Annotated in this window: 202 protein-coding genes, 3 tRNA genes, 1 other RNA gene and 49 pseudogenes (2 of these 255 cut by a window edge); 125 read left to right on the forward strand and 130 right to left on the reverse strand. The window is 66.6% G+C overall.

All coding sequences use genetic code 11. The annotated features are described in order from the left end of the window. From PIB19_RS15075 to PIB19_RS15110, 8 genes and pseudogenes are all read left to right on the forward strand, one after another. Positions 1-663, forward strand: partial view of a complex I NDUFA9 subunit family protein gene (locus PIB19_RS15075; RefSeq protein ID WP_271238019.1) — the 3' portion only. Its footprint begins 276 nt before the window's first position; the window shows 663 of its 939 coding nt (coding positions 277-939); the start codon falls outside the window, past its left edge; its stop codon occupies positions 661-663. Between the two features lie 64 nt (positions 664-727). Beyond that, entirely contained in the window at positions 728-1,528 is an 801-nt protein-coding gene (locus PIB19_RS15080; RefSeq protein WP_271238020.1) for an undecaprenyl-diphosphate phosphatase, read from the forward strand. Positions 1,529-1,651: 123 nt separating this feature from the next. Further along, positions 1,652-3,097, forward strand: a complete 1,446-nt coding sequence (locus PIB19_RS15085) for an NAD(P)-dependent oxidoreductase (protein ID WP_271238021.1) — start codon at positions 1,652-1,654, stop codon at positions 3,095-3,097. A 29-nt stretch (positions 3,098-3,126) separates the two neighbouring features. Then, positions 3,127-3,603 carry a hypothetical protein gene (locus tag PIB19_RS15090; protein ID WP_271238022.1) on the forward strand — a complete coding sequence of 159 codons (477 nt, stop codon included), beginning with the start codon at positions 3,127-3,129 and terminating at the stop codon, positions 3,601-3,603. A 5-nt stretch (positions 3,604-3,608) separates the two neighbouring features. Continuing rightward, positions 3,609-3,743 (forward strand): hypothetical protein, encoded by a 135-nt coding sequence (locus PIB19_RS15095; protein WP_271238023.1) that lies wholly within the window; start codon positions 3,609-3,611, stop codon positions 3,741-3,743. Beyond that, positions 3,740-8,245: a glutamate synthase large subunit gene (gltB, locus tag PIB19_RS15100; protein ID WP_271238024.1), complete on the forward strand. Its 4,506-nt coding sequence runs from the start codon at positions 3,740-3,742 to the stop codon at positions 8,243-8,245. Before PIB19_RS15095 ends, gltB begins: the two co-directional genes overlap by 4 nt. Positions 8,246-8,314: 69 nt before the next feature. After that, on the forward strand, positions 8,315-8,737 hold the full coding sequence (locus PIB19_RS15105; RefSeq protein WP_271238025.1) for a hypothetical protein: 423 nt from the start codon (positions 8,315-8,317) through the stop codon (positions 8,735-8,737). Positions 8,738-8,782: 45 nt separating this feature from the next. Further along, positions 8,783-9,453: pseudogene (locus tag PIB19_RS15110) on the forward strand (glutathione S-transferase family protein). 175 nt (positions 9,454-9,628) lie between these two features. Here PIB19_RS15110 and PIB19_RS15115 read toward each other — a convergent pair. Beyond that, a complete protein-coding gene (locus PIB19_RS15115; protein ID WP_336297158.1) occupies positions 9,629-10,048 on the reverse strand; it encodes a UrcA family protein in 420 nt (139 codons plus the stop codon). Here PIB19_RS15115 and PIB19_RS15120 point away from each other — a divergent pair, their 5' ends adjacent. After that, a complete protein-coding gene (locus tag PIB19_RS15120) occupies positions 10,049-10,972 on the forward strand; it encodes a LysR substrate-binding domain-containing protein (protein WP_271238027.1) in 924 nt (307 codons plus the stop codon). It begins immediately after the preceding gene. Between the two features lie 94 nt (positions 10,973-11,066). Here PIB19_RS15120 and PIB19_RS15125 read toward each other — a convergent pair whose 3' ends face one another. The 20 genes and pseudogenes from PIB19_RS15125 to PIB19_RS15210 form a co-directional block, all read right to left on the reverse strand. Then, a complete protein-coding gene (locus tag PIB19_RS15125) occupies positions 11,067-11,468 on the reverse strand; it encodes a flagellar export chaperone FliS (protein ID WP_271238028.1) in 402 nt (133 codons plus the stop codon). Positions 11,469-11,472: 4 nt separating this feature from the next. Then, on the reverse strand, positions 11,473-12,903 hold the full coding sequence (fliD, locus tag PIB19_RS15130) for a flagellar filament capping protein FliD (protein WP_271238029.1): 1,431 nt from the start codon (positions 12,901-12,903) through the stop codon (positions 11,473-11,475). Positions 12,904-12,945: 42 nt separating this feature from the next. After that, positions 12,946-14,078: pseudogene (gene flhB / locus PIB19_RS15135) on the reverse strand (flagellar type III secretion system protein FlhB). Beyond that, positions 14,078-14,847 (reverse strand): annotated as a pseudogene (gene fliR, locus PIB19_RS23725) (flagellar biosynthetic protein FliR). Before fliR ends, flhB begins: the two co-directional pseudogenes overlap by 1 nt. Before the next feature lie 3 nt (positions 14,848-14,850). Then, a complete protein-coding gene (fliQ, locus tag PIB19_RS15145) occupies positions 14,851-15,120 on the reverse strand; it encodes a flagellar biosynthesis protein FliQ (RefSeq protein ID WP_056615182.1) in 270 nt (89 codons plus the stop codon). Positions 15,121-15,122: 2 nt separating this feature from the next. Beyond that, positions 15,123-15,943, reverse strand: a pseudogene (gene fliP, locus PIB19_RS15150) (flagellar type III secretion system pore protein FliP). Beyond that, the gene (locus PIB19_RS15155) at positions 15,943-16,194 is read right to left on the reverse strand and encodes a flagellar biosynthetic protein FliO (protein ID WP_271238030.1); all 252 of its coding nucleotides are present in this window, start codon (positions 16,192-16,194) and stop codon (positions 15,943-15,945) included. The pseudogene fliP and the gene PIB19_RS15155 overlap by 1 nt, the downstream one beginning before the upstream one ends. Further along, a complete protein-coding gene (gene fliN / locus PIB19_RS15160) occupies positions 16,194-16,493 on the reverse strand; it encodes a flagellar motor switch protein FliN (protein ID WP_271238031.1) in 300 nt (99 codons plus the stop codon). The genes PIB19_RS15155 and fliN overlap by 1 nt, the downstream gene beginning before the upstream one ends. After that, positions 16,490-17,275: a FliM/FliN family flagellar motor switch protein gene (locus tag PIB19_RS15165; RefSeq protein ID WP_271238032.1), complete on the reverse strand. Its 786-nt coding sequence runs from the start codon at positions 17,273-17,275 to the stop codon at positions 16,490-16,492. The genes fliN and PIB19_RS15165 overlap by 4 nt, the downstream gene beginning before the upstream one ends. Positions 17,276-17,442: 167 nt before the next feature. Then, positions 17,443-17,997: a flagellar basal body-associated FliL family protein gene (locus tag PIB19_RS15170; protein WP_271238033.1), complete on the reverse strand. Its 555-nt coding sequence runs from the start codon at positions 17,995-17,997 to the stop codon at positions 17,443-17,445. After that, entirely contained in the window at positions 17,900-19,195 is a 1,296-nt protein-coding gene (locus PIB19_RS15175; protein WP_271238034.1) for a flagellar hook-length control protein FliK, read from the reverse strand. The genes PIB19_RS15170 and PIB19_RS15175 overlap by 98 nt, the downstream gene beginning before the upstream one ends. Positions 19,196-19,231: 36 nt before the next feature. Beyond that, positions 19,232-19,660, reverse strand: coding sequence for a hypothetical protein (locus tag PIB19_RS15180; protein WP_271238035.1), 429 nt, complete (start codon positions 19,658-19,660; stop codon positions 19,232-19,234). A 96-nt stretch (positions 19,661-19,756) separates the two neighbouring features. Further along, on the reverse strand, positions 19,757-21,085 hold the full coding sequence (locus tag PIB19_RS15185; RefSeq protein WP_271238036.1) for a FliI/YscN family ATPase: 1,329 nt from the start codon (positions 21,083-21,085) through the stop codon (positions 19,757-19,759). Next, positions 21,079-21,807 carry a FliH/SctL family protein gene (locus PIB19_RS15190; RefSeq protein ID WP_271238037.1) on the reverse strand — a complete coding sequence of 243 codons (729 nt, stop codon included), beginning with the start codon at positions 21,805-21,807 and terminating at the stop codon, positions 21,079-21,081. The genes PIB19_RS15185 and PIB19_RS15190 overlap by 7 nt, the downstream gene beginning before the upstream one ends. Then, positions 21,800-22,810, reverse strand: a complete 1,011-nt coding sequence (gene fliG, locus PIB19_RS15195; RefSeq protein ID WP_271238038.1) for a flagellar motor switch protein FliG — start codon at positions 22,808-22,810, stop codon at positions 21,800-21,802. The genes PIB19_RS15190 and fliG overlap by 8 nt, the downstream gene beginning before the upstream one ends. Next, positions 22,807-23,559 (reverse strand): flagellar M-ring protein FliF C-terminal domain-containing protein, encoded by a 753-nt coding sequence (locus tag PIB19_RS23125; protein ID WP_336297159.1) that lies wholly within the window; start codon positions 23,557-23,559, stop codon positions 22,807-22,809. Before PIB19_RS23125 ends, fliG begins: the two co-directional genes overlap by 4 nt. 11 nt (positions 23,560-23,570) lie before the next feature. Continuing rightward, a pseudogene (locus PIB19_RS23130) lies at positions 23,571-23,678 on the reverse strand (flagellar M-ring protein FliF C-terminal domain-containing protein); the annotation flags it as partial. Between the two features lie 5 nt (positions 23,679-23,683). Next, complete coding sequence (gene fliF / locus PIB19_RS23135) at positions 23,684-24,463, reverse strand: flagellar basal-body MS-ring/collar protein FliF (RefSeq protein ID WP_336297160.1); 780 nt, start codon at positions 24,461-24,463, stop codon at positions 23,684-23,686. Between the two features lie 4 nt (positions 24,464-24,467). Continuing rightward, the gene (gene fliE, locus PIB19_RS15205) at positions 24,468-24,818 is read right to left on the reverse strand and encodes a flagellar hook-basal body complex protein FliE (protein ID WP_271238039.1); all 351 of its coding nucleotides are present in this window, start codon (positions 24,816-24,818) and stop codon (positions 24,468-24,470) included. Further along, positions 24,815-26,057: pseudogene (locus PIB19_RS15210) on the reverse strand (sigma-54 interaction domain-containing protein). The gene fliE and the pseudogene PIB19_RS15210 overlap by 4 nt, the downstream one beginning before the upstream one ends. Before the next feature lie 215 nt (positions 26,058-26,272). Between PIB19_RS15210 and PIB19_RS15215 the strand changes: the two are divergent. From PIB19_RS15215 to PIB19_RS15230, 4 genes are all read left to right on the forward strand, one after another. Continuing rightward, the gene (locus PIB19_RS15215; protein ID WP_271238040.1) at positions 26,273-27,082 is read left to right on the forward strand and encodes a flagellin N-terminal helical domain-containing protein; all 810 of its coding nucleotides are present in this window, start codon (positions 26,273-26,275) and stop codon (positions 27,080-27,082) included. Between the two features lie 188 nt (positions 27,083-27,270). After that, positions 27,271-29,136 (forward strand): glycoside hydrolase family 3 protein, encoded by a 1,866-nt coding sequence (locus PIB19_RS15220; RefSeq protein WP_271238041.1) that lies wholly within the window; start codon positions 27,271-27,273, stop codon positions 29,134-29,136. Continuing rightward, positions 29,034-29,912 carry a glycoside hydrolase family 3 C-terminal domain-containing protein gene (locus PIB19_RS15225; protein WP_271238042.1) on the forward strand — a complete coding sequence of 293 codons (879 nt, stop codon included), beginning with the start codon at positions 29,034-29,036 and terminating at the stop codon, positions 29,910-29,912. The genes PIB19_RS15220 and PIB19_RS15225 overlap by 103 nt, the downstream gene beginning before the upstream one ends. 202 nt (positions 29,913-30,114) lie before the next feature. Then, positions 30,115-33,135, forward strand: a complete 3,021-nt coding sequence (locus tag PIB19_RS15230) for a TonB-dependent receptor domain-containing protein (protein ID WP_271238043.1) — start codon at positions 30,115-30,117, stop codon at positions 33,133-33,135. Between the two features lie 67 nt (positions 33,136-33,202). On the opposite strand, the pseudogene PIB19_RS15235 reads toward PIB19_RS15230, so the two are convergent. The 8 genes and pseudogenes from PIB19_RS15235 to PIB19_RS15270 all read right to left on the reverse strand — a co-directional run bounded on the left by PIB19_RS15235 (position 33,203) and on the right by PIB19_RS15270 (position 39,429). Then, positions 33,203-33,971, reverse strand: a pseudogene (locus tag PIB19_RS15235) (sigma-70 family RNA polymerase sigma factor). Then, positions 33,968-36,016, reverse strand: a complete 2,049-nt coding sequence (flhA, locus tag PIB19_RS15240) for a flagellar biosynthesis protein FlhA (protein ID WP_271241004.1) — start codon at positions 36,014-36,016, stop codon at positions 33,968-33,970. The pseudogene PIB19_RS15235 and the gene flhA overlap by 4 nt, the downstream one beginning before the upstream one ends. Positions 36,017-36,051: 35 nt before the next feature. Beyond that, a complete protein-coding gene (locus PIB19_RS15245; RefSeq protein ID WP_271238044.1) occupies positions 36,052-36,957 on the reverse strand; it encodes a lytic transglycosylase domain-containing protein in 906 nt (301 codons plus the stop codon). Positions 36,958-37,063: 106 nt separating this feature from the next. Continuing rightward, on the reverse strand, positions 37,064-37,375 hold the full coding sequence (locus PIB19_RS15250) for a flagellar protein FlgN (RefSeq protein WP_271238045.1): 312 nt from the start codon (positions 37,373-37,375) through the stop codon (positions 37,064-37,066). Then, positions 37,362-37,655 (reverse strand): flagellar biosynthesis anti-sigma factor FlgM, encoded by a 294-nt coding sequence (gene flgM, locus PIB19_RS15255; protein WP_271238046.1) that lies wholly within the window; start codon positions 37,653-37,655, stop codon positions 37,362-37,364. Before flgM ends, PIB19_RS15250 begins: the two co-directional genes overlap by 14 nt. A gap of 69 nt (positions 37,656-37,724) precedes the next feature. Continuing rightward, positions 37,725-38,246, reverse strand: coding sequence for a flagella basal body P-ring formation protein FlgA (locus PIB19_RS15260; protein ID WP_271238047.1), 522 nt, complete (start codon positions 38,244-38,246; stop codon positions 37,725-37,727). 47 nt (positions 38,247-38,293) lie between these two features. Further along, positions 38,294-38,788 carry a flagellar motor protein MotB gene (locus tag PIB19_RS15265; protein WP_271238048.1) on the reverse strand — a complete coding sequence of 165 codons (495 nt, stop codon included), beginning with the start codon at positions 38,786-38,788 and terminating at the stop codon, positions 38,294-38,296. Then, positions 38,785-39,429 carry a motility protein A gene (locus PIB19_RS15270; protein ID WP_271238049.1) on the reverse strand — a complete coding sequence of 215 codons (645 nt, stop codon included), beginning with the start codon at positions 39,427-39,429 and terminating at the stop codon, positions 38,785-38,787. The genes PIB19_RS15265 and PIB19_RS15270 overlap by 4 nt, the downstream gene beginning before the upstream one ends. A gap of 328 nt (positions 39,430-39,757) precedes the next feature. On the opposite strand from PIB19_RS15270, the gene flgB reads away from it, so the two are divergent. From flgB to PIB19_RS15335, 13 genes and pseudogenes are all read left to right on the forward strand, one after another. Then, complete coding sequence (flgB, locus tag PIB19_RS15275; protein WP_056615251.1) at positions 39,758-40,111, forward strand: flagellar basal body rod protein FlgB; 354 nt, start codon at positions 39,758-39,760, stop codon at positions 40,109-40,111. Between the two features lie 2 nt (positions 40,112-40,113). Next, positions 40,114-40,524 (forward strand): flagellar basal body rod protein FlgC, encoded by a 411-nt coding sequence (gene flgC / locus PIB19_RS15280; RefSeq protein ID WP_056615254.1) that lies wholly within the window; start codon positions 40,114-40,116, stop codon positions 40,522-40,524. 2 nt (positions 40,525-40,526) lie between these two features. Continuing rightward, positions 40,527-41,216: a flagellar hook assembly protein FlgD gene (locus tag PIB19_RS15285; protein WP_336297162.1), complete on the forward strand. Its 690-nt coding sequence runs from the start codon at positions 40,527-40,529 to the stop codon at positions 41,214-41,216. A gap of 24 nt (positions 41,217-41,240) precedes the next feature. Beyond that, on the forward strand, positions 41,241-42,521 hold the full coding sequence (locus tag PIB19_RS15290) for a flagellar hook protein FlgE (RefSeq protein ID WP_271238050.1): 1,281 nt from the start codon (positions 41,241-41,243) through the stop codon (positions 42,519-42,521). Between the two features lie 22 nt (positions 42,522-42,543). Further along, positions 42,544-43,286, forward strand: a pseudogene (gene flgF / locus PIB19_RS15295) (flagellar basal-body rod protein FlgF). Between the two features lie 16 nt (positions 43,287-43,302). Beyond that, on the forward strand, positions 43,303-44,091 hold the full coding sequence (flgG, locus tag PIB19_RS15300) for a flagellar basal-body rod protein FlgG (RefSeq protein WP_271238051.1): 789 nt from the start codon (positions 43,303-43,305) through the stop codon (positions 44,089-44,091). A gap of 10 nt (positions 44,092-44,101) precedes the next feature. Next, positions 44,102-44,796 (forward strand): annotated as a pseudogene (locus PIB19_RS15305) (flagellar basal body L-ring protein FlgH). 79 nt (positions 44,797-44,875) lie between these two features. Then, positions 44,876-45,903: pseudogene (locus PIB19_RS15310) on the forward strand (flagellar basal body P-ring protein FlgI). Beyond that, positions 45,900-46,238, forward strand: a complete 339-nt coding sequence (locus PIB19_RS15315) for a rod-binding protein (protein WP_336297163.1) — start codon at positions 45,900-45,902, stop codon at positions 46,236-46,238. Before PIB19_RS15310 ends, PIB19_RS15315 begins: the two are co-directional and overlap by 4 nt. Further along, entirely contained in the window at positions 46,235-47,575 is a 1,341-nt protein-coding gene (gene flgK / locus PIB19_RS15320; protein ID WP_271238052.1) for a flagellar hook-associated protein FlgK, read from the forward strand. The genes PIB19_RS15315 and flgK overlap by 4 nt, the downstream gene beginning before the upstream one ends. Positions 47,576-47,583: 8 nt before the next feature. After that, complete coding sequence (flgL, locus tag PIB19_RS15325) at positions 47,584-48,480, forward strand: flagellar hook-associated protein FlgL (RefSeq protein WP_271238053.1); 897 nt, start codon at positions 47,584-47,586, stop codon at positions 48,478-48,480. Between the two features lie 108 nt (positions 48,481-48,588). Beyond that, a complete protein-coding gene (gene motA, locus PIB19_RS15330) occupies positions 48,589-49,452 on the forward strand; it encodes a flagellar motor stator protein MotA (RefSeq protein WP_271238054.1) in 864 nt (287 codons plus the stop codon). Next, positions 49,453-50,409: a flagellar motor protein MotB gene (locus tag PIB19_RS15335; RefSeq protein ID WP_271238055.1), complete on the forward strand. Its 957-nt coding sequence runs from the start codon at positions 49,453-49,455 to the stop codon at positions 50,407-50,409. Positions 50,410-50,418: 9 nt separating this feature from the next. Here PIB19_RS15335 and PIB19_RS15340 read toward each other — a convergent pair whose 3' ends face one another. After that, positions 50,419-53,445, reverse strand: a complete 3,027-nt coding sequence (locus PIB19_RS15340) for a TonB-dependent receptor (RefSeq protein WP_271238056.1) — start codon at positions 53,443-53,445, stop codon at positions 50,419-50,421. Positions 53,446-53,583: 138 nt separating this feature from the next. After that, positions 53,584-53,670, reverse strand: a tRNA-Leu gene (locus PIB19_RS15345). A gap of 171 nt (positions 53,671-53,841) precedes the next feature. On the opposite strand from PIB19_RS15345, the gene PIB19_RS15350 reads away from it, so the two are divergent. Then, positions 53,842-55,170, forward strand: coding sequence for an MATE family efflux transporter (locus tag PIB19_RS15350; RefSeq protein WP_271238057.1), 1,329 nt, complete (start codon positions 53,842-53,844; stop codon positions 55,168-55,170). On the opposite strand, the gene PIB19_RS15355 is transcribed toward PIB19_RS15350, so the two are convergent. After that, entirely contained in the window at positions 55,142-55,978 is an 837-nt protein-coding gene (locus PIB19_RS15355) for an MJ0042-type zinc finger domain-containing protein (protein ID WP_271238058.1), read from the reverse strand. The two genes, PIB19_RS15350 and PIB19_RS15355, sit on opposite strands and share 29 nt — an antisense overlap. Positions 55,979-56,153: 175 nt before the next feature. Here PIB19_RS15355 and ftsE point away from each other — a divergent pair, with 175 nt between their 5' ends. From ftsE to PIB19_RS15375, 4 genes are read left to right on the forward strand one after another with little or no spacing between them, the layout of a single operon-like run. Beyond that, positions 56,154-56,855, forward strand: coding sequence for a cell division ATP-binding protein FtsE (gene ftsE, locus PIB19_RS15360; protein WP_271238059.1), 702 nt, complete (start codon positions 56,154-56,156; stop codon positions 56,853-56,855). After that, positions 56,852-57,733, forward strand: coding sequence for a cell division protein FtsX (locus PIB19_RS15365; protein WP_271238060.1), 882 nt, complete (start codon positions 56,852-56,854; stop codon positions 57,731-57,733). Before ftsE ends, PIB19_RS15365 begins: the two co-directional genes overlap by 4 nt. Next, positions 57,730-58,272, forward strand: coding sequence for a YdcF family protein (locus tag PIB19_RS15370; RefSeq protein WP_271238061.1), 543 nt, complete (start codon positions 57,730-57,732; stop codon positions 58,270-58,272). The genes PIB19_RS15365 and PIB19_RS15370 overlap by 4 nt, the downstream gene beginning before the upstream one ends. 58 nt (positions 58,273-58,330) lie before the next feature. Further along, complete coding sequence (locus tag PIB19_RS15375; RefSeq protein ID WP_271238062.1) at positions 58,331-58,954, forward strand: lysophospholipid acyltransferase family protein; 624 nt, start codon at positions 58,331-58,333, stop codon at positions 58,952-58,954. Positions 58,955-59,172: 218 nt separating this feature from the next. Here the strand turns inward: PIB19_RS15375 and PIB19_RS15380 are convergent, their stop codons facing one another. Continuing rightward, positions 59,173-60,081 (reverse strand): prephenate/arogenate dehydrogenase family protein, encoded by a 909-nt coding sequence (locus PIB19_RS15380; RefSeq protein ID WP_271238063.1) that lies wholly within the window; start codon positions 60,079-60,081, stop codon positions 59,173-59,175. Continuing rightward, positions 60,081-61,174, reverse strand: a pseudogene (gene hisC, locus PIB19_RS15385) (histidinol-phosphate transaminase). The gene PIB19_RS15380 and the pseudogene hisC overlap by 1 nt, the downstream one beginning before the upstream one ends. 66 nt (positions 61,175-61,240) lie before the next feature. On the opposite strand from hisC, the gene PIB19_RS15390 reads away from it, so the two are divergent. Together PIB19_RS15390 and PIB19_RS15395 are read left to right on the forward strand one after the other, a co-directional pair. Beyond that, complete coding sequence (locus tag PIB19_RS15390; protein ID WP_271238064.1) at positions 61,241-62,035, forward strand: flavin monoamine oxidase family protein; 795 nt, start codon at positions 61,241-61,243, stop codon at positions 62,033-62,035. An 8-nt stretch (positions 62,036-62,043) separates the two neighbouring features. Further along, complete coding sequence (locus tag PIB19_RS15395; protein ID WP_271238065.1) at positions 62,044-62,805, forward strand: flavin monoamine oxidase family protein; 762 nt, start codon at positions 62,044-62,046, stop codon at positions 62,803-62,805. A gap of 24 nt (positions 62,806-62,829) precedes the next feature. Here the strand turns inward: PIB19_RS15395 and PIB19_RS15400 are convergent. Beyond that, positions 62,830-63,152, reverse strand: a pseudogene (locus PIB19_RS15400) (winged helix-turn-helix transcriptional regulator). A gap of 129 nt (positions 63,153-63,281) precedes the next feature. On the opposite strand from PIB19_RS15400, the pseudogene PIB19_RS15405 reads away from it, so the two are divergent. The 5 genes and pseudogenes from PIB19_RS15405 to PIB19_RS15425 all read left to right on the forward strand — a co-directional run bounded on the left by PIB19_RS15405 (position 63,282) and on the right by PIB19_RS15425 (position 67,287). Then, positions 63,282-63,874 (forward strand): annotated as a pseudogene (locus tag PIB19_RS15405) (NADPH-dependent FMN reductase). Between the two features lie 399 nt (positions 63,875-64,273). Further along, the gene (metX, locus tag PIB19_RS15410) at positions 64,274-65,536 is read left to right on the forward strand and encodes a homoserine O-acetyltransferase MetX (RefSeq protein ID WP_271238068.1); all 1,263 of its coding nucleotides are present in this window, start codon (positions 64,274-64,276) and stop codon (positions 65,534-65,536) included. Beyond that, on the forward strand, positions 65,490-65,810 hold the full coding sequence (locus PIB19_RS15415) for a GNAT family N-acetyltransferase (RefSeq protein ID WP_271238069.1): 321 nt from the start codon (positions 65,490-65,492) through the stop codon (positions 65,808-65,810). Before metX ends, PIB19_RS15415 begins: the two co-directional genes overlap by 47 nt. Continuing rightward, positions 65,807-66,427, forward strand: a complete 621-nt coding sequence (metW, locus tag PIB19_RS15420) for a methionine biosynthesis protein MetW (protein WP_271238070.1) — start codon at positions 65,807-65,809, stop codon at positions 66,425-66,427. Before PIB19_RS15415 ends, metW begins: the two co-directional genes overlap by 4 nt. Beyond that, positions 66,424-67,287 carry a pirin family protein gene (locus PIB19_RS15425; protein ID WP_271238071.1) on the forward strand — a complete coding sequence of 288 codons (864 nt, stop codon included), beginning with the start codon at positions 66,424-66,426 and terminating at the stop codon, positions 67,285-67,287. The genes metW and PIB19_RS15425 overlap by 4 nt, the downstream gene beginning before the upstream one ends. Here PIB19_RS15425 and PIB19_RS15430 read toward each other — a convergent pair. Together PIB19_RS15430 and ssb are read right to left on the reverse strand one after the other, a co-directional pair. Further along, a complete protein-coding gene (locus PIB19_RS15430; protein ID WP_271238072.1) occupies positions 67,284-67,736 on the reverse strand; it encodes a hypothetical protein in 453 nt (150 codons plus the stop codon). The genes PIB19_RS15425 and PIB19_RS15430 overlap by 4 nt on opposite strands. Before the next feature lie 20 nt (positions 67,737-67,756). Next, a complete protein-coding gene (gene ssb / locus PIB19_RS15435) occupies positions 67,757-68,311 on the reverse strand; it encodes a single-stranded DNA-binding protein (RefSeq protein ID WP_271238073.1) in 555 nt (184 codons plus the stop codon). 41 nt (positions 68,312-68,352) lie between these two features. Here ssb and PIB19_RS15440 point away from each other — a divergent pair, with 41 nt between their 5' ends. Further along, the gene (locus PIB19_RS15440; protein ID WP_271238074.1) at positions 68,353-68,526 is read left to right on the forward strand and encodes a DUF4169 family protein; all 174 of its coding nucleotides are present in this window, start codon (positions 68,353-68,355) and stop codon (positions 68,524-68,526) included. 260 nt (positions 68,527-68,786) lie between these two features. Here the strand turns inward: PIB19_RS15440 and PIB19_RS15445 are convergent, their stop codons facing one another. From PIB19_RS15445 to PIB19_RS15480, 8 genes and pseudogenes are all read right to left on the reverse strand, one after another. Next, on the reverse strand, positions 68,787-69,293 hold the full coding sequence (locus PIB19_RS15445) for a cupin domain-containing protein (protein ID WP_271238075.1): 507 nt from the start codon (positions 69,291-69,293) through the stop codon (positions 68,787-68,789). A 382-nt stretch (positions 69,294-69,675) separates the two neighbouring features. Beyond that, entirely contained in the window at positions 69,676-70,113 is a 438-nt protein-coding gene (locus PIB19_RS15450) for a hypothetical protein (protein WP_271238076.1), read from the reverse strand. An 83-nt stretch (positions 70,114-70,196) separates the two neighbouring features. After that, positions 70,197-70,616, reverse strand: a pseudogene (locus tag PIB19_RS15455) (RNA 3'-terminal phosphate cyclase); the annotation flags it as partial. Then, positions 70,613-71,410: a nucleotidyltransferase domain-containing protein gene (locus PIB19_RS15460; protein ID WP_271238077.1), complete on the reverse strand. Its 798-nt coding sequence runs from the start codon at positions 71,408-71,410 to the stop codon at positions 70,613-70,615. The pseudogene PIB19_RS15455 and the gene PIB19_RS15460, both read right to left, overlap by 4 nt. Positions 71,411-71,447: 37 nt before the next feature. Further along, entirely contained in the window at positions 71,448-72,674 is a 1,227-nt protein-coding gene (locus tag PIB19_RS15465) for an RtcB family protein (protein WP_271238078.1), read from the reverse strand. 579 nt (positions 72,675-73,253) lie between these two features. Beyond that, a complete protein-coding gene (locus PIB19_RS15470; protein ID WP_271238079.1) occupies positions 73,254-74,054 on the reverse strand; it encodes a vWA domain-containing protein in 801 nt (266 codons plus the stop codon). 53 nt (positions 74,055-74,107) lie between these two features. After that, positions 74,108-74,806, reverse strand: a complete 699-nt coding sequence (locus tag PIB19_RS15475; protein WP_271238080.1) for a hypothetical protein — start codon at positions 74,804-74,806, stop codon at positions 74,108-74,110. A gap of 8 nt (positions 74,807-74,814) precedes the next feature. Continuing rightward, a tRNA-Pro gene (locus tag PIB19_RS15480) sits at positions 74,815-74,892 on the reverse strand. A 257-nt stretch (positions 74,893-75,149) separates the two neighbouring features. On the opposite strand from PIB19_RS15480, the gene rtcR reads away from it, so the two are divergent. Beyond that, positions 75,150-76,700: an RNA repair transcriptional activator RtcR gene (rtcR, locus tag PIB19_RS15485; protein WP_271238081.1), complete on the forward strand. Its 1,551-nt coding sequence runs from the start codon at positions 75,150-75,152 to the stop codon at positions 76,698-76,700. A 230-nt stretch (positions 76,701-76,930) separates the two neighbouring features. On the opposite strand, the gene feoB is transcribed toward rtcR, so the two are convergent. The 4 genes from feoB to PIB19_RS15505 are packed head-to-tail and all read right to left on the reverse strand — an operon-like array spanning position 76,931 to position 80,707. Further along, complete coding sequence (feoB, locus tag PIB19_RS15490) at positions 76,931-78,772, reverse strand: ferrous iron transporter B (protein WP_271238082.1); 1,842 nt, start codon at positions 78,770-78,772, stop codon at positions 76,931-76,933. A gap of 10 nt (positions 78,773-78,782) precedes the next feature. Continuing rightward, a complete protein-coding gene (locus PIB19_RS15495; protein WP_056615336.1) occupies positions 78,783-79,058 on the reverse strand; it encodes a FeoA family protein in 276 nt (91 codons plus the stop codon). Positions 79,059-79,115: 57 nt separating this feature from the next. Continuing rightward, the gene (locus PIB19_RS15500; RefSeq protein ID WP_271238083.1) at positions 79,116-79,772 is read right to left on the reverse strand and encodes a COQ9 family protein; all 657 of its coding nucleotides are present in this window, start codon (positions 79,770-79,772) and stop codon (positions 79,116-79,118) included. Beyond that, a complete protein-coding gene (locus tag PIB19_RS15505) occupies positions 79,772-80,707 on the reverse strand; it encodes a DMT family transporter (protein ID WP_271238084.1) in 936 nt (311 codons plus the stop codon). The genes PIB19_RS15500 and PIB19_RS15505 overlap by 1 nt, the downstream gene beginning before the upstream one ends. A 53-nt stretch (positions 80,708-80,760) precedes the next feature. Between PIB19_RS15505 and PIB19_RS15510 the strand changes: the two genes are divergently transcribed. Then, on the forward strand, positions 80,761-81,870 hold the full coding sequence (locus PIB19_RS15510; RefSeq protein ID WP_271238085.1) for an alkene reductase: 1,110 nt from the start codon (positions 80,761-80,763) through the stop codon (positions 81,868-81,870). On the opposite strand, the gene PIB19_RS15515 is transcribed toward PIB19_RS15510, so the two are convergent. The 8 genes and pseudogenes from PIB19_RS15515 to gltX all read right to left on the reverse strand — a co-directional run bounded on the left by PIB19_RS15515 (position 81,858) and on the right by gltX (position 87,938). Then, positions 81,858-82,325 carry a hypothetical protein gene (locus PIB19_RS15515; RefSeq protein WP_271238086.1) on the reverse strand — a complete coding sequence of 156 codons (468 nt, stop codon included), beginning with the start codon at positions 82,323-82,325 and terminating at the stop codon, positions 81,858-81,860. The genes PIB19_RS15510 and PIB19_RS15515 overlap by 13 nt on opposite strands. Positions 82,326-82,327: 2 nt before the next feature. Next, positions 82,328-82,747: a 6,7-dimethyl-8-ribityllumazine synthase gene (gene ribH / locus PIB19_RS15520; RefSeq protein ID WP_056615351.1), complete on the reverse strand. Its 420-nt coding sequence runs from the start codon at positions 82,745-82,747 to the stop codon at positions 82,328-82,330. Further along, a pseudogene (gene ribB / locus PIB19_RS15525) lies at positions 82,747-83,896 on the reverse strand (3,4-dihydroxy-2-butanone-4-phosphate synthase). The gene ribH and the pseudogene ribB overlap by 1 nt, the downstream one beginning before the upstream one ends. Beyond that, positions 83,883-84,490: pseudogene (locus tag PIB19_RS15530) on the reverse strand (riboflavin synthase). Before PIB19_RS15530 ends, ribB begins: the two co-directional pseudogenes overlap by 14 nt. Next, positions 84,490-85,418: pseudogene (gene ribD / locus PIB19_RS15535) on the reverse strand (bifunctional diaminohydroxyphosphoribosylaminopyrimidine deaminase/5-amino-6-(5-phosphoribosylamino)uracil reductase RibD). The pseudogenes PIB19_RS15530 and ribD overlap by 1 nt, the downstream one beginning before the upstream one ends. A gap of 14 nt (positions 85,419-85,432) precedes the next feature. Further along, positions 85,433-85,780 carry a hypothetical protein gene (locus PIB19_RS15540; protein ID WP_271238087.1) on the reverse strand — a complete coding sequence of 116 codons (348 nt, stop codon included), beginning with the start codon at positions 85,778-85,780 and terminating at the stop codon, positions 85,433-85,435. A gap of 77 nt (positions 85,781-85,857) precedes the next feature. Beyond that, on the reverse strand, positions 85,858-86,523 hold the full coding sequence (locus PIB19_RS15545) for an energy transducer TonB (RefSeq protein WP_271238088.1): 666 nt from the start codon (positions 86,521-86,523) through the stop codon (positions 85,858-85,860). A gap of 81 nt (positions 86,524-86,604) precedes the next feature. Then, positions 86,605-87,938: pseudogene (gltX, locus tag PIB19_RS15550) on the reverse strand (glutamate--tRNA ligase). A gap of 101 nt (positions 87,939-88,039) precedes the next feature. On the opposite strand from gltX, the pseudogene PIB19_RS15555 reads away from it, so the two are divergent. After that, positions 88,040-88,975: pseudogene (locus PIB19_RS15555) on the forward strand (ribose-phosphate pyrophosphokinase). Positions 88,976-89,119: 144 nt separating this feature from the next. On the opposite strand, the gene PIB19_RS15560 reads toward PIB19_RS15555, so the two are convergent. Then, on the reverse strand, positions 89,120-89,869 hold the full coding sequence (locus tag PIB19_RS15560) for a sulfite exporter TauE/SafE family protein (RefSeq protein ID WP_271238089.1): 750 nt from the start codon (positions 89,867-89,869) through the stop codon (positions 89,120-89,122). 162 nt (positions 89,870-90,031) lie between these two features. Between PIB19_RS15560 and PIB19_RS15565 the strand changes: the two genes are divergently transcribed. Together PIB19_RS15565 and PIB19_RS15570 are read left to right on the forward strand one after the other, a co-directional pair. Further along, a complete protein-coding gene (locus PIB19_RS15565) occupies positions 90,032-90,352 on the forward strand; it encodes an antibiotic biosynthesis monooxygenase family protein (protein ID WP_271238090.1) in 321 nt (106 codons plus the stop codon). Then, complete coding sequence (locus PIB19_RS15570; RefSeq protein WP_271238091.1) at positions 90,295-91,659, forward strand: MFS transporter; 1,365 nt, start codon at positions 90,295-90,297, stop codon at positions 91,657-91,659. Before PIB19_RS15565 ends, PIB19_RS15570 begins: the two co-directional genes overlap by 58 nt. Here the strand turns inward: PIB19_RS15570 and PIB19_RS15575 are convergent. Next, positions 91,610-93,897: pseudogene (locus PIB19_RS15575) on the reverse strand (CDC48 family AAA ATPase). The gene PIB19_RS15570 and the pseudogene PIB19_RS15575 sit on opposite strands and share 50 nt — an antisense overlap. A gap of 295 nt (positions 93,898-94,192) precedes the next feature. Here PIB19_RS15575 and PIB19_RS15580 point away from each other — a divergent pair. Further along, a complete protein-coding gene (locus PIB19_RS15580) occupies positions 94,193-95,083 on the forward strand; it encodes a LysR substrate-binding domain-containing protein (RefSeq protein ID WP_271238092.1) in 891 nt (296 codons plus the stop codon). Between the two features lie 153 nt (positions 95,084-95,236). Here the strand turns inward: PIB19_RS15580 and PIB19_RS15585 are convergent, their stop codons facing one another. Together PIB19_RS15585 and PIB19_RS15590 are read right to left on the reverse strand one after the other, a co-directional pair. After that, the gene (locus PIB19_RS15585) at positions 95,237-95,983 is read right to left on the reverse strand and encodes a DUF3800 domain-containing protein (RefSeq protein WP_271238093.1); all 747 of its coding nucleotides are present in this window, start codon (positions 95,981-95,983) and stop codon (positions 95,237-95,239) included. Between the two features lie 85 nt (positions 95,984-96,068). Next, entirely contained in the window at positions 96,069-96,521 is a 453-nt protein-coding gene (locus tag PIB19_RS15590; protein ID WP_271238094.1) for a peptidylprolyl isomerase, read from the reverse strand. A gap of 132 nt (positions 96,522-96,653) precedes the next feature. On the opposite strand from PIB19_RS15590, the gene mgtE reads away from it, so the two are divergent. Together mgtE and PIB19_RS15600 are read left to right on the forward strand one after the other, a co-directional pair. Further along, a complete protein-coding gene (gene mgtE / locus PIB19_RS15595; RefSeq protein ID WP_271238095.1) occupies positions 96,654-98,057 on the forward strand; it encodes a magnesium transporter in 1,404 nt (467 codons plus the stop codon). Between the two features lie 31 nt (positions 98,058-98,088). Beyond that, positions 98,089-98,490 carry a DUF1489 family protein gene (locus PIB19_RS15600; protein WP_056615384.1) on the forward strand — a complete coding sequence of 134 codons (402 nt, stop codon included), beginning with the start codon at positions 98,089-98,091 and terminating at the stop codon, positions 98,488-98,490. A 130-nt stretch (positions 98,491-98,620) separates the two neighbouring features. On the opposite strand, the gene msrA is transcribed toward PIB19_RS15600, so the two are convergent. The 3 genes and pseudogenes from msrA to pabB all read right to left on the reverse strand — a co-directional run bounded on the left by msrA (position 98,621) and on the right by pabB (position 102,305). After that, complete coding sequence (gene msrA, locus PIB19_RS15605) at positions 98,621-99,268, reverse strand: peptide-methionine (S)-S-oxide reductase MsrA (protein ID WP_271238096.1); 648 nt, start codon at positions 99,266-99,268, stop codon at positions 98,621-98,623. Between the two features lie 34 nt (positions 99,269-99,302). Then, positions 99,303-100,501: pseudogene (locus PIB19_RS15610) on the reverse strand (pyridoxal phosphate-dependent aminotransferase). A gap of 35 nt (positions 100,502-100,536) precedes the next feature. Next, positions 100,537-102,305: pseudogene (gene pabB / locus PIB19_RS15615) on the reverse strand (aminodeoxychorismate synthase component I). Between the two features lie 78 nt (positions 102,306-102,383). Between pabB and PIB19_RS15620 the strand changes: the two are divergent. Beyond that, positions 102,384-103,046, forward strand: coding sequence for an MBL fold metallo-hydrolase (locus PIB19_RS15620; protein WP_271238097.1), 663 nt, complete (start codon positions 102,384-102,386; stop codon positions 103,044-103,046). On the opposite strand, the gene PIB19_RS15625 is transcribed toward PIB19_RS15620, so the two are convergent. Next, positions 103,043-103,477 carry an MAPEG family protein gene (locus tag PIB19_RS15625; RefSeq protein ID WP_056615396.1) on the reverse strand — a complete coding sequence of 145 codons (435 nt, stop codon included), beginning with the start codon at positions 103,475-103,477 and terminating at the stop codon, positions 103,043-103,045. The genes PIB19_RS15620 and PIB19_RS15625 overlap by 4 nt on opposite strands. 189 nt (positions 103,478-103,666) lie before the next feature. Here PIB19_RS15625 and rpmF point away from each other — a divergent pair, with 189 nt between their 5' ends. The 5 genes and pseudogenes from rpmF to PIB19_RS15650 all read left to right on the forward strand — a co-directional run bounded on the left by rpmF (position 103,667) and on the right by PIB19_RS15650 (position 106,638). Further along, entirely contained in the window at positions 103,667-103,846 is a 180-nt protein-coding gene (gene rpmF / locus PIB19_RS15630) for a 50S ribosomal protein L32 (RefSeq protein ID WP_271238098.1), read from the forward strand. 29 nt (positions 103,847-103,875) lie between these two features. Next, positions 103,876-104,908: pseudogene (gene plsX / locus PIB19_RS15635) on the forward strand (phosphate acyltransferase PlsX). Between the two features lie 17 nt (positions 104,909-104,925). After that, complete coding sequence (locus PIB19_RS15640; RefSeq protein ID WP_443018748.1) at positions 104,926-105,876, forward strand: beta-ketoacyl-ACP synthase III; 951 nt, start codon at positions 104,926-104,928, stop codon at positions 105,874-105,876. A 116-nt stretch (positions 105,877-105,992) separates the two neighbouring features. Then, positions 105,993-106,292 (forward strand): integration host factor subunit alpha, encoded by a 300-nt coding sequence (locus PIB19_RS15645; protein ID WP_271238100.1) that lies wholly within the window; start codon positions 105,993-105,995, stop codon positions 106,290-106,292. A 46-nt stretch (positions 106,293-106,338) separates the two neighbouring features. Further along, positions 106,339-106,638 (forward strand): MerR family transcriptional regulator, encoded by a 300-nt coding sequence (locus tag PIB19_RS15650; protein WP_271241007.1) that lies wholly within the window; start codon positions 106,339-106,341, stop codon positions 106,636-106,638. Here the strand turns inward: PIB19_RS15650 and PIB19_RS15655 are convergent. Then, positions 106,635-107,171 (reverse strand): SixA phosphatase family protein, encoded by a 537-nt coding sequence (locus tag PIB19_RS15655; RefSeq protein WP_271241008.1) that lies wholly within the window; start codon positions 107,169-107,171, stop codon positions 106,635-106,637. The genes PIB19_RS15650 and PIB19_RS15655 overlap by 4 nt on opposite strands. 48 nt (positions 107,172-107,219) lie before the next feature. Further along, positions 107,220-109,784: pseudogene (locus PIB19_RS15660) on the reverse strand (ATP-dependent DNA helicase); the annotation flags it as partial. Between PIB19_RS15660 and PIB19_RS15665 the strand changes: the two are divergent. Next, positions 109,711-109,872 (forward strand): hypothetical protein, encoded by a 162-nt coding sequence (locus PIB19_RS15665; protein ID WP_271241073.1) that lies wholly within the window; start codon positions 109,711-109,713, stop codon positions 109,870-109,872. The pseudogene PIB19_RS15660 and the gene PIB19_RS15665 sit on opposite strands and share 74 nt — an antisense overlap. 101 nt (positions 109,873-109,973) lie before the next feature. Here the strand turns inward: PIB19_RS15665 and PIB19_RS15670 are convergent, their stop codons facing one another. Continuing rightward, complete coding sequence (locus PIB19_RS15670) at positions 109,974-110,420, reverse strand: hypothetical protein (protein ID WP_271238101.1); 447 nt, start codon at positions 110,418-110,420, stop codon at positions 109,974-109,976. Between the two features lie 453 nt (positions 110,421-110,873). On the opposite strand from PIB19_RS15670, the gene PIB19_RS15675 reads away from it, so the two are divergent. Both PIB19_RS15675 and PIB19_RS15680 read left to right on the forward strand, forming a co-directional pair. Continuing rightward, positions 110,874-111,170 (forward strand): type II toxin-antitoxin system RelE/ParE family toxin, encoded by a 297-nt coding sequence (locus tag PIB19_RS15675; protein WP_271238102.1) that lies wholly within the window; start codon positions 110,874-110,876, stop codon positions 111,168-111,170. Positions 111,171-111,229: 59 nt separating this feature from the next. After that, the gene (locus tag PIB19_RS15680; protein ID WP_271238103.1) at positions 111,230-111,568 is read left to right on the forward strand and encodes a HigA family addiction module antitoxin; all 339 of its coding nucleotides are present in this window, start codon (positions 111,230-111,232) and stop codon (positions 111,566-111,568) included. A gap of 321 nt (positions 111,569-111,889) precedes the next feature. Here PIB19_RS15680 and PIB19_RS15685 read toward each other — a convergent pair whose 3' ends face one another. Then, positions 111,890-112,294: a DUF4437 domain-containing protein gene (locus PIB19_RS15685; protein ID WP_271238104.1), complete on the reverse strand. Its 405-nt coding sequence runs from the start codon at positions 112,292-112,294 to the stop codon at positions 111,890-111,892. Positions 112,295-112,420: 126 nt separating this feature from the next. Here PIB19_RS15685 and PIB19_RS15690 point away from each other — a divergent pair, with 126 nt between their 5' ends. Further along, complete coding sequence (locus PIB19_RS15690; RefSeq protein WP_271238105.1) at positions 112,421-114,013, forward strand: lysine--tRNA ligase; 1,593 nt, start codon at positions 112,421-112,423, stop codon at positions 114,011-114,013. After that, positions 114,010-115,224, forward strand: a complete 1,215-nt coding sequence (gene nhaA / locus PIB19_RS15695; RefSeq protein WP_271238106.1) for a Na+/H+ antiporter NhaA — start codon at positions 114,010-114,012, stop codon at positions 115,222-115,224. Before PIB19_RS15690 ends, nhaA begins: the two co-directional genes overlap by 4 nt. Here nhaA and PIB19_RS15700 read toward each other — a convergent pair. The 7 genes from PIB19_RS15700 to PIB19_RS15730 form a co-directional block, all read right to left on the reverse strand. Beyond that, entirely contained in the window at positions 115,193-116,395 is a 1,203-nt protein-coding gene (locus PIB19_RS15700) for an MFS transporter (protein WP_271241009.1), read from the reverse strand. The two genes, nhaA and PIB19_RS15700, sit on opposite strands and share 32 nt — an antisense overlap. A 72-nt stretch (positions 116,396-116,467) precedes the next feature. Then, positions 116,468-117,364, reverse strand: a complete 897-nt coding sequence (locus PIB19_RS15705; RefSeq protein WP_271238107.1) for an HNH endonuclease — start codon at positions 117,362-117,364, stop codon at positions 116,468-116,470. A gap of 60 nt (positions 117,365-117,424) precedes the next feature. Then, entirely contained in the window at positions 117,425-117,964 is a 540-nt protein-coding gene (locus PIB19_RS15710; RefSeq protein WP_271238108.1) for a phytanoyl-CoA dioxygenase family protein, read from the reverse strand. Between the two features lie 112 nt (positions 117,965-118,076). Then, the gene (locus PIB19_RS15715) at positions 118,077-119,006 is read right to left on the reverse strand and encodes an electron transfer flavoprotein subunit alpha/FixB family protein (protein WP_271238109.1); all 930 of its coding nucleotides are present in this window, start codon (positions 119,004-119,006) and stop codon (positions 118,077-118,079) included. An 82-nt stretch (positions 119,007-119,088) separates the two neighbouring features. Beyond that, entirely contained in the window at positions 119,089-119,841 is a 753-nt protein-coding gene (locus PIB19_RS15720) for an electron transfer flavoprotein subunit beta/FixA family protein (RefSeq protein WP_056615438.1), read from the reverse strand. A gap of 693 nt (positions 119,842-120,534) precedes the next feature. Next, positions 120,535-121,737: an ADP-forming succinate--CoA ligase subunit beta gene (sucC, locus tag PIB19_RS15725; protein ID WP_271238110.1), complete on the reverse strand. Its 1,203-nt coding sequence runs from the start codon at positions 121,735-121,737 to the stop codon at positions 120,535-120,537. A 123-nt stretch (positions 121,738-121,860) separates the two neighbouring features. Then, entirely contained in the window at positions 121,861-122,166 is a 306-nt protein-coding gene (locus PIB19_RS15730; protein WP_271238111.1) for a hypothetical protein, read from the reverse strand. 25 nt (positions 122,167-122,191) lie between these two features. Between PIB19_RS15730 and PIB19_RS15735 the strand changes: the two genes are divergently transcribed. The 3 genes and pseudogenes from PIB19_RS15735 to PIB19_RS15745 all read left to right on the forward strand — a co-directional run bounded on the left by PIB19_RS15735 (position 122,192) and on the right by PIB19_RS15745 (position 125,328). Beyond that, the gene (locus PIB19_RS15735) at positions 122,192-122,692 is read left to right on the forward strand and encodes a sterol desaturase family protein (protein ID WP_271238112.1); all 501 of its coding nucleotides are present in this window, start codon (positions 122,192-122,194) and stop codon (positions 122,690-122,692) included. Between the two features lie 32 nt (positions 122,693-122,724). Beyond that, positions 122,725-123,156, forward strand: coding sequence for a peptide-methionine (R)-S-oxide reductase MsrB (gene msrB, locus PIB19_RS15740; protein ID WP_271238113.1), 432 nt, complete (start codon positions 122,725-122,727; stop codon positions 123,154-123,156). 40 nt (positions 123,157-123,196) lie between these two features. Then, positions 123,197-125,328, forward strand: a pseudogene (locus PIB19_RS15745) (transglycosylase domain-containing protein). Between the two features lie 49 nt (positions 125,329-125,377). Here PIB19_RS15745 and PIB19_RS15750 read toward each other — a convergent pair. From PIB19_RS15750 to PIB19_RS15760, 3 genes are read right to left on the reverse strand one after another with little or no spacing between them, the layout of a single operon-like run. Beyond that, a complete protein-coding gene (locus tag PIB19_RS15750; RefSeq protein ID WP_271238114.1) occupies positions 125,378-126,061 on the reverse strand; it encodes a M48 family metallopeptidase in 684 nt (227 codons plus the stop codon). Further along, complete coding sequence (locus PIB19_RS15755; protein ID WP_056615464.1) at positions 126,058-126,492, reverse strand: YcgN family cysteine cluster protein; 435 nt, start codon at positions 126,490-126,492, stop codon at positions 126,058-126,060. The genes PIB19_RS15750 and PIB19_RS15755 overlap by 4 nt, the downstream gene beginning before the upstream one ends. Continuing rightward, positions 126,489-127,076 carry an SCO family protein gene (locus PIB19_RS15760; protein WP_271238115.1) on the reverse strand — a complete coding sequence of 196 codons (588 nt, stop codon included), beginning with the start codon at positions 127,074-127,076 and terminating at the stop codon, positions 126,489-126,491. Before PIB19_RS15760 ends, PIB19_RS15755 begins: the two co-directional genes overlap by 4 nt. Positions 127,077-127,159: 83 nt before the next feature. On the opposite strand from PIB19_RS15760, the gene PIB19_RS15765 reads away from it, so the two are divergent. Further along, positions 127,160-127,756 (forward strand): ankyrin repeat domain-containing protein, encoded by a 597-nt coding sequence (locus tag PIB19_RS15765; protein WP_271238116.1) that lies wholly within the window; start codon positions 127,160-127,162, stop codon positions 127,754-127,756. Between the two features lie 4 nt (positions 127,757-127,760). Here the strand turns inward: PIB19_RS15765 and PIB19_RS15770 are convergent, their stop codons facing one another. From PIB19_RS15770 to PIB19_RS15820, 11 genes and pseudogenes are all read right to left on the reverse strand, one after another. Next, positions 127,761-128,171, reverse strand: a complete 411-nt coding sequence (locus tag PIB19_RS15770) for an MmcB family DNA repair protein (protein WP_271241010.1) — start codon at positions 128,169-128,171, stop codon at positions 127,761-127,763. A 120-nt stretch (positions 128,172-128,291) separates the two neighbouring features. Further along, a complete protein-coding gene (locus PIB19_RS15775) occupies positions 128,292-128,852 on the reverse strand; it encodes a cell wall hydrolase (protein WP_271238117.1) in 561 nt (186 codons plus the stop codon). Between the two features lie 238 nt (positions 128,853-129,090). Continuing rightward, a pseudogene (locus tag PIB19_RS15780) lies at positions 129,091-129,428 on the reverse strand (DUF1491 family protein). Beyond that, on the reverse strand, positions 129,428-129,901 hold the full coding sequence (locus tag PIB19_RS15785) for a PaaI family thioesterase (RefSeq protein WP_271238118.1): 474 nt from the start codon (positions 129,899-129,901) through the stop codon (positions 129,428-129,430). Before PIB19_RS15785 ends, PIB19_RS15780 begins: the two are co-directional and overlap by 1 nt. After that, positions 129,888-130,358: a PTS sugar transporter subunit IIA gene (locus tag PIB19_RS15790; RefSeq protein WP_271238119.1), complete on the reverse strand. Its 471-nt coding sequence runs from the start codon at positions 130,356-130,358 to the stop codon at positions 129,888-129,890. The genes PIB19_RS15785 and PIB19_RS15790 overlap by 14 nt, the downstream gene beginning before the upstream one ends. Before the next feature lie 368 nt (positions 130,359-130,726). Beyond that, the gene (hpf, locus tag PIB19_RS15795) at positions 130,727-131,314 is read right to left on the reverse strand and encodes a ribosome hibernation-promoting factor, HPF/YfiA family (RefSeq protein WP_271238120.1); all 588 of its coding nucleotides are present in this window, start codon (positions 131,312-131,314) and stop codon (positions 130,727-130,729) included. Between the two features lie 57 nt (positions 131,315-131,371). Then, a complete protein-coding gene (gene dnaQ, locus PIB19_RS15800; protein WP_271238121.1) occupies positions 131,372-132,064 on the reverse strand; it encodes a DNA polymerase III subunit epsilon in 693 nt (230 codons plus the stop codon). Positions 132,065-132,070: 6 nt separating this feature from the next. Continuing rightward, complete coding sequence (gene coaE / locus PIB19_RS15805) at positions 132,071-132,664, reverse strand: dephospho-CoA kinase (RefSeq protein WP_271238122.1); 594 nt, start codon at positions 132,662-132,664, stop codon at positions 132,071-132,073. After that, positions 132,661-133,470, reverse strand: coding sequence for a shikimate dehydrogenase family protein (locus PIB19_RS15810; RefSeq protein ID WP_271238123.1), 810 nt, complete (start codon positions 133,468-133,470; stop codon positions 132,661-132,663). Before PIB19_RS15810 ends, coaE begins: the two co-directional genes overlap by 4 nt. Continuing rightward, complete coding sequence (locus tag PIB19_RS15815) at positions 133,467-134,063, reverse strand: Maf family protein (protein WP_271238124.1); 597 nt, start codon at positions 134,061-134,063, stop codon at positions 133,467-133,469. The genes PIB19_RS15810 and PIB19_RS15815 overlap by 4 nt, the downstream gene beginning before the upstream one ends. Next, complete coding sequence (locus PIB19_RS15820; RefSeq protein WP_443018628.1) at positions 134,060-134,881, reverse strand: pyruvate, water dikinase regulatory protein; 822 nt, start codon at positions 134,879-134,881, stop codon at positions 134,060-134,062. The genes PIB19_RS15815 and PIB19_RS15820 overlap by 4 nt, the downstream gene beginning before the upstream one ends. A gap of 378 nt (positions 134,882-135,259) precedes the next feature. On the opposite strand from PIB19_RS15820, the gene hemE reads away from it, so the two are divergent. The 5 genes from hemE to PIB19_RS15845 all read left to right on the forward strand — a co-directional run bounded on the left by hemE (position 135,260) and on the right by PIB19_RS15845 (position 139,131). Then, complete coding sequence (hemE, locus tag PIB19_RS15825) at positions 135,260-136,222, forward strand: uroporphyrinogen decarboxylase (RefSeq protein ID WP_271241012.1); 963 nt, start codon at positions 135,260-135,262, stop codon at positions 136,220-136,222. Positions 136,223-136,244: 22 nt separating this feature from the next. Next, positions 136,245-136,697, forward strand: coding sequence for a CopD family protein (locus PIB19_RS15830; protein WP_271238125.1), 453 nt, complete (start codon positions 136,245-136,247; stop codon positions 136,695-136,697). Positions 136,698-136,896: 199 nt separating this feature from the next. Further along, positions 136,897-138,153 carry a transcription termination factor Rho gene (rho, locus tag PIB19_RS15835; RefSeq protein WP_029936932.1) on the forward strand — a complete coding sequence of 419 codons (1,257 nt, stop codon included), beginning with the start codon at positions 136,897-136,899 and terminating at the stop codon, positions 138,151-138,153. Between the two features lie 112 nt (positions 138,154-138,265). Then, positions 138,266-138,400: a hypothetical protein gene (locus tag PIB19_RS15840; RefSeq protein ID WP_271238126.1), complete on the forward strand. Its 135-nt coding sequence runs from the start codon at positions 138,266-138,268 to the stop codon at positions 138,398-138,400. Between the two features lie 44 nt (positions 138,401-138,444). Beyond that, positions 138,445-139,131, forward strand: coding sequence for a TerC family protein (locus PIB19_RS15845; protein WP_271241013.1), 687 nt, complete (start codon positions 138,445-138,447; stop codon positions 139,129-139,131). Between the two features lie 37 nt (positions 139,132-139,168). Here the strand turns inward: PIB19_RS15845 and PIB19_RS15850 are convergent, their stop codons facing one another. Both PIB19_RS15850 and PIB19_RS15855 read right to left on the reverse strand, forming a co-directional pair. Further along, positions 139,169-139,864, reverse strand: coding sequence for a dienelactone hydrolase family protein (locus PIB19_RS15850; RefSeq protein ID WP_271238127.1), 696 nt, complete (start codon positions 139,862-139,864; stop codon positions 139,169-139,171). Continuing rightward, entirely contained in the window at positions 139,861-140,340 is a 480-nt protein-coding gene (locus tag PIB19_RS15855; protein WP_271238128.1) for a methylated-DNA--[protein]-cysteine S-methyltransferase, read from the reverse strand. The genes PIB19_RS15850 and PIB19_RS15855 overlap by 4 nt, the downstream gene beginning before the upstream one ends. A gap of 50 nt (positions 140,341-140,390) precedes the next feature. Here PIB19_RS15855 and PIB19_RS15860 point away from each other — a divergent pair, with 50 nt between their 5' ends. The 6 genes and pseudogenes from PIB19_RS15860 (at position 140,391) to PIB19_RS15885 (ending at position 146,075) form a co-directional block, all read left to right on the forward strand. Next, entirely contained in the window at positions 140,391-140,621 is a 231-nt protein-coding gene (locus tag PIB19_RS15860; RefSeq protein WP_029936938.1) for a DUF6489 family protein, read from the forward strand. A gap of 1 nt (position 140,622) precedes the next feature. Then, a pseudogene (gene mnmE, locus PIB19_RS15865) lies at positions 140,623-141,906 on the forward strand (tRNA uridine-5-carboxymethylaminomethyl(34) synthesis GTPase MnmE). Between the two features lie 57 nt (positions 141,907-141,963). Further along, entirely contained in the window at positions 141,964-143,796 is a 1,833-nt protein-coding gene (mnmG, locus tag PIB19_RS15870) for a tRNA uridine-5-carboxymethylaminomethyl(34) synthesis enzyme MnmG (protein ID WP_271238129.1), read from the forward strand. Continuing rightward, a complete protein-coding gene (gene rsmG, locus PIB19_RS15875; protein ID WP_271238130.1) occupies positions 143,793-144,413 on the forward strand; it encodes a 16S rRNA (guanine(527)-N(7))-methyltransferase RsmG in 621 nt (206 codons plus the stop codon). The genes mnmG and rsmG overlap by 4 nt, the downstream gene beginning before the upstream one ends. Then, positions 144,410-145,192: a ParA family protein gene (locus PIB19_RS15880; RefSeq protein WP_271238131.1), complete on the forward strand. Its 783-nt coding sequence runs from the start codon at positions 144,410-144,412 to the stop codon at positions 145,190-145,192. The genes rsmG and PIB19_RS15880 overlap by 4 nt, the downstream gene beginning before the upstream one ends. Then, positions 145,189-146,075 (forward strand): annotated as a pseudogene (locus PIB19_RS15885) (ParB/RepB/Spo0J family partition protein). The gene PIB19_RS15880 and the pseudogene PIB19_RS15885 overlap by 4 nt, the downstream one beginning before the upstream one ends. On the opposite strand, the gene holA reads toward PIB19_RS15885, so the two are convergent. From holA to PIB19_RS15905, 4 genes and pseudogenes are all read right to left on the reverse strand, one after another. After that, positions 146,072-147,088, reverse strand: coding sequence for a DNA polymerase III subunit delta (holA, locus tag PIB19_RS15890; RefSeq protein ID WP_271238132.1), 1,017 nt, complete (start codon positions 147,086-147,088; stop codon positions 146,072-146,074). The pseudogene PIB19_RS15885 and the gene holA overlap by 4 nt on opposite strands. Next, positions 147,085-147,615: an LPS assembly lipoprotein LptE gene (gene lptE / locus PIB19_RS15895; protein ID WP_271238133.1), complete on the reverse strand. Its 531-nt coding sequence runs from the start codon at positions 147,613-147,615 to the stop codon at positions 147,085-147,087. Before lptE ends, holA begins: the two co-directional genes overlap by 4 nt. Then, positions 147,612-150,099: pseudogene (leuS, locus tag PIB19_RS15900) on the reverse strand (leucine--tRNA ligase). The gene lptE and the pseudogene leuS overlap by 4 nt, the downstream one beginning before the upstream one ends. A 63-nt stretch (positions 150,100-150,162) precedes the next feature. Further along, complete coding sequence (locus PIB19_RS15905; RefSeq protein ID WP_271238134.1) at positions 150,163-150,594, reverse strand: DUF3576 domain-containing protein; 432 nt, start codon at positions 150,592-150,594, stop codon at positions 150,163-150,165. Positions 150,595-150,808: 214 nt separating this feature from the next. On the opposite strand from PIB19_RS15905, the gene PIB19_RS15910 reads away from it, so the two are divergent. Then, entirely contained in the window at positions 150,809-151,528 is a 720-nt protein-coding gene (locus PIB19_RS15910) for a hypothetical protein (RefSeq protein WP_271238135.1), read from the forward strand. A 103-nt stretch (positions 151,529-151,631) separates the two neighbouring features. Here PIB19_RS15910 and PIB19_RS15915 read toward each other — a convergent pair whose 3' ends face one another. Beyond that, a complete protein-coding gene (locus tag PIB19_RS15915; RefSeq protein ID WP_271238136.1) occupies positions 151,632-152,153 on the reverse strand; it encodes a thiamine phosphate synthase in 522 nt (173 codons plus the stop codon). A gap of 22 nt (positions 152,154-152,175) precedes the next feature. On the opposite strand from PIB19_RS15915, the pseudogene PIB19_RS15920 reads away from it, so the two are divergent. Next, positions 152,176-152,843, forward strand: a pseudogene (locus PIB19_RS15920) (YggS family pyridoxal phosphate-dependent enzyme). Next, on the forward strand, positions 152,840-153,502 hold the full coding sequence (locus PIB19_RS15925; RefSeq protein ID WP_271238137.1) for an HAD family hydrolase: 663 nt from the start codon (positions 152,840-152,842) through the stop codon (positions 153,500-153,502). Before PIB19_RS15920 ends, PIB19_RS15925 begins: the two are co-directional and overlap by 4 nt. On the opposite strand, the gene PIB19_RS15930 is transcribed toward PIB19_RS15925, so the two are convergent. The 5 genes and pseudogenes from PIB19_RS15930 to PIB19_RS15950 all read right to left on the reverse strand — a co-directional run bounded on the left by PIB19_RS15930 (position 153,499) and on the right by PIB19_RS15950 (position 159,016). Beyond that, on the reverse strand, positions 153,499-153,807 hold the full coding sequence (locus tag PIB19_RS15930) for a hypothetical protein (protein WP_271238138.1): 309 nt from the start codon (positions 153,805-153,807) through the stop codon (positions 153,499-153,501). The two genes, PIB19_RS15925 and PIB19_RS15930, sit on opposite strands and share 4 nt — an antisense overlap. A 127-nt stretch (positions 153,808-153,934) precedes the next feature. Beyond that, positions 153,935-154,991, reverse strand: a pseudogene (ribA, locus tag PIB19_RS15935) (GTP cyclohydrolase II). After that, a complete protein-coding gene (locus PIB19_RS15940; protein ID WP_271238139.1) occupies positions 154,988-155,770 on the reverse strand; it encodes an exodeoxyribonuclease III in 783 nt (260 codons plus the stop codon). The pseudogene ribA and the gene PIB19_RS15940 overlap by 4 nt, the downstream one beginning before the upstream one ends. Positions 155,771-156,005: 235 nt before the next feature. After that, a complete protein-coding gene (locus PIB19_RS15945) occupies positions 156,006-156,617 on the reverse strand; it encodes a LolA family protein (RefSeq protein WP_443018629.1) in 612 nt (203 codons plus the stop codon). Positions 156,618-156,701: 84 nt separating this feature from the next. Continuing rightward, a pseudogene (locus tag PIB19_RS15950) lies at positions 156,702-159,016 on the reverse strand (DNA translocase FtsK 4TM domain-containing protein). A gap of 244 nt (positions 159,017-159,260) precedes the next feature. Here PIB19_RS15950 and PIB19_RS15955 point away from each other — a divergent pair. Next, positions 159,261-160,478: a UbiH/UbiF/VisC/COQ6 family ubiquinone biosynthesis hydroxylase gene (locus PIB19_RS15955; RefSeq protein WP_271238140.1), complete on the forward strand. Its 1,218-nt coding sequence runs from the start codon at positions 159,261-159,263 to the stop codon at positions 160,476-160,478. After that, the gene (locus tag PIB19_RS15960; RefSeq protein ID WP_271238141.1) at positions 160,475-161,134 is read left to right on the forward strand and encodes a hypothetical protein; all 660 of its coding nucleotides are present in this window, start codon (positions 160,475-160,477) and stop codon (positions 161,132-161,134) included. The genes PIB19_RS15955 and PIB19_RS15960 overlap by 4 nt, the downstream gene beginning before the upstream one ends. A gap of 615 nt (positions 161,135-161,749) precedes the next feature. Here PIB19_RS15960 and PIB19_RS15965 read toward each other — a convergent pair. The 3 genes and pseudogenes from PIB19_RS15965 to PIB19_RS15975 all read right to left on the reverse strand — a co-directional run bounded on the left by PIB19_RS15965 (position 161,750) and on the right by PIB19_RS15975 (position 163,509). Further along, positions 161,750-161,926 carry a Trm112 family protein gene (locus PIB19_RS15965; protein WP_271238142.1) on the reverse strand — a complete coding sequence of 59 codons (177 nt, stop codon included), beginning with the start codon at positions 161,924-161,926 and terminating at the stop codon, positions 161,750-161,752. An 85-nt stretch (positions 161,927-162,011) separates the two neighbouring features. Further along, positions 162,012-162,622, reverse strand: a pseudogene (locus PIB19_RS15970) (LON peptidase substrate-binding domain-containing protein). Beyond that, the gene (locus PIB19_RS15975; protein WP_271241015.1) at positions 162,619-163,509 is read right to left on the reverse strand and encodes a tetratricopeptide repeat protein; all 891 of its coding nucleotides are present in this window, start codon (positions 163,507-163,509) and stop codon (positions 162,619-162,621) included. Before PIB19_RS15975 ends, PIB19_RS15970 begins: the two are co-directional and overlap by 4 nt. A gap of 187 nt (positions 163,510-163,696) precedes the next feature. Here PIB19_RS15975 and PIB19_RS15980 point away from each other — a divergent pair. From PIB19_RS15980 to PIB19_RS15990, 3 genes are all read left to right on the forward strand, one after another. Further along, a tRNA-Gly gene (locus tag PIB19_RS15980) sits at positions 163,697-163,771 on the forward strand. A 213-nt stretch (positions 163,772-163,984) separates the two neighbouring features. After that, positions 163,985-164,407, forward strand: a complete 423-nt coding sequence (locus tag PIB19_RS15985; protein ID WP_271238143.1) for a DUF2147 domain-containing protein — start codon at positions 163,985-163,987, stop codon at positions 164,405-164,407. A gap of 55 nt (positions 164,408-164,462) precedes the next feature. Then, positions 164,463-165,260 (forward strand): DUF72 domain-containing protein, encoded by a 798-nt coding sequence (locus tag PIB19_RS15990; protein ID WP_271238144.1) that lies wholly within the window; start codon positions 164,463-164,465, stop codon positions 165,258-165,260. Here the strand turns inward: PIB19_RS15990 and PIB19_RS15995 are convergent. The 6 genes and pseudogenes from PIB19_RS15995 to hemC form a co-directional block, all read right to left on the reverse strand. Then, positions 165,257-166,366, reverse strand: a complete 1,110-nt coding sequence (locus tag PIB19_RS15995; protein ID WP_271238145.1) for a CaiB/BaiF CoA transferase family protein — start codon at positions 166,364-166,366, stop codon at positions 165,257-165,259. The two genes, PIB19_RS15990 and PIB19_RS15995, sit on opposite strands and share 4 nt — an antisense overlap. Next, a complete protein-coding gene (locus PIB19_RS16000) occupies positions 166,363-166,884 on the reverse strand; it encodes a GNAT family N-acetyltransferase (protein ID WP_271238146.1) in 522 nt (173 codons plus the stop codon). Before PIB19_RS16000 ends, PIB19_RS15995 begins: the two co-directional genes overlap by 4 nt. Further along, positions 166,884-168,068 carry an acyl-CoA dehydrogenase gene (locus tag PIB19_RS16005; RefSeq protein WP_271238147.1) on the reverse strand — a complete coding sequence of 395 codons (1,185 nt, stop codon included), beginning with the start codon at positions 168,066-168,068 and terminating at the stop codon, positions 166,884-166,886. Before PIB19_RS16005 ends, PIB19_RS16000 begins: the two co-directional genes overlap by 1 nt. Before the next feature lie 10 nt (positions 168,069-168,078). After that, positions 168,079-168,843: a hypothetical protein gene (locus tag PIB19_RS16010; protein WP_271238148.1), complete on the reverse strand. Its 765-nt coding sequence runs from the start codon at positions 168,841-168,843 to the stop codon at positions 168,079-168,081. 128 nt (positions 168,844-168,971) lie between these two features. Continuing rightward, on the reverse strand, positions 168,972-169,640 hold the full coding sequence (locus tag PIB19_RS16015; protein WP_271238149.1) for a uroporphyrinogen-III synthase: 669 nt from the start codon (positions 169,638-169,640) through the stop codon (positions 168,972-168,974). After that, positions 169,637-170,550 (reverse strand): annotated as a pseudogene (hemC, locus tag PIB19_RS16020) (hydroxymethylbilane synthase). The gene PIB19_RS16015 and the pseudogene hemC overlap by 4 nt, the downstream one beginning before the upstream one ends. 116 nt (positions 170,551-170,666) lie before the next feature. Here hemC and tsaD point away from each other — a divergent pair. The 4 genes and pseudogenes from tsaD to PIB19_RS16040 all read left to right on the forward strand — a co-directional run bounded on the left by tsaD (position 170,667) and on the right by PIB19_RS16040 (position 173,211). Continuing rightward, positions 170,667-171,691, forward strand: a pseudogene (gene tsaD / locus PIB19_RS16025) (tRNA (adenosine(37)-N6)-threonylcarbamoyltransferase complex transferase subunit TsaD). Between the two features lie 10 nt (positions 171,692-171,701). Then, positions 171,702-172,679 carry an NAD(P)H-dependent glycerol-3-phosphate dehydrogenase gene (locus tag PIB19_RS16030; protein ID WP_271238150.1) on the forward strand — a complete coding sequence of 326 codons (978 nt, stop codon included), beginning with the start codon at positions 171,702-171,704 and terminating at the stop codon, positions 172,677-172,679. Then, the gene (locus tag PIB19_RS16035) at positions 172,676-173,119 is read left to right on the forward strand and encodes a DUF1697 domain-containing protein (RefSeq protein WP_271238151.1); all 444 of its coding nucleotides are present in this window, start codon (positions 172,676-172,678) and stop codon (positions 173,117-173,119) included. The genes PIB19_RS16030 and PIB19_RS16035 overlap by 4 nt, the downstream gene beginning before the upstream one ends. After that, complete coding sequence (locus PIB19_RS16040) at positions 173,062-173,211, forward strand: hypothetical protein (RefSeq protein ID WP_271238152.1); 150 nt, start codon at positions 173,062-173,064, stop codon at positions 173,209-173,211. The genes PIB19_RS16035 and PIB19_RS16040 overlap by 58 nt, the downstream gene beginning before the upstream one ends. Here the strand turns inward: PIB19_RS16040 and PIB19_RS16045 are convergent. Further along, positions 173,208-173,360, reverse strand: coding sequence for a DUF1674 domain-containing protein (locus PIB19_RS16045; protein WP_271238153.1), 153 nt, complete (start codon positions 173,358-173,360; stop codon positions 173,208-173,210). The genes PIB19_RS16040 and PIB19_RS16045 overlap by 4 nt on opposite strands. A gap of 13 nt (positions 173,361-173,373) precedes the next feature. On the opposite strand from PIB19_RS16045, the gene PIB19_RS16050 reads away from it, so the two are divergent. From PIB19_RS16050 to PIB19_RS16095, 10 genes and pseudogenes are all read left to right on the forward strand, one after another. Then, entirely contained in the window at positions 173,374-173,868 is a 495-nt protein-coding gene (locus tag PIB19_RS16050; RefSeq protein ID WP_271238154.1) for a transcription antitermination factor NusB, read from the forward strand. After that, a pseudogene (locus PIB19_RS16055) lies at positions 173,865-174,661 on the forward strand (RsmB/NOP family class I SAM-dependent RNA methyltransferase). The gene PIB19_RS16050 and the pseudogene PIB19_RS16055 overlap by 4 nt, the downstream one beginning before the upstream one ends. A 35-nt stretch (positions 174,662-174,696) precedes the next feature. Next, positions 174,697-174,942 carry a type II toxin-antitoxin system ParD family antitoxin gene (locus PIB19_RS16060; RefSeq protein ID WP_271238155.1) on the forward strand — a complete coding sequence of 82 codons (246 nt, stop codon included), beginning with the start codon at positions 174,697-174,699 and terminating at the stop codon, positions 174,940-174,942. Positions 174,943-175,063: 121 nt separating this feature from the next. After that, entirely contained in the window at positions 175,064-175,723 is a 660-nt protein-coding gene (rpe, locus tag PIB19_RS16065; RefSeq protein ID WP_271238156.1) for a ribulose-phosphate 3-epimerase, read from the forward strand. Between the two features lie 860 nt (positions 175,724-176,583). Then, positions 176,584-177,452: pseudogene (locus tag PIB19_RS16070) on the forward strand (heparinase II/III family protein). Between the two features lie 39 nt (positions 177,453-177,491). Beyond that, positions 177,492-179,053, forward strand: a pseudogene (purH, locus tag PIB19_RS16075) (bifunctional phosphoribosylaminoimidazolecarboxamide formyltransferase/IMP cyclohydrolase). A gap of 124 nt (positions 179,054-179,177) precedes the next feature. After that, positions 179,178-180,442: pseudogene (locus PIB19_RS16080) on the forward strand (3-methyl-2-oxobutanoate dehydrogenase (2-methylpropanoyl-transferring) subunit alpha). 32 nt (positions 180,443-180,474) lie between these two features. Then, positions 180,475-181,479, forward strand: a complete 1,005-nt coding sequence (locus PIB19_RS16085; protein WP_271241016.1) for an alpha-ketoacid dehydrogenase subunit beta — start codon at positions 180,475-180,477, stop codon at positions 181,477-181,479. Positions 181,480-181,582: 103 nt separating this feature from the next. After that, positions 181,583-182,874 (forward strand): annotated as a pseudogene (locus PIB19_RS16090) (dihydrolipoamide acetyltransferase family protein). Between the two features lies 1 nt (position 182,875). Further along, on the forward strand, positions 182,876-183,175 hold the full coding sequence (locus tag PIB19_RS16095) for a YciI-like protein (protein WP_271238157.1): 300 nt from the start codon (positions 182,876-182,878) through the stop codon (positions 183,173-183,175). Here PIB19_RS16095 and PIB19_RS16100 read toward each other — a convergent pair. Beyond that, positions 183,172-184,122 (reverse strand): hypothetical protein, encoded by a 951-nt coding sequence (locus PIB19_RS16100; RefSeq protein WP_271238158.1) that lies wholly within the window; start codon positions 184,120-184,122, stop codon positions 183,172-183,174. The two genes, PIB19_RS16095 and PIB19_RS16100, sit on opposite strands and share 4 nt — an antisense overlap. 138 nt (positions 184,123-184,260) lie before the next feature. Here PIB19_RS16100 and rarD point away from each other — a divergent pair, with 138 nt between their 5' ends. From rarD to PIB19_RS16125, 5 genes are read left to right on the forward strand one after another with little or no spacing between them, the layout of a single operon-like run. Next, on the forward strand, positions 184,261-185,166 hold the full coding sequence (gene rarD / locus PIB19_RS16105) for an EamA family transporter RarD (RefSeq protein WP_271238159.1): 906 nt from the start codon (positions 184,261-184,263) through the stop codon (positions 185,164-185,166). 50 nt (positions 185,167-185,216) lie between these two features. Continuing rightward, positions 185,217-185,561 (forward strand): ArsR/SmtB family transcription factor, encoded by a 345-nt coding sequence (locus PIB19_RS16110; RefSeq protein WP_271238160.1) that lies wholly within the window; start codon positions 185,217-185,219, stop codon positions 185,559-185,561. Next, positions 185,558-185,953 carry a VOC family protein gene (locus PIB19_RS16115; RefSeq protein ID WP_271238161.1) on the forward strand — a complete coding sequence of 132 codons (396 nt, stop codon included), beginning with the start codon at positions 185,558-185,560 and terminating at the stop codon, positions 185,951-185,953. Before PIB19_RS16110 ends, PIB19_RS16115 begins: the two co-directional genes overlap by 4 nt. Then, positions 185,950-186,387: an SRPBCC family protein gene (locus PIB19_RS16120; protein ID WP_271238162.1), complete on the forward strand. Its 438-nt coding sequence runs from the start codon at positions 185,950-185,952 to the stop codon at positions 186,385-186,387. Before PIB19_RS16115 ends, PIB19_RS16120 begins: the two co-directional genes overlap by 4 nt. A 1-nt stretch (position 186,388) precedes the next feature. Further along, a complete protein-coding gene (locus PIB19_RS16125; protein ID WP_271238163.1) occupies positions 186,389-186,910 on the forward strand; it encodes an SRPBCC family protein in 522 nt (173 codons plus the stop codon). 86 nt (positions 186,911-186,996) lie between these two features. Here PIB19_RS16125 and PIB19_RS16130 read toward each other — a convergent pair whose 3' ends face one another. The 7 genes from PIB19_RS16130 to PIB19_RS16160 all read right to left on the reverse strand — a co-directional run bounded on the left by PIB19_RS16130 (position 186,997) and on the right by PIB19_RS16160 (position 191,751). After that, positions 186,997-188,190: a thiolase family protein gene (locus PIB19_RS16130; RefSeq protein ID WP_271238164.1), complete on the reverse strand. Its 1,194-nt coding sequence runs from the start codon at positions 188,188-188,190 to the stop codon at positions 186,997-186,999. A 68-nt stretch (positions 188,191-188,258) separates the two neighbouring features. After that, positions 188,259-189,038: a crotonase/enoyl-CoA hydratase family protein gene (locus tag PIB19_RS16135; RefSeq protein WP_271238165.1), complete on the reverse strand. Its 780-nt coding sequence runs from the start codon at positions 189,036-189,038 to the stop codon at positions 188,259-188,261. A gap of 48 nt (positions 189,039-189,086) precedes the next feature. Further along, positions 189,087-189,719 carry a winged helix-turn-helix domain-containing protein gene (locus PIB19_RS16140; protein WP_271238166.1) on the reverse strand — a complete coding sequence of 211 codons (633 nt, stop codon included), beginning with the start codon at positions 189,717-189,719 and terminating at the stop codon, positions 189,087-189,089. Positions 189,720-189,768: 49 nt separating this feature from the next. Continuing rightward, positions 189,769-190,659 (reverse strand): transposase, encoded by an 891-nt coding sequence (locus tag PIB19_RS16145; RefSeq protein WP_271238167.1) that lies wholly within the window; start codon positions 190,657-190,659, stop codon positions 189,769-189,771. Continuing rightward, the gene (locus PIB19_RS16150; protein ID WP_271238168.1) at positions 190,647-191,390 is read right to left on the reverse strand and encodes a hypothetical protein; all 744 of its coding nucleotides are present in this window, start codon (positions 191,388-191,390) and stop codon (positions 190,647-190,649) included. Before PIB19_RS16150 ends, PIB19_RS16145 begins: the two co-directional genes overlap by 13 nt. Beyond that, a complete protein-coding gene (locus tag PIB19_RS16155) occupies positions 191,387-191,593 on the reverse strand; it encodes a hypothetical protein (protein ID WP_271238169.1) in 207 nt (68 codons plus the stop codon). Before PIB19_RS16155 ends, PIB19_RS16150 begins: the two co-directional genes overlap by 4 nt. Positions 191,594-191,598: 5 nt before the next feature. Continuing rightward, positions 191,599-191,751: a hypothetical protein gene (locus PIB19_RS16160; RefSeq protein ID WP_271238170.1), complete on the reverse strand. Its 153-nt coding sequence runs from the start codon at positions 191,749-191,751 to the stop codon at positions 191,599-191,601. Positions 191,752-191,876: 125 nt separating this feature from the next. Here PIB19_RS16160 and PIB19_RS16165 point away from each other — a divergent pair, with 125 nt between their 5' ends. Together PIB19_RS16165 and PIB19_RS16170 are read left to right on the forward strand one after the other, a co-directional pair. Continuing rightward, entirely contained in the window at positions 191,877-192,323 is a 447-nt protein-coding gene (locus PIB19_RS16165; protein ID WP_271238171.1) for a PaaI family thioesterase, read from the forward strand. Continuing rightward, positions 192,317-192,691, forward strand: coding sequence for a PaaI family thioesterase (locus tag PIB19_RS16170; protein ID WP_056615666.1), 375 nt, complete (start codon positions 192,317-192,319; stop codon positions 192,689-192,691). Before PIB19_RS16165 ends, PIB19_RS16170 begins: the two co-directional genes overlap by 7 nt. 4 nt (positions 192,692-192,695) lie before the next feature. On the opposite strand, the gene PIB19_RS16175 is transcribed toward PIB19_RS16170, so the two are convergent. Beyond that, on the reverse strand, positions 192,696-193,829 hold the full coding sequence (locus PIB19_RS16175; protein ID WP_271238172.1) for a PQQ-dependent sugar dehydrogenase: 1,134 nt from the start codon (positions 193,827-193,829) through the stop codon (positions 192,696-192,698). A 203-nt stretch (positions 193,830-194,032) separates the two neighbouring features. Here PIB19_RS16175 and PIB19_RS16180 point away from each other — a divergent pair, with 203 nt between their 5' ends. From PIB19_RS16180 to pnp, 12 genes and pseudogenes are all read left to right on the forward strand, one after another. After that, entirely contained in the window at positions 194,033-195,877 is a 1,845-nt protein-coding gene (locus tag PIB19_RS16180) for a S9 family peptidase (protein WP_271238173.1), read from the forward strand. Between the two features lie 372 nt (positions 195,878-196,249). Then, on the forward strand, positions 196,250-196,798 hold the full coding sequence (gene rimP, locus PIB19_RS16185) for a ribosome maturation protein RimP (RefSeq protein WP_271238174.1): 549 nt from the start codon (positions 196,250-196,252) through the stop codon (positions 196,796-196,798). Further along, on the forward strand, positions 196,798-198,426 hold the full coding sequence (gene nusA / locus PIB19_RS16190; RefSeq protein WP_271238175.1) for a transcription termination factor NusA: 1,629 nt from the start codon (positions 196,798-196,800) through the stop codon (positions 198,424-198,426). The genes rimP and nusA overlap by 1 nt, the downstream gene beginning before the upstream one ends. 61 nt (positions 198,427-198,487) lie before the next feature. Then, positions 198,488-199,180 carry a DUF448 domain-containing protein gene (locus tag PIB19_RS16195; RefSeq protein ID WP_271238176.1) on the forward strand — a complete coding sequence of 231 codons (693 nt, stop codon included), beginning with the start codon at positions 198,488-198,490 and terminating at the stop codon, positions 199,178-199,180. Positions 199,181-199,224: 44 nt separating this feature from the next. Beyond that, a pseudogene (locus PIB19_RS23730) lies at positions 199,225-199,290 on the forward strand (translation initiation factor IF-2 associated domain-containing protein); the annotation flags it as partial. Between the two features lie 171 nt (positions 199,291-199,461). Then, positions 199,462-201,890 (forward strand): annotated as a pseudogene (infB, locus tag PIB19_RS16200) (translation initiation factor IF-2); the annotation flags it as partial. Between the two features lie 104 nt (positions 201,891-201,994). Beyond that, positions 201,995-202,414 (forward strand): PaaI family thioesterase, encoded by a 420-nt coding sequence (locus PIB19_RS16205; protein ID WP_271238177.1) that lies wholly within the window; start codon positions 201,995-201,997, stop codon positions 202,412-202,414. A gap of 5 nt (positions 202,415-202,419) precedes the next feature. Further along, positions 202,420-202,815, forward strand: coding sequence for a 30S ribosome-binding factor RbfA (gene rbfA, locus PIB19_RS16210; protein ID WP_056615690.1), 396 nt, complete (start codon positions 202,420-202,422; stop codon positions 202,813-202,815). 31 nt (positions 202,816-202,846) lie between these two features. Beyond that, positions 202,847-203,430, forward strand: a pseudogene (locus PIB19_RS16215) (thymidine kinase). 3 nt (positions 203,431-203,433) lie between these two features. Then, positions 203,434-204,401, forward strand: a pseudogene (gene truB / locus PIB19_RS16220) (tRNA pseudouridine(55) synthase TruB). 24 nt (positions 204,402-204,425) lie between these two features. Continuing rightward, positions 204,426-204,695: a 30S ribosomal protein S15 gene (gene rpsO, locus PIB19_RS16225; RefSeq protein ID WP_271238178.1), complete on the forward strand. Its 270-nt coding sequence runs from the start codon at positions 204,426-204,428 to the stop codon at positions 204,693-204,695. Between the two features lie 157 nt (positions 204,696-204,852). Next, positions 204,853-207,233: pseudogene (gene pnp, locus PIB19_RS16230) on the forward strand (polyribonucleotide nucleotidyltransferase). A 187-nt stretch (positions 207,234-207,420) separates the two neighbouring features. On the opposite strand, the gene ssrA reads toward pnp, so the two are convergent. Next, positions 207,421-207,766: a transfer-messenger RNA gene (gene ssrA, locus PIB19_RS16235) on the reverse strand. 58 nt (positions 207,767-207,824) lie between these two features. On the opposite strand from ssrA, the gene PIB19_RS16240 reads away from it, so the two are divergent. Next, on the forward strand, positions 207,825-208,256 hold the full coding sequence (locus tag PIB19_RS16240; RefSeq protein WP_056615706.1) for an RrF2 family transcriptional regulator: 432 nt from the start codon (positions 207,825-207,827) through the stop codon (positions 208,254-208,256). Here PIB19_RS16240 and mscL read toward each other — a convergent pair. After that, positions 208,253-208,684 (reverse strand): large conductance mechanosensitive channel protein MscL, encoded by a 432-nt coding sequence (gene mscL / locus PIB19_RS16245; protein WP_271238179.1) that lies wholly within the window; start codon positions 208,682-208,684, stop codon positions 208,253-208,255. The two genes, PIB19_RS16240 and mscL, sit on opposite strands and share 4 nt — an antisense overlap. Before the next feature lie 118 nt (positions 208,685-208,802). Between mscL and PIB19_RS16250 the strand changes: the two genes are divergently transcribed. From PIB19_RS16250 to PIB19_RS16270, 5 genes are all read left to right on the forward strand, one after another. Beyond that, positions 208,803-209,384, forward strand: coding sequence for a LemA family protein (locus PIB19_RS16250; RefSeq protein ID WP_271238180.1), 582 nt, complete (start codon positions 208,803-208,805; stop codon positions 209,382-209,384). A gap of 65 nt (positions 209,385-209,449) precedes the next feature. Beyond that, complete coding sequence (locus PIB19_RS16255; protein WP_271238181.1) at positions 209,450-209,887, forward strand: TPM domain-containing protein; 438 nt, start codon at positions 209,450-209,452, stop codon at positions 209,885-209,887. A gap of 40 nt (positions 209,888-209,927) precedes the next feature. Beyond that, positions 209,928-210,755 (forward strand): TPM domain-containing protein, encoded by an 828-nt coding sequence (locus tag PIB19_RS16260; RefSeq protein ID WP_271241017.1) that lies wholly within the window; start codon positions 209,928-209,930, stop codon positions 210,753-210,755. Beyond that, positions 210,755-211,423 (forward strand): TPM domain-containing protein, encoded by a 669-nt coding sequence (locus tag PIB19_RS16265; protein WP_271238182.1) that lies wholly within the window; start codon positions 210,755-210,757, stop codon positions 211,421-211,423. The genes PIB19_RS16260 and PIB19_RS16265 overlap by 1 nt, the downstream gene beginning before the upstream one ends. Further along, entirely contained in the window at positions 211,420-211,950 is a 531-nt protein-coding gene (locus PIB19_RS16270; RefSeq protein WP_271238183.1) for an NUDIX hydrolase, read from the forward strand. Before PIB19_RS16265 ends, PIB19_RS16270 begins: the two co-directional genes overlap by 4 nt. Here PIB19_RS16270 and PIB19_RS16275 read toward each other — a convergent pair. The 3 genes and pseudogenes from PIB19_RS16275 to hrpB form a co-directional block, all read right to left on the reverse strand. Next, positions 211,929-212,282, reverse strand: a complete 354-nt coding sequence (locus PIB19_RS16275; RefSeq protein WP_271238184.1) for a nuclear transport factor 2 family protein — start codon at positions 212,280-212,282, stop codon at positions 211,929-211,931. The two genes, PIB19_RS16270 and PIB19_RS16275, sit on opposite strands and share 22 nt — an antisense overlap. Continuing rightward, positions 212,279-212,560: an ETC complex I subunit gene (locus PIB19_RS16280; RefSeq protein ID WP_271238185.1), complete on the reverse strand. Its 282-nt coding sequence runs from the start codon at positions 212,558-212,560 to the stop codon at positions 212,279-212,281. Before PIB19_RS16280 ends, PIB19_RS16275 begins: the two co-directional genes overlap by 4 nt. Before the next feature lie 27 nt (positions 212,561-212,587). Next, positions 212,588-215,106, reverse strand: a pseudogene (gene hrpB, locus PIB19_RS16285) (ATP-dependent helicase HrpB). A gap of 29 nt (positions 215,107-215,135) precedes the next feature. Here hrpB and PIB19_RS16290 point away from each other — a divergent pair. Next, on the forward strand, positions 215,136-215,381 hold the full coding sequence (locus PIB19_RS16290; protein WP_271238186.1) for a hypothetical protein: 246 nt from the start codon (positions 215,136-215,138) through the stop codon (positions 215,379-215,381). Between the two features lie 14 nt (positions 215,382-215,395). Here the strand turns inward: PIB19_RS16290 and PIB19_RS16295 are convergent, their stop codons facing one another. Continuing rightward, positions 215,396-216,409 carry a polyprenyl synthetase family protein gene (locus PIB19_RS16295; RefSeq protein ID WP_271238187.1) on the reverse strand — a complete coding sequence of 338 codons (1,014 nt, stop codon included), beginning with the start codon at positions 216,407-216,409 and terminating at the stop codon, positions 215,396-215,398. 71 nt (positions 216,410-216,480) lie between these two features. Between PIB19_RS16295 and PIB19_RS16300 the strand changes: the two genes are divergently transcribed. The 4 genes and pseudogenes from PIB19_RS16300 (at position 216,481) to PIB19_RS16315 (ending at position 220,674) form a co-directional block, all read left to right on the forward strand. Further along, positions 216,481-216,765 (forward strand): chorismate mutase, encoded by a 285-nt coding sequence (locus PIB19_RS16300; RefSeq protein ID WP_271241018.1) that lies wholly within the window; start codon positions 216,481-216,483, stop codon positions 216,763-216,765. Between the two features lie 113 nt (positions 216,766-216,878). Further along, positions 216,879-217,997: a glycosidase gene (locus tag PIB19_RS16305; protein WP_271238188.1), complete on the forward strand. Its 1,119-nt coding sequence runs from the start codon at positions 216,879-216,881 to the stop codon at positions 217,995-217,997. Between the two features lie 109 nt (positions 217,998-218,106). After that, a pseudogene (locus PIB19_RS16310) lies at positions 218,107-219,674 on the forward strand (alpha-amylase family glycosyl hydrolase). Next, positions 219,671-220,674 (forward strand): annotated as a pseudogene (locus PIB19_RS16315) (glycosyltransferase family 4 protein). The pseudogenes PIB19_RS16310 and PIB19_RS16315 overlap by 4 nt, the downstream one beginning before the upstream one ends. Before the next feature lie 320 nt (positions 220,675-220,994). On the opposite strand, the pseudogene PIB19_RS16320 reads toward PIB19_RS16315, so the two are convergent. From PIB19_RS16320 to PIB19_RS16330, 3 genes and pseudogenes are all read right to left on the reverse strand, one after another. Continuing rightward, positions 220,995-224,404: pseudogene (locus tag PIB19_RS16320) on the reverse strand (chromosome segregation SMC family protein). Between the two features lie 24 nt (positions 224,405-224,428). Further along, a complete protein-coding gene (locus PIB19_RS16325; protein WP_271238189.1) occupies positions 224,429-225,091 on the reverse strand; it encodes a DsbA family protein in 663 nt (220 codons plus the stop codon). 105 nt (positions 225,092-225,196) lie between these two features. Then, positions 225,197-225,498: the 3' portion of a thioredoxin domain-containing protein gene (locus PIB19_RS16330; RefSeq protein WP_271238190.1), read on the reverse strand. 406 nt of this gene lie beyond the right edge of the window; only the last 302 of its 708 coding nucleotides appear in the window; the start codon falls outside the window, past its right edge; it ends in the stop codon at positions 225,197-225,199.

Raw genomic sequence — 225,498 nt, forward strand, 5'->3', positions numbered from 1 at the left:
GGCGCCCGCAATGTCGCCGAAGCGGCGCGGCGCGGCGGTGTCGAAGCGCTGGTTCAACTCTCCGCGCTGGGCGCCGACACGGATTCGCCTTCCGTTTATGGCTGCACCAAGGCCGAGGGCGAACGCGCGGTGCGTGAGGCTTTTCCGTCCGCGACGATCCTGCGGCCCTCGATCCTGTTCGGCCGCGAGGATGCATTCGTGAACCGCTTTGCCGGGCTGATTGCGAACGCGCCGGTGGTGCCGGTGCTGCGGCCCGGGGTGAAGTTCCAGCCGGCCTATGTCGCCGATGTCGCGCAGGCGGTGGTGAAGGCCTTGGAGAATCCCGATGCACATGGCGGCCATGTCTATGAACTCGGCGGTCCCGACATAGTGACGATGGCCGAGCTCCATCGCTGGATCGCCGGCGCGATCGGGCGCGATGCGCATTTCGTCGAGCTCCCCGATGCGCTGGGCGGCCTCGTCGCGCTGTTCGGCGTGCTGCCCGGCGCGCCGATCACTCGGGATCATTGGCGCATGCTCCAGCGCGACAATATGGTTTCGGCCGGCGCCGCGGGGTTCGGGAAGTTCGGCCTGACGGCGACGCCCCTGGCCGCGGTCGCGCCGAGCTGGCTGGTCCGTTTCCGCCGCCATGGCCGATTCGGCCAGCTGGGCGAAGCCGCCTGAAATCCTGCCCGACCAGGCCGCCGGCGCGGGGCCGGCTGCCGCGTGAACGAGAGGCCCTTCTCCTATGACCGAACTTCTCGTCGCGATCCTGCTCGGCATCGTCGAGGGCGTCACTGAATTTCTGCCCGTATCGTCGACCGGCCATCTGATCCTCGCGAGCGAGCTGATGGGCTATGACGCTGCGCAATGGGCGGTGTTCAACATCGCCATCCAGCCCGGCGCGATCCTGGCGATCGTGGTGCTCTATTGGCGGACCTTCCTCGCGGTGTTCAAGGGCCTGCTGCGCTGGGAGGCGTCCTCGGTCGCCTTCGTGCGCAACCTGCTCATCGCCTTCGTTCCCGCGGTGGTTCTCGGCTTGGCATTCGGCGATCAGATCGATGCGCTGCTCGAGAATGCCGTGGTCGTCGCCTGGGCGCTGATCGTCGGCGGCGTCGCGATCCTGATCGTCGAGCGCTTCGCCCGAACCGAGAATGTCCTCGGCATCTCGGGAGTCTCCACCCTGCAGTCGATCAAGATCGGCCTGGTACAATGTCTCGCCATGGTTCCCGGCGTCAGCCGTTCGGGTGCGACCATCATGGGCGCGATGGCACTCGGCATCGACCGCCGCACCGCCGCCGACTTCAGCTTCTTCCTCGCCTTGCCGACCTTGACCGGAGCGACGGTATTGCAGCTCTACAAGCACCGCGATGCGATCACTGCGGACGGCCTGGGACTGATCGCAGTGGGCTTTGTCGTCTCCTTCGTGGTGGCCCTGGCGGTGGTGAAGGTATTCCTCGCGATCGTCACCAAGCACGGTTTTGCGCCTTTTGCCTGGTATCGAATCATCGCCGGGGCAGCAGCATTGGTGTGGCTGGGAATGCGATAGGACCGTATCGGCCCATTATTCCCGCGCAATAATGTTGCAAATCGCGCTTTCCACCGGATGAATCGATAAATAGGACAGTATTACTGCCTTTTATGTCACGCGCCCTTGGAATAAGGGGCTCGCATGGCAGACGATGCGATGCTCAAATTCGTGGCGCGTGGGCAGGAATATCCGGCCAAGCGCGAGGCTGAACTCCGCGCGGAGGATTTCCGTGAAATCGCGGACCGCTATGCCGTGCCCGACGCAGAGGCGCAGGCCGGGCGCTGCTCGCAATGCGGCGTCCCTTATTGCTCGGTGCATTGCCCTCTGCACAATCACATCCCCGATTGGCTGCGGTTGACGGCGGAAGGGCGGCTGCGCGAGGCGTATGAGCTCTCCAATTCGACTTCGACCATGCCCGAGATCTGCGGCCGCATCTGTCCGCAGGACCGGCTGTGCGAAGGCAATTGCGTGATCGAATTCTCCGGCCACGGCGCAGTGACGATCGGCTCGGTCGAAAAGTTCATCACCGACAAGGCATGGGACGAGGGATGGGTCGAGCCCGTCCGCGTCGGCCCGGCACGCGGCCAATCCGTAGGTGTCATCGGCGCAGGGCCGGCGGGCCTCAGCGCCGCCGAATATCTGCGCGAGATGGGCTATGACGTGCACGTCTATGACCGGCACGATCGCGCCGGCGGGCTGCTGACCTATGGCATCCCGGGCTTCAAGCTCGAGAAGCACATCGTCATGCGCCGCGTCGAACGGCTCGCCGAGGCGGGAATCACGTTCCACACCGGCTTCGAAGTCGGCCGCGAAGCCACGCTCGAAGAATTGCGCGCGCGCCACGACACGCTGCTGATCGCCACCGGCGTCTACAAGGCCCGCGCGATCAAGGCGCCCGGCGTCGGCGCCGCGGGGGTGGTCGAGGCACTCGATTATCTGACCGCCTCGAACCGCAAGGGCTTCGGCGACGTCGTGCCCGCATTCGACGACGGCAGCCTGAATGCCGAGGGCAAGAACGTCGTCGTGATCGGCGGCGGCGACACCGCGATGGACTGCGTCCGCACCGCGATCCGCCAGGGCGCGGCATCAGTGAAGTGCCTGTATCGCCGCGACCGCGCCAACATGCCCGGCTCGCAGCGCGAAGTCGCCAATGCCGAGGAGGAAGGCGTCGAGTTCGTCTGGCTCTCCGGACCGGAGGCGTTCGACAGCGCGGGCGATGGCGGCGGCAAGGTGACCGGCGTGCGCGCATCGAAGATGCGGCTGGGCGCACCCGATGCCTCCGGCCGGCGCGCGCCTGAAGTCGATCCCGGCGGTGCGTTCCAGCTCGAAGCCGATCTCGTGATCAAGGCGCTCGGCTTCGAGGCCGAGGACCTGCCCAGGCTGTTCGGTTCGGAAGGGCTCGGCGTGACGCGCTGGGGCACATTGCGCACCGACGGCAAGACCATGATGACCAGCCTCGACGGCGTGTTCGCGGCGGGCGACATCGTGCGCGGCGCGAGCCTCGTCGTCTGGGCAATCCGCGACGGCCGCGACGTGGCCGCGCACATGCATGCGTGGATGCGCGCAAAGGCGAGGGTCGCTGCATGATGGGAATCGCGAGGGCACAGGGATTGACGATGGCTCTGGCGCTGGCGCTGCCCGGCGCTGCGGCGGCGCAAACTGTCCCGCCGGCTGCTCCGCAAACGGCGCCGGCCGATCCGGCACGGCTCGCGGTGGCAGGGAAAGTCGTCGCGAAGCTGGTGCCGCAGGGCGTCTATCTGCGCATGATGCGCGATGCCTTTCCGCAGATGATGGATGCGATGATCGGCCAGATGAGCGGACTGACCCCCGCCGATCTCGGCGAGAAGGACAGCAGCGGCAAGACGCTCGAGCAGATCGCGGCCGAGCGCGACCCCGCCTTTCGCGAGCGCATGACGATCATGACGCGCGTGATCAGCGATGAAATGGGCAAGGTGATGGACAAGCTCGAGCCGCGCGTCCGCGTCGCTTTGGGCAAATCCTTCGCGCGGCGTTTCACGCTCCAGCAACTGAACGATCTCGATGCGTTCTTTGCCACCCCTCGGGTTCTGCGTTCGCGAAGGACTATCTGCTGACCTTCATGGATCCCGAGATGATGCAGGAAATGTCTGCAGCCACGCCCGAGATCATGCGCGCGATGCCCGCAATCATGCAGCGGGTCGAAAAAGAGACGGCGCATTTGCCGCCGCCGCCCAAGTCCGAGACCAAGCAATGACCAGTGAATCCGAACGCGAACGCCTCGCCCGCGAGGGCATGTACCGTCCCGAGTTCGAAGGCGATGCCTGCGGCGTGGGCATGGTCGCCGCGACCGACGGCCAGCCGTCGCGCCGCGTCGTCCAGTCGGCGATCGATGCGCTGAAGGCCGTATGGCACCGCGGCGCCGTGGATGCCGACGGCAAGACCGGCGACGGCGCAGGCCTGCATGTCGACCTGCCGGTGCGGTTCTTCGACGACGCGATCGCCGCGGGTGGGCACCGGGTGATGCCGAACCGGCTCGCCGTCGGCATGATCTTCCTGCCGCGTACCGATCTGGGCGCGCAGGAAAGCTGCCGCACGATCGTCGAATCGGAGATCATCGAGGCAGGCTACACCATCTATGGCTGGCGACAGGTTCCTGTCGACGTTTCGGTGATCGGGATGAAGGCGCAGGCGACGCGCCCCGAGATCGAGCAGATCATGATCGCGGGACCGATGCCCGGCGATGTCGACGCCGCCGAGTTCGAGAAGAACCTGTATCTGGTGCGCCGCCGGATCGAGAAGCGCGTGATCGCCGCGCAGATCAGCGGATTCTACATCTGCTCGCTGTCGACGCGCTCGATCATCTACAAGGGGCTGTTCCTCGCCGAGAGCCTCAGCGAATTCTACCCCGATCTCAAGGACGAGCGCTTCACCAGCCGGGTTGCGATCTTCCACCAGCGTTATTCGACCAACACCTTCCCGCAATGGTGGCTGGCGCAGCCGTTCCGCTGCCTCGCGCACAATGGCGAGATCAACACGATCCGCGGCAACAAGAACTGGATGCTCAGCCACGAGATCAAGATGGCGAGCATCGCGTTCGGCGAGCAGAGCGAGGACATCAAGCCGGTGATCCCGGCGGGCGCGTCGGACACCGCGGCGCTCGACGCGGTGTTCGAGGCGATCTGCCGCTCGGGCCGCGACGCCCCCACTGCCAAGCTGATGCTGGTGCCCGAGGCGTGGGACGAGAGCACGCCTGCCAGCCATTTGTCGATGTACAAGTATCTCGCCAGCGTGATGGAGCCGTGGGACGGCCCGGCAGCGCTGGCGATGACCGACGGCCGCTGGGCGGTCGCCGGCGTCGACCGCAATGCGCTGCGCCCCTTGCGCTACACCCAGACGTCCGATGGGCTGCTCATCGTCGGCTCCGAGACGGGCATGGTCCAGATCTCCGAATCCTCCGTCGTCGCCAAGGGCCGGATGGGTCCGGGGCAGATGATCGCAGTCGATCTCGAAAATGGCGTGCTGTTCGACGACGCGGCGATCAAGGATCGCATCGCCGGCGAGGCGGACTATGCCGCGATGATCGGCGAGTTCATCACCATCGACGATCTGCCCGCGGCCGAACCCGGCGCCTATTTCGATCGCGCCGAGCTGACTCGCCGCCAGGTCGCGGCGGGGCAGACGCTCGAGGACATGGAGCTGATCCTCGCGCCGATGGTCGAGACCGCCAAGGAAGCCATCGGCTCGATGGGCGACGATACCCCGCTCGCCGTGATCTCGGACAAGCCGCGGCTGATCAGCCAGTTCTTCCGGCAGAATTTCAGCCAGGTCACCAATCCGCCGATCGATTCGCTGCGCGAGCGCCAGGTGATGACGCTGCGCACGCGCTTCGGGAACCTTGCCAACATCCTCGACGCCGAGGGTACGCCGGGGCGCGTGCTGGTGCTCGAGAGCCCGGTGCTGACCAATGCCGACTGGCATCGCCTGCGCGCGCATTTCGGGGCGCAGTCCGCCGAGATCGACTGTACCTTCGACGCCAAGAGCGATCCCGAGGCATTGCGCGAAGCGATCAAGCGCATCCGCTACGAGGCCGAGCAGGCCGTTCGCGCCGGCTGCACCGAATTGTTCCTCACCGACGAGCATCTCGGCGTCGACAAGGTCGCGATTGCGGGCGTGCTCGCTGCCGCCGCTGTCCACACGCATCTCGTGCGTCGCGGCCTGCGCTCTTATGCTTCGGTCAACGTCCGCTCCGCCGAATGCCTCGACACCCATTATTATGCGGTGCTGATCGGCGTCGGCGCGACGACGGTGAACGCCTATCTGGCCGAAGCCTCGATCGCCGATCGGCAGGCGCGCGGCCTGTTCGGCGAACTGAGCCTCGCCGAATGCCTCAAGCGCCATCGCAAGGCGATCGACGAGGGGCTGCTCAAGATCCTGTCGAAAATGGGCATCGCAGTGATCTCGTCCTATCGCGGCGGCTATAATTTCGAGGCGGTGGGTCTCAGCCGCGCGCTGGTCAACGATCTGTTCCCCGGCATGCCGGCCAAGATCTCGGGCGAAGGCTATGCCTCGCTCCATCTGAGCGCGATCATGCGCCACGAGGCGGCGTTCGACCGCGCGGTTGCGGCATTGCCGATCGGCGGCTTCTATCGCCAGCGGCACGGCGGCGAGACGCATGCCTATTCGGCACAGCTGATGCACCTGCTGCAGACCGCGGTGTCGACCGACAGCTATTCGAGCTATCTGCAATTCTCGCGCGGGGTGCGCGACCTGCCGCCGGTCTATCTGCGCGATCTGCTCGAGTTCAACTTCCCGAACGAAGGCGCCGCGATCGACCAGGTCGAGGCGATCACCGAAATCCGCAAGCGCTTCGTGACGCCGGGCATGTCGCTCGGCGCACTCAGCCCCGAGGCGCATGAAACGCTGGCGATCGCGATGAACCGGATCGGCGCCAAGGCGGTGTCGGGCGAGGGCGGCGAGGACAGGCTGCGCTACAAGCCCTATGAGAATGGCGACAACGCCAATTCGGTGATCAAGCAGATCGCGTCAGGCCGCTTCGGCGTGACCGCGGAATATCTGAACGCCTGCGACGAGATCGAGATCAAGGTGGCCCAGGGCGCCAAGCCCGGCGAGGGCGGCCAGCTGCCCGGCTTCAAGGTGACCGAGTTCATCGCCAAGCTGCGTCATGCGACGCCGGGCGTGACGCTGATCAGTCCGCCGCCGCATCACGACATCTATTCGATCGAGGATCTCGCGCAGCTCATCTACGACCTGAAGATGATCAACCCGCGCGCGCGGGTCTGCGTCAAGCTGGTGTCGTCTGCCGGTATCGGCACGGTCGCGGCGGGCGTCGCCAAAGCCCACGCAGACGTGATCCTCGTCGCCGGCCATGTCGGCGGCACCGGCGCGAGCCCGCAGACGTCGGTGAAATATGCCGGCACGCCGTGGGAAATGGGACTGACCGAAGTCAACCAGACGCTCACCCTCAACGGCCTGCGCGGCCGCGTGACATTGCGCACCGACGGCGGGCTCAAGACCGGGCGCGACATCGTCATCGCCGCGATCCTCGGCGCCGAGGAATTCGGCATCGGCACGCTGAGCCTGGTGGCGATGGGCTGCATCATGGTGCGCCAATGCCATTCGAACACCTGTCCGGTCGGCGTCTGCACGCAGGACGAGCGGCTGCGCGCGAAGTTCGTCGGCACACCCGAGAAGGTCATCAATCTGATGACCTTCATCGCCGAGGAGGTCCGCGAGATCCTGGCGAAGCTCGGCTTCAAGAGCCTCGACGAGATCATCGGGCGTACCGAATTGCTCCGCCAGGTCAGCCGCGGCGCCGAGCATCTCGACGATCTCGACCTCAACCCGATCCTCGCCAAGGTCGATGCCGATGATTCCAACCGGCGCTTCAGCCTCGCCACCTTCCGCAACGAGGTTCCCGACAGTCTCGACGCGCAGATGATCCGCGACGCAGCGGCGGTGTTCTCGCGCGGCGAGAAGATGCAGCTGACCTATTCGGTGCGCAACACGCACCGCGCGGTGGGCACGCGGCTTTCGTCGGAAGTGACACGCAAGTTCGGCATGTCGACGCTCGCCGACAATCACGTCCAGGTGCGGCTGCGCGGCTCGGCCGGCCAGTCGCTCGGCGCGTTCCTGTGCAAGGGCATCACGCTCGAAGTGTTCGGCGATGCCAACGACTATGTCGGCAAGGGCCTGTCGGGCGGCGTCATCGTGGTGCGCCCGATGGTCAGCTCGCCGCTCGCGAGCCAGGACAATACGATCATCGGCAACACCGTGCTCTATGGCGCGACATCGGGGCGCCTCTTCGCCGCCGGACAGGCCGGCGAGCGCTTCGCGGTGCGCAATTCGGGCGCGGAAGTGGTGGTCGAGGGCTGCGGCGCGAACGGCTGCGAGTACATGACCGGCGGCACCGCGGTGGTGCTCGGCAAGGTCGGCATGAACTTCGGCGCCGGCATGACCGGCGGCATGGCCTTCGTCTATGACGCGGATGGCAGCTTCGCCGCCCGCGCCAATCCGGAGAGCATCGTCTGGCAGCGGCTGTCGTCGGCGCATTGGGAAGCCAGGCTGCGCGGCCTCGTCGAGGCGCATGCCGATGCGACCGACAGCAAATGGTCGCAGGGCGTCCTCGAGGACTGGGACCGCGCGATCGGGCATTTCTGGCAGGTCGTGCCGAAGGAAATGCTCACCCGGCTTTCGCACCCGCTCGATGATGCAGTGGAGGCCGTGGCGGCCGAGTGATCGGTTCAGCCTAGGCTAAGGTGCTGAAACGCATATATGGTGGTCATCCTGACGACTCGGGAGAATGTCATGCGTCTCGTCCCCGTTGCCGCTATTCTGTGCGCCGTTGCCGTCCCCGCCGCTGCGCAAACGCGCGCCGAGACCGATGCCGTGCGCCGGCTGAACGATCCGATGGTCCAGGAAGGCGTCGCGATGGCGATGAGCGCACTGGCCGGTATCGTGCTCGACACCAAGGTAGGGCCGCTCGCGCGCTATGCCGACCCGGACGAGGATATCCGGCCGTCGGATACGCTGCGCGACGTCGAACGCCGCAGGGACCCGCATTTCGAAGCCAAGCTCCACGACCGGACGCGCCGCGCCGTCGGCACCGTGGGTGCAGTGTCCAGTGACGCGCTGGCGATGAGCGGCGAACTGGCGCGCGCCGCCGACCGGCTCCGCGCGGCGCTGGCGCCGCTCGCGAGCATGGCCGAGGCCTATAGCGACGATAATTGACGCATCCGCTGGACGCGCCGCGCGTCCACGCTAGATACGAGTTGCATGTGGCAACTCCTGCAATTCCCGCTCTGTCCGTTTTCCCGCAAGGTCCGGCTGCTGCTGGGCGAGAAGGGCGTCGGCTATGAGCCGGTGCGCGAATCGCCCTGGCTGCGGCGCGACGAGTTCCTCGACCTGAACCCCACCGGCCAGGTGCCGGTGATGGTCGATACCGAGCGCGGCGTGACCTTGATCGATTCGACCGTGATCTGCGAATTCTTCGAGGAAACCGTCAGCAAGAATGCGATGATCAACGGCACCGCCACCGATCGTGCCGAGATCCGCCGGCTGGTGATCTGGTTCGACGACCATTTCTATAGCGACATCACCGCGCCTTTGCTCCACGAGCGGATGATCAAGCGGGTGGTCCACAAGATGGCGCCCGACGCCAAGACCCTGCGCGAGGCGATGAAGGCCGCGGTCGCGCATCTCGATTACATCGATTACCTGCTCGATCACCGCACCTGGCTCGCCGGCCCGACGATGAGCCTCGCCGATCTCGCGGCAGCCGCGCAGATCTCGATCGCCGATTATCTGGGCGGGATCGACTGGAAGAGCCACGATCAGGCCAAGCGCTGGTATGTCGGCATGAAGAGCCGGCCGAGCTTCCGCCCGCTGCTCGCCGAGCGGATGGAGGAATTCCGCCGCCGCCCGATTACGAGAAGCTCGACGTCTAGCCCGCCGAACAGCGCATCTGTTCCGGCAAAGCTCCCTGAAGTCGTCGGTTTCGCCGGACCCGTGTCCGTTGCGTTATAATATCTTTCGCCTCGAACGCGTCGAGAGGAGACGATCTGCGATATAAGCCGCATTTGCAGATCGATCCACATCCTCTCGACGCGCTTCTCGTAGCTGTCAGCGGCTCCCTCCAGCCATTTGCGCGCGGCTGACCTGCGCGGCGACGACCTGGTTGCGCAGCGCCGCCATTTCAGCGGTCTTTTTGAGGACGCAGCGCCGCGCGGCGAACTGGCGCCCCGTGTCGACCGTGCTCTCGGACGCAAGACAGACCGACCGGATCGCCCATGCAAGGCGGCGATCGAGCGTCTTGACGCCCGCCTTCGTCTGCAGGTTCAGGTCGGCATGAACGACGCGAACCACCGGCTTCGCTTCCTGCGCCTGCGCCGCGACCGGCAACAGCGCCAACGCGGTCAGGGCCATATTGAAAATCTTCATCTCGATTGCTCCTCTTGTTGAGGACTTCCAGATGCGCCACTCCGATAAGCGGAACCAGCAAATCGCTAGGCTATCGATATAATCTGTGCTTATATCACGCATATGCCCGCTTTGCCTCCGCTCGCTGCCGTCCGCGTTTTCGAGGCCGCCGCACGTCACGAGAATTTCAGCCGGGCGGCCGACGAGCTCGCGATGACGCAAGCGGCGGTAAGCTATCAGATGAAAGTGCTCGAGGAGCGGCTGGGCGCCACGTTGTTCGTTCGCCATGGCCGCGGGATGACGCTCACCGAACTGGGCCGCAGGATCGCCCCGCAGGTCACCGCCGCCTTCCATACGCTGCAGGAAGCTTTCGCGGCCGCGCGCACCGAGAGCGACACGATCCTCTCGATCACTGCGCCGCGCACATTCGCCACCAACTGGCTTGCCGGCCGGCTCGGTACCTTTCACGCCGCCCGGCCCGACCTGACCGTCAGGCTGGACGTGTCCGACCAGCTGATCGATCTCGCCTCGAGCGAATTCGACGCGGCGATCCGGGGCATGCCCTGCGCCACGCCGGGGCTGGTATCGCATTTTCTGATGCGGATGCCGGTGACGCCGCTGGTCAGCCCATCCTTTCTCGCGTCCCACAAGCTGTCGACGCCGGAGGATCTGTTCTCGGTCCCGCGCCTCTCGCCGGAAGACGATTGGTGGGATCTGTGGTTTGAATCACTCCCCGGACCGGAAGCGCAACAGCGAGCCGGCCCGGCAATCCGATTCGAGTCGCAGGTGCTCGACGGGCACTCCGCCATTGCCGGCCACGGCGTCGGGATCCTCTCACCGCCCATGTTCAAGTCGGCGATCGATGCAGGACTGCTGGTCCAGCCGTTCCCGCATGTCGCCACCTACAGAAACGCCTATTGGCTGGTCTATCCCGAGCACAAACGGTCGCTGGCGAAGATCCGGGCACTGCGCGATTGGCTGCTCACAGCCGTCCGACAGGCGGCTGGAGACGATATGGTCCTATTGACGCCGTTACCGTCGCTTTAGGCTCACCTGCCGCCAGCAAGGGCGCTTTGGCGCGATTGCGTCGGATGGAAGGACTGCCAACCCCTCGAACGTTTCGGATTCATGCGCACCCATATTATGAAGCGCCCAGGCTCGCCCAGGCGCCGCCAATCTCCTCGAGGCTCGCCGCGGCTTCGCGGAAGGGCGCAGGATCGCTGCCGAGGCTGGCGTGCACCACGTGCTGGCGCAGGCCGTGATAGAAGGTGGCGAGGGTGCGCGAGACTTCGCCGCCTTTCTCGAAATCGAGCCCCGCTTCGAGCGCGAACAGGATCGCGGTGGCGCGCGCGACGCGTTCGCTCTTGATCCCGAATTCGTGGTTCTGCGCCGCATAAGCGGCGGCACGCAGCGCCGCGACGCCTTCCTGGTAGAGCAGCCCCACCAGCTTGTGCGGATCGGCGCCCGTGGTGCGGCCGTTCAGATCGACCTGGCGATAGGTGGCGGCGGGATTGGCCGCGAGGCAGGTGGCGTAGCGGGTCATCGCATCAATTGTCCGAATTCCACGCCTTGATCTGCTGATCGAGGAAGCTCTGGGTCGACTTGTACGCCGCAACCTTCGAATCCATCGCCGCAAACTGCTGGGTCATGCGGTCGCGCATCCGTTCGACCGCGACGAGGACGCCGTCCTGCAGGGCGTCCACCTTGTCCTGCGCCTTGCCGTAGTTGATCAGGCTCGCGGTGAAGCCGGTGGCCTCGCCGATGCCCTTGCCCGCGGTCTTGCCCACGGCGCTCTCGGCGATCTTCGAAAGCACCTTGGTGAGACCGGCGCCGCCGGCGAACATCGCCTCGATCTGATCGGGCCAGGTGGTCAGCACCTTGGCGAGCCGCGCCGTATCGATCCGCAGCGTTCCGTCGCGCTGGGTGGCGACGCCCAGGTCCGCGAGCGCAACCGGGGTTTCGTCGGGCGTGGCGGGGAGCAAGGCAGTGAGCGTCATGCCCTTGAGCTGGCGCAGCAGGTCCTTCGCCACCGGATCGCCGCGCAGCGGGCCGTCGATCGGGTCCATCGCTTCCTTCACCAATTTGTAGACCTGGTTGAAGGTATCGACGAAGTTGGTGACCGCCTGGCTGAGCGCTTCGCTCGGCCGCGTCGAACCGATCGTAACCTTGGTGCCGACCGACGAGGCGACGAGATCGAGCCGGACGCCGGGCACGAGATTCGAGATGCTGTTGACCGGATAGGAGACTTCGACGCCGTCGAGCGCCACGAGCGCATTCTGGGCGCTGGCATTGATCGTCGATCCGCTCGCATTGCGGCCGATGTCGAGGCTGGCCAGGGCGCCGCTGCCCGAAAGCTCGAACGCCTGCGTGGCGCCGGTAGCGCTCTTGACCATCAGCCGCGCGCCGCTGCTGTCGGTGATCACCGAAGCGGTGACGCCGGCCTTGGCCGCGTTGATCGCATTTGCCACGCCCTGCAGCGTGTTGTTCGCCGCATCGATGGTGATCGTGACCGGCGTGCCGGATCCGGCAGTGAAATCGGTCATCGCGCCATCGGCCACTGTCGCGGTACCGAAGGTCAAGGTGAGCGTGCCTTCGCCGATCACGGTCGCGGCACCGCCCGCGAAGGCGCTGGTGCTGGCGACCTGGCCCTGCGCGAGCTGGCGCACTTCGACGCTGGCATTCAGTCCGGTGAGCGTGGCGCCGGCAAGCCTGGTCGTCTTGACGATCCCAATATTCGAGCTGGTCGGCTGGGTGGCGAGCGTGCCGCCGGCTGTGAGCTGCGACAGGGCGCTGGCGAAATCGCTGATGCTGCTCTTGAGCTCGCTCGTCTTCGAGATCTGCGCAGTGAGCTTCTCGTCCTTCGCGGTCAGCGAGGCGTTCTTGTTGGCAAAGGAGGCATCGACGAGCTGGCCGACCAGCGACGTGATGTCGATGCCCGATCCGGTGCCCAAAGTCTTCGCGATCGATTCGATGGCCATTGCTTCCCCCTGTCCCAATAAGCGGCCGCGCAGGCGCGCGCTTTAGGCCGGACGCTCCATTTTCTCGCCATTCTCGTCGAACAGGGCGCCCGCGGGCACGGTGACCGGCGGCTGGCCGCCGCCTGCCCGCTGATTGACCCCGAAGACAAAGGCCAGAACGGTCGCGATGGCGAGGTAGAGGTCGTCGCGGACCTCCTGCCCTTCGCGGCTGGTGTAATAGACGGCGCGGGCGAGCTGCGGATATTCGAGCACCGGCACTTCGAATTCGCCGGCGAGTTCGCGGATGGCGAGCGCGGTCTGGCCGCGGCCCTTGGCGACGACCACCGGCACCTGATCCTGGCCCGAATCATAGCGCAAGGCGACCGAGAAGTGCGTCGGGTTGGTGAGCACGACATGCGCGGTGGCGACCGCCTTGCGGTATCCCCTTTCAGGATCTCACGCTGGCGCTGGCGCTGCGCGGCCTTCAATTCGGGCGAGCCCTCGGTTTCCTTATGCTCTTCCCTGACTTCCTGCTTGGTCATGCGGAGCTGGCGAAAGTGGCGGACCATCTGGATCGGCAGGTCGACGCCGGCGATGATCAGCAGCCCACCGGCCATGACGAACATCAAGGTGAGAAACTGGCCGCTCAGCGATCCGACGGCGCCGTGCAGGTCCGACGAGACCAGCCCGAGCGACCGATGGGCGATCGAACGCAGCATCCAATAGCCCATCGCGCCGAGCAGGCCGACCTTGAGCAAGGACTTGCCCATCTCGATCCAGCCGGTCGGGCCGAACATCCGCTTGAGCCCCGAGGCCGGATTGATCCGCGAACCCTTGGGCGCGAACAATTTGTTGTTCCAGCCGATCGAGCCCAGCCCGGCCTGGCTGAGGATCGCGGCGATCACGGTGAGCGCGAACAACCCGGCCAGCGACGGCGCGAGCTTCCATCCCGCCGAGGCCAGCGGGCGCCACGGCTCGAAATTCTCGACATCGCCGCGCCCGAACGAGAAGCTGGCGGTCATCACTTCCTTGCACGCGCCGATCAGCGAGGGGCCGAGCAGCGCCATCCACGCGCAGCCGGCCAGGATCACGATCGCAGTGCCGAAATCCTTGGATTTGAGAAGCTGGCCTTCCTCTACCGCCTTGCGCTTGCGCTTCGGTGTCGGGGCTTCCGTCTTTTCGCCGAAGCTCTCCATCAGCCGAGCACCAGCCGGGGCGCGGCGTCGAGCGCTTCGCGGATGATGACGAGGAGGTAGTCGCCCATCGCCGGGAGGGCGAGGAGGACCGCGACCACGCCCATCGCCAGGCTGGCGGGCAGGCCGACCGCAAACAGATTGAGCGCGGGCGCGGCGCGGCTGAGCATGCCGACGACGACGTTGAGACAGAGCAAAAGGAAGCCGACGGGAAGCGCGAGCAGCAGCCCGGCGAGAAAGGCGTAGCCGCCGAACAGGGCAATGCCCAGCAGCCGCTCGGGCGCGATCCACGCGCCGGGGGCATTGCTTCATAGCTGCGCACGACGAGATCGACGAGGACGAGGTGCCCGTCGACCGCCAGGAAGAGCAAAGTCAGCAGCAGCGAGAGGAACTGGCCGAGCGCGGGGGTCGAATGCCCGCTGGTCGGGTCAACGGCATTGGCGAAGCCGAGCCCCATCGACATGCCGATCACTTCGCTGGCGATCAGCGGCGCCGAGAAGGCGATCTGGAGGACGAAGCCGATCGCGAGACCGATCAGCGCCTCTGCGGCCACCGCGAGCATCGTGGTGAGCGAGAAGATCTCGGCGGGCGGCGTGATGTGCGTGGTGTTGATCACCAAAATGCCGATCGCACCGGTCAGCGCGATCCGCGCCGGCAGCGGAATCGCGATCGCGCTGAACACGGGGGCAGCGATGAACGCCGCGCCGATCCGCACCATCGCGAACAGCAAGGTCCAGAGCTGCGGCTCGATCGAGAGGCCGAAGCCCATCATGCGCTATTTCACCAGATCCGGGATGCGCTCGAAGATGCTCGTGGTGAAGTCACCGAGCAGGCCGAGGATCATGCCGCCGAAGATCACCAGGCTCACCGCCACGACGATCAGCTTGGGAACGAAGGTGAGCGTCTGTTCCTGGATCGAAGTCGCCGCCTGGACCATGCCGAGGATCAGCCCCGACAGCAGGGCCGGCAGCAGGATCGGCGCCGAGGCGAGCGCGAGGACCCACATCGCTTCGCGCGCGACGGTGAGGAAGTAATCCGCGTCCATCACTAGGTCCCGAAGCTGGCGGCGAGGCTGCCCATCGTCAGCGCCCAGCCGTCGACCAGCACGAACAGCAGCAGCTTGAACGGCAGGGAGATGATCGTCGGCGACATCATCATCATGCCGAGGCTCATCAGCACCGTGGCGACGACGAGATCAATGACGATGAAGGGCAGGAAAATGAGGAAGCCGATCTGGAAAGCGGTCTTGAGCTCGCTGGTGACGAACGCCGGGAGCAGCACCGAGAAGGGCACGTCGGACGGCTTGGCATAAGGACCGCTCTTCGCCATGTCGGCAAACATCTTCACGTCGCGGTTGCGGGTCTGCTTGATCATGAAGCCGTGGAGCGCGTCGCCCGTGCCGGCGATCATCTGCGTCGCGCTGATCTCGCCGCGCGCATAAGGCTGGATCGCAGTCGTGTTCGCCTGGTTGATCACCGGCGACATGATGAAGAAGCTCAGGAACAGCGACAGGCCGATCAGCACCTGGTTGGGCGGCGTCTGCTGGAGGCCGAGCGCCTGACGCAGCACCGACAGCACGATGATGATGCGCGTGAAGCTGGTCATCATCAGCAGGATGCCGGGCAGCACCGTGAGCAGGCCCATGATGATGAGGACCTGGAGCGACAGGCTGAGCGGCGCATCGCCGCCGCCGAGATCGCCCAATGCGCGATCGACTGCGTCCCCACGCCGGGCGTGGCGACGGGTGCCGGCGCCGGCACGCCCTGGGCGAACGCCGGCGCGGCGAAGAGAATGAAGAATGCGAGCAGCCCGACGAACAGCGCCGCGCGCCCGCCCACTGAGCGGGGAGCCGAAAGCCGTGCGAGCATCAGCTTGCTGCCTTGTCCACGAGCGTGACGCCGGTGCGGCTGACCGAGACGAGCAGTTTCCGCCCCTCGAACTCGACCACCGCGAGGCGCAGGCCGGGCGAGAGCATCATCGTCTCCTTGACCTGCACCATCCGCGTGCCCTGGTTCTTGGGCAGCCGCGCCTCGAGCTTGCGCCACGCATAGAGGCAGCCGATCAGCAGGCCGCAGACGAGCGGCAGCAGGATCACCAGCTTGAGGATGTACGACCACATCATGCGCGGGCGGTCCGCTTCTCGGGGCTGACCAATTCGGTCATCCGCACGCCGAACTTCTCGCCGACGGTGACGACTTCGCCGCGGCCGATCAGCGTGCCGTTGACGAAGATGTCGAGCAGTTCGTTGGCGTCGCGGTCGAGTTCGATCACGCTCTCCTCGCCGAGCGCGAGCAGTTCGCGCAGGGACAGGGATGTCGAACCGATCTCCACGGTCAGCTTGACGTCGACGTCCTGGAGCAGCCGGAAATTGGTCGCGAGCGCGGTATCGACCGCTAATCCGCCGGTCATGTCGTTCATCGGAAGTCCTCTTCGCTGAGCGGTTCGAATTGGGTGAGCCGGACCGCGGCGCGGCCATTGGCGGTGCCGACGAGACCGGTGCCGAGGCGGCGCGACGCCACCATCACCGGGACCTCGGCGCCGAAATCGATCGGGATCACGTCGCCGGCCTGCAGCTCGAGCAGGCGGCCGAGCGAGACCACCGGCTCGGCGAGCACCGAGCGGATCGGGAATTTGACGCCCATGACGGCTCGGGTGAGCCCGCTGCGCCACTCGGGCTCGACCTCGGCGGGCACGCCGTGGACCTTGACCGCGAGCGCGGCGCCGTGCGGTTTCAATGCCGCGACGGGGTAGAGGATGTCGACGAAGACGGGCTTGCGCTCGCCCAGCGCCATGCCGAAGCGCGTGACGATGACCGGATCGTCGCCGGCGAATTCGGGGAGCGCGGCAAGGCTGCCGCCCTCGACCGCGCGGAAGGCGACGCGAGTCAGCGGCTCCCAGGCGGCTTCGAGCGGCGCGGCGACCGCAGCGGCGAGGCGCTCCGCCAGCGTCTCGGCGGCCGGAGTGAATTCGACGGGCAAGGGATTGGGCGCTTCGCCGTCACCGCCGAAGAACGCGTCGAGCATCTCGAGCAATTGTTTCGCGTCGAGCACCAGCTGGACCCGCGCCTTGGCATTGCCCATCGCCAGCGGCTGCCACGCGGTGAGGCCGTGGCCGCGCTCGGTGCGATAGTCCGTCCAGCGCTGAACCACGAGCGGCTCGGCCCAGACGCGCATCTCGGCACGGCACATCCCGTCGAACACCGGCTTCAGCGACTTGGCGAGCCGCGCGCACAGATGCTGCAGCGTGACGAGATCGCCGAACGGATTGAGGTTCGACGATCCCAGGACCGACGCGTGTTCCGCGCTGGCCCGGGGCGTTCCCGCCGTTCGGCAGTGCCGATATCTGAAGGGGCGTTAACCATGCTCGTTCACTGAACGATGAAATTGGTAAAGTAGACGTTACTTACGCCGCCGAAACCTTCCTTTTCCTTCAGCACGCCGTTGATCGCCTTCGCCAGCCGGTCCTGGATCTGGCGCTTGCCCTGCGCAGTGAAGACTTCTTCCTCGGTGGTCTCGCCCAGCGCCATCAGCACCTGCGAGCGGATCGCGATCTCGTGCGTCTTGATGTTCTCGACGACGCGCTCGTCATAGGGCGTCGAGACGGCGATGCCGACCTGGACGAAATGGACGCTGTCCTGGAGGTTCGACGTGAATTCCTTTTCGAGCGGATAGTAGGTCGAGGCATATTTGTCGCCGCCTTCGCCCTTGGGCGTCGGCTTGCCGTGGCCGGCGGACGCGCCTTCATTGCTCTCGCCATGGCCGCCCTCGCCGCCGCCGGCACCCGCGCGTTTCTCCTCGCTCTTGGGAACGAGCCTGGGCTCGTCATCATGCGCGTCGGCGGGCTTCACGCTGAACCAGCCGGACTGCATGCCATAGACCGCGGCACCGCCGCCGGTGCCGAGCAGTGCGATGGGAACCCCCACGAGGAGGAGCAGCTTGCCGCCCCTTTTCTTCCTGGGCGCCGGATTTGCGTCGTTGGTATCGGCCATGATGGTCTCCGTTGATCTCAGGCGATGCGTTCATGGGTGGAATCGGTGGCTTCCGCGGCCTCCGCCGCGCGGGGGCGGGCGATTGCGGCATCGGGACTTGCTGGGCGTGGCGGGCCGAGCCCTGTCCTGCCCCGCCGCCGTCGACACTGGTCTGGCCGAGCTTGACGCCGCGGGCCTCAGCCAGTTCGGAGAGGCGCGGCTGGGCCTCGGTGAGGAGCTGGCGCGCGGCCGGCGTCTCGGTGGCGAAATGGACATGGATGCGATCGCCGTCCTGACGGATCGAGACGTCGACCTTGCCCAGCGCCTCGGGCGACAGGCTGAGGCGCGTTTCGCGCGACGGCGAGGCATCGCGCATCGCCTCGAGCCGGTCGACCATCTGCCCCATCCATTCCTGGCGGCGCATGTCGAGCACGCCCTGCTGGATGTCGGCGGCAGCGGCGATCGCGTGCGGGCGGACGATATCGGCGAGCGCGACCGGACCGCCGGCAGGCAGCAGATCCTGGATCAGCGTGCGGCGCGTCTCGGCCGGCGTGGCGCCGGTAGCAGCGGCGGCGAAGAGCGCGGCCGCGAGCTGGGGTGCTGAAGTCAGAGCGGGTGCTTCCACCTGCGCCGGCTGCGCGACCGGAACGGCGACGCGGAGCTTGATGGCGGGCTCGGCGGTGTCGGGCTGGGCGCGTTCGGGCTGAAGCTCGGGGGCCCGGGCTGCATCGAGCTCGGACTTGGCGGTTTCGGTGCCGGTGCCGTCTCCGGGGATGCGCAGCGATGGCGTCGGAAGCGCTTCGCCCTGCTCGCTTGCTCCGTCGAGGCTGATGGCAGCCGGACGTGGAGCGATACCGAGCGGGGGTACCGGCGTCGCTGGCGGCGCGATCGGAAGCGCGAACCAGGCGAAGGCGATATCCTCGGCGTCGGGCGCCGCTTCCTCGCCTTCGGTCTCGGTTTCGAGATCGCGCTCCGGCGAGGTCTTGCCGGGGGCGGCAAGGATTTGCCGGCCGGGCGCCAGGATCTCACCGGCTTCAGCGGCAGCCGCATCTCCGCCGGGCAGCGCGAAGCTGCCGGCCGCGCCTTGTGCCGGCGCAGCCGCGCGCACGGGCCCGTGCGGGATCGCGGCGGGAAGCGACGAAAGCTGGATCAACTGCAAAAACCCCCGGTGAAACGTTCACCGGACACTTCAGCAAATATCGTGCCGTTTTCTGGAGTTGGCCGGCAGCGCCTCGAGATCACGCAGCACCTTGAGCGCGGCCTTGGCATCTTCGCGCTCGATCAATTTCTCGATCGCATTCTGGTCGCGATGCGCCTCGCGAGTCGCGGCGCGGGCATTGTCGAGACCCTGCTGGGCGACGACGATGCGACGCTCGGCGGCATGCGCCGACTGGTGGAGCCGGTCGCGATAATGCGCGGCGGCGATCAGCGAGGTGGCGAAGGTGGGCGCCGGCGTCGCAGTGGGCGCGACATTGGCCGCGAGTGCGGCGATGCGCTCGCGCAAAGTTTCCTCCTGATCGACCTTGCTGCGCGCATGCACTTCGGCCGCGCGGACCTGATCGAGCTGGAGCGTGCGGACGCGGAGCAGCCGTTCGAGCTTCTTCGCCGTCCTAGGCATGTCTGCTGTCCCGCACCGACCCGCTCCCCACCCGGCCACCCATATGATACTGCCGTTGGGTGGCCGAGTGGGGAGCGGGCTGGCACCGTCGTCAAATCACGCATCGCCGAACACCCCGGTCAGCTCGGCGACGGCGTCGGGCAGGGTCACGACTTCGTCCGCGCCCTGGCGGATATATTCCATCACCGCCGGGTGACAGGCGATCGCGGCGTCGATCTCGGGATCCGCGCCGGGGCGATAGGCGCCCATCAGCACGAGGTCGCGATTTTCCTCATAGGTGGCGAGATGCCGGCGCAGCACGCGCGCGGCATGGATATGATCTTTGTCCGCGATGTCGGTCATCACGCGGCTGACCGAGGGGCCGAGATCGATCGCCGGATAGACGCCGCGTTCCGCCAATGCGCGGCTGAGCACGATATGCCCGTCGAGGATCGAGCGCGCGCTGTCGACCACCGGATCGTTGCCGTCGTCGCCATCGGCGAGCACGGTGTAGATCGCCGTGATCGAGCCGCCCGACGAGACGCAGGTGCCCGCGCGTTCGATCAGGCTGGGCAGCATCGCGATGGCGCTCGGCGGATAGCCCCGCGCGCTGGCGGGCTCGCCGAGCGCAAGGCCGATCTCGCGGCCGGCATGCGCGACACGCGTGAGCGAATCCATGATCAGCAGAACCTTCTTGCCCTCGGCACGGAAGCTTTCGGCGATCGCGGTGGCGCGGAGCGCGCCGCGGATGCGCAGCACCGGCGAGTGATTGGCGGGGACCGCCACCACCACCGAACGCGCGCGGGCGGCGCCGAACACCTTGGTCTCGAGGAAATCGGCGACTTCGCGCGAGCGCTCGCCGATCAGCCCGACGACGACGACATCGGCTTGCGCCGCGCGGACGATCATGCCGAGCAACACCGATTTGCCGACGCCCGATCCCGCCATGATGCCGACGCGCTGGCCCTGGCCGATGGTGAGCAGCCCGTTGATCGCGCGAACGCCGACGTCCATCGGCTCGAGAACCCTGCCGCGATCGAGCGGCGACTGGAGCTTGCCCGCCAGCGGCCATTTGCCTGCGCCGCGAACGGGTCCGAGCCCGTCGATCGGCTTGCCCGCACCGTCCACGACCCGCCCGAGCAGGGCGGCACCGACTTCGGCCTCACCCGGAGGGCCGATCGGACGCACGGGTGCATTGGGAAGCAAGGCGGCGGGACCGCCCAAATTCATCATCAGCGTCCGGCCGGCCCGGAAGCCGATCACTTCGGCTTCGATCCGGGTGGCGCCGTCGCCGACCGCGCAGACCGTGCCGACGGGCAGCGCGAGGCCGACCGCCTCCATCAGCAGCCCGTCAAAGGAAGAAAGGCGCCCCGAGACCTTGGCCCGCGGCGCGAAGTCGCGGCAGCCCAGCCCGTCGAGATAATCGTCGCTGAACTGGTTCAGCATGCGGGCGGGATCGGAACGCGGTCGATGGCCTGAGCGAGCTGCTCGAGCCAGATGTCGGGACCGTCCTCGACGATCGTCGATGCGCTCTCGATCACGAAGCTGCCGCGCGTCACATGCGGATCGCCGACCGGGAAGATCGTCGCCGGAAGCTTGCCCTGAACGAGGGGCACATCGTCGGGGTGGAGCCGCAGCAGCGCCGATTCGGCACCGTCGGCCAGCAAGTCGACTGCGGCGGTGATCCGCGCGGCGAGGATATCGGGCGCGATGCCGGCATCGCCGATCATCCGCTGGACGAGATGGAGCACGGTCTGGCGGAGATGCCCCGCCATGCGCTCACGATCGAAATGCGCGCCGGCGGCAAGCGCGGTCGAGACCTGATCGAGCAAGGCGGCCTCGCGGGCGCGGACTTCCTCGACTTCGGCGAGCGCGGCGGCACGGCCCTCGGCGAAGCCCGCCTCGTGCGCGGCGGCGATCGGATCGATGAAAGCGGTGGGCGCGGGCGGCACTTCGGCAGTGAACGGATCCCAGCCCTCGGTGGGGTTCACGCCCGGATCTGCGGGCGAGAAATGGCGCGGCGAGACCGGTGCCGGCTCCTCGAACCCGCGGCGGCCGATGCTGCCGACATCGGCGGCGGCGAACGCCGTGCCTTCGCCGAACGCGCGCTGGAGCACATGCGCGGCGGCCTGGATGCGGCCTGCAAAGCCGGGGGCGAAATCAGACATAATCGTCGTCGCCGCCCTTGCCCGGCATCTGCAGCGTGCCGTCCTTCACGAGGCCGCGGGCGATGGCGATCATCACCTTCTGCGCGTCGAGCACGTCGGCAAGCTTCATCGGCCCGCGCGCTTCCATCTCGTCGCGGATGCCGTCGGCGGCGCGGCTCGACATGCAGCCGAGGAAGCGATTGCGGACATCCTCCTCGACGCCCTTGAGCGATTTGACCAGCACGTCGGCATCGATGCTGCGGATGAGGGTCGAGAGATTCTTGTCGTCGAGCTCGAGCAGGTTGTCGAAGACGAACATCGCCTCCTCGATCGCCTTGGCGACTTCGCGGTCGATCTTGGCGAGCTTGGGCATGACGCGCTGCTCGGTGATCTTCCGCGCGCCCGACAGGATCTTCGCCGCCTCGCGCGTGCCGCCGAGCTGGAGCCCGATCGATTTGCGCGCGCCGCTGGCGCGATTGGCGAGCATTGCCTTCAGGGTCTCGATCGCCTCGGGGGGAATGGGGCCTAATTTGGCGATACGGCGCAGGATCTGCGGCTGCGCGTCCTGCGGCAGATGCTCGAAGACTTGGGCCGCGACTTCGGGATCGAGCTGCGCGAGCAATACCGCGGCGATCTGCGGATGCTCCTCGGCGATCATCGACGCGATCTCCTCGGGCTCGAACCATTGGAGCTGTTCGAGCCGGGCGGCAGCCTCGACGGGCACGATCCGGGCGAGCACGCCTTCGGCGCGATCGGCGCCGAGCGCACGCGTCATCATCCCCTCGACCTGCGGCCGGGGATCGAAGACGATCGAAGAGCGACCGCGCGCCTTGAACACGAAATCGTCGAGGACCTGCTCGACCTCGGCTTCGCTGACATCGGCGACGGTGAACATCGCCCGGCCGAGATCGCGGACCTCGTCGGGATCGAGCTTCTGGAGGATGGCCGCGGCCTCCTCTTCGCCGACCAGCATCATCAGGACCGCGGCGCGCTCGACGCCGTTGAAGCTGCGCAGCGCGTTCATCGGGCGTCCGCCTTGATCATGTCGCGGACCGCTAGCGCGGCACGTGCGGGATTTTCCCGCGTGAAGCCGCGGACCAGCCCGACGCGATCGTCATAGCTGTTGCCGCGATCCTCGAGCATGTCGATCGACACGCTCGGGACGGGGACGGCGTCCTCGGGATTGTGGCCGCCGATCGGCAGCGCCGGGCGCTGCGTGGCATCGTCGCGCTTCTTGAGCAGAGCCTTGGCGAGCGGGCGCACGCCGAGGAAGAGGACGAGCAAGGCGATCGCCAGAGCCGTCGCGTTGCGCGCGGCCATCGGGACCCATTCGGCCTCGTACCAGGCCGGACCGGTCTTGCCGGCATCGGCCGCGACGCTGAACTTGCGGCTGACGACGGTGACCTGGTCCTGACGTTGGGCGTTGTAGCCGACGGTGGCGCGGACCAGCTCGTTGATCTGGTTGATCTCGGCGATGCCGCGCGGCTTGCCCGGCTCCTCGCGGAGCAGCACCGCGACCGAGAGGCGGCGGACATTGCCGGGCACCGCGCGGGTGACCGAGATTTCCTTGCCGGTCTCATAGGTGCGGGTGAAGCTGTCGCTCTGCTTGGTCTGGGGCGTCGCGGCGGCGGCGGGCGCGGTGGCGCCGGCCGGAGTCGGCACCGAGGCACCGCCTGCATTGGGCGCGACCAAAGTGCTGACCGGCGGCGGCGTGTTCGAGAGGGCGCCGGGGATGCCGCCGGGGTCTGGCCGTCCTTCGACGTGCCGGTCCATGCGCCCTGCTCGGCGCGCATCACCTGGCCCTGCTTGTCATAGCTTTCGCGCGTGGCCTGGCTTTCGTCGAGATCGACATCGGCCTGGACCTCGGCAGTGAAATTGCCCGCGCCGACCATCGGAGTCAGCAATTGCGCCAGCTGCTCGCGATATTTGTCTTCGATGCGGCGCTGGAAATCGATGCGGGTGTCGCCGGCGGTGCCATCCTTGCCCCCGATTTGGAGAGCAATGCGCCCATCTGGTCGACGATCGTCACGGCATCGGGCTGCATGCCCGGCACCGACGAGGCGACGAGATTGACGATCGCGCGGATCTGCGGCTCGCCGAGCGCGCGGCCCGGCTGGAGCTTGACGATGACGCTGGCCGAAGGCGCGGCGCGATCGCGGACGAAGGCGGAGGCCTCGGGCGTGGCGAGATGGACGCGCGCCTCGGCGATCGCGTCGATTTCCTGGATCGAGCGGGCGAGCTCGGTCTCGCGCGCCTGGCGCATGCGCTCGCCTTCGACTGCGCGGCTGACGCCCATCGGCAGATTGTCGAGGAGCGCGTAGCCGCCGGGCGCGGCCTTGGGCAGGCCTTGGCTGGCGAGCAGCATCCGCGCCTTGTGATAATCATCCTCGGCAACGGTGATCGATCCCGACCCGTCGATGCTGTTGGCGATGCTCGCGCCTTCGAGCGCAGACGAGATCGCCGCCTTGTCGGCATCGCTGACATTGGCGAACAGGATGCGCTGCGGCGAGGTCGCGACCATCGACCAGGCGAGGAAGCCGGCGAGGACGAGCCCGACGAGGAAGACGAACGGCAGGCTGCGCTTGACCGCAGGCTGGCCGAGCAGGCCGGTGAGCTGCTGGAGCGGGGCGCGGGCCGGGATGCCGGCGGCGTCGGTGGGTGTGAGTGCGTTGCTCATCGGATCAGACCGGCATGCTCATAATGTCCTTGTATGCGGACAGGAGTTTGTTGCGGACTTGCAGCGTCGCCTCGAAGCCGACCGAGGCCTGCTGGCGCGCGAGCATCACCTTGGCGATGTCGATCGTCTCGCCGCGTTCGTACGATTCGGAGAGCGCGCCGGCCTGGGCCTGCGCCTGATTGACCGACTTGAACGCATCCTGGAACGTATCGACGAAGCTCGTCGGCTTGCTCTCGGCGGTCGCGGTCGGCGCCGGCGCCTGCTGGGCGCGCGTGAGCGCCGCGTTGCGCTCGAGGATCTGCGAACGGAGCGCGAGGACGCGATCGACGCTCATCGGGCCGGTCACGCCGCTCATGCCGAGATAGCCTGGGCGATATCGTCACCCTGTTCCCGCGCCTTGGCGAGGCGATAGCGGAGCGTCCGCTCGGAGATGCCGAGGCGCTTCGCGGTCTCGATCCGGCTGCCGTTGCACTCGGCGAGCGTTTCGCGGATCGCCTGGAACTCGTGCATCTGGACGATATTGCTGAGCGTATCGGGACGCTCCTGCCGCATCTCGGGCCGACGATCGAAGATCAGATGCTCGGCATCGATGACATCGCCCGGCGCGAGCAGCAAAGCGCGCTGGAGGACGTTTTCGAGCTCGCGGACATTGCCCGGCCAATCGTGATCGGTGAGGATCTCGAGCGCCTCGCAAGTGATCCAGGGCAAGATCGAGCGCGTGCCCGCATGCCGCAGCACCATCGCTGCGGTGAGCGCGGCGATGTCGCCCGGACGCTCGGTAAGCGCCTTGGTGGCGAGCGGGAAAACCGCGAGACGGTAGTAGAGATCGGCGCGGAAGCGGCCGGCGGTGACTTCGCCCTGCAAGTCGCGATTGGCGCAGGCGATGACGCGAACGTCGATTTTCTCCGGTACCGTGCCGCCGATCGGAACGACTTCGCGTTCCTGCAACACGCGGAGGATTTTGGCCTGGAGCCCGAGCGGCATCTCGGCGATTTCGTCGAGCAGCAGGGTGCCGCCATTGGCGGCGCGGAAGAAGCCCTGCCCGCCCGACGACGCGCCGGTGAACGAGCCCTTCTGGTGGCCGAACAGCATCGCCTCGAGCATCGTCTCGGGAAGCGCGGCGCAATTGATCGCGACGAACGGGCCGTCGCGGCGCGTGGAGCCCATGTGGATCGCCTTGGCGAGGACTTCCTTGCCGGTGCCGGTGGGGCCGTTGATCAGCACGGTGATGTCGGAAGCGGCGACCCGCTCGGCGAGCGCCAGCAGAGCGAGGCTTTCGGGATCGGCGGCGACGGGCTCCCACGGACCGCGTGCCATGGCGCTGGCGAAACCGGCGCCGATCGCGGCGTCTTCGCTGCCATAGGACAAGCGGGCGGGATTGCCGTCGCGAAACGGGATCGCGGTGCGGTCGCCCTCGCCCAGGATCAAGGTGCGGGCCGCCGCGGGGGACTTCGCCGTCGGCGATCAGGAACAAGTCCTGCGCGCCGGGCTTGCCGTCCTCGCACGAAGCGATCGCGAAACCCTGCGCACGAAGCGCCGAGACCGTCGCGTATTTCTGCCGAAGAACCGCCGCCGAAGGAACGATGGACCGCATGATTGACCCCCTGATTAAATCCTATGTGGCGGCAAGTTGGTTAATGCGGCGTAAAACTACACAAGGACGCACTTCTGCGGTCCCGGCGCGTCTACGCGCGCGCGTGATGGACGATTTTTTCTTAAGCGGGGAAAGTCGCTGTCGTTCCTTGGCTTGGCGGCTCCGGGCTCCCGTTCAGGGGGACGCGGGAAGGCCGGCAAGCATGGAGATTGATCATGACTGTTATCGGAACCAACACCGCGGCCCTTCGCGCAGGCAATGCCTCGAACGCCGCCAGCAAGCTGCTCAGCAGCGCAATGGAGCGTCTGTCGACCGGCAAGCGCATCAACAGCGCGAAGGACGATGCCGCAGGCCTCGCCATCGCATCGACCATGACCGCATCGATCCGCGGCATGAACCAGGCGATCCGCAACGCCAATGACGGCATCTCGCTGGCGCAGACCGCCGACGGCGCGCTCGAGGAAGTCTCGAACATGCTGCAGCGTGTCCGCGAGCTGGCCGTCCAGTCGGCTTCGGGCACCTATAGCGATACGGACCGCACCAACATGCAGACCGAAGTCACCGAACTCGGCGCGCAGATCGACAGCATCATCGCCGACACCAAGTTCAACGGCGTGACGTTGTTCGGCGCGGCGGACGTGACGCTCGACATCCAGACCGGTTCGGGCTCGGCCGACAAGGTGACCCTGACGATCACCGCTCTCGACGTTTCGGCTGCCAGCGCTTCGGACATTTCCACCGCCGGTGGCGCGGACACCGCGATGGACGATGTCGACACCGCACTGGGAGCGGTCGCCACGACCCGCGCCTCGCTCGGTGCCGGCCAGAGCCGTCTCGAGTCGGTGGTCAACAACCTGACTGCCAACGTCACCAATCTGAGCGACGCCCGCAGCCGCATCCAGGACGCCGATTTCTCGGCCGAGACTGCGGCGCTCGCCAAGGCGCAGATCCTGAGCCAGGCATCGACCGCGATGCTCGCTCAGGCGAACCAGAGCCAGCAGACGGTTCTTTCGCTGCTCCGCTAACCGCGTGCCGGTCGGGGTGTCACCCCCTGACAGGCACCGCGGCCGGTCACCTCTCCTTTAGGGAAGAGGGCGCAAGGGGAACCTCGGTGGTCCATGTGGCCACCGGGGTTTTCCTTTGTCCGGCGCAGCGGCTGGTAGCGCTACCAGAAATGCGCTAGCCTCTTCTCCAAACAGAATGGAGAGGTTGTGTGACGAGGAAACTTTCGATCGCGCTCGCTCTGCTTGCATCGAGCGCATGGGCGCCGCTGGCAAGCGCACAGACCGCCGCACCCGGGCTGCTCGGCGATCCCTCGGCCACTCCCGAGCAGCGCGCCCGCGCCGCGATCGAGCGGATGACGCTGGAGGAGAAGGCACACCAGCTCGGCCATACCGCCCCGGCGATCCCGCGGCTCGGCATCCCGCAATATAATTGGTGGAACGAGGGGCTGCACGGCGTCGCGCGCGCGGGCATCGCCACGGTCTTCCCGCAGGCGATCGGCATGGCGGCATCGTGGGACGTGCCGCTGCTCCGGCGCGTCGGCGACACGGTCTCCACCGAGTTCCGCGCCAAGTTCGTCGAGCGCCGCCACCCCGACGGCGGCAGCGACTTCTATCGCGGGCTCACCGTCTGGTCGCCCAACATCAACATCTTCCGCGATCCGCGCTGGGGCCGCGGCCAGGAAACCTATGGCGAGGACCCGTATCTCACCGGCCAGCTGGGCATCGCCTATATCGCCGGGCTGCAGGGCGATGACCCCAAATTCCTCAAGACGGTGGCCACCTCGAAGCATTTCGCCGTCCATAGCGGCCCCGAGAGCAACCGGCACCGCGAGGACGTCCATCCGACGCTGCACGACCTCGAGGACACCTATCTCCCCGCGTTCCGGGCGACGGTGACCCAGGGCAAGGTCGAATCGGTCATGTGCGTGTACAACGCGATCGACGGAATCCCCGGCTGCGCGAACAGCCGACTGATGGAGGATTATCTCCGCAGGAGCTGGGGCTTCAAAGGCTATGTCGTCTCCGACTGCGGCGCCGCGGCCAATATCTACCGGCCCGACTCGCTCCACTACACCAGGACCGCGGCAGAGGGCGTCGCGCTCGGCTTCCGCGCCGGCATGGACCTGATCTGCGGCGATTATCGCAACAACCTGACCACCGAGCCCGAGAACATCGTCGCGGCAGTGAAGTCGGGACAGTTGCCCGAAGCCGTGATCGACCGGTCGCTCCAGCGGTTGATGGAAGCCCGTATCCGCCTCGGCCTGTTCGATCCGCAGCTTCCTTTCGCGAACATCACCGCCAAGGATTACGACACTCCCGAGCACCATGCGCTGTCCCGGAAGATGGCCGAGGCATCGATGGTGCTGCTCAAGAACCAGGGCGACTTGCTGCCGATCAAAGGCGAGCCGCGGACGATCGCCGTGATCGGGCCGAACGCCGACAGCTTCGACGCTTTGGTCGGCAATTATTACGGCACGCCCTCGAAACCCGTCACCGTGCTCGACGGCATCCGCGCCCGCTACCCCAAGGCGAAGATCCTGTATGTCCAGGGTACCGGGTTGATCGGCCCGGCCGAGCTGCCGGTTCCCGACACTGTGCTCTGCGTCGATGCGGCGTGCCAGGCGGCGGGGCTCAAGGTCGACTTCTTCAAGGGCGCGAATCTCGAAGGCGCGCCGATCGAAACCAGCGTGCAGCCCAATGCCCGCTTCGAATGGCGTGGTGATCGCGAGACCTCGGCGCGCTGGACCGGCACGCTCGTCGCGCCCGAGAGCGGCGAATTCGGCTTCCGCTTCGCCAGCGAGAATGGCTATCGCATCTGGATCGGCGACAAGCTGGTCGTCGACGAATGGGGAGTCGGCGATTCGCCTTCGGTCCTTTCGGGCACGATCCCCTGGAAAAGGGGCGCAAATATCCGCTCCGCGTCGAGGCCTTCCAGCGCGGGCAGCGCAGCAGCCAGCAGCTCGTCTGGAGCGTGCCGAGCGGCGATGGCGACCATGCCGTGGCGGCGGCAAAACAGGCCGATCTGGTGCTGTTCGTCGGCGGCCTTTCGGCACGGATCGAAGGCGAGGAGATGAAAGTGACGGCCCCGGGTTTCGCCGGGGGCGACCGCACCAGCCTCGACCTGCCCGCCCCACAGCAGAAATTGCTCGAGCGCGTCCACGCGGCCGGAAAGCCGGTGGTGCTGGTGCTGATGAACGGCAGTGCATTGAGCGTGAACTGGGCGGACGCGCATATCCCCGCGATCGTCGAAGCCTGGTATCCGGGCGGCGAAGGCGGGCATGCTGTAGCGGGGCTGATCGCGGGCGATTTCAGCCCCGCCGGACGGCTGCCGGTGACCTTCTACAAATCGGCCGACCAGCTTCCGCCCTTTCCCGATTATCACATGGCGGGGCGGACCTATCGCTACCTCACCGGCGATCCGCTTTACCCCTTCGGCCATGGGCTCAGCTACACGCGCTTCCATTATGGCGCAGCGCGGCTGAGCACGCCCACCGTGAAGGCGGACGGCACCGTCGAGATATCGGTCGACGTCACCAATCAGGGGCCTCGCGACGGCGACGAGGTCGTCCAGCTCTATGTCTCGCATGCCGGTGTGCCCGGCGCGCCGCTTCGCGCGCTGCAACGCTTCGAGCGCGTGCACCTCAAGCGCGGAGAGACGCGCAAGACGGTCTTCACGCTGGATGCACGGGCACTGAGCGTGGTGGGCGAAGACGGCGTGCGACGGGTGTCGCCAGGACGCGTGCAATTGTGGATCGGCGGCGGCCAGCCGGAGGGGCGGCCGGGCCTGCCGGCGGCCCCGGGCGTTGCGGCGCAGCTGGAGGTTTCGGGGAGCGCCGTGCTCCCCAAATAACAAAGCCGGGCGCCTGAACCGCTAGACGCGCTGCGGCGCGGTGTGTGTTGTAGAGATACAACACAACCGACTTTTTGTTACGTCCACATTTACAATGTGTTTCCGACGAGGCAGTTGCGGAAACATTGGCACGCGGGCGGGGGCTGACCGTACGTGCCCAGCCGACCCTTCCGAGAGACGGGCGTTCAGGGAGATTTTTTCAATGCTGTTCCACAATCGATCGACCGCGGCATCGCTGCGGCGCGGAGCGGCGCCGTTCGCGCTGGCGCTCGGGCTGCTCGCCAGCCCCGCCTTCGCGCAGGACGCGCAGACCGCCACACCGCAGACCGCAGATTCGCAGGCTGCGGCTCCGGAAGCAGAAGGTCAGGAGGACAGCATCGTCGTCACCGGCTCGCTGTTCCGCCGCACCGACACCGAGACTCCGTCGCCCGTCACGGTGCTGACGTCCGATTCGCTGGCGAAGGCCGGTATCACTACCGTGGCCGAAGCGGTGCGTTCGATCTCGGCGGACGGTGCCGGCTCGATCGGCGTCGGCTTCCAGAGCGGCTTCTCGGCCGGTGGTTCGGCAGTATCGTTGCGCGGCCTCGGCGTTTCGTCGACGCTGGTGCTGGTCGACGGCCTGCGCTCGACCAACTTCCCGATCAGCGATGACGGCCACAACGCCTATGTCGACCTGAACTCGATCCCGTTCAGCCTGATCGACCGCGTCGAAGTCCTGAAGGACGGCGCCTCGTCCACCTACGGCGCCGACGCGATCGGCGGCGTGGTCAATCTGATCCTCAAGAAGCAGTTCAACGGCATCGCCGGCACCGTCGAAGGCGGCGTATCGGAAAAGGGCGACGCCGGCCGCCAGCGCGTCAACCTGACCGCCGGCTTCGGCGACTATGATACGCAGGGCTGGAACGTCTATCTCAACGGCGAATATCAGCAGGACGGTCGCGTCAGCAACCACAGCCGCGGCTTCCCGTACAACAATCGCGATCTCACTTCGATCGGCGGCAACGACAACAACCTGACGGACAACTCGTTGACCACCGCGACGCCGAATGCGGTCGTGGTGCGCGTCAACCAGACGAATCTCAACAACCCGCTGGCCGGTTCGGCCACGGCGTTGAGCACGCAATTCCAGTCGCTCAACCTGAACTGCAGCTTTGGCACCTACACGCAGACCAGCTCGGCCGTGAACGGCACCGGCTGCCGGCACAATCTGGAAGACGAATATTTCCAGCTAGCGCCGCTGCAGCGCAAATGGTCCGTCAACGGCCGCGTGAGCGTCCGCCTGTCGGACGATATCGAGGCCTATATCACCGGCAGCTACTCGAACAGCTATGTCAGCATCCTGAACGCGCCGCGCGCGCTGCGTAACACGCAGCCTTATGGCGGCGCGCCGGCTCTCGCCTCCAGCAACCCTGGCATCGTGCTTCCGGTGTGGATCTGCCCGTCGGGCGTCAATTGCGCGACCGTCGGCACGGCCGGGCGTACGCTCAACCCGAACAATCCCTATGCGGCCGCCAACGCCCTGACTCCGAATATCGGCGCGGCGCGCATCTATTATCTGTTCGGCGACATCAAGGCCGGCAGCGATCGCACCAACGAAGTGTACCGCGTCGCCGGCGGCCTGCACGGCTCGTTCGGAGGCGACTGGAACTGGAAGGTCGACGCCGTCTATGCCCGCGACAACCTCGAGATCGTCCAGCACGGCTATCTGAACATCGCCAACACGCTGAACGCGATCAACACGGGCGCGTACAACTTCGTCAACCCGTCGCTCAACAGCGCGGCGGTGCGCAACTTCATCGCGCCGGACAAGATCACGCCCTCTTTCTCCGAAATGTACTCGCTCGACGCGTCCGTCACCAAGCAGCTGTTCGACCTGCCCGGCGGCCCACTCATGGTCGCGGTCGGCGGCCAGGTGCGTCATGAGGAGCTGGAGAACAACAATCAGAACGCCGCACTCGACACGTACAGCCTGACCACTTCGTCGGCGTTCGGCAAGCACACCGTCTCGGCCGGATATTTCGAAATCCAGGCGCCGATCCTCGACGTTCTCGAAGTCAACGCGTCGGGCCGTTACGACCATTATTCGGAAGGCTTCGGCCGCTTCTCGCCGAAGATCGGCGCGAAGTTCACGCCGATCCAGCAATTCGCGGTCCGCGGCACCTATTCGCAGGGCTTCCGCGCACCGACCTTCGCCGAATCGGGCCCGCGGTCGCAATATGCCGGCTTCGTGACCACCACCCCTTCGACCCTCTTCTGTGCACAGCATTCGCCTAACCCGCCGGGCACTTGTGCGGCCGGCAACCCGTATAATGCCCAATATTCGGTCGGCCGCGGCTTCGTCGGCAACCCGGACCTGAAGCCGGAAACGTCGCGCAGCTTCACCGCCGGCGCGATCTTCGAGCCTTTCAAGTGGCTGAGCATGACGGTCGACTATTACAACGTGAAGAAGTCGAACCTGATTGCAAATGGTCCGCGTGCGGGTGACGCGATCGCCGCTTATTATGGCCAGACCACGCTGGCTGCAGCGACCGCCGCGGTTGCTGCGGTTGGCCCGGGCTACTCGGTCAACACCATCGACGCCGTCGATCCGCTGTTCCCGAATGCGCTGCCGCGTCTGCTGATCATCAATGCTCCGTTCGTGAACGTGAACAATGATCTGACGACCGGTCTCGACTTCTCGGCCACAGTCCGTGCGCCGCTGAGCGACGGTCTGCGCCTAACCAGCCGTGTCGAAGCGACCCATGTCATGCTGTACAACCGCCATACTGCGAACGGTGTTCAGCGTTTTGCGGGTACGCTTGGGCCGTATGATCTGTCGTCCGGCAACGGCACGCCCAGCTGGCGCGGTAACTGGCAGACCACGCTCGAAACGGATGACTTCTCGCTGAGCGCGACCGCCTATTACGTCGGCAAGATCAAGGCCGTTGCTACCGACCAGGGCAATATCTCGACCGATTGCTCGGCATCGCTCTACAAGGTGCCAACCGACGGTCCGGGGTTCACCAAGTTCTGCTACGTGAAGAGCTTCATCACGGTCGATTTGAACGGCTCGATCAAGGTCAACGACAGCTTCACGTTCTTCGCGAACGTGGGCAATTTGTTGAACGCGCGGGCACCGATCGCACCGGCGTCCTATGCCAGCTCGCCGAACTTCCTGACGACCTGGCACTATGCCGGGCTCATCGGACGGATGTTCAAGGCCGGTGCTTCGTTCAAGTTCTAAAAGCTGGGCGCTCCCTCGCGCGTCAGGACGGCGGTCTCCCTCGGGAGGCCGCCGTTTTGCTATGCGGTCAGCCCAGCCGGCGCTGGAGCGCGCGCTTCAGCCGGGCGTGCGCCGAGGCCTTGATCTGGCAGATCTCGCGCGGCGCCGACGCCGAGCACCTGGCCGATCTCTTCGAGATTGAGTTCCTCGACATAATATAGCTGGATCACCTGCGCCTCGCGCTCCGGCAATTCGCCGATCGCCGCGATCAGCGCCTCGCGCTGGTCGCCTTCGGCGAGCTGGTCGAACGCGTTCGGCTCGTCGGACATGAACCATGGCGATTCGTCCGAATAGAGATCGTCGATCGAATCGAAGCGCACGGCCTCCGCGCCGGCATATTCGATGCGAAGCTTCTCCGGGCTCACACCGAGCTTCTCCGCGACCTGCGCGTCGTTCGGCGCGTGCCCCAATTCGGTGGCGAGCATGGATATCGTCTCCTGATAGGCTTTGCGCCGGCGCATCGCGCCGCGGGTGAGCGTCGCCTGGCGGCGCAGTTCGTCGATCATCGCCCCGCGCAGCCGCGTCATCAGATATTGCTCGAACGTCACTTGCCCGCGATCCTCGAAGCCGCTCACGGCCTCGATCAAAGCGACCATGCCGATCTGGATGAGGTCCTCGATTTCGACGATCGAGCTCATCGAGCCGTGCACGTGCCACGCGATTTTCCGGACCAGCGGCAGATGCTTGCGGACCATCGCCTCGGCATCGCGTTGCGGCGAGGGCGTGCGCTCATAGGTGAGCGGCGCGGATGCGAGAGAAGCCATGTCTTTCAGGTTCCCCGGGGTGAAAGCGTTCATGCGGCGAGCGCCTCCGGCGCACCGATTACGGCGACGACTTCGACGGCCTTGTCCTCTGGCACTTCGAAGAAGCTCATCACCGGCGTATCGGGAAGGATGGTCTTGACCAGTTTGCGGATCGCGACGCGGATCGCCGGCTGAACGACCAATGCGAAGGGCTTGGCCTCGGCGATCAGCGGACTGGCGGCGCGCTGGAGCGCCTCGGCGATGCGGCGGCCGAGATCCGGCTCGATCGTGTGGCGGCGCGACGGATCCGAGCGGACCGCCTGCCCCAGCAGCGCCTCGAGCTGGCCTTCGAGCGTCATCACCCGCAGCGGCTCGCGCACTCCGCACAGCCGCTGGATGATCAGCGGGCCGAGGTCGGGGCGGATCAGCTCGAGGATCTCCTCGGCGTCGAGCGTCTTCTGCGCTGCGACGGCGATCGCCGCGGCGATGCGGCGGAATTCCTTGAGTGGCACATTCTCCTGGAGCAACCCGCGCAGCACCGTGGTGAGCGTGGTGAGCGGCACCGGCTGCGGACTGAGCGAGGCGACCAGCGAGGCGGCGCGTTCCTTGAGCCCGTCGAGCAGGGCCTGGACTTCGTCGGGTCCGAGCAGGTCGGCGGCGTTCTGGATCAGGACGTGGTTGAGGTGGGTCGCGATCACGGTGCCGGGGTCGACGACGAGATAGCCTGCGCCGGTGGCGGCATCGGCATCGCCGTTTGCCACCCACACCGCGTCGAGCCCGAAAGTGGGGTCGCGAACGGGCTTGCCCTGGAGCTTGCCGACGGCTTGTCCCGTATCGAGCGCGAGCATCTCGTCGGGCGAGACATTGTCCTCTCCGATCACGACGCCGCCGACGATGATCCGGTAGGTGAAAGGCGCGAGGTTGATATCGTCGCGGACGCGGACCTGCGGGACGACGAAGCCGAGATCCTTGGAGAGCTGGCGGCGCACTCCGGTGATCCGGCCCATCAGCGGCCCGCCCCGGCGCTCGTCGACCAAGGGCACGAGTCCGTAGCCGATGTCGAGCATCACCTGCATGTTGTCGGTGACTTCCTCCCAGCCGATCTTCGAAAGATCGATCGGCTCGGCTGCCGGAGCGGGTGGCGGCGGTCGATTGGCGATCTTGCGAAGCTTCCACGCCGCAAACCCCGCGACGGCGGCGGCGGGCAGGATCACGAAATGCGGCATGCCGGGCATCACCCCGAGCAGGCCGAGGATCACCGCGACCGGCGTCCAGGTCTTGTGGCTGCCGAACTGGCTGCCGATCTGTCCGGCGAGATCGTGCGTGGAATTGACCCGGGTGACGATCGCGGCGGCGGCGATCGACAGCATCAGCGCGGGCAGCTGCGCCACCAATGCGTCGCCGATCGCGAGCATGATATAGCTCTGCGCCGCATCGCCGACCGTCATCTGGTGGCTGACGACGCCGAGGATCAGGCCGCCGACGATATTGATCGCGAGGATCAACAGCCCGGCGATCGCATCGCCCTTCACGAACTTGGACGAACCGTCCATCGCGCCGTAGAAATCGGCCTCGGTCGAGACTTCGACCCGGCGCGCGCGCGCCTCGTCGGGGGTGATCAGGCCGGCGTTGAGATCCGCATCGATCGCCATTTGCTTGCCGGGCAAGGCATCGAGGGTGAAGCGCGCGGCGACTTCGGAGACGCGGCCCGCACCCTTGGTGACGACGATCATGTTGATGATCAGCAACACCGCGAAGACGACGATGCCGACGACATAGTCGCCGCCGATCAGGAAGGTGCCGAATGCTTCGATGACATGGCCCGCCGCGGCGCCGCCCTCATGCCCGTTGACCAGGACGACGCGCGTCGAGGCGACGTTGAGGCCGAGGCGGAAAAGCGTCGCGAACAACAAAACGGTGGGGAAAGCGGAGAAATCGAGCGGCTTCTGCGCATTGAGCGCCACCATCAGCACCGCGAGGCTGATCATGATGTTCATGATGAAGAAGGCGTCGAGCAGGACAGCCGGGATCGGCACGACCAGCAAGGCGACGAGCAGCAGGATCGCGCCGGGAAGCGAGAAGCTCCGGAGCGCCGGCAGCAAGCCGGCGGGCAGGGCAAGTCCGTTCACGAGGATCAGGCCCCCAGTTTCGCGAGCATGAGATATGCGAGCCTGGCCGTCTCCGGCGTCGGCCGGAACGGATTGACGGTCACCGGTGCGAACGGATCAGAGGCAGCGAGCTGATTGGCGCCGGAACGCGAGGTCTTGAGTTGCGCGAGGGTGGTCTCGATCCAGTGCCGGTCGCTGTCGACCGCATTGTTGCCGAGCACCACCTCGCCATCGCCCATGCCGGCGCCCAGAGCGTCGATGCCTTTCGAGAGATCGTCGAACGCATCCGACGCGAGCCCGGTCGCGCCAACCGCGGCAGCGCCCTGGTCGAGCTTGCCGGCGAAGCGGGCATAGATTTCACTCAGCGTGCGCGGCTGGCCATTCGAGGCATAGAAGATGCTGCGATTGGCGCGCGCGGCGGCAGGAAACATCGCCGCGCCCGTACGATCGGGACTGCTCTCCATCGCCCCGAGAAACTTGGCGGCACCGCCCTGCCCCAGGAAATGCGCCATGTAGAGATCGGTGCCGGTGGCCGGCCGGCCGAGCCTGTCCTCGAGCACGGCCTTGTTGTCCGAGGCATGCTCGGCCGCCATCAGCGCCGCGGTGCCCGGATCGCTGCGCATGTCGAGAATCGCGCGGCGCGCGGCGGGATCGCTCACCACATAGCGCCCGCTGGCGGTCTGGCGGATCGAATCCGCCGCCCAGCCGAGACCGTGTTCGGCACCGTGATCCTTGATCACGCCGAGCCAGCTCTGCTCGATGAACTGATAGAGGCCGGTCGCGCTCGACGTCGCGGCGCGCGCATTGGCGCGCATGCCGCTCTCGACCTGCGCCTGCCCCAGCAGATAGTTGAAGTCGATTCCGGTCTTGCGGCTGGCCGCGGCGATCGCCGTCTGGATGCCAGCCCTGGAGTTGACCGATACGATGCTCATCGATCCCTGATCCGATTACCCTTGGTAGGATTTGGATCAGCAAGGACCGTGCCATTTGCGGAGTTCAGGCGATGGAAGTCGGGCTACGCAGTGCTCCGGCGCACGTTTACGCCAGCGCGTACCCGCCCGGGCGATAGGCCGTTGCCGTCTCGCCGGAAAGAAGTTGCAGGCGGCGGCGAACATTTGCCGCCATCAGATTGACGTAGATCCGGCAGGTCTCGTTGAGGCGATGCGCTTCCGCGGCGAGCTCCTTGACCTCGGGCGAAGGTGCCTCGCCATCGTAGAGCGCGACGCTATCGATGCCCGACAGCTTCGCGCGCGTCGCGGCCTCCAGTGCCCCAACGTCGTTCGCCTTCAGCGCCGCGATCTCGGCGTGAAGCGATTCGATCACGTCTATGAGCGCGTCACGCCGCGTCATTGGGGCTCCAGTCGAGCTTCAGCGCGAGCAGGCGATCGGCGATCGTGGTGGGATAGATCGGGAATTTGCCGTCCTCGACGGCCTTGCGGATCCGCGCAACCCGCTCGGAATCGACCGGAGGCTTGGCCGCCATCGCGCTCGACAGCTCGGCGGCGGTCGATTCGACCGTCTTCACTTCGTTCGAGACGGGCTTCGCCGCTGCCACCGGAGCGGCGGGAGCGACCGGCGCAATGCGGCGGTCAGCGACCGCGCCTGCCTTGTTGCCGATTGAGTCCACCATTGCTGCTTCCTCGGGAAACTGTTCCTGCAGCGATAGGAACGGCCGCTTTAGGGCCGGCTTTAGGAAAAATCATTCGGTCCATCCGGGCAGCCGCGCGCGGCCGGATTCGAGCGCCACTGCCTGGATCGGCGGCTTCTTGTCGTCGACCTTGACCATCAGCCGTGCGCCCGGCGCGGCATCGCCCATCGCAATGCCGTCGCGCGTGATCGAGAAGCCGGGCGAACCGGCTTCGACGGTGATCGGATCGCCGCGGCGGATCACCGGGGCGGCCTTGATCGGAGCGACCAGCGCCTGCGCGGTGGCGACGGGCGCCGCCCTGAGCTGGGGCACGGCATTGACCGGGACATAGATGCGCCAGGCCGGCGCCATGCAGCGCACGACCACTGCGTCCTTCGCTTCGCTGCGCCATTCGAGCTGCGGGGCGGGACACGCCTGCAGCTTCAGCCTTTTGTCGACCGGCGCACGGGCGCCGCCGAGCTCGCTTATGCCCATGCCGGTGAACTGGGCGACGATCGTGTCGAGCACCGGCGTCGACTGGAAGTCCTGCGCGGCGGCCGGGGTGGCGACGGCAAGGGCGAGGGACAGCAGCATGATAGTCTCCTTGAGCGGGCGGCAAGGCCGCGTTGCCGGGCGGCAGATCATTGCCGGCCTCCGTCATAACCGAGTGAGAGGACTGCGCGGCGCTGGCCGCGGGCAGTGACGATGGCGATGCGCCCGGGCGCGACCGCGTGTGCCCGGACCAGCATCGCCGCGACGGCGCGGGCGCGATCGGCGGCGAGGATCGGGCCGCTGCCGGTGACCGGATCGACGTCGGCGGGGCTGCCGTCGACTTCGCCGATGATCCGTAGGCGCGTGCGTGGGTCGGCGGCGGCGGTGCGGGCCCAGGCGAGCGCCGCGGCGCCGTCCAGAAGCTGCGCCGAGCCGGGCGTGAAGCCGTTCACCGCGGCGAGATCGACCGGCATCGCCGGCGCCTGTTCCTTGATGCCGAAGCCGGCGCGAAAGCCGGCGGCGAGCGTGTTGGGATCAACCTGGTTGGCCTGGAGCAGCACGAAGAAGCCGACCAGCAGCAAGGCGAGGTCGGCGAGCGTGGTCAGCCAGATCGGCCGCGCGGGAAGATCGTCGTCGAACGTCATGCCGCGAGGTCTTTCGCGTGGCGAGGCTCGATCGTGGCGAGCGCCGCGAGCAGGGCGGCGAGCCGGGCGCGTTCCTGCGCCTCGTGCCGGGCCTGGCGCCGGAGCCGCGACGCCACGGGAGTGGCGAGCAGGCAGGCGATGACCGCGCCGTAGAGCGTCGTGAGCAACGCCACTGCCATTGCCGTACCGATCGTCGCCGGATCGCGCATCGCAGTGAACATCTGGACCAGCCCGATCAGCGTGCCGATCATCCCCATCGCCGGCGCGATATCGGCGGCACCGCTCCACATTTCGGCGGCGGCGCGGTGGCGTTCGAAGCGGGCCAAACGGCGCTGCTCGAGCAATTGGGCAACCTGCTCCGGCGAAGCGCCGTCGACGATCGCGGCGACCGCGGCGGCGGTATCTGGATCGGCGATCACGTTGCGATCCAGCGCGATCACGCCATGGCGACGAACGATGCGGGCGAAGGCGGCGACCTGCGCGAGCAGCGGCTCGGCATCGAAACGGCGGCGCGCCAGCGTGCGGAGCGCCACGATGCCGCGGCCCAGATCGCCGAGCGGCGTGCGCAATATGACGGCGAGAACCGTACCGCCGAGGACGATGGCCAGCGCGAGCGGATCGAGGAAGGGGCCGAAGTTCATGCGCTCACGACTGCAAGGGCCGGGCCAGTTTGGCGTGGTCGCCTGACGGTGGTCGTTTCCTTGATCGTCATCCCGGCGAAAGCCGGGATCCAGAGCCGCGAGCGGATCGCCTGGGACTCTGGGCCCCGGCCTTCGCCGGGGTGACGACGAATGCAAGGCCGCGATCCGGGCGCTTCACCAAGGTTCCGGCAGTCGGTTGCCGCCCGACCGGCAAAAGCTTGCCGGCCGGCCCGCGCGTAGAGGGAAATCGAACACCCGGCACGCTTTGCAAGAAAATTGGCACGGCCATTGCAGCGACACGCCCGAACTTTTGTGCGGGAGACGTGCAATGCCCAACGACAGCCTTTTCGGCGTACACGGCGCGGCGCTGACCGTGCGCTCGCAGCGCATGGGCGTGCTCGCGTCGAACATCGCCAATGCCTCGACCCCCGGGTACAAGGCGAAGGACATCGACTTCCAGGCCGCGCTGGCTTCGATCGAAGCCCCCGGCGGGTCGAGCGATGCCGCGATGGACGCCGCGACGCTCTATCGCGTGCCGCTCCAGCCGAGCCAGGACGGCAACACCGTCGAGCTCGCCACCGAACAGACCGCCTTCGCCGAGAATGCCGTCGCCTATCAGACGACCCTGTCGTTCCTGAACGGCCGCATCTCGACGATCACGCGCGCGCTGCGGGGAGAATAAGCATGGGCAACCAGCCGCTCTCGATCTTCCAGGTCTCCGGCCGCGCGATGAGCGCGCAGCTGGTGCGGATGAACACGACCGCATCGAACCTCGCCAATGCCGGCACCGTCGCGTCGAGCGCCGAGGCCGCATACCGCACGATCAAGCCGGTGTTCCGCACCGCCTTCGACGAGGCGAGCGGCATGTCCACCGTCGATGTCGAGCAGGTCGTCACCGCCGGATCCGAGCCGACCAAGCGCTACGACCCCGGCAATCCGCTCGCCGACAAGGACGGCAATGTCTGGGAGAGCGCGGTCGACGAGACCCGCGAGCTCGTCGACATGCTCGAATCGTCGCGCACCTACCAGAACAATGTCGAGGTCATGCAGACTGCCAAGCAGCTGATCGTCGACACCCTCAAGCTGGGCCGCTGATCATGGATTTCGATAGCACGCTGCAGACCCTGGGCATCAAGCGCTACGGCGCTTCGTCCTCGTCGGGCACCAAGGACACGTCGAACCTCGGCAAGACCGAGATGGATCAGGGCGACTTCCTGACGCTGATGACGGCGCAGCTGAAGAACCAGGATCCGTTCGAGCCGGTCGACAACACCCAGATGGTCGCGCAGATGGCGCAATTCTCGTCGCTCTCGGGCATCACCGAGATGAACACGACACTGAAGGCGATCTCGGACAAATTGGCGGGGACGTCGCTCGGCGACGCGCTCGGCTATGTCGGCAAGACCGTGCTGACCGAAGGCTCGACTGCCTATCCGCGCACCACGGGCGGCATCGCCGGCGCCGTCGCGCTGGCGGACAACGCCACCGACGTGAGCGTCACGATCAGCGATCCCAACGGCAAGACGCTCAAGACCATGGTGCTCGGCGCGCAGGACAAGGGCGCCGTCGCCTTCGACTGGGACGGCGTCACCGAGAGCGGCGATCCCGCCGGCGAGGGCCCGTTCACGGTGAAGATCACCGCGCGCAATGCCGATGGCGCGGTCACTGCCGCCCCGCTCGTCTGGGCACCGGTATCGACGGTGTCGATGGGCGCCGACGGCCAGCCCCGGCTCACGCTTCCCGGCCTCGGCCAGATTACGCTCTCCGACGTCTGGCAAGTCGGCTGATCCAGGATTCCAAGGAGTAATCGCATGTCCTTCTTCACTTCACTCAGCGGGCTCCAGGCTGCCCAGACCGAAATGTCGACGATCTCGCACAACCTCGCGAACGTCTCGACCAACGGCTTCAAGCGTTCGACGACGCAGTTCGCCGACGTGATCGCGTCGACCGCCAATTCGAACCCGACCAATGTGATCGGTTCGGGCACGGTGGTTAAATCGGTGCGCCAGCAGTTCAGCCAGGGCGGCTTCACCCAATCGACTTCGGCGCTCGACGTCGCGGTCTCGGGCGAGGGCTTCTTCGTGGTGAAGAGTCCCGATGCGAGCGGCAACGGCGTCGCCTACACCCGCAACGGCAGCTTCCTCGTCAATTCCGACCGCTATGTCGTCGATGCGCAAGGCAACAAGCTGCAGGTCTATCCGGTCGACGGCTCGGGCGCGGTGGTCGCGACCGGGCTCGGCTCGACCGTCCCGATCCAGCTGCCGCAGACCAGCGGCATTCCGGTGGCGACCACGAACGTGAACCTGTCGCTCAACCTCAACGCCAATTCGACCGTGCCGACCGCGGCGTTCGATCGCTTCGATCCGTCGACCTACAACCATTCGAACCAGACCACGATCTTCGACTCGAGCGGCAACGCAATGACGCTGACGACCTATTTCGTCCGCGACAGCGCGCCGAGCACCGGCGATCCGACCAGCAGCTGGAGCGCCTATTCGTTCGTCGGCGACAAGCAGCTGAGCGCGGATTCCGATCCGAACGCCGGCACGCCGATCTCGATGACCTTCGACGCCACGGGAGCGAAGACCGCGCCGACGGGCACGACCACTTTCGCGGGCTTCCTCCCGCCGGGTTCGACCGTCGATCAGGTGCTCACCGTCGATTTCGGCAACGCGACGACCCAGGTCTACAAGCCGTTCAACGTCGCCGCGGCGACGCAGGACGGCGCGCCGGTCGGCCAGCTGGAAGGCGTGACGATCGGCGAGGACGGCACGGTGCGCGCGAGCTTCTCGAACGGCGACACCCAGTCGCTCGGCAAGGTCGTGCTCGCCAGCTTCTCGAATCCTACCGGTTTGCGCCAGCTGGGCAGCAGCACCTGGTCGGCTTCGGGCCTGTCGGGCGATCCGCGCCTCGGCGAGCCGGGGACGCAGGGTTTCGGCGGGCTGATGACCGGTGCGATCGAGCGATCGAACGTCGACATCACCGAAGAGCTGGTCGGGCTGATCGCCGCGCAGCGCGCCTTCCAGGCCAACGCCAAGGCGCTCGATACTGCGAGCCAGATCTCGCAGACCATTTTCAACATCCGCAGCTGACGAAAGGCTGAGGGGAAACCGCATGGATCGGCTGGTCTACACCGCGCTCACCGGACTGCGCAGCCAGATGGCGGCGCAGTCGACGATCGCGAACAACATCGCGAACGCGTCGACCACCGGCTATCGCGCCGACCGGGTCAGCTTCGACCGGCTGGTGCTGCAGGGCTCCGGGTTCGAATCGCGCCAGCTCGCAGCGGAGGAAGTCGAGGACTTCGACCGCCGCGCCGGCACGATCGTCCAGACCGCTCGGCCGCTCGACGTGGCGGTGACGTCCGATTCGTGGATCGCGGTCCAGGCGACCGACGGCAGCGAAGCCTATACGAGGCGCGGCGACCTTTCGGTCGCGGCCTCGGGCGTGCTGGAAACCGGAGACGGTTTCCCGGTGATGGGGTCGGGGGCCCCATCACCGTGCCGCCCTATCAATCGATCGCTATCGCCGAGGACGGCACCGTATCGATCGTGCCTGCGGGCGGCGATCCGACGCAGCCGCAGGTGATCGACAAGATCAAGCTGGCGAGCCCCGAAGGCAGCCAGACCGCCAAGGGCCTCGACAACCTGCTGCACGTGAAGGGCGGCGGGGTTTTGCCGGAGGATCTCGACGGCAAGGTCGCGTCGGGCGCGCTCGAGCAATCGAACGTCAATCTCACTCAGGCGCTGGTCGACATGATCGAGAACCAGCGCAGCTACGAAGTACAGGCCGGCCTCCTCAAGGAAGCCCGGAACATGGACGAGAGCGCCGCATCGCTGATGCGGATGCCCGCGTAACGAAAGGATTTAGACGATGGGTTCCTCGGCAATGCACATCGCGCGCACCGGGCTCGACGCTCAGGACATGCGCATGCGGGTGATCTCGAACAACCTCGCCAACGTCAACACGACGGCGTTCAAGCGCGATCGCGCCTCGTTCCAGACGCTTGCCTATCAGGTGGTGACGGCGCCGGGCGCGGCGAGCACCGCGGAGACGAAGTACGCCACGGGCCTCAACCTCGGCACCGGCGTCCGCATCCAGGGCACTGCCCGGGTGGAGACGCAAGGCAGCTTCCAGAACACCGGCGGGTCGCTCGATCTGGCGCTGGAAGGCGAAGGCTATTTCCAGGTACAGATGCCGGGCGGCCAGCTGGGCTATACCCGCGCCGGCAACTTCTCGCGCTCGGCCGAAGGGCTGATGGTGACGAGCGACGGCTATCAGGTGCAGCCGGGAATCACGATCCCCGAGGGCACCACCGGCATCACGATCGGCGCCGACGGCACCGTATCGGCGACGATCGCGGGGCAGACCGAAGCGAGCCAGATCGGCCAGATCCAGGTCGCGACCTTCCCCAATCCCGGCGGGCTGCAGGCGACCGGCGACAATTTCCTGATCGAGACCACGGCGAGCGGTGCGGCCAGCCTCGGCGCGGCCGGCGACACGGGTCGCGCGAAAATCCGTCAGGGTGCGCTGGAGGCTTCGAACGTCAATGTCGTCGAGGAGCTGGTCGACATGATCGAGACGCAACGCGCGTACGAGGTCAATTCGAAGATGATCTCGGCGACCGACGAGATGCTCAAATATGTCAATCAGAACATCTGAGGCCGCTGCCATGAAATTTCTCACCGGCCTCGCCACCGGCGCGCTCGTCGTCGCCGCATTGGCGTTCACCAGCGCTCCGGCCAAGGCGCAGTTCCTCGGGCTGGGCAAGAAGAAGGCGAAGGAGGATTTCTCCGCCACGCTTCCGGCTGCCGAGCCCGTGGCGGCGCCCGCAAATGGCGGCATCTTCCAGGCGAATGACGGCTATGCCGCACTCTACGAAGGCGCGCGTGCGCGCCGGGTGGGCGATCCGCTGACGATCGTCCTGGTCGAGCGCACCAGCGCGTCCAAGTCGGCGAGCTCGAAGCTCGACAGCGGCGGCGGCTTCTCGCTGACTCCGCCGAGCACGGGCGCGCTCAACCTGTTCAACAAGAGCGATGCCTCGATGAGCGGCAACCGCAATTTCAACGGCACCGGCACCGCGGACCAGGCCAATGCACTGTCGGGCGAGATCAGCGTCACCGTAGCGGAAGTCTATCGCAACGGCACGATGCTGGTGCAGGGCCAGAAGCGCGTGACGCTCAACCGCGGCGACGAGTTCGTCCAGATCAAGGAATCGTCCGCACCGCCGACATCGACGCGTACAACCGCGTCGCCAGCACGCGCGTCGCCGATGCCCGCATCGCCTATACCGGCAAGGGCGACGTCGCCCGCGCCAGCCGCCAGGGCTGGCTGAGCCGGTTCTTCCAGATCCTCAGCCCCTTCTGAGCGGAGCCAATTTCATGATCCGATACGTGATCGCCTTTCTCGCCGCCGCGCTGGCCTTTCGCCCGCGCACGCGCAGCGCGTGAAGGACCTGGGCGGCTTCCAGGGCATCCGCACCAACCAGCTGACCGGATATGGCGTTGTCGTGGGCCTTCCCGGCACCGGCGACGACAATCTGGAATATACCGTGCAATCGATGCGCGGCGTCGCCTCGCGTTTCGGGCTGCAATTGCCGCCCGGCGTGAGCCCGAGCCTGAAGAACGCCGCAGTGGTGATGATCACCGCCGAACTGCCGCCCTTCGCCAAGCCGGGCCAGAAGCTCGACATCACCGTATCGTCGATGGGCAAGGCCAAGTCGCTTCGCGGCGGCACGCTGATCCTCACGCCGCTGCAGGGCGCGGACGGGCAGATCTATGCGATGGCACAGGGCAATCTCGCGGTCGGCGGGCTCGGTGCGGACGGCGCCGACGGCTCGAAGATCGTCGTCAACACGCCGTCCAGCGGCCGTATCCCCGAGGGCGCAACCGTCGAGCGCATCGTCGATACCGGCTTCGATCGTTCGCCGTTCCTCACCTTCAACCTCGCCCGCGCCGACTTCACCACCGCGCAGCGCGTGCAGGATGCGATCAACAGCCGCTTCGGCGGTGCGCGCGCCCGCGCGATCGACGGCGTGTCGATCGCGGTGCAGGCCCCGCCGGAGCGGATGTCCGCGCCGAATTGATGTCCGAGATCGAGAATCTCACCGTCGAGGCGGCCGAGGCCTCGGCCAAGGTCATCGTCAACGCGCGCACCGGAACCGTGGTGATCAACTCGGCGGTCCGGGTCAGCCCCGCGGCGGTGACGCATGGTAAACTCACCGTTCGTATCGATGAGGCCCAGAATGTCAGCCAGCCCCTGCCGTTTAGTAAGGGCGAGACCGTCATGGAGCAGCACAGCGTCGTGAACGTCGAGGAGGAGAAGAAGCCGATGTTCCTGATGCAGCCCGGACCCAAGCTCGCCGACGTGGTCAAGGCGGTCAACGCCATCGGCGCCTCGCCGGCCGACCTCGTCGCGATCCTCGAGGCGCTGAAGGAAGCCGGCGCGCTCAAGGCCGAGCTGATCATTCTGTGACCCAGGTCAACGTGCCCGCAACGAGCAATGGCGGCGGCGTGTCGATGGACACGTCGCGGCTGGCCTCGAAGGAGAATCTCGATGCCGCGGGCAAGCGCTTCGAGGCGATCTTCGTCGGCATGATGCTCAAGTCGATGCGCACCGCGAGCCTCGGCGAGGGGCTGTTCGACAGCAAGGCGGGCCAGCAATTCCGCGACATGCAGGACCAGCAGCTCGCGCAGAGCATGGCCGCGCACGCGCCGATCGGGATCGGCAAGGCGATGACCGACTTCCTCGCCAAGGCCGCGCCGGTGGAAGCCGCCGCCGCGCCAACGACTGACGGGAGCACGCCATGAGCGACATGCTGTCGATCGGCGCGTCGAGCCTGCGGGCCTATCAGGCCGCGCTGACAACGACCTCCGAGAATATCGCCAATGCCGGCAGCGCCGGTTATTCGCGCCGCACCGCGCCGGTGCGCGAAGTTGTGGCGCCCGGCGGGCTGACCACCGGCAACGCGCAGGGCATGGGCGTGGTCGTCACCGGGATCGCCCGCGCCACCGACATCTACAAGACCGCCGAAGTGCGCACCGCCACCGCCGATCTCGCCAAGACCGAGACCGGCGCGACCTGGCTCCAGCGAATCGAGGGTTCGCTGAGCGGCCAGCAACTGGGCGACCGGCTGACCGCCTTCTTCAACGCAGCCAAGGCCGTCGCGGCCGATCCCGGCTCGCTGGCACCGCGCGCGACGATGCTCGAGGCGGCGTCGAGCGTTGCTTCGTCCTTCGCCGCCACCGGCGCCGCGCTCGACAGCGCGGCCGAAGATCTCGACGCGAGCGCGGGTGCCGCGACGACGCAGCTCGCCGGGCTCGCCCAGGCGCTGGCCAAGGTCAATTCAGGGCTCGGGCGCTCGTCGGTCGGAACCAGCGGCCATGCGGCGTTGCTCGATCAGCGCGATCAATTGCTCGAAGAGATGAGCGCGATCACCGATGTCTCGGTGACCACCGATTCGTTCGGCAAAGCATCGGTGCGGATCGGCGGAGTCGCCGGGCCGGTGCTTGTGGAAGGCGAGAATTCGGGCGCGGTGACCTATGCCCGCAGCGATGCGGGGCTCGTCGCTTATGCCGTGCATTTTCAGGGACAGAGCAGCGCGGTGTTCCCGAGCGGAGGCGCGCTGGCAGGCTTCGCCGAGGGCGCGCAGCGGATCGCCGATGCGCATGCCGAGATCAACCGGCTGGCGACGGCCTTCGCCAATGGCGTCAATGCGGTGCAGGCCGCGGGCGACGACCTGACCGGCACTGCCGGCGCGGCGATGTTCACGGTGGGCGATCCCGCTTCGAACCTCACGCTGGTGCTCGACGACCCTCGCGGCATCGCCGCCGCGGCGACCGGCGCTGGCGTGCGCGACAACAGCAACCTTGCCGGGTTCGAGACGCTGCGCAGCTCGGGCCGGTTCGAGGACGGCGTCGCCACGCTGACCACCGCCAACGCCGCCGCGCTTTCGGCGCGTACCACCGTGGCGCAGGCGCAGTCGGCGATGCGCGATTCGGCGATCGCCGAGCGAACCGCCGCCGTGGGCGTCAATATCGACGAGGAGGCGGTCGACCTGATCCGCTTCCAGCAGGCCTATCAGGCATCGACCCGCGTGATCCAGGTCGCGCGCGAGACGCTGCAATCCATCCTCGACATCCGGTGAGCCAGACCATGCGCATAGCCACCTCGCAAATCTACAACCGCCCCGCCTCGCTGATGACCCAGCTGAGCGCCGAGGCCGACCGGATCCAGACCCAGATTGCCACCGGCAAGCGGATCCAGACCGCGTCGGAGGATCCGGCGGCATATCTGCGCCTGCAGGGCATTCGGCAGCAGACCGCCGACGACGGCGCCTGGGCCGCCAACATCACCATGGCGCAGGGCCTGCTCGCGCAGACCGACACCACGCTGGAGAGCGTCGAATCACAGCTCCAGCGCGCACTCGAACTCGCCACGCAGGCGAGCACGGGGACGATGTCGGACACCGACCGCAAGGCAGTTGCCGAGGAATTGACGTCGATCCGCGACGCGCTGTTCGGGCTGGCGAATACCAAGGACGTGCGCGGCCAACCGATGTTCGGTGGCGCCACGGGCGACACGGCTTATGTCAAAGCGGCCGACGGCACGATCAGCTTCGCCGGCAGCGGCGAACCTTCGCCCATTCCGATCGGCGAAGGTGTCAGCGTCCAGAGCAGCGTGACCGGCACCCGCGCCTTCGGGAACGGCGCCAGCGATATGTTCGCCATACTGGGCGACTTCGCCGCGGCATTGGAGGCGGGTGGTGACGTCAAGGCGGCAGGCAATGCCGCGCTGGACGGGATCAACGCCTCGCTGGGAAGCGTATCGCTCGCCCGGACTTCGGCCGGCGCGCGCGCGGCACGGCTCGAGCTCGACGCCGATCGCATCGTCGATGCCGGCGAGGCTCGCGAATCCGCGCGCAAGGACCTGGAGGATACCGACATCACCACTGCGGTGACCGAGCTCCAGAAGACGTTGACGATCCTGCAGGCGACACAGGCGAGCTTCACCAAGCTCACCAGCCTGTCGCTGTTCGACTATCTGCGCTGATACCGTGCGGCGGCGCGCATTTTTCGCGCTTTTCCGCTGAAGGACACGGCGAAGCGGTCGTTTACCAATATGAGTGCCGGTGCACGGACACGGGGGAAGTTTAGTCGCATGTTTGTGTTGATCGGCTTTGTCGTCCTCATCGCGATGGTCTTCGGCGGGTTCGTCATCACCGGCGGCGCACTCGGCCCCGTGATGCACGCGATCCCGCACGAGATGCTGATCATCGGCGGCGCGGCCCTGGGCGCGCTCATCATCGGCAATTCGATGAAGGAGCTGAAGGCGCTGGGCGGCGGCTTCATGAAGGTCATCAAGGGCCCGAAATACAAGAAGCAGGACTATCTCGACACGATCTTCCTCGTCTCCAAGCTGATGAAGATGCTGCGGACCGAAGGCCCGATCGCACTCGAGCCGCATGTCGAGGATCCCAAATCCTCGGCGATCTTCGCCGAATATCCCCGGCTGCTGGCCGATCACACGCTGATCAACCTGATCACCGATACGCTGCGCCTCGTCGTCGTCTCGTCGGGCACGCTCGACGTGCACGCCGTGGAAGAAGTGATGGATAATGCGATCAAGACGCATCACCACGAAGTGCAGGGGCCACAGACAACGCTGCAGAGCCTCGCCGACGCGCTGCCCGCGCTCGGCATCGTCGCGGCGGTGCTCGGCGTGGTGAAGACGATGGGCTCGATCGACAAGCCGCCGACGATCCTCGGCGCGATGATCGGCTCGGCGCTGGTCGGCACCTTTCTCGGCGTGCTGCTCGCCTACGGCATCGTCGGGCCGCTCGCGACCCGGCTCCAGCAAGTGATCGATGCCGACGGGGCGATCTATCACACGGTCAAGCAGATCATCATCGCCTCGCTCCACGGACACCCGCAGCCCTTGGTGATCGAAGCCGCGCGCTCGGGCATCGCTTATTCGAACCAGCCGGGCTTCGGCGAGGTCTTCGACGGCCTAAGGGGCCGGTAAGTGGCGGCGCGCGCTCCGCATGGGAGCAACCAGCCGCCGAAGATCATCGTCAAGAAGATCTTCGTCGAGGGCCATGGCGGGCATCACGGCGGCGCCTGGAAGGTGGCCTATGCCGACTTCGTGACCGCGATGATGGCGTTCTTCCTATTGCTCTGGCTGCTCGGCGCGACCACCGAGAAGCAGCGCAAGGCGCTGGCCGATTATTTCGCGCCGACATTGATCGACTTCAAGCAGAACAGTGCCGGTTCGAACGGGCTGCTGGGCGGCGATTCGATCAATTCGCGCGACAATTATCCCAGCAAGGCCGCGCAGACCGGTACCCGTTCGATGACGATCCCGGCCGGCGCGATCGGCGGCAATGACGTCGGCACCGGAGAGAAGGGCACGCTCAAGGAGCAGCGCGCCCTGACCCAGCAGGATCAGAAGAACTTCAGCGAGACCGCGAAGAAGATCCAGGCCAAGATGCGCTCGCGCCCGGGGCTGGCCAAGCTCGCCAACCATATCCGCTTCGTCGCGACGCGCGACGGCATGCGCATCGACCTGCTCGACGACGCCAATTATTCGATGTTCGATCTGGGCACGACAGCTCTGGTGCCCGATGCCAGCGCGCTGATCGGCACGATCGCCGAGACGATCGCTGACATGGAGAACCCGATCATGATCCGCGGCCATACCGACAGCCTCGGCTATGGCGACCCGCGCAACATGAACAACTGGATGCTGTCGAGCGGCCGCGCCGAAGCGACGCGGCGGCGCCTGTCCGGCGGCGGCGTGCCCGAGATGCGCTTCGAGCGGATCGAAGGCGTCGCCGACCGCGAGCCGCTGATCGTCGACACCCCCACCGACCCGCGCAACCGCCGCGTCTCGATCACCCTGCTGTTCCGCCGGATCATGGACCAGGACAAGAACGAGCGCTTCGGCCGGGGCCCGCGGCCGCAGGCGATCGCCGCACGCTAAGGCGGCCGGTTAGAAGAACTGCTTGCGGATGCTGAGCCGAACGATGCGTCCGGTAGGATCGAGCAGGTTTGGCTCATAAGCAGGCGGCGTATCGCCATTCTCGTCGGTCACGCGCTGTCGCGCATCAAACAGATTGTCGACGCGGAAGCTGATGCGCGTACCGCGCAACCACGGATGCCTGAGCAGCAGATTCAGTTGCTGGTTCAGGTCGACCTGCGCGGTCAGGCCAACCTTGGCGAGGCTGCCGAAGTTCAACCGGTCGCTACTGCCGAGCACGCCCGTGGTGACCTCGCTGCCGCTCTGCCAGCTCCCGTCGAGGCGGAAGCGCAGGCCGTCGCGCTGGATGCCGCTCTGGATTTCGATCTTGTGCGCCGGCGTGCCGCCGTTGCTGCCTTTGGCCGCGCCGTTCAGATAATCCATGACGGGCAGTCCGGCGCGGATGAGGCGCTCATCCTTGAACACCCAGGTGTGATAGGCGCTGAACTGGATCAGATTGCCGCCGAACCCGCCACGACCGCCGCCGCCGCCAAAACCGCGACCACCGCCGCCGGAGCCGCCCGGGCCAAAGCGCCGGGGACCCTGGTTCTGACCATCGCCCGGTGTGGCGCCCTGCCCCTGCGACGGCGCCTGATCGGCACCCTGGCCCTGCGGCTGCGGCTGACCCTGTCCTTGCTGACTTTGACCCTGTCCTTGGCCCTGGCCCTGACGGCGCTGGTTGCCGCCGAACAGGCTCTGTTGCTGGCCAAGGCGGCGGAACTGCTCGAGTTGCGCTGTCATCTCGGGCGGCAGCGGCTGGCCGGTGCGGCGCGATTCGGCCATCGCCGCCTGGAAGGCGGTGCGGCGCTCCTGCATCCGCTTCTGCGCCGGCGACGAGATCGGCAGGAACAGGTTGAAGCCCCATTTCAATTGCGATTGTTCGGCGCGGGCGAAATTGACCGGGCGATAGTCGATGCTCAACAATTGGCCGTCGGCATCGCGCACGAAGCGATCGGGGAAGGCCGCTTCGATCTCCGCGGTCGCGCCGGGGAAATTCTCGTCCGAATTGCGCGTGCGCTGGCTGGTATAGTCCGCGCTGAGGGTGAGATTGGTCTCGGTGAACGGCCGGATGTTCAGCCCCGCCTTGAACACGTGCCGGCTGTCGGCACGCAATGCCGGATTGCCGCCGGTGATCGTCGTGATGTCGACGCTTTCGCCGCGGACATAATCGAACACGCGGACATTGGGGGTGATCACCAGCGGGTTGCCCAGCGCTTGCGCCGTCGGCGGATTGCTGTCCTGCGTCCAGCTCACCACTGCGCGGATCGGAGCGATCGGCGACCAGTTGAAACCATAACCGGTGGTGACGAGGCGGCCGAAATCGGAGAACTGCTCGACTTCGAAATTGGCGTTGACCGAAAGATCGCCGATCGCGTCGAGCACGGCGAGGCGGCGGCTCGCGATCGGCAGGTTGATATTGCCCCGCACGGCGGCGCTGTCGCGCGAGATGTCGGCCCGGCTGACGATCCCGCGGCGGAAGCTGTCGCTGGAAAAGTCGCTGGTCGTTCCCGAGACGCGGACGGTGACGTTCGCATCGCCGGCAGGAAGCTTGAACAGCGCGCCATTGGTCATCAGGTCGATCTTGCCGATGCCGTTGCGCGAATTGGCGGTGTCGAACGGACGGCTGCGGATCAGGCTGGCCGGAATCGCGGCAAAGGGATTGAAAGTTGCGTCATTGGCAGTGAGCAGCGCCTGCATTGCCACCGGATCGACGCCGCCGTCGGTGAACGACTGAGTCGTATTGAGATTATAGCTGCCCTGGAACGACCAGTTCCAATTCGCCGCCCAGGGCGTGCCGTCGCCATTGAGGTTCAGCCCGAGATTGGCGCCTCGTGCGCTGTTGGAGCGGGTCAGCGGCGATTGATCGCCGACATAACGAAGCACCTGCGTATCGCGCGCGAAGGGCGAGAAGGGGTTGCCCGTGGGCAGCCGCAAGGTGACGCCCGGAAGCCCGAGCAGCGACTGGCTCTCGCTTCCCGACAGCTCCATCGTGGCGGATGCCTTGATCTTGTCCGACAGCGGCCGCACGTAAACGGCGTTGACCTGCAGATTCTTCTGGGGACTCACCAGCGTGCGATAAGGCGTGACGTTGGTGACGTTGGGCTGGTTGGCGGTGCCCACGAAGGCGCCCAGGCCTTGGGCTCCGCCGGCCGCGGCAGCAGGAACGCCCGCCTCCGTGACCATGCCTCCGGCGGCCGCGCTCAGCGCCGGATCGATTTCGTTGCTGATCAGGCCGGTGATGGGATCGATATGCGCGATACCGGCGATATTGCCGCGGGTGTCGAACAGCGAACTGCCTGCGCGCGAGACGCCGCGCTCGCTCTCGAGGATGCCCGACGACTGATCATATGTGACGTCGAGCGACAGGCGATCGTTGCGCCGGATCTTGTCGAGCTTGGCGTCCGCCTTGACCCCGGCATTGCCGCCTGCGGTGGGCATACGTCCTTCCAACTGGTTAGTGAGCGCCATGAAGCGGTTCCGCAGGACGAAGTTGATCACCTTCTGCGTGGCGCTGTAGCCGTAGCGGAGCGCGACTTCCTCGGGCAGGATATCGATGCGCTCGATCGCCTCGGTCGGCAGCCCGCGAACCTCGGCCATGGTGGCGCGGCGGCCGCTGAGCAGGACCACCGGCTGTTCGTCGCCGCGGCCCGAACCGCTGCCGAGCTGCGCCGCAAGCTGGCCGAGCAGTTCGGAGACGTCGGAGGCACCGAACGCACGGATGTCGGCGGGATTGAGCTGGACCTCGGGCTTGATGTCTCCGGGTACCGCGCCGCGCAGCTCGCCGGTGACGACGATTTCGTCGCCCGTGGCATCGGGCTCTTCCTGTGCGGGCGGCTGGGTGGGACCACCCTGCGCCGGAGCCGCCTGCCCCGGAGCGGAGGAATCAGCCTGGGGCAGAGCCGGCGCCGGAGGGACCGCAGGCGTCGTCTGACCCTGCGCCTGTGCCATCGGCGCCGCGCCGACCATCAACGCGGCAGCCGCGCAACCCCATTTCAACATTACCGTCTCACTCCCTCGACCGGCGCGCTCCCGCATTGCGGATGCGCATCCCGTCGTTCGCTACAGGCGACTTGTCGCAGAATTGTGCCAGGGATCGGGGAAAGTGTGGCGCCGCCGAAGCGGCGCCTCTCAGGTTTCTGGTGCGGTCGAGAAGACTCGAACTTCCACGGCCTTTCGGCCACAACGACCTCAACGTTGCGCGTCTACCAGTTCCGCCACGACCGCACGTGAAACTCGCCGGGAGGTCCCCGGCGTCTGGTAAGGCGCGGCCCCTAGCAAAGCGTTCGGGGGCATGCAAGCCACCCGCGCACGCTTTCGCGTAATCCGTTTCCGCTTTGCCGAAACAACAGTAAGGCGGCGGCCCGCCATGTTGCTCTCCCCGCCCTAACCGCCGAGATGCGCCGCATCCTCGCCCTTGCGTGGCCGGTGGTGCTGACCAGCCTCAACTGGACGATCCTGCACGTGACCGATGTCGCGGTGGTCGGACTGGTGAGCACGAGCGAGGCGGCGGCATTGGGCGCGAGCCGATCGCTCACCTTTCCCGGCATCGTCGTGGGGCTCGGCTGGCTGACCGGGATCCTCGTCTATGTCTCGCGCGCCGACGGCGCCGGCGATCTGCGCGAGACCGGACGCGTATTCCATCAGGGCATGCTGCTTGCGCTGATGCTGGGGCTGGCTAGCGGCCTGGCGCTGTTCCTGTGGCCCGAGCCGATGCTGCTCGGTCTCGGCGTCGCGCGGGGCACCGCGCCCGCGGCGGCGGACGTGGTGCAGGTGATGGCGCTCGCTTATCCGTTTCAGCTGATCATCGTCGCGGCGAGCTTCTTTCTCGAGGGTGTTAGCCGGCCGCGGCGGGTGACCGTGGTCAATTTGTCGATCCTGCCGCTCAATGCCGTGCTGGCCTGGGTGCTCGCTACCGGCCAGCTGGGACTGCCGGTGATGGGCGCGGTCGGCGCGGCGCTGGCGACTGCAATCGCATCGGCGATCGGCGCAGTCGGGATGGTCGTCGCCGCCTGGACGCTGCCGCGCGCCGGCCAGCGCGGCGTGCACGATCTGAGCGAGCTGGGAAGCCGCGAATCCTGGGCGGGCGCGCTGCGGCTCGCGCATTTCGGGCTGGTGCCGGCGATCGCCTCCGGGCTCGAGCTGATCGGCTTCGCGATCCTGATCGCGCTCTCGACCCAGCTCGGGACCACGACCGCGCATGCTTTCCAGATCGTCTTCTCGATCCACAACGTCACCTTCGCGGTGGCGCTGGGATTGGGATCGGCGGCCGGCGTGCGCGTCGGCAACGCAGTGGGCGAAGGCGTGCCCGAACAGGGAGGAAGGCGGACGGCGATCGCGGCGATGCTGGCGGCGCTGGCAACGGGCATATTGTCGCTGCTGCTGATTGCCTTGGCCTTGCCCGTAGTCGCGATATTCCCCGCGACCGAGCCGGTGCATCGCCTCGCCGCGGCGATGCTGGTTCTATGGGCGCCGTTCATCCTGTTCGACGGCGTGCAGGTGGTCTTCGTCTATGCGCTGCGCTCGCTGGGCGATCAGGTGGTGGCGGGCGTCAACGGGATTATCGCCTTCTTCGTCATCACCGGCGGTGTCGGCGTGCTGCTGGTGCACGGCGGCTATGGGCCGAACGGCCTCGTCCTCGCATCGGGACTGGGAATGGTCGCGGCCGCGCTGTTGCACGGCCTGCGGCTCGGCTGGGTCAGCCGCCGATCTCGCTCGCGAAGCTGAGCTTGACCGCCTTGGCGTTGGGCGGAATGTCGAGCTTGGCGCCGGTAAAATCGAGCGCCGCTTTGGGGCCGAGCGCGCGGTTTTCCGGGGTGATCCGCCAGCTATAAACGATCTGGTCGCCATCGATCAGCTCGACGCGGATATCGGGGATGCGCTGCGCGGTAGCGGTGGGATTGTTCACCTTGCCCGAGACGACGAACGCCTCGCTGCCATTGGGCATCGGGCGAAGCTCGACGCTCTTGTCGGTGAAGAGCAAGGGCGTTTCAACCTCGCTGCCAATGCCCAGCCCCAGTTGCGCCGCAATGCCCGGCGCGCCCGAATAAAGGATGGCGCCGGCGCCGAGCAGCATCGAGATGCCGGTGATCACTGCGGCGGCGGTCCAACGCTTCGCCGGATTGCGGCGCGGCCTGGCGCGCTGTTGCGGCGCGAAGGGATCATATTCCGGGGTCGCCTCGACGACCGGATCCTCATAGACGCGCGGCGCGGGCGCTTCGACGCGCGGTTCGGGTGCGGGCTGCGCGGCGACGGGCGCAGGCGCCTCCGCCGCAGCCGGAGCGCGCGCAGGGCCGATCTTGACGTTGAACCCGGGGGGCAAGGACCGCTCCGTGCTCGCAGCGGCGGGCGCGGGCGAGGGCGTCGCGGCCGGCCGGCTTTCCACCGGCGCGGTGCGCGTCGTAAGATCCAGGATAGCGGGCGCCTGATACCAGCTGTGCTTGCAGCTCGCGCACCGGACGGTACGGCCCTCGGCTCCGATCGCGCTGTCGGGAACGAGGTACCGTGTCCGGCACTGACTGCATTCGAGGATCATCTAAGCGTCTCACCCGTCCGGCTGCCCACTGGCCGGATAGGGTGATTCTAGCTGTAACGAATCGGCCCCACAAGAGTCTCGGTTGCGCGCGCCGTGCCGCCATCGCTTGAGCCCGCGAGCGGGCTGTGCGATGCCGTCCGTCATCTGGGAAGCAAGGAGCGGCCGGCGCCGGCGAATGGCCAATATCGTCCAATTCGAGAATGTCGGCTTGCGCTATGGCACGGGAACCGAGACGCTCTCGGACGTCAGCTTCACGCTCAAGAGCGGATCCTTCTATTTCCTGACCGGGCCTTCCGGCGCGGGCAAGACTTCGTTGCTCAAATTGCTCTATCTCGCCCAGCGTCCCACGCGCGGCGTGATCCGGCTGTTCGGCGAGGACGCCGGATCCTTGCCGCGCCAGAGGCTCCCCGGCTTCCGCCGCCGCATCGGCGTGGTGTTCCAGGATTTCCGGCTGGTCCCGCACCTGTCCGCCTATGACAATATCGCGCTGCCGCTCCGCGTCGCGGGGGTGCAGGAAAACGACGTCGAGGCGCCGGTACGCGAGATGCTCGCCTGGGTCGGCCTCACCGATCGCGGTCGGGCCAAGCCGCCGACCTTGTCGGGCGGCGAGCAGCAGCGCATCGCCATCGCCCGCGCCGTGATCGCGCGCCCCGAATTGCTCGTCGCCGACGAGCCGACCGGCAACGTCGACCCTCAAATGGCCGAACGGCTGCTCTATCTGTTCGAATCGCTCAACCGGCTGGGCACCACCGTGGTGGTCGCGACGCACGATTTCCATCTGCTCCACCGCATCCCGAGCGCGCAGATGATGCGGATCGAACAGGGCAAGCTGAACGACCCCACCGGCGTGCTGCGCAACCCGCCGGGTGCGGAATGATCCTCAGCCTCAATCCCAACGCAGCCGATCGGCGACTGCTCGACGAGGGCAGACGGACGCGCGCGATGACGTGGATCATGGCGATCATGCTGTTCCTGACCGTGCTCGCGGGCGCGCTGGGCCTCGGCATGTTCGCGGCGACGAGCCAGCTCGACCGCGAGCTTTCGGGCCGCCTCACGGTGCAGATCGTCGAGCCGGTGGCGAGCCTGCGCGACGCCCAGGCGGCGGCGATGGTGCGCGAGCTCGGTCGATTGCCGTCGGTCGCGCGCGTCCGCGAAGTCGATCGCGCGCATCTGGCCGAATTGCTCCGGCCGTGGCTCGGCGATGCCGGGCTCGACCCCGATCTGCCGATGCCGGCGATGATCGACGTCGAGGTGCGCGGCGACGCCGGGCCGGTCGAGCAGGCGGCGCGGCGGATCGCACCGGGCGCGCGGGTCGATCGCCATGCGCAATGGCTGTCGCCGGTGCGCGGTTTCCTGTCGTCGATGAGCTGGCTGGCGGTGAGCCTGATGCTGCTGATCGCGGGCGCTACCGCGGCGGTGGTGCTGCTCGCGGCGCGCGCGGGGCTGGACACGCACCGCGACACGATCGAAGTGCTCCATATGCTGGGCTCCACCGACATCCAGATCGCCCGCCTGTTCCAGCGGCGCATCGCTTTCGACACGCTGCTGGGCGGGCTCGCCGGCACGGCGGGCGCATTGGTGCTGGTGTGGTTCCTGCAGGCGCGGCTGAGCGCGATCGGATCGGAGATGCTGGGCGGGGTCGCGCTCCAGCGGCACGACTGGTTCCTGCTGTTGCTCCTGCCGATAGGTTTCGCGCTGCTCGCCACCGTGGCAGCGCGCGTCGCGGTGCTGCGCGCCTTGGGCAAAAGGCTGTGATCTGGCGCGTCGCCCTGCTGGTGCTGGTCGCCTGGGCGCTGGGCTTCGCCTTCTTCCTGCTGTCGCTCGGCAAGCCGCTCGACAATCGCAAGACCGATGCGATCGTGGTGCTCACCGGCGGCTCGGGCCGGATCGATCGCGGGCTGGCGGTGCTGCGCGCGGGCGATGCCAGGAGGATGCTGGTGAGCGGCGTCGACCCCGATGTTCGCCCGGTCGAACTCGCGGTGCAGTTCAAGATCGACCGCAAGCTGATGGCATGCTGCATCGATCTGGGCTGGCAGGCGGTCGACACCCGCTCGAACGCCGACGAGACTGCGAAGTGGGTGCAGCACCACGGCTATAAATCGGTGCGGCTGGTGACCACCGACTGGCACATGCCGCGCGCTCGCATGGAACTGGCCAACGCGATCGGCGGCGATGTCGAAGTGATCGGCGACGGCGTGCGCAGCGGCCCCAACAGCCCGGGCTGGGGCGTGCTGTTCCGCGAATATCACAAATATCTGGTGCGCCGCGTCGCGTTGTGGGTGGGCGCGGGCTGATGGACGGGGGCGCACGGTCCTGTTCAAGACCGCTTTTTACGGGCTGTCGGTCCCGATCGTGCTGCTCGCGCCGGTGATGGCGCTGTTCGGCCAGCGCGCGTTTCGCCGCTGGGTGCTGTTGTGGACGCAATACCATGCGTGGTGCGCGCGCAACCTGATGGGGATCCGCACCCGTGTGGAGGGCGCCCCGCTGGCCACGGCCGCGCTCTACGCGGCGAAGCACCAGTCGTTCTTCGAGACCTTCGAACTGGTGCGAATGCTCAGTGCACCGACGGTGGTGATGCGGGAGGAATTCGCACGCATCCCGGTCTGGGGCTGGGCGGCGCGCCGCTATGGCGTGATCATCATCGACCGCAGCGGTTCGGCGACGGCGCTGCGCCAGATGATGCGCGAAGCCAAAGCGGCGGGCGCCGCGGGACGTTCGGTGATCCTCTTTCCCGAAGGCACGCGCTCGGCGATGGGCGAAGCACCGCCGATGCAGGCGGGGCTGGCAGGCCTGTATCGCGCGGTGGGCCTGCCGGTGGTGCCGGTGGCGCTCGACACCGCGAGGGTCTGGCCCAAGCACGGTCCGATGCACTCCGGCGTGGTGACCTTCCGGTTCGGCGAACCGATCCCGCCTGGGCTTAAGCGCGAGGAGGTTGAGTCGCGGGTTTTCGTGGCGATCAATTTGCTCAACGGCTGACGCCGCTCTGTTGGATTTCGGCGGCTTAACTTCGCACTTTGCCCGCGAATCGTGAACAAAAATTGCCGAAGCGCGACATAATCTTACGAGAGGGGCTGAAGCTTTCTCGACGGTATCAAAGAGCGGGCGTCATACTCGATTGCCTGGCACGCCGGATGCGCCAGTCCAGCAGGCGAAATCCAACATTACAAGCAAATCCCGGCGACTTCGCGCGCGGCTCACTCGTGGCTGCGGCCGAAGTCAGGCCGCGCGTCGTCCTGGCCCTGGTCGATGATCGAGCGGCGGACGGCGCGGGTGCGGCTGAACAGCTCGAACAATTCGTCGCCCTTGCCCCAGCGGATCGCGCGCTGGAGCGCGGTCAAATCCTCCGAGAAGCGCTGGAGCATGTCGAGCACCGCCTCGCGATTGGCGAGGAACACGTCGCGCCACATCGTCGGGTCCGAGGCGGCGATGCGGGTGAAATCGCGGAAGCCGCCGGCGGAATATTTGATGACTTCGGACGCCGTCACTTCCTCGAGATCCGAGGCGGTGCCGACGATCGTATAGGCGATCAAGTGCGGCAAATGACTGGTGACCGCGAGCACGCGATCATGGTGCGCGGGCTCCATCGTCTCGACTTCGGCGCCCAGCCGGCGCCAGAATTCGAGCACGCGCTCGATCGCGAGCGGGGGCGTGCCTTCGGGCGGCGTGACGATGCACCAGCGGTGATGGAACAGCGACGCGAAGCCGGCCTCGGGACCGCTATTCTCGGTTCCCGCCACCGGGTGCGCGGGGACGAAGGTCGCGGCGGGCAGCGCCGCGCGCACCGCCTCGATCACGCTTTCCTTGCACGATCCGACATCGCTCAGGATCGCGTCGGCGGGCAGATCGGCGGCGATCTCCGCCGCGACCGTGCCCATCGCGCCGACGGGGACGCAGAGCACGACCAGATCGGCGTCGATCACCGAAGTCCCGGCGGTGTCGGCCACGTCGTCGCACAGGTCGATCCGCACCGCCGTCTCGCGCACCGCCGGATCCATGTCGTAGCCAGTGACGCGGACGCTGGGCATGTGCTGACGCACCGCGCGCGCGATCGACGAGCCGATCAGGCCCAGACCGATGACGGTGACACGGCTGAACGGCAGCATCAGGCGCCCGCCAACGCCCGGAGCGCCGCGATCACGCCGCGCGTCTCGTCTTCGGTACCGATGGTGATGCGCAGACCGTGCGGAAGCCCCTGCCCCGGCAGCCAGCGGACGATATAGCCCGCCTCCATCAGCCCCTTATACGCGGTCTCGGCGCTGAGCTGGCCCTCGAACAGCACCAGCACGAAGTTCGCCTGGCTCGGCACCGCGCGCAGCCCGGCATTGCCGAGCTTGGCGATCTCCTGCGCGAACCAGCGCCGCCATTCGGCATTGTGCGCCTTGGTATGCGCGACGAATGCCTCGTCGCCCAGCGCCGCGACCGCCGCCGCGGTTCCCGCGATGGTGATCGAGAAGGGCAGACGAATGCGGTGCATCGCCTCGATGATCGGCGCCGCGGCATAGCCCCAGCCGATCCGCTCGGCGGCGAGGCCGTACATCTTCGAGAAGGTGCGCGTCACCAGCACGTTGGGCGCGGATCGGGCCAGCTCCATGCCGCCGTCATCGTCGTCGCCTTCGATATATTCGGCATAGGCATGGTCGAGCACGAGCAGGACGTGGCTCGGCAGCCCGGCATGGAGGCGCAGGATTTCCGCGCGGGGGCGTAGGTACCCGTGGGATTGTTGGGGTTGGCGACGAAGACGATCTTCGTCTTGTCGGTCACCGAGGCGAGGATCGCGTCGACATCGGTCGCATAGTCCCTGTCGGGCGCCACCACCGGAATTGCACCGACGCGACGGGTAGCGATCGGATATACCGTGAAGCCGTAATGGACGTAGATGATCTCGTCGCCCGGCCCGGCAAACGCGCCGGCGGCGAGGTGGAGGACTTCGTCCGAGCCGTTGCCGTAGATGATCCGCGTCGGATCGAGGCCGTATTTCGCCGCGATCGTCTCGCGCAGCTCGACCGCGCTGGCATCGGGATAGCGTTCGAGGCTGGTCGCGGCGGTCAGGAACGCCTCGCGCGCGGCGGGGGAGGTGCCGAGGGGATTCTCGTTGGACGAGAGCTTGGTCACCTTGCGGCCGTCATCGGTGGTCGAGCGCCCCGGCACATAGGGGGCGATCTCCATGATCCATGGCTTGGGAACGGGTGCAGTCATGGCCGCGCGGCTTGGCGGAATGGTCCGCGGATGGCAAGCTCGGTCTGGGCAGTACAGGAGGGGGCGATGCGGGGAAGCAGCACGGTGTGGCGGGCGCTGGCGGCGGCACGCGCACGCAACCTCGCCGAGGCGGGCGAGACGGCGCCGATTCCGGGCGCGCCGGGGGCGACTCGCCGTGCATTGCTCAAGGGAATCGCCGCGGCGGGCATGGCATCCGCACTACCACGTCCGGCGTACGCCTTTGCCGGCGGACGCGTGGCGATCATCGGCGGCGGGATCGCGGGACTGAGCGCGCTGCATCATCTGCGCGAGGCCGGCGTGGATGCGCATGTCTATGAGGGACGCACGCGCACCGGCGGGCGGATGTTCACCCATCGGCCGGCGGGCAGCACGGCGTTCGAGGTCGGCGGACAATTGGTCAACACCGATCACGACGACATGCAGGCGCTGTGCAAGCACTTCGACGTGCCCCTGGTCGACCGCAAGGCCGAGCCGCACCGCACCTTGATCCTCGGCGACGGGCGGCTGCTGGACGATGCCGAGCTCGCCGAAGGGCTGCGCGGAATCGCGGCGCAGATCGACAGGGATTCGGCGCGGCTCGACAAGGATTTCGACCGCGTCGCCGCCGAGCTCGACCGGATGTCGATCGAGGGATATCTCGACAAGCATCGCGCGCTGATGGGTCCGGCCTGGGTGCGGCAGCTGATGGAGGCGACGAGCCGCACCGAATATGGCGTCGAGCCTGCGCATGCATCGGCGGTGGAGCTCGTGTTCAATTTGCCGACGGTCGACGGCCAGCGCGTCGAGGTGCTGGGGAATCCGACGAGCGCTATGTCATCCAGGGCGGCAGCAGCGCGCTGATCGAGGCGATGACGGCGCATTATGCCGACCGCATCACCACCGGCAAAAGGCTGGCGCGGATCTCGCGCTCGCGGGGCGGCACGCGCCTCGACTTCCTGGACGGGACGAGCGCCGAAGCCGAGACCGTGATCGTCGCCGTGCCCGCGCCGTTGCTGCGCCAGATCGACTGGCGCGTGCCCTTGCCGGCGATCTGGCGTCAGTTCATCGCCGAGATGGAGCTCGGCCGTAACGAAAAGATCCAGGCGGGCAGCGCCGGCACGCCGTGGCGCGCTCCGATGGGCGTGGGCGGCGAATTGTGGCAGACCCGCGCCGATGCCGGCTGGGCTCTGGGTTGGGACGGCAGCGTCCACCGCGCCGATGGCGTCAGTCCGGTCTGGACGTGGTTCCTCGGCGGCGACGAAGTGACGCGCGCGGAGGCCGAGGCGCCGTCGGCACTGGCTGCGCGCTTCGCGGGGCTTGCCGCACCGGCGATACCGGGAATGGAGGCGGCGTCGACAGGACCGTTCGCCCGCACCAACTGGCATGCCCAGGCGCTGACGCTCGGCGCCTATGTCAATTTCCGGCCCGGCCAGATCACGCGCTTCGCGCGGCTGCTCTGCGTCGAATCGGACAATCCCTCTGAGCGGCACGTCCCCCGCGCCGGACAGATATTGTTCGCCGGCGAGCACCTCTCCGAAGCCTATCCGGGATATATGAACGGCGGCGCGCAGACCGGGCGCGTGGCGGCGGAGGCGATCACCGGCAGGCGGAGCTTGCGGGCGGCAGCCTGATCGCGAACGCATGGGCCAGCACGGCTAATCGCGCGCGCGGCGCTCCGCATATTCCGCGCGCGCCGCGTCCATGCGCGCCGAATTGACGACCACCCATTCGGCGAGCGTCTGGACCGGCTGCAGGAGATCCCGGCCGAGATCGGTGAGGGCATATTCGACCTGTGGCGGCGTGACGGGTGTCACGGTGCGCGAGACGAAGCCGTTCTCCTCGAGTTCGCGCAGCGTCGATGCGAGCACTTTCTGGCTGATCTCCCCACTTCGCGGCGCAGCGCATTGAAGCGGCGAGGGCCTCGCCCGAGCACGCGCACCACCAGCAGCGTCCACTTGTCGCTGATCCGCGCGAGCATCCGGCTGATATGCTCGCAGCGCGCGGTATCCTCATGGTTATCTGGTATCGCCAAGGTGCCTCCTTGTTGAGCGGCGGAAACTTTCCGAAATCTGGTTACCGCAAGTAACCAGCATTTACGAGGTTCCCCATGACTGCCAAGCCCCGCATCGCGATCGTCGTCGGTTCGACTCGCCCCACCCGATTTGCCGACGCACCGACACGATGGATCCTGAAGCAGGCGCAGGCGCGCGGCGACATGGACGTGGAAGTGGTCGATCTGCGCGATCACCCCTCCCCTTCTTCGACGAAATGGCCTCCAATCTGTGGATGCCGAGCCAGAATCCCGAGGCGGTCCGCTGGCAGCAGACGATCGGCCGGTTCGACGGCTACATCTTCGTGGTCGCCGAATATAACCATTCGATCACCGGCGCGCTCAAGAACGCGCTCGATCAGGCCTACAAGGAGTGGAACCGCAAGCCCTTCACTGCGATCGGCTATGGCGGCACCGGCGCGGTGCGGGCGATCGAGCATCTGCGCCAGATCGGCGTCGAGCTGCAGATGGTCTCGACGCATGCCGCGGTTCATATCGCCGGCGGCGATTTCGTGGCGGTGCACCCGGCGTTCGGCAACAAGCCGATCGAGGAGATCGAGGCGAATCTGCTGCAGTCGACGGCCACCGCACTCGACGAGCTGGTCTGGTGGGCAAAGGCGACGATGGCTGCGAAGGCGGCCGACGCCTGACAGTTTCGGGGCGGGCCGGCATCACCGCCGGCTCGCCCGCCCGACGCATGACGCATGACGCATGACGCAAATCAACGCTGGTAAAATAGGATTTGTTCTGCTTTCGTTCGGGGATGCGCGATTCTGCAGCCATCCCTGTTCGCAGGCCATCGAGGCCGTGGGATCGCGCGCGCAAAACACGCAAACGAGTCAATCGAGTCAACCGCCGCATCTGGGTGAGAATCCCTGAAGCCCGCGGAAATCCGTGCTTTTTCGATCCAACCAAAAGGTTGGTTCTCCGCCGGAGCCAACCTTTTGGTTGGCAGCCGCTTGACTCGATCTTCATGCCGCCGGCGACATTCACCGTCCAGGCGCGCGGTGCATTATTGCCACTCCGCCCCGCACCCCTAACCGGTCCGCATGTCTGACGATCCGCGTTTTGGCTTGAGCCGTACGGCGACGCTGCCGGGGCCCTTACGGCTCGACGGAGGCGTGTTGCTGTCGCCGGTCGACATCGCATACGAGACCTATGGCACGCTGGCACCCGATGCCGGCAATGCGATCCTCGTCTGCCATGCGCTGACCGGCGATCATCATCTCGCCTCGGATCATCCGGTGACCGGCAAGCCGGGCTGGTGGGCACGGATGGTAGGGCCGGGCAAGCCGATCGACACCGAGCGCTATTTCGTGATCTGCGCGAACGTGCTCGGCTCCTGCCTCGGCTCGTCGGGACCGGCGAGCATCAACCCCGCTACCGGCAAGCCCTGGGCGATGGCGTTTCCCGTCATCACCATCCGCGACATGGTGCGCGCGCAGGCGATGCTGCTCGACCATCTCGGCGTCGAGCGGCTGTTCGCCGTGGTCGGCGGATCGATGGGCGGGATGCAGGCGCTGAGCTGGGCTGCGACCTTCCCGGAACGCGTGGCGGCAGCAGTGGTGATCGCCAGCGCGGCGCGGCATTCGGCGCAGAACATCGCGTTCCACGAAGTCGGGCGGCAGGCGATCATGGCCGATCATCGCTGGCGCGGCGGCGATTATTACGAGGACAATGACCCGCCGACCTCGGGGCTCGCGGTGGCGCGGATGGCGGCGCACATCACTTATCTCTCCGAGGCGGGGCTCACCGCCAAGTTCGGGCGGCGGCTGCAGGCGCGAGAAGCCAAGACCTTCGGCTTCGACGCCGATTTCCAGGTCGAGAGCTATCTCCGGCACCAGGGGCTGAGCTTCGTCGACCGGTTCGACGCCAATTCCTATCTCTACATCACGCGGGCGCTCGACTATTTCGACCTTGCCGAAGAACATGGGGGAACGCTGGCCAATGCCTTCACCGGCGACACGCGCTTCTGCCTCGTCAGCTTCGACACCGACTGGCTCTACCCGACCGGCGAATCGCGGACGATCGTCCATGCGCTCAACGCCGCGGGCGCGCCGGTGAGCTTCGTCGAGCTTTCCTCGCCCTTCGGCCACGACGCATTCCTGCTCGAAAGCCCCGAGCTCGACCGCGTGATCTCGGGCTTTCTGGGCGCGGGGAAAAGCGATGAACTACCGGATTTCGTTCGACCCCGAGGACCAGCAGCTCGACGTCATCCACGGCTACCTGGCGCGGTCTTATTGGGCCGAGGGCATCCCGCGCGAGGTGGTCGCGCGCGCAGTTGCGCACTCGCTGTGCGTCGGCGCCTATGACGACGAGGAGCAGGTGGGATTCGCGCGCGTCATCACCGATCGCGCGACCTTCGCCTATCTTGCCGACGTGTTCGTGCTGGAGGGCCATCGCGGGCGCGGGCTCGCCCAGCAGATGCTCGAGGCGCTCGAGGATCATCCCGAGCTGCAGGGCCTCCGGCGATGGGCGCTGTTCACGCGCGACATGCAGCCGCTCTACGCCAAGCTCGGCTGGGAAGCCTATCCGCACCCCGACCGGCTGATGGTGCGCGACGTTCCGGATATCTACACGCGATGACCCCTTATTCTAGTGGTACGCCTTCGGCGTTGCGCCCCGATCTCGCGATCATCGCCGCCAACGTCCAGCCGGTGACGCGCGTGCTCGACGTCGGCTGCGGCGACGGCGCGCTGATGGCGGCCTTGCGCGATCAGCGTGGAGTGGACGCGCGCGGGCTCGAACTCGACTCGGCCGATGTCGCCGCCGCGATGGCGAGGGGACTGTCGGTGGTGCAGGGCGATGCCGACAGCGATCTCGCCGACTATCCCGACGCGAGCTTCGACTATGCCATTCTCAGCCAGACGCTGCAGACCACGCGCCGGCCTGATAGGGTGCTCGACGAATTGCTGCGCATCGGGCGGCGGGCGTTCGTCTCTTTCCCCAATTTCGCGCATTGGCGCGTGCGCGCTTCCTTGCTGTTCGGGGGGCGGATGCCGGTGACGCGGCTGCTGCCGATCGCCTGGTACGCCACGCCCAATATCCACCATGTGACGGTCGATGATTTCCGCGCGCTGGTGAAGGCGCGGGGCATCATCGTCGAGGATTGCTGGTTCCTCTCGGGCGACCAGCGCACCGGATCGGGTTTCGCCAATCTGTTCGCCGAACATGCGGTATTCCTGCTCAGGAAAGACCGGTGAGCGCGCGCGCAATCCTGTCGGTGCATCCGGCCTATCGCGACGATATCGGCGATCTGGTCACGCGGCGGCCGGTGCCCGGGCCGGGCATCGAGCATGTCGGCGCCTTCCTGTTCCTCAACCATCACGGCCCGCAAATCTATCCGCCGGACAATCGCGGCCTGCCCTTCGGCCCGCACCCGCATCGCGGCTTCGAAACGGTGACCTTCATCCTCGAAGGCGAACTCGCGCATACCGATTCCGTGGGACATGAAAGCATCATCCGCGCCGGCGGCGTGCAGTGGATGACCGCAGGGCGCGGGATCGTCCATGCCGAAGTCTCGCCGGCAGACTTCAAGCGCGAGGGCGGGCGGCTCGAGATCCTCCAGCTCTGGCTCAACCTGCCGGCGCGGCTCAAGATGACTGCGCCGCGCTACATCGGGCTGCAGGCCGACGGCATTCCCGCGATCGCGGCCGAGGGCGGTGCGACGCTACACCTGATCTCGGGCGACTGGCAGGGCGTGCGCGGGCCGGTCGAGTCGCTCACCGGCGTGTTCCTGAGCTGGGCCGAGATGCAGCCGGGTGCCAGCCTGACCTTCGACGGGCTAAGCGGCCGGGACGTGTTCCTCTATGCGGCGCGCGGCACCATCGAGGTCGAGGGACGACGGGTCCCGCAATTCCACCTCGCCCAGCTCGGGCCGGGCGAGCGCGTGACGATCGCGGCGTCAGAACCCGCATTGCTTCTGTTCGGCCATGCCGACCCGATCGACGAGCCCATAGTCGCGCACGGGCCATTCGTGATGAACAGCGAGGAGGAGATCCGCGAGGCATTCGCCGATTATCAGGCGGGCAAGTTCGGCGTCGCCGAGATCGTCGAGCGCTAGGAATCGACGCTGCGGCCCCAATTGACGGTGGCGCGCGTGCCGCCGTCCATCGGCTCGACTATCACCATCAGGCTGCGCTTCGATTCCTCGCCCGCCGAATACATCGTTGCACTCGACAATCGCTGGCCGAGCCCCGAGGCATTGGCCTGTGCCCGTGACCAGCCGAGCACCTTGGCGGGCTGTTCCTTGACCAGATAGACGATCGAGCCGCTGACATGGCGCGGCGTGCCGTCGGCGCTGGAGACGCAGGTGGTGATCTGCGCGCCGGCATAGATCGGCACGAAATCGGGCTTGTTCGAGCAATCCGCCGCAGCCGTGACCATCGCAGGCTTGCCCTCGGCGGCGGCCGCCGCGACATTCTGGCCGGTGGGATCGCCGGTGGTCTCGGAGGATACGCCACCGCCACAGGCAGCCAGCAGCAGCGTGGAACCCAGTAGCAGGCTGCGCATCCGGGATCCCCTTTGGTTGATCAGAACGGCACGTCGTCGTCGAGATCGTCGGGGAAGCCGCCGCCGAAGCCCGCGCCGCTCTTCTGGCCGCCGCCGTTGAAATTGCCGCCGCCGCTGCCGGCGCCGCGGCTCGACGACTGGCCCGAGAACTCGTCGCCGCCGCCGGCACCCCAGTCCTCGCCGCCGCCAGCGCCGCTGCGGCCCGCGCCGCCGCCCTGGCCGGGCGCACCGTCGAGCATGGTCAGCACCGAATTGAAGCCCTGGAGCACGATCTCGGTCGAATAGCGGTCGGCACCCGACTGGTCCTGCCACTTACGGGTCTGGAGCGCGCCTTCGATATAGACCTTGCTGCCCTTGCGCAGATATTTCTCGGCGACATTGGCGAGGCCCTCGTTGAAGACCTTGACCGTGTGCCACTCGGTCTTCTCCTTGCGCTCGCCGGTGCCGCGATCCTTCCAGCTCTCCGACGTGGCGATGCGGAGCTCGACCACCTTGCCGCCGTTCTGGAACGAGCGCGATTCGGGATCGCGGCCGAGATTGCCGACCAGGATGACCTTATTGACGCTGCCGGCCATGGAAACTCCGCTTCTTATTCTCTATTCGTGTGGCCAACGATATGGCCGAGTTCATCAATCTGAACAAGGCGCGGAAGGCCAAGGCAAGGGCCGACAAGCCCATCCGTGCACAGGAAAATCGCATTCGTTTCGGGCGAACCCGATCGGAGAAGGCAGCCGATGCGGCCGACAAGGCGCGAATCGCAAAGAAGCTGGACGATTCGAAGCGCGACTAGATGCCGCCCCGCACCGAAACGGCGTTTCCACGGCCGCTAAATTGACTCTGTTGGCGGAAACGCGATTCAACACGTAACATTATTGCGCGTGCGTGAACCCCTATTCTCCTTTCGCGCCCGATACCGGCCGCGCGAGCCAAGCAGGCGAAATCCTACATTGCAAGCGGGTACCCCGTGTCGAACCCGTGGTCGTTCCACTGACCGCCGCAGCCGGCATATGGCTCAACAGGCGACCTGAAATCCCGCGCGCGCCGGATCGGTCATTTCGCGCCGGGCAATTTGATCCCCAGCAGGACCAGCCGGTCGCCGGTGATCCCGAACCAGTGCGGTACGCCCGCGGGAATCAGGATGACATCGCCCGGGCCAAGCAGCCGTGTCGTGCCGCCCTCGATTCGGCTTCCCTCCACCAGATTGGCATTGCTGGCCTTCGAATCGGCCATGGTACCGCCCGAAACAAGCGTGCCTGCGCCTTCCAGCACGATTGCGTATTCCGCCTCGGCGGGGTGAACCGCGGGGCGGCCCGGCTTCTTCCATATTTCGATCGCCGCCACGGTCGCACCGTCGCGAACCAGGGGACGCCACATGAACCCCTGATCGGATTTCATCGCGGCGAGCATCTGGCGCAGCTGCGCCTGGACATCTGCGCCGCTCGCGAAACCAGGCGGCTCGGCTGTCTGGGCAGGGCCCGTCTGCGCGGAAGCGGCGGCAATGCCCGACGAGGCGGCAAGCAGCAACGATGTCGCGCCGATCGTGAGGGCTCTAGCCATTGTCTTCACCGCACCTCTCCCAATTATCCTTGAACCTGTGGTCGCCTAGGCCAGCCGGTCGCCGATGGTGCCATGGGCGCCGCGATCCCGACAGCCCCAAAACTCACCACGCAACGATGTGCGCTTCCTGCTTTCCATCCGGCTGCCGGATCGGAAGCGGTCAGGTTTTCCGAGCACGGCAGCTATGCGCCCCAATAGCGGACTTTCATCCGCGGCTCGATGCCCGTCACCCGGGCTTGCCCCGGGGTCCCGCTTCTTCCCGACTTCAGGGAAGCGGATCGAACTCTCGGGCAGTGCGGCGGATTCGCCTAGCGCTGGCGCACCAGATGTCTGCCGCTTGGTTGCTGTTCGAACAACCAGCGCTGTCCGGTGAACTGATCGATCACATTCGCGGCAGTTCGTGCATGCTGGCTGGGCTTGACCGTGGTGAAGCTTCCACCCCCGCTAATGCGAACGGCAGCAGCAACTGGTCCGCAAGATACGGGCCGGCAAAGGCATCGGAAGCGATAAAACCTCCCATGCGATGCGCCGCAGTCTTTGCCAGCGATTCAGCTGATACGCCCAATTTGCCGAACCCGGTCACGATCTCGGTCACCTGTTCGAACACCGCCTCGAGTAACAGCGCGTTGCCTGGCCCTTGCTCTTCGGGCAGCTGACGTACGGAGAACGCCTCCTCGGGCCAGTCCGGAAGCAGCTTCCGCGCGGTCCTGATCTCCCGATCGGCGATGTCGAACAGGAGGGCCGCGAACAGCGCCGCGCCGGAAACCGATTGCAACGCGCCACGATCGACGCACTCGATTGCCGCAAGCGCGCCGGGCACGATATCGACCTCGATTCGTCCGCCGCCGCGCGGGAAAAGCCGTGCCGGGTCAGACGCGCCGAAATCTGCGGCCCCATGCGATTGATGATCGGCAGAAAGGCGCGCTCGATGAACTCGAACGGCGGCGCCATCATGTTATGCGTGCCGCCCTCCAGCACCAGCCGCGATGGCGCATCGGCAAGGAGCAAGGGCATCAGCACGGTCTGGAGCACAAGGCTGGTGCTGCCGGCGGTGCCCACGGCGAAGCGATAGTCACCGGGCACGACGCGGCCCGGCGTGAAAGTGAGCTCGGAGGACCCGACCGCTACGCCGTCGCATGTTGCTCCGCCGATCGTACACGCCGCCTCGACCGCAGTCAGATGCTGGCGCATCAGCCCCGGCTTCTCGCGGCGCCCGCGGATATTGTTGATGCGGAACGGCGTCCCCGTAACCAGCGACAGCGCGAGCGCATTGCGCACGACCTGCCCGCCGCCTTCGCCTTCCGATCCATCGATGATGATCATTGGTTCACCAGTTCCACAAAGAGTTCGCTCGCCCGCACCGCCGCGTCCTCCCGCATCGGCGTCACCGGCAGTTCGGACACGCGCGCCAGCTCCTCGGCGATCAGCTGTTCGATCTCGGGCGCGCGCGTCCCGTTCGACATTTCGTTGGTTCGGCTCTTCGCCTCTACCAGCTCGGCGATGCGATCGCTCAGCGACGCCGGCAGATCGGTCGCCTCGATCAACGCCTGCAGGTTCATCGGCGGCCGCACCGTCGGCGCCAGCCGCAAGGCCCGCACCGCGAGCGCCGGGCGAAGTGCGTAAAAATACTTCTTCACCGGCACGTCGCCCGGCCGATCGAGCCAGCGGTTCGACGCTGCCCGGCCCAAATTGGCGTAATGATGCGCCAGCGCCCGCGGATCGAGCAGCGCGTCGGCAAGCGCCGCGAGCCTGCCGACGAAGGGATCGTCGGCGCGATAGCGGATCGGCGACAGCATCCATTCGCTGATCACGGCGTTCGACTTGAGCAACAGGCCCAATGCCTTGCGCACATCCCAGCCGTTCAGATCGATCTCGTCGACGATCGAGTGCTCGATCACGTCGCGCCCCGGCACCAGCGACAGATACCAGTCGCGCGGCCGCACATAGACGAAGCGCACGTCATAATCGCTGTCGGGCGACGGGAAGCCCCACGCCCGGGAGCCGGACTCGACGGCCATCAGCAGGCGCACGCCCTCAGTCGCCTCGACGGCATCGAGGCGCTGTTCGATCTCGCGCCGCACGGCGGCGTCGATGGGGTCGTGAACCTGGGCAGTCATGCGAAATTCCAGAGGATGGCGGTGCGCGCCCAAGGCATCAGCCCTTGACGCACACCACCTGCTTCAGTGTGTGGACGATCTCGACCAGGTCGGCCTGCGCCGCCATCACGGCCTCGATCGACTTATAGGCCCGGGGCGTCTCGTCGATCACGTCCGCGTCCTTGCGGCACTCGACGCCCGCCGTATCGGCGATGTGCTCGTCGAGCGTCACCAGCTTCTTGGCCGCGGTGCGCGACATCACGCGTCCCGCGCCGTGGCTGCAGCTGTCGAACGATTCCGGATTGCCCAGCCCGCGCACGATGAACGACTTCGCGCCCATCGAGCCCGGGATGATGCCCATCACGCCCTTGGCGGCGCGCACGGCGCCCTTGCGGGTGACGAGGACATTCTCCCCGAAATGGTTCTCGCGCTGGACGTAGTTATGGTGGCAGTTCACTGCCTCCATCTCCGCATCGAACGGCTTGGCGATCCGGCTCCGCAACGCGCGGATGACGTTGGTCATCATCATCCGCCGGTTCAGCGCGGCGAAGTCCTGTGCCCAGCCGACCGCCTCGACATAATCGTCGAAATGGTCGGTCCCTTCCGGGAAGTAAGCGAGGTCCTCGTCGGGCAGGTTGATGTGCCACTTGCGCATGTCCTTCTTCGCGAGCTCGATGAAGAACGTCCCGATCGCGTTGCCCACGCCGCGCGAACCCGAGTGCAGCATCACCCACACCCGCTGTTCCTCGTCTAGGCACAGCTCGATGAAGTGGTTGCCGGTGCCGAGCGTGCCGAGATGCGTCAGGTTGTTGGTATTCTTCAGCCGCGGATGCTTGTCGGTGAGCCGCTCGAAGCGCTGGGCGAGCGTCGCCCACGCCTCGATGATCGCCGGCGGCGGATCGCCCCACGAACCCGTATCGCGCTTGCCGCGCCCGACGGAGCGGCCATGCGGCACGGCCTGCTCGATCGCCGAACGAATGGCTTCCAGATTGTCCGGAAGATCGCTCGCCACCAGCGAGGTACGCGCCGCCATCATGCCGCAGCCGATATCGACGCCCACCGCCGCGGGAATCACGGCGCCTTTGGTCGGAATCACCGAGCCCACGGTCGCGCCGATGCCGACATGCACGTCCGGCATTGCTGCGACGTGGCGGAACACGAACGGCATCTGCGCAGCGCGCGTCAGCTGCGCCCGCGCGCCGTCCTCGACCGGCACGCCGCGGGTCCACATCTTGATCGGCACGCCGCCTTCGACGTGCTGATAATCATAGGTCGTCTCGGTCATCTCGACCTCCTCATGCAGTTCGTATCAATTCGGCCTCGGCGCGGCGACGACGGAATGACGAGACTTCCGGCCTTTCGACCGTGGAGGGTTCGAACCTCCATTTCCCAATGTAGTCCCATCGGCATTCGCCGCGCTTCGGCCCTCGCCGGCGACGAGCGATGGCGAGACATTTTCCCTGAGCTATCCGATTTCCCGGAGGCGGAGTTGAACCGCCGACCTCCCGCTGAAGAGCGGGTGCTCTGACCTGTAGTCCCGCCGGCATTCGCCAGCATGGTTCATGGTTCACGGCGACGAGTTGGTCGTGAAACAGCCTCATGCTCTAACCGTCTGAGCTACCCGGCCGAAGCCGGGGCGGACTTGAACCGCCGACCCTGAAGTCCGTGTAGTTCCACTGGCATTCGCCGTGATGTCCGTGTCGGGTCGTGGCGACGAGTTCGGTGAGACGCGGCCCTTAAGCTACGTGTCGGCGGCGGGGTTCGAACCCGCATCTCTCCAATCCGTTTCCGGCGCTGGAGCGCTTTACTCGTCGGGCCTCCTGTGGACATGTAGTCCCACCAGCATTCGCCACGACCCTTGTTCCTATACCTCCACTTGCTTGATGATCTCGACCCAGTCGCGCGTCTCGCCAGAGACGAAGCGCGCAAGCGTGTCGAAGACGGCATCGGAGAAGCCCCCGACATTCAGGATGTCCGCGCGGGCCTGGGCCTGCGTGGTGCCGTAAGGCTGGATGTCGATGCAGACGAGCTTCGCGCCCGGGTTGCGGGCCTTCAGCCTGTCCCATTCGCGCATCGTCGCGGTCGCGCCGTACCGGGTGGCATCCACCCACGACTCGTTGTCCGAGACGATGACGACAAGGTCGGCCGGCTCGCGCACCGCGTTGAGCAAGGCGAGCGGCGCCGAGACATTGGTCCCGCCCCCGCCGACCGCCGCCAGCTTCGCCGCATTGACGGCGACGCGGGCGCGCGGATCGAGATTCACCTTCACTACGCCTTGCTCGAATGGCAGCACCCGCGCGTCCCGATTGGTCCGCAGCATCGCCGCCGCGACCAGGGCCGCGACATCGATGCAGCGCACCTTCGACGAGGCGCCCTTGCGGCTACCCGTCACCGGCGAGGACATCGACCCTGAAACGTCAGGGCAAACCACCACGCGACCCGGCACCATCGGCACGCGGACGAGCGATCGCTCGAGCGCATCCTCCAGCGCCGCCTGGACCTTGAGCGGCACGCCTTCGCCGACCTGACTCAGCGCCGTCATCAGCTGATACGGCATGGGCCGGACCTTCTCGAGCGTCTGCGCATCCGAAAGCCGTGCTGCGACCATCTCGGTGACTCCCGCCACGTCGAACGCGCCGTTGCGCGCCAGCGTGTTGAGGTTCATCCGCAGCGCCTGCCATCCGATGCGACCCGCGAGCTCCGCCCAATTTTCCGCGGTCAGGGAAAGGCCGTGAGCCATTCGAACGGGACCGGCGGGAGCGGAAGCCCATTGTCGGCCTTCCACGCCTCGAACGCGGCGATCTCGGCAGGCAGCGCGGCGACATCGTAAGGACGCCCGATCAGCCAGCCATAGAAAGCCTTGCGTGCGGCATCCGCGGGCTTGGGGTGAACCACCCGGACAATGTCCGCGAGGCTCGGATCCTTGCCCGTCGCCGCCGCCATCAGCTGCGGCATCCCTGCCTGCTCCAGCCAGAGCTGGACCAGCCGCTTGGGCCGTGAGCCGAGTGAGGTCCGCCCGACCTGCCCCGAGCGCATGATCTGCACGAAGTTGCGCAGCATCCGCCCGTTGTCGATCACGCGGTTGAATACCGGGATCGCCAGATCGGGATCGGCGACGGTGAGATACGCTGCCAGCAATGCCGGCATGTCCTTCATCGCTCCCGAGCGCCGCGCATAGATCGCGGCCTGCGCCACGAAATATGGATCGACCGCCTTGGCCGCTTCCAGCACGTCGGCGAGCTGCGTTTCGGCAGCGCCGTAGAAAGTGTCGGCAAGCGTTCCCGTCGCCGCAAGCTGGGCGAGCTTCGCCTCGGGTCCATAGGCATAAGCCGGTGCACCCTCGCGGTTCAGCGTGTCCGCACGCGGCAGCAGCCTTGCGACCGCCGAAGCAAAAGTCCCTTGTTGGCCATCGTCCAACCTCCATTTGGTCAGGGCGGCAGGATTTGAACCTGCGACCTCCCGCTCCCAAGGCGGGCGCTCTGCGCAGCCTGAGCTACGCCCTGTGAAATCCTTGGGGGCGACCGGCCTATTCCGGCCGCCCTCCTGCTGCTCGCCGGATGGAGGTTCGACCGCTCCGTCCGACGCCGATCACCTTCGCAGGAGGTGTGCCAGTTTTGCTTTGAGGAGCGCGCAATTCTCATAAACAGCTGATTTAACGTGACTAAGTATGCATGTGGATGACGGAAGCCGCTTAGCCACATCGCAAAGCTACGCAAATTTCTCTATCGCGCAGGATCAGAACTTATCCTATCGTCTAAACATGAGACCGCTAGTCGTCATCGGATTCCTCGGCTCGACGCTGGACGCGGCCAAGTTCGGGCCTTCGCGCTGGAACAAGTGGCGGCCTACGGTCGGACTGGCGATGCACGAGGATCTTCGTGTCGATCGTCTGATCCTGATCCACGGCACTGCCCACCGCCGGCTGGCGGAATTCGTCTCCGAGGACGTCATGTCGGTGTCTCCGGAGACTTCGGTCGAAATGCGTCTGCTAGACTTCCGCGATCCGTGGGACTTCGAGGAAGTCTACGGCAAGCTGCTCGATTTCGCGCGCGCAGAGCCCTTCGACCCTGAAGCCGAGGACTATCTGGTCCACATCACCACCGGCACGCACGTCGCGCAGATCTGCCTCTTCCTGCTGACCGAAGCACGCTATCTACCCGGCCGCCTGCTGCAGACCCAGCCTCAGCGCGGTTCGCTCAATCCCGCCGGCATCTGGAACACGATCGATCTCGACCTTTCCCGCTACGACAGCATCGCGACGCGCTTCGCGGTGGCCAGCGCCGAAAGCACGTCGTTCCTCAAATCCGGCATCGATACCCGCAACGCCGCCTTCAATCGCATGATCGACGAGATCGAGCGGGTGGCGCTGCGCTCCAAGGCGCCGATCCTGCTGATGGGCCCCACCGGCGCGGGCAAGAGCCTGCTCGCCCGGCGCATCTACGAACTGAAGCGCCTCAAGCATCAGGTTGCCGGCCCGTTCGTCGAAGTGAATTGCGCGACGCTGAAGGGCGATGGCGCGATGTCGGCGCTGTTCGGCCATCGCAAGGGCGCCTTCACCGGCGCAGTAGCCGATCGCCCAGGCCTGCTCCGCGCGGCGGACAAGGGGATGCTGTTCCTCGACGAGATCGGCGAACTCGGCCTAGACGAACAGGCGATGATCCTGCGCGCGATCGAGGACAAGCGCTTCCTGCCGGTCGGTTCCGACAAGGAAGCGGCATCCGAGTTCCAGCTGATCGCCGGCACCAATCGCGATCTGGGAGAAGCGGTCGCAGCCGGCGGGTTCCGCGACGACCTCTATGCCCGCCTGAATTTGTGGACCTTCCAGCTTCCCGGGCTCGCCGAGCGCCGCGAGGATATCGAGCCGAATCTCGACTATGAGCTTGATCGCTATGCCGAACGCGAAGGCGAGCGCGCCAGCTTCAACAAGGAAGCGCGTCAGCGCTACCTTGCCTTCGCCACTGCGCCGGACGCACGCTGGCCGGGCAACTTCCGCGACCTCGCCGCAAGTGTCACCCGCATGGCGACGCTCAGCCCCAAGGGCCGCATCGACCTGGAATGCGTTGATGCAGAGATCGCGAGGCTCAGGCGCCTATGGGTGGGGCAGACCTCCGATAGCTTGGGCGTCCTGGGCGAGCTGCTCGATCCCCATGCGGTCGCCGGGATCGACCCATTCGACCAAGTGCAGCTTGCGGAGGTCATCCGAACCTGCCGGAACAGCCGCTCGCTCTCCGAGGCGGGCCGGACACTTTTGCCGCCTCGAGAGCACGTCGCAGCACCGCGAATGACGCCGACCGGCTACGAAAATATTTGAGCCGCTTCGAATTGGATTGGCCGGCCGTTTCTCAAAACTAGGCGCCCACGGCGCTTCCGCTTTCCACCAAACTCGATCCGACACGTTTTCGCAGCCGCTAAATTGACTCAGTTGGCGGAAACACGATTCAACACGTAACATTATTGCGCTTGCGTGAACTCCTGCTTCCTCTCGCGCCCGATGCCGACCGCGCCAGCCAAGCAAATGAAATCCTACATTGCAAGCGGGCGCTAGAGACCCAGCGCCACTGCGCTCCAATAAGTGATCCCCGCCGCCACATAAGCGAGCACGAACAAATAGCCGACCATGAAGGCGGGCCATTTCCAGCCGTTGGTCTCCCTTCGCGTCACTGCGATCGTCGAGATGCATTGCGGCGCGAAGACGAACCACATCAGGAAGGCCAGCGCAGTCGGCAGGGTCCAGTTCTTCTGGAGATTGGCGCGTAGTGCTTCCTGGCCGGAGGCGCCTTCGGGATCGTCGATCGCGTAGACGGTGCCGATCGCGGCGACGGCGACTTCGCGCGCGGCCATTGCGGGGATCAGAGCGAGCGCGATGTCGCGGTTGAAGCCGATCGGGGAGACCACGGCCTGGAGCCCGTTGCCGATCCGCCCCGCGATCGAATAATCGACCGGCGAGATGCCCGATCCCTCGGGCGGCTTGGGGAAGCTCAATAGCGCCCAGAGCACGATCGTGGTCAGCAGGATGATCGTGCCGGCGCGCTTCAGGAAAATCTCGGCGCGCTGCAAAAGCCCGAGCAGCACATCGCGCAGTCGCGGCATCTGATATTTGGGCATCTCCATCATGAAGCCCGAAGTCGCGCCCCTGGTCACCGTCCGGCGGAGCACCAACGCCGCGCCGAATGCGCCGGCGATGCCCATCACATAAAGGGCGAACAGCACGAGGCCCTGCAGCCCGATCCCCGGAAGCACGGCCCGATCGGGGATCAGCGCGCCGATGATGATGGTGTAGACGGGCAAGCGCGCCGAACAGGTCATCAGCGGCGCGATCAGGATCGTGGTGAGCCGATCCTTCTCGTCCGAGATGGTCCGCGTCGCCATGATGCCGGGCACGGCGCAGGCGAAGCTCGACAGCAAGGGAATGAAGGCGCGGCCCGACAGGCCGACGCTCGCCATGATCCGATCCATCAGGAAGGCGGCGCGGACCATGTAGCCCGAAGCTTCGAGCACGAGGATGAAGGCGAACAGGATCAGGATCTGCGGCAGGAACACCACCACTGCGCCGACGCCCGCGATCACCCCGTCGGTGAGCAGCGAGCGCAGCAGCCCATCGGCCATATGATCCTTGAGCGCGCCCTGGAGCCACGAAAAGCCCGCGTCGATCGCGTCGGCCGGCGGCGTCGCCCAGGCGAACACCGCCTGGAACATCACGAACAGGATGCCGAGCAGGAGGATCGTCCCCGCCACGGGATGGAGCGCAACCGCGTCGAGCCGGTGCGTCCAGCGGCGTGCCGCGGTTTCGGAGATGGTGACCGCGGTAGCGATCTGGCGCGCGCGGCGCTGGAGGACGACGATGTCGTGCACGACGCCGGCGCCGGGGCGGACCGCATGGACGTTGCGGACGACTTCGCCGAGCCGCTCCTTGAGTGCGTCGAGCCCGCGCTTGCGCACTGCGACGGTGGGCACCACGGGCACGCCAAGCTCGCGTTCGAGCGCTTCGGGATCGAGCTTCAGTCCATCCCGCTCGGCGAGATCGACCATGTTGAGCGCGACGACGATCGGCAGGCCCAATGCGATCAGCTGGAGCGTGAAACGGAGATGGTTGTCGAGATTCGAGGCATCGACCACCGTGATGATCGCATCGGGCAATCGCTCGCCCGCCTGGCGGCCGATCAGCACGTCGCGCGTCACCTGTTCGTCGGGCGAGGAGGGATCGAGGCTGTAGGCGCCGGGCAGGTCGAGCAGTTCGACCGGACGGCCGTCCGGCAGCGCCATGCGGCCGGCGTGACGCTCGACCGTGACGCCGGGATAATTGCCGACCTTCTGGCGCGCGCCGGTCAGCGCGTTGAACAGCGCGCTCTTGCCGGCATTGGGATTGCCGACCAGCGCGACCAAGGGGCCTGGTTCATGGTGCCGGGTTCGGCGAAACGTGGATCGCGGCGGCGACGTGGCGGCGCAGCGCCACGGTCATGCGGCCGATCCGGCAGGCGACGGGCCCGCGCCCGAGAAAGGAGCGATGGAGCAATTCGACTTCGACGCCCTCGTCGAGCCCCAGCTCGCGCAGGCGGCGCCCCTCGGGCTCGGAAAGCAGATGCCAGTCGACCGCCGAGACCATTCCGGGTTCGAGACGAGGCAGTTGGGCAAGCCGGACAGGCTGGGGAATCGCAGCGGCGACGTTCATGCTGCGAGTCATTATCAATAACCTGCCGGGTGCGCTAGTGGGGGATGTGCGGGAAGCTCACACCACCGGGTAGCGCAGGCGGCCGATGAAGCGTGACAGGCTGGGGCGATGCGAGGCGCGGGCGAGGAAGCCGGCCTTGGTCTTCTCGAACTTCATGATGTCCTCGATCCGCCGGCCGAGAAAGGCGCGGGTATCGGCATGGCCTTCGCTGTCGTCCTGGAGGAACACCGCGATCGTCGCGGCATAGATCGAGGCGAGCAAGCTACGCTTGGTGTAATGGTTGTAGTCGGTCGCGATATCGCCGGCGAGGCGCCACATCACGTCCGCCGAACGCCAGCCGAGCTTCGCGGCGCGGACAAGGTTCTGCGGCATGGCGAGAACCGCGGCGGCGCGGCGCAGCGCCTCGCGATTGGCGGCGAGCACTTCGAGCCGCGCCTCGACCAGGGCAGTGATCCGCGTCCGGATCTTCATCGCGGCGAGCGCCTCGGGTGTGAAGCGCGCGGCCATCGCGCGATCGACGCCGGCGAACCACGCGTCGATCATCGCCACCGCACCGTCCGAGAAAGCGAGCCGGGCGACGTCATGATCGACGCCGAGGCTGTCGGCGGCGGCATCGAGCGCGGCCGTGTTCCAGCCGTCGAAGGCGGCATTGGCCGCCACCGCCGGGGCGAGCGCCTCGCGGAGTTCGTCGAGCGTTGCGTCTGCCAAGTCCATCATATGGATTTAGGCTCCCCTGCAGCGGACGCAAGCCGCTCAGACTTGCCGCCACCTCGGACCAGCACCAGCGCCAGCGCGACGAGCACTGCACCGACTGCGTCCGCCGCGGCGAGCCGCTCGTCGAAGACCACCCAGCCGATCGCCGCCCCGACTGCTGGCTGGATCAGCAATGCGATGCCGACGACGAGCGGCGTCAGATGCCCGAGCGCGTAGATCATGCACCCCTGCCCGATCAGCTGGCTGACCACCGCCATTGCGAGCAACGGCCACCAATTGCCCGGCCAGACCTGCTCGCCGAAGGCGAATGCGAGGAACAGCAAGGGCGGGATCGAGGCGAGCGACGACAGCGCCAGCGCCGGCATCGGGGCGAGCCGCTCGCGCACGCCCGCCATCAGGACGAAATAGACCGCATAGAGCACCCCAGCGAGCAGGCAGAGCAAGTCGCCGCCGAGGTTTCGCGGCGACAGGTTCGCCGAACGCGCCATCAGCAACCCAGCGCCGACCGCGGCGAGCGCCAGCGCGAGCGCCTGCATCCGCGACGGCCACATCCGCGCGGCGATGAAGCCGTAGATCGGGAAGATGAACGTCGCCGAATTGCCGAACAAAGTGGCGTTGGCGAGCGTCGTGCGGCCGATGCCGATGTGCCAGCTCGCCAGATCGGCGGCGAAGGCGAGACCTGCCAGCGCGAGCACGCCCCATAGGCCACGCGATGCGCGGACCGGACGCTCGCCCATCAGCATCGAGGCGGCGAGCAGCACCGGCGCCGCCAGTGCGATGCGCCAGAAGCCGGACGCCACCGGCCCGACATCGGCAATGCGCACGAACAGCGGGCCGAAGGCGAGCGCGATATTGGCGATCACCACGGCGGCGAGCGCCGTCGCGGCATGGCTTCTGACGGGAATAGTTTTCCTTGGGGCCCGGGCTTCCTGCATGGTGCCCTGTAACGCCCTATCTGCCCCGGACCACAAGAAAGGGTTTCTTCCCCATGCCCAGCCTGTTCGATCCGATCCAGCTCGGCGCGATCGCCGCGCCCAACCGCATCCTGATGGCGCCGTTGACTCGCGGCCGCGCGACCCGCGCGCACGTGCCGACGCCGATCATGGCCGATTATTACGCCCAGCGGGCCGGTGCCGGGCTGATCATCTCCGAGGCTACGGGCATCAGCCAGCAGGGGCTGGGCTGGGCCTATGCGCCGGGGCTGTGGAACGAGGAGCAGGTCGAGGCGTGGAAGCCGGTGGTCGCGGCAGTACACGAAGCGGGCGGGCGGATCGTCGCGCAGCTCTGGCACATGGGCCGGCTGGTCCATTCGGACTTTCTCGGCGGCGAACCGCCGGTCTCTTCTTCGGCGACCACTGCGCCGGGCGCCGTCCGCACCTATCCGGCGGAAGAGAGCGGGGAGATCAGGCGGCCCTATAGCCAGGCCCGCGCGCTGCGCGCCGACGAGATCCCCGGCATTCTCGACGATTATGCCAATGCCGCCGCCAATGCGATCCGCGCGGGTTTCGACGGTGTGCAGATCCATGCCGCCAATGGCTATCTGATCGACCAGTTCCTGCGCGACAATTCGAACTTCCGCGACGATTCCTATGGCGGCTCGATCCCCCACCGCGTCCGGCTGCTCCGCGAAGTGACGCAGCGCGTGGTTGACACCGTCGGCGGCGACCGCACCGGCGTGCGCCTGTCGCCCAACGGCGAAGTGCAGGGCGTCAACGACAGCAATCCGCATGCGCTGTTCGAAGCGGCGGCCGCGGCGCTCGACCATGTCGGCATCGCGTTCCTCGAGATGCGCGAGCCGCGCCCCGGCGGCACGCGCGGGCTGCCCGATCATCCGCCGGTGCATCCGGTGATTCGCAAGGTGTTCAAGGGCCCGCTCGCACTCAATGCCGATTACCATGCCGACGATGCGCAGGCGGCGCTGGATGCGGGCGAGGCCGATGCGATCGCTTTTGGCCGTCCCTTCCTCGCCAATCCCGATCTGCCGGTCCGGCTGGCGGAGAAGCTGCCGCTCAATCCGCAGCGCGAGGAGCTGTTCTATATCGGCGGGGCCGAGGGCTATATCGATTATCCGCGCTGGGACGCGGCTCAGGCGGCCTGATCGAAGCCGTCGATCCAGCGAGTGATGGCGGTCCGGATCTGCGTGCGTATCTTCGGATTAGCAGTGACCAAGAAAACCAGGATCAGCGCGAAGGGCCAGAACAGGAAGGCCAGCACGACGAGCAATGCCACCGCGACGGCGATGCCGTAGCGCAGATTGGTGAGCCGCGCCCGATTGGAATAGTTCATGCGGATCGTGCGCGGCGCCTTGTCGTCATACCAGCGCCGGGTGACGAAGGTGCCGGAATCCAGTCCCGCGCTGCCCGCTTGCGCTCCCATTCCGCTTGCAGGAGGGGCCGACAGATCGCGCGGGCCGGGTCCGACTTCTCCTCCCCTGGCCCCGGCAAGGGGAAGGGAGGCCGAAGATCGCGAGGCCGGTTCGCCGGTCAGCGTGTCGATCACTTCGAGCCGGCGGCCGCGCTCCACCACTTTGTAGCGGGTGGGCGGCGGCCGCATGGTCAAGCGAACCTGGCCTTGAGCGCCAGCATCGCCAGCGCCGCCTTCGCGGCCTCGCCGCCTTTGTCCTTCTGCGCGGGATCGGCGCGGACCAGGGCCTGCTCCTCATTCTCGACCGTGAGGATGCCGTTGCCGATCGGCGTTCCGTCGAGCGCCAGCGCCATCAGGCCCCGCGCGCTCTCGCCCGCGACGATTTCGAAATGATAGGTCTCGCCGCGGATCACGACGCCCAATGCGACATAGGCGTCGTAATGGCCGGTCTCGAGCGCCATCGCCACTGCGCCGGGCACTTCGAGCGCGCCGGGGACAGTGACGACCTCATAGTCGTGCCCCGCCTCCTGCAGCGCAGTGCGCGCGCCGTCGAGCAGCATGTCGTTGAGATGCGCGTAGAAACGGGCTTCGACGATCAGGACGCGGGCCATCAATTCTCCAGATCGATTGCACGCTCGCCGACGATCGACAGGCCGTAGCCGTCGAGCCCGACAAGCGTATGGTGGGTGTTGGTGAGCAGGATCATGTCCTGCACGCCGAGTTCGGTGAGGATCGTGGCGCCGACGCCGTAGTCGCGCAGCTCGTCCATATCCTTGGGCTCGCGCACGCCGGCCTTGGCCTCGAGCGCGAGGCTGAACTGGTCGGGCCGCGGCTTGTTGATCACGACGACCACGCCCGCGCCCTCTTCGCCGATGATCTCCATCGAGCGGCGGAGCAGGCCGCCGCGACTGCCGCCCTCGCCGAAGATGTCGCTGAACGGCGAGAGCGCGTGCATGCGGACCAGAATGGGCTTCGACGAGTCGATCCGGCCCTTGACCAGAGCCACCTGCTCGCTCTCGGTCGCCTTGTTCCAGAAGGTGTAGGCGGTCCATTCGCCGCCCCAGTCGCTTTCGAACCGGGCCTCGGCGCGCTTCTCGACGAGGTGATCGTGGCGGCGGCGATAGGCGATCAGGTCGCGAGATCGTGCCGATCTTCAAATTGTGGAACTGGGCGAAGGAGACGAGATCGTCGAGCCGCGCCATCGTCCCGTCGTCCTTCATGATCTCGCAGATCACGCCGGAGGGATTGAGCCCCGCGAGCCGGGCCACATCGACCGCGGCCTCGGTATGCCCGGTACGGACGAGCACGCCGCCATCGCGCGCGACCAGCGGGAAGACGTGGCCGGGCGAAACGATCGCCTCCGGGCCCTTGGAAGCGTCGATCGCCACCGAGACGGTCCGCGCGCGATCGGCGGCGGAGATGCCGGTGGTGACGCCCTCCTTTGCCTCGATCGAGATCGTGAACGCCGTCTCGTGGCGGGTGCCGTTGTTGCGCGACATCAGGTCGAGCCCGAGCTGGTCGACGCGCTCCTTGGTGAGCGCGAGGCAGATCAGCCCGCGGCCGAAGCGCGCCATGAAGTTGATCGCGTCGGGCGTCGCCATCTGGGCGGGAATGATGAGGTCGCCTTCATTCTCGCGGTCCTCGTCGTCGACGAGGATGAACATGCGGCCGTTGCGGGCCTCGTCGATCAATTCCTCGGGCGAGGAGAGAAAGCCATGCTTCAAACGGGCCAAGGGACTTGATTGCTCAGGCTTTGCCACGGAGCGCCTCCATGCGCTGGAGATAACGGGCAAGCACGTCGATCTCGAGATTGACCGCCTGCCCGGGTTGCAAGGACCCGAATGTAGTGACGGCGGCGGTGTGGGGAATGATGTTGAGCATAAGATTTACGCCCGATGCAGTGTCTTCGATTGCATTCACGGTGAGCGAGACGCCGTCGACGGTGATCGAGCCCTTGGCGGCGACATAGGGGCGAGATCCTTGCCGGCCGCGATCGTCAGCCGGTGCGACCCGCCCTCTTCGCGCCATTCGGCGACCACGCCGATGCCGTCGACATGGCCGGTGACGATATGCCCGCCGAGCTCGTCGCCGAGTTTCAGGGCGCGCTCGAGATTGAGGCGGCGACCCTGGGTCCACATGTCCGCCGCGGTGCGCGAGACGGTCTCGGCCGAGACGTCGAACGCGACGCGGCCGGGCGCCTTGTCGACCACCGTCAGGCACACGCCCGAACAGGAGATCGACGCGCCGAGGTCGATCGTGCCGACGTCATAGCTGGTGGATATCTCGACGCGCAGGTCGCCCTGGCGGCTGACGGCGACGATAGTGCCGATATCGGTGACGATTCCCGTGAACATCAGGAGTGCGCGTAGACTTCGAGGCGGTCGCTGCCAAGCATCCGCGTATCGGTGAGCCGCCAGCGGCCATGCGCCGAGGCGAGATCGGTGAGGCCGAGATCGCCGAGCGCCGCCTTGCCGGTGCCGATCAGGATCGGTGCGCGGTAAAGGAGCAGGCGATCGACCAGCCCTTCGCGCAGGAACGCGGCCGCGGTCTCGGCGCCGCCTTCGACGAGGAGATGATCGACGCCTTCGAGGCCCGCGATGTCGGACGGACGGGCGAGATCGCCGGCGGAGGAGAGGATCAGTCGGCGGGGCGAGCGGGACTCGAGTCCGGGGAGGCGCACATCGAGTTTCGGCCGGTCGATCTCGGCGGTGCGGCGGCCGACAAGGATCGCCTCGTGCCGAGCGCGTTCGAGATGCGCGTGGGCACGCGCTTCGGGTCCGGTGATCCAGCGGCTCTCGCCCGAGGCGAGCGCGATGCGGCCGTCGAGCGACGTGGCGAGCTTGAGCGTGACGAAAGGCCGGCTTTGGCGCGCCGGGTGAGGAAGCCGGCCATCGCCGCGCGCGCCGGCGCTTCGGCCGCCCCTTCGACGACGTGGATTCCCGCAGCTCGCAACCGCGCCACGCCCTGGCCATTGGTGCGCGGATCGGGATCGCCGAGCGCGATCACCACGCGCGCGACGCCGGCGGCGATCAGGAGGTCGGCGCAAGCAGGTCCGCGCGGCGAGACGTGCGCGCAGGGCTCCAGCGTGACATGGCAAGTCGCGCCGCGCGACTTTCCGGCCGCCTCGGCGAGCGCCATCGCCTCTGCGTGCGGACGGCCACCGGGCTGGGTCCAGCCGCGGCCGACGACATGGCCCTCTGCATCGACGAGAATGCAACCGACATTGGGATTGGGGGCCGTGCGCCCGCGTGCACGCTCGGACAATGCGAGCGCCGCGGCCATCCACCGCGAGTCGTTCAGAAGCCCCACTTTTCGAGCTTGTCGTCGAGCCGCTTGAACTCGGCCTGCTTGGCCTCGCGCCGCTTCTTCAGCTCGGCCAGCTGGATGGCCTTCTTCGCCTGATCGATCTTCTGCTGCGCGCGAATCTGCTCGTCGGTGCGGGTGATCGGCCATTGCTCGACATAGATGATGTTGCGTTCGTACGGCTTCTGGAAGTTCGCATCCTTGAAGAATACGAAGATGATCAGCGTCGTCACGGCGAGCGAAAGCGCCATGAACCACAGTTCGTGCCGCCGGCGCGTCGCGAGGAAGAGGCGCAGATCGCGCCAGGCCGCGAGGGGCGAGAAGAATTTGAGAAAGGTCATGTCGGGCCCCAAGATAAGGGCGCGGGGGCTCCAGGGCAAACCCCGCGCCGCCGGCCGTCGAAACGGCCGGCAAGGGCTCATTGGTCCTTGATCAGGAACCGGACGCTCAGCGTCTTCCAGCTCTCTTCAGGGATGCCGCCGCGGGTCGCCGGCTTGAAGCGCCATTTCGACAATGCCTGGCGCCGAGTGGCCTCGAAGAAGGCGTCGCTGGTCGCGCTGACCGATTGCGCGGCCTTCACGCGTCCGTCCACGCCGATCAGTACCTTGATCTGGACGAAACCGTCGCGCTGGGCGCGAAGTTCGGTGGAAGGGTAAGCGGGCTGGAAATCCCGCGCGAAACGCGAATCCTGCTCGGCGCGGAGAAGTGGCGGCAGCGGTGGAGGCGGTTCGGGGACGAAGATCGGGCCCTCCTCGGCTTTGGGCATCGGGCGCAGCGGCGGATCGCCGATGTCTGTCGTCGTCTTTGTCGTATTTTCCGACTCGCTCTTGATGAACGGATCAGGGGCTTGGGGCGTCGGGTTCTGCGCGGCGCGATTGTCGGGTTTCGGCTTTGGCAGATCGATGGGCGGAGGCTCGAGGGGATCGCGGATCGGAATCACATTGATGCCGTCCTCGGGCCCCTTCGGAATGACGTTAGGCGCCGCGAAGATCAGTCCGGCGATCAGCGCTCCATTGATCAGCAGGGCGCTGCCCAGACTGACGGTGCGCGATTTTGGCGGTGCGTAGCGATGTTCGGCATACATGGCGTTGCTCTCCATCCTTGGCCGGTCTCTTGCCGGCATTAGTGATGATACAACGTATCATTTAACGAGTAAATAGGGCGCCTATCCGACCGCCGCGAGACGCGACAACGCACGATCCTTGCCGATCAGCGGCAGGAGCGCGGCCATGTCGGGGCCATGTTCGCGCCCGGTGAGCGCGAGTCGGAGCGGCAGGAACAGCGGCTTGCCCTTGCGGCCGGTCGCTTCCTTGAGCGCGCCGGTGAGCGCGTGCCAAGGGTCGGCGGACCAGTCGACCGTCGCCGCCGCTTCCGTCGCCAAAGCGAGATAGGCGCGATCTTCAGCCGGCAAATCGGGCAAGTCGATCGGTCCCTCGACCACGCGCCACCAGTCTCCGGCCTCCGCGATCGTGGAGAGATTGGGGCGAATCGCCTCCCAGGCTTGCGACGTCATGCCGTCGGGAAGCCGCGCGGCTACGCTCCCGAAATCGAGCTGGTGGACGATGCGGGCGTTGAGCTGGGCGAGCTCGGCCTCGTCGAAGCGCGCCGGCGCGCGGCCGAAACGGGCGAAGTCGAAGGTGGCGATCAGCGGCGCGGGATCGGCGAAGGGCTCGACGGGATCGCTGGTGCCGATCCGCGCGAGCAAGGCGACCAGAGCCTGCAGCTCGATGCCCGTTTCGCGGAAATGATCGACGCCGAGCGAACCGAGCCGCTTGGAGAGCTTGCCTTCGTTGCCGACCAGCAGCGCCTCGTGCGCGAAGCGGGGCGGCGTACTCCCCAGCGCGTCGAACATCTGGAGCTGGGTGGCGGTGTTCGAGACATGGTCCTCGCCGCGCACGACATGGGTGATGGCCATGTCGACATCGTCCACCACCGAGGGAAGAGATAGAGCCACGAGCCGTCGGCGCGGCGGATCACCGGATCGCTCATCGTGCCGGGATCGAAGCGCTGATGGCCGCGGACCAGATCGTCCCATTCGATCGGGGCGCCATGATCGAGCCGGAAGCGCCAGTGCGGCGTGCGGCCCTCCGCCTCGAAGGCGGCGCGCTCGGCATCGCTCAGCACCAGGGCGGCGCGATCATAGACCGGGGGCAGGCCGCGGCCGAGGAGCACCTTCCGCTTGAGATCGAGCTCCTGCGCGGTCTCGTACGCCGGATAGACGCGGCCGGCGGCGACCAGTTCGGCGAATCGCGCCTCGTAGCGATCGAAGCGCGCCGACTGGCGCTCTTCGCCATCGGGCGCGAGCCCGAACCAGGCGAGATCGGCGCGGATCGAAGCGACGTGCCGCTCCTCCGAACGCTCGCGATCGGTATCGTCGATGCGCAGCAGGAAGCGACCGCCATTTGCCTTCGCGAACATCCAGTTGTGGAGCGCAGTGCGCAGATTGCCGACATGGAGCGTGCCGGTAGGGCTGGGAGCGAAGCGCGTGGTGACCGTCATAGCCGCGGACTAGGCTCCGCGCGCTTTAGCGGCAATGCCCCTTTGCCTCTCCGCCTCCGCGTCCTAAGGGGACGTCAGGGACCAGCGGACGGAGCGCGCATATGAAATTGATGGCCGGCAATTCGAACATGCCGCTTGCCAGCGCGATTGCGGATTATCTCGAGATCCCGCTGACCCAGGCCAATGTCCGCCGCTTCGCCGACGAGGAGATCTTCGTCGAGATATTGGAGAATGTCCGCGGTGAGGACGTGTTCGTGCTCCAGTCGACCAGCTATCCGGCCAACGACAACCTCATGGAGCTGCTGATCATGATCGATGCGCTGCGGCGCGCATCGGCAAAGCGGATCACTGCGGTGCTCCCCTATTTCGGCTATGCCCGGCAGGACCGGAAGCCCGGGCCGCGCACGCCGATCTCGGCCAAATTGGTCGCCAATTTGATCACCACCGCGGGGGCAAACCGGGTGCTCTCGGTCGATCTCCACGCCGGGCAGATCCAGGGCTTTTTCGACATTCCCACCGATAACCTGTTCGGCGCCCCGGTGATGTCGGCCGACATCCAGACGCGCTTCCCCGACAAGCAGTGGATGGTGGTTTCGCCCGACGTGGGCGGCGTGGTCCGCGCGCGGGCGCTCGCCAAAGGCTCGACAACGCACCGCTGGCGATCGTCGACAAGCGCCGCGAGCGCGCCGGCGAATCCGAAGTGATGAACATCATCGGCCAGGTCGAGGGACGCTTCTGCATCCTGATCGACGACATCGTCGATTCGGCGGGTACCCTGTGCAACGCCGCGGCGGCGCTCAAGGCAGCGGGGGCCGAAGATGTCGTGGCCTATTGTACCCACGGCGTGCTCTCGGGCGGCGCGGTGGCCCGAGTCGACGGATCGGCGCTGCGCGAGCTGGTGATCACCGATCTCGATCGGCAATCACAATGTCATCGCCGAGAGCGCGAAGGTCCGCCATCTGACGATCGCGCCGCTGCTCGCCGAGGCGATCAAGCGGATCGCCGACGAAAGCTCGGTGTCCAGCCTGTTCGACTGAAGCGTTCTCCGCCAAAATTGCGGGAGTCGCGGTGCATTCGTCAACTTTGCCTGCCGATGCCATGCCCTGACCGGGGTGGCGGGCTGAGGCGGACGGGCGGGTCATTGCGAGGAGTAGATCACGCCAAATCCTACATTGAAAGCCTCAAGCAAGCGCTTCCCAGATCAGCGCCGCGCCGACGAGGATCATCAGCCAGTAGATCGCGGTGTAGAAGCGCTCGGGCGCGATGCGGCGGACCAACCATACGCCGGCGATCGTCGAGGCCAGCGCGAGCGGGAGCAATGCGGCAGCAGTGAGCAGGTTGGCCCGGGTGAACTGGCCGAGCGCCGCATAAGCCGGCACCTTGATCCAGTTGATCGCGGCGAAGAACAAGGCCGTGGTACCGATCAACACGTCGCGATCGAGCTTTCTCGGCAGCACCCAGAGCTGGAAAGGCGGCTGGCCGGCATGCGCGATCTGGCTGGTGAAGCCCGAGGCAATGCCGAACAACGATCCCACCCATAATGGCCAGCGCGCCGCGTCGCGCGGGGCGGCATGTCGCGCGGCCCAGAGGCGATAGGCCCCGAAAATCATCGAGATAGCCCCCACTGCCGCCATGACGCCAAGCGGCGACACGTTGGCGGCAAAGGCATAGCCGAGCCAGATGCCCAGCACCGCGCCGGGCATCATCCAGCCGAGCAGCTTCCAATCGACGGTGCGGCGGAACGCCCAGACGCCGACCACGTCCTGCGCGATCAGGATCGGCAGCAGGATCGCCGCGGCGCGCACCGGATCGATCGCGAAGGTCAGCATCGGCAGCGACAGCGCGCCCATGCCGGCGAACCCGCCTTTGGCGAGGCCGAGCAGGATTACCGCGGGGATGGCGAGTGCGTAGAAGTGCCAGTCGAGGATCATTGCGTCTCCGATGCAGTGCTCCTGCGAAGGCAGGAGCCTTGGCCGCAAGCACTCCGCCGGTGGCCAAGGCTCCTGCCTTCGCAGGAGCACGAGCAGGTTGGAACCCCTGCTTGCCTCTCCCGCCAAAGTGCCTATCGGACGGGGCAGACAGGAGGCGCGGGCATGGCCGAGGATCGGACGGGGCAGCTGGTGGTGGTGTTCATCTCCGAGCGCACCGGCGACGATCCGGATGGCTATGCCGCCGCCGCCGAGGCGATGGACAGGCTCGCCGCCCGGCAGCCCGGCTATCGCGGAATCGACAGCGTCTCGGCGGGAAGCCTGGGCATCACGCTCAGCTATTGGGCCGACGAAGCGAGCGCCGTGGCGTGGCGCAAGCATCCCGAGCACGCCGCGACGCGCGAGGCGGGGCGCGGGCGCTGGTACAAATGGTATCGACTGCACGTCGCCGACATCAATCGCAGCTATTCGTGGACGCGCGAGTGAGGGTCCGCAGCTTCGATCGCACCTTCGCTCTGCTCTTCACGGTGATGCTGACGATCGCGGCGGGGAACACCGCGCTGCAATCGGTATTGCCGGCACTCGGGCGATCGCTCGGCGCGGCCGACAGCGCCGTGGCGGCGGTCTTCTCGGTGTCGGCGCTATTGTGGGTAGTCGCCGCGCCTTTCTGGGCGAATCGTTCGGATCGGCACGGGCGGCGCGCGATGGTGTTGCTCGGCGTGGCGGGCTTCACCGTGTCGCTGCTGTTGTGCGGAATCTTCCTCGCATTGGGGATCAACGGCGTCCTCGGGCCACTTGCGACCTTCATCGCCTTCATCGTCGGCCGCGTGATCTACGGAACCTTCGGTTCTGCGGCGCCGCCGGCGGTGCAGGCGATCGTCGCGGGGCGGACGACGCGCGAGGAGCGGACGCGGGCGCTGACTCTGCTCGCCTCGGCATTCGGGCTGGGGACGATCCTGGGGCCGGCGATCGCGCCCTATCTGGTGCTCGGGCATCTCTGGAGCGGCGGGCCCGAGATCGGGCTGGCGGGCCCGGCCTTCGTGGCGGCGGCGATCGGGGCGGTGATCTGGATCGCAGTGGTGCGGCTGCTTCCACGCGACGAAGGCTATGCCCACGGCGCGGCGTCGAGCTATCCCTCGATCGGCGGACAGGGCACCGGGGCAACGGTGACCGCGGCGACGGCCGAGACCAGCGAGAAAGTGGGCTATTTCGACCCGCGGGTGCGCGCATGGATCATCAGCGGGCTCGTCATCGGCCATGCCCAGGCGATGACCGGACAGGCGATCGGCTTCCTGATCATCGACCGGTTGGCCGTGTCGCCGATGGAGGCGCTTCATCCCACCGGTCTCGTGCTGATGATGGGCGCGGGATCGGCGCTGCTCGCGCAATGGGGACTGATTCCCTTGCTCGACCTCAAGCCGCGCGTGCTGATCCTCGCGGGCGCGGCCTTGGGAGTGTTCGGCTGTATCGCCGTCGGCAGCGCGACGTCGCTATACGGGATCGCGCTGGGCTATTCGCTGACCTCGCTCGGCATGGGGCTGGCCCGGCCGGGCTTCACCGCGGGATCGTCGCTCGCGGTCGGCGCCGAGGCGCAGGGTTCGGTGGCGGGCAAGGTCACTTCGGTCAACGGCGCGGCGTTCGTGCTCGGGCCGTCGATCGGCGTGGGGCTATACGAGCTGTGGCGGCCGCTGCCTTATCTGACAGCGGCCGCCGCACTCGCGTGCCTGCTCGTTTACGGCTGGCTCAATCTGCGCCCTTCGGACCCCGGCCGCGGAGCGTCCCCGGCGCAATGAAGCCGAGCGGCTGGATCGCCGACGCCTGCTGCTTCAGCCGGCCCGACATGGCCTCGTACTCCTCCTCCATCTCGGGCGTCACCGTGGCGCGCGAATCGGCGAGGGCGTCTTCGAAATCGGCCATGGAAACTTCGCTGGCACCCAGCGATTTCCGCAGCGCGACCAGACCGGCGCGGCGGACCACGTCCTCGAGATCGGCACCGGTATAGCGCTCGGTCTCGTCGGCAATCGCAGCGAGATCGACATCGCTCGCCAGCGGCATCTTCGCGGTCTGGATCTTGAGGATACGCTCGCGCCCGGCCTTGTCGGGCACCCCGACATAGACCAGTTCGTCGAACCGCCCGGGGCGCAGCAGGGCCGGATCGATCAGGTTCGGCCGATTGGTCGCACCGATCACCACCACCGATTGCAGCTCCTCGAGCCCGTCCATCTCCGAAAGGATGGTATTGACCACCCGCTCGGTCGCCTGCGGCTCACCCAGGCCCCCGCCGCGTGCGGGGACGAGGCTGTCGAGCTCATCGATGAAGATCACGCAGGGCGCGACCTGGCGCGCGCGGGCGAAGAGACGCGCGATCTGCTGCTCGCTCTCGCCATACCATTTGCTGAGCAGGTCGCTCGATTTGGTGGCGATGAAGTTCGCCTCCGCCTCGCGCGCGACGGCCTTGGCGAGCAGGGTCTTGCCGGTGCCGGGCGGGCCATAGAGCAGGAAGCCCTTGGCCGGGCGGATGCCGAGCCGGCGGAACGCGTCGGGGTCCTTCAACGGCAGCTCGACGCCTTCCTTGAGCCGCATCTGGGCATCGTCGAGACCGCCGACATCCTCCCAGCGGACGCGCGGCGCCTCGACCATCACTTCGCGCATCGCCGAAGGCTGGACGCGCTTGAGCGCCTCGAGGAAATCCTCGCGCGTGACCGACAGCGTATCGAGCACCTCGGGCGGGATGGTGCGGTCCTCGAGGTTGAGCTGCGGCATCAGCCGCCGCACCGCCTCGATCGCCGCCTCGCGGGTCAGTGCGGCGAGATCGGCGCCGACAAAGCCATAGGTCGTCCGGGCCAGTTCGCCGAGATCGACGCGATCGCCAAGCGGCATGCCGCGCGTGTGGATGCCGAGGATCTCACGGCGGCCGCGCTCGTCTGGCACGCCGACGACGATCTCGCGATCGAAGCGGCCGGGACGGCGCAATGCCTCGTCGATCGCCTCGGGACGGTTGGTCGCGGCGATCACGACGATGTTGGCGCGCGCCTCCAGCCCGTCCATCAAGGTGAGCAGCTGCGCGACGAGGCGCTTCTCGGCCTCGCCCGAGACCTGGCCGCGCTTCGGCGCGATCGAGTCGATCTCGTCGATGAACACGATCGACGGCGCCGACTTGGCCGCTTCCTCGAACACCTGGCGCAGCCGCCCTTCGGACTCGCCATAAGCCGAGCCCATGATCTCGGGGCCATTGATCAGGTGGAAGGTGGCGTCGCTCTCATTGGCAACCGCGCGGGCGAGTCGCGTCTTGCCGGTTCCGGGCGGGCCGTGGAGCAGCACGCCCTTGGGCGGATCGACGCCGAGACGCTGGAACAATTCGGGATAGCGCAAGGCAGCTCGACCATCTCGCGGAGCTGGTCGATCGTCGCGGCCATGCCGCCGATATCGTCATAGGTGACGTCGGCGCGGCGGCTTTCGGATGCTTCCTCGAACTCGGGCCGCAGCTCTACCTCGGTATTCTCGTCGATATGGACGATGCCCTTGGGCGTTGCCGCGACCACGGCGAGGCGGATCTCCTGCAGCGCATAAGCGGGCGCATTGACCCAGCGCTGGACGTTGGGATCGACGACGCGGTGATGCCCGGCGGTCGCGACGATATCGCCTTGCGCGAGCGGCCGGCCATAGAAGGTGCGCTGAAGCGCCTGCGCCGAGCCCTGGAGCCGCAGATTGGCCTGGGCGGGCGCGAACACGACGCGCGTCGCCGGCTTGGATACCGCCGCCCGGACCTCGACGAAATCGCCCGAGCCGACGCCGGCATTGGCGCGCTGAAGCCCGTCGATGCGGAGCAGTTCGAGCCCTTCGTCCTCGGCATAGGGAAGAACCGCACGCGCGGGCGTCGCCCGCTTGCCGACGATCTCGATCACGTCGCCTTCGGTGATGCCGAGCGCCGCCATCTGGCTGCGCGGGATGTGCGCTATGCCACGGCCGCTATCCTCGGGCCGGCTGTTGGCAACCTGTAACTTGCGTCCTCTAGTCTCGTCGTCCGCCACGCTTCATTTCCTTCAGGCAATGAAGCGGGAACATAGGAACGGACTTTCCGTGCCGCGAGGGGCAAAAAGGCGGGCCACAAGGACCCGCCGGGAAAGTTTTAGGAGAGGATGCCTGAAAGGCCTGCTCTATGTGCAGTGCGGCGAATTATTGTGCAAGTGCGAAATGCATCCAGCCGAATTGCAAAGGTTGCAATCGTAATGGGCTCGTACGATAGTGGCGGCACAGGCGCATTGAAGGCTTGCACCGGCGCGAGCTCTCGGCGAAGCTTGTACCGCAGTGCACAAAAGAAAGATCATGCGTAGGCTACCGCCCCTCACCGCCATCGAGGCATTCGTCCAGGTTGCGCGTCTCGGCTCGATCAAGGCCGCCGCGGAGGAACTCGCACTTTCCTCGCCCGCACTGAGCCGCCGGGTGCAATCGCTCGAGCGCTTCATCGGCAAGCCGTTGTTCGAGCGCCGCCATCAGGCGCTGCGGCTCAATGATGATGGCGACCGGTTGCTCGGGCTGATCGCGCCTGCGCTGGATGCGATGACCGATGCGGTCGAGGCGATGACCAGCGGCAGCGAATTGCTGCGGCTGCGGCTCGGCGTGCTGCCGCTCTACGCGACCCAGCAGCTGCTGCCGCGCCTTCCCGAACTCAAGCGCCGCCACCCCGAACTGCATCTCGACGTCGATACCGCAGGCTATGGCGTCGCCCGGCTCGGCGACGGGCTCGATGCGGCGATCGTGATCGCGCGCGACATCGATCCGGGCTTCTATTCGCGACGGCTCGATCGCAACCGCGTCCACGTCATCGGCGCGCGCACCCTCGTCGAAGGTCCCGATCCGATCACGCGGCCCGAGCAGCTTTCGAAGCTCACCGCCTTGGTCCATCGCGACATGCCCGAGACCTTTACTGCGTGGCGCGCGGCGGCGGGCGTCCCGGACCTCGAGCCGCTGGCGATCGATCATTTCGATTCGGGCAATCTGATGCTCGAGGCGGCGGCGCAGGGGCTCGGCGTCGCCTTCATGCTCGAATCGCATTTCGAGGCGGCGCGCGACGAACGGCTCGTCCAGCTCTTCGACCTGACCGTGGAGAGCCATTACAGCTATTGGTTCGTCTGCCGCCCGCGCGCGCTGGGTCAGCGCCCGGTGCGGATCTTCCACGACTGGCTGATCGAGTCGCTCGGCGTCGAGAAGGCGTAGTCGGGCACGACTCTAAGTTGTTGATTTTGAGTCGGATTAAAACATTGAAAAATCACGCTGAATCTCTATATATTGAGTTCGCGTGATCTGAACCTAGGCACAACCTAGTAGTAGGATTGCCCCGGCGGGCGGCTGAAAGGTCGTCCGCCCTTTTTATAGCTCCACTATGCCCAAAGGAGAGCTCCTGCTCGCATTCACATTCAAAACCGGCAAGAGCCGATCATAATAGTAGGCAGCTTTTTGTCGGCGTATGTAGCTATTGGGTTTGTAGCGCTGGTGCAGGAAATAAGAACATACGTCCGCCATCTGTATCGCAAGCGACTCAGCTGAATCCTTCCCATGAGGATCCTCAATCAGCCTCAGTATGGGGAGATTCCTTGGAGGTCCGCCAAATGCGCTCGGAACCGGATTGTACACTGCCATTTTACGAACCATCCGGAGTAGCTTTAAGCCCGCAGTATCATCCGTGAAAACGACACCGTAATCTGACCTGAATGCTCCCGGAAAATTGCCAAACATCAGGGTGTTCTCGAAGCGCTGAAATAGTGTTTTCCACGCAAAATCAAACACATCAAAATCAGCAGGCTTGTTACGCTTGTCGACAATCACCCCGGTGATCGAAATGTCCTGCATCTTGGCCAGCTCATCCAGCGCATTGCGCAGGATCGCTAGGCGCGTGTGACGTTGAAGACCGAAGACCTTGCTTTTGATGAATTCGGAGGCATGTATCTCGGCTCGCATAGGCAGGCCGTGCACAGCGCGCATTGTTTTCTTGAAAGCAATTAGCGCGTTCATGAAGCTGCGCCATTGCCGCTCATGAACCACGATGCCCGTCAAGGCGAAGAAATCGGTTGGAGAGTTGGCCGTGCCCGTGTCTCCACTTTCATCGACATACATCATGTACATCGAGGCAGAATACGGCAGCAAACAACTTTGGCTAGACCCCGGCCGGAGACCTGAAGTGCCGGCCGAGATATGGCTCTAGTTACTCGACGGTCGCCTTGACGATCTTGCCGGGCGTGCGCGGCGGCTCGCCCTTGGGGAGGGCGTCGACATTCTCCATGCCTTCGATCACTTCGCCCCACACCGTGTACTGGCGATCGAGGAAGGTCGCGTCGTCGAGGCAGATGAAGAATTGCGAGTTGGCGCTGTTGGGATCGTTGGTCCGCGCCATCGAGCAGACGCCGCGGACATGCGGCTCGGCGCTGAATTCCTGCGGAAGGTTGGGCTCCTTCGAGCCGCCCATGCCGGTGCCCGAGGGATCGCCGCCCTGCGCCATGAAGCCGTCGATCACGCGGTGGAAGACGACGCCGTCATAGAAGCCGTCCCCGGCCAGCTTGACGATGCGCTCGACATGCTTCGGCGCCAGATCGGGACGAAGCTTGATCCGGACATCACCGGTATCGAGAGTCAGGACGAGCGTGCTTGGGGCGGACATAGATTACTCCGATGGAACTTTGCCTGCGGCCCTAAGCACCTTGCCTGTGGCTTGCAACATGCGCGCTGCATTGGCAGTGGCGACGCGCCGCGCTAGGAGCGGCGCAACCGGGCGCATCAGGGAGGTCGAACGATGAGCGAGACCGAACTTCATCCAGAATCGCGGGCGCCCGAAAGCGAGCTCGACGAGGACGATCGGCTCAAGCCCGAATTCGTCAGTGCCGTGCTCGAGGCAGTCGCCGCGGGCGATGCCGAGACTGCGCGCGCGCGCGTCGCCCCGCTCCATCCCGCCGACATCGCCGATCTCGTCGAGCTGACCCCTGCCGAGCTACGCCCGGCGCTGGCGGCGGCGATCTCGGACTTGATCGACGGCGACGTGCTCGCCGAGATGAACGACTGGGTGCGCGAGGCGCTGGTCGACGCGCTCGAGCCCCACCAGGTGGCGGACATCGCCGCCGAACTCGATACCGACGACGCCGTCGCGATCATCGAGGACATGGACGTCGAGGATCAGCGCGAAGTGCTCCGCGCGCTCGACCCCGACGATCGCGCCGCGATCGAGGAAGCGCTCTCTTATCCCGAGGAGACCGCCGGCCGGCTGATGCAGCGCGAGCTGATCGCGGTGCCCGAGCATTGGACCGTCGGCGACGTGCTCGATTATCTGCGGCGCGAGGAAGAGCTGACCACCGATTTCTGGGAAATCTTCGTGGTCGATCCCGCGCACCATCCGGTGGGCACCTGCCATTTGAGCTGGATCCTGCGGACGCCGCGCGCCGTTTCGATCGCCGACGTGATGAAGCGCGAGCAGACGCTGATCCCGGCCGACATGGACCAGGAGGAAGTGGCGCTCCGCTTCCAGAAATACGCGCTGATCTCGGCCGCGGTGATCGATTCGAACGGCCGGCTGGTCGGCATGATCACCGTCGACGACGTGGTCCACATCATCTCCGAAGAAGCCGGCGAGGATATCCTGCACCTGTCGGGCGCGGGCGAAGGCGACATCAACGAGCCGGTGCTCGACAGCTACAAGGGCCGCGTCCGCTGGCTGCTCACCAATCTGGTGACGGCGCTGGTGCCCGCGACGATCGTGTTCCTCTTCGACGCGACGATCGCGCAAAAGGCCATGCTCGCGGCGCTGATGCCGATCGTCGCCGGGGTCGGCGGCAATGCCGGAACGCAGACGCTGGCAGTGACCGTGCGCGCGCTCGCCACCAACCAGCTGACCCAATCCAACACGCTGCGTGCGATCCGGCGCGAAATCTCGATCGCGGTGCTCAACGGGCTCACCGTCGCGGCGGTGATCGGGCTCGGCATAGGCACGGCTTTCCAGGACGCGGCGCTGGGGATGGTGATCGCGGCGGCGATGCTCGCCAACATATTGATCGCGGGACTGGCCGGCGTGCTGGTGCCGCTGACGCTGGAGCGATTCGAGCAGGATCCGGCGGTGGCTTCGTCGGTATTCGTCACGATGGTGACCGATTCGATGGGCTTCCTCGCGTTTCTCGGCCTCGCCACGGCGAGCGGGCTGGTCGGTTGATCGCCGCCCTCCGCGACCCCAGATTGCAGCCGTGCCGCTACATCTGACCAAGGTCGCCTATGGCTGCGACAGCATCGAATATCTGCAGGAGCGCCTCGCGCTCAAGGCGGCGCACCAGCCCGCCTTCCTGACCACGCGCTATCTGCCCAAGAGGCATGAAGAGATTGCGGGTGGGTCGCTGTTCTGGATCATCAAGCACCAGTTGATCGGCCGCTCGCCGATCCTGGGCTTCGGCGAGGCCGAGGGCGGGCGCGTGGCGATCTATCTCGAACCGAAGCTGGTGCTCGTCCAGGCGCGGCCCAAGCGCGCGCACCAGGGATGGCGCTATCTCGAGGGCAAGGATGCCCCGGTCGACCTGGGCGAGGCCGGTGCGGGCGTTGCCGAGATGCCGGCGGGACTGGTTGGCGAACTCGCGGCGATGGGGCTGATTTGATTTCTATCCTCCCCCGCAAGGGGAGGTGGCATGCGCAGCATGAGGGAGGGGAGGAAGCACTAACCTCGCGGCGTGCTTACTCCTCCGTCGCCTTCGGCGACACCTCCCCTGGCGGGGGAGGATTTTCCGCTCAATTCGCGAGTTGCGGGAACGCATTCCTGAACGCCGCGACCTTGGGCTTGTCCCAGCGCACGATGTAGGGGTGCGTCGGGTTCCGCCAGAAAAAGTCCTGGTGGTACGCCTCGGCCTGGTAGAAGGCGCCGCTCTCGATCCTGGTCACGATCGGCCTGGGCCACGCCTTGGTGCGGCCGAGCTGCGCGATATAGGCGGTGGCGACGCGGCGCTGGGCGGCGTCCTGGGGGAAGATTGCCGAGCGATAGCTGGGGCCGACATCGGGGCCCTGGCGATTGAGCTGGGTCGGATCGTGCGCGACCGAGAAATAGACGCGCAGCAGCGTGCCATAGCTCACCTTCGTCGGATCGTAGACGATACGCACCGCCTCGGCATGGGCAGTGCGTTCGGTCGACACCTGGCCGTAGCTGGCAGTGCCCCTGGTGCCGCCGGCGAAGCCGCTGGTCACCGAATGCACGCCCTTCACCGACTGGAAGACTGCCTCCATCCCCCAGAAGCAGCCGCCGGCAAGCACCGCGACCTGCTCGTTCTTGCCCCCGGGGACATCCTGCGCCGGCGGCGGAATCGGCACCGCGCGCTCGGCGGCGGGGCGGCGATCGCCGGCAGCAGCAATGCCGCTCCGGCGAGGCCAATTGGGAGGGCCCATTCCAGCATGGGCGCAAGATCGTGCGTTCCGTGCCTCAGCGCAAGGCCGCGCAGGCGGTCTGAATCCGCGTGCACGCCTCGGTCAGCAAAGCCTCCGACGTCGCATAGCTGATCCGCATCGCCGGCGAGAGGCCGAAGGCGGCGCCGTGCACTGCCGCGACCTTGGCCTCATCGAGCAGATAGGCGATCATTTCCTCGTCGGTGGTGATCTTCACACCCTTGGGCGTGGTCTTGCCGATCAGCCCGGCGAATTCGGGATAGACGTAGAAGGCGCCTTCGGGACGGGGGCAGGTCATGCCGTTGATCTGGTTGAGCATCGACACGACCAGATCACGCCGGCCCTGGAACGCCGCGACGCGCTCCTTGAGGAAGCTCTGGTCGCCGTTGAGCGCGGCCACGGACGCGGCCTGCGAGATGCTGCACGGGTTCGACGTCGACTGCGACTGGAGCTTGCCCATCGCCTTGATCAGCCAGGCAGGGCCGCCGGCATAGCCGATCCGCCAGCCGGTCATGGCGTACGCCTTGGACACGCCGTTGGCGGTGAGCGTGCGATCGTAGAGCGAGGGGACGACCTGCGCGATCGTCGCGAATTCGAAGCCGTCGTAGAGGATGTGCTCGTACATGTCGTCGGCATAGATCAGCACGTGCGGGTGCCGTTCGAGCACTTCGCCCAGCGCCTTGAGCTCGGCCGCGCTGTATGCCGCGCCCGTCGGGTTGGACGGCGAGTTGAGCACTACCCATTTGGTCTTCGCAGTGATCGCGGCTTCGAGCTGCTCGGGACGGATCTTGTAGTTCTGATCGGCGCCCGCCGCGATGAACACCGGCTTGCCGCCGGCGAACTCGACCACGTCGGGATAGCTCACCCAGTAAGGCGCCGGGACGATGACTTCGTCGCCGGCGTCGATCGTCGCGCAGAAGGCGTTGAACAAGGTGTGCTTGCCGCCCGAGTTCACGCTGATCTGGTTCTCGGCATAGGTCAGGCCGTTGTCGCGCGCGAACTTGGCGACCACCGCCTGCTTCAATTCGGGGGTGCCGTCGACATTGGTGTATTTGGTCTTGCCCGCGCGGATCGCCTCGATCGCCGCTTCCTTGACGAAATCGGGGTGTCGAAATCGGGCTCGCCGGCGCCGAGGCCGATCACGTCGATGCCCTGCCGCTTCAGCTCGAACACGCGGCTCGTCATCGCGAGCGTGGCGGAGGGCTGGATGCGCTGGAGCGCGGCGGAGGTCTGCATGGTCCTGGGCCTTTTCCGGAAGGGAATGGCCGCGCCTATACGTCTGCCTTCGCCGGCTCCGCAACTGTAACGGCAGATACGAGTCCGCGCAGTGCATTGCCGAGCTGGAAACCGCCCGCGAGATCCTCCGGACGCAAATCCCGCTCGACTGCACGGCCGCTCTCGATCAGCTCGGCGCGGAGCACGCCGGGGAGCAGCCCGCGCGCCAGCGGTGGCGTGAGCAGCACGCCGTCGGCGCTTCCCACGAAAATGCTGGTGAAGCTGCCTTCGGTGAGGAAGCCCTGCGCGTCGGTGAATACGACTTCCGGCACGCCCGCCGCTGAACGTGCGCGATCGTAGAAGCCGCGGCGGCTGGTCTTGTGGCACAGTCGAAAGTCGTCCGGCGCGACTTCGAGGGGCGGATCGCCACACCCATCGGTTGGTCGGATATCTCGGGCAACGGGCTGATGCCGATCGAGATCGCCCCCGAGCGCCCGAGCAGCAGCCGCACCTTCGAAGCCGCCCGCAGCCGGAAAGTCGCGGCCTGGAGCTCGTTGCGTACCGAATGGCGGTCGAACGCGAAGCCCAGTGCCGCCGCGCTGCTTTTCATCCGCCCGAGGTGGCGCTCGAGCAGCGGGATGCCCTCCATCGGATCGAAGCGCATCGTCTCGATCAGGTCGAACGGGCGCTCACCCGCCGTCACGAATGCGCCCTTGGCGAGGCATTCCTGCCATTCCTGCTCCGGGTCCGAATCGGCAACCACGCCCGACCCTAAACCCAAAACCGCGCGCGAGTCGCCCCCGGCAACGGTCAGCGTGCGGATCGCGACGTTGAACATCGCATCGCCGTTCGCGTCGAGCCGGCCGATCGCGCCGGTATAGATGCCGCGCGGCGCGTCCTCGGTTTCGGCGATGACTTCCATCGCGCGCAACTTGGGCGCGCCGGTGATCGAGCCGCAGGGGAACAAGGCCGCCAGCGCGTCGATCGCGTCATGGTCCGTGTCGAGATCTGCGGTGATCGTCGACACCATCTGATGGACCGTCGGGTAATGCTCGACATGGAAGAGCTGCGGCACCGCCACGCTGCCGGGGCGCGACACGCGGCTGAGATCGTTGCGCATCAGATCGACGATCATCAGATTCTCGGCGCGCTGCTTGGGATCGGCGCGCAGTTCCGCGGCATTGGCCGCGTCGCGCGCCGGATCCATGTCGCGCACCGCCGTGCCCTTCATCGGCTTCGCAGTGAGCCTGCCGCCTTCGAGGGCGAAGAAGAGCTCGGGCGAGAAGGACAATAGCCACTCCTCGCCGGTGGCGACCAGCGTGCCATAGCCTGCCGCCGCGCGCCCGCGCACCAGGGCGTAGACCGAGGCGGGAGAGCCCGCGGTCGGCACTTCGGCGCGGAAGGTGAGATTGGCCTGGTAGATATCGCCTGCCGAGATCAGTTCGGCGACCCGCGCGAAGCTTTCGGCATAATCGCGGCGCGTGATCCGCGGTTCCGGCGCTCCGGCCCATGCCCCGGCGGGATCGGGCAGGATCGCCGCGGGATCGACTTCCCGATAGCCGTTGAACAGCCCGAACCAGAGCAGGGAGCCTTGCCCGGCGAGATGCGCCAGCTTCGGCTCGAGCCCGGCCGCCGCCTCGTATCGGATATAGCCCGCCGCCTCGAGCCCGCGCGCGCGGGCGGCCCGCAGCGCTTCGAGCGCGGGCCGGACCTGTTCGGGCCGGTCGGCACGCACGATCTCGACCGGATCGGCATAGAGCCGCGCCGCCGCGCCGCCCGGCCGGGCATCGTCGAGTAGCACGAAGGGAGGAGCGGGCAACGCCATCGCGCTGCGCATGCCGCCGCAGCCGCCTTACGGCAAGCCCGTGTTGCCGCCGCACCCTGCGCCACCTATCAGCGGCGCATGTCGAACCCTCCGATGCGCGTGGCGATCGTGCCGGTCACGCCGCTCCAGCAGAATTGCAGCCTGCTCTGGTGCACGCGCACGATGCGCGGCGCCTTTGTCGATCCGGGCGGCGACCTCGATCGCCTCCGCGCGGCGGCCGCGCAGCACAAGGTGACGATCGAAAAGATCCTGATCACCCATGGCCATATCGACCATTGCGGGCTGGCGGGCGAATTCGCCGCCGAACTGGATGTCGGCATCGAAGGCCCGCACGAGGCCGACCGCTTCTGGATCGACCGGCTCGAAGAGGATGGCCGTAAATATGGCGTGCGCGGCGTGCCGTTCGAGCCTGGTCGCTGGCTGGCCGATGGCGACCAGGTGACTGTCGGCGCGCTGGTGCTCGACGTCTATCATTGCCCCGGCCACACGCCGGGCCATGTCGTCTTCCACCATGCGCCGTCGAAGCTGGCGATCGTCGGCGACGTGCTGTTCCAGGGATCGATCGGCCGCACCGACTTCCCCAAGGGCAATCATCAGGATCTGATCGACGCGATCACCGGCAGGCTGTGGCCGCTGGGGAACGACACGGTGTTCGTCCCCGGCCACGGCCAGCCCAGCAACTTCGCGCACGAGCGGCGGACGAATCCGTTCGTGAGCGATGCGGCGCTGGCGCGCGGCTAACCGACCGGGCGGATCTTGAAGACGGTGGTCGGCGGCTGCTTGGGCGCCTGCGCGCCGAGATAGATGGCATAGCCGGCGAGTGCCAGCATCGGCAGGAAGGTGAGCAGCATCCCCGCCTGCCGCATCCACAGCCGCGCGACCATCCCGACCGCATGGAGCGCGCGGCCGAGCAGAAACGCGGCGGCAAATCCCCAGAGCCAGATCGTCGGCCCCGTCGCGAGTTCGATCAGGGCAATGAGAATCAGCGTGATCGGCGCATATTCGGTGAAGTTGAGATGCGCGCGCATCCGCGTGGTCAGCTCGCCATTGGGACCCTCGCCATGGAGGATCCTGTTCGACACGCGGATTCGCGAGATTCGCACGCCGAGCCAAAAGTTGAGCAAAGCTGCGGCGCCGGCAGCGGTCAGCGTGACGGGCAGGAAGAGCGTCATGGAGGTCCCCTTTGAGTTTCCGATCTGCCACGCCCTTGCAACTCGGGCAAGAATCGGTATACGCGCGGCCTCGCTTCGTGACCTGCCCCGTTGGTCCGGCGGGCAGCCGGCCTAACCGTCGCTTGCCCGGACACCTATGCGGGCGTATCGCGACCTGATTCATGTGTTCTTCGAAGTAAAGGTGCCTGAATGGCCGTTCCCAAGAGAAAGACCTCGCCCTCGCGGCGTGGCATGCGCCGGGCGCACGATGCGCTCACGGTCGATGCGTTCCAGGAATGCTCGAACTGCGGCGAACTGAAGCGCCCGCACAATCTGTGCGCGGCGTGCGGCCATTATAACGGCCGCGAAGTCACCTCCGTAGAGGGCTGAGCCACGCACGCGACCCAGGGCCAGCCGGCATGACCACCCCAATGCGAATCGCCGTCGATGCGATGGGCGGCGACGAGGGGATCGCGGTTATGCTCGCGGGCGTTGCGCGTGCGCGCCGTCGTTTCGAGGGGATGGAATTCATCCTCGTCGGCGACGAGGCGCAGATTCGCGCGGGTCTCGAAAGCCACCCGAATTTGACGGCTGCGTCGGAGATCGTCCACGCGGCCGGCGTCGTCGCGGCCGATGAGAAGCCGAGCGCAGCGATTCGCCGCGCCAAGACCACGTCGATGGGAATCGCCATCGATCAGGTGAAGCAGGGCAAGGCCGGCGCCGCCGTATCCTCGGGCAATACCGGCGCGTTGATGGCGATGGCCAAGCTGTCGCTCCGCACCATGCCGGGGATCGACCGGCCCGCGCTCGCGGCGTTGCTGCCGACACTTGGCGAGAACGACACCGTGATGCTCGATCTCGGCGCCAATACCGAAGTGGATGCGCAGAACCTCATCCAGTTCGCGGTGATGGGCGCCGCTTATGCGCGAATCGCGCTCGACCTCGAAAGCCCTCGCGTCGCTTTGCTCAACATCGGCACCGAGGAGATGAAGGGCACCGACAAGATCTCGCGAGGCCGCCGCCGAACTGCGCGCCGCCAAGCATCTGCGGCTCGACTTCAAGGGCTTCATCGAAGGCAACAAGCTGTCGCGCGGCGAAATCGACGTGATCGTCTGCGACGGTTTCGCCGGCAATATCGCGCTCAAGACGATCGAGGGGACCGCGCGATTCGTGGCGGACCTGCTCAAGCGCGCTTTCTCCAGCTCGACGCGCTCGAAGATCGGCTTCCTGATCTCGCGCCCGGCCACCGAGTTGCTGCGTACCCATCTCGATCCCAACAATCACAATGGCGCGATCTTCCTCGGCCTGAACGGCATCGTCGTGAAGAGCCATGGCAGCGCGAACGAACTGGGCGTAGACACGGCAATCGGTTTCGCGGCGAAGATGCTGCGCGACGACCTCAATCGGCGAATCGCCGAGGATCTCGGGAATTTCGAGGCAAAGGCTGCGTGACCATTCGTTCGGTGATTATGGGTACCGGCTCCTTCCTGCCGGAACGACGCGTTTCCAATGCCGAACTGGCGGAGCGCGTCGAGACTTCCGATGAATGGATCGTCGAGCGCACCGGGATCCGCTTCCGCCACATCGCCGGGGACGATGAGACCACCAGCACGCTGGCGACCGCCGCGGCACGCGCCGCGCTCGAATCGGCAGGGATCGCCGCGACCGATATCGACCTGATCGTGCTGGCCACCGCCACGCCCGACCAGACCTTCCCGGCCAGCGCCACCCGCGTCCAGGCTGCATTGGGCATCAACGATTGCGTCGCGTTCGACGTCGCGGCGGTGTGCTCGGGCTTCCTCTACGCAGTGCAGGTCGCCGATTCGATGATCCGCGCGGGCGCGCACCGGCGCGCGCTGGTGATCGGCGCCGAGACCTTCAGCCGCATCCTCGACTGGGAAGACCGCGCGACCTGCGTATTGTTCGGCGACGGCGCCGGCGCGATCGTGCTCGAAGGCCAGGAGAGCGACGCAGCGACCGGCCGCGGCATCCTCGCGACCCGGCTGCACGCCGACGGCCGCCACAACGACCTGCTCTATGTCGACGGCGGTCCCTCGACCACGGGCACCGTCGGCAAGCTGCGGATGAAGGGGCGCGAGGTCTTCCGCCACGCCGTGGTCAATCTCGCCGCGGTGATGGAGGAGACGCTCGGCGCCGCGGGACTGTCCTCGGACCAGGTCGACTGGGTGGTGCCGCACCAGGCCAATGCCCGCATCCTCGATGCCACTGCGCGCAAGCTCGGGCTCGCGCCGGGGAAAGTGGTGGTGACCGTCGACCAGCACGCCAACACCTCGGCGGCATCGGTGCCGCTCGCGCTCGATACCGCAGTCCGCGACGGCCGGATCAAGCAAGGCGACCTCCTGGTTCTCGAAGCCATGGGTGGGGGTTTTACCTGGGGTGCAGCGGTCGTACGTTTCTGATATGTGTCAGGCTGAGTGGTGAGTCGTTACTGAGGCGGAATGTTGAGGTTTGCGGCGTGATCGCAATCTGATAGAGTCAAGACCGGACACTGATTAACATTGGGGGACATGCCGACATGCCGGCTGCGGGCACGCTGACAAGGGCAGATCTGGCCGAATCGCTGCATCGCGAAGTCGGGCTTTCGCGCGCCGATGCCTCGCGTCTCGTCGAGCAGATTCTCGGACATATGTGCGAAGCTCTTTCGAAGGGCGAGAACGTCAAGATCTCCGGTTTCGGCAGCTTCATCCTGCGCGACAAGGGCGAGCGGGTGGGGCGTAATCCCAAGACCGGTGTCGAAGTGCCGATCGCACCCCGCAGGGTGCTCACTTTCAGAGCCAGCCAGATGATGCGCGACCGCATCGTGGCAGGCAACTGAGAAGGGCCGTGCCCCCTCGGAGAAGGCGGCAGGCGCCCTCCGCACCATTGGGGAACTCGCGCAGGAAATCGGCCGACCCCAACATATATTAAGGTATTGGGAAACCCGTTTCCCCCAGCTCCGCCCGCTGACTCGCGCGGGAAACCGGCGTTATTACCGGCCCGACGACGTCGCCCTGGTGCGGCGCATCCACCATCTTCTCGCCGATGAAGGCTATACGATCCGCGGCGTGCAGAAGCTGCTCGCCTCCGAAAAGGCGGCCACCCGGTCGCCCCGGAGCAGCGCCGAGGCGTTCACTGCAATCCGCGACGCGCTGGTCAAGGCGCTCGAAGAGGATGGCGGCTAGCGCGCATCCGGCCCGAGGCTGGGATCGAGATCGCGGGGGCGCACGAAGCGCACCAGCGTGGCGCTGCCGGCCTTCACCTCTTCCCAGCCCGCAATGTCGAAGGTCATCTCGGCCAGGGTCGCCGTGGGAAACTTGATCTCGACTTCGTCGCGCAGCGCGCCGCCGTCGGGCACCAGCAGCAGCACGAGTTCCTCGAGCCCCGGATTATGCCCGACGAGCAGCACGTGATCGGCCCCGTCGGGCAGCCCGTGGACGACATCGAGCAGAGTCGCGGTCGAGGCGAGGTAGATGCGCTGGTCCCAGGCGGGGGCGAGGTCGCTGCCATAGCCCTGGCCGACATGATCGAGCGTCTCGACCACGCGCATCGCGGGCGAGGCGACGACGCGCTCGAAGGCGAGGCCCAGCGCCTTCATGTGGCGGCCGACCATCGCCGCGGCGCGCTGGCCCTTGGGGTTGAGCGGCCGATCGAAATCGCGCGCGACCGGATCGTCCCAACCCGACTTGGCGTGGCGCAGCAGCGTGAGCGTCTTCATCACTTCCCCAAGCTCGTCAGGCGTTCGCGGGCGCCTCATGCCGCAATCGGCTCTCGAGGAAAGCCGAACGCGCGCCACGGCCTCGTCGAGCGTGACGCGCGCCACCGGCGTGCCCGGCGGAAACGCATCGAGCAGCCGCGACGGGCTCGCCGCGGAGAGCAAAACGAAGCTGCCGCGATCGTCGGCGCGGCGAATCAGCCGGCCGAATGCCTGCGCCAGCCGCGCGCGGACGATGCGATCGTCATACGCGGTGCCGCCGCCGGCGAGCCGCCGCGCCGCGTGGAGCACGCTCGGCTTGGGCCAGGGGACGCCCTCCATCACCACCAGCCGCAGCGAATGGCCGGGGACGTCGACACCGTCCCTGAGGGCATCGGTGCCGATCAGCGAGGTCCGCGGATCGTCGCGGAAGATGTCGACCAGGGTGCCGGTGTCGATCGGATCGACATGCTGGGCGAGCAAAGGAAGGCCCTCGCGCGCCAGTCGGTCGGCGATGCGGGCATGGACCGCGCGCAGCCGGCGGATCGCGGTGAACAGCCCCAGCGTGCCGCCTTCCGCCGCAACCACCAGCCGGGCATAGGCATTGGCGAGCGCGGGCAAGTCGCCGCGCTTGACGTCGGTGACGATGAGCACTTCGGCCTGGCCCGGATAATCGAACGGGCTCGCCGCCTCGAACCGCTGGGCGGGGCGCAGCAGGTGCGACGCGCCGGTACGCGCCTCGGCAACGTCCCAGTCGCCGCCCGCGCGCAACGTCGCCGACGTGATCACGGCGCCGTGCGCGGGCTCGAGCACCGTTTTCGCGAAAGGCTTGGACGGATCGAGCCAGTGGCGGTGGAGGCCGACATCATATTCGCGCCCTCGACCCGATCGACTGCCAACCAGTCGACATATTCGGGATCGGCCGGCCCGCCGATCCGGGCGATCAGCGCCAGCCATGCGCCGACGGTCTCGGTCCGCCACCCGAGCGAAGCGATCGCGCCTTCGATTCGCGCGCGCGCCGGGCCGTCCATCCAGTCGGGCGCATCGGCGAGCACCGCTTCGAGCCGGCGCCCGAGCTTGACCAATGGGCGGACGAGCGCGTCGAGCGCCGCGCCGGCAGGTCCCGCCGCCTCGACCAATGCGCCGTCGGGCTCGGCCAGCTCGGTCTCTAGGCCATAGCCCGCATCGCCCGAGCCGTTGACGTCTCGTGCATAGACCAGCCCGCGTACCGCCGCGAGCAGCGCCTCCACGGGTCCGAACGGCTCGCCTTCGTTCAGCCGCTGGAGCCAGCCGTCGCTGGGCAGCGCGCGGGCGGCATCGACTGCCTCGGCGATCGCGAGACCGCCCTCTTCGTCGTAACTCGCGACGTCGGAGAGCCGCGCGGCGAGGCCTCGCCTCCGACCGCGCGATCCCGATTCGGGGCCGGTGATCCAGCGGCGGATCTCGATCGCTTCCTGGCCGGTGAGCGCCGCCGAGAACATCGCGTCGGCGGCGTCGAACAGATGATGCCCCTCGTCGAAGACATAGCGCGTCGGCCGCGTCGCCGACTCTCTTCCTCGTGCCGCGTTGACCATCACCAATGCGTGATTCGCGATCACGATGTCGGCTTCGGCCGAGGCCCGCGCCGCGCGCTCGATGAAGCATTTCCGGTAATGCGGGCAGCCGGCATAGATGCACTCGCCGCGCCGGTCGGTCAGCGCAGTCGAGCCGTTGCGGCGGAACAGAGTGGGCAGCCAGCCGGGCAAGTCGCCGCCGATCATGTCGCCGTCGGCGCTATATGCTGCCCAGCGCGCCACCAATTGCGCGAGGATCGCCGCGCGGCCGGCGAATCCGCCCTGCAGCGCGTCCTCCAGATTGAGCAGGCACAGATAATTCTCGCGGCCCTTCCGGGTGACGATCCGCCGCTTGCGCGTCTCGGGATCGGGAAACAGCCGCTCGCTCTCCTGCGCGAGTTGGCGCTGCAGCGCCTTGGTGAAGGTCGACACCCAGACCGGCCCTTCGGCGCGCTCGGCCCAGAGCGAGGCGGGGGCGAGATAGCCGAGCGTCTTGCCGATCCCCGTTCCCGCTTCGGCGAGGATCAGATTGGGCGAATCGCGCATTGCGCGCGGGGCGAAGGCGCCCGCAGCGGCGGCGGCATAATCGCGTTGGCCCTGGCGTCGCTCGGCACCGCTGCCGGTGAGCCGCGCCAGCCGTTCGGCGATATCCGTATCGGCGAGCGTGATGGTGCGCGGCGCGGGGCGCGGCGGGCGCTCCTCCCATTCGGGAAGTTTCGAGAACAGCCAGCGTTCGGCCTGGCCCGGCTTGGCGATCGCCGGGCTCAACGCCGGCGCCCAGGGCCAGCGCAGCCGGAACAGCGACTGGAGCGAATTCCACCCCTTCGCGCTCGGGCCAGTCACCCGCCGGCACCGCCAGCAGCGCCTCCGCGGCGCGGCGCAGAAACGGCGCGACCTCCGCATCGTTTTCGGGAATTGCGAGGCCGGTGGCGCGGGCAAGGCCCTTGGGCGTGGGAACCATGAAGCGCGCGGGACGGAGGAAGGCGAAGAGTTCGAGCAGATCGAGCCCGTTGATCTCCGGATGGCCGAGCCTTTGGCCGATCAGCGGCGCATTGAGCAGGATCGTCGGCGTGTCGGCGGCGATGCGGATCGCCTCGCCACGGCTGACGGCGCGCGTTTCCTCCGCGGTTGCGATCCAGATGCCGCCATGGCTGGCGTGGAGCGCGGGATAGGGCAGAGGCGGCGTCATCGGCGCGTCAATCTGTACGCTTTTCGTTCCGCATCGCCAGCCGAAATCGCGTGTCGAGCACGGCAAAGTTGCGGGACTCGCGTGTCATTCGTCAACTTTGCCCGTCGGTACGCAGCGCCTCGGCGGCACCGAGAACGCCGCGCGCACCGCGGCCAGCGCCATGCGGGTCTCATAGCGGTGGATCGTCCCGACGAACTTGCCGCGATAGAAACGCGGCCGCGTCGAACCGTGTCTGAACTGGTCGATCACGAAGTCGAGCGCACGCTCGCGTGCTTCATATTCGACGATCGTCCAAGCGAGCGCGAAGCTCTCCGCGCCCGGGCGACGGCGCAGATTATAGGCGGAGGCGCCGCTCATCCCGACCGAACGCGCCGCCCGCGCGACCACGCCGCTTTCGGCCAGCGCCGCGATGAACCCGCGCTGGCGCTCGGGCGTCCAGCCGTCGTGACGATGCCGGGTGAGCGGGACGGGGGTGAAATCGGGGAGTTCGTCCTCGATGTCAGGCGGATCGGGAGGCGACGACTCGTGCATCCACGAGTCTATCCCAGACGAAATCCTACATTGGAAGGGGGAATGGCGGGGTTTGCTGACCGCCCAGTTGCGGACCTCGATCGATCTTCTTGGCAACGACGAAGTCTGGCCGACTGCAGGCAGTCCGCTTTCGAGCAGCGCCGACTGAAAAGCCGACGTCGCCAATGGCGCCTCGAAACCGCTTAGTCTGGTCGTCAGCCCTTGGCTCGATAACTGTCGGGGCGAGGCCCTTTCGAAGCAGGATGTGTTAAGTCAATCGGCCGTGATAGGGACCTGCCCGATCTGTACCGTAGAGCGCCGAACGCCGCATAACCTCATGTCGAACTTGTAGGTCGCTCAACTTCAGCGCATGTCGTGCGAAGGCCGCTCGTATATGTCGAGAGCATATAATTGCTTGACTCGTTCACCCGTTCTGACTATATGCTATAGACATATAAACGAGGAACAGGGTTCATGCGGATCGGAGTGTCAGACAAGCGGATCAAGCTGCTGCTCCGCACACCTCCGGGCGAGGCGGTGCGCGGGCTGCAACCTGCAGTTGCAATGTCGATCCGCATTCGCTTCGGCGTGCTTTCGGCGGCGGATAGCTTGAAGGAGGCCGCAGACGCGCACCCTGAATGGCGAACGCACCGTTATGGCGGTAGCAAAACGCTTTGGAGCATCGACGTTACGGGCAGCACCCGTTTGCTTTTTGATTACAACACCAAGGCTAAGGAGATTACGAATATGACCTACGACGATCCGCATTAGCGAGGAGACGGCTGGCGCGTCCGCACGCGCAGCCAGTTGCAATTATTCGGATGTTTGACATGCCTACCACGGAGAACCAGTTCATCGAACGCAACGAGTTCCTTACGGACCTCTATCCCATCCACCCCGGCGTTATGTTGAAGGTGGAAGTTCTTCCTACCCACAAGGTCACGGGGTCGGCCTTGGCAGACGCGATTAGCGCTACGCAGCCGAGTGTTGCCAAGGTGTTGAATGGCAAGGGGCCCATTACGCCAGCACTTGCGGCGCGCATCGAAGCCGCGACTGGATATTCGGCTGCTTTGCTTTGCAAGATGCAGACCGCATACGATCTGGCAGAAGTAAGAAGGGAAAATCAGGCGCGCCTTGAGAGCATTCCTAGGCTCGCCGCGTTTGCATAGGATAGGATTGGAAACCCTTCAAAGCTGATATCTAAACGGCCATCCCGACGGGTGGCCGTTTTTTATTTTCTATCGCCTTGATCTTCGCCATCTCGCTTTCCTAAGCGCTGCGATGCGGACACTAATCCGCGCTTCGGTGTTGCATCTATCCAGAGACCAATGGCGGCTTTCGGGATTAAGCGCCTGCTCTGAATGACTTGAACTGGGCGCCTAGCGACCACGCTCGCGGAACGCCGTGACGCCTGTAAACCATCCGTTGCGGACCTGGCAGCCGACCGAATAGCGGACCTTCCTCTCTGGCCGGATGCCGAATGACCCGCCCTATTTCGCCGGGAGGTGCGTCGTGTCGCGCTTTCCGGACCAGCTGATGAACATCGTGCACCGATCGCTGAGGCACGAATCGACGTGCGGCTGGTTGGCCGGCTGGAACCAGTAGCTTCCGGGGCCCATGGACGGCGCCGAGGCGTAGGCGCCGGCCTCCGCATGCTTCATCACGCCCTCGATGACGACGAGCCGGTAATCCGAGGAATGCACATGCGGCCCGCCTTCGCCGCGACCGAAGCGCATGAGCATGTCGGAGGGGCCGGTCGCGGGATCGCCACTGAGCACTGCGATCTGCGTGCTGTTCGGGTCGTTCGGATTGGTGGGCACGAAGCGAGCCTCTGTGACGGGCACCGTCACGGCGGCTTGCGACGCCGCCGCCAGCAAGGCGATGATGTAGCTCATCAACGGTCTCTCCTCGTAACCGGTGGGGACGCTCCCACAGCGGAAGCATGTATGCAACGCACGGCGCGTCATGCCCTATGCGCGACGCTGGCTCCCTGCGCCGGTCTTCGCTAGACGCGCCTGATCATGACCGACATCGCACCCGAACTGCGCGCCGCCGCGCTCGACTCCAAGGCCTGGCCCTATGAAGAGGCGCGGAAACTGCTCAAGCGCTATCCGGACGGTGCGCCGGCGAAAGGCCATGTCCTGTTCGAGACCGGCTATGGCCCGTCGGGGCTGCCGCATATCGGCACGTTCAACGAAGTGCTGCGCACGACGATGGTGCGCCGCGCGTTCGAGACCCTGTCGGACATTCCGACCCGCCTGATCGCATTCAGCGACGACATGGACGGGCTACGGAAAGTGCCGGACAACGTGCCCAACAAGGAGATGCTGGCCGAGCATCTCGGCAAGCCGCTGACGCGCATTCCCGATCCGTTCGGCACGCATGAGAGCTTCGCCGCGCACAATAATGCATTGCTCCGCGAGTTCCTCGATCGCTTCGGCTTCGACTATGAGTTCGTCTCGTCGACCGATTATTATGCGGACGGCATTTTCGACGATGCGCTGAAGAATGTGCTGCGCCACTATCAGGGCATCATGGACGTGATGCTGCCGACGCTGCGCAAGGAGCGCCAGGCGACCTATTCGCCGGTGTTGCCGGTGAGCCCGAAGAGCGGCATCGTCCTCCAGGTGCCCATCGAGGTGCTCGATCCCGAGACGGGGATGATCGCGTTCGAGGATGCCAGTGACGGTAGGGGCGAACGGATCGAGCAGTCGATCCTCGGCGGGCAGGCGAAGCTGCAGTGGAAGGTCGACTGGGCGATGCGCTGGGTGGCGCTCGGCGTCGATTACGAGATGTCGGGCAAGGACCTGATCGATTCGGTGATCCAGTCGTCGAAGATCACGCGGGTGCTGGGCGGCAGGCCGCCCGAGGGCTTCAACTACGAGATGTTCCTCGACGAGAAGGGCGAGAAGATCTCCAAATCCAAGGGCAACGGGCTCAGCCTCGAGCAATGGCTGACCTATGGACCCGACGAGAGCCTGGCTTTCTACATCTATCGCGAGCCCAAAAAGGCCAAGGCGCTCCACCTCGGGCTGATCCCGCGCGCAGTGGACGATTACTGGCAGTTCCGCGGCAATTATGCCGCCCAGCCGATCGAGCAGAAGCTCGGCAATCCGGTGCACCATATCCATAACGGCCCGCCGCCGGCGGAGACCTTGCCGGTGACGTTCGGGTTGCTGCTCAACCTGGTCGGGGTGATGGGCGAGGCGAGCAAGGAGCAGGTCTGGGCCTATCTCGCCAATTATGTCCCCGACGCGACGCCCGAGAGCTATCCGGCGCTCGACGGCTTGATCGGCTATGCGCTGGCTTATGCCCGTGACTTCGTGACGCCGACGCTCAAGAAGCGCGCGCCCGAGGGCGTCGAGGTCGAGGCGCTCCGGCGGCTCGACACCGAACTGGCGGCGCTCCCGGCCGACGCATCGGCCGAAGACATTCAGAATATCGTCTACGAGATCGGCAAGACCGGCGGGTTCGAGAGCCTGCGCGACTGGTTCAAGGCGCTGTACGAGACCCTGCTCGGCTCCGAGCAGGGACCGCGCATGGGCAGCTTCATCGCGCTCTACGGGATCGAGAACAGCCGGAAACTGATCACAGAGGCGCTAACCAGGGCATGATCCGCCGCGTCCGCTCGGCTACCCGCGACTTCCTCCATAGCGAGGCGGCGGGCGGGATCGTGCTGATGGCGGCGGCGGCGTGCGCGATGCTCGTCGCCAATCTGCCCGGGCTGTCCGCGGACTATTTCCACTTGCTCCATCTCGAGACCGGCCCGGTGATCAGCCCGAAATACGGGCCGATGAGCGTGCATCTGTGGATCAACGACGCGGCGATGGCCTTGTTCTTCCTGCTCGTCGGGCTGGAGATCAAGCGCGAGTTCGTCGTCGGGCGGCTGGCGAGCTGGGACCGGCGGCGGCTGCCCGTGCTCGCCGCGGCGGCAGGGATGGCAGTGCCGGCGTTGCTCTATCTGCTGGTGGCAGGGCATCAGCCCGCGCTGGTTCGCGGCTGGGCGATCCCCGCGGCGACCGACATCGCCTTCGCGATCGGGATCCTCGCGATCCTCGGCAAGCGCGCGCCGACCGCGTTGAAGCTGTTCCTGACCACCGTCGCGATCGTCGACGATCTCGGCGCGGTGGTGATCATCGCCTTGTTCTACACCGCCAAGCTCGATCTGGTGTCGCTGGGACTGGCGGCGGGGGTGCTGCTGGTGATGTTCGGGCTCAACCGCGCCGGGGTGCGGCGGCTGTCACCCTATCTGCTGCTGGCGGTTTTGCTCTGGGTGTTCGTGTTCCGATCGGGGGTGCATGCGACGATCGCGGGGGTGCTCGCCGCGCTGGCCATCCCGATTTCGCGCGATCCGGCCGAATCGCCGCTCCACCGGCTCGAGCACGCGCTGCATCCGTGGTCGGCGTTCCTCGTGGTACCCTTGTTCGGCTTCGCCAATGCCGGCGTGTCGCTCGCGGGCGTGACCCCGTCGGTGCTGCTCGATCCGCTGCCGCTCGGGATCGCGCTGGGGCTGTTCGTCGGCAAGCAGCTCGGCATCTTCGGCGCGATCGTCGCCGCGCACCGCATCGGTTTCGCGGCGAAGCCGGGCTGGTCGAGCTGGCCGCAAATCTATGGCGTGTCGCTGCTCGCCGGAATCGGCTTCACGATGAGCCTGTTCATCGGCGGGCTGGCTTTCGCGGGCGACGCTGCGCTCGCCGACGAGGTCAAGATCGGGGTGCTGGCCGGATCGGTGCTCTCGGCGGCCGCGGGCTATCTCGTCCTGCGCTTCGCACCGCCGCGCCGCGCGCTCGCGATCAAGCTGATCGCGCGACGGCGGGGGCCCTGAGCGCGCGGCGTTCGGCCAGCACCGCGACGCACCAGACCAGGAAGCCGCCCAGCGCCAGCGCCGCGCCGACATAGCCGGTCGAGGTCCAGCCCCAGCCCGCGGCGATCGCCATCCCGCCGAGCCACGGCCCGAGCGCATTGGCGGTGTTGAACGCCGAATGGTTGAGCGCCGCCGCGAGCATCTGCGCATTGCCGGCGACATCCATCAGCCGCGTCTGGAGGATCGCGCCGAGCGCCCCGGCGAAACCGATCGCGAAGACCGCGAGGCAGATCGACCAGAGATGCGCGGCGGCAATCGGATAGAGCGCCAGCGCCGCGGCGCTGCCGAGCAGCAGCACCGCCGCGGTGGGCATCAGCGCGCGATCGGCGAATTTGGGGACGATGATGTTGCCGATCGTCATCCCGGCGCCGAACACCGCGAGCACGACCGGGATCATGCCGGCGGAGACATGCGTCACTTCGAGCAAAGTCGAGGCGACATAGGTATAGACGCAGAACAATCCGCCGAAGCCGATCGCGCTGATCCCGAGCGTGAGCCACACCTGCCCGTTCGCCAGCGCACCGAGCTCGCGCAAGGGGCTCGCGTCCTGCGCCGGCCGATCCCGCGGCGCGAGCCACCAGACCAGCGCCATGGTGAGCAAGGCGAGCACCGCCACGACGGCGAAACCCCAGCGCCAGCCGATCGCCTGGCCCATCCAATTGGCCAAAGGCACGCCGATCACCGTCGCGATGGTCAGCCCGAGCAGCACGCGCCCCACCGCCTGCGAGCGCTGGTTGTCGGGGACCAGCGACGCGGCGACCAGAGCGGCGATGCCGAAATAGGCGCCGTGCGGCAGCCCGCTGAGGAAGCGGAACACCAGCATCCAGCCATAGGTCGGCGCCAGCGCACTCAGGGCGTTGAACAGGCCGAAGCTCGCCATCAGCGCGATCAGCAGCGTCCGCCGCGCCATCTTCGCGCCCAGCACCGCGAGCAAGGGCGCGCCCACCACCACGCCGAGCGCATAGGCACTGATCACATGCCCCGCGGTCGGCTCGTCGATGCCGAGCCCCTGCGCGAAATAGGGCACGAGGCTCATCGTCGCGAATTCGGTGGTGCCGATCGCGAACCCGCCCATCGCCAGCGCGAAATGGACGAGCGCGACGGGCGTGGTGCGGGCGGCGGGGGCATGCATCGGCCCCAAGTGGTCACGCTGCACTGCAGCGTCAACCGGACGGCGCTGCACATACGAATGCAGACGGCGCAATCACCCTTTAAAGCAATGCTCGCGATGCCAACTCAGAAACAGAGGGTGCGGACTGTCGGCTAGCCGCGACGGCGGCCGCGCGCGCCGCGAGTGGTTGAGGAGCCCGGCAATGCCGTCGCGATCATTCACATGGTGAGAGATCAGAATCGACAAATCGTCCGCGAGCGACAAGAGCCCTCGATCGAACATCCAATGCACCGTGCCGGAAAGCGCGAGGCCATTGGAGACGATATCTGGGCCGTCTGCCTCGACGGATCGAATATGTGCCGCTTCGACTTCGGCGCGCCCACCGCCGTTGATCAACTTCAACCCAGTCAGTGCGCATCGGGAATCATAGGCGTCTAGAACCGTCCGCCGGAATGCGCGATCGCGCAGGGGTCGCGAGACTAGTTGCTGCACCCGTTCTCGCGCTTCGAACTGAAAGGTCGCAACCTCTTCGCGAACGCGATTATCTGGCGCGGGCAAATCTTGCCGCGGAAGCAATTCCGCATCGTCTCGTAAACCAAGATTCACGATCCGCATGAAATCCTGAGTCGAGAGCGGACGAACGGCTGCCTGGGTACGTCCTGAAACCTTCTCATGCTCGTTGAGCAGACCCCGCTCCACCGGCTCTCCTCCGATCGTGAACGGGACGGGCGTGCTGAACTGGAGAAAGCTGCCCGGCTCGATCAGGGCATAGTACATGCCAACTTGATCGGGATCGGGAGCGATCGAGGCCACTCGCGCTACTGCCCGGTAACCGCGGGACTGCTGCACCTTCACTGGCTCGTAATAGAGGATCCAATCTCCACTGCAGGCCCGCGCCCGGCCAAGATATTGTTTCGGAAAGTGGTAGCGAATTGCCGGCGTGTCCCGGTAGATCGAGTCTTCGCGATGGATGAAGACGCCGTTCGCCATTTGCTTCGACTATCGGCCTGACCCATGCGTTGGCAAGCCAAGCAATCGGACCGGCGGCGATCAGATGCCGAGCCAGTCGAGTCCCTGCGGCAACGTCTCCGCCGAATAGTCGACCTGGAGCACGCGGCGGCGCCCGCCAGCCACTGCCGCTGCAGATGCGTGGACGATCGGAGTCGCATAGAGCCACACATTGCCGGCCTCGGCGAGACACGCGGCGGCGCCACAGCGCTCGACTACATCGGCGAGCGCCGATTCGGCGATCTTGCCGAGTCGATGCGAGCCAGGCGCGATCAGCAACGGTGCATTATCGGCGGGGACGGCGTCGAGATGTACACGGATCGTCACCATGTGCTCGATCACCGCGAAGGGCGGCTCGACATGCTGCATTCCTGCCTTGATCGACCAGGGTCCATAGCCGAGCACATCGACGCGTTCCTTGACGGCGATAGTACGGTCCTGATGCCATCCCAGCGCCCAGTTCGCCGCTGGGCTCTTGTCGAACAGCACCGCCCGGACGGGTCGCGTCGCTGATCCGACAAACCGGCCGAACGCATCGGGCACGAGCAGTTCGGCCAGCCCAGTAACGCCGTGCAATCGCACGCCCGCTCTGTCTTGCGGTAGGGTCGATACGAGCGCTTCGAGCGCAGCAAGAAAGGGGCGGCGGCACCGGGAAGGTGCGCCGCCCCATGTTCGTCGAGGTTCAAGCCCGCGCTCAGAGCTTTTCGGTCAGCTCCGGGACGATCTTGAACAGGTCGCCGACGAGGCCGATGTCCGCGACCTGGAAGATCGGGGCGTCTTCGTCCTTGTTGATCGCGATGATCGTCTTCGAGTCCTTCATGCCCGCCAGGTGCTGGATCGCACCCGAGATGCCGATCGCGATATAGACCTCGGGCGCGACGATCTTGCCGGTCTGGCCGACCTGATAGTCGTTCGGCACATAGCCGGCGTCGACCGCGGCGCGCGAGGCGCCGACCGCGGCGCCGAGCTTGTCGGCGAGCGGCTCGATGATCGCATGGAAGTTCTCGCTGTTCTGCAGCGCGCGGCCGCCCGAGACGATCACCTTGGCGGCGGTCAGCTCGGGGCGCGTCGATTCGGCGATCTCGGCGCCGGCGAAGGTAGAGAGTCCCTTGTCGCCCGCACCCGACACGGCTTCGACCGTGCCCGAGCCGCCGCTGGTCGCCGCCTTGGCGAAGGCGGTGCCGCGCACGGTGATCACCAGCTTCTTGTCGCTGGTCTGCACGGTGGCGATCGCATTGCCGGCATAGATCGGCCGCGTGAACGTGTCCGGACCTTCGACCGAGAGGATGTCGGAAATCTGCATCACGTCGAGCATCGCAGCGACGCGCGGCGCGATGTTCTTGCCGGTGGTCGTGGCGGGGAAGACCACGGCATCGTGGCTGTCCATCAGGCCGACGATCAGTGGCGCGACATTCTCCGCCAGCGCATGCTCATAGGCCGCGTCGTCGGCGAGATGCACCTTGCCCACGCCGGCGATCTTCGCGGCTTCATCGGCCACCGCGGCGGCGCCCGAGCCGGCGACGAGGAGATGGACCTCTCCCAGCTGCGAGGCGGCGGTGACGGCGGCAAGCGTCGCGTCCTTGACGTGCTTGTTGTCGTGTTCGACCCAGACGAGCGTTTTCATAGCTTCTTCTCCGTTCGCCCTGAGCTTGTCGAAGGGCGGTGAGACTCACTCGGGCTTCGACAAGCTCAGCCCGAACGGGTGGTTACTTCGCGACGCCGAGACCCTTGAGCTTCTCGACCAGCTCGTCAACGCTGCCCACCTTGATGCCTGCCTGGCGCTTGCCGGGCTCGACCACCTTGAGCGTCTTGAGCCGCGGCGAAACGTCGACGCCGTAATCGGCGACCGTCTTCTTCGCGACCGGCTTGGACTTGGCCTTCATGATGTTGGGCAGCGTGGCGTAGCGCGGCTCGTTGAGGCGCAGATCGGTGGTGACGATCGCGGGCAGCTTGAGATCGACGGTCTCGAGCCCGCCATCGACTTCGCGCGTCACCTTGACGCCGTTGCCGCCGAGCTCGACCTTTGAGGCGAAAGTGCCCTGGCTCCAGCCGAGCAAAGCCGCGAGCATCTGGCCGGTCTGGTTCGAATCGTCGTCGATCGCCTGCTTGCCGAGGATGATCAGCCCGGGCTGTTCCTCTTCGGCGACCTTGGCGAGCAATTTGGCGACGCCGAGCGGCTCGATCTCGTCTTCGGTGGCGATCAGGATCGCGCGGTCCGCGCCCATTGCGCGCGCGGTGAGCAGTATGTCGGTCTCGGCCTTGGGCACGCCGATCGTGACGACGACGACTTCGGTGGCCGCACCCTTCTCCTTCAGCCGGACCGCTTCCTCGATGGCGATCTCGTCGAAGGGGTTCATGCTCATCTTGACGTTCGCCAGATCGACGCCCGTCCCGTCCGCTTTCACGCGGGGCTTCACATTATAGTCAAGCACCCGCTTGACCGGCACCAGCACCTTCATCGAAATCCTCTCCATCGCTGGAAGATCGGCAATGCCAATCGCTAATGCCCGAGAATCGATTCAAGTCCAGCCCCAAAGCGTCTCCAGCATACCCGATCATCGAAAAAGCCGCCCGAACCGCCTTGTTACGGAGGCGACACCAGTTCACCGCAAATTCAGGAGAGAAGCTGCAGCTTCGTGCAGGAAGGGAGAGAATATGGGGAAATATAGTTTGACGCTCTGGGCGATGCTGGCGGTGACTGCCGCTACGGCACCTGCCTTCGCACAGGAAGCGCCGGCAGCCGCCAAGGAGAAGGCCAAGCCCAAGGCAGGTACGATTTCCGGAATGCCGGGGGCCGCGTCAGCCAGCTATGCGCGCTGCGCACCCGGCAATCCGATCGGCGGGATCATCGTGAAGGGTGGGTCCAACCTGCCAACGGGGACCGCCGAGACCGAGGGAATTGCCCGTCCACCGGTGGCACCGAAGCTGCGGAGGGCAAGGGGCGAACCTATACCGGCGGCCGCCGCAACGAGGACGCGCCACCGGCAGCGGTCGAAGCGACACCGGCGGCGAGCGGCGACATGCCCTCGCGCCTGTCGATGACGCCGACCACGATCAAGGCAGTCGCGCCGGCAGCGACTGGATTGCTCAAGAAAAAGGACGACGAGTAATCGACGAGCGGGCTGCCCGTGCGGCCCGCTTGCCGATCAACGTCAGGCCGCGATCTTCTGCACTTCCGCGACGATCTTCTTCGCGGCATCGCCAAGGTCGTTGGCCGCGACGATCGGCAGGCCCGAATTGGCGAGGATGTCCTTGCCCTGCTGGACGTTGGTGCCTTCGAGGCGGACGACCAGGGGAACCGACAGATTCACTTCCTTCGCCGCGGCGACGATGCCCTCGGCGATGATGTCGCAGCGCATGATCCCGCCGAAGATGTTGACGAGGATGCCCTTCACCGCCGGATCGCTCAGGATGATCTTGAACGCCGCGGTGACCTTTTCCTTGTTGGCGCCGCCGCCGACATCGAGGAAGTTGGCGGGGAACATGCCGTTCAGCTTGATGATGTCCATCGTCGCCATGGCGAGGCCGGCGCCGTTGACCATGCAGCCGATATCGCCGTCGAGCTTGATGTAGGCGAGGTCGTATTTCGACGCCTCGAGCTCCATCGGATCCTCTTCGGTCTCGTCGCGCAGCTCGGCGAGGTCCTTGTGGCGGAACATCGCATTGCCGTCGAAGGCGACCTTGGCGTCCAGCACCAGCAACTTGCCATCGTCGGTGACCGCGAGCGGGTTGATCTCGATCTGCTCGGCGTCGGTGCCGAGGAAGGCGTCATAGAGCTTCGAAGCGGTCGAGGCGGCCTGCTTGGCGAGATCGCCGGTCAGTCCGAGCGCGGCAGCGACGGTGCGGCCGTGGTGCGGCATGAAGCCGGTCGCCGGATCGATGTCGATGCTGTGGATCTTCTCGGGCGTGTCGTGCGCGACGGTCTCGATGTCCATGCCGCCCTCGGTCGAGGCGACCATCGAGATGCGGCCGGTGGCGCGATTGACCAGCAAAGCGAGGTAGAATTCCTTCGCGATGTCGACGCCGTCGGTGATGTAGAGGCGATTGACCTGCTTGCCGTGCTCGCCGGTCTGGATCGTCACCAGCGTGTTGCCGAGCATGTCGGTCGCGGCGGCGCGGACCTCATCCTCGGTCTTGGCGAGACGGACGCCACCCTTGGCGTCGGGGCCCAGTTCCTTGAACTTGCCCTTGCCGCGGCCGCCGGCATGGATCTGCGCCTTGACGACATAGAGCGGCCCGGGGAGCTTCTTCGAAGCCTCGACGGCCTCCTCGACGCTGAGCGCGGCGAAACCCGCGGGGACCGGAACGCCGAACTTGGCGAGCAATTCCTTGGCCTGATATTCGTGGATGTTCATGGGCGCGCCCTCGTGTTGCCGGCGAAGTTTGCGAGCGCCTTAAGCACGGCGCTGCGATGAATCCAAACCTTTTCCGCTTAAATGCGATTGCGAGGTAGTTGCAATAATACTCGTATCGCGCGACTAGCCCAATCCCGTCGCGCAGAGGGCCGCCGAGCTCGAGGTCACGCCGAGAATCTCCGCATCGCCGAGCGCGCGGACGCGGTGGAGGAACCGGTCGATCGACTCGGATCCGCGCGCCTTGGGCAGATCGGCGATTCGCATCAGCTGCTTGAGCGAGAGGCGATCGACCATCCGCTCGGCCATGCACGCCGACAGCGGCTCGGGCAGTCCTGCATTGATCAGGCCGGTCCGTAGCCGCGCTTCGGGAACCGCGCATCCGGCCAGCGAGACCAATGCCGCACCCGCAACCAGCAACCTCGCAACCATCGCCTCGCCTCGCTATATCGCCATTATGCATCCCGCTTTGGGCATCCTGCTGTTCTTGGCAACGATCCTGGCGATGGAAGGCTTCGCCTATGTCGCGCATCGCTGGGTGATGCACGGGCCGGGCTGGTTCCTGCACCAGAGCCATCATCGCCCGCGTACCGGCGCGTTCGAGCGCAACGACCTGTATGCCGTGATCTTCGCCGTCCCCTCGATCGTGCTGCTGCTCGGTGGGGTCCAGCTCGGCTGGTGGCCGGGCACGACCTGGATCGGTGCCGGGATCGCCGCTTATGGCGCGATCTATTTCGGTTTCCACGACGTCATCGTCCATCGCCGGCTGTCGCATCGCTATGTCGCCCGCTCGCGCTACATGAAGCGGATCGTCCAGGCGCACCGGCTCCATCACGCCGTGGAAAGCAAGCACGGCGCGGTGAGCTTCGGCTTCCTCTGGGCGCCGCGCGCCGACATACTCAAACGCCGGCTCAAGGCGCGCGGCGACTTGAGCCCGGTTAGTAGGAACCCGGATTGACGGACATCGCCCCTGGGCACACATCGGAGGCCATGGAGCAGCTCAACCTGTCCGAGACCGAGTGGCGCAAACGGCTCACGCCCGAACAATTCCATGTGCTGCGCGAAGCCGGCACCGAACGCGCCTTTTCGGGGCGCTACAACGACAACAAGGCTGACGGCATCTACGCCTGCGCCGCGTGCAAGCTCGAGTTGTTCGACAGCGCCGACAAATATGATTCGGGATCGGGCTGGCCGAGCTTCACGCAGCCGATCGCGCCCGATCATGTCGTCGAGCATGCCGATGTCAGCCACGGCATGCGCCGCGTCGAGGTGCGCTGCGCCCGTTGTGACGGCCATCTCGGCCATGTCTTTCCCGATGGCCCGCCGCCGACGGGGTTGCGCTACTGCATGAATTCGGTGAGCCTCGACTTTCGTTCACGCGGCGGCAACCCGAACGGGGCTAACGAACCTTCCGGCTCCTGATTCTTGTGAGCCGCAGCTTTAGGGCTTAACCACCGCTTCGATGGCTTCCAGAAAACCGAAAACCGCTCGCTCGAAATCCTGGTGGCGCACCGGATCCGGATGGAAGCGTCTCGCCTTGTGGACGCTGATCGCCGGAGTAACGGTCGGCCTCATCGCGGCAGTCGCGCTTGGGATCGCAGTCTATTCGACCCGCAATTCGCTGCCGAGCTATGACGAGCTCAAATCCTCGCCCAACGGCCAGATGATCCGCGTCCACGCCGCCGACGGTACTGTCTTGGTGTCGCTTGGGCCGAGCTATGGCGAGTGGATCAAGTACGACCAGATCCCGCAGGTGATGAAGGACGCGATCGTCGCGGTCGAGGATCGGCGCTTCGAATCGCACTGGGGCGTCGATCCGGTCGGCGTAGCGCGCATGTTCTGGCGCGCAAAGGAGCTTCACGAGCAGGGGCGGCGCTTGCAGGGCGGATCGACGATCACCCAGCAGGTGGCGCGGACGATCTTCCTGTCGAACAAATACGATCTCGGCCGCAAGATGCGCGAAGGTGTCCTCGCGCTCGCGCTCGAACGGAAATTCTCGAAAGAGCAGATCCTCGAACTCTATCTCAACAAGGTGTATTTCGGCGGCGGCGCCTATGGCATCGACGCGGCGAGCCGCAAGTTCTTCGGCCATTCCGCCAGCGAACTGAACCTCGCCGAGGCCGCGGTGATCGCGGGCCTCGTCAAGGCGCCGTCGCATTATTCGCCGACCGCCGATGCCGAGGCTGCGGTGCAGCGCGCGAGCGTGGTGCTCGACCTGATGGCCGAGACCGGCAAGATCAGCCGCGCCACCGCGGCGGCGACCGATCCGCGCAGCGTCAAGCTCGCCCCGAGCCGCGGCAGAACAGCGTGCGCTATTTCACCGACTGGGCGCTGCCCCAGCTCGAAATGCTGATTGACGAGAGCGAGGCGCCGCTGGAGGTGTGGACCACGCTCGACCTCGACATGCAGCGCGCCGCCGACGAGGCGATCCGCAAGAACGCGCCGGGCAACGCCCAGGGCGCCCTGGTCAGCCTCGACCGCGACGGCTCGGTGCGCGCGATGGTCGGCGGCAAGGACTATGTCGCCTCGATCTACAACCGCGCGACCCAGGCGACGCGCCAGCCGGGATCGGCATTCAAGCTGTTCGTCTATCTCGCCGCGCTCGAGGCGGGGCACAAGCTCGACGACACCGTGGTCGACGAGCCGGTGACGATCAACGGCTGGAGCCCGCGCAACAATTCGGGGCGCAATTCGGGCCCGGTCTCGCTGCGCACCGCCTTCGCCTATTCGCTCAACACGATCGCGGCGAAGCTCGGGCAGGAAGTCGGTTTCGCCACGGTGGCGAGCATGGCGCGGCGCTTCGGCATCACCACGCCGATCAATACCCAGCCGGCGATGGTGCTCGGCACCTCGAACGTGCGGCTGATCGACATGACCCGCGCCTTCGCCTCGGTGGGGCAGAAGGGCGTGGCGGTCACGCCTTATGGCATCACCCGCGTCACCGCGAACGGCGCGGTCATCTACCAGCACGAAGTCGATACCAGCCATGTGCTGGTCGCGCCCTATGTCGCCGCGCAGATGACCGACCTGCTCCAGACCGCGGTCGCCGCGGGCAGCGGCCGCGCCGCGCAGATCGGCCGCCCGGTCGCGGGCAAGACCGGCACCACCACTTCCAACAAGGATGGCTGGTTCATCGGCTTTTCGAGCGGGCTCACCACCGGCGTGTGGATGGGCCGCGACGATGCCAAGGTCGTCCCCGGGCTGCAGGGCGGCACCGCGCCTGCGCGCGCCTTTGCCGCGTTCATGACCAAGGCTGTGGCGAAGCGCCCGGTCGAGCAGTTCGAAACGCAGGTCACCTTGCCCGAATGGCAGCTCGAGCCCGAGGACAATGCCTATTACACGCCTGACAACGGCATGTTCGTCGACGAGGACGGCAATCCGCTGCCCGTCGACCAGCAGCCGCGCAGCGACGGCACCGAGGAGCAGACGGCCCCCGACGAACGGCTGGATCAGGACTGGATCGACCGGATGACCGGAGGCGCCCCACCGGCGCCGTCGGGACCGACTCGCACCCAGCCGCCACCCCGCGACGATCGCCGCCAGCCGCAACCGGCCGAACGGGTACCGCCGCGCGACAATCCGGACGGATTCTGAGGTTAAAATCCTCCCTCGCGCAGCGGGGAGGATTTGCTTATCAGCCTGTTTAAGCTGGTAGCCCCTGGCGCCCCACCCAGTGCAAGGACGAGCCGTTGCGGCGGAGCCATTCGCGGGCAGGGCCAGGATCGGCTTCGTAGAGTTCGGCGACCAGCCGGTGGAAGACCGGCGAATGATTCATGTGGATGCGGTGCGCGACTTCGTGCGCGACGGTCGCGCGGCGGACGAAATCGGGCGCGAGAATCAGCCGCCAGCTGTAGCGGATCGCGCCCGACGAGGCGCAGCTTCCCCAGCGGCCGCGCGGATCCCCCACCGACACGCGCGTGACGATAACGCCTGCCCGCGCGGCATATTCGGCGGTCTCGGCGCTGAGCACGCGCAGCGCTTCGGCGCGCAGCCAGCGCTCGACGCGGCGCTCGAGCCCCTCACGCGGACCGCCGCAGATCAACCGGTCGCTCTCCAGCTTCGGAGTGCGCGGCGCAGAGGGTGCGGAGACGATCTCGATCTCGCGGCCGGCCAGCGGAAAATACGCGCCCGGCGCCAGCGGCCGCATTTCGGGAAGCCGCGCCTGCTGAGCGGCGATCCACCCGCTCTGCGCCTCGGCCCAGGCGAGCCCCTTCTTGAGCGACGCCCGCGGCGGCAGCGTCAGCCGGATCCGTCCGTCGCGCGGATCGACCGCCAGCCGCATGCAGCGCGCCCGCGCGTGTCGGACGACTTCGATTCCACCGCTCAAAGCTCGCGGTCCACCAGATGGTGCTCGAAATCCCCGGCATCGTCCTCGGAGATCGTCCAGCCGCGCGTCGACTGGCCGGCCGCGTGCACTGCCTCAGGGTCGCCGCACACCAGATAATGCCATTCGGGCAATTGCTCGCCCGCGGCGCGCAGCCGATAGGCGCAGGTCGAGGGCAGCCATTCGATGCCGGCGACGTTGTTGGCGTTCAGCCGCACGCATTCGCTGACATAAGCGTGGCGGTGGCGATAATCGCTGCACCGCCCCATCCGGCGATCGAGCAGCCGGCAGGCGACATTGGTCGCGTGCAGCTCGCCGGTCTCCTCGTCTTCGAGCTTGTGGACGCAGCATTTGCCGCAACCGTCGCACAAAGCCTCCCACTGGGCGCGATCGAGCTTCGCGAGAGGCACATCTTCCCAGAAGCGCGCGCTCATCGGACCCAGTGCTTCACTTGCCCGGCAATCGCCTGCCCGTCCTTGTCGATCGGCAGCGACGTGATCGGCTCGCCCTTCGGCCCCATCAGGAAGGCGACGGCGAGGTGATCGACCATATAGCCGCCGCCGGGCCCGGGCGGCTGCTTCTTGAAATAGACGGCATAGCTCTTGGCGACCGCCGCGATCGCCTGCGGGCTGCCGGTGAGGCCGACGATCCCTGGGTGGAAGTTCGCTACGAACTGCTTGACCGCAGCCGGCGTGTCGCGCTCGGGATCGACGGTGATGAAGATCGGCACGACCTTGGCAGCGACGCGCGGGGCTTCCTTGTCGAGGATCTTCATTGCCTGGCCGATCTTGGCCATGTCGGTCGGGCAGACGTCGGGGCAATAGGTGTAGCCGAAATAGACGATGCGATATCGGCCGGCGAAATCGCTGTCGCGCACCGTCTTGCCATTCTGGTCGATGAGCGTGAACGGCCCGCCGATCCGCGCGCCGGCGAGCGGCGGCTCCTCGGGCTTGGCGGTACCGCAGCCGGCAAGCGGGATCGCGCAGAGCAAAGCGAGGGCTGGAAACATCCTGTACATGGCGCCGCCAGCCATGATCTGTTAGTCGAGCGCTTGCAAGAACGGGGTTCAGTGAGGGGTTCAGCCGCATCATGGGTTTTCGTGTGTTCCGCGTAGCCGCCGTCGCCGCATTGGCGCTCACTGCGGTCCCTGCCGTCGCGCAGCAGTTTTCGGACGGCTATGAATTCCTCAAGGCCATCCGGGATGCGGATGGGCCCAAGGTCAACAAGTTCCTGCTCGATCGCTCGCTGCGCATCGTCAACACCAAGGAGCGTGGCAGCGGCGAGGGTGCACTGCACATCGTCGCCAAGCGCTCGGATGCGCTCTATCTGCGCGCATTGCTCCAGGCCGACGACGTCAACCCCAATCTCCAAGACGCCCGCGGCAACACTGCATTGATCTTCGCGATCGAGCAGAATTGGAGCGAGGGCGTCGGGATCCTCATCAAGTACCGCGCCAATGTGAACCTCGCCAACAGCGCCGGCGAGACACCGCTGATCCGCGCGGTGCAGATGCACAATGCCGATATCGTCCGCCAGCTGCTCGACGCCAAGGCCGATCCCGATCGCGCCGATTATGGCAGCGGCAAATCGGCACGCGATTATGCACGTGAAAACACGCGCTACCCCAACATCGCCAAGTTGCTCGCCGATGCGCCAAAGGCAGGGGCGAAGGCCGCCGGATCCGGCCCCAAGCTCTAGGCGATCAGAAGACCTGCTCGGCCTCGGGATCGAGCAGGTGGATCACGCGGCGCGCCGAACGGCGCGCGAAGGCCAGCGTGCATTTCTTGCGCGTCGGGCTGGCGAGCGGCACCGTGGCCGCCTCACGCACCACCGCCGCATCATAGCGATCGGCGACGATCAACCCCGCGCGCTGGGGCAGGAACCCCTCCTGCTCGAACGGCCGCAGGTCGAACCCCGTCGGCACCGCCCAGAAGAAGCGATCGCAATGCGCGAGATAGTCGGTCCATTTGCCGTCGCCGAGCAGATCGGCACGCGACACCTTGATCTCGACGATCAGGATGTTGCCGCGCGCATCGAGCGCCATCAGATCGGCGCGGCGGCCGCCGTCGAGCGGGACTTCGGCGATCGCGACGCAATCGTGGCGAAGCAGCATCCGCGTCACGCCGCGGGCGACTTCGCTCGCCACCAGGGGAGCATCGGATGGCAAAACAGCCGGGAGGTCATCCCCGGCTGTTAGAACATTTCACGAACGCGGGAAAGTCCCGCGCCGAAATCAGCGATAGAAAATGTGATTGCCGACCGTGGCGACGCGCGCGCGCGCCCAGCTCGGCTTCACATAGCGCGCGTGAAAATAGAGCGCGTTCTCGGCCGGGCTGTCCCACAGATCCTGCTGCGCGACCTTGGCGACGCCGAGCGCCTTGCGCCACTGGGCGTTCGCCGGCGGAGTCGGCATCTTGCCGCCACGCACGAACGAGAACTGGCCGCGCTGGGTGATCACCGAGCAGATCGACTTAGGGAAGCGGCCCGATTTGGTGCGGTTGATGATGACGTCGGCAACGGCGAGCTGGCCCGCGAGCGGCTCGCTCTTCGCCTCGTAATAGACACCGACCGCAAGGCAGTTGAGCTCGGCATCGGCGCCGGCGCCACCCTCATGCGCGGCAACCGCGGCGGAGAGAGACGCGAAATCCTGATCTTCCTTGAGCGCCGCCTCGGGGAGGGGCTGCACGATCTCGCCGTCCTGCTTCAGAACCGGCTGCGCCACGATCGTCGGCGCGGGAACAACGTGGTGTTCCTGAGTGTTGACTGCCTGAACCGGAGCCTCCTGGCTCACCATGTTCGCGTCAAGCGTGGCTGCATTCGCAAGTGCGCCAGCGCAAAAGTCACAGCCGCGAAAGTCGCGGCGCGTGGCATGAACTTCATTATGCTTCAATATTATGCGGTTGGCGCGCGACAGACCGTCAACAAACCTGGTCTGCCGGGCTTCCCCCGACTGCGTAACCGCCCGGTCTCACACCCCGATCGGCACAACGCTATGGAACGTCTGCCGCCTTTCCCCGCGCGGGCGTGCAATGTCAATCAATGTTAAACGTTTCAGCGGCGAAGCGTTCGGCGTCTGCGATATCCAGTTCGATCACCCATAGATCCGGGTCGGAACCGCGGCGGCGCTGCCAATAGGCCGCGACCTCCTGCTCATCGGTGGATTCACGCGGGCCGGACGCGATCAGCGCCGGGACACCCTTTGGACCAATTCCGCGCTCGAAGAAGCGTGGATTTGTGCCTTTTGGTACGTCAGGACGAGGATACCGCCTGCGGTCGGGTCACCTTTGGCGAGTATCATCGCCGATCCGCCCGCCTGATCCACGCGTCTCCTCAGCGCACTCACCAGCGTCGCGCTGGTCAGCCGCGTCATCACGCGGTCCGATAGCCGGGGAGCGAGGCGAGCGGAATCCGCGAGCGCATGAAGGTGCCGGTGCCACGCGCCGCCTCCTCGCCGCTCGCGTCGATCAGCCGCGCCTCGGCGACGAACACCCGGCGCTGTCCGCTCACCCAGCGCCCCTCGGCGATCACCGGGCCTTCGCCCAAGGGCTTGGTGAAGAGCAGGTTGAATGCAGTGGTGAGCAGGAAGCGATCGGTGACGAGGCTGTTCGCGGCATAGAAAGCGGCATCGTCGAGCATCTTGAAATAGCTCGTGCCGTGCGCGGCGCCGGCGGCGTGGAAATAGCGCGAATCGATATGGAACCGGATCCGGGCGACTCCGCCCTCGGCGATTTCGAGCGCCGATTCGAACAGCCGGTTGATCGGCGCGGCGGCATAGAGCGATTCGAGCGCGCGGAAATGCGCCTCGGCGCCCCGTGGCTGAGGGCGAGGTTCAGGCGGCGTCACGCGTCTCCACGCCGACGAGCAATGCGAACAGCGCGTCATCCGAGCCCGCGCCGCGCAACTTGGCGGCGAAATTGCGGTCGCGAAGTTTCCGCGACACGCAGGCGAGTGCCTTGAGATGCTCGGCACCCGCGCCCGTCGGCGAGAGCAGCATGAACACCAGATCGACCGGCAGATCGTCGATCGCGGCGAAGTCGATCGGCTGGTTGAGCCGCACGAACACGCCCGCGACATGCCTGATCCCGTCCAATTTGCCGTGCGGAATCGCGATTCCACCGCCGAAACCGGTCGAGCCGAGCTTCTCGCGTTCGCCCAGCCGCTCGGTCACCAGCTTGGCGTCGACGCCGTAAGCGCGCGCCGCGGCGGCGCCGAGCTGCTGGAACAATGTCTTCTTGTTTGCAGCGCCCAGGCCGGCAAGCACTGCCTCGGGCGTCAGCAAATCGCTGAGTTCGGTGGTCATCGGTTGTCCAAATGCGTCCGCCCCCGGGCGGGCTCTCCTTTAGGCCTCGTATTCCCTGCCCGCAACGGCCGGGATCGTCCGGAGACGATGGTCAGGCCGCCATGTCCCCGGACATGGCTGAAGCTGCCGGGGGCAGCTTCACCTGACCATCTGGCAAGGAGCTCGCGCAGCGCGGGCTGGTGGGCCCGTGCAAGCGGGCTGACGCAGTCCAGCGTTCGTCTCCGGGCGACCGCGAAGCGGCGGGCGGCTTTCGGCGCACAGCCACGTCATTCGTCGGTCACGATGACACCGCATCGCTCCCTCCTCATTCCTCCCTGTGCGCCGAAATTCGCTCCGTCACGGCCATTGCGGGCAGGGAATACGAGGCCTCAGGCCTGAGTGCGGTTCGGCTCAACCCAGCCGATCGTCCCGTCGCCGCGGCGATAGACCATGTTGTGGGTTCCGGTCGCGGTGTTGCGGAACAGCAATGCGTTGGTGTGCCGCAGGTCGAGCATCATCACTGCGTCGGAAACCGTCGCCTCGGGCACGTCGACGCGCGTCTCGGCGATGATCAGCGGGGCTTCGGAGGGCTCCTCCTCGGGAGCCGGCTCTTCGAACAACGTGTAGCCGGCATTGTCGTAGGCGCCGTTCTCGGCGAACGCATTGACGGTGCCGTTCTGCCGGTCCTTGAGCCGGCGAGTATAGCGGCGGAGCTGCTTGTCGATGCGATCGGCGGCGCCGTCGAACGCGCCATTGGCCTCCATCCCCGAATTCGAGGATTTGAGCACCAGCCCCTGCATTACGTGCATGACGATGTCGCACGTGAAGCCATTGTCGTGCGGCCCCTTGCCGAACGTGGCCTGCGACGAGATGGCGCGAGAGAAATATTTGTCGGCGATACCCTGGAGTCGTTCGGTGACCAGCGTCTTGAGCGCTGCGCCGGTTTCGACCTGATGGCCAGAGACTCGGATATCCATGACATTACCTCCGCTTCAAAATGAGGTCGCTCCGACACGCGTATCGGCCGAACCCGGTCAACCGGATGCCGCCGATACCCAGAGCGGGTCCTCCAACTTCTGGACAAAGGCTGCGTGGCGCTCAAGTTCCACGGCCGATGGCGCAAAATGCCGGGCAGGTCGCACATGGACCCGGTTGGCGGCCTCGGCGGGCGTCTCGCGCATCACCGGCGCGTCGACCGCGAGGCCCAAAGTGATCTGCCGCCCGCCAGTCAGCTCGACATAGACCTGTGCCAGCAGCTGTGCGTCGAGCAATGCGCCGTGGAGCGTGCGCGCGCTGAGGTCGATTCCGTAGCGCGTGCACAGGGCGTCGAGCGTGTGCTTGGCGCCGGGATGCTTGACCCGCGCGATCGCGAGTGTGTCGACCATCCGGCCGTGATCGATCAGCGGACGCCCGCAGCGGCTGAGCTCTCCGTTCAGGAACGAGAAGTCGAACCCCGCATTATGCGCAACCAGTGGGCAATCGCCGAGAAATTCGATGAGGTCCTCGACCACATCATGGAAAAGCGGCTTGTCCGAAAGGAAGCGCGCGCTCAGCCCGTGGACGCGTTCGGCCTCTGGCGGCATGTCGCGCTGGGGGTTGATATAATGGTGCAGATGGCGGCCCGTGGGGACCCGGTTGACCAATTCGATGCAGCCGATCTCGACCAGCCGGTCTCCGCCCGCGAAGCTGAGCCCCGTCGTTTCGGTATCGAACACGATTTCGCGCATTCCGCCTTATCCTCCCCTGGGCGCGGCTAGGCAAGTGAGGACGTGGCGCACCTGCGCACGCGTTTCCTCCAGCGGGCCATCGGTGGAAATCACGAAATCGGCGCGGGCGCGTTTTTCGGAATCGGAGAGCTGGCGGTCGAGAATCGACTCGAAGCGTTCGACGCTCATTCCCGGCCGCGCGAGCACCCGGGCGCGCTGGACTTCGGGCGGTGCCGAGACGACGACGATCTTGTCGACCGCCGCCCAACCGCCCGCCTCGAACAGCAAAGGCACGTCGAGCACCACCATCGGCGCCGAGGCATTGGCGGCGAGAAACGCGTCGCGCGCGCGGGCAACCGCCGGATGGACCAGGGCCTCGAGGCGCGCGAACGCGGCCTCGTTGCCGAACACGGCTTCGCGGAGCGCGGTGCGATCCACGCCCTGCGCGCCGGTCGTGTCCGGAAACGCCGCTTCGATCACCTCGACCAGCGCGCCGCCGGGGCCCTGCAGTTGATGGACGGTCTCGTCGGCGTCGAACACCGGCACACCTTGGTCGGCGAACATCTGCGCGACGGTCGACTTGCCCATGCCGATCGACCCGGTGAGGCCGATCGTGATCATTTCGCCAGCAGGTCCCGCAGCTCGTCGTCGCGTTCGCGCGGCGGCTCGGCCTCGAAGAACAATTCGAACGCCAAAGCGGCCTGGCCGATCAGCATGTCGAGCCCGTCCACCGTGTCGAGCGCGCGCGCCCGCGCCTGTGCGAGCAAGGGCGTCTCGAGCGGCGTATAGACGATGTCATAGACCACTGCGTCCGCCGGCAGCGGCGCAAGATCGAGATCGAGCGGCGGCTGGCCGACCATCCCCAACGCGCTGGCATTGACCAGCAGGTCGGCGGGCGGGAGCGGACTGCCCAGCGGCACTGCGTCGCCCTTGATCCCGAAGCTCGACAACAATGCCGCGGCCTTGAGCACGTTGCGATTGAGGATCGTCACGCGGCCGATTCCGACCTTCGAAAGCGCGAACAGGATCGCGCGCGCGCCGCCGCCCGCCCCGATCACCACGGCGTGCCTGCCTTCGAGATCGAGCCCCGCGATCGGCGCGTAGAATCCGCCGGCATCGGTATTGGTGCCGATCAGCGCCCCGTCGCCGGCGCGCACCACCGTGTTGATCGCACCGATCGAACCGCGGACGTCGCCGCGATCCTCGACATGGTCGAGCGCCGCCTGCTTGTGCGGGATGGTGATGTTGGTCCCGCGCCAGGCGGGATCGGCGCGGCGCGCATCGAAATAGCCGGCGAGCCCCTCGGGCGTGACATGCATGGCGCGATATTCGGCGTGGATGCCCAGCGCCTGCAGCCAGAAGCCGTGAATCAGCGGCGATTTGGAATGCGCGATCGGATCGCCGATCACTTCGGCATAGGGCGTCATGACGTCAAAATTCCCCGGACGCGCAGATAATCGAGCAGTGGCAGCATCGGCATTCCCAGGATGGTGAAGTGGCTACCCTCGGTACGGCTGAACAGCTGTACGCCCGGCCCTTCCATCCGGTAGCAACCGACGCAGCCGCCGATCGCGGGCCATTCCCGGTCGAGATATTCGGCGATGAAGCCTTCCGACAATGTCCGGACGTGCATCCGCGCGCGATCGACATGCCGCCACACGCCGCGACCGCCCTCGGCGATCACCGCGGCGCTGTAGAGATCGTGGTGCCGGCCCGACATCATCCGGAGATGCTCGGCCGCATTCTCGCGGCTGACCGGCTTGTCGAGCAGGGTGCCGTCGTCGAGCGCGACCACCGAATCGCAGCCGAGCACCAAAGCGCCCGGGGCCATCCGCGAAACCTTGAGCGCCTTCAATTCGGCGAGCGCGTCTGACAGGTCGCGCGCGGAAATCCCGCCCGCGATCAGCGAGTCCTTCGCCGAAGCCTCGTCGACCTGCGCCGCGACCGCTTCATGCGGCACGCCGGCCGCATCGAGCATTGCCCGGCGCGACGCGCTTTGCGAGGCGAGGATCAGATTCATGCGTCCTTCTCCCGCAATGTCCGCTCGTTGCAGAGCTGGATGATCGCAGCAGCCGTCTCTTCGATCGAACGCCGCGTCACGTCGATCACCGGCCAGCCATTGTCGGCGAACATGCGGCGGGCATAAGCGATCTCGCGCTGGACCGAATCCTGATCGACATAAGCGGTCTCGGGGCTCTGGTTGAGCGAGAGCAGCCGGTTGCGGCGGATCTGGACGAGCCGGTCGGCACTGGTGGTGAGCCCGACGACCAGAGGATGCTTGAGTCCGAACAGCTCCGGCGGCGGCGGCGATTCGACCACGACCGGAATGTTGGCGGTCTTGTAGCCGCGATTGGCGAGGTAGATCGACGTCGGCGTCTTGGACGAGCGCGACACGCCGGCGAGGACGATGTCGCATTCCTCCCAATCCTCGGCACCGATGCCGTCGTCATGCGCCATGGTGAACTGGATCGCGTCGACGCGCGCGAAATAGGCTGCGTCCAGCGTGTGCTGCCGCCCCGGCCGGGCCTTGGCTTCCTGTCCGAGCAGATTGGAGAGCGCATGGCTCACCGGATCGAGCGGTGCGATCGCCGGCAGCCCCATTGCCCGGCAGCGGGTCTCGAGCGTGCGGCGGACATCGTTGTTGACCAGCGTGAAGATCACCAGGCCCGGATTCTGGGCGATCTCCTCGAGGATGCGCTCGAGATGCGCTTCGCTGCGCACCATCGGCCAGAAATGGCGCAGCGTCTCGACATCGTCGAACTGCGCCAGCGCCGCCTTGGCGATATTCTCCAGCGTCTCGCCGGTGGAGTCCGAGAGAAGGTGGAGATGGAGCCGCATCAGGCCGTGCGTGAATCTGTGGAGAACATAATGGACAGCCGCTAGCGCAACCACGCGCAGCGGCCAAGCGCGCGAAAACCGGGCTCCGGCTCGCGATTCTTCCACAATCCCGTCCCCAGCCCCCGGTTCCGGCCCACAGGCTGTGAAAAGCGGGGACATGGAAGCCGAATCCGAGGGATGCCGTGGGGATGACGGAGTCAATCTGTTGGCAATTTGCGGGTGAGTGCCTAAGCCCCGGCTTCCACGCCCCTACTATCTCCAACAACCCTTAGATTCTTCTCTTATAGAATTAGGATAGAGGCCCTGACTTCCCTGTCCCCCAAGCCCCTGCTCGCGACTTTGAAGGGCGAGAAGCAGTCAATTCCGCCGATCTGGCTGATGCGCCAGGCGGGCCGCTACCTCCCCGAATATCGGGCGTTACGGGAGGAGAAAGGCGGCTTCCTCGCGCTCGCGATGGACAGCGACGCGGCGGCCGAGATCACGCTGCAGCCGATCCGCCGCTTCGGCATGGACGGTGCGATCCTGTTCTCCGACATTCTGATCGTGCCGATGGCGCTGGGGCAGGATCTCTGGTTCGAAACCGGCGAAGGCCCGCGGCTCGCACCCACGATCACCGCCCGCGATGTGCTGGAGGGCCTCCAGACGAACGCAGGAGTACTGGAACCGGTCTACGGCACCGTCCGCAAGGTAGCGGCGCTCTTGCCCCCTGAGACCAGTTTCCTCGGCTTCGCAGGCAGTCCCTGGACCGTCGCGACCTACATGATCGCCGGGCAGGGCAGCCGCGAGCAGGCCGAGGCGCGCCGCCTTGCTTATCGCGATCCCGCATTGATGCAGGCACTGGTCGACCGCATTGCCGATTGCACGATCGACTATCTGCTCGGCCAGATCGCGGCGGGGGTCGAGGCGGTCCAGTTGTTCGACAGCTGGTCGGGCAGCCTTTCGCCTGCGCAATTCGAGCAATGGGTGATCGCCCCCACCGCGCGCATCGTCGCGGCGTTGCACCAGCGCGCGCCAGGTGTGCCGGTGATCGGTTTCCCCAAGGGCGCTGGCGGCAAGCTCCCTGCGTATGCCCGTGAGACGGGCGTCGATGCGATCGGTGTCGACGAGACCGTCGATCCGGTCTGGGCGCATGCCTCGCTGCCCGCGAAACTGCCGGTACAAGGCAATCTCGATCCGCTCGCGCTCATTGCCGGCGGCGCGACGCTCGACACCGCGATCGACCGGATTCTCGCCGCTTTCGCCGAACGCCCACATGTGTTTAATCTCGGTCACGGTATCCTGCCCGACACGCCGATCGCGCATGTCGAGCAGCTGCTGGTGCGGGTGAGGATGGAAAAGTGACCGCCCGCGAGCGGAGGCGAGCATGACTGGATTTCTGGGTGGGGCCTATCTCTGGGTCAAGGCCTTTCACATCATCTTCGTGATCTTCTGGATGGCCGGCCTGTTTCTGCTGCCGCGCTATCTCGTCCATCACCAGGAAACGCTCGGTACCCCGCAGGCCGCCGATTGGGAAAAACGCGAAGCCTTGCTCCGCCGCACGATCCTCGTGCCCTCGATGGCGATCGTCTGGCTACTCGGGCTTGCGCTCGCCGCCAATTTCGGACTGTTCGACGGCGAGCCCGGGCTCGGCTGGCTCCATGCCAAGCTGTTGCTGGTGATCGCGCTCAGCGGATATAATGGCTGGGCGGTCGGCTATTCGAAGAAGCTGGCCAAGGGGCAGGGCAGTCTCTCGCCGCGCCGGCTGCGCATGCTCGGTGAGATTCCCGCGCTGGCCGTCGTGCTCATCGTCGTGCTCGTGGTGGTCAAGCCGTTCTAATTTTGCGGCGGCTCCGCGGTTTCAGCAATATTCCTGCGCGTAAATCGTTGCGATGGCCGTTGACTTGACGAAGGCCCACACCTAATTCGCACATCAGACCGGACGCTCCTCGGGCGACGGTTCCCTCCTTCAGCATCGCCACTCGTGCGCATCCGCCGACCGACGCTCTCCCCATAGCTTCCCAGCATCCGGACTCCCCATGCACCTCAAGGAACTCAAGAAAACCCCGCCCGCAGAATTGGTCAGCATGGCCGAAGAGCTGGGCGTCGAAAGCGCGTCGACATTGCGCAAGCAGGATCTGCTGTTCGCAATCCTCAAGGCCCAGGCCGAGAATGGCGAGCAGATCATGGGCGAAGGCACGATCGAAGTGCTGCCCGACGGGTTCGGCTTCCTGCGCAGCCCGCAGGCCAATTATCTCGCCGGACCCGACGACATCTATGTCTCGCCCAACCAGGTCCGGAAATTCGGCCTGCGGACCGGCGACACGGTCGAAGGCGAGATCCGCGGACCCAAGGACGGCGAGCGCTATTTCGCGCTGACTCGCCTGGTCTCGGTCAATTTCGACGATCCCGATGCGGTTCGTCACCGCGTCAATTTCGACAATCTCACCCCGCTCTATCCCGAGAGCAAGCTGACGCTCGACACGCTCGATCCGACGATCAAGGACAAGTCGGCGCGGGTCATCGACATCGTCGCGCCGCAGGGCAAGGGCCAGCGCGCACTGATCGTCGCGCCGCCGCGCGTCGGCAAGACGGTGCTTCTCCAGAACATTGCCCGCGCGATCACCGAGAACCACCCTGAGGTGTTCCTGATCGTGCTGCTCATCGACGAGCGGCCCGAGGAAGTCACCGACATGCAGCGCAGCGTGAAGGGCGAGGTCATCTCCTCGACCTTCGACGAGCCGGCGCAGCGCCACGTGCAGGTCTCCGAGATGGTGATCGAAAAGGCCAAGCGCCTCGTCGAGCACAAGAAGGACGTGGTGATCCTGCTCGATTCGATCACGCGTCTCGGCCGCGCCTACAACACCGTGGTGCCCAGCTCGGGCAAGGTGCTGACCGGCGGCGTCGACGCCAATGCGCTCCAGCGGCCCAAGCGCTTCTTCGGTGCCGCGCGTAACATCGAGGAGGGCGGTTCGCTCTCGATCATCGCCACGGCGCTGATCGACACCGGCAGCCGCATGGACGAAGTCATCTTCGAAGAGTTCAAGGGCACCGGCAACTCGGAAATCGTCCTCGACCGCAAGGTTGCCGACAAGCGCATCTTCCCGGCGCTCGATGTCGGCAAGTCCGGCACCCGCAAGGAAGAGCTGCTCGTCGACAAGAACAAGCTCTCCAAGATGTGGGTGCTGCGCCGCATCCTCATGCAGATGGGCACGATCGATGCGATGGAGTTCCTGCTCGACAAGATGAAGGACTCGAAGACCAACGAGGACTTCTTCGACAGCATGAACCAGTAATCCGCAGTGCGACCTGCGGCATGCTGTCGCAGGCCTCGCACAAAGACGGTCGGCTCCGTCTCGATCGAGGCTCCTCGCGCGGAGCGCGTGGGCGGACCTATATCTGCTTTGCGTGGTTTGGACCGATATCGCCGCACATCGCGACGGTTTCCGCGTGGCGACGCGTTATCAGGGCTGGCGCAGGCTGCTTCACGGCTTCTATGAGCCGATTCCGGTGGTCGAATATTTCGGGGAGTCGATCGTTTGAGCCTGTTCGCATTGCTGTCCGCCGCCGCCTCCGCAGCAGGCGGAATGGGATCTCCGCTGGATATCTGGCACCACATCGTCGCCGACTTCTCGAACATCACCGAGCCGGCAGCGCTCGCGGCGTTCGGGTCGGTGCTGATGATCGACCTGGTCCTTGCCGGAGACAATGCGATCGTCGTGGGAGCGCTCGCCGCGGGCCTTCCCGCCGAGCAGCGCAAGAAAGTCATCCTGATCGGCATCGGCGCCGCGCTGATCCTGCGCATTTTCTTCGCGCTGATCGTCAGCTGGCTGATGGGCATCGTCGGGTTGATCTTCGCCGGCGGGCTGCTGTTGCTCTGGGTGAGCTGGAAGTTCTGGCGCGAGATCCGGCACATGGGCGAGAGCCCAGGTTCCGAGGAGATCCACGGCGACGAACGCTCGGGCGTCCGTTCCGCGCGCAGCTTCGCCGGTGCGGCCTGGGCAGTCGCCATCGCGGACGTTTCGATGAGCCTGGACAACGTCCTCGCCGTCGCCGGCGCGGCGCGTGAGCATCCCGGCATCCTCGTGGTCGGGCTGCTGCTCTCGGTTGCCTTGATGGGCCTCGCGGCCAATTTCATCGCCAAGCTGATCGATCGCTATCGCTGGATCGCTTATATCGGCCTCGCGGTGATCGTCTTCGTCGCCTTCCGGATGATCTACGAAGGCTGGGTCGGCACGCACGAGACGCCGGGGATCATCACCTTCTTCGGCTGAGGTGTCTCGCGGACGCGGGAATGACGAAGGCGGGCTGTCAGCTCAGATGCTCGGCGAAGAATGCGGCCGTCCGCGCGTCTGCCAGCTGCGCTGCGACCTCTGATCGGCGCTTGCCCATCTCCGCCGCGAAGCCATGATCCTCGCCGGGATAGTCGAACAAAGTCACCTTGGGATGGTCGTCGAGCCCTTCGTGCATCTTCGCCCGGACATCGGCGGTGACGAAATGATCGGCGCCGGCGATGTGGAGCAGCACGGGATTCGCGATCGCGTGTTTCTCGCCGAGCAGATTGTCGATGCCGACGCCGTAATAGCCGACGGTCGCGTCGGAATCGGTTCGCGTCGCGGTCATGAAAGCGAGGCGTCCGCCAAGGCAATAACCCACCGCGCCGACCTTACCCTTGCCGCCCAGTTTCGCCCGGGCAGCCTTTATCGTCGATTCGATGTCTTCGATGCCCTTGGTCTGATCGAACTTGTTCATCCAGCCGAGCGCTTGCTGGAATTGCTCGGGAATATCAGGATCGAGCTCGAGTTCAGGCTGCAGCCGCCAGAACAGATCGGGTGCGAATGCGAGGTATCCTTTCGCCGCCCAATCGTCGCATTTCTTGCGGATCCCCGGGTTCACACCGAAAATCTCCTGGATCACCACGATCGCGGCGCGCGGGGTGCCATCGGGTTCGGCGACATAGGCGCTGAAGCTGCCACTGCCGTCGCTCGCATCGATGCGCACCGTCATAGCAAGGTCCCTCTCGAATGCCGGCGCTCATGCTCGAGCAGCCAGGATTTGGTCTTGGGCCCGTCGCCGCCCGAATAATGACCGAGCGTGCCGCCGCTGCCAATTACGCGGTGGCAGGGGACGACGATCGGGAAGGGGTTGCGTGCGCAAAGCTGGCCGATCGCGCGCGGGCCCGACCCCAGTATTCGCGCCAGCGCCCCATAGCTCAGTGTATCGCCATAGCCGATCGCGATCAGTCCTGCGCGCAGCTCCTCCCCACGCGGCGTGCCGGCGGGGGTGAGCGGCAAGTCGAATATTTCCCGCTCCTTGGCGAACCATTGCTCGAGCTGCTCGACGGTCGCGCGCACGGCCGCAGTATTGCCCGGGGTTGGCGCGCCGTCGCCGCCGATCCGGATTCCGGTCAGCACTGTCTCATCGCCCTCGACCCGGATCGCTCCGATGGGCGTTGCGATCAGGGCGTGGTCGCGCGCATACATGGCGCAAGACTAGCAGCCGCCCGGCGGCCCGCGCAACGGAGACGGCGCCCATGAAGATCAATGTCGAAGTCGATTGCACGCCCGAGGAGGCGCGCCGTGCCATGGGGCTCCCCGATTTATCGCCGGTGCACGACCGCTATGTCCAGATGATGGTGGAAGCCATTGAAAAACAAGGGACTCCTGAAGGGTTTGCCGATATGATCCGCAATTGGGGACCGATGGGCGACGGCGCGATGAGCTTCTGGCGGACGATGTTCGAAAGCGGCAAGCAAAGCGGCTGAGATGGACACGATCTTTGCGGTGTCGAGCGGGTCGCCGCCCGCCGCCATCGCGATATTGCGCCTGAGCGGTTCGCGCGCGTTCGAAGCCGCGGCACTGTTGGCGCGCGATCTTCCCGCCCCGCGTCGGGCCGGGCTGCGGGCGCTGCGCGATCCGGCGACCGGGGAGTTGCTCGACCGTGGGCTCGTCTTGCTTTTCCGGGCCCCCGCAGCGCCAGCGGCGAGGATCTTGTCGAACTTCATCTTCATGGCGGTCGCGCGGTGGTCCGTGCGGTCGAGGCAGCGCTCGGCGCGCTCGAGGGCCTGCGCCCCGCCGAACCGGGCGAGTTCACGCGCCGCGCATTGCTCAACGGCCGGATGGACCTGAGTGAAGCGGAGGGGCTGGGCGATCTGCTGATGGCCGAGACCGAGGCGCAGCGCCGCGTTGCGGTCCGCTCGGCTGAGGGGCTGTCCGCCGCCAGGTCGAGGACTGGTCGCGCCGCCTGCTGATGCTCGCCGCGCAGGTCGAGGCGCAGCTTGATCACAGCGACGAGGATGATGTCGCGGGAGCGGACTCGCTGGCAGGGCTTCAGGAAGCGGCGGCGGCGCTGGCTGCGGAGATCAGGCAGGTCACTTCGCGGCCGCCGGTGGAGCGGCTCCGGGACGGCCTGCGCGTTGTGCTCGCCGGGCCGCCCAATGCCGGCAAGTCGACCTTGCTCAACGCGATGGTCGAACGCGACGCGGCGATTGTATCCCCATCGCCGGCACCACGCGGGATCGAATCGAGGCGCCCGTGGTGCGTGGCGGAACGGCATATCTGCTGATCGACACTGCCGGTCTCGCAGAAACGACCATGGACCCGATCGAGGCGATCGGCATCGATCGTGCGCGCGCCGCGCTGGAAGAGGCAGATATCCTGTTGTGGCTCGGTGATTCGCCGCCGCCCGCTCATCCCATGATGCTCTGGTTACATGCTCGCGCCGATCTTCCCGGGAGAGAGTCCGCAATGGGCCGAGACTTGGCGGTGTCGGCTGCTACCGGAGCGGGCATGGATTCGCTGTGGGAACGGCTCGATGTATTGGCCGCGAAGCTGTTGCCGCCGCCGGATCTGCTCGCGCTTAATCGTCGCCAATCCGATCTCGCCGCCGCTGCGGCCGATGCGCTAAGTCGTGCTGCGGCGCAACATGACACATTACTGGCGGCGGAGGAGTTGCGCACGGCGCGGCGCGCCTTCGATGCGATCACCGGAAGGGCGGGAGTCGAGGCGATGCTCGACTCGCTTTTCGCGCGCTTCTGCATCGGCAAATGAGATGTTCCACGTGGAACGTTTTTGACGTGAGGCGAACGAAGCTCTAGCAAACGCCGCATGCATTTCGATGTCATCGTGATCGGCGGGGGCCATGCCGGCACCGAGGCTGTGGCTGCGTCCGCACGCCGTGGCGCGCGGACAGCATTGCTGAGCTTCGATCTAACGAAGCTCGGTGCGATGTCGTGCAATCCGGCAATTGGCGGGCTTGGCAAGGGGCATCTTGTCCGCGAAGTCGATGCGTTCGACGGGCTGATTGCGCGCGCGGCCGACGCTGCCGGCATCCATTATCGGATGCTCAATCGCAGCAAGGGCACTGCGGTGCAGGGGCCGCGCGTCCAGGCCGATCGCGTACGCTACGCCGCGGCGATCCAGGCGATGCTCAAGGCACAGCCCAATCTGGCATTGATCGAGGGAGAGGCGGACGCGCTCGAACTCGCCGGTGGCCGAATCACCGGCGTGCGCCTTGCCGACGGCACCCTGCTCGCGGGCAACGCAGTGGTGCTCGCAACCGGCACATTTCTTGGCGGGCGAATCTATCGGGGTGAGGAGCGCGAGTTTGGAGGACGCGTAGGGGAGGCGTCGGCCACGCGGCTGGCCGAACAGCTCCGGGCATTGGCGCTTCCCATGGCGCGTCTCAAGACCGGTACGCCGCCGCGCCTAGACGGCCGTACGATCGATTGGGCGCGCGTCGCCGAACAGCCCTCGGACGACGATCCCTGGACGATGTCGCCGATTACCGCGAGCCGCGCACTGCCACAGCTGCATTGCGGCGTGACGCGCACCACCGAGGCGACTCACGACGCGATACGCAGTGGCCTCAGCCGCTCGCCGCTATTCACCGGCGCGATCGATGCGCAGGGGCCGCGTTACTGTCCCTCGATCGAGGATAAGATCCACCGCTTCGGTGATCGCGACGGCCATCAGATCTTCCTCGAACCCGAGGGGCTCGACACACCTCTGATCTATCCCAATGGCATGTCGACTTCGCTGCCGGTTGATGTCCAGGAGGCGATGGTTACATCGATACCAGGACTGGAGCGCACGCGCATCGTCACGCCCGGTTATGCAGTCGAATATGATTATATCGATCCCCGCGCGCTCGACGCGACTCTAGGATTGCCGAATATTCCTGGTCTCTACTTCGCGGGCCAGATCAACGGCACCACTGGATATGAGGAGGCAGCAGGGCAGGGCCTCGTCGCCGGGATAAACGCCGCAGCGCACGCCAGAAAGCTCGAGCCGCTGATCCTCGATCGCGCGACTTCCTATCTCGGGGTGATGGTCGACGACCTCGTCCTGCAAGGCGTCACCGAGCCTTATCGAATGCTCACTGCACGAGCCGAATTCCGTCTTCGCCTGCGCGCTGACAATGCCGAAACCCGGCTAGGGCAAATTGCGCATGATCTCGGGGTATTGGGTAGCGAGCGGACTACGCGTCACATGGCGCGTTGCGAAGCGCGTGAGGCGCTGGAGGAATTGTTCGCCGTACCGCTGACGGCTTCGGCGGTTTATGCCAAGGGCGCGCCCGTTGGTCTCGATGGCGCACGGCGATCGGCAAAGGAATGGCTTCGTTTCCCCGGCGTCGAGGTTGCCCATGTCGCTGAAGACTTGGGTGCCGACGGGCAACTTCTTGACGAGTTTGTCGAGGACGCTCGCTATGCTCCTTATCTTGAGCGGCAGCAGGCAGAGGTGGAGCAGCTTCGCGCCAATGATAATGTCCGCCTGAACGCCGATTTGAATTTCGCCGCCATTCCGGGGCTCTCCAACGAAATGGTCGAGAAGCTGACTTCCGCCCGTCCGGAAACGCTCGGTGCGGCTTCGCGTATTCGCGGCATCACACCGGCGGCGCTATCTGCGATTCTGCTTCACGCCCGGAAATCCGCAGCGTGACGGAAGACGAAGCTGGTGCCTGGATTCGAGAGCGTTTCGGTGTTTCACGTGAAACGCAGCTCGATCACTACGCGGCACTTTTGCGCGCCGAGGCCGCAAATCAGAACCTGATCGCGGCGTCCACACTCGACACACTCTGGGCTCGGCATTTCGTCGATTCGGCGCAGCTGGTTCCTCTCGCGAGCGACGCATCACGTGGAACGTGGCTGGATGTTGGCAGCGGAGCCGGGCTTCCCGGACTCGTCGCTGCCATCTTGCTCGACCGCCCGGTAGTGCTCGTCGAACCCCGCACGCGACGCGTCGAGTTTTTGCGGCACGTAGTTTCGGAACTCAGGTTGCCGCGCGTCACGGTGCAGCAGAGCAAGGTGGAGAGCTATCGTCCAACGAATCGCGCAGCGATCGTCTCTGCTCGTGCGGTGGCAGAACTCTCGCAACTGCTCGCGTCCACAGCACATTGCACAGATTCGTCCACAATCTGGTTGCTGCCCAAGGGCCAAAACGCCCAATCAGAGGTGGTAGCCGCGCAGACGAAATGGCAAGGTGTGTTCCACGTGGAACCAAGCATCACACAGCCGGATTCCGGTATCGTGGTGGCCCGAGGGGTGCGGCCCAGATGATCTGCATAGCGATCGCCAATCAGAAAGGCGGGGTGGGCAAGACCACTACCGCGATCAATGTCGGCACCGCGCTCGCCGCGACCGGCAAACGCGTCCTGCTGATCGATCTCGATCCGCAGGGTAATGCTTCGACGGGACTTGGCATCGGCCGCGCCGATCGCGCGCAGTCGAGCTACGACTTGCTCGTAAGTGCGCTCGACCTTGAGCAGGTCGCCATCGCCACCAAGGTGCCGCGGCTCGATATCGTGCCCGCCACGCAGGACCTGTCCGGGGCAGAGATCGAGCTGATCGAGTTCGAGGCGCGCACGCATCGCCTCGATGCAGCGATCAGCCGCCATGCCGCGCAGCGCTGGGACGTGGTGCTGATCGATTGCCCGCCTTCGCTCGGGCTGCTGACGATCAACGCGATGGTCGCCGCGCACGCGCTCCTCGTGCCGCTGCAATGCGAGTTCTTCGCGCTCGAGGGGCTGAGCCAGTTGCTCAGCACGATCGATCGCATCCGCAGCCGCTTCAATCCCGGCCTGTCGATCCTCGGCGTCGCGCTCACCATGTACGATCGTCGCAACCGGCTGACCGACCAGGTGGCCGATGATGTCCGCGCGGTGCTCGGCAAGGTGGTGTTCGAGACGGTGATCCCGCGCAACGTCCGCCTGTCCGAAGCGCCGAGTCACGGTATGCCGGCATTGATCTACGACTATCGCTGCGCCGGCTCCGAGGCGTATATCGCGCTAGCCCGCGAAGTGATCGAGCGTCTGCCCAAGCTCAGGAAGGCCGCATGACCGAACCCGCTCCCCGCAAACACGGCCTAGGTCGCGGCCTCAGCGCCTTGTTGGGTGATTCAGTCCCCGAGGCGCCGATCTCCGGCGCGGCGGAGACGAGCAGCACCCCCGGGCTGCGCACACTGCCGGTCAGCGCGATGGCGCCGCATCCCGGGCAGCCGCGCCGTCATTTCGACGAGGCCGCACTCGACGATCTCGCCGAATCGATCGCGGCGCGCGGGCTGATCCAGCCGATCGTCGTCCGCCCGCACGGCCACAGCTATCAGATCGTCGCTGGCGAGCGTCGCTGGCGCGCCGCACAGCGCGCCCGGCTCCACGAAGTCCCTGTCATCGTCCGCGAGCTCACCGATGCCGAGACGATGGAAATCGCGCTGGTCGAAAATATCCAGCGCGAGGATCTCAATGCGATCGAAGAGGCCGAGGCTTATGCCAGGCTGATCGGCGAGTTCGGCCATACGCAGGAAGCGCTCGGCCGGCTTGTGCACAAATCGCGCAGTCATGTCGCCAACCTGTTGAGATTGCTGGACCTTCCCCAGCCGGTCCGTCAGATGGTGGTCGAAGGCCTGATCGAGATGGGCCATGCCCGTGCCCTGATCGGCGCTCCCGATGCCGAGCGCCTCGCGCGCATCGTCGCCGAAAAGGGCCTGTCGGTCCGCGAGACCGAGAAGCTCGCGCGCGATGCCAAGCCGCCGTCGAAGCGCAGGAGTGGGGAGGGGCGTTCCGGGATGCGGATATCCAGGCGCTCGAACGCCAGCTCGGCGACGTCCTCGGCCTCAACGTCAAGATCGCGCATGGTGCGAGGGGCGGCAGCCTCACACTCGCTTATTCGACGCTCGATCAGCTCGACATGGTCTGCCAGCGGCTCACCGGCGAGCGTATCTAGCCCCGCGCCCGTGCCGCGGCGCGGGCAATAGCAGCGCATTCGGCCTCGGCGAGTACTTCCCCGGCGCTTCCCGAATGCATCAATGCGCGTTCGGCCTGGCGGACGCGGTCGATCGCGCGGGCGATCTGGCCCGCGTTCCAGCGCCGCAGTGCCCGCCCCGTCGCTGCCTTCTCGCGGAAGAAAACGCGATGTTTCTCAAGCACTTCATCAACGCTCGCGCCCTTGTCCATATCGCCGCGCAGCTCGGCCAGCGTCATCAACCGCCGCGCGAGCTGGCGCAGCAGCGGAATTGCAGTGCCGTCGCCCAGTTGCGCGAGCTCGGTGCCGACTTCGGCGACGCGCCCGTCGAGCACTGCCTCGATCGCGTGAAACAGTTCGGTATCCCCCAAATCGGCACCGATCGCGTCGAGCGCCGCCCCGTCGGCGTCGCGCGGCCGATCGGGCGCGGCGTCGAGGAACAGCGCCAGCTTCTCGATCTCGCGTGACAGGATCGCGCGGTCGCCCCCGGTTGCCGCTGCCATCCGCTGCGGCACGTCGCCGGTGAGACGCAGGCCGTGCTCGCGTGCGACGGTCGTCGCCAGCCGCGCCGCGTCGATCCCCTCGGGCACATAGCAGGCGAAGGTGAGCGCAGTGGGCGCCGCGATCGCGGTCTTGACCAATTTGCCGCTGGCCTTGAGCCCCGGTCCGATCGCAATCACCGGATTGCCGGCTTGCTCGGCGCCCAGCAGCAGCGCGACTGCCTCGCCGGCGCCTTCTTCCACGCCGGTGATCCGCACATAGCGCACGCCTCCGAACAGCGACATCGACGCTGCCTCGTCGGCGAGCCGCCCAGGCTGTTCGCGCAGAGCCTTCATGTCGAGATCGACGCGCTCGACTTCCGGCCCCAGCGCGCGTGCCAGCCGTTCGGCGAGCTCGGCCGCGCCCGATTCGTCGGGCCCGTGGAACAGATAGAGACGCGTCGCCGGATTGGGCTTGTCGACGGCGGCGCGGATCTGCGCCGCGCTGGCCTTCATTGCCCCGAAGCGCCTGCGCTGGCGGGCGCCGTCGCCGGCTTGCCGCCCGATTGCGCGAAGCGTGCCACGCGCGCGACGATCTGATCGGCGACGATCCCCGAGAGCCGCTCGAGTGCGGTCTTCTCGGCCGCGATCGTCGCATATTCGGATCCGACCACGTCGATGCCCGCGTCCGACCCCGCCGTCGCGTCGAGCACGACGCCGCCGGTGGAGAGATCGACCAGCTGATAGCGCGCGCGCAGCGTCCGCCGCTCGCGCGCGACGCTGTCGTCGCTGCGTACGCCGAGTCCAGCGATCGAATCGTCGAGCTGCACTTCGAGCCGATAACGTGGCGTCGTCTCACCCGCCTGCAGCCGGTCGCGCAGTGCGTTGGAGACCAGCCAGCCTGATTGGCCCTCGATCGGCGCAACCTGTACCGCTGCCAGCATGGTCTGCACCGGCCCGCCGGCCCCGCCGCTGTACAGCGGCTTGAGCCCGCAGCCCGAGAGCGCCAGCGCGCCTGCGCAGAGGAGCGCCGCGGCCCTCATGCGACGATGTTCACCAGTCGATCGGGAACGATGATCACTTTCCTCGGAGCCTTTCCTTCGAGCGACCGAACGATCTTCTCGGCGGCAAGTGCCGCCGCCTCGACGCTTTCCTTCGGCGCGCCCTTCGGCATTACCAGTGTATCGCGCAGCTTGCCATTCACCTGCACTGCGATCGTGACTTCGTCGTCGACGAGCAGCGCGGGATCCACGTCGGGCCACGGCGCGTCGGCGATCAGCCCGGCATTGCCCATCGCGGCCCAGGCCTCTTCGGCGAGGTGCGGTACCATCGGTGCGACGATCCGGACGATCGTGCGGATCGTATTGGTCCGCGAGGCCGACGGCTGCGCCTTCTCGACTGCGTTGACCAGTTCGTAGAGCCGCGCGACTGCCTTGTTGAAGGTCAGCGCCTCGATATCGCCGGCAACCCCCGCGATCGTGCGGTGCAGCCGCCGGTCGAGATCCTTGTCCTCGCCAGTTGCATCTTCCAGCCCGTCGAACAGCCGCCAGAGCCGCTGGACGAAGCGCCACGCGCCTTCGATGCCGTTCTCGCTCCATTCGAGATCGCGCTCGGGCGGACTGTCCGAAAGCATGAACCAGCGCACTGCGTCCGCACCGTATTGGTCAACGATCGGCTCGGGATCGACGGTGTTCTTCTTCGACTTGGACATCTTCTCGATGCGGCCGATTTCGGCGACATCGCCCGACGCGATCTCGACTACGCCGGCGCTGTCCTTGCGAATCTCCTCGGGCGAGAGCCAGCGCCCGTCCTGTGCCCTGTAGGTCTCGTGCGTCACCATGCCTTGGGTGAAGAGCCCTGCGAAGGGCTCGGCGATGTCGAGCTTGCCGATATGCTGGAGCGCACGCGTAAAGAAGCGCGCGTAGAGCAAGTGCAGGATCGCATGCTCGACTCCGCCGATATACTGGCCGACCGGCAGCCATTGCTCGGCCACTGCCTTGTCGAACGGCTTGTCGCTGGGCTGACTGGCGAAGCGGATGAAATACCACGACGAATCGACGAAAGTATCGAGCGTGTCGGTCTCACGGCTGGCAGGAGAGTCACATTTCGGGCAATCGACCTGCTTCCATGTCGGATGCCGGTCGAGCGGATTGCCGGGGACATCGAACGACACGTCCTCGGGCAGCACCACCGGAAGCTGCTCGCGCGGCACGCCCACCGGCCCGCACGATTCTGCAATGGATGATCGGGATCGGCGTGCCCCAGTAACGCTGGCGGCTGACGCCCCAGTCGCGCAAGCGCCATACGGTCGTCCCGGTACCCCAGCCACCTTCTTCCGCGCGCTGGATTACCGCGCGTTTGGCGTCGGCCACGTCCATGCCGTCGAGGAAGTGCGAATTCACCAGCGTGCCGGGGCCCGAATAGGCCTCGGCATCGTGGAATTCGGGCGCGGTTTTGTCTCCGTCGGAGACGACGCGGCGGATTCCCAAGCCATATTTGGTTGCGAACTCGAAATCGCGTTGGTCGTGTGCGGGCACGCCGAATACCGCGCCGGTGCCATAGTCCATCAGCACGAAGTTGGCGATATAGACCGGCAATTCCCAAGTAGTATCAAAGGGGTGTGCCGCACGCAGCCCGGTATCGAGGCCCAGTTTCTCCTGTGTCTCGAGTTCGGCTGCGGTCGTGCCGCCCTGCTTGCAGCGCTCGATGAACGCCTGAACTTGCGGATTGCCGGCGGCGAGCGCCTGCGCGATCGGATGGTCCGCCGCGATCGCGACGAAGCTCGATCCGAAGATCGTGTCGGGACGCGTCGTGAACACTTCGACGTCGCCGCCATCGCTAAGCGCGAACCGGAACCGCAGCCCCTCGCTCTTGCCGATCCAGTTCTCCTGCATCAGCTTGACCTTGTCCGGCCAATGCTCGAGCCCCTGGACACCGCTCAGCAACTCGTCGGCGAACTGCGTGATCTTCAGGAACCACTGGCTGAGCTTCTTGCGCTCGACCAATGCGCCCGAGCGCCAGCCGCGTCCGTCGATCACCTGTTCGTTGGCGAGCACGGTCATGTCGACCGGATCCCAGTTCACCGCCGATTCCTTGCGGTAAACCAGTCCGTTCTCGAAGAAATCAAGGAAGATCGCCTGCTCGTGCCCGTAATAATCGGGCTCGCAGGTTGCCAGCTCGCGCGTCCAGTCGAGCGCGAAGCCGAGCCGCTTGAGCTGCGCCTTCATCGTCGCGATGTTCTGGCGGGTCCAGCTGCCGGGATGGACCTTCTTTTCCATCGCGGCATTTTCCGCGGGCATGCCGAACGCGTCCCAGCCCATCGGATGGAGCACTTCCATGCCCTTCATCCGGCGGAAGCGCGCGAGCACGTCGCCCATCGTGTAGTTGCGCACATGTCCCATATGGATGCGCCCCGAAGGATAGGGGAACATCTCGAGGACGAACGACTTTGGTTTGGGCGAATCGTCGCGGGCGGCGAAGGTGCGGCGTTCTTCCCACGCCTTCTGCCACGCCGCGTCCGCCTTCAGGGGTTGAAGCGCGACAAGTTACAAACTTCCTCTGGCGGGAGCGGCTACAAGCGCCGCGCCTTATTAATTCGCGATGGCGGCCCGGCGCAGATCGCGGGCACGAGTGAGGATGATGTCCTCGAGCTTCTGCACCGTCGCGGCCTGCACGGGGGCTGCGACCCACTGGCCGGTGCGATTCACTTCGCGCAGCGCTGCGACGCGGAGCGCATCGGCGCGCAGGTCCTGATCGAGCACGGTGACGGTCACCTTCATCCGCTCGGTCGGCGTGTTCGGGTTCACATACCAGTCGGTGACGATCACGCCGCCGTTCGAATCGGTCTGGAGCAGCGGCATGAAGCTCAGCGTGTCGAGGGTGGCGCGCCACAGATAGGAATTGACGCCGATCGTCGTCACCTTCGAAGCGGCAAGATCCGCCACGGGGCGCTTGCTGCCGCCGCACGCGGTGATCGAAAGAGCGAGCGACCCCAGGATCGCGGTGCGCAACAGGCGGTTCATCGACACATTCCTAAAGGCGAAAGGGAAAAGCGAAAGCATCTATAGGGGCTCGTGTGGCGGGAGCAAGGCGGCAGCGAACGGGCGAATCACCGGCAAAAGGGGTGATTCGCTGCCGAATCTGTGGGCATCGGGCAACACTGGCACGAAATTTGAGCGGAAGGTGGAACCAAGCTTCCGAATCATGGTACGCACCTCCATATAAAAGGGGATGAAAATGCGTTTGGCACGTTGGACGACGTTGATGGGGCTGGGGGCGATCTGCGCCACCGGCGCTCTCGTCGCGCCGGCGCTCCAGGCAGAGGAAGGCCGCGGCGAGCGCGCTTATGTCAAACGGCCCACCACCGCGGTGCGCGGTGGCATCGGCACTTTCACGCCGGCCGCCGCCGATCCCAAGCTTGCCGCGATCCTCGCGCGCAGCGGCCTGCCCGAGAACAGCTTCCGCTTCACGCCGTCCGAATCGCGCCGCAGCAACCGCGCCGTCACCGTGGCGGTGCGCGCGCGTTCGACTCGTACGGCGATCGCCGATCGCAGCCTGGTCGCTGCGGCCGCGCCGGTCAGCCTCGCGCCGATCGCCTATAATCTCGGCGTCTCGGTCGGCTGGAAGCGTTTCGCGGTCGCGGGCGACGTGACTCGCATCGAACTCGCCGCCCAGCCGGGCAGCACCGAACGCGCCAATCTCGGCGTCAGCTATACCGGCAGCCGTCTCACTGGCCGCGTCCAGGCCGCCGCCGAGCGTCCGCTGGCCGACACGCCGGTGCTGATCGGCGACAAGCCCAGCTATTCGATCGACGTCGGCGGCAGCTATTCGCTGACCCGCAATCTCGATGTGACTGCGGGCGTGCGCTACAAGAGCGAGCAGGATCGCCTGCCGAAGATGACCGACAACCGCCGGGACAGCCAGGCGGTCTATGTGGGCACCGCCTTCCGCTTCTAAGCGCTCGACGTATTATAACCTCCCTGTGCTCCGGCGAAGGCCGGAGCGCTGGCCGTTAGCGAGCAACGCTCCGGCCTTCGCCGGAGAACAGAAGATTCAGGGCCTAATCTGCCCACGCATCAATCGCCGCCCAGCCGTAAATCCCCAAAGGCTGCAGGCTGGCGGCGCGCCGCGCATTGATCCCGCCAAGCGCAATGATCGGCACTGGCAACCCGCGAAGCATAAGTCCCAATCGGGACCGCCCCAGCGCCCGCGCCCCGGGATGCGATCGCGTCGCGAACACCGGCGACACGAATACAGCATCAGCTCCCGCCCGAATCGCCGTCACTGCCTCGCGCCGATCATGTGCCGGCCAGGTGCGCAGTCCATATCCGCGCTGGCCATGCACGCCATCCTCGCCGCGCCCGAGCCGCTCGGCACCGGCACGAATCAACACCAGCCCGCGCCGTCGTGCGGTCCTCGCTACCCTCGCGAACAGCGCCCGCCGATCGGCCAGTTCCAGCCCGTAATGCCGGAACACCACGCCGCCGCCCCGCGGCAATCGTTCGAGCGCCATCCATAAAGATTCACCCATCCGCTCGTCGGTCATCAGCCACAGGTGCGGGAGAGGGTGGCGGGGTCGCATCCGCCCGCCTATAGCGCGCCGCATGCCCCTGGACGACGCCTCAATCCGCCTCGCTGAAGTCCGCGAGAAGATCGCGCGCGCGGCGCACGTCGCCGGTCGCGAACCCGCCGATGTCGAGCTGATCGCCATCTCCAAGAAGCACGATGCCGCCACGATTCGTCCGTTGCTCGATGCCGGGCAGCGCGTGTTCGGCGAGAACCGTGTCCAGGAGGCCATGGCCAAATGGCCGGAGTTGCGCGAGACGACTTTGGGAGTCGCGCTCCACCTCGTCGGCCAGCTCCAGTCGAACAAGGCCGAGGAAGCGGTTGCATTGTTCGACGCGATCCATTCGGTCGATCGCCTCTCGCTGGTCGATGCGCTCGCCCGGGCGATGGACAAGATCGGCAGGCGGCCGGCTTGTTTCGTCCAGGTCAACATCGGCGACGAGCCGCAAAGGGCGGCTGTGCCGTCGCCGACCTTCCTGCCCTGATCGCCGGGGCGCGCACCGCTGATCTGCCCGTCGCCGGTCTGATGTGCGTGCCGCCGCTGGAAGTCGAGGCCGCACCCTATTTCGCCTTGCTGGCGAAGCTCGCTCGGGACCATGGCGTCACCGGCCTCAGCATGGGCATGTCGTCCGATTACGAGACCGCGGTGACGATCGGCGCCACCCATGTTCGCGTCGGGACCGCCCTGTTCGGAGCGCGGGCATGAGGTTCGACGCGATCATCTTCGATTTCGACGGGGTGCTGCTCGAAAGCGAATATGCGGGGAACCGCCAGATCGCCGAATATCTCACCAGCATCGGCCATCCGACCACGCCCGAGGATTCGATGGCGAACTTCATGGGGCTGGCCGGTGCGGATTTCCTCGGGGCGATCGAGAGCTGGATCGGCCGGACGATCCCCGACGACTTTCACGCAATGCGCGCCGAGGAGGACAGCCGCGTTCTGGAGGAAGGGCTTCCCGCAGTCGCCGGCGCGATCCGCTTCATCGAGAATCTTCCCGAAACGCTTCCCCGCGCGATTGCATCGTCGAGCAGCACCGAGTGGATCACGCGCCATCTCGATCATCTCGGCGTCCGCGCCGCGTTCGGCGACAAGATCTTCAGCGGCCGCGAACATGTCGAGCGCGGCAAGCCCGAACCCGACGTCTATCTCCACGCCGCCAGGGCGCTCGGCGTCGATGTCCGCCGCTGCGTGATCCTCGAGGATTCGCCGGTCGGCGTCACCGGCGCAGTCGCCTCGGGCGCCTGGGTCATCGGCTTGTGCGCCGGCAACCACTGCGCGCCCGATCACGCCGACCGCCTCCGCGCGCTCGGCGTCCACGCCATCGCCACCGATTTTGACGAAGTCGCCCGGCTGATCGCCTAGCGATTCTCGCGCGCGAGCAAGTGCGTGCGCAGCGCTACCGCGTCGTGATAGGCATTGTGCGGCACCGCGCTGAGCAGGTTCGAATCGAACCCGAACGCGTCGCACAACTCGAAGCGTATCCGGTCGATATTGTGGCGGCGACCGGGGCCGGCGATCAGCGCCATGGATGCGTGCGCAATGTCTTCCGGCCAGTCGGCGACCAGCAATGGGTCAGGATCGTCGCCCAAATAGTGCGCCAGGCCACGGCCGAGTTCCTCGCGCGAGACCGGATCCGTGCCGAGCACCGGCAACACATGCGTCGCCACCCATTCCGTCGGCTGCGTACACTCCAGCGCTTCGTAAAGGGCGCCGCGCCCTCCAGTTCGGGCACGAGTGCAAGCGAGATCAGCGGCCCGCCAAAGCCATTGAACTCGGTGTCGAGGAAATAACGCATCAGAGCTGGTGCCCGGTGCGGTCGCGCTTGGTGGCGAGGTAGCGTTCGTTGTGCGGGTTGGGCGGCAGCTTGTGCGCCACCCGCTCGGCGACCGTGATCCCCGAAGCCTGCAGCGCCACTACCTTGTCGGGATTGTTGGTCAGCAGCCGCACCGTCTTCTGACCGAGCAGCGTCAGCATCCGTCCCGCCACTGCGAAATTGCGGGCATCCACGGCGAAACCCAGCCGGGTGTTGGCGTCGACCGTGTCGAAACCCTGGTCCTGCAGCGCATAGGCCCTGAGCTTGTTGATCAGCCCGATGCCGCGGCCTTCCTGGCGCAGATAGAGCAGGATTCCCCAGCCGCTCGCCTCGATCGCGGCGATGGCGGCCTTGAGCTGTGGCCCGCAATCGCATTTGAGGCTGCCGAGCACGTCTCCGGTCAGGCATTCGCTGTGCAGACGGACCAGGGGGATTGCCATTTGGTTGCCCGATCAGCAGCGCGACATGCTCGCCGGGCATCTCATCGGTGCGGAAAGCGACGATCTCGGTGTCTTCGGCACCCGCGACCGGCAGCCGCGCCCGGCCGACGATGCGCAGCCGGTCAGCATCTTCGTGCGCGTCGATATCGGCGGGCGTGATCGCTTCTGACGCATCGCCGGTGATCGCGAAGAACGCCGGCAGCAGGCCTGCTACACGCGCCAGCCGCAGCGCGGCAGCCGCCGCATCGGGCGCGTCTATGCAGATCGCCCTGAATGGCCCCTTGAGCGGCGTCGCCAGATCGAGCTGAGGATCGGCGAGCGCTGTCGCGGTATCGAAATCGAGCCAGGGCACGCGCTCGACCAGCACCGGCCCGTCGGGCGCCGCCGCCTCGCGCTGGTTGGCGAGCTTGAGCGTCGCCGCGCGTCCCGCCGAGAGCAAAACCGGCGCGGCGCCTTCGGGATCGAACGCCCTCAATCGCTCCGCATCGGCGGTCTCGATCGCGAGCAGCTTCAGCGTGCCTACTGTCCCGCGGATCGCGATCGGCCAGCCGCGGCGCAGCGCGTCCACCGCTCGGGCGACGGCGCGCGGATCGGTCAAAAGTCGAACTCGGTGATGATCGGCACATGGTCCGACGGCTTGAGCCAGGAACGGCACGGCTCGCAAACCTTGTGGCTGGTCGCCTTGTCGGCGACTTCGCGGCTCGCCCACATATGATCGAGCCGGCGTCCGCGATCATTCGCGGTCCAGTCCTTCGAACGATAGCTCCACCAGGTGAAGCAGCGCTCGGGCGCGGGAACGAACCGGCGGCCGAGATCCACCCAGTCATGCGCCGCCTGCAGCCTTCCCAGCGCCTCGACTTCGATCGGCGTATGGCTGACCACATCGAGCAGCTGCTTGTGGCTCCACACGTCGCACTCCAGCGGCGCGATGTTGAAGTCGCCGGTCAGGATCGACGGCACTTCGAGCGTCTCTGACCAGCGCGTCATCCGTTCGACGAAATCGAGCTTCTGGCCGAACTTGGGATTGACCTCGCGATTGGGCACGTCGCCGCCGGCGGGGACATAGACGTTCTCGAGCCGCACGCCGTTGGGCAGCCGCACGCCGACATGCCGCGCTTCCTGGTTGGCCTGCCAGTCGAAGCGATCGTCCTCGGCCACCGGCACGCGGCTGATGATCGCCACGCCGTGGTGCATCCGCTGGCCGTGCTTGATGACATGCTCATAGCCGAGGGCGCGGAACGGCGCCTCGGGGAAGTCGCCGTCGATCACCTTGGTTTCCTGCAGGCAGAGGATGTGGGGCATCTCCTCGCGCAGGAACTGCTCGACGATCTCGATGCGGAAGCGGACGGAATTGATGTTCCAGGAGGCGATCTTCATCGGTGGCGATGTAGAGTCTCCTGTCGTCCGGCACCAGCGGTGGCCCAGCGCAGCGCGCAAAGGAAAGGCCCCCGCTCCGGGGGCAATGGAGCGAGGGCCGACCTAGCGTTCGTCACGCAGGCGGGAAATGGTTCGATCCCGAGCAACAGGGGAAAATCTCGGGTACCGCCCCACATCCGCAATTTGGTTTCTAATGGCCTCAACCTGTCGCCAGCATGAACGATGTTCAGAAAACTCAGCGATTCCGCGGGCCTTGGCTCCGTGGGTCGTTCCAGCGGAACACTCCGTCGGACACGTTGCCGTTGATCTGCTGATTGGTCAGCCGGATCGTCGTGCGGTTGTTCTGCGAGTCGAGCGCCACCCAGCCCTGGAGGATCAGCCCCGCCGGACCGGACGCATTCTTCTGAAAGATCATCGTGATCCGGCCATATTCGGGATGCGCGCTGTCATGTACTTCGATCGAGACCACCCGCGGGTCGCTCGTCGGGTTGAGCTTGGCGAATTTGGTGATGTCGCGCTTGGGATTGAGCAAAACCGCGAGCGGCGAATTGCCGATCGGCCAGCGATCGACCTGCCGCACCTGATAGTCGATGAAATAGAGGCTGCGCCCGTCGGCGACGATCAGCTGAGGCACGCCCTTCTGATACTGGAAGCGGATCTTGCCGGGGCGCTTGAGCGTCATCGTGCCGGTCAGTACCCGACCGTTGCGATCGGTCTGGCTGAAGTTCGCGGTCATGCTCGAAACGCCGGCGAGGTGCTGCTGCACCTGGGCGAGCTCGCCCGCGACGGGCGCGGCGATCAGCGCCGGGGCGGCGAACAGGGTCAGGGCTAAGGGCCGTGCAAACACGTCTATCTTCTCCGAATGCTTTGGCTGGACCGCTACGGGGCGCGGTTTGAATGCCCCTGAACCCCCATGCTCCCGAAACGATCCTCAGAGCGGTCGCCCGTCGGTATCCATCAGCACTTCGCGGCGGCCGACATGGTCGGGCCGCGAGACCAGGCCGTCCTTCTCCATCCGCTCGACCAGCCGTGCGGCCGAATTGTAGCCGACGCGGAGCTGGCGCTGAAGCCATGACGTCGACGCCTTCTGGCTCTCGGCGACCAGCTGGGTGGCACGCCGATAGAGCTGATCCTCGGGAGAATCGTCGCCATCGGGGCTGCCTTCCAGCGCGAAGCCGCCGTCTTCGGGCTCCTCGGTGACCGCGGTGATGTAATCGGGGCGCCCTGCGCGCGCCAGAAATCGGCGACTGCCTGAACTTCCTCGTCGCTGACGAACGGCCCGTGGACACGGACGATCTGCTTGCCGCCGGGCATGTAGAGCATATCGCCCTTGCCGAGCAGCTGCTCGGCGCCCTGTTCGCCGAGGATCGTACGCGAATCGATCTTCGACGTGACATGGAAGCTGATCCGGGTCGGCAGGTTCGCCTTGATCACGCCGGTGATGACGTCGACCGACGGACGCTGCGTCGCCATGATCAGGTGGATGCCCGCCGCACGCGCCTTTTGCGCCAATCGCTGGATCAGGAATTCGACTTCCTTGCCTGCGGTCATCATCAGATCGGCAAGTTCGTCGACGATCACCACGATCTGCGGCAGCGGCTGGAGATCGAGCGTCTCCTCTTCGTAGATCGGCCGCCCGGTATCGGGATCATAGCCAACCTGGACTTTCCGCCCGAGCTTCTGCCCCTTGGCCTTGGCTTGCCTCACCTTGTCGTTGAAGCTGGCGAGGCTGCGGACATTGACCGACGCCATCATCCGGTAGCGGTCCTCCATCTGCTCGACCGCCCATTTGAGCGCGCGGATCGCCTTGGGCGGATCGGTCACCACGTCGGCGAGCAGATGTGGGATGTCCTTGTAGATGCTCAGTTCGAGCATCTTGGGATCGATCATGATCATCCGGCACTGGTCCGGGGTCAGCTTGTAGAGCAGCGACAGGATCATCGCGTTGAGGCCGACCGACTTGCCCGAACCGGTGGTGCCGGCGACGAGCAGATGCGGCATCGGCGCGAGATCGCCGATCACCGGATCGCCGGCGATGTTCTTGCCGAGCACCAAAGGCAGGGTCGCGCCCTGCGCCTCGAATGCCTCGCTGCCGATCAGCTCATGCAGATTGACCGATTCGCGCTTCACGTTGGGCAATTCGATGCCGATCACGCTGCGGCCGGGGATCGTCGCGACGCGTGCGGATATCGCGCTCATGTTGCGCGCGATGTCGTCGGCGAGTTGGATCACGCGGCTCGCCTTGATCCCCGCCGCGGGCTCGAGCTCGTACATCGTCACCACCGGGCCGGGGCGGACCTCGACGATCTGTCCTTTTACATTGAAATCGTCGAGCACGCTCTCGAGCAGACGCGCGTTGCGCTCGAGCGCGAGCTTGTCGATTCCCGGATTCTGGTTCGGCGGCGCGGCCTTGAGCAGGTCGAGCGGCGGCAGCTTGTAGCTGTCCTTGAAGTCGAGACTGCTCTGCACCGGCGGCTTGGGTTTGGCTGGTGAAGGCGAGAGGCTGGGCTCGGAGATCACCGGTCCGGGGCGATTGTCTGGCACCACCAGTTTCCGCGGCTCGCGGGCTTCGCGCGATTCCCGTGCCTCGCGCAGCTCCTGCGGATCCGGCCCGCGCAGCAGCGGCGTCTTGGGAGGCCCGAACAGCCGCGGCATACCGATTCCGCCACGCTCTGGCAGCGTGAAATCGAGGCTGCGCCACCAGATCCACAGACCCGCGAGCCCGAAGACGAGCCCGAGCCCGCGCCCGATCCAGAAGATCAGCACCGGATCGCCGATGAAGCCGATCATCCAGTTGAACAGCCCGGCGATCGACAGCCCGACCACGCCGCCCCAGCCGCCGACCAGCCACAATACCGAATCGCTCGAGAAAAAGGTGAGCGACGTCGCCATCAGCACCACGCCGATCGCGACGCCGCGGAGCATCTTCTTCCAGTCGCCCAACGGGCGATCGAGCCACAACCGGTTGGTGATGATCAGCCCCGCCGGCGCGATCAGCGCCACCGGCAGGCCGAGCGTGGCGAGCAGCAGATCGGCGATCCAGGCGCCGGGCAAGCCCAGCAGGTTGCGTGCGGGCCCACCCGACGCCGTGTTCAGCGACGGATCCTGCGAATTATAGGTGAGCAGCGCCAGCACGACGCCGACCGTCACGAGGAACAACAGGGTTCCGACGATCAGCGCGCTGCTGCGGCGCACGCCTGCCTTCATCGTGTCGCGCAACAGCGACGGTTGTGCCCGGGACGCCATGGCCCGTTCTCCAAAATTTCAGGGGTGCAAACCGAATCATCGCCGTTGACGAGTCCGCCGTCAAGCCGCGTGCACCAGACCCTTAAATTGACTCACTTGGCGGAAACGCGATCAATCACGCAACTTTATTACCCGTAAAGCGAAAGGCAGCAGGGCGAGCGACTCCATATTCGCGGAACAATAGCAGAACAAGAGCGTGTAGGAAAGCGTTGTCGTGCGAACGGCGCAGCGTTAGGGCAGGCGCATGGATAGCGCGGACGTACTCATCCTCGGCGGCGGACTCGTCGGCAGTGCGCTGGCAACGGCGCTCGATGCGCATGGCCTCACTTCGATCGTCGTCGATCCTGCCGATCCCGCGACGATCCTCGCCGCCGGCCATGACGGGCGCGCTTCGGCGATCGCCAGCGCGCCGATGCGGATGTTCGAGGCGATCGGCGTGGCGCCTCGGCTGGCGGGCAAGGGGTGTCCGATCGAAGGCATCCGCGTCAGCGACGGGCTCGCGCCGGGCAAGCTCGACTTCGCGCCCGATCCGGACGGCGGCGCGCTCGGCCATATGTTCGAGAACCGCATCCTGCGGACGGCACTGTTCGAGGCTGCGCAGGCGGCGGCGGGCGTGGACCTGCGGATGCAGACTCGCGCGGTTTCGGTCGAGCGCGGCGAGTTCGGCGTCACCGCGACGCTCGATTCGGGCGCCGTCGTTCGCGCACCGCTGCTGGTCGCCGCCGAGGGGCGCAACTCGCCTACTCGCGAGGCGGCCGGGCTCAAGACCGCGCGGTGGAGCTACGATCACGCCGCGATGGTCGCGACGCTCGGTCACGAGCGCAGTCACGAGAACATCGCCTTCGAGATATTCTACCCAGAAGGCCCATTCGCGATCCTGCCGTTGCTCGACGACGCCAACGGCCATCGCTCGGCGATCGTGTGGACGGTCAATGCGCGCGACGCGGCGGGGATGAACAAGATCTCCGACCGCGCCTATCTTGCCGAGGCGGAGAAGCGCATGGGCGGGTTCCTCGGGCGCCTGGGCCCGCTCTCGTCGCGCTTCAGCCACCCGCTCGGCTTCCACCACGCCGCGTGGATCACGTCGAACCGCCTCGCGCTGGTCGGCGACGCCGCGCACGGTATCCATCCGATCGCGGGGCAGGGCGTCAATGTCGGCTTCCGCGACGTCGCGACTCTGGTGGAGGTGCTGGTCGAGGGCAAAAGGCTCGGCTTGGATCTCGGCGATCCGCAGCTGCTCGCGCGCTATCAGCGCTGGCGCGGGCTCGACACCTTCATGGTCGCCGCCGCCACCGACGGGCTGACCCGCCTCTTCGGCATCCCGGGCAGGACGGCAGCCGCGGTCCGTCGTTTCGGGCTCTCGGCGGTCGACAAGCTGCCGCCGCTCAAGGACTGGTTCATGGCCGAGGCGCGCGGCGAAAGCGGCGATGTTCCGAAATTGCTCCAGGGGCTGACGGTTTGATGCTCGCGCTGGCGGTAGCGTTGCTGGTGCCGCAAACCGCGGCCGATCCGCTTGCCGATGCGTGGCTCGTGCAGGTGCGGCCTGGGGCCAAACGCCCTTTCTTCGACGATATCGAAGGCGCGAAGCCCCGACCTAGCCGGGCCTATGTCGTTGCGGGAGACATGCTCGTCGCCAGCGAGGTTCGCGGGAATTTCACCTCGGTCACGTTCGTCACGCCGAGCGGGCGGACCCGCAGCGGCTGGCTGGAGAGCACGGGCCTGATCCGCATTGCCGAGGCAAAGATCTGGCAGGGCGTGTGGAAGGCGTGGGAGTCCGAGATCAAGCTGGCGCCGGGCCGGATCCGCGGGACGCTGCACGTCGAGGGCTCCGCGACCTGGGGTGGACATGATCCCGAGCGAATCGCGCGCGGAGGCGTTCATGTCGGCGAGTTTGGCGTCGATGTGCGGGCAAATGGAGACCGCATCGCCTTCTCGGTGGATGAGGGTGCCGGAGCCGGCGCGCTGGCGCCTCTCTTCGGCGATGCACCCGAAGAGACGTATCGCTGCCGCGTGCAATTGCGCGTGCTCGGCCCGTATCTGCTGGCGCATGACAACAATGCCTGCGGCGGCGCGAACGTGTCCTTCACGGGCACCTATCGGCTGAACGCCAAACGCTAGCGTACGCCCCTACGATCACGCGGCGACCTGGAGGGTGCCGCCGCTCAAGAACGGATTCGTGGCTGAGGCGAGCGAATCGGGCGATGTACCCAAGCTGCTGCGGGGGCTGACGGTCCAGGTGTCGACAAACGGATAAACGAAGGGAGTGGGGCTTTGCTGTTGATCGCAATCGCATTGGCTATCAGCCAACAGGCTACGGCTATCAGCCAACACGCCACCGACCAGGTCGCGGCGATTCGCGAAGGGAAGCTGTAGTGCGTGCAGCCGAACCCTAAAGCGAAGACCTGTGTAGCGCTTTCACACTTTGAATTGCAGAGCGATGACCTCTCCCGCCAACTTCGAGGGTGGCGCAGTTTGCGGAGTCTACGACGAGACGCTCGTCCGCTCCGGAACGGTCCGCGTGAAGGATGAGGCTGCCCCGGCCGATCTCTCGAAGGCGTTGCTCGATTCGATGGTCGAATCTTCGCGTGCGCATTTTGGACGGAAAATCTGCACGAAGGTCGTTCGAAGGGACGGCGTTCTGGTAAGCGTGGCGACTGTGAATGGCGTTTCCGATCCGACGCTCGATTTGCCAATGCTTTGGGTCGCGCCGTCCGAGGGATATAGATTGGGACTCTAGCGCCGAAGTTGTCGCGCCTCTTCGATCAGCAATACCGGCACGCCGTCGCGAATCGGATAGGCTACGCCCGCCGCATCGGACACCAGCTCCTGCCGCGCCTCGTCATAGCGCAGCGGGGTACGGGTCGCGGGGCAGACCAGCTTTTCGAGCAGCCATGGATCGATATCCGTCATCGTTGAAGGGCGAGAGCCGCATGCGACGAATTTGCCGGAAGCCGCCCTTCGACAGGCTCAGGGCGAACGGGAGGGGCATGAAATATCACTGCAACGTCACTCCACCCTCTTCGCCGTGTCGGCCGAAGAACTGCATCAGCTGGACGACCAGCTCGGCGCGCGCGGAGAGCCCATCGGCTTCGAGCAATGCCTGTTTCGAAGCGACGTCGAACGGCGCGATCTGGGCGATGCCGTTGACCAGCGATTCGTCGTCGAGCCGAGTCACCGCTTCCCAGTCGACCGCATAGCCGAGGCCGTCGGCGAATCGCCGCGATTCCATCTCGAGCGAGGCGCGCTCGGCCATTGCGAGCACTTCTCCGGTTCCTGCCTCTTCCAGCTCGGCCTCGACCTGGCGGAACGGCGTCGTGACCTGGAGCTCGCGCAGCACGGTGAAGCGTGCCAGCCCCTCGAGCACGATGTCGTACCGGCCGTCGGGCAACGCCTCGACCTCGGCGATACGGCCGACACAGCCGATATCGAACAGGGTGGGGGATCGCTGGCGTCACGCGGCTGGATCATGCCGATTCGCCGATCCCGCGCGAGCGCATCGGAGATCATCGCCCGATAGCGCGGCTCGAAGATGTGGAGCGGCAAGTGCATCCGCGGAAAGAGCAGGGCGCCCGCCAGCGGAAACACCGAGAGCCGCGTTGCCGTCATCCGAACAGGATCGCCGAGAGCTTCCGCCGCTGCGCCGAGACCCAGGGATCCTCGAGCCCCACCGCCTCGAACAGCTTGAGCAGCCGCGCGCGGGCGGCGCCTTCGTTCCATTCGCGGTCCTCGGCGATCATCGCGAGCAGCGTCTGCGCGGCGGCGTCGCGGTCGCCCGCGGCCATCTGTCCGCCGGCGAGCTCGTAGCGCGCGTCCATGTCGCCGGTCGCGGCTTTGGCGGCGAGCCCTGACAGGTCCTCGACGGGAGTGGCCTCGCGGGCGAGCGCCAGCGCGGCGCGCGCCTGTTCGATCTCGGGGCCCTTGGCCGCGTCCTCGGGAAGCGCCGCGAGCGCGGCCTCGGCTTCGTCGGCGCGCCCGAGCGCGAGCAATGCGCGGGCGCGCCCGGCGGCGATCTGCGGATGCTCGGGCGCCATTTCGACGATCTGCTCGAAGACCGAGAGCGCGCGCTCGGCATCGCCATCGGCCAATACCTGCTCGCCCATCGCGATCAGCGGTTCGAGCTCTGCCTCGGCCGCCGCCTCTTCGCTCTCCACCGGGAGCTGGCGGAGTATCTGGTCGAGCATCGTGCGCAGCTGGCTCTCCGTCCGCGCGGTCGACAGATCGGCGACGAGCTGGCCCTGGAACATCGCATAGACCGTCGGGATCGACCGCACCTGGAATTGCGCGGCGATGAACTGGTTCGCGTCGACATCGACCTTGGCGAGGGTGACGCCCTTGGCGGCATAGTCCGCGGTCACCTTTTCGAGGAGTGGAGTCAGCGCCTTGCACGGCCCGCACCATTCGGCCCAGAAATCGATGACGACGAGGCTGGTCATCGACGGCTCGACGACGTCGCGGCGGAAGGCGTCGACCGCTTCCTTCTCGGCGGGGGACAATCCTAGCGTGGCCAATGGGATGCTCCTGGCAATCGATCGGGGTTCGGGCGCTATGTGGGCGTTCGTGCTGCGCCCGCCAAGCCTTTTCCCGAATCGGTACTAGGGGCTTGCGCTGTCCGAAACCCGCTGCTAGTGGCCGCGCCTCACCCGCCCCCAGCGACACGTCGCAACGGGGGCAGACGCCAGAGCGGGCGTAGCTCAGGGGTAGAGCACGACCTTGCCAAGGTCGGGGTCGAGGGTTCGAATCCCTTCGCCCGCTCCAGCGCTGCCGCGTGGGATTTAGCCGTCTAAATCCCGCTTTTAATCGGCAGCGCGGCCGGCACGGCACTTCGCCGTGTCCGACGGCGCAGCTTTGCCGCGGCGCGCTTCCCAACCTTCCGTTTCCAAATCCGCTCCTTATACGGCACATCTGCGATTTCCAGATTCGATCCCGTTCACCGGGGAGCCATCCCGGGTGTTTCAGAAAGCGCCCGTGATGAAGTCCATCGTTTCCAACTCGCTGGCGCTCGCGCTTGCCTTGCTGCCCGTCGCCGTTCCCGCATTCGCCGACGAGGCGCCGGCCCCGCCGCTGGCGACCGAATGGCGCAATCCGTCCAACAGCGTCCATGTCCGCATCGACGAATGTGGCGGCCAGCTCTGCGGCACCGTCACCTGGGCGAGCGCCAAGGCCCAGGCCGATGCGCGCAAGGGCGGCACCGAAAATCTGGTTGGCACGCGGCTGTTCCGCGATCTCAAACCCGCCGGTGCCGGCAAGTGGAGCGGCAAGGTCTTCGTGCCCGATATCCGCAAGACCTTCTCGGGCACGATCACCTTTGCCGATTCGAACACGATGGTCGGCAAGGGCTGCGTGCTGTTCGGGGTGATCTGCAAATCGCAGACATGGAAGCGGCTCCCCTGAATTCGGACGCAGCTTCCGGACTGACCGCGCGCGCTTTCTCGGCTAGAAGCGCAGCATGGCACAAGCACCCATCAGAATCGGCATCGGCGGCTGGACCTTCGAGCCATGGCGCGGGACCTTCTATCCGGAGGGCCTGAGCCAGAAGAAGGAGCTCGAATTCGCCAGCCGCGCGCTGGGCGCGATCGAGATCAACGGCACTTATTACTCCACCTTCAAGCCGGCGACCTTCGAAGGCTGGGCGAAGACCGCGCCCGACGGCTTCGTCTTCACGGTCAAGGCGTCGCGCTTCTGCACCAATCGAAAGATACTCGCCGAGGGCGGTGAATCGATCCGGCGCTTCGTCTCGCAGGGGCTCGTCGAGCTCGGCGACAAGCTCGGCCCGATCTTCTGGCAGTTCATGGCGACCAAGAAGTTCGACGTGGAGGATTTCCGCGCCTTCCTCGCCCTGCTCCCGCGCGACGAGGCCGGCGTGAAGCTCCGCCACGCGGTCCAGGTGCGCCACGACAGCTTCCATGTGCCCGAGTTCGTGGCGCTGTGCCGCGATGCCGGCGTCGCGATCGTCTATGCCGATTCACCGCAATATCCCGCGATCGCCGACATCACCGGCGACTTCGTCTATGCCCGGCTCGAGGCCGGCGAGGACGACAATCCGCTCTGCTATCCCGAATCGGATTTCCCGCGCTGGACCGAGGCCGCGAAGACCTGGGCGAGCGGCGGCCGTCCCGAAGGGCTGCCCTATGTCACTGCGGAGGCTCCGCCGGCGACGCCGCGCGAGACCTTCATCTTCTTCATCCATGGCGGCAAGGTCCGCGCGCCGGCGGCGGCGCAGGAATTGACTCGCAGGCTGGCCTAGGGCCGCTTCGGGCTCGGCTTGTCCGAAACCATCCGCTCGCCGTCGATCACGATCGGGCTGGCCAGTCCCGGCAGACCCTCGCGCTCGATCTGCATTCCGCGCGCGATCACCTGCGGATCGGCGAACACTTCGTCGACCGTGTTGATCGGTCCGGCCGGCACGCCCGCCGCCTCGAGCGCCTCGTAGAGATCGGCCTTGGCCCAGCGCTGAATGGCGGCTGTGACGAGCGGGATCAGCACCGCCCGATGGGTCACCCGCGCCGGATTAGTTGCGAAACGCGGATCGCCGGCGAGATCGAGTCCCACCACGTCGCACAATTTCCGGAACTGCGAATCATTGCCCACTGCGACGATCAGCGCGCCGTCTTTGGTCTCGAAGGCCTGGTACGGGACCAGATTGGCGTGGCCGTTGCCCATCCGGTGGGGAACCCTGGCCGGGTTCGCCATCCAGTTGAGCGCCTGATTGGCGAGCACACCCACCTGGGTATCGAGCAGCGCCATGTCGATATGCGCGCCCTCGCCGGTGACGTCACGACGTCGCAGTGCCGCGAGGATCGCGACTGCCGAATAGACCCCGGTGAAGATGTCGGCATAAGCGACGCCGGCTTTCTGCGGCGCGCCGTCGGGCTCGCCGGTCAGCGACATCGCTCCGCCCATGCCCTGGATGATGAAATCATAGCCGGCGCGGTGGGCGTAGGGCCCGTCCTGCCCGAAGCCGGTGATCGAGCAGACCACAAGCCGCGGATCGGCGGCGCGCAAGGCAGCGGGATCGAGCCCGTATTTGGCGAGCCCACCGACCTTGTAATTCTCGATCACCACATCGGCGTCCGCGATCAGCGCGCGAGCCTCGGCCTGTCCCTCGGGCGTGGCGATGTCGATGCCGCGGCTCTCCTTGCCGCGATTGCAGGCATGGAAATAGGCCGCGTTGAGATTCTCGCCGTTCGGACCGTGGAGGAAGGGCGGCCCCCAGTGCCGCGTGTCGTCGCCCGCGCCCGGCCGCTCGACCTTGATCACCTCGGCCCCCAGATCGGCGAGCAACTGGCCGCACCATGGCCCGGCGAGGATCCGTGCCAGCTCGACGACCCGAAGCCCCTCGAGCGGCTTCACGGCCTGCGGATCTCGTAGATCACGTGGGGTTTCATCTCGCCCGCCATCAGCCGTAATTCGGGAGGTCCGGCCCGCAGCACGCCGCCGATCTTCTCCATCGCCTTGCGCGAGCGGACATTGCCCTCGCCGACGGTGAAGACGACGGTGCCGACCTGGGCGTGGATATGATCGAGCATCAGCCGCTTGATTTCGCGATTATAGCTGCCGCCCCAATAGTCGCGCGCAAGATAGGTCCAGCCGATCTCGATCTCGTCGGCCTCGGGCTTCCAATTGTCGTAACGCGACGATCCGATCACCTTGCCGGTGGTGCGATCGAGGATCGTCAGCGCGCCGCCGCTCGCCATTCCAGCGTCGAAATAGGCGCGGAACACGTCTTCCTTCCAGCGGTCGTGCGCCGGATGGACTTCCCAGATCAGCGGATCGGACGCGACGGCGAACAACGCCTCCCAATCGTCCGGCGTGCTCGGGCGCAGCGTCACGCGTTCGCCGGTGAGTGTCGGCTGGCGGTCGGGCGCCATCAGAAGGCCGCGATGCCGGTGATCGCGCGGCCGAGGATCAGGCCGTGCACGTCGTGTGTGCCTTCATAGGTGTTGACCGTCTCGAGGTTGATCGCGTGGCGCATCACGTGGAATTCGGCCGAGATGCCGTTGCCGCCGTGCATGTCGCGCGCGACCCGGGCGATATCGAGCGCCTTGCCGCAATTGTTGCGCTTGATGATGCTGATCGCCTCGGGGCTCAGCGCGCCTTCGTCGAACATACGCCCGCAGCGCAGGGCGGCCTGCAGCCCAAGCGCGATCTCGGTCTGCATGTTGGCGAGCTTGAGCTGGACGAGCTGCGTCGAGGCCAGCGGCTTGCCGAATTGGGCACGATCGAGCGTATATTGCCGTGCCGCGTGCATGCACGCTTCCGCGGCACCCATGGTGCCCCAGGCGATGCCGTAGCGCGCGCGGTTGAGGCAGCCGAACGGCCCCTTCAGACCCTGCACCTCAGGGAGCAGCGCGTCCTCGCTCACTTCCACGCCGTCCATCACGATCTCGCCGGTCACCGAGGCGCGGAGCGAAAGCTTGCCTTCGATCTTGGGCGTCGAGAGCCCCGCCATGCCGCGTTCGAGCACGAAGCCCTTGATCCCGCCGCCATGCGCATCGGACTTGGCCCAGACGACCATGACGTCGGCGATCGGCGAATTTGTGATCCACATCTTGGTGCCGGTCAGCCGATAGCCGCCGTCGACCTTCTCGGCGCGGGTGCGCATGCCGCCGGGATCGGAGCCGGCATCGGGCTCGGTCAAGCCGAAGCAGCCGATCCATTCGCCGGTGGCGAGCTTCGGCAAATATTTCCGCTTCTGTGCCTCGGTGCCATAGGCATAGATCGGGTGCATCACGAGGCTGCTCTGCACGCTCATCGCCGAGCGATAGCCCGAATCGACGCGTTCGACTTCGCGCGCGACCAGCCCGTAGGCGACATAGCCGAGCCCGGCGCCGCCATAGCTTTCGGGGATCGTCGGGCCGAGCAGCCCCAGTGCGCCCATCTCGGACATGATCTCGCGGTCGAACCGCTCCTCGAGGAAGGCGCTGGTCACGCGCGGCAGCAATTCGCCTTGCGCGTAATCGCGCGCGGCGGCTTGCACCATCCGTTCCTCGTCGGTCAGCTGCGCGTCGAGCGCGAACGGATCCTGCCAGTCGAACCGGCCCATCTCTGCCATTGGTCTTCCTTCAGCTGCTCGCCGGGCGTGCGACGGATGCCGCGGCCGGCGGCGTTGCGGCGGGCGCTGCGAGTGCCGCCCGTTCGATCTCGAGCAGCCCTTCTCGCGCCGCGATATAGCGTTTGGCGGCGGCCACCCAGCTCTCGGCGCTCGCCACGCCGGGCATGTGTACCACTTCGGCGAGCGCGGTCTCGACATCGCCGTGCTCGAGCGCGAGCCGGGCGCGCCGCATCCGGTCCGACGTGCGCGGGCTCGGCGATTCGGCCTGGCGCAGCACGACGAGGTCGCTCAGCAGCCGCCGCGCGCTCATCCACATGCTGTCATCGGCGCCGCTCGCGAGTCGCGGCCGGATCGCCTCCAGCGCCAGCCGCAAGTCGCCCAACGTCACCGGTTCGGCCGAGGCGTGCAGGATCCGGCTCACCGCTTCGCCATGATCTTCGCCGAAGCGCTGGCGGAGCTGGGCTTCGAGCGGCCCCAGCGGCTGGCCGCGTTCCAAAGCACGGCGCACGCCTGCGGCGATCATCAATTGTTCCGCGCGGCTCGCATAATTCGACGCGTTGCGGGCGCTGCCGCTGATATCGCGCAGCCGCAGCTCGAGCTGGTCGAGCCTGCCGGCAAGCTCCTGCTCGCGTGCGCTCAGCGTCGCGACATCGGTGCCGGCGGGCAAGGCGGCGGCGCGATTCGGCTCGGTCTGGACGGTCTCGACCGGAACGAGGCTCGGCACCGGGCGCGGTGGGCCGCCGGCACCGCCGAGCTGGAACGCTGCCGCGGTCACGGCGACGCCGCCGACAAAGGCAAGACCGCCGATCAGATAGGGGTCCGCGTCTCGGGGCCGCGGGCCGGCTCCGGCGGCGCGAGGGGCTCGTCGCTCATGCCCCCTTATTCGCTGCGTCGCCCGCGCGGTCAATCGGCGAGCGCGATTGCCGCGTCGATCAGGGCCTCGCTATCGACGTCGTCAGGGACGACGCGCTGTTCCCAGCCTCCGCCGGCGGCCTCCGTCGCGCGCGCGCTGACTGCGACCAAAGCGATGCCGCTCCGCGCCAATCCCGCGGCATCGACAATCTCGGCCAGCCGCGCGCCCGCACGCGCCGACTGGACCAAAGCGACGCTGCCGGCGAGGTGCGCCGGGTCGCGAGGCGCAATGGGTTCGCTGGCATAGACCGTGATCACCTGGGCGACGATTCCGCCTTCCTCCAGCATGCGTTCCCGACCCGCCAGATGCAGCGCACTGCGAATCCTCGCCGCGCCGGCCCTTGCGACAAGCGCTTCGGCGCCGTCGGTCCCCACGCAGGCGACATCGAACCCCGCCTGCCGCGCCGCCTCGGCGGTCGGCGCGCCCACTGCATAGACCGGCAAGCGACGGAAAGCCGCGAGCCCAGGCCCGCCATGACGGATGGCGTTCGCGCTGGTCAGTATCAGCGCGTCGAACTTCTCCGTGTGCCCGAGGATCCACGGTTCGGGATGCACTTCGAACAGCGGCATCCGGATCGCAATGCCCCCGCGCGCCTCGATCGCTGCCGCAGTGACGCAATTGCCCGGCTCGGGCCGCAGCACTGCGATTCCGCGGCTCATCCGGCGAACAGCCGGCGGATCTCGTCGGGTGCGCCCAGCAGCAGATCCCGTGCCACTGCGATCGGCAGGACGCTGTCGGTCGGCGCGCCCGCTTCCTGCGCAGTGACGTGAACGCTGCCGTCCTCGGACAACAGCTCGGCCCTCAACGTCATGATCGCGCCTTCGATCGTTGCCAGCGCCGCCACCGGCGAATGGCAATCGGCCTTGAGCGCGGCGAGCAATGCGCGCTCGGCGATGACACAGGCATGCGTGATCGGATCGTCGATCTTCGCCAGCATCGCCCTGGTGTGCGTATCGTCGGCACGGCATTCGATCCCCACCGCGCCCTGCGCGGGGCGGGCAGCATCAGGTTGATCGGTATCGGAATTCCGACGTCATGACGCCCAAGCCGATCGAGCCCCGCTGCGGCGAGCAAGGTCGCGTCAACTTCCCCGGCGGCGAGCTTGGCCAGCCGCGTGTCGACATTGCCGCGGAACAGAGTGATGCGGACATCGGGCCGGAGCTTGCGGATCTGCGCCGCACGCCGCGGCGAGCTCGTCCCCACCACTGCCCCCTGCGGAAGCGCATCGATCGAGTCGGCGCCGACCAGCCGGTCCTGCACGTCAGCGCGCGGCAGCATCGCCGCGATCGCGATCTCGGCGGGGCGGATCGTCTCGACATCCTTCATCGAATGCACTGCGGCGTCGATCTCGCCGTCCAGCAATGCGCGGTCGAGTTCCTTGGTCCACAATGCCTTGCCGCCGATCTCGGCGAGCGCACGGTCCTGCACCTTGTCGCCGGTGGTGCGGATCGCGACGATCTCGATGGCGTCGGGCGTGAGCGCGTGCGCGGCGATCAGCGCATCGCGCACCATATTGGCCTGAGTGAGGGCAAGCGGCGAGCCGCGGCTGCCGAGACGGAAGAGACTCATTTCGCGCCCATATCCGTTCGGGCTGAGCTTGTCGAAGCGCCGCCCCTTCGACGCCGCCTGCGGCGTCGCTCAGGACAGGCTTCGACAAGCTCAGGGCGAACGGTTAGGGGACATGCATGGCGCTGATTCTGGGACTTGAATCGAGCTGCGACGAGACTGCCGCCGCTCTGGTGACGAGCGATCGCCGGATTCTCGCGCACAAGCTTGCGGGGCAGGAAGCGGCGCACCGGCCTTATGGCGGAGTCGTTCCCGAAATCGCCGCGCGCGCGCATGTCGAAGTGATGGCCCCGCTGGTCGAGGCCGCGCTCGCCGAGGCCGGGATCACACTCGCGCAAGTCGACGCCGTCGCCGCAACCGCCGGGCCCGGGCTGATCGGCGGCGTCATGGTCGGGCTGGTCACCGGCAAGGCGCTCGCGCTCGCCAGCGGCAAGCCGCTGATCGCAGTAAACCATCTCGAAGGCCACGGCCTGTCGCCGCGACTCGCTGACCCCGATCTCGCTTTCCCCTATCTGCTGCTGCTCGTCTCGGGCGGGCATTGCCAGTTGCTGCTGGTCGAGGGGTGGGCCGCTATCGCCGGCTCGCCACGACGATCGACGATGCCGCGGGCGAGGCGTTCGACAAGACCGCCAAATTGCTCGGGCTCGGCTTTCCCGGCGGTCCCGCGGTCGAGAAAGCCGCAGCGCTGGGCAATCCCCGCGCCGTGCCGCTGCCGCGCCCGCTGGTCGGCTCTTCGGAACCGCATTTCTCCTTCGCCGGATTGAAGAGCGCCGTCGCGCGCGTCGTCGATCAGTACAAAGCCGAGGATATCGCCGCTTCCTTCCAGCAGGCGGTGATCGATTGCCTGCTCGATCGCACGCGCCGTGCGCTGCAGTCGGTCGACGCCACTGCGCTGGTCGTCGCGGGCGGAGTCGCCGCGAATGCCGGCGTTCGCAATGCGCTGGAGAGGCTTGCCGGCGAACACGGCATGCGTTTCGTCGCGCCGCCGCTGTGGCTATGCACCGACAATGCCGCGATGATCGCCTGGGCCGGCGCCGAGCGATTCGCAGCCGGGCTCACCGATCCGCTCGATTTCCCGGCCCGTCCGCGCTGGCCGCTCGATCCGGGGGCGGAGAAAGTGCGCGGCGCGGGCGTGAAGGCATGAGGATCGCCAAATGAGAATAGGGGTCATCGGCGGCGGCGCCTGGGGCACTGCACTGGCGCAGGTAGCGGCGCGCGGCGGGCAACCCGTCACGCTCTGGGCGCGCGAGCCCGAAGTGGTCGAGAGCGTCAACGAATCGCATGAGAATCGCCACTTCCTCGCCGGCGTCGCGCTCTCCGATACGATCCGCGCCACCGGCGACCTCGCCGATCTCGCCGGCCATGATGCGCTGCTCGTCGTCGCCCCGGCCCAGCATGTCCGCGCCGTCCTTGCCGCCGCGCCGGTCGGGGCCACGCCGCTCGTGCTCTGCGCCAAGGGGATCGAGGCGGGCAGCCGCCTGCTCGTCGGCGAAGTCGCGCACCAGGCCGCGCCCGATGCGCCGATCGCCGTGCTCTCCGGCCCCACGTTCGCGCACGAAGTCGCCGCCGGAAAGCCCACCGCAGTCACGCTCGCCTGCGAGGACGAGGCCCTGCGCACCCGCCTTGCCGAGCGGCTGGCCGGCCCTGCTTTCCGCACCTATGGCTCGGCCGACGTGATCGGGGCGGAGATCGGCGGCGCGGTCAAGAATGTCCTCGCGATCGCCTGCGGCGTGGTTGAAGGCGCCGGCCTTGGACTAAACGCCCGCGCCGCGCTGATCGCGCGCGGCTTTGCCGAGATGACGCGTTTCGGCCTCGCCCGTGGCGGCCAGGCCGAAACGCTCACCGGCCTTTCCGGCCTCGGGGATCTCGTGCTGACTTGCTCCTCGACCAATTCGCGCAATTTCTCGCTCGGCGTCGGGCTCGGTCAGGGCAAGAGCGCCGCCGAGCTGATGGCCGACCGCAAGACCGTGGCCGAAGGGGCCTTCACTGCCCCCGTGCTCCGCGAGGCCGCCGCCGAAGCCGGAGTCGACATGCCGGTGACCCAGGCAGTCAACGCGCTGCTCGAAGGCGCCGCGGTGCGTGACGTGATCGAGGCGCTGCTCAGCCGCCCCTTGCGGGAGGAAGTCCAATGAAGTGGGCGGCGATGCTGCGCGGGATCAACCTCGGCAAGCGGCAGCTCAAATCGGCCGAATTGAAGGCGGTGGTCGAGGGAATGGGTTTCACCGAGGTCAAGACGATCCTCGCCTCCGGCAATGTCGTGTTCGAGGCGGGCGATACGGAGCCCGAGGCACTCGAGCGCGATCTCCACGCCGCGTTGGAGAAAGCGACCGGGCTCAAGTCCCAGGTCTTCGTCCGCAACCGCGCCGAGCTTGCCAAGCTGGTCGAAGCCAATCCCTTCCCCGACGAGGCGCGCGAGCGCCGAGCTTCCTCGTCGTCAGCTTCCACCGCGATCCCGTCGACAAGGCGGCGATCGATCGGCTGGCCCAGAGCTATGACGGCCCCGAACGCATGGTGGTGGTCGGTCGCGAGCTGTTCACCGATTTCCCCGACGGTCAGGGTCGCTCGAACCTGATTCCGGTGCTGCAGAAGGCGAAGCTCTCGCAGGCCAATACCGGCCGCAACTGGAACACGGTGCAGAAGCTGCTCGCCGCGCTCGACTCCTAGAAGTCGACGGCGACCCCGTTGCGTTCCCAATCGCCATAGCGCGTCGGGTCGAGCGGGTCGGTTGCCGGCGCGGCGGGTGCGGGCTTGGGCACCGACGGGCTCTTCGAGAGATGCTGCGGGGGCTTCACATGGCTCGGGCGCTGGCCCATGGCACTGGCTCCAATGAGTAAAGCCCCCAATCGCCCCCGCCGCCCGAGCGGTCAAGAGCCCGACGGCCCCGGCGTCCCCGCGCGCCGGGCGGCGCTCAAGCTGCTCGATGCCGTGCTCCGCCGCGGCCTCGCGCTCGAGCAGGCGCTCGATTCGGCCGCCTCCGGCCTCGCGCCCAACGATCGCGGGCTCGCCCATGCGATCGCCGCCGAAACGCTCCGCCGGCTTCCCGATCTCGATGCGCTGATCGATTCGGCCACTCAGCGCGACTTGCCCGACGACGCCAAGGCACGCTTCGCATTGCGCATCGCCTTGGTCCAGGCGCTGGTGCTCGGCACGCCCGGCCATGCCGCCATTTCCACCGTCCTCCCCTGGTCGACGGCGGGCCTCGGAAACTCGTCCACGGCGTGTTCGGCACGCTCGTCCGGCAGGGAGCGAGCTTGCCGGAGCCTCCCACGCTTCCCGACCCGGTGGCATTGCGCTGGCACGCTGCCTGGGGCGACCAGATGATCGAGGATGCAGAGCGCGCCATCGCGGTCCCGCCGCCGCTCGACCTGACGCTGCGCGATCCGGCGCGCGCGCCCGATCTGCCGGGCAAGAGCCTGCTTCCCGGCCATCTTCGCCTCGACGAAAAGGCCGCGGTCACCGGCATCGAAGGCTATGTCGAAGGCGATTGGTGGGTGCAGGACCTTGCTGCCTCGATCCCCGCGCGGCTGATCGGCAAGGGTGCGGGCACGGCGCTCGATCTTTGCGCCGCGCCCGGCGGCAAGACGCTCCAGCTCGCTGCGGCCGGCTGGGCCGTGACCGCCGTCGACGTCTCGGAAAGTCGTCTCGCGCGACTTCACGAAAATCTCGAACGCACGGGGCTCGCCGCGACGGTAATTGCCGCCGATCTCCTCAAATGGGCGCCGGCCGCCCCGCCGACGCCGTGCTGCTCGACGCGCCGTGCAGCGCCACCGGCATCTTTCGCCGCCACCCCGACGTGCTCCACCGCGTTCGCCCCTCACTGATCGCCGAAATGGCGGCGCTTCAGTCAGGCCTGCTGGCTCGCGCCGCTTCATGGGTGAAGCCCGGCGGCACGCTGGTCTTCTCCACGTGCTCGCTCGAGCCGCAGGAAGGCGAGGCGCAGCTCGCCCGCTTCCTCGCCGAGCATCCCGAATTTGCGATCCTGCCGATATCGCCCGATGAGCTCCCGCTTGGTATTGCGCCGCGCGACGACGGCAGCCTTCGCCTTCTCCCCGGAGTGCTCGCCGATGTCGGCGGTCTCGACGGCTTCTTCATCGTCCGTCTGCGGCGGAGCTAGTTGTCAATAATAGCGCGAAAACCTACATTCGCGCGATGGCACAGATGAACGTCTCAATCCCCGATGGACTCAAGAGCTGGGCCGAAGCACGCGTCGCCGAAGGCCGCTATGCCAGCACCAGCGACTATGTTCGCGATCTGGTGCGTCGCGACCAGGAGGCGGAACAGGCCCGCCGCAGGCTCCAGACCGCGATCGATGTCGGCAGGGCCTCGGGTATCAGTGATCGTAGTATTGACGATATCATCGGCGACATGCTGGCCGTATCGCGCGACGCCGGCTGAATCGACATTCAAATTCCCTCCCTTTTTGGGAGGGGTTAGGGGTGGGTGAATGTCGATACGTTCTAGATATTGAGCGATCCCCACGGTTGCGCGCGAATCATGCCATGCTAGAGCAATCGACATGCCCGCCGTCCGCATCGCCCCCTCGATCCTTTCCGCCGACTTCGCCCGCCTGGGCGAGGAGATCCGCGCCATCGACGCCGCCGGGGCCGACTGGATCCATGTCGACGTCATGGACGGCCATTTCGTGCCCAACATCACGATCGGCCCTGCAGTGATCAAGGCGCTGCGGCCGCACACCGCCAAGCCGTTCGACGTCCATCTGATGATCACGCCGGTCGATCCGCTGCTCGCCGCCTTCGCCGATGCCGGCGCCGATACCATTTCGGTGCATCCCGAATCGGGCCCGCACCTCCATCGCACGCTCCAGACGATCAAGGCGCTGGGCAAGCGCGCCGGCGTGGTGCTGAACCCGGCAACGCCCGTCGATGTTGTCGACCATGTCATGGACATGATCGACTTGATCCTCGTGATGAGCGTCAACCCGGGCTTCGGCGGCCAGAAGTTCATCGAGAGCCAGCTTCCCAAGATCACCGAGCTCCGCCGGCGGATCACCGCATCGGGCCGCGCGATCGACCTCGAAGTCGATGGCGGCGTCGATCGGGATACCGCGCCGCGCGTGATCGCCGCGGGCGCCGATGCGCTGGTCGCCGGCACCGCCACGTTCACCGGCGGCCCTGATCGCTACGCCGACAATATTGCCGCGCTACGAGGCGGATGAACGATTCACCGCCCGGGTCCGGCGCCGACGGAGTCGAGGAAGGCAAGCGGCTCATCCGCACCGGCGGCGATCGCGGCCTGAGCCTTGCGGAGCGCATTTCCGAACGCTTCCAGCGCCTGACCTGGGGCACGCCGCTCCATGCGATGCGGCTGCGCGGGCGCTATCCGCTCAAGCTCATCGCAGTGCCCGACGATCCCTTTTTCGGCGACGTCCATCGCGGCAACGGCCTGCTCGATGGCGTGGTCCATTTCCGCGGCGAAGAGCGGCCGATCGCCGATCTCGATTTCGCCAGGCCCGGCTGGTCGACGCCCTTCGCCGAATATCTGCAGAGCTTTGCCTGGCTCCGCGACCTCTCCAGCGTCACGACGCGCGCGCAAGGTGCGCCGATCGCCGAGGAGATCATGCGGCGTTGGCTGGAGGCCCATGGCGAGAAGGTCTCCGATCCGGCGTGGCGCGCCGATCAATGGGGCCGCCGCATCCTGTTCTGGACTGCGCACGCCCCGTTGATCCTCTCGTCCAGCAATCTGATCTACCGGTCGAGCGTGCTCCATGCGCTCGCCCGCGGCGCGCGGCATCTCGATCGCAGCGCCGATCGCGTCCAGCCCGGCGTCGCGCGCATCGCCGCCTGGGCGGGCGTCCTGGTGGCGGGCCTGTCGATGCCCGGCGGCGATCCGCGCCGAGTCTTCGGCGAGAATGGCCTCAGGCGCACGCTGGAAAATTCGGTGTTCGACGACGGCGGTAGTGTCACGCGGTCGCCCGACGCGCAGCTCGAATCGATTCAGCTCCTGACGATTCTGAGCGAAGCCTATGCCGCACGCCGCCTCGGAACGCCCGACTTCATCGAAGCGGCGCGCGCGCGCATGGTCACGGCGCTGCTCGGGCTGTGCCATGGCGACAGGGGCCTTTCGAGCTGGCAGGGCTCGGGCCCGATATCGGGCGACGTCATCGAGCAGGTGATCGAAGCGACCGGCGTGCGTACCCGCCCGCTCAAGCAGGCGCGCGAATGGGGCTATCAGCGGCTCTCCGCGGGGCAGAGCGTGCTGATCATGGACGCCGCGCCGCCGCCGCTGGCGCGGCTGGTCGAGGGCGGCTGCGCCTCGACCTTGGCGTTCGAATTCTCCGACGGCATGGATCGCATCGTCGTCAATTGCGGCGGCGCGCGCTCGGCGAATGCCCAGGTCCCCGCGGCGCTCACCGAAGGCCTGCGCACCACCGCCGCGCATTCCACCCTCGTGCTGAGCAACAGCAATTCGACGGCGATCCATTCGGACGGCACGCTCGGCCGCGGGGTGGTCGAAGTCGAACTCGCGCGGCACGAGACCGACAGCGCCAGCCGGATCGAGGCGAGCCATGATGGCTATGTCCGCAGGCTCGGCTATCTCCACCGCCGCATCGTGGCGATGTCGCCCGATGGCCGCGACATTCGCGGCGAGGATATGCTGCTCCCCGCGGATCGGCGCAAGCACAAGGCCCCGCCGCCGTTCACCGCGCGTTTCCATCTCCACCCCAAGTCGAGGTGACGCCCACCGCGGACGGTTTCGCCGCGATCCTGCGCACCGCATCGGGGCATCTCTGGCAATTCCGCTGCAAGGGCGGCGACCTCGCGATCGAGGACAGCCTCTGGGTCGATCCGCGCGGTCGCCCGCTGCCCAGCCAGCAGCTCGTCGTCACCGGCGTCAGCCCCGCGGGCGGCACCAACATAAGCTGGCTGTTCCACCGGGCGAAATAGGGGTTGCGACGCGGGGCTCGATCCTTAGGAGGGCGGGCCATGGACCAGGTCACGATCAAGCGCGCACTCCTTTCGGTTTCCGACAAGGCTGGAATCATCGAACTCGGGCGGGCGCTAGCGGCGCAGGGCGTCGAGCTCGTCTCCACCGGCGGCACCGCCAAGGCATTGCGCGATGCCGGCCTCGAGGTCCGCGACATCTCCGATCTCACCGGCTTCCCCGAGATGATGGACGGCCGGGTCAAGACGCTCCACCCCAAGGTGCATGGCGGCCTGCTCGCGGTGCGCGGCAATGCCGAGCACCTCGCCTCGATGGACGAACACGATATCGGCGCGATCGATCTGGTGGTGGTGAACCTCTATCCCTTCGCACAGACCGTGGCGCGCGGCGCCGCGCGCGAAGAGATCATCGAGAATATCGATATCGGCGGCCCCTCGATGGTGCGTTCGGCGGCGAAGAACCACGAATCGGTCGCGATCCTCACCGATCCCGCGGATTATGCGCTCGTTCATGGCGGCAGCACCACGCTGGAGCAGCGCCGGAAGTTCGCCGCCAAGGCCTATGCCGCCACCGCCGCTTATGACGCAGCGATTGCGAGCTGGTTCGCCTTCGCCGATCAGGGTGAGACCTTCCCCGCCACGCTGCCGGTGGCCCTCACCAAAGGGCCCGAATTGCGCTACGGCGAGAACCCGCACCAGTCGGCGGCGCTCTACCTCCCCAGACCGGCACGCGCGGTATCGCGCAGGCCGAGCAGCTCCAGGGCAAGGCGCTCAGCTACAACAACTACAACGATGCCGATGCCGCGCTCGAATTGGTCTCCGAGTTCAAGGACGGTCCGCCGACGGTGGTCATCGTCAAGCACGCCAACCCGTGCGGCGTCGCCACTGCCGATACGCTGAAGGCAGCCTATCTCGAGGCGCTCGCCTGCGATTCGGTATCCGCATTCGGCGGCATCATCGCGGTCAACCGCAAGCTCGACCGTGAGACCGCCGAGGCGATGGCCGGCATCTTCACCGAAGTCGTCGTCGCCCCCGATGCCGATGCGGATGCCCGCGCGGTCTTCGCCGCGAAGAAGAACCTTCGCCTGCTGATCACTGGCGACTTGCCCGATCCCGCCCGCCCGGGGCTGATGCTCAAGTCGATCGCGGGCGGAATGCTCGTCCAGTCGCGCGACAATGGTCGACTTGGGGAGCTCAAGGTCGTCACGAAGCGCGCGCCCACCGAACAGGAACTCGCCGATTGCCGCTTCGCCTGGACCGTGGCGAAGCACGTCAAGTCGAACGCGATCGTCTATGCCAAGGGCGGCAGCACGGCCGGCATCGGCGCGGGCCAGATGAACCGTCTCGAATCGGCGCGTATCGCCGCGTGGAAGGCGAAGGACGCTGCCGACAAGGCAGGCTGGGCCCAGCCGCGCACAATCGATTCGGCAGTCGCCTCGGACGCCTTCTTCCCCTTCGCCGACGGCCTGCTCGCCGCGGTCGAAGCCGGCGCCACCGCCGTGATCCAGCCCGGCGGCTCGATCCGTGACGACGAAGTCATCGCCGCCGCCGACGAAGCCGGGCTCGCGATGGTGTTCACCGGAATGCGGCATTTCCGCCACTGACCGGCGCTGTCATCAGGTCAGTCTTGCTGACCTACTCGACAAGGCTTTTGAAATTTTATAACAAGCGTCCGGAAACCGGGCCCGTGCGTTCTCGAAGCGACACGGCCTGCAATTCGGAGAGACCATGGACGCCCCGCGCGCCAATTTGCCGCCGCTATCGCTGCATGTGCCGGAACCGCGGTTCCGCCCTGGCGACGAAGCCGATTTCAGCGACGTCGAGGTTCCGCCAGCGGGTTCGGCCCGCCGCCCGGACACCGCCGAACCTGCCGCCAACTTTCATGAACTCGCGTACACGCTCGTCCGCGTGCTCGACGAATCGGGCCAGGCGGTCGGCCCGTGGAACCCGCGGCTCGATCCGGACGCGCTCCGGAAGATGCTCCGTTCGATGGCGATGGTCCGCGCCTTCGACGAGCGCATGTTCCGCGCCCAGCGGCAGGGCAAGACCAGCTTCTATATGAAGTCGACCGGCGAGGAGGCCGTCTCGGTCGCCGCGACGATGGCGCTCGCCAGCGACGACATGTGCTTTCCTCCTATCGCCAGCAGGGAATCCTGATCACGCGCGGCTATCCGCTGGTCACGATGATGAACCAGATCTACTCGAACAAGGGCGATCCGCTGCAGGGCCGGCAGCTGCCGATCATGTATTCGGCCAAGGATCACGGCTTCTTCTCGATCTCGGGCAACCTCGCCACGCAATATCCGCAGGCGGTCGGCTGGGCGATGGCGAGCGCGGCCAAGGGCGATACCCGAATCGCTGCGACCTGGTGCGGCGAGGGTTCGACCGCGGAAGGCGACTTCCACTCGGCGATGACCTTCGCGACCGTCTACAAGGCACCGGTCATCCTCAACGTCGTCAACAACCAATGGGCGATCAGCAGCTTCTCGGGCTTTGCCGGTGCTGAAGCGACGACCTTCGCGGCGCGCGCGGTGGGCTATGGCATTGCCGGATTGCGCGTCGACGGCAACGATGCGCTTGCGGTCTATGCCGCGACTTTATGGGCGGCGGAGCGCGCGCGGACCAATCAGGGGCCGACGCTGATCGAGCATTTCACCTATCGTGCCGAGGGCCACTCCACGTCCGATGACCCGACCGCCTATCGCTCGGCGGGTGAGCCCAATGCATGGCCGCTCGGCGATCCGATCCGCCGGCTGAAGGACCACCTCATCGCGCTCGGCGAATGGGATGAGGAACGCCACGCCGCGCAGGATCTCGAGCTCGCCGAAGAAGTGAAGCGTGCCCAGAAGGAAGCCGAGAAGAACGGCATCCTCGGCCATGGCATGCACCAGCCCTTCGAGACGATGTTCGAAGGCGTGTTCGAGGAGATGCCGTGGCACCTCAAGGAACAGTCCGAACAGATGATCGCCGAGCGCAAGGCGGCGGGGATATGAGCGCCGCGGACGAAGCGGGCGCGACGATCCGCATGAACATGATCCAGGCGATCAACTCGGCCATGGACGTGATGATGGCGCGCGATCCGGACGTCGTCGTGATGGGCGAGGATGTCGGCTATTTCGGCGGCGTGTTCCGTGCGACCGCTGGGCTGCAGGCGAAATACGGCAAGACCCGGGCGTTCGACACGCCGATCACCGAGATCGGCATCATCGGCGTCGCGATCGGCATGGGCGCGTACGGGCTGCGGCCGGTGCCCGAGATCCAGTTCGCCGATTATATCTATCCGGCGCTCGACCAGCTCGTCTCCGAAGCCGCGCGGTTGCGCTATCGCTCGGCGGCGGACTTCACGGCGCCGATCACGGTGCGCTCGCCTTATGGCGGCGGCATTTTCGGCGGACAGACGCACTCGCAGTCGCCGGAGGGAATCTTCACCCACGTCTCGGGCATCAAGACGGTGATCCCGTCGACGCCCTATGATGCCAAGGGGCTGCTGATCGCTGCGATCGAGGACAATGATCCCGTCCTCTTCCTAGAGCCCAAGCGCATCTACAACGGCCCGTTCGACGGCCACTACGACCGGCCTTCGAAGAACTGGTCGGCGCATCCCGCGGGCGAAGTGCCCGAGGGCCATTACCGAGTCGAGCTCGGCAAGGCGGCGACGGTCCGCGCCGGCGAGGCAGTGACGATCCTGTGCTACGGCACGATGGTCCATGTCGTCGCAAACACGATCGAGGAATTGGGCGTGGACGCCGAGATCATCGATCTGCGCACGCTCGTCCCCCTCGACATCGCGGCGATCGAGCAATCGGTGAAGAAGACCGGCCGCTGCATGATCGTCCATGAGGCGACGCGCACCGGCGGCTTCGGCGCCGAACTCTCGGCATTGGTGCAGGAGCGCTGCTTCTACCATCTCGAAGCGCCGATCGAACGCGTCACCGGCTTCGATACGCCCTATCCCCACAGCCTCGAATGGGCCTATTTCCCGGGCCCGGTCCGCATTGCCGAGGCGCTCAAGAAACTCCTGAAGGACTGATGATGTCCAATCCCTTCCGTTCGTTTCGAGCGAAGTCGAGAAACGGAAGCCTGGCCGTGCGCCAAAGTGTCTCGACTTCGCTCGACACGAACGGAGTGCATTGATGGCCCGCTTCACTTTCCGCCTGCCGGATATCGGCGAAGGCATCGCCGAGGCCGAGATCGTCGCATGGCACGTGCGTGTCGGCGAGCGTGTCGAGGAGGACCAGCAGGTCGCCGACATGATGACCGACAAGGCGACCGTCGAGATGGAATCACCGGTGTCGGGCGTGGTGGTCGAGCTCGCGGGCGAAGTCGGCGATCAGGTCGCGATCGGTTCGGCGCTGATGGTGGTCGAGACCGACGGGGACGAAGCGGCGGTTTCCGAGGAAGTCGAGGAACAGGTCGAGGCGGAGAATCCCGGCGTCGAAGTGGCCGAGCCCGCCCCCGAGCCCATCCGTGCTCCGGCGAAGGCCGGAGCTTTGGGGGAGAGGAGCCTGTCGACAACGCAGCGCTCCGGCCTTCGCCGGAGCACAAGAAAGAAGCGCAGAACGACCGCCACGTCCTCGCCTCTCCCGCCGTCCGGGCCCGTGCGCGCGACCTCGGCATCGATCTCGCCGCCGTGAAGGCAGAAGGCGATCGGCTGCGCCATTCCGATCTCGACGCCTATCTCCGCTACGGCCAGGGCCAGGGCTATCACGCCCCGCACGCAAGCCGCGCCCGCGAGGACGAGGCCGTCAAGGTCATCGGTATGCGCCGCCGCATCGCGGAGAACATGGCCGCGTCGAAGCGCGCGATCCCGCATTTCACCTATGTTGAAGAGATCGACGTCACTGCGCTCGAAGCCATGCGCGGCGACTTGAACGCCAATCGCGGCAATCGCCCCAAGCTGACGATGCTGCCGTTCCTGATCGTCGCGATCTGCCGGACGATCCCCGATTTTCCGATGATCAATGCGCGCTATGACGACGAGGCCGGCGTCGTCACGCGCCACGGCCGCGTCCATCTCGGCATGGCGACGCAGACCGATGCGGGTCTGATGGTGCCGGTGATCCGCGATGCGCAGGACAGGAATGTCTGGCAGCTCGCGTCCGAGATCGGGCGTCTCGCCGATGCCGCGCGCACCGGCAAGGCGAAGAGCGAAGAACTGAGCGGCTCGACGCTCACCGTCACATCGCTGGGTCCGCTCGGTGGCATCGCCACGACCCCCGTCATCAATCGGCCCGAAGTCGCGATCATCGGCCCCAACAAGATCGTCGAGCGTCCGATCTTCCAGGGTGACGAGATCGTTCGCGCCAAGCTGATGAACCTCTCGATCAGCTGCGATCACCGTGTCGTCGATGGCTGGGATGCGGCGAGCTATGTTCAGGCAGTCAAGAAACTGCTCGAGACGCCGGTTCTGCTGTTCGCCGACTGAGATGGCGCATTTCCTGCTCCGCTACGATCTCGCGCCCGATTATATCGAGCGTCGCGGGGCATTTCGCGAGCAGCATCTCGCGCTCGCATGGGTGGCGGCCGGGCGCGGTGCACTGCTGCTTGGCGGCGCGGTCGGCGATCCGGTCGAATCGGCGCTGCTGCTGTTCACCGACGCCGATGCCGCCCGCGCCTTTGCGGAGGCCGATCCCTATGTGGCGAACGGGCTGGTCACGCGCTGGCATGTCCAGCCGTGGAACACCGTCGTCGGTGCCGACGCCGCCAATCCGGTGCGGCCGGCCTAGCCCGGCAGGAAGATCGATCGGCTCAGCACGTCGCGCACCATTTCGCGGCCCGAACTCATCCGCTCCTGCGCCGCGCGCTCGATCCGCGCCGTCTCTCCGGCCAGTTCCATCCGGCGCTTCGACAAGGCGCGGAACCGCGCTTCGTCGGCGCCGCTCCGGAAGCCGAAATAGCCGCCATTGTTGAACCAGCCGCGCTTCGCCAGCAGTTCGCATAGCTCGGAGGTCGCGCCGACCATTGCAATCTGGTTCGCGAGCAGCGGATCGCTAGCGGATGCCGTCGGCCCTGACATCACTGCGATGCCTTGCTTCGCCTTTGCAGGCAGATTGGCCGCAGCCAGCGCCTGCGCCATCGCCGTGGCGCGGCGGTGGCGGTCAGCCGCTTGCGACTGCGCCAGTGTCCGGAGATCGGCAATCGCCACACATTGCGACAGCGCGCGCGGATCCTGTTCGAGCAGATAGGGGCTGGTCAAATTGGCAACGCCGAGTCGGCCGAACGCAGTGCCGAAATCGCGTTGCGCCTGCGCATCGGCAGTCACGCTCTCGACGAACAGCCGCGAAAGCGGTCCGCGCGATGCGGCGCCTGCCGGCACCTTGGGTGCGCCGCCCGGCCCGAATTCGACTTCGGCGAAGCTGCTCGCATCGGCACGCGCCAGCGTCTCATATTGCGCGTGCGCGATCATCGCCACACCGGCGCCCGCCGCCAGCAGCAAGACGAGCGAACCGAGCTTCCATGCCAAGGTTGAATAGCGCGTCGTCACGACGAAACCGACTGCCCAGAGCAGCAGTGCGAAGACGGCGCCAGCACCGATCAACGACCCGAGCGGCTGTTGCGGCACGAGGCGTGGCGCCAGCAATGCGGCCAGCACGAGGATGGCCACGCCGGCAAGCGTCGCGATGACAGGATGGTCGTATGGGGTCTCGCGACCCGCTTCTTCGATGTGGTTCATGCGTTCCCCCTGAGCGCAGGAAGTAACCGAGTCGCGCCGGCACGCAAGAGGGCCCGCGCGGCGCCGGCGTAGCGGGGCTTTGCCGGGGCGAAGCCATCTGCGGCTTGCCGATTCGCGCTTGTCGGGCAAGGGGGATGCATGCGTACTTCGTCCACCGCCGATACCGGCGGGCTCGCTCTCGGCGTCGGCGCCTATACGCTCTGGGGCGTCCTCCCGCTCTACATCCATCTGCTCAAGGGCGTGCCGGCGCTGCAGGTGCTCGCGCATCGCGTCCTCTGGTCGCTGGTGCTGCTCGCGGTGATCATCGTGATCTTCCGGCGCGCCCGGCCGATCTTCGCCGCCGCGCGCGGGCGAACATTGTTGCTGCTCCTCGGCAGCGCCCTGCTGATCGCGATAAACTGGATCGTCTATATCTGGGCGGTCCAGAACGATCATGTGCTCGAGGCCAGCCTCGGCTATTTCATCAATCCGCTGATCAATGTCGGGTTGGGCTTCGCCTTTCTCGGCGAGCGGCTGCGGCGGATCCAGGGCGTGGCGATCGCGATCGCCGCGGCGGGCGTTTTGGTTCTGGCGGTCAGCGGCGGCGGAGCGCTGTGGATCTCGCTCGCGCTCGCGATCAGCTTCGGGCTCTACGGGCTGCTGCGCAAGGTTGCCGCGATCGACGCGCTCGGCGGCCTCACTGTCGAGACGTTGCTGCTCGCGCCGTTCAGCCTCGCTTTGCTGGTCCATGCGAGCCAGGCGGGCACCGGCGCATTCGGCCAGACGACGCATCTCGATCTGTTGCTGATCCTTGCCGGCGCAGTCACAGCCGCGCCGCTGCTGATGTTCGCCGCCGCCGCCCGCCGCATGCCGCTCGCGACGCTGGGGCTGCTCCAATATATCGCGCCCTCGCTCCAGTTTGCCGAGGCAGTGCTGCTGTTCGGCGAGCCGGTGCGCACCGTCCACATCGCCACCTTCGCGCTGATCTGGACGGGCTGCGCGCTCTACGCGTTCGACAGCATCCGGGCATCGCGGGCCTCTGCGATGCAAACCGCGCCGGAATAATATTCAACCAATTGGTTGACTAAATTCCTGCCGGCCCTATGCTCAACTATATGGTTGAACAACGACTCGATACGACGTTCCACGCTTTGGCCGATCCCACGCGGCGCGGCATGCTCGCCACTCTCGCGCTCGGCGAGAAGTCGATCGGCGAACTGGCCGAGCCCTTTTCGATGAGCTTCGCCGGTGCCGCCAAGCACGTGAAGGTGCTCGAAGGCGCCGGGCTCGTCGCGCGCCGCAAGGTCGGCCGCAACCAGCTCTGCCGCCTCAATGCCGGGCCCCTGGCCGAGGCGGACAAATGGCTCCGCCAATGGGAGCAGTTCTGGACGCTCCGCCTCGATCGGCTCGAGGCGCTGATCGCCGAAGACCAGAAGAAGGATGTCGGAGGACGCGAATGACCACGGCAACTCCCTTCCTCATGTTCCAGCATGGCAAGGCGCAGGCGGCGCTCGATTTCTATGTCGAAATCGTTCCCGGCAGCCGCATTGTCTCGATCGAGCGCTTCGGAGCCGAAGGTCCGGGCCCCGAAGGCACGGTGCTGCGGGCGCATGTCGAGATCGCCGGCCAGCCGGTGATGGTGCATGACAGCTTCATCACCCACGGCTTCGATTTCACGCCGTCCTGGTCTTTCTTCCTGGATTGCGCCGACGAGGCCGAGGCCGATCGGCTGTTCGCCGCGCTCAGTGCCGGCGGCGGGGTGCTGATGCCGCTCGACAATTACGGCTGGAGCCGCCGCTTCGGCTGGGTGTCCGACAAGTTCGGCGTGTCATGGCAGATCAACCTGCAATGAGCGAACCGATTGTCCTCACCGTGACGCGTGATTTCGCCGCGCCGGCGGAGCGCGTGTTCGATGCCTGGCTCGATCCCGCCGATGCCGTGCGCTTCCTGTTCGCCACGCCGGACGGCGAGATGATCCGCTGCGAGATCGATCCCCGTGTCGGCGGCGGCTTCACGCTTACCGAGCGTCGTCCCGGCGGCGATGCCGAGCATCGCGGCCGCTATCTCGAAATCGATCGCCCGCGCCGCCTCGTCTTCCTGTTCGCCGCCGACCCCGCGGAGGAAGGCGAATGGACCCGCGTCTCGATTGACATCGCCGACGTGAGCGATGGCTGCACGCTCACCCTAACCCACGAAATGGACCCGCAATGGGCGGCCTATGAGGCGCAGACCCGCAAGGGCTGGACGATGATCCTCGAAAGCCTGACCCGCATATTGGAGAGCTGAAATGGCTGACACGATTACTGCAGAAACGCTGCGCTTCGAGCGCGATCTCGCCGCGCCGATCGAGACGGTATGGCAATATCTGGTCGATCCCGAACTGCGCGCGCGCTGGTTCATGGGCGGGCCGACCGAGCTGCACGAAGGCGGCGCAATCGGCATGACGATGCGGCACGGCAACCTTGCCGACGAGCCTGATCCGATGCCCGAACGCTATGCGCCCTATGACGGCAAGGCGTGGAGCGAGACGATCACCAAGCTCGAACCACCCCGGCTGATCGCCTTCACCTGGTCGGGCGGCGAGGCGGGCGAAGTGACGATCGAGCTGGATCGCATCGGCAATGACCGCACCCGCCTGACGCTCACCCATGCCGGTCTGCGCGGCGCCGACGATGCGCGCAATTTCGGCGGCGGCTGGGGCTCGCATCTCGCCGTGCTCGAACGTCGGCTGGAGGGCAAGCACATCGCCAGTTTCTGGGCATTGCACGCCCAGGCGGAGGCTGCGGCGGCGCGCGCGCTGGGGCTATAACCGTCACCCCGGCGAAAGCCGGGGCCCAGAGCTTCAGGCGATGGATGTGGGGCTCGGGTCCCGGCTTTCGCCGGGATGACGAGCTATCAGATGATCTCGAACAGGCCGGCGGCGCCCATGCCGCCGGCCGTGCACATCGATACGACGACATAGCGCACGCCGCGCTTGTGGCCCTCGATCAGTGCGTGGCCCACCAGCCGGCTCCCGGTCATCCCGAACGGATGGCCGACTGCGATCGCGCCGCCATTGACGTTGAGCTTGTCGGGATCGATCCCCAAAGTGTCGCGGCAATAAAGGCATTGGCTCGCGAACGCTTCGTTGATCTCCCACAGCCCGATATCCTCGATCGCTAGCCCCGTACGCGCGAGCAGCTTGGGCACTGCGAAGACCGGGCCGATTCCCATTTCGTCGGGCTCGCATCCCGCCACCTGAAAGCCGCGATAGATGCCGAGGATCTCGCGGCCTTCGGATTCGGCGGTTTTGCGGTCCATCAGGATCTGCGCGGCGGCGCCGTCGGAGAGCTGGCTGGCATTGCCGGCGGTGACGTTGCGACCCTCCTTCACGAACTCACCGTCTTTCCAAACCGTCTTGAGCCCCGCCAGGGCTTCGGCTGTGGTGCCCGGGCGGATGCCCTCGTCCTGCGTCACCGTGACGGTCTCACTGCCGGTGTGGTTGCCTTCCTTGTCGTAGAGCGCTTTCTGGACGGTGATCGGCACGATCTCCTCGGCGAACGCACCCTTCTCGAGACCCGCCGCGGCGCGCTGCTGGCTCATCGCGGCGAATTCGTCCTGCGCCGCGCGACTGATTCCGTAACGCTCGGCGACGATCTCGGCGGTCTCGATCATCGGGATGTACGCCGCGGGCACTTGCTCGATCACCGAGGGGTTCACGACGCGCGGCGCGTTCTTCATCGTCAGGCTGATCGATTCCATCCCGCCCGCGAGCGCGACGTCGATCTCGTCGGTCATGATCGAGCGTGCGGCGAGTGCGATCGCAGTCAGCCCCGAGCCGCATTTCCGATCGAGGCTGAACGCCGGGACGCTGTGCGGAATCCCCGCCGCGAACAGAGCGAGCCGCGCCATGTTGCCGCCCTGCGTCCCCCATTGATTGCCCATGCCGTAGAAGACGTCGTCGATCCGCGCTGGGTCGATCCCGGCGCGCGCCACTGCCGCGTTCATCACATGCGCGGCGAGAACCGGCGCTTCGGTATCGTTGAAATAGCCGCGCCCGGCCCTGCCGACGCCGGTGCGCGCAGTGGAAACAATGGCGGCCTCTCGCATGCTCGGGACTCGCTTTTCGAGTTTCGGGTATGTTCCCGGTCTAAAGCCGCGGCGTCCGATTGCAAGACTCAGTCGGTAAAGGTCGGCGGGCGCTTCTGCATGTTGGCCATTACGGCCTCGATCTGGTTCGGCGAGCGCAGCAAAGCGGCTTGCTCGCGGCTTTCGGCGAGCAGCACGGCGCCGGCATCGCCTTCGAGGTTCGCCAGACGCTTCGCCGCGCGCTCCGCATCGGGGTTGCGCCCGGCAATCGCATGCGCGAGCGCCATCGCTTCGGCATGCGGATCGGCGGCGATGCGCGTCACGAAGCCCAGCGCCAGCGCCTCCTTGGCGTCGAACTCGCGCGCGGTGTAGATCAGTTCGCGCAGCGCATCGTCGCGAACATTGCCGCGCCACAATGCATAGCCCGCCATGTCGGGGACGATCCCCCATTTCATCTCCATCGCGGAGAGCCGGGCATCGGGCGTTGCGATGCGGATGTCCGCGCCGCTGGCGATTTGCAGGCCGCCGCCGAACGCGACGCCGTGGATCGCGGCGATCACGGGCACGGGCAATGTCCGCCATCCCCAGGCGACTTGCTGGAAGTCATTGGCGAGGCCGTGCGTCCGTGCCGCGAGGTCCACGCCCGATCCGGCGCCCGCCATGCTCGCCATGTCGAGCCCCGCGCAGAAGCCGCGCCCTTCGCCCGACAGCACCACTGCGCGCAGCCCGGATGTGGCTTCGAGCTGCGCGATCGCGTCGATCAGGGCGGCGAACATCGCCGGATCGAGCGCATTGAGCTTGTCCGGCCGTGTCAGCCGGACATCGGCAACATGATCCTCGATTGCGATGCTGACGCGCTGCTCGGTCATTCCGTGTCCTCTCTTCCGCCGGCACGCTACGCCAATCGGGGGTGCGGGTCAGCCCGCCGTGAGCCGATATCCGCGCCCCTTGTCGGTCCGCAACATCGGCACCGCGAAGCCGCGATCGAGCTTGGCGCGCAGCCGCGAGACATGGACCTCGACGACGTTGGTCCCCGGATCGAATCGCAGCCCCCAGACCGAAGCGAGCAACTCCTCGCGTCCCACGCAGCGGTCCGCCCATCGGGCAAGGTGCAGCAACAGCGCATATTCGCGCGGCAGCAAGGCGATCGTCCGGCCGTCGCGCTCCACGCGGCGCTCGACCGGATCGATCCGCAAGCCGCCGAGCGCGATCCGCGGCGGCTGGCAACGCAGCCGCGCCGCGAGCCGCGCGGCGATCTCGCCGGCGCAGGCCGGGAGCGCCACGGCATCGTCCGCTCCCGCATCCAGCGCGCCCTCGACGCTCGTGCCGCACCCGCGGGCGAGCACCAGCATCAAAGGGCCGCGCCAGCCGTGCGCGCGCACCATCGAGACGCAGGCGGCGGGATCGCGGCCGTCGAACCCGATGATCGCCGCCTGTGCGCCGCTATCGCCCAAGGCCGCCGGCGCAATCGGCACCAGATCGAATCCGCGCGCGCCTGCCGCCCGATGGAGCTCGGGTATGTCGAGCGCGCAGGCGACGATTCCGGCCATGGCCGCAGCCTAGCGCGCATTCCCACCATCTCGGACTAAAACATCTCCGTTACGGACCATCTCGCGCCGCCAGCCGCAGCCGCGCATGGCCGGCGACATAGCGGCTGGCGGCGGATGCCGCCGCCTCGAGGAGCGCGTCCGCCTGGCTCGATTTCACCGAGGCCAAAGCGTCGAGCGCGGTCACGCGCATACGGTCGCACGGATGATGCCGGGCGAATTCCGCCGCCAGATCCTCGCCGTTGCCGAGGTGCACCGCAACGGCCAGCAATGCCTCGGCGCTGGTGCAGGTCAGCCCTTCCGCGATCACGCCGCGGCTGATGTCGAAGCGATATTGGTCGAGCCAGGGCTGGGCGGGATCGGCGCCGAGGATGTTGAGCGAGACCGAAAAGCTGTCGGGCGGCAACTGGACGTGGATGTCGCGCCGCATCCGATAGAGCATCAATTTGCCCGGTTCGAGCCGCGAGCGCTCGACGAAGCGCAGGCGCGCATCCTCGCCGGGCACGCCCGCCAGCGCCGCCACGTCATATTCGAAATAGTCGCTCCAATAGCCCGGGCCCAGATAGCCATAGGTCAGGAACGGGAAATTATGGTCATGCGGCAGATCGTAGAAGAAGGCGCCCGGGCCGCTCGCGCGCACCACCGGGTCGGCGCGCGCCGGCCAGAAATTGGCGCGCAGCACAGTGCGGCCATTGGGCGGACGCAGCAGGAAGACCTGCGCGCCATAGCCATTGCCGCGATGCTGCGCCTCGCACCGTCCCTTGAGCTCGTCGATCGCCAGCTCGGCGAGGAACCCGGCGTTGCGGCCTAGCCGTGCGAGCAGCGGACCGAGCGTGGCGAATTCCTCTTCGTCGCGCGAATCGAACGGCGTGGAATCGAGCGCCTCGACCAGATCGTCGAGCCCGATCGCCGCCCCTGCACCCGGTTCGATCAGGCGGGGCATCGCGCTGCCAGCCGCTGCTCGACGATCGGCAGCATGCACGACGCCGCGGCCCGCACCTCGGCATGCGGATCGGCGCATGCCATCTCCGCCAGTCGGGGCGCCGCCGCCGCCGCGTCCAGCGCCAGCCATTCGCGCATCGCCGCCCAGCGCAGATGAAATCCGGGCGCATGTGTCGCGTCCTCGAAGCACGCGCTGGCATCCCCGCGCCCGGCGACGCGAAGGAAGCGCAACAGCATCTCGGTGCGCGAGGGCCGATCGTCGGCATCGGCGATGCGAAGCAACGCGCCGCTAGCGATGTCATATTCGCGCATCAGCGGCGCCGCGCCGGCGCGGATCGTCGCGACCAGCGTCACGACATCGCTTTCGGCATCGCAGATCAGCTGTGCCCGGCTGCGGCCGTCCGTGCGGTGGACCATGCCGTCCCGCAGCTGCACGGGCGCCATCGGTGTGCAGGGCGCCGCATCGGCCGCCGCGAATTGCGGCCCCATCGGCTCGACACGCCAACGCCGCAGCCGCGCGCCGCCTGCGCGGATCGTACGCGTGACCGCCATCCTTCCGGTGAAGACGATCGTCCGGGGCGGCGGCAGCCTCGCCATCGCCGATGCGCTGGTGATGCTCGCCGCGATCGACGCCGCCGGACAGTCGAACAATATGGCGCCGGTGCGCAGCGCGTCGCGATGCGCCTTGAGCGGTGGTTCGAAAAGCGGATCCGCTGCCAGCGCCTCGGTCAAGGGGCGATCAGCGCCGCTGCCCAGTCGGGATCCTCCAGCAGGCGCTCGGCCCGCTCCGCCGCCCGCTCCGGCGAATCCGTGCAATCGGCGAAGGCAGTCGCCGCAGCCCGAAACGCGGTGCCTTCGCGGCACTTCCGGATCGCGGCACCCGCCTCGGCCCGCGCCGCGACGATCGCCGCGCGAGTCGCCTCGGACACGTGCATGGCGCTCAGCCCGGCGCCATCTCGTAGATCAGCACCGCGATCCCCACGAGCATTTCGAACAGATCGTCGACGCTCGCGATCTCGCCGGCGCGCACCGCGCCGTGCACCGCCACCTGCGTTCCCAGTTCGACGATATCGCCCAGATCGATCTGCACCATCTGCACCTCCCCTTGAGAAACGCCTCAGGCTAGATCGGCAGGACACGACAGCGCACGTTACAAGCGTGTAACGTCGGCACCGTCCATGGTTTGCGCCGGTCGACTCGCCGCGCTAGGGCGGCGGAATGACCGACAGCGAGACGCCCGCGCGCGCTTTCGATCCCAAGCTCTTGTTCGGCGGCCGTTTCGGCGGGCACGGCGGGCGGCTGGGGCTCGTCTATCACGATCATGGCGACGACTGGTCCGAGCTCGCGCTCCCCTACCATGCCGATCTGATCGGCGACGAGGCCTCGGGAGTCATCGCTTCGGGGCCGATCCTCGCGCTGATGGACATGGCGACCAGCATCGGCGTCTGGCTCAAGCTCGATGCATTCAAGGCGCACGCCACGCTCGATCTGCGCATCGATTATCTCCGCCCGGCGCGGCCCGGCCACACGGTGATCGGCCGCGGCGAATGCTATCGGATCACGCGCTCGATCGCGTTCGTCCGCGGCCAGGCGCATGACGGCGACCCGAGCGATCCGCTCGCGCACGTCGCCGGCACCTTCATGGCAGTGGAGAGCTATTGGTGATCCCCTATGCCGAACTTCTGGGGCTGAGCGTCGAGCCCGGCGAAACCGCACCGACCTATGTCATGCCCTTCGTCGTCGATGTGATCGGTCGTCCGGGTTTCCTCCATGGCGGCGCGATCGGCGGTCTGCTCGAAATGGCGGCGGTCGGTGCGCTCAAGCAGGCGCTCGCGGCCGAGGGCGGCGGCCGGATCAAGCCGATCAACCTCACCGTCGATTATATGCGCGGCGGCCGCGACAAGCCGACCCGCGCGCGCGGTACCGTCACCCGGCTCGGCACCCGCGTCGCCAATGTCGAGGCAGTGGCGTGGCAGGACGAACCCGACCGCCCGATCGCCGCGGCGCGGATGAACTATCTGATCGTGCGCTGACCGATCAGTTCGCGGTCAGCTTGAGCAGCCGTCCCTGCGAGCCGTCGCCGCCGTCCTCGAGCAGCCAGATCGCGCCGTCCGGGCCTTGCTCGACTTCGCGGATGCGCGCTCCCATCGGCCATTGATCGCCCTTCTTCGCGTTGGTGCCGTCCACGTCGACGCGCACCAGCGACTGGCTCGACAGCCCGCCGATGAACAAGTCGCCCTTCCACTGCGGGAACATCGCGCCCGAATAGACGATGAGGCCGCCCGGGCTGATCACCGGGTTCCACCAGACCTTGGGTGCCTCGAAACCGTCGCCGGGTGCATGATCGGGGATGTCGCGGCCGTCATAATGGCTGCCGTTCGATACCTTGGGATAGCCGTAATTCCTGCCCGGCAGGATCAGATTGACTTCGTCGCCGCCCTTGGGGCCCATTTCCTGCTCCCAGAGATTGCCCTTCGCGTCGAAGGCGATGCCGAGCAGGTTGCGGTGGCCGTAGGACCAGATTGCCGGATCGAAGCCCTGCGCTGCCAGCGGATTGCCCGGTGCGGGTTTGCCGTCGAGAGTCAGGCGCAAAACCTTGCCGAGCGTCGCCTTGGGGTCTTGTGCGGGATCGAACTTCTGGCGCTCGCCATTGGTGAAGAACAGATATTTGCCGTCGGGCGAGAAGGCGATGCGGCCCGAATAATGGCCATTGCCCTCGACGAACGGCGTCGCGCGGAACAGCTCGGTGATCCCGGTCAGCGCCGGCTTGCCGCCTTCGGTGCCCAGCGTGCCGCGCGCCAGCACGACGCCCTTTCCGCCCTCGCCCGCAGCCGAATAACTCAGATAGACATGCTTGCTCGTAGCGAAATCGGGCGCGAGCACCACGTCCATCAATCCGCCTTGCCCCGCCGAATCGACCGGCAAGGTCGCAATCGCCTGGCGCTGTTTGCCGTCCGCCGAGACATGGAGCAGCGTCCCTGCTTTCTCGGTGATCAGCATCGATCGATCGGGGAGGAACGTCATTGCCCAGGGCGCATCGAAATCGGCGACCGGCGCCACCTTGAACGGAAGCGCCGCCGCCGTGGGCGTGCCGTCCTGCGCGACTGCGCCGGACAGGGAATTGCACGCGGCGAGCAGCGCCGCCGGAAGGAGCATGCGGAGCCTGGGCATGGTTTCACCTTTGCTGTTCGAACACGCAACGCTCATCCCCCGCTTGCACTCCGCCGTCCAGATGCGACGGACGCTCATTTCGCCTGCGTATCAATAAGTTGCGTAGAATACCCACCTTGCGCAATTTTGTTTCCAAAGACATGGTCGCCGGACTGATTCGGGGGTCCATGTTCGGGCGCTATCTTCGCGGGGTCATTGCGTGCGTGCTCCTGCCGGCGACGGTCGCGTCGGCCCAGCCGGCTGCGCCTTCGGCCCGAGCCTATTTCGCGCAACCCGCGATCGAGGATGCGGCGCTCTCGCCCGACGGGCGGCGCGTGGCGGCGCGTACGCTGATCGCCGGGCGGCCGAGGCTAGCAATCTTCGACATGTCGGATGCCGCGCCCTCGGTGCGCCCGATCGCCTTGCCCGAGCGCGAGCGGCTCGAATGGCATCGCTGGCTGAGCCCCGACCGGCTGCTCGTCAGCCTGCTCCTCGAAGGCGGAGCCCCCGCGAAGCGTCTCGTCCGAGTCGACATCGCGACCGGCAGGCTCACCCAGCTCGGCCCGGCGAGAACCGCCGAATCGGGCGATGAGATCCTCCACGTCTCTCCGAATGGCGGTTTCTTGCTGCTCAGCGCGGCGGTTCCGGGGCATCCCACGCCCGGCGTGTACCGCATCGACCTCACCACCGGCGCCGCAACGCTCGCCGTCGCGCCGCAGGATCATGTCTGGGACTGGTACGCCGATTCGGCGGGCGTGATCCGGGCGGGCATGGCGCAGGACGGCAAGCGCTCCTGGATGCTGTATCGCAAAAGTGAGCATGATCGTTTCAGCCGCTCGGCGCGCGGCGCGGGCGCCGCGGGTTCCGGGATCGACCGTTTCGTGCCCATCCGCGGCACCGATCGCGGCTATGCGCTGGCGCAGACGCCCGAGGGGAGAGTCGGCCTCTACAGCTATGATTTCGCCGCGGGGAAGCTGGGCGCATTGCTTTACGAGGACACGCGCGTCGATCTCGACGGTTTCCAGACCGATCCAGACGGGTGCCTGCTCGGCGTCGACACTTCAGCCGATCGCCCGGAGACGCGGTGGTTCGAGCCGTTCATGGCGGCGCGGCAGGCGCAGATCGATGCCGCGCTCCCCGGCCGCGCCAATCGGGTGATTGCGACGACTGCCGACCGCAGCCGCTCCTTGGTCTTCAGCGAATCGGCCGGTGATCCCGGTGCCTTCTATGTCTTTGGCGAGGGCCGGGCGACTCTGGTCGCGGCGGTGAGCCCCGGGCTGGCGGGCAAGCCGGCCAGGATGGAGACGGTGCGCTATCGTGCGCGCGACGGGCTCGAGATCAGCGGATATCTCACGCTTCCTGCCGGGCGTGCCGCGCACGGCCTGCCGCTCATCGTCATGCCGCATGGCGGGCCGTTCGCGCGCGACAGCTGGGGCTATGATCCGTGGGTCCAGTATCTCGCCGATCGCGGCTATGCGGTGTTCCAGCCCAATTATCGCGGCTCGACCGGCTTCGGCCGCGGCTTCGTCGCCAAGGGCGACGGCGAATGGGGCCGGGGGATGCAGGCCGATACGGACGACGGCGTCGACTGGCTGGCGGGCAAGGGTATCGCCGATCCCGGCCGCGTCTGCATCATGGGCGCTTCCTATGGCGGTTATGCGGCGATGTGGGCGGCGGCGCGAAGCGATGCACGCTATCGCTGCGCAGTGAGCTTCGCCGGCATCTCCGATGTCGGTGCCCAGCTCGCTTATGACCGCAAGACCTTCACGGAACGCGACTATCGCAACTGGAAGCGCCGCATCCAGGGCGATGCGCCGTCGCTCGACGCGCTCTCGCCGATCGCGCGCGTCGAGGCATTGCGCATGCCGATCCTGATCGCGCACGGCACCGCGGACGAGACCGTGCCGCCCGACCAGTCGATCCGCCTCCACGACGCACTCACCCGCCTCGGCCGCGCGCATGACTATGTTGCCTATCCGGGCCAGGGGCACACGCTGGAGGGTCCGGCCGACAATGCCGACTTCCTCGAACGGGTCGGCCGCTTCCTCGCCGCGCATAACCCGGCTTAGGGTGGATCGAGATGCGACCTAAAACCCCTCTCCCCTTGATAGGGGAGAGGATAGCGAAGCTTGGCAGCTTGCTGCCTAGCGCAGCTTGGTGAGGGTAGGGCGGAGCGAAGCTCCGCGCGGCCGCTTTGCGGCCGCACCCTCACCCAGCTCCGACTAAGGCTTTGCTTCGCAAAACCTAAGTCTGCGCAACCCTCTCCCCTTGCAGGGGGCGAGGGAAGTATGGGGTGTATCTCGATACCGCCTGGTCCCACTTGCCTGCCGGGCGGCGAGCGCGTATATCGCTCGTGCTTTCTCGACATCGTGACACATGCCGAGGTCGGGGCCCGCAGGGCTCCGGCGCTGAAGCTGCTTATCTGATTGCCCGGAGATCCAATGGCGGACATCGCCGCACTGACCAGCCTGATCGAACCCGAAGCCAAGGCGCTCGGGCTGGAACTCGTGCGCGTGAAGATGTTCGGCGGCCAATCGGATCCGACGCTGCAGGTGATGGCCGAGCGCCCCGAGACGCGCCAGCTGACCATCGAGGATTGCGCCGATCTTTCGCGCCGCATCTCGGATCGGCTGGACGAGCTCGAGGCCGCGGGCCGCGATCCGATCGAGCATGCCTATCGGCTCGAAGTCAGCTCGCCCGGCATCGATCGCCCGTTGACGCGCTTTCAGGATTTCGAGGACTGGAAGGGGCACGAAGCCCGCATCAATCTCGTCGAGCCGACCGAGGACGGCCGCAAGCAGCTGACCGGCGTGCTGCTCGGTGCCAAGGCCGACCAGGTCAGCATCGACGTCCATAAATACAAGCAGGTCACGGTGCCGTTCGCCAAGGTCGCGGACGCCAAATTGCTGATGACCGACGCACTCATCGCCGCAACCGCGCCGCTCTCCTCAGAGGGCGCAGAAGAATTCGAAGCAGAGGAACAAGACTGATGGCCACTGCCGTTACCGCCAACCGGGCCGAGCTGATCGCGATCGCCGATTCGGTGGCCAAGGAAAAGCTGATCGACAAGGCGATCGTCATCGAGGCGATGGAAGACGCGATCCAGCGCGCGGCGAAGAACCGCTACGGCAGCGAGAACGACATCCGCGCCAAGCTCGATCCGGTCACCGGCGATCTGCGCTTGTGGCGCGTCGTCGAAGTGGTCGAGGCAGTCGACGATTATTTCAAGCAGGTCGACCTGAAGGGGGCGCAGAAGCTCCAGAAGGACGCGAGCATCGGCGATTTCATCGTCGATCCTTTGCCTCCGATCGAATTCGGCCGCATCCAGGCGCAGGCTTCGAAGCAGATCATCTTCCAGAAGGTCCGCGACGCCGAGCGCGAGCGCCAGTTCGAGGAATTCAAGGACCGCATGGGTGAGATCATCACCGGCGTGGTCAAGCGCGTCGAGTTCGGCCATGTCGTCGTCGATCTCGGCCGCGCCGAGGGCGTGATCCGCCGCGACGCGCAGATCCCGCGCGAAGTCGTCCGCGTCGGCGATCGCGTCCGCTCGCTGATCCTCAACGTCCGCCGCGAGAATCGCGGGCCGCAGATCTTCCTCAGCCGCGCGCACCCCGACTTCATGAAGAAGCTGTTCGCGCAGGAAGTCCCCGAAATCTACGACGGCATCATCGAGATCAAGGCCGCTGCCCGCGATCCGGGCAGCCGCGCCAAGATCGGCGTCATCTCGCATGACTCGTCGATCGATCCGGTCGGCGCCTGCGTCGGCATGAAGGGCAGCCGCGTCCAGGCGGTGGTGCAGGAGATGCAGGGCGAGAAGATCGACATCATCCCCTGGTCGCCCGACACCGCGACCTTCGTGGTCAACGCGCTCCAGCCGGCGAATGTCAGCCGCGTGGTGATCGACGAAGAGGACGACCGCATCGAAGTGGTGGTCCCCGACGATCAGCTCAGCCTCGCGATCGGCCGCCGCGGCCAGAACGTCCGGCTGGCGTCGCAGCTCACCAACAAGGCGATCGACATCCTCACCGAGGCCGATGCCAGCGAGAAGCGCCAGAAGGAGTTCGTCCAGAACAGCGAACTGTTCCAGAACGAGCTCGACGTCGACGAGACGCTCGCCCAGCTGCTGGTCGCCGAAGGCTTTGGCAGCCTCGAAGAGGTCGCCTATGTCGAGCTCGGCGAAATCGCTTCGATCGAAGGCTTTGACGAGGAGCTCGGCCAGGAGCTGCAGAGCCGCGCCGCCGAAGCGCTCGAGCGCCGCGAGGAAGCCAATCGCCAGTTGCGCCGCGAACTCGGCGTCGAGGACGATCTGGCGACCATGCCGTACATGACCGAAGCGATGCTGGTCACGCTGGGCAGAGCGGGCATCAAGACGCTCGACGACCTCGCCGATCTCGCCACCGACGAGCTGGTCCAGAAGAAGCGCCAGGAGCCCCGCCGCCGCGCCGAGAACGCCAAATCGTCGGAACGCGCCGAGGACAAGGGCGGGATCCTCGCCGAATACGGCCTCAGCGACGAGCAGGGCAACGAGATCATCATGGCAGCCCGCGCGCATTGGTTCGCGGACGAAGAGCCGGCTCCGGCCGGTGCGGAGGACGCTGTTGCGGACTCCGAGCAATGATACCGCTGGCGTAACGGCCAAGCCCGACTCCTCTCTTGCCTCCGGGCAAGGGAGCGAGCCGGTGCGCACTTGCATCCTGTCGCGCGAGGAATCGCCGCGCGAGGGGTTGATCCGTCTCGCGCTCTCGCCGGATGGCGACGTGCTTCCCGATATCCGCGCCAAGGCCCCCGGCCGCGGCGCGTGGATCGGCGTCGCGCGTGCCGAGCTCGAGACCGCATTGGCCAAGGGCAAGCTGCGCGGCGCGTTGTCGCGTGCGTTCAAGACGCAGGACATCCGCATTCCCGACGACCTCGGCGCGCGGATCGAGGCGCAGCTTCAGCGCAATGTGCTCGACCGGCTCGGCCTCGAAGCCAAGGCCGGCCATGTCACGATCGGCGGCGAGCGGCTCGACAAGGCGGCGCGCTCGGGCAAGCTGCATTTGCTCCTCCACGCATCCGATGCGAGCGAGGATGGCGCGGGCAAGCTCGCCCAGGCATGGCGCGTCGGATCGGATATGGAAGGAAGCGGGCGCAAGGGGTTAACATTGCCGATCCCGCGCACCATATTGTCCTTGGCGCTGGGCCGCGAAAATGTGGTACATGCCGGCCTTATCGACGCCAAAGCGGCCAAGCGGGTGAGCGAAGCGCTCGACCGGTGGCTGCATTTTATCGGACCCGACCCCACGCCTCGCCCTTGCGAAACAGGCTCGCAGGGCGCATCGGCGTTCCCGCCGAGCGGGTCGCAGAACACGACGAACTCGACTGAAGGACTTTGAGCAGCCGCATGAGCGATACCGAAAACGAAAAGCCGAAACTGGGCATGCGTCAGCCGCTGGGGCTCAAGCGCACGGTCGAGACGGGCAAGGTGAAGCAGAGCTTCAGCCATGGCCGCTCGAACACCGTGGTGGTCGAGGTCAAGCGCCGCCGCGTCCTCGGCCCGCAGGGCGCGCCGCAGGAAGAGCAGACGCCGGCGCCCGAGCCCGTTGCCGCTGCCCCCGCGCCGCAGGCACCGCCGCCTGCCCCCGCACCGCGTCCGCCGGTTTCGAACGAAACCGCGCAGGAGCGCCAGGCACGCCTGCTGCGCGAGGCCGACGAGCAACGCATGAACGCGCTCGAGGAAGCGCGCCGCCGCGAGGAGCGCGAGCGTGTCGAGGCCGTGGAGGCTGAAGCCCGCCGCGTAGAAGAGCGCGCGCGCGCCGCTGCCGAAGCCGCCGAAGCGCCCAAGGTCGAGGCCAAGCCCGCGCCCGAGCCGGTGGCTGCACCTGAAGCCGCGCCCGAACCGGCGGCGGCTCCCGCCCCCACGCCTACGCCCGCGCCTGCGCCGCAGCCGGTGGGAATCCAGCTCGATCCGAGCCGGCCCGCGCCGCGCCGCTTCACGCCGGTGCAGCGTCCCGAAATCCCCGGCCGCAACCCAAGCCCGAGCCGGCACCGCAGGAGCGTCCCGCAGCAGCGGCTGCTGCTGCTCCCGCCGCCTCGACGGCAGGATCGGCCGCGCCGCGCACCGCGCCTTCGGGCGGCGGTCTCGCGCCGCGGCGTCCCGCCGAGCCGGCGCGTCCGCAACAGCGCGACCGCAAGGCAGACGATCGCCGCCAATCGGGCAAGCTCACCGTCAATCGTGCGCTCGGCGACAATGACGGCGCCCGCGCCCGCTCGCTCGCCGCGCTCAAGCGTGCGCGTGAGAAGGAGCATCGCCGTTCCTATGGCGGTTCGCGCGAGCCGCAGGCCAAGCAGGTCCGCGATGTCGTGGTGCCCGAGGCGATCACCGTCCAGGAACTCGCCAACCGCATGGCCGAAAAGGGCAGCGACCTGGTGAAGGCGCTGTTCAAGATGGGCTCGCCCGTCACGATCACCCAGACGATCGACCAGGACACCGCCGAATTGCTCGTCACCGAGTTCGGCCACAACATCCTGCGCGTCAGCGAGAGCGACATCGACATCGCGCACGACACCAGCGAGGATCCGGAGGACCAGCTCCAGCCGCGTCCGCCCGTGGTCACGATCATGGGTCACGTCGATCACGGCAAGACGTCGCTGCTCGATGCCCTGCGCGGCACCGATGTGGTGAAGGGCGAGGCCGGCGGCATCACCCAGCATATCGGCGCCTATCAGGTCACGCTGAAGGACAAGTCGAAGGTCACCTTCCTCGACACGCCGGGCCACGAAGCGTTCAGCGAGATGCGCGCGCGCGGCGCCAACGTCACCGACATCGTCGTGCTGGTGGTGGCCGCGAATGACGGGCTGATGCCGCAGACGATCGAGGCGATCAATCACACCAAGGCGGCCGGCGTGCCGATGATCGTGGCGATCAACAAGGTCGACCTCGACAGCGCCAACCCGCAGCGCGTGCGCGAGCGCCTGCTCGAGCATGAAGTGATGGTCGAGGAGATGGGCGGCGAAGTCCAGGACGTCGAAGTCTCGGCGCTCAAGAAGACCGGGCTCGACCAGCTGATCGAGAAGATCCAGCTCCAGGCCGAACTGCTCGAGCTGCGCGCCAACCCGAATCGCGAGGCCGAAGGCACCGTGATCGAGGCCAAGCTCGACAAGGGCCGCGGCCCGGTCGCGACGATCCTCGTCAATCGCGGCACGCTCAAGGTCGGCGACGTCTTCGTCGTCGGCGCCGAAAGCGGCAAGATCCGCGCTTTGGTCGACGACAAGGGCCGCCAGATCAAGGAAGCCGGACCGGCGATGCCGGTCGAGATCCTCGGCCTGTCGGGCGTGCCGATGGCGGGCGATCCGCTCCAGGTCGTCGAGAACGAGGCACGTGCCCGCGAAGTCGCGGAATATCGCGCCGGCGTCATCCAGAACAAGCGGACCACCAATGCCCCCGCGAGTCTCGAGAGCATGTTCTCGGCGCTCAAGGAAAAGCAGGCGATGGAATATCCGCTGGTCGTCAAGGCGGATACCCAGGGCACCGTCGAGGCGATCGTCGCCGCGATCAACAAGATCTCGACCGACGACATCAAGGCGCGCGTGCTGCACGCCGGGGTGGGCGGCATCACCGAGAGCGACGTCAATGCCGCCGCGGCATCGGGCGCGCCGATCATCGGCTTCAATGTGCGTCCGAACGCCAAGGCGCGCGAGATCGCCGATCGCCATAAGGTCGCGTTCAAATATTACGACGTGATCTACGAGCTGACCGACGAGATCCGCGCCGGCATGGCGGGCCAGCTCGGGCCGGAAGCGTTCGAGACGGTCGTCGGCCGCGCCGAGATCAAGGAAGTGTTCAGCGCGGGCAAGCACGGCAAGGCGGCGGGTCTGCTCGTCACCGAAGGTGCGATCCGCAAGGCGCTCAAGGCGCGCATCACTCGGGAGGATGTCATCATCTACCAGGGTGAGATCGCGTCGCTGCGTCGCTTCAAGGACGATGTCCCCGAAGTGCGCGCGGGCCTCGAATGCGGTGTCACGTTCACGCAGAACTTCACCGACATCAAGGCAGGCGACTATCTCGAGACCTTCGAAGTCGAGATGCGCGAGCGCACGCTGTAACAACTAGCCCTCTCCCCTCCGGGGAGAGGGTTGGGAGAGGGGCAGGATGGGTGAGTGCGCCGCACTTCCCCTCTCCCGGCCCTCTCCCCGGAGGGGAGAGGAGTTTGAATTCGATCTTCGACGATTTCCCCACCCCGTCCTCGGCAAAACTGCTCGGCTGGGAAGTGCGCGCGGTGGACATCGCGGCGCAGACCATCGAGATCGGCTTCGTCGCCGACGATCGCTTCCTCAATCCGGCGGGTACGGTGCAGGGCGGCTTTCTCGCCGCGATGCTGGACGACACGCAGGGGCCGGCGCTCTACGCCGCCACCGAAGGTGCGGTCTATGCGCCGACGATCGACTTCCACGTCGTTTGCCTGAAGCCCGCCCGTCCGGGGCGCTTCACCGGCAAGGCGCGGGTGGTCAGCCTCGGCAGGACCATCGCGGTCACCGAGGCCGAACTGTTTGACGAAGGCGGCACGCTTGTCGCCCGCGGCACCTTCACGGGCCGTGTCATGGAAGGCGCGATGGCGCGTCGGGACTGAACCATATGAAGCACAACCAGCCTGAAGAACGCTCCGTCCGCCTGCTCCGCGTCGGCGAACAGGTGCGCCATATACTGAGCGAGATCCTCCAGCGCGGCGACGTCCATGACGAGACGCTGGCGCGCCACATGGTCTCGATCACCGAAGTCCGCATGTCCCCCGATTTGCGCCACGCCACCGTCTTCGTGAAGCCGTTGCTCGGCAAGGACGAGGAAGCGGTGCTCAAGGCGCTGCGCACCAACACCGCCTATCTCCAGCGCGAGGTCGCCGCGCGTGTGAAGATGAAATACGCCGCCAAGCTCAAATTCCTCGCCGACGAGAGCTTCGACGAAGGCACGCATATCGATCAGCTGCTGCGCGCTCCCAAGGTGGCGCAGGATCTGGGCGAATCCGAGGACTGACTTCGCCGCTGCGGGTCCCTAAGGCTGCTATATGGCCAAGCTCTATTTCTACTACGCCTCGATGAATGCGGGGAAATCGACCACGCTCCTCCAGGCCGATTTCAATTATCGCGAGCGCGGCATGCGCACCTTGCTGTTCACGGCGGGGGTGCATGATCGCGGCGGCAAGGGCGTGATCGATTCGCGGCTGGGCATCAGCGTCCCGGCAATCCCCTTCGAGGCCGAAACCGATCTCCAGCAGATCGCGCAGGACGCGCATTTCGAGGCGCCGCTCGCCTGCGTATTGGTCGACGAGGCGCAGTTCCTCTCCGCTGCGCAGGTCCGCCAGCTCGCGGCGCTCTGCGACGAGGACGATATTCCCGTGCTCGCTTATGGCCTGCGCACCGATTTCCAGGGAAATTGTTCGAAGGCTCGGCCGAACTGCTCGCGCTCGCCGATGCGCTGGTCGAGATCAAATCGGTCTGCGAATGCGGCCGCAAGGCGACGATGAACCTGCGCGTCGACGCGTTCGGCAAGGCGGTGCGGCAGGGCGAGCAGAAACAGATCGGCGGCAACGAGCGCTATGTCGCCTTGTGCCGGCGGCACTTCATGCAGCGTACCGGCGCGGCGGGCTGATCGGTGCACGGCTGGATCATCCTCGACAAGCCGCTCGGGCTCGGCTCGACGCAGGGCGTGAGCGCAGTGAAGCGCGCGCTGCGCGAAGGCGGCTATGGCCCAAAGAAGAAAGATATGCCCAAGGTCGGGCATGGCGGAACACTCGATCCGCTGGCCACCGGCGTGCTGCCGATCGCGATCGGCGAGGCGACCAAGCTCGCCGGGCGGATGCTCGACAGCGACAAGGTCTATGACTTCACGTGTCGGTTCGGCGTGCAGACCGACACGCTGGATCTGGAAGGGCGCGAGATCGCCGCGTCCGATGTGCGGCCGACGCTGGCGCAGGTCGAGGCCGCGCTGCCGCGCTTCACCGGCCCGATCGATCAGGTGCCGCCGGCTTATTCGGCGCTCAAGGTCGACGGTGCGCGGGCCTATGATCTTGCGCGTGCGGGGAGGACGTGGTGCTGGCGACGCGGGCTGTGACGATCCATGCCCTTACCATTCGTCATCCCGGCGAAAGCCGGGACCCAGAGCCACAAATCCTGTCGCCCGAGGCTCTGGGCCCCGGCTTTCGCCGGGGTGACGGGTTGCAGGAAATCACGCTCACCGCGCACGTCTCCAAGGGCACCTATATCCGCAGCCTCGCCCGCGACATTGCGCTCGCGCTCGGCACGGTCGGGCACGTCACCATGCTCCGCCGGATCAAGGCCGGGCCGTTCTCTCTCGATTCCGCGATTTCGCTGGACAAACTGCACGATGCCGCTAAGGCCCGCACGCTTGAACAACTGATCCTGCCGTTGAGGGCGGGGCTGGACGACATCCCGGCTCTATCCCTCACTCCCGACCAGGCAGGGCTGCTCCGACAGGGGCAGGTTCTGGCCGGGATCGCCGCTGAAGATGGCCAATATTTCGCGCTGCTGGAGGAAACTCCCGTCGCGCTGGTGGAGGCTCAATCCGGACTCGTCCGGGTCGTCCGCGGGTTCAACCTGTAAAGTGATGTCGTAGGATAAAGACACATGACGATTTCGCAGGAGCGCAAGGACGCGCTCGTCAAGGAACATGGCCGCGAAAAGGGCGACACCGGCAGCCCCGAAGTGCAGATTGCGATCCTCACCGAGCGCATCGTCAACCTGACCGAGCACTTCAAGACCCACGCGAAGGACAATCACTCGCGCCGCGGTCTTCTGCTGATGGTCAACAAGCGCCGCAGCCTCCTCGACTATCTGAAGAAGAAGGACGAGGGTCGCTACGGCAGCCTCATCGCGAAGCTCGGGCTTCGCAAGTAACCTGAAAGGGCGCCCTCGCGGCGCCCTTGCGACATTCGAGCCACAGGCAATTCGGCTTGTGGTTCCGGCAGGGATGAAGACCATCCCGAACCGCCCGGGCCGGATAGCCCGGACATAGGCCCCCGCCGCATCTGGCAGCGGGAGTGAAGGAAATCCAATGTTCGACAAGAAGACTGTATCGATCGAGTGGGGCGGCAAGACGCTGACTCTCGAAACGGGCAAGGTTGCCCGCCAGGCCGACGGCGCGGTGATCGCGACGCTCGGCGAAACCGTGGTGCTGTGCGCAGTGACCGCGGCCAAGCATGTGAAGGAAGGCCAGGACTTCTTCCCGCTGACCGTCCACTATCAGGAGAAGTTCTCTGCCGCGGGTCGCATCCCGGGCGGCTTCTTCAAGCGTGAACGCGGCGCGACCGAGAAGGAGACCCTGATCTCCCGCCTCATCGATCGTCCGCTCCGCCCGCTCTTCCCCGAGGGCTTCTACAACGAGATCAACTGCATCGCGCAGGTGCTTTCCTATGACGGCGAGAACGAGCCGGACATCCTCGCGATGGTCGCCGCTTCGGCCGCGATGACGCTGTCGGGCGTGCCCTTCATGGGCCCGATCGGCGCGGCGCGCGTCGGCTATGACGGCACCGACTACATCCTCAACCCGACCGACGAGCAGGTCGACGCCGGGCTGCTCGACCTCGTCGTCGCCGCGACTCAGGACGCAGTGATGATGGTCGAATCCGAAGCCAAGGAGCTTTCGGAAGACGTCATGCTCGGCGCCGTGATGTTCGCGCATCGCGAGAGCCAGAAGGTGATCCAGGCGATCATCAAGCTGGCCGAGCAGGCGGCCAAGGAGCCCTGGGAACTCAAGGTCCAGGACGACAAGGTCGAAGTGAAGGCCAAGCTCAAGAAGCTGATCGGCAAGGATCTCGAGGCGGCCTACAAGCTGACCGACAAGCAGGCCCGCCAGACCGCGATCAACGAGGCGCGCACCAAGGCGCGTGACGGCATGGCCGACCTCAAGGAAAGCGATCCCCAGGCCTATCTCGCCTCGCTGAAGCTGGTGAAGAAGCTCGAGGCCGACATCGTCCGCACCGCGATCCTCAAGGAAGGCCGCCGCATCGACGGCCGCGACACCAAGACGGTCCGTCCGATCGTCGCGGAAGTCCACTTCCTCCCGCGCGCGCACGGCTCGGCTTTGTTCACCCGCGGCGAGACCCAGACGATCGCGACCTGCACGCTCGGTACGCGTGACAGCGAGCAGATGATCGATGGTCTCGGTGGCCTCAGCTACCAGCACTTCATGCTGCACTATAACTTCCCGCCTTACTCGGTCGGTGAAGTCGGCCGCTTCGGCGCGCCGGGCCGTCGCGAAGTCGGCCATGGCAAGCTGGCATGGCGCGCGCTGCACGGCGTGCTGCCCACCAAGGAGGAGTTCCCTACACGATCCGCCTGACCTCGGACATCACCGAGTCGAACGGCTCGTCGTCGATGGCGTCGGTCTGCGGTGGTTCGCTTTCGCTCATGGACGCCGGCGTGCCGATCAAGCGTCCGGTCTCGGGCATCGCGATGGGCCTCATCCTCGAGGGCAAGGAATTCGCGGTTCTCAGCGACATCCTCGGCGACGAGGATCACCTCGGCGACATGGACTTCAAGGTTGCGGGCACGTCCGAGGGCATCACCACGATGCAGATGGACATCAAGATCGCCGGCATCACCGAAGAGATCATGAAGGTCGCACTGGATCAGGCCAAGGACGGTCGCATCCACATCCTGGCGGAAATGGCCAAGGCACTCGATCACACCCGTGAAGAGCTGTCGGCGCACGCACCGCGCATCGAGACCTTCACGATCGACAAGTCGAAGATCCGCGAAGTGATCGGCACCGGCGGCAAGGTAATCCGCGAGATCGTTGCCACCACCGGCGCCAAGGTCGACATCGACGACGAAGGCGTGATCAAGGTCTCGTCCTCGGATCCGGCGCAGATCGAAGCCGCGATCAAGTGGATCAAGGGCCTCGTCGAAGAGGCCGAAGTCGGCAAGGTCTATGCCGGCAAGGTCGTCAACCTCGTCGATTTCGGCGCCTTCGTGAACTTCATGGGCGGCAAGGACGGCCTCGTCCACGTCTCGGAGATCCGCAACGAGCGCGTCGAGAAGGTCTCGGACGTCCTGAGCGAAGGCCAGGAAGTCAAGGTCAAGGTCCTCGAGATCGATCCGCGCGGCAAGGTTCGCCTGTCGATGCGCGTCGTCGATCAGGAGACCGGTGCCGAGCTGGAAGACACGCGTCCGGCCCGCGAGCCCCGCGAAGGCGGCGATCGTGGTCCGCGCAGCGGTGGTGACCGCGGCGATCGTGGTGACCGTCAGCGCGGCGGCGGCGGTGGCCGTGGCGGCGATCGGGATCGTGGTCCGCGTCGCGAAGGCGGCGGTGATCGCGGTCCGCGCGGCGAAGGCCGTGGCGACCGTGGTCCCCGCACTCCGCGCGAAGGCGGCGAGGACAAGGGCGGCGACGATATCGGCCTGCCCGCGTTCCTGACCGGCGACCGCGACTAATATATCCGGCGAAAGTTCGGAGAGGATGAAGGGGCTCGCGGAAACGCGGGCCCTTTTTCGTCGCTTACTGGTTCAGGATCGTCGGCGAAACCACGGGCCTGCAACGATTGCGCCTGGCGCGATGGAAGCCGCGACAATATCTAAGGAAAGTGGGGAGCTTCTGTTGCCCGGTGCTCCCCGTACCGCTGGATTCCGCTTCTGTTGCCCGGTGCGGTCCAACCGCGCATTTTAGTCTAACCTTAGGCCGTTAGGCCGTGGGGTTAGGCCGCAATAGCGAGTGCTTCGTTATCGTTGGCACTTGTGTTTCAGACCGTCACAGTGGCCCACGCTGAGAGATAGTCGGCGCTTTTCAACACACGTCGATCCTGGTTCGGCCCCGTCAGAAACGGTGTCCAGATACACCACCATTTATGGTGGAGCCGCCGGGTACTGCCCCCGGGTCCGCTGCGCCTATTGCACGCCGTCGTTTATCCCCATAGCCGGGCGAACCCGGCAAAACCCATATAGGGGCCTTCGCGCTTAATGAAAAGGTCAGGTGTGAACCCCTAAGGGGTTCACACCGAGGCAATCACTTGGCATGAAGGGTGCATCATGTTGACGCAGCGTTCCCGTTACGCGCTTCGAGCGATGCTTTTCCTCACGCAGCAGCAGTCCGCCACCGGGCCGGTGCCGATGAATCGCATCGCAACCGAAGCCAATGTGCCGAGAAAGTTTCTCGAGCTCATCCTCGCCGATCTGCGCGAGGCGGACTTCCTGCTGTCGACTCGCGGCAAGATGGGCGGCTATCGGCTCGCCCGGCCGCCGCATTTGATCTCGCTGGGCGAGATCATCCGCGTGATCGAAGGCCCGCTCGCCCTGGTCCCCTGCGTCAGCCGTACCGCCTATCGCCCGTGCAACGACTGCAAGGACGAAGCGAGCTGCGCGATCCGCCACGCGATGGCGCGGGTGCGCGACGAGACCGCGCGCATCCTCGACGGCACCAGCCTCGCCGATGCCGTCGCGGAGGAGCTCGCCGCGGCCTAGGCCGTGTTGCGCTTCTTCAATTCGTCGCGGATCTCGCGCAGCAGTTCGACTTCCGCCGGATCGGCTGCAGCCTCCGCGCTGCTGCGAAGCACTTTGTTGGCGAAGCGCACCAGCAGGAAGATCATGAAGGCGAGGATCAGGAAGTTGATCACCACGGTGACGAATGCGCCGAAGCCGAGCAACGGCACGCCCGCGGCCTTCAATGCGGCATAATCGGTCAGCGATCCGGTATAGCCGGCGGGCACCGCGCCCAGCTTGAGGAAATAGCTCGAAAAATCGAGCCCGCCGAAGAGCGCGCCGACCACCGGCATGATGATGTCGTCGGTCAGCGATTTGGTGATGGTGCCGAAGGCGGCGCCGATGATCACGCCCACCGCGAGATCGAGCACGTTGCCGCGTGCGATGAACGTCCGGAATTCCTTCCACATGGGCACAAACCTCCGTCTTTGATCGTTCGATATCGTTACATGTCCGATTTCGCTTTCGGGCTCCAGTGTTGCCGTCGTATAAGACACTTCTCGAACAGATCCGGAGGATCACCAGGTGATGAAGTTTCGTGCCGTTCTCGCCCTCGTCGGCGCCGCCCTGCTCTCGGCCTGCGGGCTCAACAGCGTGCCCACCGCCGAGGAAAACGCCAAGGCGCGCTGGGCAGACGTCCAGACCAACTATCAGCGCCGCGCCGATCTGGTCCCCAATCTCGTCGCGACCGTGAAGGGCGCCGCGGGCTCGGAAGGCAAGATCCTCAACGACGTGGTCAGCGCGCGCGCGCGGGCGACGCAGGTCCAGGTGAGCGGCGACGACCTCACCGATCCGGCCAAGGTCTCGGCGTTCAACCAGGCGCAGAACGGCCTGTCGCTGTCGCTGCAGCGCCTGCAGGAAGCCTATCCGCAGCTCCAGAGCCAGGGCAATTTCAAGACGTTGATGGACCAGCTGGAAGGCACCGAGAACCGCATCGCCATCTCGATCCGCGATTATAATGCCGCGGTGCAGGCCTATAACACGCGCATCCGCACCTTCCCTGACGCGATCGGCGCCAAGATCTTCTACGGCTCGAAGCCGATGACGCCGTTCCAGGCGAAGGCGGGCGCGGAGAATGCGCCGACGGTCGATTTCGGGAACGGCAGCTGATCATCCTGCGGCTCGCTTTCGCGCTTGCGCTGGCGAGCTGCAGTGCAGCGCCGGCGGACCAGCCGGTGGCGTCGAAGACGGCGTTGCCGGCGCTCACAGGGCGGGTGGTGGATGATGCCAATCTGCTCGCCCCCGAGCAGGAAGCGGGCCTCGTCGCGAAGTCGGCGGAGCTGGAAAAGGCGACCGGGCACCAACTGGTCGTGGTCACCATACCCAGCCTGCACGGGCAGGACATCGCCACCTTCGGCGTCGATCTGGGTCGACGCTGGGGCGTGGGGCGCAAGGATATTGACGATGGTGTGCTGCTGATCGTGGCGCCCAACGAACGAAAGGCACGGATCGAAGTGGGATACGGCCTCGAAAAGGCGCTGCGTGACGAGGAGGCGGGCCGCATTCTGCGCGACGCGATCCTTCCGGCATTCCGCGCGGGCGACATGCCCAAGGGCATCGCCGCCGGTGTCGACGGCATCATTCGCGAGATCGGGCCGGGAGCCGGCGCATGAGGTTGCTCGGACCCTGCTCGCCTTGCTTCTGCTGCTGCCGATGGCGGCGCAGGCGCAGCCTAATTTCCCGAAGCGTGATCGCGAGCCGGTGGTCGATGCCGCCAATCTGCTCAACGATGCGCAGAAAGCCGAGATCACCAAGCTCGCCGAGGACATCAACACGGCGACCACGCGCCAGTTCGTCGTCGCCACCATTCCCGATCTGCAGGGCTATGACATCGCCGATTATGGCTATCAGCTCGGTCGCGCCTGGGGGATCGGGCAGAAGGACGCCAATAACGGCATCCTCCTCATCATCGCACCCAAGGAGCGCAAGGTCCGGATCGAAGTCGGCTATGGCCTGGAGCCGATCATGACCGACGCAATGTCGAGCAGCATCATCCAGGAAACGATCCTGCCGCGCTTCAAGGCCGGCGACATGCCCGGCGGCATCGTGGCGGGCGCGCAGGCGATCGGCGAGCAGATGAAGCTGCCGCTGGAGGCCGCCGAGGCCAAGGCCAAGGCGCAGGCCGACAAGGCGAGCACCACGCATCGGCAGAATCGGCGCAGCGGCGGCGGCTTTCCGTTCGGATTGCTCTTCTGGGGAATCATTCTGGTCTTCGTCATCCTGCCGATGTTCGGGTTCAGCCGGTTCGGCAAGCGTCGGCGGCAGGGCCCGTGGGGCGCCCGCCGCTATCGCGGCGGCAATGACGGCGGCGTGCTGCCGATCATCCTGTGGAGCATCGCCAGCGAAATAAGCCGCGGCGGCGGCTCGTCGGGATGGGGCGGTGATGGCGGCGGTGGCGGCTGGGGAGGCGGCGGCGGTGGCGGCGGCTTCTCCGGCGGCGGCGGATCGTTCGGGGGCGGTGGCGCCTCGGGGAGTTGGTGATGCGTCTGACCGAAGCCGATCATGCGCGGGTGAGCGCCGCGGTCACCGAGGCCGAGCTCGCCACCGACGGCGAGATCGTCGCCGTCGTGGCGGGGCGCTCGGATGCCTATCACGATGTCGCGCTGCACTGGACGGTGCTCGCGATGCTGTTGGTATTGGCGCTGCTCGCCTGGCAGCCCGCGCCGGTCGAATGGCTCCACGCGCATCTGATCGACGCCTGGTCGGAAACCCCGCCGCGCTGGTATCTCACCTTCGCGCTGATCCTGATGGCGGTCACCTTCCTCGTCGCCCGCGTCATTCTCGCGCTCGATGCGCTCAGGATCGCGCTCACGCCGGGGGCGACCAAGTCGCGCCGCGTCAATCGCCGCGCGCTGACGCTGTTCCGCGCCGCCGCCGAGAAGCGCACCAAGGCGTCCACCGGCGTGCTGCTCTATCTGTCGCTCGCCGAGCATCGCGCCGAGATCATCGCCGACGAATCGATCCATTCGAAGGTGGCCGCCGAAGTGTGGGGCGAGGCGATGGCCGCGCTGATCCTCGCGGTGAAGGACGATCGCCCGGGCGACGGTCTCGCCGAAGCCGTCGCGCATATCGGCAAGGTGCTTGCGGAACATTTCCCGCGCAGCGAAGGCGACATCAATGAACTTCCGGATCGCCTGATCGTCCTATGAGCATCCCCGAAGAGCCGGTCGAGACCGTCTGGCAAGGCAAGTGGATCGTCGCCAAGCGGCAGGGCAAATGGGAGTTCGTCGCGCGCGCCCGCGGCATCGAAGCGGCGGTGATCCTCGCGATCGACGAAGACGATCATGTCCTGCTCGTCGAGCAATATCGCGTGCCGCTCGGCCGGCGCTGCCTAGAGCTCCCCGCCGGCCTGATCGGCGATTCGCACGACGGCGATACTGCGATGGACGCGGCGCGGCGCGAGCTCGAGGAAGAGACCGGCTATCGCTGCGAGCACGCCGAGGATCTGGGCTTCTTCCACGCCTCACCGGGAATGGTCTCCGAAGGCTTCACGCTCGTCCGCGCGACCGGGCTGACCAAGGTCGGCGAAGGCGGCGGCATCGAAGGCGAGGACATCGTCGTCTACCGCGTCGCGCGGAGCGACGTGCCGGATTTCGTCGCCGCGCGGCGCGCCGAAGGCGTGGCAGTCGACGTCAAGCTGCTGCTGTTGCTCGCTCAGTCGCTGCTGGGCGGGTAGAGCATCTCCGCGCTCAGCCGGTCCCAATAGCCGCGCTGGAACAGGATCCGGCCCTCGACGACATGGAAGAAGCCGCAGCCGCGCAGTCCCTTCGGGTCGCGCCATTCGAGGATCGCCCACGCGCCGTCGGTGAACTTGTTCTCGGCAATGCAGACCATTTCCGCCGCGGCGAATTCGGCCGCGAACATCGCGCGGATCGCATCGCGCCCGGCAACGGGCTCGCGCACGACCTGATGGTTGATGGCATCGGGATGGTACAGGTCTGCGAGAGCGTCCGGATCAGCGGCATTGAATGCCGCGATCCAGCGGTCGAGCACTTGAATCGGAGTCACCGGAAATTGTCGGCGTAGGCCTGCAGCTTGAGTTTCCGGGCCGGCGCGGGGACGACGTGAAAGGCATAGCCTTCGCGCTCGGCATATTCCTTCGCCGCTTCGAGCGTCGGAAAACCGATGCGGACCTGGTTCGAAGTGTCGCCGCCGCCGTTCCACCCGGTCAGCGGATCGGCTTCCTGCGGCTTCTGCGGCTCGAACTCGAGCATCCACAGATCGGTGCGGGCGCGCCCGGACTGCATCGCGTTCTTCGGGCGCTGATAGATACGGGCGGTTTTCACCTGGGCCTCCAATGAATCCTCAGCGCCTTAACGCGGTGCGGCGTTCCGTGCATCAGCATTTTTGGTGCGCAGTGTGGCCGAAGCATTTGCCGGGTCGTCGGGCCAGGGATGCCGAGGATAACGCCCGCGCATTTCCTTGGCCACCGCGGCCCAGCTTCCGCTCCAGAATCCGGGCAGATCGCGCGTGGTCTGGATCGGACGGCCTGCCGGGGAGGTCAGGCTCAGCACCAGCGGCGTCCCGTCGCCGAGCATCGGGTGCGTCGCCAGTCCGAACAGAGCCTGCACCCGAACCTCCACCGTCGGTCCCGCCTCCGCGGCATAGTCGATCGCATGGCTGGATCCGGCGGGCGTATCGAGCCGCGCCGGGGCGAGACGATCCACGGTCTTCTGCCCCTCCCAGCCGAGCAGGTTCTGGAGCGCCTGAGTCAGCGCCTCGGGCGCCACGGCGTCGAGCCGGCGCTTGCCCGCGAGTGCCGCGGGGAGCCAGTCGTCGAGGCTCGCCAGCAACGCCGCGTCGCTCAGGGTCTCGATCCCGGCATAATTTGCCCGGGTCCGAAGCGCCTGCGCGGTTTCGGACCATGGCAACAGCGCGAGACCATGTTCGCGCACGCCTTCCAGCAATGCCGCCTCGATCTCCGCCGGGCTCGCGGCTGAATCGCTCCCGCTCGAAAGCCGGAGGGCGCCGAGTCGGCGCTCACGCAATGCCTCGACTCGGCCGGTCGCCGGATCGAAGCGGACGCTGCGCCGCGTCTCGATCCGCTCGCCGAACAGCGCCTCGACTGTTTCGACCCCGATCTCGGCGGCGGAGAGGATGCGCGCACCCGCGGCCATGCCCTGCGTCTCCGCCACCGCGAGCCACTGCGCGCGGGCGAGTGAGGAACTCGGATCGAGCCGGAATCCGCGCCCGCCGACCGAAGCCCAGGTCTCGCCGGAAGCGTCGCGGCGGCGTGCGATCCGGTCCGGGAAGGCGAGTGCGACGCAGGTGGCCACTTCTTCAGAGCCCTCTCCCCTCCGGGGAGAGGGTTGGGAGAGGGGCAAGGAGGGAGAGTGCGCCGCACTTCCCCTCTCCCCAGCCCTCTCCCCGGAGGGGAGAGGGAGCAGCTTGGCCCATCGTTCCGCCAGCCGCAGCCCATTCTCCGCCCGCATCCCGCGTTCGTTCCGCCAGCGCCGCAGCCGCAGCTCGAGATCGGGATCACTCCCGCCCAATCCCCGCTCGCCAAGCAGCACCGCCACCTGCGCTGCGGTGTGCGCGAACCCCTCTCGCCGGCGCGGACCAGCATGTGCCCGAGCCGCGGCGGCAGCGGCAGTCGCGCGATCGCCTTGCCGTGCGGCGTCGGCCGGCCGTCTTCGTCCAGCGCCTCCAGCACGGTCAGCCGCCTGCGCGCTTCGGAAACCGCGGCTTCGGGCGGCGGATCGAGCCAGGCGAGATCGCGCGGATCGGCGACGCCCCACAAAGCGCAATCGAGCATCAGCGCCGAAAGATCGGCCTCCAGAATCTCCGGCGGATCGAATCGCGGCAGCCCTGCGGTCGCCGCCTCTTCCCACAGCCGGTACGCCACGCCAGGCCCCTGCCGTGCCGCGCGGCCGGCACGTTGGGTGACCGAAGCCTGACTCGCCCGCTCGGTGACCAGCCGCGTCATCCCCGCGGCGCGATCGTAACGCGGCCGCCGGGCGAGGCCCGAATCGACGACCACACGAATCCCGTCGAGCGTCAGCGAAGTCTCGGCGATCGACGTCGCCAGCACTACTTTCCGCCGCCCCTCCGGATCGGGCGTGATCGCCGCGCGCTGGGCGCCGGGATCGAGGCTGCCGTGCAACCGGTGGAGCACCACGCCGCCTAGGTCGCCGAGCCGCTCTGCGGTGCGCTCGATCTCGGCGACACCGGGAAGGAAGGCGAGCACGCCGCCGGCTTCCTCGCGCAGCGCGATGCGGACCGCCGCCGCCACCGAATCCTCGATCCGCGCCTCCCCGGCGCGGCCGAGGTGGCGCAGCACGAGCGGATAGCTGCGTCCCTCGCTCTCGATCACCGGCGCATCTCCCATCAGCGTCGAGAAGCGCGCGCCGTCCAGCGTCGCCGACATCGCGACCAGCCGCAGATCGGGCCGCAGCGCCGCCTGCGCATCGAGCGCCAGCGCCAGCCCGAAATCGCTGTCGAGGCTGCGCTCGTGCACTTCGTCGAACAGCACGGCGGAAACGCCCGCCAGCTCGGGATCGGACTGGATGCGATTGACGAATATGCCTTCGGTGACGACCGTAACGCGCGTCGCCGCCGAACGCTTGCTGTCCATCCGCGTCGCATAGCCGAAGGTCTTGCCGACGCTCTCGCCCGCCAGTGCTGCCATCCGCTCGCCGGCCGCGCGCGCGGCGAGGCGGCGGGGCGAGAGCAGCAGGATTTCGCCGGTGCACCAGGGCTCGGCGAGCAGGGCCGGCGCGACCGCCGTGGTCTTGCCCGCGCCCGGCGGTGCCACCAGCACGGCGTTGCTCGCGCTCCGCAATGCGGCGAGCAATCGGGGCAATATGGCGTGGATCGGCATTGTCTCGCTCATCGCGCGCAACCATTTCCCCAAAGCCGGGTTTGGCGCAATCGAGGCAAGGAGCACGCAGACATGGCAAGGACCCTGGCACAGTTCACGATCACCCCGTCGGCGACGGCGACTATACGCTGCATCTCGAGGACGACGACGGCGAAACGCTGGAATTCACTGCCGGCTACGAGCAGCTCGACCTGATCGTCGAAGCGATCGAGGAGCAGCTCGAAACCGGGGAGGACGATGTCCTCGGCGTCGATGACGACGAAGACGAGGCCGAAATCGAGGAATAAGCCGGGAAGGGGCCTCAGTAGGCCCGGGCCACCGCGAACTCGACTGCCTCGACCATCGCATCCTTCGCCGCCCCCGGCGCGAAGCCGCCGAGCGCGTCGATCGCGCGCTGGCCGTAATGGCGGGCGCGGGCGAGCGTGTCGTCGACCGAGCGGCTGGCGCGGACCAGGGCGATCGCCTCGGCGAAATCCTCGTCCGACGTGCGGCGCCCGCCGATCGCGTCCTTCCAGAAGGTACGCGCGGCCTCGTCGCCGCGTGCGTAAGCGAGGATGACCGGAAGCGTCATCTTGCCCTCGCGGAAATCGTCGCCGGCGTCCTTGCCCATGGTCGAGGCGTCGGAGATGTAATCGATCGCGTCGTCGACCAGCTGGAAGGCGATGCCGAGATTGCGCCCATACGTGTCGAGCGCGGCTTCCTCGCCTTCGTTGCGCTCGGCAACCACCGCCGCGATCCGGCAGGCGGCGGCGAACAGGGCCGCGGTCTTGGCGCCGATGATGTCGAGATAGCGTTCCTCGGAAATGTCGAGCCGGCGCACCGCGGTGAGCTGGTTGACTTCGCCCTCGGCGATCACGGCGCTGGCGTTCGACAGGATCTTGAGCACCTTGAGGCTGCCGTCCTCGACCATCAGCTCGAAGCTGCGGCTGAACAGGAAGTCGCCGACCAGCACGCTGGCGGGATTGCCCCAGATGATGTTGGCGGTGCGGCGCCCGCGGCGCAGGTCCGACGAATCGACTACATCGTCGTGGAGCAGGGTCGCGGTGTGGATGAACTCGACTGCGGCGGCGAGCCGATGGTGGCGCGCGCCCGAATAGCCGAGCAATTGCGCGCTCGCGAGCGTCAGCATCGGCCGCATCCTTTTGCCGCCCCCGGCGATCAGATGGCCGGCGAGCTCGGGGATCAGCGGGATGTTCGATTGCATCCGGTCGAGGATGACTGCGTTCACCAGGTTGAGATCGTGCGCCACCAGTTGCAGCATCGGTTCCAGCGAAGGCTCTGGGCGCGAGCCCAGGCGATGGATGGTGGCGCTCATGCGGCGGCTCTGGCGCGAGACAGCCGCAAAGGCAAGGGTTGCGTAGCGTCGTGGCACGGGCAAAGGGGCACATGCCCGACGAGACGCTCAACCGCTATCGCCAGAGCATCGACAATATCGATGCCGCGCTGATCCACATGCTCGCCGAGCGCTTCAAGGTCACCCAGGCGGTGGGCGCCTATAAGGCGACGCATGGCCTGCCCCCGGCGGATCCCTCGCGAGAGGAGGCCCAGATCGCGCGGCTTCGCGGTCTGGCCAAGCAGGCCGATCTCGACCCCGAATTTTCGGAGAAGTTCCTGCGCTTCATCATCGACGAAGTGATCCGCCACCACGAACGGCTGCGCGACGGGGTTTGACGGGAACCCATTCCCCTTCCCCCGTTCGGGCTGAGCTTGTCGAAGCCCTTGCTTCTTCGTGCGCAGCGAGAGGGAACGCCCTTCGACAGGCTCAGGGCGAACGGAGGGGCTGGGTGAGCACTGACGATTATCTGATCTTCCGCCCCGACGATGTCGATCTCAGCCGGTCGCCGCTCCGAAAGTCGATCCATGAGCCGACTTTTGTGCTCGGCGCGTTCAATCCCGGCTTCACCCGGCTGCCGAACGGCAATCTCCTGCTGATGGTCCGCGTCGCCGAGGCGCTCGCGGAGCCGGTCTCCGGCGATTGCGCACGCGCGATTCGCTGGACGCCGGACGGCTATGTCCTCGATCGCCATCCGCTCCACGGCATCCATATGGACGATCCGCGCCAGTTCGCGCTTCGGGACCGCAACCCGCGCCTGCTCGGCCTGACCTCGCTTTCCTGGCTGCTCCCGGTCGAGCTGACCGGCGACGCCCGGCGCATCGTGAACGTACATTACGACAAGGCGATCGAGCCCTCGGCGAGCTTCCTCGAATATGGCGTCGAGGATGCGCGGATCAGCCTGGTCGGCGGCAGCTGGTGGATGACCGTGTGCGGCGTCTCCGCCGAGCGCCACTGCACCGCGATGTACCATTCGGTGAACGGCCTCGACTACAGATTGCTCGGGGTGGTGCTCGATCACCAGAACAAGGACATGCTGCTGTTCGAGGGCAGGATCGGCGGCAAGTACATGGCGCTCACCCGGCCGCTGGGCGAAGTCTATTTCGCCTATCCCGAGGACAGCGAATGGCTCGGCGGCCCCGCGATCAACATGGCGCAATCGCCCGACGGGCTCCACTGGAAGCCGCTCGACACCCCCGGCATCCGCGCGCGCAAGGGCACGACCTCGACTCAGCGGATCGGCGGCGGCAGCCAGCCGGTGCTGACGCCCGAAGGCTGGATGCTGATCTATCACGGCGTCGAGAAGCAGGGCGCGGTGGGGATCTATCGCAGCTTCTGGGCGCTGCTCGACAAGGACGACCCTTCGAACATCCTGCGGCAGGAAGATCAGGTCCCCTTGCTCGAAGCCAATCCCGCGCTCACCGCCGACATCGCGCACCAGATGTACCTGCCGACGCCGGTCGTCTTCACCACCGGCGTGGCCGATGCCGGCGATCGTTACATCGTCGCGAACGGCGAGGCCGACCTCGCCTGCCGGATCACCCACATCCCGAAGGAGCGGTTTCGGTGAATCTTCTAGCCGTCACCCCGGCGAAGGCCGGGGCCCAGAGTCGCGAAAGACTGCACTGTGTGGCTCTGGATCCCGGCCTTCGCCGGGATGACGAGAGGCGCATGGAACTATGAATGAACCCATTTGGTGGCAAAGCGGCACGATCTACCAGATCTATCCCCGCTCGTTCCAGGACTCCAACAGCGACGGCATCGGCGATCTCCGCGGCATCGAGTCTCGCCTCGACGACTTGCAGGCACTCGGCATCGAGGCGATCTGGATTTCGCCGATCTATCCCTCGCCGATGGCCGATTTCGGCTATGACGTCGCCGATTACACCGGAATCGACCCGCGCTTCGGCACGCTCGACGACTTCGATTCGCTGCTGAAGGCCGCGCACGATCGCGGGCTCAAATTGCTGCTCGATTTCGTCCCCAATCACAGCTCCAGCGAACATCCCTGGTTCGTCGAGAGCCGCGCGTCGCGCGACAGTCCGAAGCGCGACTGGTATATCTGGCGCGATCCCGCTCCGGGCGGCGGCCCGCCCAACAACTGGATCAGCGATTTTGGCGGTCCGGCCTGGGAATATGACGAGGCCACCGGGCAATATTATTACCACGCGTTCCTGAAGGAGCAGCCCGACCTCAACTGGCGCAACCCCGAGCTGCGCCGGGCCATGCTCGACGTGCTGCGTTTCTGGTTCGATCGCGGCGTCGACGGCTTCCGGATCGACGTGCTGTGGCACATGATCAAGCACCGGGATTTCCCCGACAATCCGGCCAACCCGGCATACACGCCAGCAATGGGTGAGATGCACCAGGTGCTCCAGCTCCACTCAACCGATCAGCCCGAGGTACACGGCATCGCCGCCGATATGCGGCGCGTCGCGGATCGCTATCCCGAACGCGTACTGGTCGGCGAGATTTACCTGCCGGTCGATCGGCTGATGCACTATTATGGCCGGGGCGAGCCTGGCGTGCATTTGCCCTTCAACTTCCAGCTGATCGAGGCGCCGTGGGAGGCGCGCAGCCTCGCCCGGCTGATCGCCGAGTACGAAGCCGCGCTACCGGCCGACGGCTGGCCGAACTGGGTGCTGGGCAACCACGATCGCCCCCGCGCCGCCACGCGCTTCGGTGTGGCGCAGGCGCGCGTCGCGGCGATGCTGCTGCTCACGCTCAGGGGCACGCCGACGATCTATTATGGCGACGAGATCGGCATGGCGGACGTCGCGATTCCCCGGATCAGGTGCAGGATCCCCGCGAGCTGCGCGAGCCCGGCATCGGGCTCGGCCGCGATCCGGTGCGCACGCCAATGGCATGGGATGCGAGCGCCCATGCCGGCTTTTCGACCGCTGCGCCGTGGCTGCCGCTCCATCCTGACTGGCAGGCGCGCAATGTCGCCGCCCAGCGTCAGGATCCGCACTCGATGTGGCGGCTCTATCACGATCTGCTGGCGCTGCGACGGGCGAGTCCCGCTCTGTCGGTGGGCGATTGGCTGCCGATCGAATGCGCGGGCAGCCTGCTCGCCTACGAACGCTGCGCCGGCGACGAACGGCTGCTTGTCGTGCTCAATCTCGGCGACGCCGCCGAAAGCTTTGCGATACCCGAATGGGCCGAGGGATTGTCGGTTCTGCTCACCACCGGGACCGGCGACGATCCTGCGGTATTGGGCCCGAACGAAGGCTATATTCTCGGATGAAGATCGCGATGCTGGCGCCGATCGCATGGCGCACGCCGCCCCGGCATTACGGCCCATGGGAATTGGTGACGAGCCTGCTCACCGAGGCGCTGGTCGCACGCGGAGTTGATGTCACCCTGTTCGCGACGCAGGACTCGATCACCGCCGGCACACTCGCCGGGGTGGTGCCGCGCGGCTATGAGGAAGACCCTGCGATCGACGCCAAGGTCTGGGAATATGCCCATCAGTCGCATCTGTTCGCCCGCGCGAACGAATTCGACCTGATCCACAACCAGGCCGATTTCCCGGCGCACGCTTATGCGCCGCTGATCGATACGCCGATGGTGACGACGATCCACGGCTTCTCCTCGGATCGCATCCTGCCGATGTACAAGCCGTTCGAGGATCGGGTGCATTTTGTCGCGATCAGCGAGGCCGATCGGCATCCGTCGCTCAACTATGCCGCGACGATCCATCACGGCATCCGCCTCGACGAATTCCCGTTCGATCCGGAGGGAGTGACGACCTGCTTTTCTTCGGCCGCATGCATCCCGACAAGGGCGCCGCCGAGGCGATCCACGTCGCGCTGGCGACCGGCCGCCGCCTCGATCTCTACGGCATCGTCCAGGACCAGGGCTATTTCGATCGCGAAGTGCTGCCGCACGTCGATGGCGAGCGCATCCGCTATCTCGGCCCGGTCGGCGGCGAGCAGCGCCTGCGTGCGCTCGGCAAGGCCAGGGCGCTGCTCCATTTGATCAATTTCGACGAGCCCTTCGGCCTGTCGGTGATCGAAGCGATGGCCTGCGGCACTCCGGTGATCGCGATTGGTCGCGGGAGCATGCCCGAGCTGATCACGCCCGAGACCGGCATCCTCGTGAAATCGGCCGGCGAGGCGATCACCGCGCTGGGTGAGATCGACGGCATCGCCCGTGCCGCCTGCCGCCACCACGTCGAAGCGCATTTCTCGGTCGAAGCGATGGCGGACAAGTACATCGCTTTATACGAGCGTGTTCTGTCCTAACTTCCCTCTCCCCTTGTGGGAGAGGGAAGGGGCCCGCTCGCGAAGCGAGTGGGAAGGGTGAGGGGAGTGAGTCTCACTCCCCTCACCCTTCCGCCGACTTCGTCGGCTCCCTCCCTCTCCCACAGGGGAGAGGGAGACAGGCGACCTTGCAATGTAGGATTTCGCCTGCTGCAATAGGCCAGCGCTCCTGCCTCCACAGGAGCACGGAACGCTCTTTGAACGCGTGAAAAATACTCGGCAGCAAACGCAACAACCTGTCGCCACCCGGCAATTTTCTTTCACAAACCGCGGGCAAAGTGCGAAGTTAAGCCCGCGAAATCCTATTCCGCGGCCAGCAAAGTCTCCGCGCCGCCCAGGTCCACCGACACCAGCCGGCTCACCCCGCGCTCGACCATCGTCACGCCGAACAGCCGGTGCATGCGGCTCATCGTCGCGGCGTTGTGGGTGACGATCAGGTAGCGCGTCGCGGTCTCGCGGGTCATCGCTTCGAGCAAGTCGCAGAAGCGCTCGATATTGGCATCATCCAGGGGCGCATCGACTTCGTCGAGCACGCAGATCGGTGCCGGGTTGGTGAGGAACAGCGCAAAGATCAGCGCCACCGCAGTCAGCGCCTGTTCGCCGCCCGAGAGCAGGGTCAGCGACTGGAGCTTCTTGCCCGGCGGCTGCGCCATGATCTCGAGCCCGGCCTCGAGCGGATCGTCCGAGATCGACCAATTCGAGGTGCGCCTGCCCACCGTTGAACAAGGTGCTGAACAGTCGCCGGAAATGCACATCGACTGCCTCGAACGCGGCGAGCAGCCGCTGCCGTCCCTCGCGGTTGAGCGTCCCGATCGATCCGCGCAGCCGATTGACGGCCTGGGCCAGCTCATCGCGCTCGGCGGCGTTGCTGGTGAAGGCGGCCTCCAGCTCGGCGAGCTCGGTCTCGGCGACGAGATTGACCGGCCCGATCCGTTCACGCTCGGCGCTCAATTTTTCGTGCGCCGCGGATTCGTCCTGCGGGCTGCGCACGCTCTCCGCCTCGAACCCCGCCTTCTGCGGCAGCAAGGGCGGCGGGCATTCGAAGCGCTCGCCCGAAAGGCGCCCCATCTCGATCCGCCGGGCTTCCTGATTTTCTGCCCGCGCAGTCGCGCCGGCACGCGCCTCGCGCGCCTCGGCCAGGCCCTCATTGGCGGCGCGGACATCGCCTTCGGTGGCACGCAGCGCGGTCTCGGCCTCACGCTCCGCCGCCTGCGCGGCCGCCGATTCGGCGCGGGCAGTCTCGGTCGCCGCCTCGGCTTCGACGACGGCTGCGTCGAGCGCGGCGGGACGGGTGGCGATCGCTTCGCTCTCCTCGGCCAGTTCGGCGGCGCGCTTGTCCATTTCCGTCGCTCGCCGCGCCGCTTCGCCCGCGCGCGATTTCCAGCTGCGGCTCTCGGCGCCCGCGGCGGCAAGCCGCTCGCGCGCCTGGCCGATCTCGCGCTCCAGCGTCCCGCGCTCGCTGCGCGCATTGGCGGCGGCGGCGCGGCGTATCTCGGCTTCGGACGACAGCGCCGCGACTCGGGCGCGCGTCGCCGAACCGTCGGGAAGCGCGGCCTTGGCTGCTTCGGCCCGGGCAAGTTCGCCCGCCGCCTCCTCCTGCTCCGCGGCGATGCGGGCGCGACGCGATTCGAGGTCGGCACGCTGCGATTCGAGCCGTTCGAGCTGCGCGGTGGCGCGGTCCTCGGCGCGGCCGGCCTCGCGGCCGGCATTCTCGGCATGGTCGAGGATGCGGCGGCAATCGGCGGCGGCGCGGCGCGCCTCGGCGATCGTCTCATCGATCCGCGCCAGCTCGATATCGGCGGCATCGACTGCGCGCACCGCTGCGGGACGCGCCTTCTCCAGCGCCGCGAGCCGGTTGACGCGTTCCAGCCTTTCGGCCGCTGCCGCCCCGCCCGATCGGGCGACATAACCGTCCCAGCGGCGCAGCACGCCGCCGAGCGTCACCAGCCGCTGCCCCACTGCGAGCAGCTGTCCGGTATCGTTCTCCGCCACCAGCACTTGCGCTAGGCGGCGGGCGAGCCCCGCAGGTGCCTCGACATGGCGTGACAGCGGCGTGGTGCCGGCCGGTGCGGCCGGATCTCCCGGTACCGGCGCCGCCCCCGCCCAATAGCGTTCGGCGCCGGTATCGAGCCCCGCTTCGAGGTCGTCGCCCAGCGCCGCGGCAAGCGCGCGTTCATAGCCGGCGTCGACCTTGAGCCGGTCGAGCAGCCGGTCCTTGCCAGAGGGCCGCGTCGCCTTGGCGAGCGCGGCGGATTCGCTGTCGAGCTGCGCCAGTTCGGCATGCGCGGCGGCGCGCGCGGACTGCGCCCGGTCGCGCGAGATCGATCGCGCTGCGCTCGCTCGCATCGGCGCGAGTCAGCCCCGCGCGTGCCGTTTCCGCCTGCCGCAGCGCCTGCGCCCGCGCCTCGGCGGCGCGTGCCTTCTCGGCTTTGAGCGGCTCGGCATCGCCCAGCGCGTGGAACTCGGCATCGACGCGGGCCTGATCGCGCGCCGAGCGCTCGGCCCGGGTACGTGCCGCGATCAATGCAGCTTCGGCGACGCGCGCGTCTGCCGCTTCGCTTGCCTGCGCCGCGAGCGCCTGGGCAAGCGCCACCTCGGCATCGCGCGCGGCACGCTCGGCCTCGGCCAGCGCCGCGTCGAGCGTGGGCATCCGCGCGCCGGCCTCGGCGATGCGCGCCTCCAGCGTGCGTGCCTCTTCGGCGAGCCGCGCCAGCGCCTCGGCGGCATCGTGCGCGAGTGCGCCTTCGCGGCTGCGGTCCTCGGCGAGCCGGATCGTGGCGTCGCGCAACTCCACGATCCGCCGCTCGACCGTCGCGCGCTCGCTGCGCAGCGTCGCCAGCCGGTGCATCGCCTCGGTCGCCCGGTCGCGGACAGTGAGCGCATCGGCGCGCACTCCGGCGAGCGTTTCGGCCGCCGCCTGTTGCCGCGCAGCGGCGGCATCGTGCGCCTTGGCACGTTCAGCGACGAGAGCCTCGGCCGCGACTGCCTCTTTCTTTGCCGCATCGGCAGCCTCGGCGGCATCGCGCCAGCGCGCGAAGATCATCCGCGCCTCGGCGACGCGGATACGGTCGGAGAGCTCGCGATAGCGTTCGGCCTGCCGCGCCTGGCGCTTGAGTGCGGCGGCGCGCGTTTCCTGATCGCCGATGACTTCGTCGAGCCGGGTGAGGTTCGCCTCGGTCGCGCGCAGCTTCTGCTCGGCATCGCGGCGCCGGACATGCAGGCCCGCGATCCCGGCCGCCTCTTCCAGCATCGCCCGGCGCTCGGCGGGCTTGGCCGAGATGATCGACCCGATCCGTCCCTGGCTCACCAAGGCCGGAGAATGCGCACCTGTGGCCGAATCGGCGAAGACCAAAGCCACGTCCTTGGCGCGGACGTCGCGGCCGTTGAGCCGGTATGCCGATCCCGCGCCGCGTTCGATCCGGCGGACCACTTCGAGCTCGTCGTCCTCGCCCACCTGTTCGGCGAGGATCGATACTTCGGCGAAGTCGCGCGCGGGCCGGGTCGCGGTGCCGGCGAAGATCACGTCTTCCATGCCTGCGCCGCGCATCGACTTGGCGCTGTTCTCGCCCATTGCCCAGCGGAGCGCCTCGAGCAGGTTCGATTTGCCACAGCCGTTGGGGCCGACGATTCCCGTGAGGCCGGGTTCGATGCGCAGATCGGCCGGATCGACGAAGCTCTTGAAGCCCGTCAGTCGCAGCCTTTTGATCTGCATCGGCGCCGCCCCCGCGGTTTGTCGTCAGCGGGCCCCGGCCGCCTGCAACGCGGTCTCGACCTGCGACCACATCGCCGCGTCGACTGCCTTGCCGTTGATGAAGAAGCTCGGCGTGCCCTGGACGCCGCGATTGTTGGACGCATCGGCCATCACGTCGGCGATGCTCTTGATCGTCGCCTGATCGGCGAGGCACTGGCGCGCCTTTGCCTCGGGAATGCCGCGCTGTTTGACGAATTCGATCGCGCCCATTCCTTCGGCCATCGCCGCGGCAGCTTGGGGCGGCGCCATCGCCTGGAGCTGCTGCATGAAGGATTCCGGCAGCGCAGTCATCTTCTCGCCGAAGCCCGACTGGTTGGCGAACATCTGGTCGAGCATCGGGAAGAACGCCTCGGTGCCGACGCACTGGTTGAGCAAAGCGAGCGCCAGATCGGGCGCGCCGTGCAGCGGGAAATCGCGAAATTCGTAGCTCACCTTGCCGGTTGAGACATATTTCTGGCGGAGCGGCTCGACGCCCTCGGCGGCGAAGCGTCCGCAAGTCGGGCAGGTGCGCGAGCCATATTCGACGAGCTGGATCGGCGCATTGGGATTGCCCTGGCGGAAGCCGGCCTCGGGCGTCTTGCTGACGATATCGACCCATTGCTTGCCGGCGGGCGGCGCGGCCTGCGCGACTGGGGTGCTCGACGTCACCGGAGCGGACGCATTCTCGGTGCCGCCGCCGCAGGCCGCGAGTGCGAGAAGGGGAGCAAGGCGAGGGCAAAACGCATATTCGTGTCTCTCCGAAGAAAATATCGATCAGCTGTCCGCGGCGCGGAGTTCGGGCTGAAGTTGATCCCAGCTATAGGCGCGCACGCGGCGGCCGTTGACGAAGAAGCTCGGCGTCCCCTCGACGCCTGCCTTGGCGCCGGCGGCGAACGTGTCGGCGACGCCTTTGATCAGCGCGGGGTTGGCCAGGCAGCGCCGCGCCTGCGCCTCGGGCAGTCCGCGCGCCTTCATGAAAGTGATCATGCCCAGCGCCTCGGCGAATTTGGTCGCCGCTTGTGCCGGCGGAAGCTGCTGCCATGCCTCGATCTGCTTGGGCTGGCTATCGATCAGCT

It is taken from the genome of Sphingomonas sp. 7/4-4 (assembly GCF_027941955.1).
In the GTDB taxonomy this organism is placed as follows: Bacteria; Pseudomonadota; Alphaproteobacteria; order Sphingomonadales; family Sphingomonadaceae; genus Sphingomonas.

Coding starts and splice junctions, on each gene's coding strand:
- PIB19_RS15080 (WP_271238020.1), top strand. CDS start 728: ATGACCGAACTTCTCGTCGCGATCCTGCTCGGCATCGTCGAGGGCGTC.
- PIB19_RS15085 (WP_271238021.1), top strand. CDS start 1,652: ATGGCAGACGATGCGATGCTCAAATTCGTGGCGCGTGGGCAGGAATAT.
- PIB19_RS15090 (WP_271238022.1), top strand. CDS start 3,127: ATGGCTCTGGCGCTGGCGCTGCCCGGCGCTGCGGCGGCGCAAACTGTC.
- PIB19_RS15095 (WP_271238023.1), top strand. CDS start 3,609: ATGGATCCCGAGATGATGCAGGAAATGTCTGCAGCCACGCCCGAGATC.
- gltB (WP_271238024.1), top strand. CDS start 3,740: ATGACCAGTGAATCCGAACGCGAACGCCTCGCCCGCGAGGGCATGTAC.
- PIB19_RS15105 (WP_271238025.1), top strand. CDS start 8,315: ATGCGTCTCGTCCCCGTTGCCGCTATTCTGTGCGCCGTTGCCGTCCCC.
- PIB19_RS15115 (WP_336297158.1), bottom strand. CDS start 10,048: ATGCGTGATATAAGCACAGATTATATCGATAGCCTAGCGATTTGCTGG.
- PIB19_RS15120 (WP_271238027.1), top strand. CDS start 10,049: ATGCCCGCTTTGCCTCCGCTCGCTGCCGTCCGCGTTTTCGAGGCCGCC.
- PIB19_RS15125 (WP_271238028.1), bottom strand. CDS start 11,468: ATGACCCGCTACGCCACCTGCCTCGCGGCCAATCCCGCCGCCACCTAT.
- fliD (WP_271238029.1), bottom strand. CDS start 12,903: ATGGCCATCGAATCGATCGCGAAGACTTTGGGCACCGGATCGGGCATC.
- fliQ (WP_056615182.1), bottom strand. CDS start 15,120: ATGGACGCGGATTACTTCCTCACCGTCGCGCGCGAAGCGATGTGGGTC.
- PIB19_RS15155 (WP_271238030.1), bottom strand. CDS start 16,194: ATGTGGTCGTACATCCTCAAGCTGGTGATCCTGCTGCCGCTCGTCTGC.
- fliN (WP_271238031.1), bottom strand. CDS start 16,493: ATGAACGACATGACCGGCGGATTAGCGGTCGATACCGCGCTCGCGACC.
- PIB19_RS15180 (WP_271238035.1), bottom strand. CDS start 19,660: ATGCCTAGGACGGCGAAGAAGCTCGAACGGCTGCTCCGCGTCCGCACG.
- PIB19_RS15185 (WP_271238036.1), bottom strand. CDS start 21,085: ATGCTGAACCAGTTCAGCGACGATTATCTCGACGGGCTGGGCTGCCGC.
- PIB19_RS15190 (WP_271238037.1), bottom strand. CDS start 21,807: ATGTCTGATTTCGCCCCCGGCTTTGCAGGCCGCATCCAGGCCGCCGCG.
- fliG (WP_271238038.1), bottom strand. CDS start 22,810: ATGAACGCGCTGCGCAGCTTCAACGGCGTCGAGCGCGCCGCGGTCCTG.
- PIB19_RS23125 (WP_336297159.1), bottom strand. CDS start 23,559: ATGGACCGGCACGTCGAAGGACGGCCAGACCCCGGCGGCATCCCCGGC.
- fliF (WP_336297160.1), bottom strand. CDS start 24,463: ATGAGCAACGCACTCACACCCACCGACGCCGCCGGCATCCCGGCCCGC.
- fliE (WP_271238039.1), bottom strand. CDS start 24,818: ATGAGCGGCGTGACCGGCCCGATGAGCGTCGATCGCGTCCTCGCGCTC.
- PIB19_RS15215 (WP_271238040.1), top strand. CDS start 26,273: ATGACTGTTATCGGAACCAACACCGCGGCCCTTCGCGCAGGCAATGCC.
- PIB19_RS15230 (WP_271238043.1), top strand. CDS start 30,115: ATGCTGTTCCACAATCGATCGACCGCGGCATCGCTGCGGCGCGGAGCG.
- PIB19_RS15245 (WP_271238044.1), bottom strand. CDS start 36,957: ATGAGCATCGTATCGGTCAACTCCAGGGCTGGCATCCAGACGGCGATC.
- PIB19_RS15250 (WP_271238045.1), bottom strand. CDS start 37,375: ATGACGCGGCGTGACGCGCTCATAGACGTGATCGAATCGCTTCACGCC.
- flgM (WP_271238046.1), bottom strand. CDS start 37,655: ATGGTGGACTCAATCGGCAACAAGGCAGGCGCGGTCGCTGACCGCCGC.
- PIB19_RS15260 (WP_271238047.1), bottom strand. CDS start 38,246: ATGCTGCTGTCCCTCGCCCTTGCCGTCGCCACCCCGGCCGCCGCGCAG.
- PIB19_RS15265 (WP_271238048.1), bottom strand. CDS start 38,788: ATGACGTTCGACGACGATCTTCCCGCGCGGCCGATCTGGCTGACCACG.
- PIB19_RS15270 (WP_271238049.1), bottom strand. CDS start 39,429: ATGAACTTCGGCCCCTTCCTCGATCCGCTCGCGCTGGCCATCGTCCTC.
- flgB (WP_056615251.1), top strand. CDS start 39,758: ATGCCCAACGACAGCCTTTTCGGCGTACACGGCGCGGCGCTGACCGTG.
- flgC (WP_056615254.1), top strand. CDS start 40,114: ATGGGCAACCAGCCGCTCTCGATCTTCCAGGTCTCCGGCCGCGCGATG.
- PIB19_RS15285 (WP_336297162.1), top strand. CDS start 40,527: ATGGATTTCGATAGCACGCTGCAGACCCTGGGCATCAAGCGCTACGGC.
- PIB19_RS15290 (WP_271238050.1), top strand. CDS start 41,241: ATGTCCTTCTTCACTTCACTCAGCGGGCTCCAGGCTGCCCAGACCGAA.
- flgG (WP_271238051.1), top strand. CDS start 43,303: ATGGGTTCCTCGGCAATGCACATCGCGCGCACCGGGCTCGACGCTCAG.
- flgK (WP_271238052.1), top strand. CDS start 46,235: ATGAGCGACATGCTGTCGATCGGCGCGTCGAGCCTGCGGGCCTATCAG.
- flgL (WP_271238053.1), top strand. CDS start 47,584: ATGCGCATAGCCACCTCGCAAATCTACAACCGCCCCGCCTCGCTGATG.
- motA (WP_271238054.1), top strand. CDS start 48,589: ATGTTTGTGTTGATCGGCTTTGTCGTCCTCATCGCGATGGTCTTCGGC.
- PIB19_RS15340 (WP_271238056.1), bottom strand. CDS start 53,445: ATGTTGAAATGGGGTTGCGCGGCTGCCGCGTTGATGGTCGGCGCGGCG.
- PIB19_RS15350 (WP_271238057.1), top strand. CDS start 53,842: ATGCGCCGCATCCTCGCCCTTGCGTGGCCGGTGGTGCTGACCAGCCTC.
- PIB19_RS15355 (WP_271238058.1), bottom strand. CDS start 55,978: ATGATCCTCGAATGCAGTCAGTGCCGGACACGGTACCTCGTTCCCGAC.
- ftsE (WP_271238059.1), top strand. CDS start 56,154: ATGGCCAATATCGTCCAATTCGAGAATGTCGGCTTGCGCTATGGCACG.
- PIB19_RS15365 (WP_271238060.1), top strand. CDS start 56,852: ATGATCCTCAGCCTCAATCCCAACGCAGCCGATCGGCGACTGCTCGAC.
- PIB19_RS15380 (WP_271238063.1), bottom strand. CDS start 60,081: ATGCTGCCGTTCAGCCGTGTCACCGTCATCGGTCTGGGCCTGATCGGC.
- PIB19_RS15390 (WP_271238064.1), top strand. CDS start 61,241: ATGCGGGGAAGCAGCACGGTGTGGCGGGCGCTGGCGGCGGCACGCGCA.
- PIB19_RS15395 (WP_271238065.1), top strand. CDS start 62,044: ATGACGGCGCATTATGCCGACCGCATCACCACCGGCAAAAGGCTGGCG.
- metX (WP_271238068.1), top strand. CDS start 64,274: ATGTCTGACGATCCGCGTTTTGGCTTGAGCCGTACGGCGACGCTGCCG.
- metW (WP_271238070.1), top strand. CDS start 65,807: ATGACCCCTTATTCTAGTGGTACGCCTTCGGCGTTGCGCCCCGATCTC.
- PIB19_RS15430 (WP_271238072.1), bottom strand. CDS start 67,736: ATGCGCAGCCTGCTACTGGGTTCCACGCTGCTGCTGGCTGCCTGTGGC.
- ssb (WP_271238073.1), bottom strand. CDS start 68,311: ATGGCCGGCAGCGTCAATAAGGTCATCCTGGTCGGCAATCTCGGCCGC.
- PIB19_RS15440 (WP_271238074.1), top strand. CDS start 68,353: ATGGCCGAGTTCATCAATCTGAACAAGGCGCGGAAGGCCAAGGCAAGG.
- PIB19_RS15445 (WP_271238075.1), bottom strand. CDS start 69,293: ATGGCTAGAGCCCTCACGATCGGCGCGACATCGTTGCTGCTTGCCGCC.
- PIB19_RS15460 (WP_271238077.1), bottom strand. CDS start 71,410: ATGACTGCCCAGGTTCACGACCCCATCGACGCCGCCGTGCGGCGCGAG.
- PIB19_RS15465 (WP_271238078.1), bottom strand. CDS start 72,674: ATGACCGAGACGACCTATGATTATCAGCACGTCGAAGGCGGCGTGCCG.
- PIB19_RS15470 (WP_271238079.1), bottom strand. CDS start 74,054: ATGAACCTCAACACGCTGGCGCGCAACGGCGCGTTCGACGTGGCGGGA.
- rtcR (WP_271238081.1), top strand. CDS start 75,150: ATGAGACCGCTAGTCGTCATCGGATTCCTCGGCTCGACGCTGGACGCG.
- PIB19_RS15495 (WP_056615336.1), bottom strand. CDS start 79,058: ATGAACGTCGCCGCTGCGATTCCCCAGCCTGTCCGGCTTGCCCAACTG.
- PIB19_RS15500 (WP_271238083.1), bottom strand. CDS start 79,772: ATGGACTTGGCAGACGCAACGCTCGACGAACTCCGCGAGGCGCTCGCC.
- PIB19_RS15505 (WP_271238084.1), bottom strand. CDS start 80,707: ATGCAGGAAGCCCGGGCCCCAAGGAAAACTATTCCCGTCAGAAGCCAT.
- PIB19_RS15510 (WP_271238085.1), top strand. CDS start 80,761: ATGCCCAGCCTGTTCGATCCGATCCAGCTCGGCGCGATCGCCGCGCCC.
- PIB19_RS15515 (WP_271238086.1), bottom strand. CDS start 82,325: ATGCGGCCGCCGCCCACCCGCTACAAAGTGGTGGAGCGCGGCCGCCGG.
- ribH (WP_056615351.1), bottom strand. CDS start 82,747: ATGGCCCGCGTCCTGATCGTCGAAGCCCGTTTCTACGCGCATCTCAAC.
- PIB19_RS15540 (WP_271238087.1), bottom strand. CDS start 85,780: ATGACCTTTCTCAAATTCTTCTCGCCCCTCGCGGCCTGGCGCGATCTG.
- PIB19_RS15545 (WP_271238088.1), bottom strand. CDS start 86,523: ATGTATGCCGAACATCGCTACGCACCGCCAAAATCGCGCACCGTCAGT.
- PIB19_RS15560 (WP_271238089.1), bottom strand. CDS start 89,869: ATGATCCTCGACTGGCACTTCTACGCACTCGCCATCCCCGCGGTAATC.
- PIB19_RS15565 (WP_271238090.1), top strand. CDS start 90,032: ATGGCCGAGGATCGGACGGGGCAGCTGGTGGTGGTGTTCATCTCCGAG.
- PIB19_RS15570 (WP_271238091.1), top strand. CDS start 90,295: ATGGTATCGACTGCACGTCGCCGACATCAATCGCAGCTATTCGTGGAC.
- PIB19_RS15580 (WP_271238092.1), top strand. CDS start 94,193: ATGCGTAGGCTACCGCCCCTCACCGCCATCGAGGCATTCGTCCAGGTT.
- PIB19_RS15585 (WP_271238093.1), bottom strand. CDS start 95,983: ATGATGTATGTCGATGAAAGTGGAGACACGGGCACGGCCAACTCTCCA.
- PIB19_RS15590 (WP_271238094.1), bottom strand. CDS start 96,521: ATGTCCGCCCCAAGCACGCTCGTCCTGACTCTCGATACCGGTGATGTC.
- mgtE (WP_271238095.1), top strand. CDS start 96,654: ATGAGCGAGACCGAACTTCATCCAGAATCGCGGGCGCCCGAAAGCGAG.
- msrA (WP_271238096.1), bottom strand. CDS start 99,268: ATGGGCCCTCCCAATTGGCCTCGCCGGAGCGGCATTGCTGCTGCCGGC.
- PIB19_RS15620 (WP_271238097.1), top strand. CDS start 102,384: ATGTCGAACCCTCCGATGCGCGTGGCGATCGTGCCGGTCACGCCGCTC.
- PIB19_RS15625 (WP_056615396.1), bottom strand. CDS start 103,477: ATGACGCTCTTCCTGCCCGTCACGCTGACCGCTGCCGGCGCCGCAGCT.
- rpmF (WP_271238098.1), top strand. CDS start 103,667: ATGGCCGTTCCCAAGAGAAAGACCTCGCCCTCGCGGCGTGGCATGCGC.
- PIB19_RS15640 (WP_443018748.1), top strand. CDS start 104,926: ATGGGTACCGGCTCCTTCCTGCCGGAACGACGCGTTTCCAATGCCGAA.
- PIB19_RS15645 (WP_271238100.1), top strand. CDS start 105,993: ATGCCGGCTGCGGGCACGCTGACAAGGGCAGATCTGGCCGAATCGCTG.
- PIB19_RS15655 (WP_271241008.1), bottom strand. CDS start 107,171: ATGAAGACGCTCACGCTGCTGCGCCACGCCAAGTCGGGTTGGGACGAT.
- PIB19_RS15670 (WP_271238101.1), bottom strand. CDS start 110,420: ATGCACGAGTCGTCGCCTCCCGATCCGCCTGACATCGAGGACGAACTC.
- PIB19_RS15675 (WP_271238102.1), top strand. CDS start 110,874: ATGCGGATCGGAGTGTCAGACAAGCGGATCAAGCTGCTGCTCCGCACA.
- PIB19_RS15680 (WP_271238103.1), top strand. CDS start 111,230: ATGCCTACCACGGAGAACCAGTTCATCGAACGCAACGAGTTCCTTACG.
- PIB19_RS15685 (WP_271238104.1), bottom strand. CDS start 112,294: ATGAGCTACATCATCGCCTTGCTGGCGGCGGCGTCGCAAGCCGCCGTG.
- PIB19_RS15690 (WP_271238105.1), top strand. CDS start 112,421: ATGACCGACATCGCACCCGAACTGCGCGCCGCCGCGCTCGACTCCAAG.
- nhaA (WP_271238106.1), top strand. CDS start 114,010: ATGATCCGCCGCGTCCGCTCGGCTACCCGCGACTTCCTCCATAGCGAG.
- PIB19_RS15700 (WP_271241009.1), bottom strand. CDS start 116,395: ATGCATGCCCCCGCCGCCCGCACCACGCCCGTCGCGCTCGTCCATTTC.
- PIB19_RS15705 (WP_271238107.1), bottom strand. CDS start 117,364: ATGGCGAACGGCGTCTTCATCCATCGCGAAGACTCGATCTACCGGGAC.
- PIB19_RS15715 (WP_271238109.1), bottom strand. CDS start 119,006: ATGAAAACGCTCGTCTGGGTCGAACACGACAACAAGCACGTCAAGGAC.
- PIB19_RS15720 (WP_056615438.1), bottom strand. CDS start 119,841: ATGAAGGTGCTGGTGCCGGTCAAGCGGGTGCTTGACTATAATGTGAAG.
- sucC (WP_271238110.1), bottom strand. CDS start 121,737: ATGAACATCCACGAATATCAGGCCAAGGAATTGCTCGCCAAGTTCGGC.
- PIB19_RS15730 (WP_271238111.1), bottom strand. CDS start 122,166: ATGGTTGCGAGGTTGCTGGTTGCGGGTGCGGCATTGGTCTCGCTGGCC.
- PIB19_RS15735 (WP_271238112.1), top strand. CDS start 122,192: ATGCATCCCGCTTTGGGCATCCTGCTGTTCTTGGCAACGATCCTGGCG.
- msrB (WP_271238113.1), top strand. CDS start 122,725: ATGGAGCAGCTCAACCTGTCCGAGACCGAGTGGCGCAAACGGCTCACG.
- PIB19_RS15755 (WP_056615464.1), bottom strand. CDS start 126,492: ATGAGCGCGCGCTTCTGGGAAGATGTGCCTCTCGCGAAGCTCGATCGC.
- PIB19_RS15760 (WP_271238115.1), bottom strand. CDS start 127,076: ATGTACAGGATGTTTCCAGCCCTCGCTTTGCTCTGCGCGATCCCGCTT.
- PIB19_RS15770 (WP_271241010.1), bottom strand. CDS start 128,171: ATGCTGCTTCGCCACGATTGCGTCGCGATCGCCGAAGTCCCGCTCGAC.
- PIB19_RS15775 (WP_271238117.1), bottom strand. CDS start 128,852: ATGGTGAGCCAGGAGGCTCCGGTTCAGGCAGTCAACACTCAGGAACAC.
- PIB19_RS15790 (WP_271238119.1), bottom strand. CDS start 130,358: ATGACCACCGAACTCAGCGATTTGCTGACGCCCGAGGCAGTGCTTGCC.
- hpf (WP_271238120.1), bottom strand. CDS start 131,314: ATGGATATCCGAGTCTCTGGCCATCAGGTCGAAACCGGCGCAGCGCTC.
- dnaQ (WP_271238121.1), bottom strand. CDS start 132,064: ATGCGCGAAATCGTGTTCGATACCGAAACGACGGGGCTCAGCTTCGCG.
- coaE (WP_271238122.1), bottom strand. CDS start 132,664: ATGATCACGATCGGCCTCACCGGGTCGATCGGCATGGGCAAGTCGACC.
- PIB19_RS15810 (WP_271238123.1), bottom strand. CDS start 133,470: ATGACGCCCTATGCCGAAGTGATCGGCGATCCGATCGCGCATTCCAAA.
- PIB19_RS15815 (WP_271238124.1), bottom strand. CDS start 134,063: ATGAATCTGATCCTCGCCTCGCAAAGCGCGTCGCGCCGGGCAATGCTC.
- PIB19_RS15820 (WP_443018628.1), bottom strand. CDS start 134,881: ATGCGGCTCCATCTCCACCTTCTCTCGGACTCCACCGGCGAGACGCTG.
- hemE (WP_271241012.1), top strand. CDS start 135,260: ATGCGCCAGGCGGGCCGCTACCTCCCCGAATATCGGGCGTTACGGGAG.
- PIB19_RS15830 (WP_271238125.1), top strand. CDS start 136,245: ATGACTGGATTTCTGGGTGGGGCCTATCTCTGGGTCAAGGCCTTTCAC.
- rho (WP_029936932.1), top strand. CDS start 136,897: ATGCACCTCAAGGAACTCAAGAAAACCCCGCCCGCAGAATTGGTCAGC.
- PIB19_RS15845 (WP_271241013.1), top strand. CDS start 138,445: ATGGGATCTCCGCTGGATATCTGGCACCACATCGTCGCCGACTTCTCG.
- PIB19_RS15850 (WP_271238127.1), bottom strand. CDS start 139,864: ATGACGGTGCGCATCGATGCGAGCGACGGCAGTGGCAGCTTCAGCGCC.
- PIB19_RS15855 (WP_271238128.1), bottom strand. CDS start 140,340: ATGTATGCGCGCGACCACGCCCTGATCGCAACGCCCATCGGAGCGATC.
- PIB19_RS15860 (WP_029936938.1), top strand. CDS start 140,391: ATGAAGATCAATGTCGAAGTCGATTGCACGCCCGAGGAGGCGCGCCGT.
- mnmG (WP_271238129.1), top strand. CDS start 141,964: ATGCATTTCGATGTCATCGTGATCGGCGGGGGCCATGCCGGCACCGAG.
- PIB19_RS15880 (WP_271238131.1), top strand. CDS start 144,410: ATGATCTGCATAGCGATCGCCAATCAGAAAGGCGGGGTGGGCAAGACC.
- holA (WP_271238132.1), bottom strand. CDS start 147,088: ATGAAGGCCAGCGCGGCGCAGATCCGCGCCGCCGTCGACAAGCCCAAT.
- lptE (WP_271238133.1), bottom strand. CDS start 147,615: ATGAGGGCCGCGGCGCTCCTCTGCGCAGGCGCGCTGGCGCTCTCGGGC.
- PIB19_RS15905 (WP_271238134.1), bottom strand. CDS start 150,594: ATGAACCGCCTGTTGCGCACCGCGATCCTGGGGTCGCTCGCTCTTTCG.
- PIB19_RS15910 (WP_271238135.1), top strand. CDS start 150,809: ATGCGTTTGGCACGTTGGACGACGTTGATGGGGCTGGGGGCGATCTGC.
- PIB19_RS15915 (WP_271238136.1), bottom strand. CDS start 152,153: ATGCGACCCCGCCACCCTCTCCCGCACCTGTGGCTGATGACCGACGAG.
- PIB19_RS15925 (WP_271238137.1), top strand. CDS start 152,840: ATGAGGTTCGACGCGATCATCTTCGATTTCGACGGGGTGCTGCTCGAA.
- PIB19_RS15940 (WP_271238139.1), bottom strand. CDS start 155,770: ATGAAGATCGCCTCCTGGAACATCAATTCCGTCCGCTTCCGCATCGAG.
- PIB19_RS15955 (WP_271238140.1), top strand. CDS start 159,261: ATGGATAGCGCGGACGTACTCATCCTCGGCGGCGGACTCGTCGGCAGT.
- PIB19_RS15965 (WP_271238142.1), bottom strand. CDS start 161,926: ATGACGGATATCGATCCATGGCTGCTCGAAAAGCTGGTCTGCCCCGCG.
- PIB19_RS15985 (WP_271238143.1), top strand. CDS start 163,985: ATGAAGTCCATCGTTTCCAACTCGCTGGCGCTCGCGCTTGCCTTGCTG.
- PIB19_RS15990 (WP_271238144.1), top strand. CDS start 164,463: ATGGCACAAGCACCCATCAGAATCGGCATCGGCGGCTGGACCTTCGAG.
- PIB19_RS16000 (WP_271238146.1), bottom strand. CDS start 166,884: ATGGCGCCCGACCGCCAGCCGACACTCACCGGCGAACGCGTGACGCTG.
- PIB19_RS16005 (WP_271238147.1), bottom strand. CDS start 168,068: ATGGCAGAGATGGGCCGGTTCGACTGGCAGGATCCGTTCGCGCTCGAC.
- PIB19_RS16015 (WP_271238149.1), bottom strand. CDS start 169,640: ATGAGCCGCGGAATCGCAGTGCTGCGGCCCGAGCCGGGCAATTGCGTC.
- PIB19_RS16030 (WP_271238150.1), top strand. CDS start 171,702: ATGAGAATAGGGGTCATCGGCGGCGGCGCCTGGGGCACTGCACTGGCG.
- PIB19_RS16035 (WP_271238151.1), top strand. CDS start 172,676: ATGAAGTGGGCGGCGATGCTGCGCGGGATCAACCTCGGCAAGCGGCAG.
- PIB19_RS16045 (WP_271238153.1), bottom strand. CDS start 173,360: ATGGGCCAGCGCCCGAGCCATGTGAAGCCCCCGCAGCATCTCTCGAAG.
- PIB19_RS16050 (WP_271238154.1), top strand. CDS start 173,374: ATGAGTAAAGCCCCCAATCGCCCCCGCCGCCCGAGCGGTCAAGAGCCC.
- PIB19_RS16060 (WP_271238155.1), top strand. CDS start 174,697: ATGGCACAGATGAACGTCTCAATCCCCGATGGACTCAAGAGCTGGGCC.
- rpe (WP_271238156.1), top strand. CDS start 175,064: ATGCCCGCCGTCCGCATCGCCCCCTCGATCCTTTCCGCCGACTTCGCC.
- PIB19_RS16085 (WP_271241016.1), top strand. CDS start 180,475: ATGAACATGATCCAGGCGATCAACTCGGCCATGGACGTGATGATGGCG.
- PIB19_RS16095 (WP_271238157.1), top strand. CDS start 182,876: ATGGCGCATTTCCTGCTCCGCTACGATCTCGCGCCCGATTATATCGAG.
- PIB19_RS16100 (WP_271238158.1), bottom strand. CDS start 184,122: ATGAACCACATCGAAGAAGCGGGTCGCGAGACCCCATACGACCATCCT.
- rarD (WP_271238159.1), top strand. CDS start 184,261: ATGCGTACTTCGTCCACCGCCGATACCGGCGGGCTCGCTCTCGGCGTC.
- PIB19_RS16110 (WP_271238160.1), top strand. CDS start 185,217: ATGGTTGAACAACGACTCGATACGACGTTCCACGCTTTGGCCGATCCC.
- PIB19_RS16115 (WP_271238161.1), top strand. CDS start 185,558: ATGACCACGGCAACTCCCTTCCTCATGTTCCAGCATGGCAAGGCGCAG.
- PIB19_RS16120 (WP_271238162.1), top strand. CDS start 185,950: ATGAGCGAACCGATTGTCCTCACCGTGACGCGTGATTTCGCCGCGCCG.
- PIB19_RS16125 (WP_271238163.1), top strand. CDS start 186,389: ATGGCTGACACGATTACTGCAGAAACGCTGCGCTTCGAGCGCGATCTC.
- PIB19_RS16130 (WP_271238164.1), bottom strand. CDS start 188,190: ATGCGAGAGGCCGCCATTGTTTCCACTGCGCGCACCGGCGTCGGCAGG.
- PIB19_RS16135 (WP_271238165.1), bottom strand. CDS start 189,038: ATGACCGAGCAGCGCGTCAGCATCGCAATCGAGGATCATGTTGCCGAT.
- PIB19_RS16140 (WP_271238166.1), bottom strand. CDS start 189,719: ATGGCCGGAATCGTCGCCTGCGCGCTCGACATACCCGAGCTCCATCGG.
- PIB19_RS16145 (WP_271238167.1), bottom strand. CDS start 190,659: ATGCCCCGCCTGATCGAACCGGGTGCAGGGGCGGCGATCGGGCTCGAC.
- PIB19_RS16155 (WP_271238169.1), bottom strand. CDS start 191,593: ATGCACGTGTCCGAGGCGACTCGCGCGGCGATCGTCGCGGCGCGGGCC.
- PIB19_RS16160 (WP_271238170.1), bottom strand. CDS start 191,751: ATGGTGCAGATCGATCTGGGCGATATCGTCGAACTGGGAACGCAGGTG.
- PIB19_RS16165 (WP_271238171.1), top strand. CDS start 191,877: ATGACCGACAGCGAGACGCCCGCGCGCGCTTTCGATCCCAAGCTCTTG.
- PIB19_RS16175 (WP_271238172.1), bottom strand. CDS start 193,829: ATGCCCAGGCTCCGCATGCTCCTTCCGGCGGCGCTGCTCGCCGCGTGC.
- rimP (WP_271238174.1), top strand. CDS start 196,250: ATGGCGGACATCGCCGCACTGACCAGCCTGATCGAACCCGAAGCCAAG.
- nusA (WP_271238175.1), top strand. CDS start 196,798: ATGGCCACTGCCGTTACCGCCAACCGGGCCGAGCTGATCGCGATCGCC.
- rbfA (WP_056615690.1), top strand. CDS start 202,420: ATGAAGCACAACCAGCCTGAAGAACGCTCCGTCCGCCTGCTCCGCGTC.
- rpsO (WP_271238178.1), top strand. CDS start 204,426: ATGACGATTTCGCAGGAGCGCAAGGACGCGCTCGTCAAGGAACATGGC.
- PIB19_RS16240 (WP_056615706.1), top strand. CDS start 207,825: ATGTTGACGCAGCGTTCCCGTTACGCGCTTCGAGCGATGCTTTTCCTC.
- mscL (WP_271238179.1), bottom strand. CDS start 208,684: ATGTGGAAGGAATTCCGGACGTTCATCGCACGCGGCAACGTGCTCGAT.
- PIB19_RS16250 (WP_271238180.1), top strand. CDS start 208,803: ATGAAGTTTCGTGCCGTTCTCGCCCTCGTCGGCGCCGCCCTGCTCTCG.
- PIB19_RS16260 (WP_271241017.1), top strand. CDS start 209,928: ATGGCGGCGCAGGCGCAGCCTAATTTCCCGAAGCGTGATCGCGAGCCG.
- PIB19_RS16265 (WP_271238182.1), top strand. CDS start 210,755: ATGCGTCTGACCGAAGCCGATCATGCGCGGGTGAGCGCCGCGGTCACC.
- PIB19_RS16270 (WP_271238183.1), top strand. CDS start 211,420: ATGAGCATCCCCGAAGAGCCGGTCGAGACCGTCTGGCAAGGCAAGTGG.
- PIB19_RS16295 (WP_271238187.1), bottom strand. CDS start 216,409: ATGAGCGCCACCATCCATCGCCTGGGCTCGCGCCCAGAGCCTTCGCTG.
- PIB19_RS16300 (WP_271241018.1), top strand. CDS start 216,481: ATGCCCGACGAGACGCTCAACCGCTATCGCCAGAGCATCGACAATATC.